The 230,686-nt window shown below is 42.6% G+C and carries 196 protein-coding genes, 4 tRNA genes, 1 other RNA gene and 1 pseudogene (2 of these 202 only partly in view); 91 read left to right on the forward strand and 111 right to left on the reverse strand.

The genetic code is table 11. From position 1 onward, the window contains the following. Positions 1–1,000, forward strand: partial view of an FAD-binding oxidoreductase gene (locus tag IEE84_RS09090; RefSeq protein ID WP_191113939.1) — the 3' portion only. Its footprint begins 428 nt before the window's first position; only the last 1,000 of its 1,428 coding nucleotides appear in the window; its start codon lies beyond the left edge, outside the window; its stop codon occupies positions 998–1,000. 105 nt (positions 1,001–1,105) lie between these two features. Here the strand turns inward: IEE84_RS09090 and ruvB are convergent, their stop codons facing one another. From ruvB to IEE84_RS09115, 5 genes are all read right to left on the reverse strand, one after another. Continuing rightward, positions 1,106–2,089, reverse strand: coding sequence for a Holliday junction branch migration DNA helicase RuvB (gene ruvB, locus IEE84_RS09095; protein ID WP_224737734.1), 984 nt, complete (start codon positions 2,087–2,089; stop codon positions 1,106–1,108). Between the two features lie 175 nt (positions 2,090–2,264). Next, on the reverse strand, positions 2,265–2,885 hold the full coding sequence (gene ruvA, locus IEE84_RS09100; protein ID WP_191113941.1) for a Holliday junction branch migration protein RuvA: 621 nt from the start codon (positions 2,883–2,885) through the stop codon (positions 2,265–2,267). 78 nt (positions 2,886–2,963) lie between these two features. Further along, positions 2,964–4,001 (reverse strand): class II fructose-bisphosphate aldolase, encoded by a 1,038-nt coding sequence (gene fba, locus IEE84_RS09105; RefSeq protein ID WP_057760953.1) that lies wholly within the window; start codon positions 3,999–4,001, stop codon positions 2,964–2,966. A 426-nt stretch (positions 4,002–4,427) separates the two neighbouring features. Beyond that, positions 4,428–4,793 carry a hypothetical protein gene (locus IEE84_RS09110; RefSeq protein ID WP_191113942.1) on the reverse strand — a complete coding sequence of 122 codons (366 nt, stop codon included), beginning with the start codon at positions 4,791–4,793 and terminating at the stop codon, positions 4,428–4,430. 257 nt (positions 4,794–5,050) lie between these two features. Continuing rightward, on the reverse strand, positions 5,051–6,265 hold the full coding sequence (locus IEE84_RS09115) for a phosphoglycerate kinase (RefSeq protein ID WP_191113943.1): 1,215 nt from the start codon (positions 6,263–6,265) through the stop codon (positions 5,051–5,053). 506 nt (positions 6,266–6,771) lie between these two features. Between IEE84_RS09115 and IEE84_RS09120 the strand changes: the two genes are divergently transcribed. Next, positions 6,772–7,101 (forward strand): TraR/DksA family transcriptional regulator, encoded by a 330-nt coding sequence (locus tag IEE84_RS09120; protein ID WP_191113944.1) that lies wholly within the window; start codon positions 6,772–6,774, stop codon positions 7,099–7,101. A gap of 65 nt (positions 7,102–7,166) precedes the next feature. On the opposite strand, the gene IEE84_RS09125 is transcribed toward IEE84_RS09120, so the two are convergent. Then, positions 7,167–7,835, reverse strand: a complete 669-nt coding sequence (locus tag IEE84_RS09125) for a thiamine phosphate synthase (protein WP_191113945.1) — start codon at positions 7,833–7,835, stop codon at positions 7,167–7,169. 87 nt (positions 7,836–7,922) lie between these two features. Beyond that, the gene (locus tag IEE84_RS09130) at positions 7,923–9,005 is read right to left on the reverse strand and encodes a serine hydrolase (protein ID WP_191113946.1); all 1,083 of its coding nucleotides are present in this window, start codon (positions 9,003–9,005) and stop codon (positions 7,923–7,925) included. A gap of 393 nt (positions 9,006–9,398) precedes the next feature. Between IEE84_RS09130 and IEE84_RS09135 the strand changes: the two genes are divergently transcribed. The 3 genes from IEE84_RS09135 to IEE84_RS09145 all read left to right on the forward strand — a co-directional run bounded on the left by IEE84_RS09135 (position 9,399) and on the right by IEE84_RS09145 (position 13,605). Further along, a complete protein-coding gene (locus IEE84_RS09135; RefSeq protein ID WP_101206382.1) occupies positions 9,399–10,034 on the forward strand; it encodes a response regulator in 636 nt (211 codons plus the stop codon). Between the two features lie 34 nt (positions 10,035–10,068). Then, the gene (locus tag IEE84_RS09140) at positions 10,069–11,826 is read left to right on the forward strand and encodes a sensor histidine kinase (RefSeq protein ID WP_191113947.1); all 1,758 of its coding nucleotides are present in this window, start codon (positions 10,069–10,071) and stop codon (positions 11,824–11,826) included. Between the two features lie 78 nt (positions 11,827–11,904). After that, positions 11,905–13,605, forward strand: coding sequence for a sigma-54-dependent transcriptional regulator (locus tag IEE84_RS09145; protein ID WP_191113948.1), 1,701 nt, complete (start codon positions 11,905–11,907; stop codon positions 13,603–13,605). Positions 13,606–13,679: 74 nt separating this feature from the next. Here the strand turns inward: IEE84_RS09145 and IEE84_RS09150 are convergent, their stop codons facing one another. Together IEE84_RS09150 and gpmI are read right to left on the reverse strand one after the other, a co-directional pair. After that, positions 13,680–15,155, reverse strand: a complete 1,476-nt coding sequence (locus tag IEE84_RS09150; RefSeq protein WP_191113949.1) for a S41 family peptidase — start codon at positions 15,153–15,155, stop codon at positions 13,680–13,682. Between the two features lie 234 nt (positions 15,156–15,389). Further along, entirely contained in the window at positions 15,390–17,048 is a 1,659-nt protein-coding gene (gene gpmI, locus IEE84_RS09155; RefSeq protein ID WP_165597015.1) for a 2,3-bisphosphoglycerate-independent phosphoglycerate mutase, read from the reverse strand. Between the two features lie 247 nt (positions 17,049–17,295). On the opposite strand from gpmI, the gene ssrS reads away from it, so the two are divergent. Next, positions 17,296–17,491: non-coding RNA, 6S RNA (gene ssrS, locus IEE84_RS09160), on the forward strand. 106 nt (positions 17,492–17,597) lie between these two features. Here ssrS and IEE84_RS09165 read toward each other — a convergent pair. Continuing rightward, positions 17,598–18,230 (reverse strand): FxsA family protein, encoded by a 633-nt coding sequence (locus IEE84_RS09165; protein WP_057760971.1) that lies wholly within the window; start codon positions 18,228–18,230, stop codon positions 17,598–17,600. A gap of 259 nt (positions 18,231–18,489) precedes the next feature. Between IEE84_RS09165 and ruvC the strand changes: the two genes are divergently transcribed. After that, complete coding sequence (gene ruvC / locus IEE84_RS09170; RefSeq protein WP_057760973.1) at positions 18,490–19,074, forward strand: crossover junction endodeoxyribonuclease RuvC; 585 nt, start codon at positions 18,490–18,492, stop codon at positions 19,072–19,074. Positions 19,075–19,236: 162 nt separating this feature from the next. Here the strand turns inward: ruvC and IEE84_RS09175 are convergent, their stop codons facing one another. The 4 genes from IEE84_RS09175 to IEE84_RS09190 all read right to left on the reverse strand — a co-directional run bounded on the left by IEE84_RS09175 (position 19,237) and on the right by IEE84_RS09190 (position 24,201). Beyond that, positions 19,237–20,187 (reverse strand): META domain-containing protein, encoded by a 951-nt coding sequence (locus IEE84_RS09175; protein WP_191113950.1) that lies wholly within the window; start codon positions 20,185–20,187, stop codon positions 19,237–19,239. A gap of 313 nt (positions 20,188–20,500) precedes the next feature. Continuing rightward, entirely contained in the window at positions 20,501–21,163 is a 663-nt protein-coding gene (locus IEE84_RS09180; protein WP_191113951.1) for a glutathione S-transferase family protein, read from the reverse strand. Positions 21,164–21,383: 220 nt separating this feature from the next. Further along, the gene (locus IEE84_RS09185; RefSeq protein ID WP_057760978.1) at positions 21,384–22,022 is read right to left on the reverse strand and encodes a peroxiredoxin; all 639 of its coding nucleotides are present in this window, start codon (positions 22,020–22,022) and stop codon (positions 21,384–21,386) included. 439 nt (positions 22,023–22,461) lie between these two features. Next, a complete protein-coding gene (locus IEE84_RS09190; protein ID WP_191113952.1) occupies positions 22,462–24,201 on the reverse strand; it encodes a glutamine--tRNA ligase/YqeY domain fusion protein in 1,740 nt (579 codons plus the stop codon). A gap of 312 nt (positions 24,202–24,513) precedes the next feature. Between IEE84_RS09190 and IEE84_RS09195 the strand changes: the two genes are divergently transcribed. Beyond that, entirely contained in the window at positions 24,514–25,029 is a 516-nt protein-coding gene (locus tag IEE84_RS09195) for a peptidylprolyl isomerase (protein WP_057760980.1), read from the forward strand. A 123-nt stretch (positions 25,030–25,152) separates the two neighbouring features. Next, positions 25,153–26,037: a UDP-2,3-diacylglucosamine diphosphatase gene (locus tag IEE84_RS09200; RefSeq protein ID WP_191113953.1), complete on the forward strand. Its 885-nt coding sequence runs from the start codon at positions 25,153–25,155 to the stop codon at positions 26,035–26,037. 118 nt (positions 26,038–26,155) lie between these two features. Here IEE84_RS09200 and orn read toward each other — a convergent pair whose 3' ends face one another. Beyond that, a complete protein-coding gene (orn, locus tag IEE84_RS09205; protein WP_057760984.1) occupies positions 26,156–26,743 on the reverse strand; it encodes an oligoribonuclease in 588 nt (195 codons plus the stop codon). 230 nt (positions 26,744–26,973) lie between these two features. Between orn and rsgA the strand changes: the two genes are divergently transcribed. From rsgA to secB, 4 genes are all read left to right on the forward strand, one after another. Further along, positions 26,974–28,077, forward strand: a complete 1,104-nt coding sequence (gene rsgA / locus IEE84_RS09210; RefSeq protein ID WP_191113954.1) for a ribosome small subunit-dependent GTPase A — start codon at positions 26,974–26,976, stop codon at positions 28,075–28,077. A 221-nt stretch (positions 28,078–28,298) separates the two neighbouring features. Beyond that, positions 28,299–28,754: a rhodanese-like domain-containing protein gene (locus tag IEE84_RS09215; protein ID WP_057760987.1), complete on the forward strand. Its 456-nt coding sequence runs from the start codon at positions 28,299–28,301 to the stop codon at positions 28,752–28,754. A gap of 343 nt (positions 28,755–29,097) precedes the next feature. Beyond that, positions 29,098–29,361, forward strand: a complete 264-nt coding sequence (gene grxC / locus IEE84_RS09220; protein WP_021813631.1) for a glutaredoxin 3 — start codon at positions 29,098–29,100, stop codon at positions 29,359–29,361. 192 nt (positions 29,362–29,553) lie between these two features. Continuing rightward, entirely contained in the window at positions 29,554–30,006 is a 453-nt protein-coding gene (gene secB, locus IEE84_RS09225; protein ID WP_057760989.1) for a protein-export chaperone SecB, read from the forward strand. A 192-nt stretch (positions 30,007–30,198) separates the two neighbouring features. On the opposite strand, the gene adk is transcribed toward secB, so the two are convergent. The 6 genes from adk to IEE84_RS09255 all read right to left on the reverse strand — a co-directional run bounded on the left by adk (position 30,199) and on the right by IEE84_RS09255 (position 37,343). Beyond that, complete coding sequence (gene adk, locus IEE84_RS09230) at positions 30,199–30,852, reverse strand: adenylate kinase (protein ID WP_180952604.1); 654 nt, start codon at positions 30,850–30,852, stop codon at positions 30,199–30,201. 335 nt (positions 30,853–31,187) lie between these two features. Continuing rightward, the gene (gene ccmI, locus IEE84_RS09235) at positions 31,188–32,468 is read right to left on the reverse strand and encodes a c-type cytochrome biogenesis protein CcmI (RefSeq protein WP_191113955.1); all 1,281 of its coding nucleotides are present in this window, start codon (positions 32,466–32,468) and stop codon (positions 31,188–31,190) included. Further along, the gene (locus tag IEE84_RS09240) at positions 32,465–33,022 is read right to left on the reverse strand and encodes a cytochrome c-type biogenesis protein (protein WP_101206370.1); all 558 of its coding nucleotides are present in this window, start codon (positions 33,020–33,022) and stop codon (positions 32,465–32,467) included. Before IEE84_RS09240 ends, ccmI begins: the two co-directional genes overlap by 4 nt. Further along, a complete protein-coding gene (locus IEE84_RS09245; protein WP_191113956.1) occupies positions 33,019–33,696 on the reverse strand; it encodes a DsbE family thiol:disulfide interchange protein in 678 nt (225 codons plus the stop codon). Before IEE84_RS09245 ends, IEE84_RS09240 begins: the two co-directional genes overlap by 4 nt. Position 33,697: 1 nt before the next feature. Further along, positions 33,698–35,728 (reverse strand): heme lyase CcmF/NrfE family subunit, encoded by a 2,031-nt coding sequence (locus IEE84_RS09250; protein WP_191113957.1) that lies wholly within the window; start codon positions 35,726–35,728, stop codon positions 33,698–33,700. Between the two features lie 283 nt (positions 35,729–36,011). Beyond that, positions 36,012–37,343: a DUF445 domain-containing protein gene (locus IEE84_RS09255; protein ID WP_191113958.1), complete on the reverse strand. Its 1,332-nt coding sequence runs from the start codon at positions 37,341–37,343 to the stop codon at positions 36,012–36,014. 493 nt (positions 37,344–37,836) lie between these two features. On the opposite strand from IEE84_RS09255, the gene mrdA reads away from it, so the two are divergent. The 8 genes from mrdA to scpB all read left to right on the forward strand — a co-directional run bounded on the left by mrdA (position 37,837) and on the right by scpB (position 45,913). Beyond that, complete coding sequence (gene mrdA, locus IEE84_RS09260; protein ID WP_191113959.1) at positions 37,837–39,822, forward strand: penicillin-binding protein 2; 1,986 nt, start codon at positions 37,837–37,839, stop codon at positions 39,820–39,822. A 69-nt stretch (positions 39,823–39,891) separates the two neighbouring features. After that, positions 39,892–40,578 carry a 16S rRNA (guanine(966)-N(2))-methyltransferase RsmD gene (gene rsmD / locus IEE84_RS09265; RefSeq protein WP_191113960.1) on the forward strand — a complete coding sequence of 229 codons (687 nt, stop codon included), beginning with the start codon at positions 39,892–39,894 and terminating at the stop codon, positions 40,576–40,578. Positions 40,579–40,788: 210 nt separating this feature from the next. After that, positions 40,789–41,217, forward strand: coding sequence for a 50S ribosomal protein L13 (rplM, locus tag IEE84_RS09270; protein ID WP_057761004.1), 429 nt, complete (start codon positions 40,789–40,791; stop codon positions 41,215–41,217). 10 nt (positions 41,218–41,227) lie between these two features. Further along, a complete protein-coding gene (gene rpsI, locus IEE84_RS09275) occupies positions 41,228–41,614 on the forward strand; it encodes a 30S ribosomal protein S9 (RefSeq protein WP_101206364.1) in 387 nt (128 codons plus the stop codon). A 332-nt stretch (positions 41,615–41,946) separates the two neighbouring features. Then, positions 41,947–43,035 (forward strand): LpxL/LpxP family acyltransferase, encoded by a 1,089-nt coding sequence (locus tag IEE84_RS09280; protein ID WP_191113961.1) that lies wholly within the window; start codon positions 41,947–41,949, stop codon positions 43,033–43,035. A 108-nt stretch (positions 43,036–43,143) separates the two neighbouring features. Further along, positions 43,144–44,229, forward strand: a complete 1,086-nt coding sequence (locus IEE84_RS09285) for a tryptophan--tRNA ligase (protein WP_191113962.1) — start codon at positions 43,144–43,146, stop codon at positions 44,227–44,229. A gap of 180 nt (positions 44,230–44,409) precedes the next feature. Further along, positions 44,410–45,228 carry a segregation and condensation protein A gene (locus tag IEE84_RS09290; RefSeq protein ID WP_224738009.1) on the forward strand — a complete coding sequence of 273 codons (819 nt, stop codon included), beginning with the start codon at positions 44,410–44,412 and terminating at the stop codon, positions 45,226–45,228. 124 nt (positions 45,229–45,352) lie between these two features. After that, positions 45,353–45,913 (forward strand): SMC-Scp complex subunit ScpB, encoded by a 561-nt coding sequence (gene scpB / locus IEE84_RS09295; RefSeq protein ID WP_191113963.1) that lies wholly within the window; start codon positions 45,353–45,355, stop codon positions 45,911–45,913. Positions 45,914–46,034: 121 nt separating this feature from the next. Here scpB and lolA read toward each other — a convergent pair whose 3' ends face one another. The 3 genes from lolA to rplU all read right to left on the reverse strand — a co-directional run bounded on the left by lolA (position 46,035) and on the right by rplU (position 47,793). After that, positions 46,035–46,718 carry an outer membrane lipoprotein periplasmic chaperone LolA gene (lolA, locus tag IEE84_RS09300; protein ID WP_191115445.1) on the reverse strand — a complete coding sequence of 228 codons (684 nt, stop codon included), beginning with the start codon at positions 46,716–46,718 and terminating at the stop codon, positions 46,035–46,037. Between the two features lie 414 nt (positions 46,719–47,132). Next, positions 47,133–47,390, reverse strand: coding sequence for a 50S ribosomal protein L27 (gene rpmA, locus IEE84_RS09305; RefSeq protein ID WP_021813611.1), 258 nt, complete (start codon positions 47,388–47,390; stop codon positions 47,133–47,135). Positions 47,391–47,481: 91 nt separating this feature from the next. Further along, complete coding sequence (rplU, locus tag IEE84_RS09310; protein ID WP_057761012.1) at positions 47,482–47,793, reverse strand: 50S ribosomal protein L21; 312 nt, start codon at positions 47,791–47,793, stop codon at positions 47,482–47,484. A 569-nt stretch (positions 47,794–48,362) separates the two neighbouring features. Here rplU and IEE84_RS09315 point away from each other — a divergent pair. The 5 genes from IEE84_RS09315 to hemB all read left to right on the forward strand — a co-directional run bounded on the left by IEE84_RS09315 (position 48,363) and on the right by hemB (position 57,951). Continuing rightward, positions 48,363–49,388, forward strand: coding sequence for a polyprenyl synthetase family protein (locus IEE84_RS09315; RefSeq protein ID WP_191113964.1), 1,026 nt, complete (start codon positions 48,363–48,365; stop codon positions 49,386–49,388). A gap of 810 nt (positions 49,389–50,198) precedes the next feature. After that, on the forward strand, positions 50,199–51,599 hold the full coding sequence (locus IEE84_RS09320) for an efflux RND transporter periplasmic adaptor subunit (RefSeq protein WP_102091000.1): 1,401 nt from the start codon (positions 50,199–50,201) through the stop codon (positions 51,597–51,599). Positions 51,600–51,633: 34 nt separating this feature from the next. Continuing rightward, positions 51,634–54,864 carry an efflux RND transporter permease subunit gene (locus IEE84_RS09325; RefSeq protein WP_191113965.1) on the forward strand — a complete coding sequence of 1,077 codons (3,231 nt, stop codon included), beginning with the start codon at positions 51,634–51,636 and terminating at the stop codon, positions 54,862–54,864. After that, a complete protein-coding gene (locus IEE84_RS09330) occupies positions 54,861–56,675 on the forward strand; it encodes an efflux transporter outer membrane subunit (RefSeq protein WP_191113966.1) in 1,815 nt (604 codons plus the stop codon). The genes IEE84_RS09325 and IEE84_RS09330 overlap by 4 nt, the downstream gene beginning before the upstream one ends. Positions 56,676–56,943: 268 nt before the next feature. After that, positions 56,944–57,951, forward strand: a complete 1,008-nt coding sequence (gene hemB, locus IEE84_RS09335; protein WP_191113967.1) for a porphobilinogen synthase — start codon at positions 56,944–56,946, stop codon at positions 57,949–57,951. Positions 57,952–58,039: 88 nt separating this feature from the next. Here the strand turns inward: hemB and IEE84_RS09340 are convergent, their stop codons facing one another. Next, positions 58,040–59,017 (reverse strand): glutathione S-transferase family protein, encoded by a 978-nt coding sequence (locus IEE84_RS09340; protein WP_191113968.1) that lies wholly within the window; start codon positions 59,015–59,017, stop codon positions 58,040–58,042. A 311-nt stretch (positions 59,018–59,328) separates the two neighbouring features. Here IEE84_RS09340 and IEE84_RS09345 point away from each other — a divergent pair. Further along, a tRNA-Val gene (locus IEE84_RS09345) sits at positions 59,329–59,405 on the forward strand. Between the two features lie 148 nt (positions 59,406–59,553). Here IEE84_RS09345 and IEE84_RS09350 read toward each other — a convergent pair. The 5 genes from IEE84_RS09350 to IEE84_RS09370 all read right to left on the reverse strand — a co-directional run bounded on the left by IEE84_RS09350 (position 59,554) and on the right by IEE84_RS09370 (position 66,250). Then, complete coding sequence (locus IEE84_RS09350; protein WP_191113969.1) at positions 59,554–59,841, reverse strand: hypothetical protein; 288 nt, start codon at positions 59,839–59,841, stop codon at positions 59,554–59,556. A gap of 2,375 nt (positions 59,842–62,216) precedes the next feature. Beyond that, entirely contained in the window at positions 62,217–63,059 is an 843-nt protein-coding gene (locus IEE84_RS09355; protein ID WP_191113970.1) for an ABC transporter ATP-binding protein, read from the reverse strand. 15 nt (positions 63,060–63,074) lie between these two features. Continuing rightward, the gene (locus IEE84_RS09360) at positions 63,075–64,061 is read right to left on the reverse strand and encodes a FecCD family ABC transporter permease (RefSeq protein WP_191113971.1); all 987 of its coding nucleotides are present in this window, start codon (positions 64,059–64,061) and stop codon (positions 63,075–63,077) included. A 47-nt stretch (positions 64,062–64,108) separates the two neighbouring features. Then, a complete protein-coding gene (locus tag IEE84_RS09365) occupies positions 64,109–64,966 on the reverse strand; it encodes a heme/hemin ABC transporter substrate-binding protein (protein WP_224737738.1) in 858 nt (285 codons plus the stop codon). Between the two features lie 150 nt (positions 64,967–65,116). Further along, positions 65,117–66,250 carry a ChuX/HutX family heme-like substrate-binding protein gene (locus IEE84_RS09370; RefSeq protein WP_191113972.1) on the reverse strand — a complete coding sequence of 378 codons (1,134 nt, stop codon included), beginning with the start codon at positions 66,248–66,250 and terminating at the stop codon, positions 65,117–65,119. Positions 66,251–66,714: 464 nt separating this feature from the next. Between IEE84_RS09370 and IEE84_RS09375 the strand changes: the two genes are divergently transcribed. The 6 genes from IEE84_RS09375 (at position 66,715) to IEE84_RS09395 (ending at position 73,188) form a co-directional block, all read left to right on the forward strand. Then, complete coding sequence (locus IEE84_RS09375; RefSeq protein WP_191113973.1) at positions 66,715–68,895, forward strand: TonB-dependent receptor plug domain-containing protein; 2,181 nt, start codon at positions 66,715–66,717, stop codon at positions 68,893–68,895. A 102-nt stretch (positions 68,896–68,997) separates the two neighbouring features. Then, positions 68,998–70,263, forward strand: coding sequence for an HmuY family protein (locus IEE84_RS09380; protein ID WP_191113974.1), 1,266 nt, complete (start codon positions 68,998–69,000; stop codon positions 70,261–70,263). Between the two features lie 589 nt (positions 70,264–70,852). Then, positions 70,853–71,305, forward strand: coding sequence for a winged helix-turn-helix transcriptional regulator (locus tag IEE84_RS09385; RefSeq protein ID WP_191113975.1), 453 nt, complete (start codon positions 70,853–70,855; stop codon positions 71,303–71,305). Between the two features lie 385 nt (positions 71,306–71,690). Next, a complete protein-coding gene (locus IEE84_RS09390; protein WP_228724806.1) occupies positions 71,691–72,233 on the forward strand; it encodes a PaaI family thioesterase in 543 nt (180 codons plus the stop codon). Between the two features lie 65 nt (positions 72,234–72,298). After that, entirely contained in the window at positions 72,299–72,454 is a 156-nt protein-coding gene (locus IEE84_RS13145) for a hypothetical protein (RefSeq protein WP_224737741.1), read from the forward strand. Next, positions 72,451–73,188 carry an alpha/beta hydrolase gene (locus IEE84_RS09395; RefSeq protein WP_224737742.1) on the forward strand — a complete coding sequence of 246 codons (738 nt, stop codon included), beginning with the start codon at positions 72,451–72,453 and terminating at the stop codon, positions 73,186–73,188. The genes IEE84_RS13145 and IEE84_RS09395 overlap by 4 nt, the downstream gene beginning before the upstream one ends. Here IEE84_RS09395 and IEE84_RS09400 read toward each other — a convergent pair. Together IEE84_RS09400 and IEE84_RS09405 are read right to left on the reverse strand one after the other, a co-directional pair. After that, the gene (locus tag IEE84_RS09400) at positions 73,185–73,643 is read right to left on the reverse strand and encodes a DMT family transporter (RefSeq protein WP_191113976.1); all 459 of its coding nucleotides are present in this window, start codon (positions 73,641–73,643) and stop codon (positions 73,185–73,187) included. The two genes, IEE84_RS09395 and IEE84_RS09400, sit on opposite strands and share 4 nt — an antisense overlap. Before the next feature lie 8 nt (positions 73,644–73,651). Beyond that, a complete protein-coding gene (locus tag IEE84_RS09405; protein WP_191113977.1) occupies positions 73,652–74,086 on the reverse strand; it encodes a DMT family transporter in 435 nt (144 codons plus the stop codon). Between the two features lie 97 nt (positions 74,087–74,183). Between IEE84_RS09405 and IEE84_RS09410 the strand changes: the two genes are divergently transcribed. From IEE84_RS09410 to IEE84_RS09425, 4 genes are all read left to right on the forward strand, one after another. Beyond that, positions 74,184–75,119 (forward strand): LysR family transcriptional regulator, encoded by a 936-nt coding sequence (locus IEE84_RS09410; protein ID WP_191113978.1) that lies wholly within the window; start codon positions 74,184–74,186, stop codon positions 75,117–75,119. A gap of 261 nt (positions 75,120–75,380) precedes the next feature. Further along, the gene (locus tag IEE84_RS09415) at positions 75,381–75,734 is read left to right on the forward strand and encodes a hypothetical protein (protein ID WP_191113979.1); all 354 of its coding nucleotides are present in this window, start codon (positions 75,381–75,383) and stop codon (positions 75,732–75,734) included. A gap of 138 nt (positions 75,735–75,872) precedes the next feature. Beyond that, entirely contained in the window at positions 75,873–76,367 is a 495-nt protein-coding gene (locus IEE84_RS09420; RefSeq protein ID WP_191113980.1) for a hypothetical protein, read from the forward strand. A 443-nt stretch (positions 76,368–76,810) separates the two neighbouring features. Beyond that, on the forward strand, positions 76,811–77,665 hold the full coding sequence (locus IEE84_RS09425; RefSeq protein WP_267442785.1) for a LysR family transcriptional regulator: 855 nt from the start codon (positions 76,811–76,813) through the stop codon (positions 77,663–77,665). 126 nt (positions 77,666–77,791) lie between these two features. Here IEE84_RS09425 and IEE84_RS09430 read toward each other — a convergent pair whose 3' ends face one another. The 5 genes from IEE84_RS09430 to IEE84_RS13275 form a co-directional block, all read right to left on the reverse strand. Continuing rightward, a complete protein-coding gene (locus IEE84_RS09430; RefSeq protein WP_224737743.1) occupies positions 77,792–79,108 on the reverse strand; it encodes a DUF3100 domain-containing protein in 1,317 nt (438 codons plus the stop codon). A gap of 81 nt (positions 79,109–79,189) precedes the next feature. Next, positions 79,190–80,353, reverse strand: coding sequence for a M20 aminoacylase family protein (locus IEE84_RS09435; RefSeq protein ID WP_191113982.1), 1,164 nt, complete (start codon positions 80,351–80,353; stop codon positions 79,190–79,192). An 18-nt stretch (positions 80,354–80,371) separates the two neighbouring features. Next, on the reverse strand, positions 80,372–81,910 hold the full coding sequence (locus IEE84_RS09440) for an aldehyde dehydrogenase family protein (RefSeq protein WP_191113983.1): 1,539 nt from the start codon (positions 81,908–81,910) through the stop codon (positions 80,372–80,374). 3 nt (positions 81,911–81,913) lie between these two features. Then, positions 81,914–82,792 carry an NAD(P)-dependent oxidoreductase gene (locus IEE84_RS09445; protein WP_267442786.1) on the reverse strand — a complete coding sequence of 293 codons (879 nt, stop codon included), beginning with the start codon at positions 82,790–82,792 and terminating at the stop codon, positions 81,914–81,916. A 1,232-nt stretch (positions 82,793–84,024) separates the two neighbouring features. Next, the gene (locus IEE84_RS13275) at positions 84,025–84,114 is read right to left on the reverse strand and encodes a helix-turn-helix domain-containing protein (protein ID WP_356625715.1); all 90 of its coding nucleotides are present in this window, start codon (positions 84,112–84,114) and stop codon (positions 84,025–84,027) included. Positions 84,115–84,214: 100 nt separating this feature from the next. Between IEE84_RS13275 and IEE84_RS09450 the strand changes: the two genes are divergently transcribed. Next, entirely contained in the window at positions 84,215–84,643 is a 429-nt protein-coding gene (locus tag IEE84_RS09450) for an MgtC/SapB family protein (protein WP_191113984.1), read from the forward strand. Between the two features lie 62 nt (positions 84,644–84,705). Here IEE84_RS09450 and IEE84_RS09455 read toward each other — a convergent pair whose 3' ends face one another. Further along, positions 84,706–86,898, reverse strand: coding sequence for a heavy metal translocating P-type ATPase (locus IEE84_RS09455; RefSeq protein ID WP_191113985.1), 2,193 nt, complete (start codon positions 86,896–86,898; stop codon positions 84,706–84,708). Positions 86,899–87,086: 188 nt separating this feature from the next. Here IEE84_RS09455 and cadR point away from each other — a divergent pair, with 188 nt between their 5' ends. Further along, positions 87,087–87,515: a Cd(II)/Pb(II)-responsive transcriptional regulator gene (gene cadR / locus IEE84_RS09460; RefSeq protein ID WP_191113986.1), complete on the forward strand. Its 429-nt coding sequence runs from the start codon at positions 87,087–87,089 to the stop codon at positions 87,513–87,515. A 127-nt stretch (positions 87,516–87,642) separates the two neighbouring features. On the opposite strand, the gene IEE84_RS09465 is transcribed toward cadR, so the two are convergent. Further along, entirely contained in the window at positions 87,643–88,446 is an 804-nt protein-coding gene (locus IEE84_RS09465; protein ID WP_224737744.1) for a PaaX family transcriptional regulator, read from the reverse strand. Positions 88,447–88,545: 99 nt separating this feature from the next. Here IEE84_RS09465 and IEE84_RS09470 point away from each other — a divergent pair, with 99 nt between their 5' ends. Continuing rightward, a complete protein-coding gene (locus tag IEE84_RS09470; protein ID WP_191113987.1) occupies positions 88,546–90,204 on the forward strand; it encodes an isovaleryl-CoA dehydrogenase in 1,659 nt (552 codons plus the stop codon). 187 nt (positions 90,205–90,391) lie between these two features. On the opposite strand, the gene map is transcribed toward IEE84_RS09470, so the two are convergent. The 5 genes from map to IEE84_RS09495 all read right to left on the reverse strand — a co-directional run bounded on the left by map (position 90,392) and on the right by IEE84_RS09495 (position 95,222). Next, positions 90,392–91,165 carry a type I methionyl aminopeptidase gene (gene map, locus IEE84_RS09475; RefSeq protein ID WP_191113988.1) on the reverse strand — a complete coding sequence of 258 codons (774 nt, stop codon included), beginning with the start codon at positions 91,163–91,165 and terminating at the stop codon, positions 90,392–90,394. Then, positions 91,158–91,364, reverse strand: a complete 207-nt coding sequence (locus IEE84_RS09480) for a ParD-like family protein (protein WP_191113989.1) — start codon at positions 91,362–91,364, stop codon at positions 91,158–91,160. The genes map and IEE84_RS09480 overlap by 8 nt, the downstream gene beginning before the upstream one ends. 216 nt (positions 91,365–91,580) lie before the next feature. Continuing rightward, on the reverse strand, positions 91,581–92,984 hold the full coding sequence (locus IEE84_RS09485) for a YjiH family protein (RefSeq protein ID WP_191113990.1): 1,404 nt from the start codon (positions 92,982–92,984) through the stop codon (positions 91,581–91,583). 96 nt (positions 92,985–93,080) lie between these two features. Next, a complete protein-coding gene (locus IEE84_RS09490) occupies positions 93,081–94,097 on the reverse strand; it encodes an arginase (protein ID WP_224737745.1) in 1,017 nt (338 codons plus the stop codon). A 30-nt stretch (positions 94,098–94,127) separates the two neighbouring features. After that, complete coding sequence (locus IEE84_RS09495; RefSeq protein ID WP_191113991.1) at positions 94,128–95,222, reverse strand: ornithine cyclodeaminase; 1,095 nt, start codon at positions 95,220–95,222, stop codon at positions 94,128–94,130. A gap of 168 nt (positions 95,223–95,390) precedes the next feature. Here IEE84_RS09495 and IEE84_RS09500 point away from each other — a divergent pair, with 168 nt between their 5' ends. Further along, positions 95,391–95,822, forward strand: a complete 432-nt coding sequence (locus IEE84_RS09500; RefSeq protein ID WP_057761040.1) for an Lrp/AsnC family transcriptional regulator — start codon at positions 95,391–95,393, stop codon at positions 95,820–95,822. Between the two features lie 271 nt (positions 95,823–96,093). Here IEE84_RS09500 and IEE84_RS09505 read toward each other — a convergent pair whose 3' ends face one another. Continuing rightward, positions 96,094–96,819 carry a GntR family transcriptional regulator gene (locus IEE84_RS09505; protein ID WP_191113992.1) on the reverse strand — a complete coding sequence of 242 codons (726 nt, stop codon included), beginning with the start codon at positions 96,817–96,819 and terminating at the stop codon, positions 96,094–96,096. 337 nt (positions 96,820–97,156) lie between these two features. On the opposite strand from IEE84_RS09505, the gene IEE84_RS09510 reads away from it, so the two are divergent. The 5 genes from IEE84_RS09510 (at position 97,157) to IEE84_RS09530 (ending at position 103,080) form a co-directional block, all read left to right on the forward strand. Further along, entirely contained in the window at positions 97,157–98,446 is a 1,290-nt protein-coding gene (locus tag IEE84_RS09510) for an SLC13 family permease (protein ID WP_191113993.1), read from the forward strand. 578 nt (positions 98,447–99,024) lie between these two features. Beyond that, positions 99,025–100,038, forward strand: a complete 1,014-nt coding sequence (locus IEE84_RS09515) for a Bug family tripartite tricarboxylate transporter substrate binding protein (protein ID WP_191113994.1) — start codon at positions 99,025–99,027, stop codon at positions 100,036–100,038. A gap of 116 nt (positions 100,039–100,154) precedes the next feature. Continuing rightward, positions 100,155–100,610 carry a tripartite tricarboxylate transporter TctB family protein gene (locus IEE84_RS09520; protein WP_102092303.1) on the forward strand — a complete coding sequence of 152 codons (456 nt, stop codon included), beginning with the start codon at positions 100,155–100,157 and terminating at the stop codon, positions 100,608–100,610. 5 nt (positions 100,611–100,615) lie between these two features. Next, on the forward strand, positions 100,616–102,121 hold the full coding sequence (locus IEE84_RS09525; RefSeq protein ID WP_191113995.1) for a tripartite tricarboxylate transporter permease: 1,506 nt from the start codon (positions 100,616–100,618) through the stop codon (positions 102,119–102,121). A gap of 185 nt (positions 102,122–102,306) precedes the next feature. Next, positions 102,307–103,080 (forward strand): sulfite exporter TauE/SafE family protein, encoded by a 774-nt coding sequence (locus IEE84_RS09530; protein ID WP_191113996.1) that lies wholly within the window; start codon positions 102,307–102,309, stop codon positions 103,078–103,080. Positions 103,081–103,488: 408 nt separating this feature from the next. Here the strand turns inward: IEE84_RS09530 and IEE84_RS09535 are convergent, their stop codons facing one another. From IEE84_RS09535 to rutA, 9 genes and pseudogenes are all read right to left on the reverse strand, one after another. Next, complete coding sequence (locus IEE84_RS09535; RefSeq protein WP_191113997.1) at positions 103,489–104,085, reverse strand: malonic semialdehyde reductase; 597 nt, start codon at positions 104,083–104,085, stop codon at positions 103,489–103,491. A gap of 18 nt (positions 104,086–104,103) precedes the next feature. Further along, positions 104,104–104,880: a pyrimidine utilization protein D gene (gene rutD / locus IEE84_RS09540; RefSeq protein WP_191113998.1), complete on the reverse strand. Its 777-nt coding sequence runs from the start codon at positions 104,878–104,880 to the stop codon at positions 104,104–104,106. 195 nt (positions 104,881–105,075) lie between these two features. Continuing rightward, a pseudogene (ribB, locus tag IEE84_RS09545) lies at positions 105,076–105,669 on the reverse strand (3,4-dihydroxy-2-butanone-4-phosphate synthase); the annotation flags it as partial. A 109-nt stretch (positions 105,670–105,778) separates the two neighbouring features. Continuing rightward, the gene (locus IEE84_RS09550) at positions 105,779–107,278 is read right to left on the reverse strand and encodes a CoA-acylating methylmalonate-semialdehyde dehydrogenase (RefSeq protein ID WP_191114000.1); all 1,500 of its coding nucleotides are present in this window, start codon (positions 107,276–107,278) and stop codon (positions 105,779–105,781) included. 40 nt (positions 107,279–107,318) lie between these two features. Beyond that, the gene (locus IEE84_RS09555; protein ID WP_191114001.1) at positions 107,319–108,677 is read right to left on the reverse strand and encodes a solute carrier family 23 protein; all 1,359 of its coding nucleotides are present in this window, start codon (positions 108,675–108,677) and stop codon (positions 107,319–107,321) included. Between the two features lie 35 nt (positions 108,678–108,712). Then, positions 108,713–109,294 (reverse strand): NADH-dependent FMN reductase RutF, encoded by a 582-nt coding sequence (rutF, locus tag IEE84_RS09560; protein WP_191114002.1) that lies wholly within the window; start codon positions 109,292–109,294, stop codon positions 108,713–108,715. Between the two features lie 134 nt (positions 109,295–109,428). Next, the gene (gene rutC, locus IEE84_RS09565) at positions 109,429–109,812 is read right to left on the reverse strand and encodes a pyrimidine utilization protein C (protein WP_191114003.1); all 384 of its coding nucleotides are present in this window, start codon (positions 109,810–109,812) and stop codon (positions 109,429–109,431) included. Positions 109,813–109,887: 75 nt separating this feature from the next. Then, entirely contained in the window at positions 109,888–110,607 is a 720-nt protein-coding gene (rutB, locus tag IEE84_RS09570) for a pyrimidine utilization protein B (RefSeq protein ID WP_191114004.1), read from the reverse strand. A 14-nt stretch (positions 110,608–110,621) separates the two neighbouring features. Beyond that, positions 110,622–111,725, reverse strand: coding sequence for a pyrimidine utilization protein A (gene rutA / locus IEE84_RS09575; RefSeq protein WP_191114005.1), 1,104 nt, complete (start codon positions 111,723–111,725; stop codon positions 110,622–110,624). A 486-nt stretch (positions 111,726–112,211) separates the two neighbouring features. Between rutA and IEE84_RS09580 the strand changes: the two genes are divergently transcribed. Together IEE84_RS09580 and IEE84_RS09585 are read left to right on the forward strand one after the other, a co-directional pair. Beyond that, positions 112,212–112,847, forward strand: a complete 636-nt coding sequence (locus tag IEE84_RS09580) for a TetR family transcriptional regulator C-terminal domain-containing protein (protein ID WP_224737746.1) — start codon at positions 112,212–112,214, stop codon at positions 112,845–112,847. A 255-nt stretch (positions 112,848–113,102) separates the two neighbouring features. Continuing rightward, on the forward strand, positions 113,103–113,381 hold the full coding sequence (locus IEE84_RS09585) for a peptidylprolyl isomerase (RefSeq protein ID WP_102078430.1): 279 nt from the start codon (positions 113,103–113,105) through the stop codon (positions 113,379–113,381). Between the two features lie 219 nt (positions 113,382–113,600). Here IEE84_RS09585 and IEE84_RS13190 read toward each other — a convergent pair whose 3' ends face one another. Further along, the gene (locus IEE84_RS13190) at positions 113,601–113,897 is read right to left on the reverse strand and encodes a pirin-like C-terminal cupin domain-containing protein (RefSeq protein ID WP_267442787.1); all 297 of its coding nucleotides are present in this window, start codon (positions 113,895–113,897) and stop codon (positions 113,601–113,603) included. 84 nt (positions 113,898–113,981) lie between these two features. Between IEE84_RS13190 and truC the strand changes: the two genes are divergently transcribed. Beyond that, a complete protein-coding gene (gene truC / locus IEE84_RS09595; protein WP_224737747.1) occupies positions 113,982–114,755 on the forward strand; it encodes a tRNA pseudouridine(65) synthase TruC in 774 nt (257 codons plus the stop codon). A gap of 935 nt (positions 114,756–115,690) precedes the next feature. On the opposite strand, the gene IEE84_RS09600 is transcribed toward truC, so the two are convergent. From IEE84_RS09600 to IEE84_RS09615, 4 genes are all read right to left on the reverse strand, one after another. Continuing rightward, on the reverse strand, positions 115,691–116,602 hold the full coding sequence (locus IEE84_RS09600; RefSeq protein ID WP_191114009.1) for a hypothetical protein: 912 nt from the start codon (positions 116,600–116,602) through the stop codon (positions 115,691–115,693). Between the two features lie 443 nt (positions 116,603–117,045). Beyond that, complete coding sequence (locus IEE84_RS09605) at positions 117,046–117,279, reverse strand: hypothetical protein (protein ID WP_191114010.1); 234 nt, start codon at positions 117,277–117,279, stop codon at positions 117,046–117,048. A 584-nt stretch (positions 117,280–117,863) separates the two neighbouring features. Beyond that, positions 117,864–118,736 (reverse strand): alpha/beta fold hydrolase, encoded by an 873-nt coding sequence (locus IEE84_RS09610; RefSeq protein WP_191114011.1) that lies wholly within the window; start codon positions 118,734–118,736, stop codon positions 117,864–117,866. Between the two features lie 7 nt (positions 118,737–118,743). After that, a complete protein-coding gene (locus IEE84_RS09615; RefSeq protein WP_228724807.1) occupies positions 118,744–119,535 on the reverse strand; it encodes a class II aldolase/adducin family protein in 792 nt (263 codons plus the stop codon). A gap of 85 nt (positions 119,536–119,620) precedes the next feature. On the opposite strand from IEE84_RS09615, the gene IEE84_RS09620 reads away from it, so the two are divergent. From IEE84_RS09620 to IEE84_RS09665, 10 genes are all read left to right on the forward strand, one after another. Continuing rightward, positions 119,621–120,310, forward strand: a complete 690-nt coding sequence (locus IEE84_RS09620) for a Crp/Fnr family transcriptional regulator (RefSeq protein WP_191114012.1) — start codon at positions 119,621–119,623, stop codon at positions 120,308–120,310. A 141-nt stretch (positions 120,311–120,451) separates the two neighbouring features. Further along, positions 120,452–122,170, forward strand: a complete 1,719-nt coding sequence (locus IEE84_RS09625) for a phosphoethanolamine transferase (protein ID WP_191114013.1) — start codon at positions 120,452–120,454, stop codon at positions 122,168–122,170. Between the two features lie 105 nt (positions 122,171–122,275). Further along, positions 122,276–122,971 (forward strand): response regulator transcription factor, encoded by a 696-nt coding sequence (locus IEE84_RS09630; RefSeq protein ID WP_191114014.1) that lies wholly within the window; start codon positions 122,276–122,278, stop codon positions 122,969–122,971. A gap of 127 nt (positions 122,972–123,098) precedes the next feature. Beyond that, complete coding sequence (locus IEE84_RS09635; protein WP_191114015.1) at positions 123,099–124,439, forward strand: sensor histidine kinase; 1,341 nt, start codon at positions 123,099–123,101, stop codon at positions 124,437–124,439. A 178-nt stretch (positions 124,440–124,617) separates the two neighbouring features. Next, positions 124,618–125,091, forward strand: coding sequence for a diacylglycerol kinase (locus IEE84_RS09640; RefSeq protein ID WP_191114016.1), 474 nt, complete (start codon positions 124,618–124,620; stop codon positions 125,089–125,091). 128 nt (positions 125,092–125,219) lie between these two features. Continuing rightward, positions 125,220–126,044: a PAP2 family lipid A phosphatase gene (locus IEE84_RS09645; protein WP_191114017.1), complete on the forward strand. Its 825-nt coding sequence runs from the start codon at positions 125,220–125,222 to the stop codon at positions 126,042–126,044. 217 nt (positions 126,045–126,261) lie between these two features. Then, positions 126,262–126,876 carry a YceI family protein gene (locus tag IEE84_RS09650; RefSeq protein ID WP_191114018.1) on the forward strand — a complete coding sequence of 205 codons (615 nt, stop codon included), beginning with the start codon at positions 126,262–126,264 and terminating at the stop codon, positions 126,874–126,876. Positions 126,877–127,051: 175 nt separating this feature from the next. After that, entirely contained in the window at positions 127,052–128,356 is a 1,305-nt protein-coding gene (locus IEE84_RS09655; RefSeq protein ID WP_224738012.1) for a c-type cytochrome, read from the forward strand. Positions 128,357–128,426: 70 nt separating this feature from the next. Next, on the forward strand, positions 128,427–130,028 hold the full coding sequence (locus tag IEE84_RS09660; protein WP_191114020.1) for a flavin monoamine oxidase family protein: 1,602 nt from the start codon (positions 128,427–128,429) through the stop codon (positions 130,026–130,028). A gap of 93 nt (positions 130,029–130,121) precedes the next feature. Further along, the gene (locus tag IEE84_RS09665; RefSeq protein WP_191114021.1) at positions 130,122–130,811 is read left to right on the forward strand and encodes a c-type cytochrome; all 690 of its coding nucleotides are present in this window, start codon (positions 130,122–130,124) and stop codon (positions 130,809–130,811) included. 27 nt (positions 130,812–130,838) lie between these two features. Here the strand turns inward: IEE84_RS09665 and IEE84_RS09670 are convergent, their stop codons facing one another. From IEE84_RS09670 to IEE84_RS09730, 13 genes are all read right to left on the reverse strand, one after another. Beyond that, positions 130,839–131,252: a PaaI family thioesterase gene (locus tag IEE84_RS09670; protein ID WP_191114022.1), complete on the reverse strand. Its 414-nt coding sequence runs from the start codon at positions 131,250–131,252 to the stop codon at positions 130,839–130,841. 142 nt (positions 131,253–131,394) lie between these two features. Further along, positions 131,395–131,937 carry a DUF3124 domain-containing protein gene (locus IEE84_RS09675; protein WP_191114023.1) on the reverse strand — a complete coding sequence of 181 codons (543 nt, stop codon included), beginning with the start codon at positions 131,935–131,937 and terminating at the stop codon, positions 131,395–131,397. Positions 131,938–131,981: 44 nt separating this feature from the next. Next, complete coding sequence (locus IEE84_RS09680) at positions 131,982–132,683, reverse strand: potassium channel family protein (RefSeq protein ID WP_057761091.1); 702 nt, start codon at positions 132,681–132,683, stop codon at positions 131,982–131,984. 89 nt (positions 132,684–132,772) lie between these two features. Continuing rightward, entirely contained in the window at positions 132,773–134,533 is a 1,761-nt protein-coding gene (locus tag IEE84_RS09685) for a TrkH family potassium uptake protein (RefSeq protein ID WP_101206340.1), read from the reverse strand. Positions 134,534–134,742: 209 nt separating this feature from the next. Then, positions 134,743–135,720: a DMT family transporter gene (locus tag IEE84_RS09690; RefSeq protein WP_224737749.1), complete on the reverse strand. Its 978-nt coding sequence runs from the start codon at positions 135,718–135,720 to the stop codon at positions 134,743–134,745. Positions 135,721–135,761: 41 nt separating this feature from the next. Next, on the reverse strand, positions 135,762–136,913 hold the full coding sequence (locus IEE84_RS09695; RefSeq protein WP_191114024.1) for a flavin monoamine oxidase family protein: 1,152 nt from the start codon (positions 136,911–136,913) through the stop codon (positions 135,762–135,764). A 68-nt stretch (positions 136,914–136,981) separates the two neighbouring features. Further along, positions 136,982–137,404 carry a tetratricopeptide repeat protein gene (locus IEE84_RS09700; RefSeq protein ID WP_191114025.1) on the reverse strand — a complete coding sequence of 141 codons (423 nt, stop codon included), beginning with the start codon at positions 137,402–137,404 and terminating at the stop codon, positions 136,982–136,984. 441 nt (positions 137,405–137,845) lie between these two features. Further along, positions 137,846–138,334, reverse strand: coding sequence for a M48 metallopeptidase family protein (locus IEE84_RS09705; RefSeq protein WP_191114026.1), 489 nt, complete (start codon positions 138,332–138,334; stop codon positions 137,846–137,848). 221 nt (positions 138,335–138,555) lie between these two features. Beyond that, positions 138,556–140,601, reverse strand: coding sequence for a choline BCCT transporter BetT (gene betT, locus IEE84_RS09710; protein WP_191114027.1), 2,046 nt, complete (start codon positions 140,599–140,601; stop codon positions 138,556–138,558). A 292-nt stretch (positions 140,602–140,893) separates the two neighbouring features. Next, positions 140,894–142,594, reverse strand: coding sequence for a choline dehydrogenase (gene betA, locus IEE84_RS09715; protein WP_191114028.1), 1,701 nt, complete (start codon positions 142,592–142,594; stop codon positions 140,894–140,896). Positions 142,595–142,712: 118 nt separating this feature from the next. Continuing rightward, on the reverse strand, positions 142,713–144,215 hold the full coding sequence (betB, locus tag IEE84_RS09720; protein WP_191114029.1) for a betaine-aldehyde dehydrogenase: 1,503 nt from the start codon (positions 144,213–144,215) through the stop codon (positions 142,713–142,715). Between the two features lie 133 nt (positions 144,216–144,348). Beyond that, entirely contained in the window at positions 144,349–144,918 is a 570-nt protein-coding gene (locus IEE84_RS09725) for a TetR/AcrR family transcriptional regulator (protein ID WP_224737751.1), read from the reverse strand. Position 144,919: 1 nt separating this feature from the next. Further along, on the reverse strand, positions 144,920–145,264 hold the full coding sequence (locus IEE84_RS09730) for a DMT family transporter (protein WP_191114030.1): 345 nt from the start codon (positions 145,262–145,264) through the stop codon (positions 144,920–144,922). A 504-nt stretch (positions 145,265–145,768) separates the two neighbouring features. Between IEE84_RS09730 and IEE84_RS09735 the strand changes: the two genes are divergently transcribed. The 3 genes from IEE84_RS09735 (at position 145,769) to IEE84_RS09745 (ending at position 147,420) form a co-directional block, all read left to right on the forward strand. Further along, a tRNA-Asn gene (locus IEE84_RS09735) sits at positions 145,769–145,844 on the forward strand. Between the two features lie 190 nt (positions 145,845–146,034). Next, complete coding sequence (locus tag IEE84_RS09740; RefSeq protein WP_057761113.1) at positions 146,035–146,364, forward strand: hypothetical protein; 330 nt, start codon at positions 146,035–146,037, stop codon at positions 146,362–146,364. A gap of 324 nt (positions 146,365–146,688) precedes the next feature. Then, entirely contained in the window at positions 146,689–147,420 is a 732-nt protein-coding gene (locus tag IEE84_RS09745; protein ID WP_191114031.1) for a hypothetical protein, read from the forward strand. Between the two features lie 105 nt (positions 147,421–147,525). Here the strand turns inward: IEE84_RS09745 and IEE84_RS09750 are convergent. The 3 genes from IEE84_RS09750 to IEE84_RS09760 all read right to left on the reverse strand — a co-directional run bounded on the left by IEE84_RS09750 (position 147,526) and on the right by IEE84_RS09760 (position 150,939). Beyond that, positions 147,526–147,616 (reverse strand) — tRNA-Ser (locus IEE84_RS09750). A gap of 92 nt (positions 147,617–147,708) precedes the next feature. Beyond that, complete coding sequence (locus tag IEE84_RS09755; RefSeq protein ID WP_224738013.1) at positions 147,709–148,857, reverse strand: type I glyceraldehyde-3-phosphate dehydrogenase; 1,149 nt, start codon at positions 148,855–148,857, stop codon at positions 147,709–147,711. Between the two features lie 144 nt (positions 148,858–149,001). Beyond that, positions 149,002–150,939: an AAA family ATPase gene (locus IEE84_RS09760; RefSeq protein ID WP_191114032.1), complete on the reverse strand. Its 1,938-nt coding sequence runs from the start codon at positions 150,937–150,939 to the stop codon at positions 149,002–149,004. A 326-nt stretch (positions 150,940–151,265) separates the two neighbouring features. Here IEE84_RS09760 and exaC point away from each other — a divergent pair, with 326 nt between their 5' ends. The 8 genes from exaC to IEE84_RS09800 all read left to right on the forward strand — a co-directional run bounded on the left by exaC (position 151,266) and on the right by IEE84_RS09800 (position 161,490). Beyond that, a complete protein-coding gene (gene exaC / locus IEE84_RS09765; RefSeq protein WP_114700459.1) occupies positions 151,266–152,792 on the forward strand; it encodes an acetaldehyde dehydrogenase ExaC in 1,527 nt (508 codons plus the stop codon). A 157-nt stretch (positions 152,793–152,949) separates the two neighbouring features. Further along, positions 152,950–153,276 carry a DUF779 domain-containing protein gene (locus IEE84_RS09770; RefSeq protein ID WP_191114033.1) on the forward strand — a complete coding sequence of 109 codons (327 nt, stop codon included), beginning with the start codon at positions 152,950–152,952 and terminating at the stop codon, positions 153,274–153,276. 190 nt (positions 153,277–153,466) lie between these two features. Next, on the forward strand, positions 153,467–155,095 hold the full coding sequence (locus tag IEE84_RS09775) for a GMC family oxidoreductase (RefSeq protein ID WP_191114034.1): 1,629 nt from the start codon (positions 153,467–153,469) through the stop codon (positions 155,093–155,095). 459 nt (positions 155,096–155,554) lie between these two features. Further along, on the forward strand, positions 155,555–157,195 hold the full coding sequence (locus IEE84_RS09780) for an ABC transporter substrate-binding protein (protein ID WP_191114035.1): 1,641 nt from the start codon (positions 155,555–155,557) through the stop codon (positions 157,193–157,195). Between the two features lie 186 nt (positions 157,196–157,381). Then, a complete protein-coding gene (locus tag IEE84_RS09785; protein ID WP_057761126.1) occupies positions 157,382–158,398 on the forward strand; it encodes an ABC transporter permease in 1,017 nt (338 codons plus the stop codon). A 140-nt stretch (positions 158,399–158,538) separates the two neighbouring features. Next, entirely contained in the window at positions 158,539–159,453 is a 915-nt protein-coding gene (locus tag IEE84_RS09790) for an ABC transporter permease (RefSeq protein ID WP_191114036.1), read from the forward strand. 1 nt (position 159,454) lies between these two features. Further along, a complete protein-coding gene (locus IEE84_RS09795; protein WP_228724808.1) occupies positions 159,455–160,522 on the forward strand; it encodes an ABC transporter ATP-binding protein in 1,068 nt (355 codons plus the stop codon). After that, complete coding sequence (locus tag IEE84_RS09800) at positions 160,519–161,490, forward strand: peptide ABC transporter ATP-binding protein (protein WP_191114037.1); 972 nt, start codon at positions 160,519–160,521, stop codon at positions 161,488–161,490. Before IEE84_RS09795 ends, IEE84_RS09800 begins: the two co-directional genes overlap by 4 nt. Positions 161,491–161,517: 27 nt before the next feature. Here the strand turns inward: IEE84_RS09800 and IEE84_RS09805 are convergent, their stop codons facing one another. The 4 genes from IEE84_RS09805 to serS form a co-directional block, all read right to left on the reverse strand. Further along, entirely contained in the window at positions 161,518–162,552 is a 1,035-nt protein-coding gene (locus IEE84_RS09805; protein ID WP_191114038.1) for an NERD domain-containing protein, read from the reverse strand. Between the two features lie 126 nt (positions 162,553–162,678). After that, entirely contained in the window at positions 162,679–163,428 is a 750-nt protein-coding gene (locus IEE84_RS09810; RefSeq protein WP_191114039.1) for an HNH endonuclease family protein, read from the reverse strand. A 349-nt stretch (positions 163,429–163,777) separates the two neighbouring features. Then, positions 163,778–165,775: a transketolase gene (gene tkt / locus IEE84_RS09815; protein ID WP_191114040.1), complete on the reverse strand. Its 1,998-nt coding sequence runs from the start codon at positions 165,773–165,775 to the stop codon at positions 163,778–163,780. A 295-nt stretch (positions 165,776–166,070) separates the two neighbouring features. After that, positions 166,071–167,357: a serine--tRNA ligase gene (serS, locus tag IEE84_RS09820; RefSeq protein WP_191114041.1), complete on the reverse strand. Its 1,287-nt coding sequence runs from the start codon at positions 167,355–167,357 to the stop codon at positions 166,071–166,073. A 498-nt stretch (positions 167,358–167,855) separates the two neighbouring features. On the opposite strand from serS, the gene IEE84_RS09825 reads away from it, so the two are divergent. Both IEE84_RS09825 and IEE84_RS09830 read left to right on the forward strand, forming a co-directional pair. Beyond that, a complete protein-coding gene (locus tag IEE84_RS09825; RefSeq protein WP_101206317.1) occupies positions 167,856–168,515 on the forward strand; it encodes a YcxB family protein in 660 nt (219 codons plus the stop codon). A 266-nt stretch (positions 168,516–168,781) separates the two neighbouring features. Further along, positions 168,782–169,267, forward strand: a complete 486-nt coding sequence (locus tag IEE84_RS09830; RefSeq protein ID WP_160022561.1) for a Dps family protein — start codon at positions 168,782–168,784, stop codon at positions 169,265–169,267. 122 nt (positions 169,268–169,389) lie between these two features. Here the strand turns inward: IEE84_RS09830 and IEE84_RS09835 are convergent, their stop codons facing one another. From IEE84_RS09835 to IEE84_RS09845, 3 genes are all read right to left on the reverse strand, one after another. Further along, entirely contained in the window at positions 169,390–170,094 is a 705-nt protein-coding gene (locus tag IEE84_RS09835) for a DUF2057 family protein (protein ID WP_191114042.1), read from the reverse strand. Positions 170,095–170,196: 102 nt separating this feature from the next. After that, positions 170,197–171,000 carry a DnaA regulatory inactivator Hda gene (gene hda / locus IEE84_RS09840; RefSeq protein ID WP_191114043.1) on the reverse strand — a complete coding sequence of 268 codons (804 nt, stop codon included), beginning with the start codon at positions 170,998–171,000 and terminating at the stop codon, positions 170,197–170,199. Between the two features lie 328 nt (positions 171,001–171,328). After that, complete coding sequence (locus tag IEE84_RS09845; protein ID WP_191114044.1) at positions 171,329–172,435, reverse strand: AI-2E family transporter; 1,107 nt, start codon at positions 172,433–172,435, stop codon at positions 171,329–171,331. Positions 172,436–172,950: 515 nt separating this feature from the next. On the opposite strand from IEE84_RS09845, the gene purM reads away from it, so the two are divergent. Further along, positions 172,951–174,012: a phosphoribosylformylglycinamidine cyclo-ligase gene (gene purM / locus IEE84_RS09850; RefSeq protein WP_191114045.1), complete on the forward strand. Its 1,062-nt coding sequence runs from the start codon at positions 172,951–172,953 to the stop codon at positions 174,010–174,012. After that, positions 174,012–174,704, forward strand: a complete 693-nt coding sequence (gene purN, locus IEE84_RS09855; RefSeq protein ID WP_191114046.1) for a phosphoribosylglycinamide formyltransferase — start codon at positions 174,012–174,014, stop codon at positions 174,702–174,704. Before purM ends, purN begins: the two co-directional genes overlap by 1 nt. 171 nt (positions 174,705–174,875) lie before the next feature. On the opposite strand, the gene IEE84_RS09860 is transcribed toward purN, so the two are convergent. Both IEE84_RS09860 and IEE84_RS09865 read right to left on the reverse strand, forming a co-directional pair. Continuing rightward, entirely contained in the window at positions 174,876–176,249 is a 1,374-nt protein-coding gene (locus IEE84_RS09860) for an NAD-dependent succinate-semialdehyde dehydrogenase (RefSeq protein WP_191114047.1), read from the reverse strand. 403 nt (positions 176,250–176,652) lie between these two features. Next, positions 176,653–177,642, reverse strand: a complete 990-nt coding sequence (locus IEE84_RS09865; protein ID WP_057761159.1) for a LysR family transcriptional regulator — start codon at positions 177,640–177,642, stop codon at positions 176,653–176,655. Between the two features lie 698 nt (positions 177,643–178,340). On the opposite strand from IEE84_RS09865, the gene IEE84_RS09870 reads away from it, so the two are divergent. Continuing rightward, positions 178,341–179,927, forward strand: coding sequence for an isocitrate lyase (locus IEE84_RS09870; RefSeq protein WP_101206309.1), 1,587 nt, complete (start codon positions 178,341–178,343; stop codon positions 179,925–179,927). A gap of 153 nt (positions 179,928–180,080) precedes the next feature. Then, positions 180,081–181,679, forward strand: a complete 1,599-nt coding sequence (locus IEE84_RS09875; protein ID WP_191114048.1) for a CYTH and CHAD domain-containing protein — start codon at positions 180,081–180,083, stop codon at positions 181,677–181,679. A 147-nt stretch (positions 181,680–181,826) separates the two neighbouring features. Here IEE84_RS09875 and IEE84_RS09880 read toward each other — a convergent pair whose 3' ends face one another. Beyond that, complete coding sequence (locus tag IEE84_RS09880; RefSeq protein ID WP_191114049.1) at positions 181,827–182,342, reverse strand: L,D-transpeptidase; 516 nt, start codon at positions 182,340–182,342, stop codon at positions 181,827–181,829. Positions 182,343–182,482: 140 nt separating this feature from the next. Here IEE84_RS09880 and IEE84_RS09885 point away from each other — a divergent pair, with 140 nt between their 5' ends. Further along, positions 182,483–183,751, forward strand: coding sequence for a hypothetical protein (locus tag IEE84_RS09885; protein WP_191114050.1), 1,269 nt, complete (start codon positions 182,483–182,485; stop codon positions 183,749–183,751). Positions 183,752–183,894: 143 nt separating this feature from the next. Here IEE84_RS09885 and IEE84_RS09890 read toward each other — a convergent pair whose 3' ends face one another. Then, entirely contained in the window at positions 183,895–185,133 is a 1,239-nt protein-coding gene (locus tag IEE84_RS09890) for an argininosuccinate synthase (RefSeq protein ID WP_057761167.1), read from the reverse strand. A 335-nt stretch (positions 185,134–185,468) separates the two neighbouring features. Here IEE84_RS09890 and pyrC point away from each other — a divergent pair, with 335 nt between their 5' ends. The 3 genes from pyrC (at position 185,469) to IEE84_RS09905 (ending at position 188,096) form a co-directional block, all read left to right on the forward strand. Further along, positions 185,469–186,539, forward strand: a complete 1,071-nt coding sequence (gene pyrC, locus IEE84_RS09895; protein WP_191114051.1) for a dihydroorotase — start codon at positions 185,469–185,471, stop codon at positions 186,537–186,539. Between the two features lie 291 nt (positions 186,540–186,830). After that, positions 186,831–187,490, forward strand: coding sequence for a ribonuclease T (gene rnt, locus IEE84_RS09900; RefSeq protein WP_101206451.1), 660 nt, complete (start codon positions 186,831–186,833; stop codon positions 187,488–187,490). A gap of 530 nt (positions 187,491–188,020) precedes the next feature. Then, positions 188,021–188,096: transfer RNA gene (locus IEE84_RS09905), tRNA-Glu, on the forward strand. Between the two features lie 239 nt (positions 188,097–188,335). On the opposite strand, the gene IEE84_RS09910 is transcribed toward IEE84_RS09905, so the two are convergent. The 11 genes from IEE84_RS09910 to IEE84_RS09960 form a co-directional block, all read right to left on the reverse strand. Then, positions 188,336–188,944: a BLUF domain-containing protein gene (locus IEE84_RS09910; protein WP_191114052.1), complete on the reverse strand. Its 609-nt coding sequence runs from the start codon at positions 188,942–188,944 to the stop codon at positions 188,336–188,338. A 431-nt stretch (positions 188,945–189,375) separates the two neighbouring features. Then, positions 189,376–190,104 carry a 2-C-methyl-D-erythritol 4-phosphate cytidylyltransferase gene (ispD, locus tag IEE84_RS09915; RefSeq protein ID WP_224737753.1) on the reverse strand — a complete coding sequence of 243 codons (729 nt, stop codon included), beginning with the start codon at positions 190,102–190,104 and terminating at the stop codon, positions 189,376–189,378. A 170-nt stretch (positions 190,105–190,274) separates the two neighbouring features. Beyond that, positions 190,275–190,580 carry an FtsB family cell division protein gene (locus IEE84_RS09920; RefSeq protein WP_191114054.1) on the reverse strand — a complete coding sequence of 102 codons (306 nt, stop codon included), beginning with the start codon at positions 190,578–190,580 and terminating at the stop codon, positions 190,275–190,277. Between the two features lie 166 nt (positions 190,581–190,746). Then, the gene (eno, locus tag IEE84_RS09925; protein ID WP_057761174.1) at positions 190,747–192,063 is read right to left on the reverse strand and encodes a phosphopyruvate hydratase; all 1,317 of its coding nucleotides are present in this window, start codon (positions 192,061–192,063) and stop codon (positions 190,747–190,749) included. A gap of 326 nt (positions 192,064–192,389) precedes the next feature. Beyond that, a complete protein-coding gene (locus IEE84_RS09930) occupies positions 192,390–194,747 on the reverse strand; it encodes a heavy metal translocating P-type ATPase (RefSeq protein ID WP_191114055.1) in 2,358 nt (785 codons plus the stop codon). A gap of 236 nt (positions 194,748–194,983) precedes the next feature. Then, positions 194,984–195,208, reverse strand: a complete 225-nt coding sequence (locus IEE84_RS09935) for a heavy-metal-associated domain-containing protein (protein WP_191114056.1) — start codon at positions 195,206–195,208, stop codon at positions 194,984–194,986. A 254-nt stretch (positions 195,209–195,462) separates the two neighbouring features. After that, positions 195,463–195,720 carry a heavy-metal-associated domain-containing protein gene (locus IEE84_RS09940; RefSeq protein WP_191114057.1) on the reverse strand — a complete coding sequence of 86 codons (258 nt, stop codon included), beginning with the start codon at positions 195,718–195,720 and terminating at the stop codon, positions 195,463–195,465. Positions 195,721–195,747: 27 nt separating this feature from the next. Then, entirely contained in the window at positions 195,748–196,623 is an 876-nt protein-coding gene (kdsA, locus tag IEE84_RS09945) for a 3-deoxy-8-phosphooctulonate synthase (RefSeq protein ID WP_191114058.1), read from the reverse strand. Between the two features lie 215 nt (positions 196,624–196,838). After that, positions 196,839–198,473: a CTP synthase gene (locus tag IEE84_RS09950; RefSeq protein ID WP_191114059.1), complete on the reverse strand. Its 1,635-nt coding sequence runs from the start codon at positions 198,471–198,473 to the stop codon at positions 196,839–196,841. Positions 198,474–198,665: 192 nt separating this feature from the next. Beyond that, the gene (locus IEE84_RS09955; RefSeq protein ID WP_191114060.1) at positions 198,666–199,694 is read right to left on the reverse strand and encodes a porin; all 1,029 of its coding nucleotides are present in this window, start codon (positions 199,692–199,694) and stop codon (positions 198,666–198,668) included. 610 nt (positions 199,695–200,304) lie between these two features. Continuing rightward, entirely contained in the window at positions 200,305–202,503 is a 2,199-nt protein-coding gene (locus tag IEE84_RS09960) for a malate synthase G (RefSeq protein WP_191114061.1), read from the reverse strand. A 550-nt stretch (positions 202,504–203,053) separates the two neighbouring features. On the opposite strand from IEE84_RS09960, the gene IEE84_RS09965 reads away from it, so the two are divergent. After that, positions 203,054–203,851, forward strand: coding sequence for a MiaE family protein (locus IEE84_RS09965; RefSeq protein WP_224737755.1), 798 nt, complete (start codon positions 203,054–203,056; stop codon positions 203,849–203,851). Positions 203,852–204,029: 178 nt separating this feature from the next. Here the strand turns inward: IEE84_RS09965 and IEE84_RS09970 are convergent, their stop codons facing one another. The 6 genes from IEE84_RS09970 to mtgA all read right to left on the reverse strand — a co-directional run bounded on the left by IEE84_RS09970 (position 204,030) and on the right by mtgA (position 208,745). After that, on the reverse strand, positions 204,030–204,230 hold the full coding sequence (locus IEE84_RS09970; protein ID WP_191114062.1) for a hypothetical protein: 201 nt from the start codon (positions 204,228–204,230) through the stop codon (positions 204,030–204,032). Positions 204,231–204,302: 72 nt separating this feature from the next. Continuing rightward, positions 204,303–204,629 (reverse strand): hypothetical protein, encoded by a 327-nt coding sequence (locus IEE84_RS09975; protein WP_101205163.1) that lies wholly within the window; start codon positions 204,627–204,629, stop codon positions 204,303–204,305. A gap of 66 nt (positions 204,630–204,695) precedes the next feature. Beyond that, positions 204,696–204,953: a hypothetical protein gene (locus tag IEE84_RS09980; RefSeq protein ID WP_224737758.1), complete on the reverse strand. Its 258-nt coding sequence runs from the start codon at positions 204,951–204,953 to the stop codon at positions 204,696–204,698. 63 nt (positions 204,954–205,016) lie between these two features. Next, a complete protein-coding gene (locus tag IEE84_RS09985; protein ID WP_191114063.1) occupies positions 205,017–205,187 on the reverse strand; it encodes a hypothetical protein in 171 nt (56 codons plus the stop codon). A gap of 315 nt (positions 205,188–205,502) precedes the next feature. Continuing rightward, entirely contained in the window at positions 205,503–207,734 is a 2,232-nt protein-coding gene (gene ppk1, locus IEE84_RS09990; protein WP_416383489.1) for a polyphosphate kinase 1, read from the reverse strand. 321 nt (positions 207,735–208,055) lie between these two features. Beyond that, a complete protein-coding gene (mtgA, locus tag IEE84_RS09995; protein WP_102093061.1) occupies positions 208,056–208,745 on the reverse strand; it encodes a monofunctional biosynthetic peptidoglycan transglycosylase in 690 nt (229 codons plus the stop codon). Between the two features lie 297 nt (positions 208,746–209,042). Between mtgA and IEE84_RS10000 the strand changes: the two genes are divergently transcribed. The 4 genes from IEE84_RS10000 (at position 209,043) to IEE84_RS10015 (ending at position 212,825) form a co-directional block, all read left to right on the forward strand. Then, positions 209,043–209,351, forward strand: a complete 309-nt coding sequence (locus IEE84_RS10000; RefSeq protein WP_191114064.1) for a glutaredoxin family protein — start codon at positions 209,043–209,045, stop codon at positions 209,349–209,351. 56 nt (positions 209,352–209,407) lie between these two features. Next, positions 209,408–210,607: an alpha-hydroxy acid oxidase gene (locus IEE84_RS10005; protein WP_191114065.1), complete on the forward strand. Its 1,200-nt coding sequence runs from the start codon at positions 209,408–209,410 to the stop codon at positions 210,605–210,607. Between the two features lie 184 nt (positions 210,608–210,791). Next, on the forward strand, positions 210,792–211,865 hold the full coding sequence (locus tag IEE84_RS10010) for a rhomboid family intramembrane serine protease (protein WP_191114066.1): 1,074 nt from the start codon (positions 210,792–210,794) through the stop codon (positions 211,863–211,865). Between the two features lie 147 nt (positions 211,866–212,012). Further along, positions 212,013–212,825, forward strand: coding sequence for a MipA/OmpV family protein (locus IEE84_RS10015; RefSeq protein ID WP_114700496.1), 813 nt, complete (start codon positions 212,013–212,015; stop codon positions 212,823–212,825). Positions 212,826–212,905: 80 nt separating this feature from the next. On the opposite strand, the gene IEE84_RS10020 is transcribed toward IEE84_RS10015, so the two are convergent. Then, entirely contained in the window at positions 212,906–213,784 is an 879-nt protein-coding gene (locus tag IEE84_RS10020; protein WP_191114067.1) for a hypothetical protein, read from the reverse strand. A 287-nt stretch (positions 213,785–214,071) separates the two neighbouring features. After that, positions 214,072–215,475 (reverse strand): class II fumarate hydratase, encoded by a 1,404-nt coding sequence (gene fumC / locus IEE84_RS10025; RefSeq protein WP_191114068.1) that lies wholly within the window; start codon positions 215,473–215,475, stop codon positions 214,072–214,074. A 212-nt stretch (positions 215,476–215,687) separates the two neighbouring features. Between fumC and IEE84_RS10030 the strand changes: the two genes are divergently transcribed. Beyond that, on the forward strand, positions 215,688–216,353 hold the full coding sequence (locus IEE84_RS10030; RefSeq protein ID WP_191114069.1) for a 5-formyltetrahydrofolate cyclo-ligase: 666 nt from the start codon (positions 215,688–215,690) through the stop codon (positions 216,351–216,353). Then, positions 216,353–216,607, forward strand: coding sequence for a hypothetical protein (locus IEE84_RS10035; protein ID WP_191114070.1), 255 nt, complete (start codon positions 216,353–216,355; stop codon positions 216,605–216,607). Before IEE84_RS10030 ends, IEE84_RS10035 begins: the two co-directional genes overlap by 1 nt. 100 nt (positions 216,608–216,707) lie before the next feature. On the opposite strand, the gene IEE84_RS10040 is transcribed toward IEE84_RS10035, so the two are convergent. Then, entirely contained in the window at positions 216,708–218,069 is a 1,362-nt protein-coding gene (locus IEE84_RS10040; RefSeq protein ID WP_191114071.1) for a Na+/H+ antiporter family protein, read from the reverse strand. Positions 218,070–218,523: 454 nt separating this feature from the next. Here IEE84_RS10040 and lon point away from each other — a divergent pair, with 454 nt between their 5' ends. Next, positions 218,524–221,127, forward strand: coding sequence for an endopeptidase La (gene lon, locus IEE84_RS10045; protein ID WP_224737760.1), 2,604 nt, complete (start codon positions 218,524–218,526; stop codon positions 221,125–221,127). Positions 221,128–221,488: 361 nt separating this feature from the next. Next, positions 221,489–222,046 (forward strand): superoxide dismutase family protein, encoded by a 558-nt coding sequence (locus IEE84_RS10050; RefSeq protein WP_057761216.1) that lies wholly within the window; start codon positions 221,489–221,491, stop codon positions 222,044–222,046. A 224-nt stretch (positions 222,047–222,270) separates the two neighbouring features. On the opposite strand, the gene topA is transcribed toward IEE84_RS10050, so the two are convergent. Then, positions 222,271–224,937, reverse strand: coding sequence for a type I DNA topoisomerase (gene topA / locus IEE84_RS10055; RefSeq protein WP_191114072.1), 2,667 nt, complete (start codon positions 224,935–224,937; stop codon positions 222,271–222,273). A 283-nt stretch (positions 224,938–225,220) separates the two neighbouring features. Then, positions 225,221–225,817 carry a hypothetical protein gene (locus IEE84_RS10060; RefSeq protein WP_101205178.1) on the reverse strand — a complete coding sequence of 199 codons (597 nt, stop codon included), beginning with the start codon at positions 225,815–225,817 and terminating at the stop codon, positions 225,221–225,223. A gap of 357 nt (positions 225,818–226,174) precedes the next feature. Between IEE84_RS10060 and IEE84_RS10065 the strand changes: the two genes are divergently transcribed. Further along, positions 226,175–226,714, forward strand: a complete 540-nt coding sequence (locus IEE84_RS10065) for a DUF2799 domain-containing protein (protein WP_224737762.1) — start codon at positions 226,175–226,177, stop codon at positions 226,712–226,714. Positions 226,715–226,939: 225 nt separating this feature from the next. Here the strand turns inward: IEE84_RS10065 and IEE84_RS10070 are convergent, their stop codons facing one another. From IEE84_RS10070 to IEE84_RS10080, 3 genes are all read right to left on the reverse strand, one after another. Further along, complete coding sequence (locus tag IEE84_RS10070; protein ID WP_025651314.1) at positions 226,940–227,341, reverse strand: ExbD/TolR family protein; 402 nt, start codon at positions 227,339–227,341, stop codon at positions 226,940–226,942. A gap of 126 nt (positions 227,342–227,467) precedes the next feature. After that, on the reverse strand, positions 227,468–228,157 hold the full coding sequence (locus IEE84_RS10075) for a MotA/TolQ/ExbB proton channel family protein (RefSeq protein WP_191114073.1): 690 nt from the start codon (positions 228,155–228,157) through the stop codon (positions 227,468–227,470). 108 nt (positions 228,158–228,265) lie between these two features. Continuing rightward, complete coding sequence (locus IEE84_RS10080) at positions 228,266–229,225, reverse strand: energy transducer TonB (RefSeq protein WP_191114074.1); 960 nt, start codon at positions 229,223–229,225, stop codon at positions 228,266–228,268. A gap of 508 nt (positions 229,226–229,733) precedes the next feature. On the opposite strand from IEE84_RS10080, the gene IEE84_RS10085 reads away from it, so the two are divergent. After that, positions 229,734–230,686, forward strand: the 5' portion of a protein-coding gene (locus tag IEE84_RS10085; RefSeq protein WP_191114075.1) for a siderophore ABC transporter substrate-binding protein. 100 nt of this gene lie beyond the right edge of the window; 953 of the gene's 1,053 nt are visible here — the first part of the coding sequence; the start codon lies at positions 229,734–229,736; its stop codon lies off the right edge, out of view.

Here is a 230,686-nt window from a genome sequence, read left to right on the forward strand (position 1 = left end):
GATAGACCCCGGTGCCAATGCCAGTATTGGCGGCATGGTCGCCACTCGCGCCTCAGGTACTAATGCAGTACGTTATGGCACTATGAAAGATGTGGTACTTGCACTAGAAGTAGTAACTGCAAGTGGCGATATCGTACGAACAGGCACACGTGCCAAGAAGTCTGCGGCCGGTTATGATTTGACGCGCTTGATGATAGGCTCAGAAGGTACACTTGGTATTGTCACTGAGGCCACGCTGAAACTATTTGGTATTAGCGAGTGTATAGGCAGCGGTATTTGTCATTTTTCGACCATCGAAGATGCTTGCCAGGCCGTAATGCTGACCATTCAGATGTGCTTACCTATTGCTCGTATCGAGCTGCTTGATGCAATGCAAATCAAAGCATGTAATCAATATGCCAATCTCGATTTAACCGAAACGCCTACGCTATTTGTTGAATTTCACGGTACAGAGGCAAGCGTTGCTGAACAGGCGCAAATGTTTGCTGATATTATCGAAGAGTTTGATGGTCGTGATTTTGCTTGGGATACCAATGAAGCTGAGCGTAAACGTCTCTGGCAGGCAAGACACAATGCTTATCATGCTAGCTGTGCGTTACGTCCTGAGACAAGCGCCCTATCGACTGACGCTTGCGTACCTATTTCTCGCTTGGCAGAATGTGTCAGCGCCACTGCAAAAGATATTGAAGCATCAGGGATGATTGGACCAATTGTAGGTCATGTAGGCGACGGTAACTTTCATGTTTTATTATTGGTCGATACCAATAATCCTGAAGAGGTAGCTACTGCTGAGGGTATTATCGGTCGTCTCGCCACGCGGGCTATCGAGATGGATGGTACTTGTACGGGTGAGCACGGGATCGGACAAGGCAAACAAAAATATATGCAGCAAGAACATGGTAATGCGCTGATACTTATGGAAGCTATCAAGGCAGCCCTCGACCCTAAAAACATCCTTAATCCAGGGAAAATATGGCCTGAGGCTTTATCTATTTCCTAATACTATTAGAAAAACTAAAACCGTACTAAAGCCAGAGCGATAGCCAAAAAAAATGCGCCTGTTTCTTATTAAAAGCAGGCGCATTTTTTTGTTAAATACTAATTACTATAACATCTGGTCGATTGCCATCTGTGTCAGTACGCGGCCACGAGCAGTACGCAGCACATAACCTTGTTGAATCAGATATGGCTCTATCACATCTTCAAGCGTACCACGGTCTTCAGCCATCGCTGCTGCCACTGCTTCAACACCCGCAGGACCACCATCAAAGCGCTCGTGCAATATTTCGATATAACGTCTGTCTAGATGATCAAGACCACGTCTATCCACTGCCAGCATATCTAGCGCGCTACCTGCAATCGCGCCATTAATACTACCATCGCCTCTTACCTCGGCATAGTCACGCACACGGCGTAATAGGCGGTTAGCAATCCTTGGTGTACCACGTGCACGGCGCGCAATCTCTACAGCTCCATCTTTACTCATTGGTACACGCATTAGACGTGCTGCGCGACTGACAATCGTCGTTAGATCAGCGATATTATAAAACTCGAGGCGCTGTACAATCCCAAAACGGTCACGTAGCGGTGAGGTTAACAGTCCTGCTCTCGTCGTTGCTGCTACCAAGGTAAACGGTGGCAAATCAAGCTTGATAGAACGCGCAGCAGGCCCTTCACCAATCATAATATCTAATTGGAAATCTTCCATCGCTGGATAAAGTATCTCTTCAATAACCGAGCTCAGACGGTGAATTTCATCAATAAACAGCACATCACCTGCTTCTAGGTTGGTCAGCATGGCCGCCAAATCTCCTGGGCGTTCAAGCACAGGCCCTGAAGTAGAACGCAAGTTACCGCCCATTTCACGAGCGATAATATTGGCGAGGGTCGTCTTGCCCAGACCCGGTGGACCAAATATAAGTGTGTGATCTAGCGCTTCGTCACGGCCACGAGCAGCACCGATGAACACTTCCATCTGCTCACGTACCACCGGCTGACCAATATACTCAGCCAATAATGCTGGTCGGATATTGGCATCAGGAGCGTCACTTGCACCTTCTAGCGGATTAATTAAACGATCTTGCGTCATAGAATTTATCATTATATTAAAAAATTAGTTAACAAATAGCATAACCAAACGCTGCGCATAAGTCATGCAAAACCTCATTAAGCGAGCACTAAAACGAAAATAAGCGACATTTAATGTCGCTTATTAATTTTATACATTATGTGGTTGTCATCGATAGACAGCTAGTTAATATGGATTAAAAGCCGGATAACTGCTGTAAAGTAGCTTTTAATAAGCCTTGAGTATCAGCAAAAGTATCTCCTTTACTCTTAGCAGCTTTGATCGCTAGCTGAGCTTCTTTTTCTTTATAACCCAAGCTAATCAATGCGCCTTCCACTTCAGCGATGATACTGCCTTCGTGAGAAATCGTAGTTTCCTGTGGTGTCAATTCAAACGCACCATTATCAACGTCGATATTTTTTAGCTTGTCTTTTAGCTCAATTAATAAACGTTGCGCCGTCTTTTTACCGATGCCAGGGATACGAGTTAATGCCGTCTCCGACTCTTGCTCGACGTGCATCTTTAGCTCAGCTGCTGACATTGCAGACAGCATAGCCAAGGCCATTTTTGCCCCAACCCCGTTAATTTTAATTAACTGGCGAAAGACATCACGCTCTTTTCGATCGATAAAACCGTAGAGCAACTGGGCATCTTCGCGAACATGGAAATGTGTCCAAATGCTAGCTTGTTCATTAAGCTGTAACTGACAAAACGAAGGCAATGGCAATTCGATATCATAACCCACACCAGAGGTCGTCATGATACAAGCCGTCGGTGCCATCAAGTACTGCACCTGTCCGGTAATCAATCCAATCATTATTTACGACCTCTTATGTAAGATATTATAAAATCAGCTGCTACTTCATGATTAACAACTACGTTCTACAACACAGTCTTATTGGTAAAAGTTCACCATACCTTCAAGACTGGTTGGGCGAATTTTATGTGCTTGACCTGCAGAGCCGAACGCTTCAAAACGATTGGTACAGATATCTGACATCGCTACCATAGACGCTTTGAAATATTTGCGTGGATCAAATTCACTTGGATTTTTTGCAAGGAATTCACGGATAGCGCCAGTTGATGCCAGACGTAAATCCGTATCGATATTTACTTTACGCACACCATGTTTAATCGCTTCAACGATTTGCTCAACTGGCACGCCATAAGTTTCGCCGATATCACCGCCATTTTCATTAATAACTTTTAGCCATTCTTGTGGTACTGATGAAGAACCATGCATAACAAGATGAGTATTAGGAATACGGGCATGAATCTCTTTTACGCGCTCAATAGATAAAATATCGCCTGTCGGTGGACGTGTGAACTTATAGGCACCATGACTAGTACCGATAGCAATCGCTAACGCATCGACATTGGTATCTTTTACAAACTGCTCAGCTTCATCAGCACTGGTCAAAAGCTGCTCATGATCCAATACGCCTTCAGCGCCAGAGCCATCTTCTTCACCAGCCATACCAGTTTCAAGACTACCTAGGCAACCGATTTCGCCCTCTACAGAGACACCGCAAGCGTGTGCCATCTTAACAACTTCGCGCGTGACGCTAGCGTTGTAATCATAGTCCATTGGCGTTTTGCCATCTTCACCAAGTGAGCCGTCCATCATCACTGATGAGAAACCTAACTGGATTGAGCGTTGGCAGATAGCTGGCGACATACCATGATCTTGATGCATTACTACTGGAATATGTGGCCATTCTTCGATCGCAGCGATAATCAAATGACGCAAAAATGCTGACCCTGCATAGTTACGTGCGCCTGCACTGGCTTGGACAATGACAGGTGAATCACAAGCATCCGCAGCCATCATGATTGCACGCATTTGCTCTAAGTTATTGACGTTAAAGGCAGGAACACCATAGCTGTGTTCAGCGGCATGATCTAGAAGTTGACGTAAGGATATTAGGGCCATAAGACGCTCTCTGATTGGATTTTGAATAGTATTTTAAAAAACAGCTTAATAGCAATCATTTCACTGTATATTCGACCATACTGACCGTATATAGGCTAGTGAAAGTCTGAATGATATTGGATATGATTACCACGCGGTGATTATAGCAAAAATTGTTCTGTCTTCGTAGCGGTTGACCGACTATTTGTCAGTCTATACCGTCTCTTGATATCAGTTTAATTTTATAAACTGTCACTTTATAAACTGCCACAACGACATACAACGCAAAAAGCCTTGGCAATCACCAAGGCTTTTCTAGTATTTTGAGGCTTATAAAGCAATGACCCTTTTTAGAAGTTATTTACCGATAATTATCTATCAGTCGATAGCATCCCAGCAAATCAGTCATTATAGTGCTTAGTTAATAGTACTTAGTTATCGCGTAGCTTAGTACTGTTGCTCTGCGTCAACTGCAACATCATTTGCGCCATTAGCAACAGCGTTAGCGCCATCAGCAACAGCTTCAGCAGTATTTTCAACCGCTGTGTTAGTGCTTTCAGCAATAGCATCGCCAGTGTTTTCTAGAGCGTCTGTCGCAGCTGCACCAGCAGTGTCAGCGCCTTCGGCAACTTCAGTACCAGCGTCTTGAGCAGCAGCTTCAGCTTCAGCAGCAGCAGCATCAGCGTTTGCAGCAGCATCATCGCCAGCAGATTCAACAGCAGCTTCAGTGTTTTCTTCTGTTTGTTGGCTACATGCAGTGATTGCAAAGGTACCAGCAAGTACGCTAGCAAGTAATAAATGACGTTTTAACATAATAAACCTCTCGTAAATAATGCATGTCAAAATACATGGTCGCGCTATTTTATAGAGTGCGAATCAGACATGCAATAATAATTTTCAGTATATAAATAAATAATTACTGCTTAATAATAATCGATGGCTATTGAGCTTACTTATGTCAATAAAAACAAGCAAATCAACAGCCAAAATATTATTTTTACAGACTACCTTAGTTATTTAAAGTTAGTTGTACGTCTAATGTTACTAAGCTACAGAGTATCGTTAATTAGTTAGGCATCTATTTGCAACGCAGCGACTGCCGGAAGTACTTTACCTTCAACAAACTCTAAAAACGCACCGCCACCTGTTGACATATAGCTCACACCATCAGCAACTTGATATTTATCGATAGCTGCTAACGTATCACCGCCGCCCGCGATAGAAAAACCATCGCTGTCTCTTACAGCAGTAGCTAATATCTGTGTGCCTTGCCCGAAAGCATCGACCTCAAAGACACCCACTGGACCATTCCATAAGATAGTTTTTGCATTGATAATAGCATCGGCAAGCTGCTTTGCGCTTTCTGGTGCGATGTCCAATATCATGTCATTGTCACCGATCGCATCAACTGATTTGATCGTTGCAGTGGCTTTTTGCAATGAGCCAGTAAAGTCAGCGAAATCGATGTCATTTTTATCAGCGACTACGACGTACTCAGGCAGCAAAATTTCAGTCTTGGTCATAATGTCACGTGCAGTATCGAGCAAGTCTGCTTCGTACAATGAGGCGCCAACACTGTGACCTTGTGCTGCTAAGAAAGTGTTAGCAATACCGCCACCAACGATAATCTGTGTGCAAACTTCAGCCAAGCTGTGTAGCACTTCTAATTTGGTTGATACTTTTGACCCACCAACGATAGCAAGCATTGGTTGTGCTGGTGTTTCAAGCGCTAGGCTCAAAGCATCAAGTTCAGCAGCTAACAATGGCCCTGCACACACAGTTTTGTCTGCTTGACGCATTGCTTGCGTAACACCTTCTGTTGATGCCTGTGCACGGTGCGCTGTACCAAAAGCATCCATCACAAACACATCGCACAAATCAGCGTACTTTTTCGCTAGTGTGGCATCGTTTTTCTTTTCACCGTCATTGAAGCGTACATTTTCTAATAGAACCACTTCGCCCGATTTTACATTAGCACCTTGAGTAAGGTAATCAGTATTAAGACGTACAGGCGTCGATAGTTGCGAGCTTAATTTTTCCGTCAAATAGTCAGCAACCGGTGCCAATGAATATACAGCTTCAGGATTGCCTTCTGTTGGGCGGCCTAAATGTGAGCAAACAATTACCGCAGCGCCTTTTTCGAGCGCCATCTTGATGGTAGGAAGACTGGCTTGCAAGCGCGCATCGCTCGTGACCTTACCGTCTTTAATAGGCACATTCAAATCTTCTCGAATCAAAACCACTTTATCCGTTAAGTTCAACTCACTCATACGCAAAAAATTCATTACCTGCTCCTATGCATCAATATGTCTGTTAATTTGCGATTACTGTCGTTACTAATATGACCATTATAGTCCGCTCTATATAAATCAGATTCAGTGCTAAGCTTGATCAATCTACTATTTCGTAGCACTCTTACTAACCAGCTTTATAAATACGCTATTTTATATCCAAGCTATATAGTCACTATCAGCTTTATTACTTTTTAATGTCTTTTTAACGCTTGGCTCTGACACTTATCAAACCACTTTGATGAGTCGATCAAGTAAGCAAAATTCAGCGGCGGTGTATTCTACCAGTTTTCTACAACAGTCTCACAAGCAACCTGACACAAATTTCAGCACTTTTAAAATATTTAGTCTGTATTCTCAGACCATTATCCGATGGCAACAATTGCAGTTGCTAGCTTTAAGCATAGTCAATAAACCGTAACATTTCGTGGTGGTACTCAGCAGTCAAGCTCTTTATGATAGAAACATTGACAATAAAAATAATCCATTAGGAGAAAATAATGAGCATCAACTTAGACACTGCTAAACGAAACTTATTAAAATTAAAAGATGAGTACGAATCTCGAATTGATAAAATAGAAGATCACATCCAAAATCCGCAAGATGATCTCAATGAACATTGGGAAGATCAGGCCATCTCCTATCGTCAAAACGACATGCGCAAAAATTTGATGAGCGAGGCACGCCAAAGCTTAATCTATGTCGAAAATGCATTGAACCGAATTGAAAATGGTACTTATGGCGAGTGCGAAGTCTGCGGTGAACAGATCGAAGAGCAACGCTTAGAAGCGCTACCCTATGCTACCTTATGTATGGAACACGCTGAGTAGCGCTATCATATTAATACTATATTATAAGACTATTGCTACTCTAAAACCTCTCTAATAAGAGTACTTCAAGTAGGTATTTTCCATTTGGAAAATGCCTGCTGCCATTCGTGACAGCGCTGAGATATGTCCGCTACTGGCAAGTCCATGATATCCCCAACTACTGCTACAAGCGCAATGGGCAAATCTACTAACTCTGATACATTTTCTGCGGTTAACCCACCTATCACACAGATCGGTATGCCTTGCTGACACCCTTCCATAAGCTGCTGACGTGAAATGATATTAGCATTTGGCTTAGTCGTAGAAGTAAATACAGCACCCATCGCAGCATAACTTGCGCCGTCATTTTTTGCTTCTTTGATTAGATCTATATCACCATGGCAGGTACGACCGATTATTTGATGCGGTGAAAGGGACTGTAGAGCATCACCGATACTGCCGTCTGTTTGACCAAGGTGTACCCCAGCGCCAAGTTTTTCGGCCAACTTCACGTCATCATTAATAACAACTGGCACGTTATATACTTGAGCTAACTCAACGATTTTTTGCGCCTCATCAAAAAGCTTCAAGGCTCCATCTGGCAGACTAAGAACTTGTTTACGACGAATTTGTAATAGGGCAATCAATCCTGTCGATAAGGCTGTCTCTAGCTTTTGATATAACAGCTCAAATTCATCATCGTTGGTCAATAAATATAGCTTAGGCATAACTGAGGAGAATGGTGAATGACCCATAGCATGTATCCTTAATTCTTAAATTCAACACAATAAAAAAGCCGTTATATGATATAACAGCTTTTTTATACATTTAGAATAGATAGCTTATACTGTACGGCGTGTAGCTAAACTATTTAAGATATTTTTAGCATCGCCCCAACGTGTTGCTGAGCTGTTTGCCCCCAAGATAACAATAATTGCAGGTCGATTATTGACCCGAGTTTCCATTACCACACAACGTCCGGCTTCATTGATAAAGCCTGTCTTAGAAATACCGATTGGATAGCTGCCGTCACGAACCAACGTGCTGGTATTACTGGCTTTATAGGTGCGGTTACCACTTGAGTAGTTTGAAACGAAAAAGTCATAGCTCTTAGTGGTAGAAAAACGACGAATCACATCATAGTTGCCAGCAGCACGTACCATCTTGACCAGATCTTTTGAAGAAGCTACGTTACGCTTATCAAGTCCAGTTGGATCACCAAAAAATGCCGTGTTCATGCCCAAATCTTGCGCTTTACGATTCATCGCACGCATAAAGGCATCATAGCCACCTGGGTAGTTACGTGCCAGACTCTTCGCCGCTGGATTTTCAGATTTCATCAACGCCATCAATAGCATCTCAGCGCGGTTTAAACGATCACCTGATTTCAAACGTGAGCTTGCACGCTTTGGACCAACAAAATCTTCTGGATCAAGCGTGATTTCTTCACGCATATCAAGGCCAGCATCCAACACGACCATAGCCGTCATAACCTTAGTGATACTAGCCATTGGGCGCGCGATATCAGCATCTTTTTCGTAGATAGATTCACCAGTTTCAGCATCGATCACCGCAACACTACGTGAATCCGTGCTAATCGGAATCATATCGCTGCTACCGAATGCCCCACGATAAGTTGTATTGTAGCGGGCACTATTGGTGTTATTACTACTAGCAAAGCTATTATTATTCGTGATGTTGGTAGTGCCGTAGCCATTATCGACTTTCTTAATAGCAGAACCATTAGACTTGTACATTATGTTGCGAGCTTCAGACAAGCTATCAGCGCCGCCCCAACTTAGGCGTGCACTAGAGGCAGTGTCAGTGCTACCATTAATTGTAAGTGCGGCTTGTGCAACACTGCCCAAACTCAATGAAATCATAGCAGCGATCAATTGCTGTTTGGTTAACGGTAGTTGCTTCATTATGCCTCCTGCTGTCGCTATTACGCCAGTTACATATTGTCTGACGCCAAAAACGTACGTAGCGTTTATAGATGTGTTTGTAAGTACTCACATAGAGCTTTTGTATTTTTAGTGTATCATGGTTTACATTTAAGTTTAATCTATCAAACTGATTTAGTAGTTTTTTTTGGCTTCATTCAAACTTTGCTACAACCAATTTATATTATAGAAACATCAATTCACACTGCAGCAATACAATTTAACTTCGAATGTTATGATTACTCGTATTTTGTTATATTAATCAGCAGTATTTTGAATATAAAAAGATAAAAACAATGGCTGGCATATATTCGTTTTTTATACTATTTGAACCTAATAAAGCGTTCATTCTGACAATCAATAAAGAGTATGGTTATGATTAAAGTATTAGTGGTAGATGATCATGATTTGGTACGGATGGGTATTAGCCGTATGTTGTCAGACAGCCCCGATATTGAAGTAGTAGGTGAAGCAGACAGCGGTGACATGGCTATCAAACAGGCCAAACAATTACATCCTGATGTGATTTTGCTAGACGTCAATATGCCGAATATTGGCGGGCTCGAAGCAACCAAACGTCTGATACAACTCGACATGGGTATCAAGATTTTGGCGGTCAGTAGTATGTCCGCACAGCCCTATCCCTCAATGCTGATCAAAGCAGGTGTTAATGGTTACATTACCAAAGGCACGCCACTTGATGAAATGATACGTGCGGTCAAAAAGATTTATCAGGGAGGTCGTTATTTCAGTCAGGATGTGGCTGAACAGTTAGCAGATGTTTTATTGTCTGATAATGCAAACTCACCTTTTGACTTATTGAGTGACAGAGAAAAACAAGTGGCCATGATGGTTGTTAATTGTCAGAGCCCTCAGCAAATAGCCGATCAATTATTTGTTAGCGTCAAGACCATTAATACGTATCGCTACCGTATTTATGAAAAAGTTGGGGTTGATAGTGATGTTAAATTGACACACTTGGCCATTCGTCATGGTCTGATTCAGCCATAAACCATTTTAGCGTTTATTTTATTACGGCCAGTTTATGAACCCTGCTACCAATCTTAGCTCTGCCATCACTCGTTATGTACATCATGACGATACGCTTCCTCTGCCGCAGTTGCGTAAGTTGGGGCTAATATATAGCAGTTATCGTTTCGTCGTTAGCCTGTTCTCTATGCTCATGCTATACATCTCTGCTCGTACCGGCGATAGCACTTCTTTACCGAGTTTTTTACAACAAACGACTCTGAGCTTCTATGTACTGTTAAGCTTGATATTGCTTGGATTATTTTATGTTGTTAGAAAACATATGCGCCGCCAGCTGGCATTCGGACTTGCGTTGGACGTTATTATATTAAGTCTGCTGCTCTACACGACAGGTAACCCTGATTTGCAGTTAACCATGCTATACATGGTGGTCGTCGCAGCTAGCTTTATGCTACTACATGGCTCACAAGCATTGGTTATTACTTTACTTGCCATCATTCTCGTTATTTATCAGCAATTTTTTTACGCTATTGCTAATAGCATGAGTCTAGCCAATCTAGGTGATGCGCTACTGATGTCAGCGAGTTTTTTGGCAGTGGGCGGTTTGAGTTGGTCTATCTCTCAACGATTGGTACAGCTTGAAAAGGTCGCGGCAAACCATGCAAAGGAAGTCGAGCGACTAAATGTGATTAATCAAGAGGTTATCACGCAGATGGTGAATGGTGTTATCGTTATCGATAAGCAACATATTGTCTTAGCAAATCTCGCCGCACATCAGTTGCTGAGCCTTTCGCTTGTCACGCCTACCACAGCACAAAATACCCTTGACGATACAAAAGAGACTCAGAACAAAGCACTTCTCTCTAATTTCGAGCAGCAACTCAATAAGCAGCATTCACAGTTGTTTAATGCCTGCTTGTCGGTAGCATCTGGGCAGTCACGCGCTTTTACCTACGACGTGCCAGCTGTGGCAAATGCCTCAATATTTGGCAAATTACGTGTACAAATTATTCCACTAAAAGACGATAGTAAGCTTGTCATATTAGAAGATTTACGCCGTGAGCAAGCCAGTGCTCAACAGTTGAAACTGGCTTCTTTAGGGCAATTAACTGCCAGTATTGCCCATGAAATCAGAAACCCATTAGCAGCGATATCGCAAGCCAGTCAGCTATTAATGGAAGATGTTGCAGAACAAATGGAAGATGACAGTGCATTAACAAGTGAATCGAATGCTGCCATAACCGGCAACCATGAGCTTTATGAAATGATATTTTCACAAACAAAACGTGTAAACCGTATCATCGAAGATATTTTAAAGCTGTCTCGTCAGCAGACGGCTACCCAGCAGGTGCTCGAATTGGCTGAATGGATGCCATCGTTTTTGAAGAATTACTTTCAAGGACACGACATTTTTCTACGAATAAAAACCAAACCCATCATATCATTTGATACTCATCAGTTAGAGCAGATATTAATCAACCTAATCAATAATGGCCTGCGTTATAGCAGTTATGCTCATCCTCACGCTTATGTGGAAATCGACATTTACTGCGCAGACAACGATGTTATAATCGATATATTAGATAATGGTAATGGTGTTAGTGCTGGAAATTTAGAACTTTTGTTCGATCCATTTTTTACAACAGATAAAGCTGGTACAGGACTGGGGCTCTATTTATCACAAGCATTTTGTGAAGCCAATCAAGCACGTTTACTCTACATTCCTGAACATGAGAAAACATGCTTTCGATTAATTGTACCTTCTATTAAGTCTGATAATAAATTTCAAACTATCGTAGAAAACCTTTCCTAAATTTATCCTTTGAAAACTATTACGCCCATTTAGACCCAGCTATTGATTTTATAGCCATAAAATACGATGAGATGATGTATGACAACAACCGCGCTAGTCGTCGATGATGAAGTAGATTTATGTCGATTGATGCAAATTACCCTAACTAAAATGGGTATCAAAAGTGATGTGGCTTATACATTGTCGCAAGCAAGAACGTTTTGGCAAGACAATGACTACGATTTTTGTCTGACGGATTTAAAACTACCAGATGGCTCTGGACTGGAGCTGGTAAAAGAAATTAGCAATAGCTCTAATATTCCAATAGCAGTGATCACGGCTCATGGCAGTATGGATTTAGCTATTGAAGCATTAAAGCTTGGTGCCTTCGATTTTGTCAATAAACCGCTAGAACTACCACGTTTACGCCAACTGGTAGAAAATGCCCTAAAAGTTATTCATCAAGATAACGAAGTACAGGCCGCACCGGAATGCTCTCCTGAACAAAAAATGCTAGATAGTAGGTTGATTGGTAATTCTGCTGTCATGCATCCCCTTAAAAACACTATTTTAAAACTAGCACGCTCACAGGCACCTGTATTTTTATCGGGCGCTTCTGGCACAGGTAAAGAAGTGGTCGCCAGATTGATCCACGATTTAAGTCCACGGCGTGATGGCAGCTTTGTACCAGTGAACTGCGGTGCGATACCATCAGAGTTAATGGAGTCGGAGTTTTTTGGTCATAAAAAGGGTAGCTTTACAGGGGCTGTCGCTGATAAACAAGGGCTATTCCAGCAAGCCAATGGCGGCACGTTATTTTTAGATGAAGTAGCAGATTTACCTTTAGCCATGCAGGTTAAATTGTTACGTGCCATTCAAGAAAAAACAGTAAGGGCAATCGGTGATACAAAAGAAGTTCCAGTAGACATCCGCATTTTGTCTGCCACTCACAAAGACCTGAGCCAATTGGTACAAGATGGTGCATTTCGACAAGATTTATATTATCGCATCAATGTCATTGAGCTAAAGCTTCCAACACTTAATGCACGCCGTGATGATATTCCTGTATTAGCAGACCACTTTTTGGCGATGATTGCTGATGACTGGCAATTAGAGTCACCGCCGTCATTGACGATGGAAGCCTGCGAACGCTTACAACGCCACGATTTTGCGGGTAATGTCCGTGAACTACGTAACTTACTGGAGCGTGCAGTTACGTTAGCTGATACCTCCTACATTGACGTTAGTCATTTAGGTCTTCCTGACATTGAACCTGAGCTTGTAAATACACAAGAGCAAAGTCATAGCTCAGCTATCGATAGCTCTGAGCTACCTGCTCGTGACGTAGAAAATCAAATAGACGTTCAATCTAAGAAGAACAGTGAGCAAGCCATTCAATCTAGCAATATGGCGACGCCGGTTGAGCAAAGAGCTATCAATTTACATCCTTATCGTACTAACACCAACCACTACCCCTCAATGGTGCAGCATTCGTCAACTAGTAATGATAATTCGTCAACCAACGTAGCAAGTACTCATGACAAAGAGTCGCTCCTTGACTCCACCGCCCAACAAGAAACCTCTAAAGACACATCAGGTTTACCAGAATTGTTTGGCGGTCAATTACCGCCTCAAGGGTTAGAGCATTATTTGCAGGAACAAGAAAAGCAGCTGATTATCACGGCACTCAAACAAACTGGCTGGAACAAAACCCAAGCAGCCGAATTATTAGGAACCACCTTTCGTTCTTTACGCTACCGTATGAAAAAGCTCGAAATTTCTGAAGATGCGTTCGACTAATTTCCTTTAAACGTCATCTTCAAATATTTTTAAACGTTGGATGGTATGCGCGGTTAATTGACTGCTACGAAAATCTATTCTTTAGTAGCATTTTTTCTAACAAAGCGAATACCCGAATCAAGCGCGCGCGCTTTTACTAATTCTAATGCTTGCTGTTCCCACGTGTTCTCGCTGCCTGATAAAGTCACATCAGGTTCTACGCCGATCTCATCTATTTGTTTGCCTGCTGCCGTCATATAATTGGCCACAGTCAATTTGACGGCTTGCTCATCGTTTAGCGGTATGACCGATTGTACTGAGCCCTTACCATAGCTGACTTCACCGATAATAGTAGCGCGTTTTCGTGCTTGTAAACTACTGGCAAGCACCTCTGCCGCTGATGCTGAATAGCGATTTTGTAATACCACTAATGGCAAAGGTTTAAGTATCGCATCACCTTGAGTCGATAGTACCCGTGATTTATTTTGACGTGCTTGCACCTGCACCACATCAGTATCATCCATAAATAAACTGGCCATACTTACTGCTGATGTCAGTACACCACCTGGATTATCTCGCATATCTAGTAAAATTCCTGATATAGGAGCGTTTAGGTTAATTAAACCTTCTAGTAATTTCTCACGGCTGTTGTTTTGAAACGCCGGTAATTTAACAATAGCAATGCCATCAACCAGTTTGGTCTCGATAATCTGCGGATGACTATTATTACGCTGCAACGTCGTTGTGTGCTTACGGCGACCAGCTTTAGAAGTAATGATATCTACCTGCGTACCGGCAATACCCGATAAGAGCTGCTCAACATCATTGACCTGTCGCCCTTCGTCTAGCTTAAACTCATCAACTTGATGCAAATAATCACCAACTGCGATGCCTTTTCTGTCTGCAGGTGAATCATCGATAACCTCTGTCACGACCCAATATCCTGCCTCTGGCTGGTAATTAACTTTAATACCAATATCACCAACATCACCCTCAGTAAAAGCACGCAGGTTCTCATAAGCTTCTGCGTCCAAAAACTCAGCATGGCTGTCAAGTTTGGTCAGCATACCGCTCATCGCATTGCTAAATAATTCTTCGTCATTGACCGCATCGACGTATTGACGACGTACTAAATCCACCACAGCCACAAATGTCTTTAGCGTCTCAGGAGAGATAGCATTTAGCGATACTTGTGCGACCTCTGCTGGAATGTCCGTATCAATATCATCAACATCATCCGTTAGCGCGCTTTCATCTGGCACACTATCTATCGAGTCATCTGGCTCATCGGCGACATCTAACATATCAGCAATGTTCGATAAATTATCAGCGTCGTTTTCATCCGCTATCTCATCTGCATTTAAACTGATGAGCTGCAGGCCATTTGTAGGATTATTATTTGTAGAAGCTTTCACCCCTACTCCTACTGCTTGTGCATTTATGCTAATCGCACAACCAAGCACACCTATTAAAATTGCAGGCTGCAAAACCGTAGACGCGACTGATGCTTTCCCTACTGATTTACTTAACCCTTTGGATAAAAAAGAACGTGCAAAAGAAATAAGCTGCATAAAAGAACTCATTTGAATAATAGAGAATACGAATTTATCGTTATATAGCGATTTATAAGATAGCACCAAACGCATATTTCGAACTAGCATAGTATTGCAAGTAAATTAAGTAAAATATATCACAAAAAAAGGAAAGGATAATAGGTTATCCTTTCCTTTTCAATATCTTCTAATACAGCTGTCAAATCAGTATAAACCACAGTTATTCAAGTACTGTGTTTTAATTCGACTGGTCTAGACTGCTGGAACCAATAAGCTCTCACCTGTCATTTCGGCAGGGGCGTCAACATTCATCAGTGATAAAATAGTCGGTGCCACATCACTAAGTTTACCACCACGGCGTACTTGCAACTTTTGCTCACCTACATAAATTAATGGCACATGCTCTGTCGTATGCTGTGTATGTACTTGACCACTTTCGTAGTCTTGCATCTGCTCGCAGTTACCATGATCGGCTGTGATAAGCATATCACCACCAGCAGCTCGGACTGCTGACTCGATACGGCCAACGCATACATCTAAAGCCTCTACCGCTTTTACTGCTGCATCAAAGATACCTGTGTGCCCAACCATATCACCATTGGCATAATTGACCACCAATACATCATACTTACCAGACTCAATCGCTTCTACTAATTTATCAGTGACTTCAGGCGCACTCATCTCAGGCTGTAGATCATAAGTTGCAACGTCTGGAGATGGCACTAATATACGGGTTTCACCCTGATACTCTTCTTCGCGGCCACCACTAAAGAAAAACGTCACATGCGCATATTTTTCAGTTTCAGCGATACGTAGTTGAGTTTTTCCTTGATCCTGCAAGTACTCTCCCAATGTATTGGCCAAAGACGTTGGGTAGTAAGCAATGCTGGTTTTTGGATTGTCAGCTAGGACATCTGAATACTTAGTTAGCATCACAAATGCCGCCAGTTTTGGCTGTTTTTGACGCGCAAACCCAGAAAACTCATGGTCTGGCAAGACAAACGCTTGGGCAAGCTCACGAGCACGGTCAGCACGGAAATTCATAAAAATAAGTGCGTCGTTATCATTAACAGTATATGGCACTTCATCACGTCCAATTACGGTCGTTGGACTGACAAATTCATCGGTCTCACGCGCTTTATAAGCAGCTTGAACAGCGCCATCTGCCCGTGTCGATAGACGATCAGCTTTGCCTTCAGTAATCAGCTCATAGGCTTTTTGCACTCTATCCCAACGATTGTCGCGATCCATTGCATAGTAGCGTCCAATGATACTTGCAATCTGTACGCGACCACCTTCGTAGTGAGCATTCAATTTATCAATATAGTCGCGCAGACGATTGATGTACTTATCAGCAGATTTAGGCGGGGTATCACGGCCATCTAAGAAACAATGAATAAAGACATTCTTGGCACCATGGACCAATGCTGAATGACACATACCTTCGATATGGTCTTGATGAGAGTGAACACCGCCATCAGAAAGCAAGCCCATAATATGGACGTTACCGCCACGCTCATTGGCCGCTTTTACGGCATTGACCAATGCTTCGTTCTTATAAAATTCACGATTGGCAAGTTCACTTGAGATACGTGTTGAGTCCTGATAAAGAACACGCCCCGCCCCTAAGTTCATGTGACCGACTTCTGAATTACCAAACTGACCATCTGGCAAACCAACATCTTCCCCTGAGGCAGAAATCAGGCCATGAGGATATTGCTGATAAATCTTGTCTAAATTTGGCATATTGGCAGCAGCGATGGCGTTATCTTTATCTTCTTCACGATGACCAAAGCCGTCCAATATCATCAAGACATGCGGTATTTTTTTATTCTGTGCACCGTCTTGGTTATTGCTAAGCTGTGTTTTGTTATTATCAATAGAGTCTGATGCTTGTTGGGTACTGGTCATATATTACCGCTCCTCGAGTGAATGAACGCCTATAATGCTGTGTAAGGGAATATAAAGCCCTCTATATTAACACACATCTTGAAATAGCTGAAAAACTGAGCATTTTTCGTGAGTTTATGAATAATTTTATAGGGTTATCTTGCGATGATTTTTCTATACAAGATAATATGAATGCGGCCAATTAACCAAGCTACGTATCAATCTGTAATTCAGACTTGCAATCACTCTTTTCATTGGTTAAGATAAAACTATTCTGAAGTGTTGGCTAGTAGATGTTTATTCCCTGAGCCGATAATGCTTTACCAGGATGTGGTACCTATTGTCTCATTGTGTATGCCTGCACCGCTTGCGGTGTATCAGGAAACCTGCAGAGATGATGACGCATCCGCCCTGAACTTCACGGTTCATGGGTCACCATCTTACAGCGGCACTTCGGTTGTTTCATTCGGTTAGTAAATATATTCCTTATAATTTATTTACTACCACCAAAAAGCCCCTTTCATCGTTGATGAGAGGGGCTTTTTTCATGCTTATGATTTAACTAAATAGTTATTCGTCATTAGCAGATTTAGTAATCTTTTTTACATCTTTAGGGATGTTTTTGGCAGTACCATCAACCGTAGTATGCTGTTTAAACACATCACCAAATGGGTTTTGCTGCTGTTGACCAAATGGATTCTGGCCATTCATGCCACCTGCGCCACCGAACGGGTTTTGACCGCCCATGCCACCAGCCCCGCCAAATGGATTTTGTCCGCCGCCCATTTGACCACCCATCTGCTTCGCCATCATTTCCATCATTTTTTGCTGGTTATTCATGACGTAATTATTAGCCAAGTCTTTTAGCTTTTTCTGCACAGGTGGCAATACTACCAATAGCGCCATTAAATCACTAAGTACCCCAGGAATAAGCAATAAAATACCTGCAGCTGCCATCGCTATACTCTTAATCATCGTGGTCTCTGGCGGACGCATCGCAGGGTTCATCATGCCACCAGCTTTCATTTGCTGTGCCATTGGATTAAGGGCAGCCATACCTTTGCGCATCAAGGAGATACCGATAACCGCGGCGATAATAAACCACATAAACACCCACCAGCCGCTCATAAATTGAGCAAGCAAATACCACAGTAGCATCTCGATAATAAACCAAACGATGGCTATACCAACTATCTGACCCATAAAGTGTCATCCTATAAAATAAAAACCAATAAATTGAGCGCCATGAAAATTAAAATGGCTAACATATGATGTATATGGGGATTGGTTGCTATACTATCAAACTTAAGGCTAATTTTTAAGCCATATAGTCGGTACAATATAATTTGGATAGAAGGAAGGCGGAAGCCAGTACTACGAATAGTAGGCTAAGCGAGTCTGACATCGTATCCAATTTATATAAGACTAAATATAAAATGACAGGTAAGCAAGACGGAATATTATGGCAATTATTATAGGCATTGATCCAGGGTCACGCATGACTGGTTATGGGATAGTACAGCAGACAGGTGACAAGCTGACCTATATCGATGCAGGGACGATTCGCACAGATACCAAAGAGATGCCTGAACGCCTCAAGCGTATCTTTAATGGACTAACCCGTATCACACAGCATCATTTAAAATATGCTGACGAGCCTATCTATACAGCGATTGAGCAAGTATTTATGGCAGAAAACCCTGACTCCGCACTTAAGCTCGGGCAAGCAAGAGGTGCAGCGATTGCAGCAATGGTTGCACTAGATTTAGAAGTGTCAGAATATACGGCTCGGCAAATCAAACAAGCCGTCTGTGGCTACGGAGCGGCGGCCAAAGAACAAGTACAGGAGATGGTCTGCCGGATATTAGCGTTAGAAGTCGTACCGCAACAAGATGCTGCCGATGGACTTGCCTGCGCAATTTGTCATGCTCACTCAAGCCATTCAATGAATAAGTTAATATTGAATAGCGCTATGCGTGGTCGCGGTGCTTCTAAGAAAAAAGGTCGTTGGCGTTTGACTGAAGAAGATTTGGGTAACTTGCGTTAAAGATCAGCGTTAAAACAGCGAGGCGTTAAGATAGCGAGGTGTTGAAGCAGAAACGCGTCAAAATAGATAAACAGCAAAGTAAATATCCCATAAGAAAGCACGCGCTATTAGACGCGTGTTTTTTTATGACTATGAGCATTTCAAAGCTCAAACTACAATAGGCTACTCTACAACTGCACTTTCAATCACGGCATCTAAGATATAGGCATACTTTTCATCAGCAGTATCATCTTTAGTTGGCTCATTAGTCTCTGATAATTCATCGATGTTTAGCGGATAGCGTTGTAAGCGTAATACTTCTTCGTGTTTGCTGTCATGCTGATAGCCATCGATTTCACCAACGAATACTCGCCACTGTCCTTCGTGAGTTTTAATGCCCTGATCATTATAAGTAATAGGCTTAACTTGTAGACACTGCTCAGAGTTACCTGCTTCGCAAGGTACAGTCTCGGAGTTTACTGCCCAAAATACTGTTTCACCCTTACTGTTATATTTCGCTTGTGCAGTAAGCCTACCATTCCAAACCAGAGTCACATCGTCGTCGGTAAACTGGGTCAATACTGGGTGATCGCCTTGATCAATTTTGAACTCACTACTGCCCTGCATCAACGTATTCAAAGTGTTTTCTGCCACATCTAGCTCGCCACAAGACATCTTTGTACTCATACCCTCTTCAGTAGTTAAGGTATGTCCTTCTAATTGATAGCCAGCACTAATCGTATTACAGCCTACGCTATAGCTTAGCGTGTCTTGCCCTTGATATTGGTTGAATGCAAGCGTTACCTGACTGTTGATATTCGCAAATTCAGCCATAAGTTGTTCATTGGCGTCGACTGCGTTTACTAACGTCCAGCGATGATGAGATAAGGTGGTCGTCAGCTTGTCTTGAGTGGTTAATTCGACAGGTTCAGATTCGTCTAATGTAGGGCTCATACTAGATACCAGACCTTCACTTACGGCTGAGTCTGTCATCTCGCCAGTTTCAGCACCCTCTGATATATCATTTTCGCTAGACGCTGCTTCTTTTTGACACGCACTTAGCATCAGACTAACTGCCATCATACTGGGTAATAGCAGTACTTTTAACGTTGGCTTGTTTCGGCTACCTACCATATTACATACCTCTTAGTAAGCTTGTACAACTTATCTCGCGTACCATCTATGTTTCAAAAATCTATTCAAAAGAAGTCACAATTTAAAAATATTCTTCTTAAATAAACGTTTTAAAAACATAATTGATATAACTAAGCTAGATTAACTACTATAACCTTGGCACTATTAACCTATGTAACGAAATGTTGATTTTTATTATGTTTCATAAAAAAACAGCTAACGATTGAGGTTAGCTGTTTTGCTTTATGGCGATCAATTTATCGGATAGGTTAATAGATAAATTTTATGATTTAAACTATTTTTCTAGAACCTTTTAGTCATTCACACTGGCAGGTTTGGCTTTAGCCATATTTTTAATACTGAAGCGTTCATTCATCTTTTGATAAAAACGGGCTAGGTTTTCGCCTTGTTCATTAGGATTAATTTTTAATACTTTACCAAAATCCAAGCTTAGATATAGCACGATATCCGCAAAACTTAATTGCTCACCTACTAGGTATTCGCGACCTTCTAATATCGTCTCAAAATACGCCATAGCTTTGACCGCACGAGCAATTGATGGTGCGACGAACTCGGGCACTTGCTCAATACGTTGTGCTTTAGATGGATGACTGTGCTGAAACGCGAGCATCAAGTTATACATCACTTCAAACTCTGCAACACGGCGCATAGAGCAAACTTGCGCACGCTGTACCACATCATTACCCATGACCGAACGCTCACCATAAACACGATCCAGATATTCACAAACTGCCTGAGAATCATTCAGTACTGTACCATCATCTAAGGTCAAAACAGGTACGGTCTGCATCGGATTCATTTGCGTAAATGCTTCTGACATTTGCTCATTTGCCGCAAAATCAATATCGATCACATCGACATCATCCATATCATCAACATCGATACCTTTTGAAGCCAATAAGATAAGCGCTTTACGTGGATTAGGCGCTGTACGGGTAATATATAGTTTTTTCATAGCAAACTCCTTGTAAGAATGATTGGACAGCGATTTAGTGCTGATACGCTTTATTATGGTTATTGTACTAATAAGCATAAACGATTGATACGCTATACCACAGTTATAGCCTAATCTGGCCATCATGGCAAAGTGTTATTAATCATAAAATAGAAATAATAAAAGCCCCATAACCTTGAGTCATGGGGCTTTATTTAATCACATTTACACATCAGTCTAATTATTTGTTTGGTGCAGGTGTGGTGCGTAGATACGGCTTAATCTCTTTGTGACCTTTTGGATATTTTGCAGCGATATCTTCATTTTTCACACTTGGTGGAATGATCACATCGTCGCCATCTTTCCAGTCTACAGGTGTCGCAATGTTATACTCATCCGACAACTGTAGTGCATCAATTACACGGATAATTTCATCAAAGTTACGGCCACAGCTAGCAGGATATGTCAGCGTTAAACGAACTTTTTTACTTGGATCAATGATAAAGACGCTACGTACTGTATGAGTGCTATCGGCATTAGGATGCATCATGTCATATAGCTCAGCGACTTCTTTATTAGGATCAGCGATGATTGGGAAGTTCATATCTGTGCCTTGAGTCTCACCGATATCGCTCGCCCACGCTTTGTGATCTTCTAGGCTATCAACAGAAATACAAATCGGCTTCACATTGCGCTTTTGGAACTCGCCATTCAGTGCAGCGGCGCGACCAAGCTCAGTGGTACATACTGGCGTAAAATCTGCTGGATGCGAGAAGAAAACGACCCAATGATCACCTGCCCACTCGTGAAAATTGATGTCACCTTCTGTGGTTGTAGCGTCAAAATTTGGTGCGGTATCACCTAAACGTAAATGTGCCATGCTTGATTCCTTAGCTATGTGAATGAACGCTTATATCGACACGTCGGCCTCGCGTTCTATTATTATCATCGACGTGCTCAGCTATCAAATATAACATAAAGCACATCCGTAAAAACTGACTTTATCTTAACAAACTGGTTATGAATGTCTTGTGACGGATTGTAATGCGGTTATTCCATTTACCTCTAAGCTGATGGACAAATTTTTTAATGAATTTTATGGACAAGCAGCTTTGATAAATAATTAAACCACCATCCCTGCATCCCTGCATCCCATAAGCAAAATTCGCACTATAATCATACTTAACTTTATAACTGCACACAAAAAAGGCCATTCCTAGCGTACTAGAAATGGGCTAACTTGCAAACTACTATTGTTCAGTATTATTTCAAAATATCTATTTGGATAAGGATACTTTTAAATACTAAGCCAACATAAATTAAGCTGGCTTATAACTATCACGTAAGCTAACGATTTGGTTAAATACTGGCTTATCAGTGCTGTGATCTTCGCTATCAGAGATGAAGTAACCTTCACGCTCAAACTGGAAGCGCGTGCCAGCATCTGCATTGACCAAAGATGGCTCAACCACTGCGTTTAGCTCAGTGAGCGAGTTCGGGTTTAGCGCTTGATGAACATCAGCGATGCCACTTGGGTCCTCAGCACTGAATAACTGCTCATACATGCGGACTGTCGCTGGCACACCTTGACTGGCTGATACCCAATGAATCACGCCTTTGACCTTACGCCCTTCAGGGTTGTTGCCTAAAGTAGCAGGGTCGATCGTCGCTTTTAGCTCAACGACATTGCCATTTTCATCAGTGATATGTTCAGTGACGGCTAGCACATAAGTATTACGCAGACGAATCTCTGGCTTTTCTGGAGAGAGGCGCTTGTAGCCTGCAGGCGGTTCAATTTCATAATCACCTTGGTCAATGTATAGCGTTTCGGTGAATGGAATCTCACGCTCACCCATATCGACGTTAGGATGGTTGGGCTGAGTCAACCAAAGCGTCTGAGTCGCATCGTCAAAACGTGCATTAACGCTATCGGCTTTTTGCGACTCCCAACTGCTGACCGCTTCACTAAAGTTAGTAATCGTCACTTTCAATGGCTTTAGCACCGCCATACCGCGACCAGTTGTCGTCTCTAACGATTGACGAACGCTAAACTCTAGCAAACGGAAATCAACCACACTATCCGCTTTGGTCACACCCACACGCTCACAAAAATCACGCAAGCCCTCTGGCGTGTAACCACGGCGACGCATGCCAGCGACGGTTGGCATGCGTGGGTCATTCCAACCACTGACGATACCTTCATCTACCAGTTGTTTTAGCTTACGCTTACTGGTCAATGTATGATCAACGTTTAAGCGGCTAAACTCGTACTGATGCGGCGGTACGTCAAAGCCGATTTTTTCAATGACCCAATCATAAAATGGACGATGATCTTCAAACTCAAGCGTGCATAATGAATGGGTAATTCCTTCTAACGCATCCGAGAGTGGATGAGCAAAGTCATACATTGGATAGATGCACCATTTATCACCAGTCTGATGATGCGCTTGATGCATCACGCGATAGATAACAGGATCACGTAGGTTCATATTTGGGCTGGCCATATCAATCTTGGCACGCAAAATAGCCTTTCCTTCAGCGTATTTGCCGTCTTTCATATCGTTGAAAAGGGCTAGGTTTTCTTCAACACTGGCATCACGATATGGTGAAGGCGTTCCCGCTTCATTAAATGAACCACGGTTTTCTTTGATCTGTTCAGGGGTTTGCAAATCAACATAAGCGTCGCCTTGCTCAATCAACTGAATTGCCCATGCATGTAGCTGATCAAAATAACCTGAAGCATGATGCGCCTCGCCTGCCCACTCAAAACCTAACCACTGCACATCGTTTTTAATATTGTCGATGTAATCTTGCTTTTCAGCAGTTGGGTTGGTGTCATCAAAACGTAGATTGCACACACCGCCGAACTCTTTGGCCACACCAAAGTTTAAGCAGATAGATTTTACGTGACCTAAATGCAAGTAGCCATTTGGCTCAGGCGGAAAGCGCGTTACAATTTGCTGGTATTTTTGCGCATTGACATCGTCACGAATGATATTACGAATAAAATCGTTTTTTGGTTCGTCTTTTTGTGCATTGTTGCTTGAGTGATCACTCATCGGGCATTGCTCCTAACGCAAATTGTCAGTTCATGGTGCGTGCCATCACGCATCACGAAACGTTTAAACTAAAGTGTTAAAATAAAACGAGAATATTAAAATAAAGCGAGAATATTAAAACTTAGATAGTGCGACCGCATTATCAAAATTTGTTAAAAATGGGTAAAGTTGCGTTATTCTATCAGGTTTCGCAAACGCATTAACAGCCTGATACATGACACGGGATAAAAAAGCCGTTAGACTACCCGTAACTTTTTAACCACCACTCACAATAGTGCTATTTAAGGCGCTGCAATCAAAAAGGAATATCCCATGGTAGACATGCCACCAGTAGTAGAACTTGAAACTAATATGGGTGCGATCGTTATCGAACTCAACGAAGAAAAAGCACCAAAAACCGTAGAAAACTTTTTAAACTACGTAAAATCTGGTCAGTATGACGGTACAATTTTCCATCGCATCATTGATGGTTTCATGATTCAAGGCGGCGGAATGGACGCTGAAATGAATGAAAAACCAACCAATGCACCTATCGAAAACGAAGCGGACAATGGTCTAAAAAATGACAAAGGTACTATCGCAATGGCGCGTACCCAAGATCCGCATTCAGCGACTAGCCAGTTCTTCATCAACGTAAAAGACAACGACTTCCTAAACCACTCTGGCAAAAACATGCAAGGTTGGGGTTACACCGTATTTGGTAAAGTAACAAGCGGTATGGACGTTATCGAAAAAATGCGCAGCGTACCAACTGGTCGTTTCGGCATGCATGCTGATGTGCCAAAAGAGCCAGTTGTTATCAACTCAGCAACCATCATTACTCAGTAATATTCATTCAATAGCAGCTATTCAGTAATAGTTACTTAGCGACAGCTGTGAATGAGCGAGCATTTTTTAGTAGAATTTATTAAATCATGCTCGCTATACGATAAGTCACGAGGACCAAGATAAATGCAAAGTTTTAATCACTTAATCACAACCCGCCCTCATCAAGTGCGGCAAGTATTGATTAGCGATTTGCATTTATCGCCTCAGGAGCCTGCCTTAGTGCAGGCTTTTTTGGCGCTATTAGATGACTGTCTCGCTCTGCCTGCGCTCAAACGCCTCTTTATATTGGGTGATTGGTTTGAGGTGTGGCTAGGTGATGATACCTACTTGTCCCTATTAAAAGAGAAAAAGTCAGAGGATGAGCAGATAGCACATTGGCTGACACCGCTTATCGTCAAGCTCAAGCAGTTACGTATCAATGGCTGTGAGATATTGGTCATGCACGGTAACCGTGACTTTCTGTTAGGACAGCCGTTTTGTAATCTGTTCGGCGGTGAGCTAATCAGCGAGCCGTATACTTTGCCTGTTGGTCAGCAGAATTACCGCTTAGAACACGGTGACGCACTCTGTACTGATGATAAAAAGTATCAATTCTTTCGCAAAATTATGCGTAACCGTTTAACTCAGTGGTATCTACTCAATAAGTCATTAGAAAAACGCTTGGCAATTGCAGATAATATGCGCAAAAAAAGCCAGCAGAATAATGCGAACAAAGCTGCTCATATCATGGATGTGAATGATAAAGCCGTACGTCAAGCCATCACTACTAGCGATGCATTATTGCACGGACATACTCATCGACCAGACGTTCATCAGGTGACTGCTGATAAAAAGCGCTACGTGCTTGGCGACTGGCGATTGTTAGATAAAGATACGCGCCAGCCGAAAGTTAGCGCCGTGATTGGTGCAGTGACAGATGACGAGCATTCAAATGACGGTTTTAGTAGTAACGATTTAAGCGGTAATGATGCTAAGTTTGAATTGTTTGAGTTTACAATGCTTGTTTGACTTGATCGTTGAACCTATCTAAAAAACAAAAGGGTCTGTTGAAATATCAACAGACCCTTTTGTTTTTTACTACAATTCTTTTACTATACTTTTAAATAGCTTATCTCTTGCCAGTTTTTTAAGGTATTAGCTTAAAGAAATGCTGACGGTAATGCTTTAGCTCACGGATAGAGTCACGAATATCATCTAAGGCTAAATGACTGCCACCTTTTTCGAAGTTCTTTAAGATATCAGGACGCCAGCGGAAACAAAGCTCTTTGATAGACGACACATCAAGATTGCGATAATGGAAGAAACGCTCAAGCTCTGGCATTTGGCGCGCCATAAATCGACGATCTTGGCAGATAGAGTTACCGCACATTGGTGACTTACCGCTATCAACCCATTTATTCAGGAACTTGATGGTCTCCGCTTCGGCTTCTGCCAATGTCACCGTACTACGACGCACACGATCGACCAATCCTGATTGACCATGCTGCTTGGTATTCCAGTCATCCATTTTGTTTAAGACTTGATCCGATACCTTGATCGCAAACACAGGCCCTTCAGCAAGTACATTCAAATCTTCGTCAGTAACGACAGTAGCAATCTCGATAATCTCATCGTTTAAGGTATCAAGTCCGGTCATTTCTAAATCAATCCACACCAGCCCTTTTTTGCCTTGATTTTTGATTTTAATCTTGTTGGGATGGTCACCGGTAGTCATACAATATCCTATGGTCATTAAATTTTGGGACAGTTTTAAACATAATTTAAAAAACGTATTACGGTTGAATACTCATATTCAGATAGCATTGCAATGCACTGATTGATTCAAAAAATCTAGCAATCAGCCAAAATATTACAAAACCCCTGTCTGCCGCAGACGCTTTAGGCTGTATGTTAGCAAATTTTCACGCTACACTTAGCAATATTTTTATAATAGGTCAAAAACCCATGGCATTAATCCGGCAACGCAAACTGACTAAACAACAGATTCGTCGCATCGACAAGCAGCAACTGTCCAACCAAGATAGTATTGATGACAGTTTGATGGATGGCGTGGTCATGGCGCATTACGGTAAGCAACTAGAAGTACAAGTCACTAGCCTGCCAGCTGTCATACCTGAGCAGCCAGAGATTGCACCTGATGATCCTGAGCCGTTTTGGCAAACGCTTGAATTGAATGATATCTGGCGCTGTCATGTGCGTACCAATCTACCGATGCTAGCTGCTGGTGATCAAGTACGCTGGAATGCCGATTCTAATACTGGCTTTGGTCGTATCGAAGCGGTCAAACCGCGTACATCACTGGTTTCTCGTCCTGACCGCTATCATAAGCTCAAACCTGTTGCCGCCAACGTCGATATTTTGGCGATTGTTTTTGCACCATTACCTGCCGCCGCACCAACGCTGATTGATCGCTATCTCGTGGTATGCCATCATGCAGGTGTCAAACCACTATTGGTACTCAACAAAGCCGATTTATTGGCAGAAGAGAACGGCGTAGACACCAATGAATTATTGGCGCAGTATGCCGCACTTGGCTATGAAAGTGTTCTAACTTCGGTCGATTGCCCTGAAAATATCGCTGAGAGCGATGAGCAAGAAGGCCTTGATGAACTAAAGCGTTATATAGATAAAAAGCTGGTGATCTTCGCGGGTCAATCTGGCGTCGGCAAAAGCAGTTTAATCAATGCCCTTCTACCTGACTCTGGACAGAGCGTCAATATCATCTCACAAAACTCTAAGCTTGGTCAGCACACCACGACGACCAGTCGACTGCTGCCATTCAACCCCGAAGACCTCACTCAAGGCGGTATCGTAGATACACCAGGGATTCGTGAGTATGGTATTTGGCATCTTACTCCTGATGATATTATTTCAGGCTTCGTCGAGCTGGCACCATTGTCCGGTGATTGCCAATTCCGTGACTGTCGTCACACCCATAACAGCAAAGGCTGCGCACTATGGCAAGCAGTGGCTGATGGTGAGGTATTGCAGCGCCGCGTTGAAAATCTCGTCACGCTACGAGAAGAGGCAGATACTAAGCCTTATTAGTATTTGGATTGTTACTGTTCGCTTTAATTAAACACGGTCTTGTGAGTAGATATTTTTATTAGGCTGAGAAGATCCATAGATAGGTGCAATAACCGCTCAATTACTGCCCGTGTCATCGCCCGTTTACTATAGATGGCCTTATCGGTATAATAGCGCCTTGTTCATTATCATTGGGCTGTCTTCTCAGCTTAATAGAACACTTATTTTTTTGGAGGTATGGTTTGGATCGTGCGCTGGAATTTGTGGGCAACCACCCGTTTTTATTTGGTATATTAGCCGTACTTGCTATACTGTTTTTTACGATTGAAAACAAACGTAGCGGTAGAAAAATATCGCCTAACACGCTTGGCATGATGGTCAATTCTCAAAACGCGCAACTTATCGATATTCGCGCTAAGAAGAAGTTTGAATCAGGCTATATTCAGGGCAGCCGCAACATACCGTTCACTGACCTCAAAGACCGCTTAGAAGAGATTCGCGCGATTGAGCAGCCAGTGATTATCATCTGTGACATGGGCGTCCAAGCAGGCGCTGCGATTCAGATGATTGGTAAAGATAGTGTCTATCGCTTAGAAGGCGGTATTGGCGGCTGGCAAGGCGCTGGCATGCCGTTGGTTGGTGTAAAAGACGCCAAAGCAAAGGCTAAAGGTAAAACAAAACCAAGTCTAAGCAAGTAACAGACCTGTATAGGCGCTTAAGTGAAGCGTTTGTACAAATCGCTTAGCTGATGTCTATGTGACCTGACTGACGCTATATAAAAAAGACACCTCTTTATTGGGTGTCTTTTTTTGTGGTTTATTTTTTATATTCTATTTATCATGTTTTATAGCACTAAAATACGTTTTGAGCCAAAACGGCTTGAATTTGTTGTGCCCATCCCCACTTTAGTAATCAGCATCACCGAGTGCATTTTTACTTTACTCATTGATAACAGACTATACCAACGCTTAGACTATGATAATTTATTATGCTCTCCATAATACGTTTGTTATCCCATAAATTTATAAATAAGGATTTACCATGACTGTATCTGTAAAAGTTTACACTACCCCTATCTGCCCATACTGCTCAAACGCCAAACAACTACTAAAAACCAAAGGTGTTGATTATGAAGAAATCGGCATGCACGATATGAGCAGCGAAGAGCGTCAAGCGTTAATGAAAAAAACCAATAATTACCGCACTGTGCCGCAAATCTTCGTTGGTGAAACCTTTGTCGGTGGTTTTGATGAACTTAACCAAATGAACCAGCAAGGCAAACTTGACGAGCTATTGGCAGGTTAATCTGCTACCTTTCTTTACTGTCTGTCTTTATTTATGTAAAGATAGACAGTGGCACGTTTTAATAGAGTAGTAAGAAGTAATAATAAAAAATATCGAGACAATACCAAAAAATAGTCTCGATTTATATTACAATGAACTTTTATTAAAATGACGATTTGCCCAATCATTTGATTTAATTTTAGAGGATTTACCATGGCTGAAGAACAAGCACAACCACAATTGGCACTAGAACGCATTTACGTGAAAGACATGTCACTTGAAGTACCAGGCGCTAGCGTATTCACCAAAGAGTGGAACCCAGAGCTTGATATCAATTTGTCTAGCAACGCTGAAAAACTAGATGACGATCATTATCAAATCATCCTAACTGTGAGCGTTACTGCCAAAAATGCGGAAGAAGCAGCATTTATCGCTGAAGTGCATCAAGCAGGTATCTTCTTACTAAAAGATATTCCAGAAGATCAAATCGGTCAAATCTTGGGCGCATACTGCCCTAACGTGTTGTTCCCATATGCTCGTGAAGTCATCAGTGACATCGTGACGCGTGGTAGCTTCCCACAATTGCTACTAGCACCTGTGAACTTTGATCAAGCGTATGCACAGAGCCAACAGCAAGCACAAGTTGATGCTCAAGGTAATGCATAGGCATTAATTAAAATATATGAGATCTACCAGTCGTATATTTGATAAAAGGCCGTTTACTTATAATGAGTAAGCGGTTTTTTTGTGGGTGTTTTTTATGAGGTGTAAAATCATTGGCCATAAAAAAACCCTGCTATTAAACAGGGTCTTCAACGACTACATCGACTGGCTAAATTACTTAGCTAACATCGATAACTAGCCTTTTAGTGCAGATAGGATTTGCTGCTTAACGTCATCGATACCTTGCGTACCATCAAACTTGTCATAGTTAGGCGCATCATCGCCTTCTTTAGCTTTGTCTTGGTAGAAGCCAACCAATGCTGACGTTTGCTCATGATAAGTAGATAGACGGTCACGAATAGTCGCTTCTTGGTCATCTTCACGCTGGATAAGCGCTTCACCAGTGACGTCATCGATGCCTTCAACCTTTGGTGGATTGTGATCGACATGATAAACACGACCTGAACCTGGATGCTGACGACGGCCAGACAAACGGCTAACGATTTCGTCATCAGGTACACTGATTTCGATAACATGGTCGATAGCAACATCAGCGTCTGCAAGTGCTTGCGCTTGAGGAATAGTGCGCGGGAAACCATCTAGGATACAACCATTCACACAATCAGGCTTAGCGATACGCTCTTTCACTAGGTTGATAATGAGGTCATCAGAAACCAAACCACCAGCATTCATGATATCTTTGGCTTTTTTGCCAAGCTCGCTACCTTCTTTAATTGCTGCACGTAGCATGTCGCCAGTTGAGATCTGTGGAATATCATATTCTTTAGAAATAAACTGGGCTTGGGTACCTTTACCGGCGCCTGGTGGTCCTAGTAAAATAATACGCATCATTACACGACTCTCCTTAATAGATAGGATTTTGGGATTAATAAAACTTTGGGATTAGTTGTTTGCAAAGCTACCTTACCTTGTGGCCCTGCAAAGCTCAAGTATTTTCATTATTGATGTGATAAGTTGGCATGACTTATCTGTTCATACATGGTCAATTCAAGATAAAAAGTAGCAGAATTGACTGCGTTTGAAACACCCATTTATATATCTGGGTTCACTTCACATCTCTATCAAATTAGAACAATCATAGCACTGCTGCTCGCGTCCGTACTGAGCAACAGCGTCTGTATAATAAATACCATTAGCGTCCAGTACTTATATGACTACTATGACTATGGCACTTGTTGATTAATCTCCACGTTGACCTGATTTTGTTCTGCACTGATTACCACTGGATTGCCTGAGAGGTCGCCTGACTCTGCGGTAGCATTGCCACTATGGCTGATACGAGCGATGACCGCTAGCTGTACTTTATCAGAACGAGCCGATCCTAGGGTACGCTCTGGCATCATAGCATCAAGATCACTTAGGCTAATAACCGCTTCACCTTGTTTGATATTGCTAATCGGTAGACGCTTAGCAGCAAATGGTGGACCACCTTTCACGTCACGTATCGCTACAAATAGCGTATCGTCAGCTTTTACCAATGGTAACAGACTAGCATTAATTTTGATGGTCACTTCGACGCCTTCAGAGGCTTGCTGCTGCTGCATCACCACATTAGCACTAAGCTCATCTAGACTTGATAGCGCTTGCGTATGATCACCCGGTTTGGCCGCGATACTGTCACGCAGACGTTTAATCCAGCCTTGCGCTTGATCGAAGTTACTAGCACGTGCTTCACCCATCGCCATAAGCATTTGTGCGCCTTCATGTTCTGGGTTTGTGACTAGTATGTTTTCTAACACTCGGCGGCTATTGGCATCTAACTGACCTTTATTAGCAAAGAAACTGATCTGCGCATAAGTGGTCGCAATCTCTTCGTTATCAGGTGATAGACGATAAGCGCGCGACAACGCTTCTAGTGCCGAATCAGTCGCCTCTAAGGATAAGAACAGCTCCGATAGGCGCATCCAGCGATTATAGTCACTGGCATGACGATAAACGTTAGTCTGCATGGCACTAATCAGCTGATTACCATCCTCAATTGCCCAAGCAGGTGGCTGATCGATTCTACCTGTCAGTAAGTCATCCGCCACTTGACCGACTTTGTCCTCGCTTGCCCACAGCTCAAAGACAGGTGTGCGATCACCGACCATCAGATATGCCATGGCCGTTAATACAGGTACCCAAACCATAATAATCAATCGGCTTTTGATACCTGGCGTGATCATCGGTGACACTTCACGCTGAGCATCCAAAAGCTGACGTTCAAGCTCAAGTTTTTGGTTTTGATAGTGATGGTCATCAATGATACCACTGTCTTTGTCTGTTTTCAGCTCTGCTAGTCGCTCACGAAACACAGCAACGTTGATATCCAGCAGTTGATTGTCTACGGGCTTACTATGCGAACGCGGTGCTCTTAACCACGGCTTAATGGTTATAACACCTAATAGTAGAGCGACAAGTAAACTTAGCGCAATAAATAAGCCAACAGTAGAAAATATGGTCATTTTTTGCCCCCAAGGCTTGTAGTGTCGTCTTTGTCATCGTTATTGGCTCGTGACAATAAGCGATCAAGTTCTGCTTTTTCAGCGGCAGACAACGCTTTAACGTGGTTGTCTACTGCTACACCACTCTCGCCGCTGGCGACAAGCTGACGGCGTTTACTTTGCCAAAACCAACCGACTAATAAAACGATTAATAATAATGGCGGGAAAAACCATAAAATCCATGTTGAAGGACGTACTGGTGGCTTATAACTGATAAAGTCGCCATAACGCTCTTGCATATAGGCTCGGATTTCGCCATCACTACGACCATCTTTTATCAAATCATAGGTTTTTTGCTTTAAGTCTTGCGCAATTGGCGCATCAGACCCTGCCAAGTTTTGGTTTTGACATTTCGGGCAGCGCAGCTCTTCGATGAGACCGCGATACTGGGCTTCTTGTTGCACAGAGTCAAAATCATAGACATCAATGGCAGCAAAGCTTGCCATACTCAATAGACAAGCGATAAACAAGCTTGCTAACTTTATGGTCGCCTTTCTTATTTGGTAGGCTATCATTTGCACGCCTCCGCAACTTGGCTTGGATCTGGACTGACACCATTATTACTAGCGTCATTGAGCACCATCAAGCAAGGCGTGATACGACTTTGCCAATTGCTCTCATTGATCTCACCGATGATATGCTGACGAATAATTCCATCACCATCAACGATGAAAGTCTCAGGCGCACCAGTCAGACCTAAGTCAAGAGCGAACTGCCCTGACAAGTCCTGAATAGACATAGAGAACGGGTCGCCACCGCGATTCAGATACCCTAACGCATCACCAATATCATCTTTGTAGTTTACGCCCACCAAGTTAACACCGCGCTCTTCTAGTTTCATTAGAAAAGGATGCTCAATGATACAAGTTGGACACCAGGAGCCCCAAATATTCATGAGGAATGGCTTATCTGGCAAGTTGTCATTGGTCATGATACGACTGGTATCTGATAATAATGGCAACTCAAAAGCAGGTACTGGACGCTCAAGCGCTGTATTGGTCACGATATCAGTCGGTTTGCCCAAACGCATATAGAGCATAGCGACCAAACCAATAAAGATAACCAGCGGAATCAAAAACCCAATTTTAAGTTTTTTCTTAGTTTTTACTTTATTGCTGCTCGCAACTTTAGGGTCGTTGACAACCTCTTGCTGAGCTTTTTTATCAGGTTCATTGTTTGAGGTAGTCATATTAACGCTCCCCTATCTTTGTAGCTGACGTATCCAAATCTGCAACCGTCGCAAAGCCTGATTTTTTGGCCGCGATTTGCGCAGGTGTTTTGGTTTTTTTGATACGGTAACGATTGTCTAGCATACTGAGCAATGCGCCAAACGCCATGATAAGCGCGCCCAACCATATCCAGCGGATAAGCGGTTTGACATAGATACGGAAAGCCCATTCATTGCTATCTTCAGCAATCGGCTCACCAAGTGCTACGTAGACATCGCGCATCAGATTGGCATCAATCGCAGCCTCTGTCATCGGCATCATACTGATAATATAGTTACGCTTTTCAGGATATAACGTGGTCACTTCTTGACCGTCTTTACTGACTGTTACTTCTGCTTGCGTAGCGTCAAAGTTACTGCCTTTTACTTCACTAAAACCTTTTACCGTAAAGTCATAGCCTTGCACATTGACACTGTCATTAGGCCCTAATGCCACATCACGCTCAATGCTTAACGTACTGGTAAATGCAATGCCGATGACCGCAATGATGACGCCAATATGAGCGGTCTGTTGACCCCAATAACTTAGACGCAACTGGCGTAAACCGTTTAAGCGACTTGGTGCATTTTTTGTTTTGTCTTTGAAATCGACAACCATCCATAACAACACCCAAAAGCTCACAGCCAATGTGACACCGATATTTAGCATCGCTGATGGACTGGTGAAATAGGTAATAATGGCGGCCAATACCAAACTGCTCACCGCGATAACCATACCAGCACCCAATAACGGGCGGCTGTCTTGTTTCCAGCGGATATTAGAGCCCATACCCATCGCCACCAGTAGCAGCCATGTCAACGGCACAAACAGGGCGTTGAAGTATGGAGGGCCAACAGATACCTGACCTAAGTTAAAGGCATCAGCAATAATAGGATATAGCGTACCAAGTAGTACCACTAAGGTTGAAATTAGAATAATAACGTTATTAATTACCAAAAATGATTCACGTGAGATAAGTCGATACTGACTCTCGACCGTCAAACGCCAGCCACGTATAGCAAACATCAATAGACCACCGCCGACGATAATACCGAGAATGACTAGAATCACTAGACCACGCGTCGGATCAGCGGCAAATGAATGCACCGAGGTAATGACACCTGAACGTACTAAGAACGTGCCAAGCAAGCTAAGCGCAAAAGCAAAGATTGCGAGCATGATTGTCCATGCTTTAAATACACCGCGTTTTTCGGTGACAGCAAGTGAATGCAGTAGCGCCGTCCCTGCCAACCACGGCATCAATGAAGCATTCTCTACCGGATCCCAGAACCACCAACCGCCCCAGCCAAGCTCATAATAAGCCCACCATGAGCCAAGCGCGATACCGACTGTTAAGAAACCCCAAGCGGCCAATGCCCATGGACGCGACCAGCGTGTCCATACCGCATCCAAACGCCCTTCCCACAGTGCTGCCATACAAAACGCAAATGGCACAACCATGCCTACGTAACCCATATAGAGCATCGGCGGGTGAATAATCAAACCAAAATCTTGCAATACAGGGTTTAGATCCGCGCCATCAACAGGTAGATTGGGTAATGTGCGATCAAATGGCGATGAGGTAAAGATAAGCATCGCTAGCATCATCATTTGCACGCCTGCTAGTATCACCAGCACTCGCGCACGCATAGACAACGGCAACCCACGACTAAAGTAAGAAACCAATGCACACCAAGTGGCCATGATGGTCATCCACAATAGCAGCGAGCCTTCATGCCCGCCCCATGTCGCCGATAGCTTGTAATACCAAGGCAGCAATGTATTGGAATGCTGAGTGACGTAGACGAGACTAAAATCGTTGTAATAAAAGCCTGCCATCAGCGCAGCAAATGAGGTAATCATTGCCGCAAATTGTGCCCATGCCAGACTTGGCGCCAAACGCTGCCAAGCGACGTGGTCACGCATGACGCCAATGGTTGGTAGTACTACCTGCAAAATCGCCAATATAAAAGCGGCCAGCAAGGCAAAATAACCCAATTCTGTGATTAACATACGGTCTAACCTTGTTTACCTTGGATACAATTAAGGGTTCACCGATGGCATTGCTAGCCACTGGCAAACGCTAATAGTCCTTTATGCGGTCATAGTTTACGGTTAAAAACTGAGGTTTCAATTGCTGTAGAAGCACATAAAACCCGCTACTATCATTGTGACGTACCAATATGAATGATTGATACAAAATGCTTATCTGTTGTTAATTTTACATTTTTTAGTTATTCAAAGCTTATTCAATACAGCCGTTCATGACTAATTAAAAATACTTATTAATGCATTATTACATCGAGGGGAAAAATACTAACACTAAATGCAACCAACCTGCTAGAAAACCAGTCAAACCGCCCAAAACAATCAACGTCATCTCATCCTCACGGAAAGCTGGACGCAACAGGTTCTGAAACTCATTTGGCGTGAGCGCACGTATTCTATCGCGAAACAGACCAAATATCTTACTGGCTCGGCTTTCATTTAGCTCAGGATCTCGTAGTGGTACCATCGTTGCGACAATAGATTTGTCGATAATAGTATTTTTAAGTTGGCCATAATCCCGGCGACCCAATCCCACACGTAATGTCGTGCTAATCACTGGTGACTCTAGCACCGTATATAGATGCGATTTCATCAGATCACGCGTTTGCGCTGAGCGATCACCATACATCATCTCATTCATGATGTTTTCTAGAGTGACCAAATCTTTTACCACAATTTCAGCAAAAACCTCAGAAACTTCCTCTTGGCGCTTCATAAAGCCGCCTTGCAAACGATATTTTGCGATATGTGGTATGACGGGTTTGATAAATGGAAAGCGACTCTGCACCGAAAACAGCTTCAAATAAGGTATAAAATGCGGCTCTACTGGATTAAACACCATCCAAATGGCAATCCAATTGGTGAGAAAACCCCAAATCGCGGCAAAGAACGGTACGGTCCAATGCTGCGGCACCACCAAAAATATAAACATCTGGATAATACCAAATACCAGACCAATCAAAGCACTGATGTGCCAGATAAAATCGATCTCTTTTTGCCCAACCTTTAGAAACATATTGACCATCAAGCGACGATCGTTTTCCATGGTGTTGACAATCATTTTGCGCATATCGACCAAGTCTTCGACATGATAAGTCAAATCTGTCACAAGCGACTGCATAATACTGGGTAGCTCTTTGTGGGCTTGCGCATAGACACGGCGCTTTAGTGCGTAAGGTAGATTGCCCCACAATGCTGGCGAGTGATCTAGCATAATCTCATCAATCAATGGCTCAAGGTTTTTGTCCACCGTATCAGTGACAAATATCGCCATTTGCTCAGGCTCCATCGCTTTAAAAAACTCATCAAGCGACCCGAGTTTTGAGAGCGTCTGGTCAACGATAACCCCTGATATCTTGCCCGCTTTGCGCGGAACGATACCTTGCCAACCAATACCTGGCAACCCAAAAAATGGGAAGTTAGGAATACGAATACCCCAAAACTTGACCGGATAGAACAGCATCTTGAGCGCCATCCACACATGTACCCAAGTGACGAATGCCGTCACTGGTGGGATGGTCAGCATGGCAAAGAACTCTGGGTGCTCAGCTATCGTCTGCCATAATGAATTTACGTCCATGACTTATCTAGTCCCTGACAGGTTGATTGTCGTTGCTAATATTGTCGCTACTGATAGCGAAACTTTAGCAAAATGAGAACGTTTCAAAAGACGCTCCGTCCATAATAACTACTATAAAATAAATCGCCTGATTTTAGCATACTTGCTATTTATTAGCACATATAGACCAGCGCCAAGTTGTGACTAAAGATGACATGATTCATATCGTCTGTTAACCAATAAAAACTCGAATATAAGCCAGTGCTTGGTCAGTAGATAATCAAGACAAAATATATGACTGAGTACTGCGCCTGCTCATTTGTTCTGTTATAATTTGTAGTGCAATAACAAAGACTACCTGCGTATAAATGACTGCATGACGATTTCACCCCATACCCTTCTATGTGATTGAAACCATTTGCATTATCTTTTAGACTCACCGCACTTTGGTTAACCAACCTGCCCTCTTATTTTTCTTTTATTGACTCACTGACCGTTTGGGCTCTGATCTTCTATGAATAAACCGATAACTCCCAATACCGAACAGGTCAACAGTACCTTTACCAATCGTATTATCATCTTTGGGATTATAATATTGATTGGTTTGGGCGGTTTGATAACACGTTATGGGTATTTGCAAGTCTACGCTCATGATCAGTACACAACGCAAGCCGATAACAACCGTATCAAACTGATATCTGCGCCGCCTAGTCGTGGGTATATTTATGATCGTAACGGGGTAATACTGGCAGACAACCAGCCAGTCTTTACAGCGATGCTCAGCCCTGATGAGGTCGAAAACCCTGAGCGCACGTTGCATCTACTCGCGCCGATTTTTGATTTAACCGATACAGATATCACTGATATCTTGGCGCGTCTAAGTAAAAATAAAAATGACCCTGTGACGATTAAGATTGATTTAACAGAAGCACAGTTGGCTCAGTTTAGTGAACGTAAGCCATTCTTCCGTGGGGTCTCTATTCAGAGCAAGCTTACGCGCTCTTATCCTTATGATGAACTGTTTGCTCATGTCATCGGCTATGTCGGACGTATCAATGACAAAGAGTCAAAGCGTATTGATAAAGACCGTTACGCTGGTACTGACTTGATTGGTAAGATTGGTATCGAAGATTACTACGAAGATATTTTGCTTGGGCAACCGGGTTATCAATCGGTAGAAACAGACGCACATGGCAATATTTTACGCCAGCTGGATACCAAGCCGCCGATAGCGGGTAACGATATTACGTTGAGCTTGGATTACGGTTTGCAAACCATCGCCCAGCAGCAACTTGATGGACGCCGCGGTGCAATCGTTGCTATAGACCCAAAAAACGGTGACGTCTTGGCATTTGTTAGTAATCCAAGCTACGACCCTAACCCTTTTATATCGGGTATCTCTTTTAAAGATTATGATGATCTGCGTGAAGATTTGGATCAGCCGCTGTATAACCGTGCACTACAAGGTACCTACCCACCTGGCTCTACTATCAAGCCATTTGAGGGTTTGGGCGGTATTCATTATGGTCTACGCGATTGGAATAGCACCATCTATGACCCTGGTTATTTTAGCTTACCTGGTGACACGCATCGATTCCGCGACTGGAAACGTGGCGGTCATGGTACGGTAGATCTAAAAAAATCCATCGCGATGTCGGTCGATACTTATTATTATAAGTTGGCTTATGAGATGGGCATTCAGCGTCTGCACGATTGGATGGTACGCTTTGGTTTTGGTGAAGATACTGGTATTGATTTACCTAATGAAAAATCAGGCATCATGCCATCACCAAAATGGAAAAAAGACACTTACGATAAAGACTGGCTACCGGGCGAAACGATCTCGGTCAGTATTGGACAAGGGTATTTCTTGGCCACACCGCTACAGATTGCCAACGCTACAGCCATGACAGCCAGTAAAGGTCAGCACATTACTCCGCATTTATTAAAGAGCAGTGACGGTGCTGCGGACGTCAAAATCATCACTAAGCCAGATGGCAAAATCGACTACAACGGTAAGCCGTCCGACTGGTTGCGTATGCATGATGCGATGGAAAGCGTGGTAGAAAACGGTACAGGACGCGGTATCTATACCCCGCGCTATCGTATCGCTGGTAAAACAGGTACCGCACAGGTGAAATCTATCGCGCAGGGCAAACGCTATGACAAATCAGCGATTGATAAGCGCCACTGGGATCACGCTTGGTTTAATGGTTTTGCCCCAGTAGAAGACCCGCAGATTGCCCTTGCGGTATTGGTCGAAAATGGCGGCGGTGGTAGTGCTGTTGCAGCACCTATTGGCCGTGCTCTATTTGATTACTGGGTATTACAACGTAAGACAGATCCTGTGCTGCCACCTTCTGCTGATGAGCTAAAAGTCATTAAACGCCAAAAAGCTTTTGAAAAAGCGATGCGTGATGCCATTCGCGATAAAGAAGCAAAAGCGTTAGAAGAAAAAGAAGCCGCGGAAGCTGAAGCGGCAGCAGCGACGTCTGAGTAACTATACGTTTGAGTCATTAATAGTATAAAAAGTAAAACCTAGCAAAGAGTTGGTAAGCGAGACACGATAATGAAAAAAGCCTCAAATGGACGCGCACCAAAGAATAACCGTAAGGCGAAAAGTGCGGCAGCGGGTGATGTGCGCATTATCGGTGGTCAGTTTAAGCGCCGTATTGTAAGTTTCATCGATGCAGATGGCCTGCGTCCGACCCCAGATCGCTTACGGGAGACTTTATTTAACTGGCTACTCGCTGACATTCATGATGCGCATGTACTTGATAGCTGTGCTGGTAGTGGCGTATTAGGATTTGAAGCGCTATCTCGCGGCGCTGCCCACACGACATTTATCGAAATCAATCCAGCACAAAGCAACATGCTACGTCAGAGTGCTGAGCAATTACGTCTTGAAGCTGCTGCTTATCAAATCATCACTGGCACTGCTGAGCAAGTATTGCGTCAAGAGCAGCTGACTGTGCGCCCCTTTGACATTGTATTTATCGATCCACCTTATGCTCAGGATTTATGGCAGCCTATTTTGACTGCGCTTATTACCTATACCTTAATCAATACTGAAACACTAATTTATTTAGAAGCTGATAAAGATTTGTCAGCACAGCTTAAGCAATTGGAAGCGTCGCTAAATGAGAATTTAGCCCCCCAATCAAGCGCCACTCAGCAACCAATCGCTTTTGAATGCTTGAAACAAACCAAAGTCGGACAAGTTGTCGCTGGACTTTATCGTCTATCATCGTCATAATTGTCGGGTTAATGAAAGCCGTTAACGTATTTTACAAATGTTTAGAACCGCTAAAAACTGGCCGACGCTGCAGTTTAATGTATATAAGGCGAAAATAAACCCCAATGCAGCTTGCAAGCGTAGGCGCTACTGCTTATAATGTGCAGTCTGTTTTTTGAGAGCCCCGTTCCCAGCTAAACTCTCAACGAATTCTAATTTTAAGGTTTTATCATGAAAACACTTAGTGCAAAACCAGCTGAAGTGACCCATGACTGGTATGTCGTAGATGCTGACGGCAAAACCCTTGGTCGCTTAGCCACTCAAATCGCAACTCGCTTACGTGGCAAGCACAAGCCTTCTTTTACTCCGCACGTTGATACTGGTGACTTTATTGTTGTTATCAATGCTGACAAAATCACGGTAACGGGTAAAAAAGCACAAGACAAAAAGTACTATCGTCACAGTGGCTACCCAGGTGGTATTAAAGAAACCAACTTCAATAAGTTGCTTGCACATAAGCCTGAAGATGTTCTACACAAAGCAGTTAAGGGTATGCTTCCAAAGGGCCCTCTTGGCTATGCGATGATCAAGAAGCTGAAACTTTATGCGGGTACTGATCATCCACATACTGCACAGCAACCTAAAGAACTAGACATCTAAGGATATACTTATGGAACGCAATTACGGAACTGGTCGCCGCAAGACGTCTACTGCTCGTGTATTTTTATCAAAAGGTACTGGTAGTATCGTTGTTAACGGTAAGCCACTTGACGAATACTTCAGCCGTGAAACTTCACGCATGGTTGTACGTCAACCATTAGAACTACTAGACTCTGTTAACGCATATGACTTATATGTAACTGTTGCAGGCGGTGGTATTAGTGGTCAAGCTGGCGCAATCCGCCACGGCATCACACGTGCATTAATCGAAGCTGACGAAACTTTGAAGCCTGCCCTAAAAGCAGCTGGTTTTGTTACTCGTGATTCACGTCAAGTTGAACGTAAGAAACTGGGTCTACGTAAAGCACGTAAACGTCCACAGTTCTCAAAACGTTAATCAAAACTCTCTCTTATCTTTTTGCTGCTGTTGTCTTTTTCTCAGAGCTTCAGTAGCAAAGTTAAATAAGAGTCTGGTTTTGCAAAACCTTATAAGCTGGTCACAGCTTATAAGGTTTTTTTATGCCTACTGATAGCGTGTTGATTATCTGATTGTCTTCATCAAACCAGCTTTGTTTTATGGTGATAATTAACCTGAGTACTTTGTTTCGACACTACAAAGTAGATCGTCTGTAGAAATTCTAACTTGCAAAGCATTGAACGCTACCCCATCATATCAGTAACTTTTTATTATTAGCCATGATGCCTCAAACCGTGCTGCAGAAGGATATTATGAAAGCGCCAGAACAATTTGACCCTAGCAAGCCATCTGCCAATAGCAGCGTGCCGCCTAGCATGAAACAGTCGGCTAAGTCGCCTGCGATACCGGCTGGCACACCGACGATTACTCAAAATCATAAGCGTACAGCGCAAGCAGATAACAAGCCATTTCAGTGGCAGTTTTTATCACCAAAGAATTGGGGCATTTGGTTATTGTTTTTGATAATGCTACCAATGATATATCTGCCGTTACGCTGGCAGTTTTGGCTAGGTCGTAAGCTCGGTATATTGATTTATAAAGCTGCTGGCTCACGTAGACGCGATACGCTAATCAATCTGAAGTTGGCATTTCCAGAGAAGCCCGAAGCTGAACGTGAATTAATGGCCAAGCAAGTATTTGTCAATCAAGGCATTGGTGTGTTTGAAACGTTATGCGCTTGGTTCAGGCCAGATGTATTTACTAGAACTGTATCCATTTCGGGTTTACAGCATATTGTTAATGCGCAAAATGAGCAGCGACCAGTTATCCTGCTCGGTGCGCATTATACGATGCTAGATTTGGGTGGTCTCTTATGTGCGCAGTTTTTCCCTGTAGATTGTATGTATCGTACGCAAAACAATCCTTTATTAGACTGGTTTATTTATAATGGTCGTACCAATATATTTGGTAAGCAAATCTCTAGTCGTGATATGCGAAGCTTAGTTACCTCTATCAAAGCAGGACACGTCATTTGGTATTCTCCTGATCAAGATTATGGTCTCAAGCAAGGTGTCATGGCGCCATTCTTCGGTGTGCCAGCCGCGACGATTACTGCATCGCGTCGCATGGCGAAACTGGGTAGCAAAGCACAGCCGCCAGCTGTCATGGCACTGCATACTTATCGGCAAACACCTGACAATTTGCCGCGTGGTAAACGTCCCCATTATCATTTGACGATTACGCCAGAGTTAGATAACTACCCAAGTAAAGATGAAGTCGCTGATGCCACTCGGGTGAATGAAGTCTTAGAAGGACTCATTCGTATTGATCCTACACAGTGGATGTGGTTCCATCGCCGCTTCAAACATGGGCCAAACGGTCGTACTGATATCTATAAGTAAGCCTTTATTCCCAAAAATACTGGTGAAGTTTGCTATACTTTGCGGCTAATATTTTGCATTTTAGCTATGCACTGATAATAATTTGATAAACAAAATAACGGATTTTCCATGAGCAATAACAGTACTCCTGACAACCAAGCTTCTGATACTTCAACTGAAGCCAAGCGCATTCTGACTGGTATCAAACCGACTGGTATTCCGCACTTAGGTAACTATGTTGGCGCGATTCGTCCAGCGATTGAGTCTATTCAAAATAGTGATCATGAAGCGTTTTTCTTTTTAGCAGACTACCATGGCATCATCGGCTGCTATGACCCTGCTATCATTCATGAGTCGACTAGAGCCATTGCCGCTACGTGGATTGCTTGTGGTCTAGACCCAGAGCGCGTCACGTTCTATCGTCAGTCAGACGTGCCTGAGATTCCAGAACTTGCTTGGATTTTGAACTGTTCATGTGCCAAAGGTTTGATGAACCGCGCCCATGCCTATAAAGCAGCCGTTGATATCAATACAGAAAAAGCTGATGTCGATCCTGATCAAGGTGTCACCATGGGTCTGTTTGGTTATCCCGTACTAATGGCAGCTGATATCTTGATGTTTAATGCGACCCACGTGCCTGTTGGTCGTGACCAAGTGCAGCATATCGAGATGGCGCGTGATATCGCAGGTACTTTTAATCATCGTTATAAGTCGCTTTTCACGTTACCGTCCGCAGTCGTTGATAACGATATACCGCTGCTTACTGGGCTTGATGGCCGCAAGATGAGTAAGAGCTATAGCAATACGATTCCCCTCTTCGGTGAGCCAAATCCACAAGTCAGTCCTGAAAAACAAATGCATAAAGCCATCATGAAAATTGTGACTAACTCACAGCTACCTGATGAGCCAAAAGATCCAGATGACTCAGCTATCTTTGAGATTTATAAAGCATTTGCGACCGCTGAAGAGATTGCTGATATGCGTGCGCGTTATGCCGCTGGTATTGGCTGGGGTGACGCTAAGCAAGCCCTATTTGATAAGATTAATGACGAAATCGCGCCATTCCGTGCACGTTACGAAGAGCTGATGGCCAATCCAAAAGAGCTAGAAGAAATCTTGCAGATGGGTGCGGATAAAGCCCGTCGCCATAGTCGTAAGCAACTAGACAAAGCTCGCCGTGCTATTGGCATCCGTCCGCTTGCTAAGCTTAAATAATCGTTGCTGGAATAGTCATTTCAATGACGCAATTTATTATCAAAGCGAGTGCTAAACGTGCAAACTGAACCAAACACCAAACAGGCGGCTTTGTCTAAAGCCGCCTTATCTGCTATGGCTGATTCAATCTCTGAGCCTATAGAAAATCAGAGCGAGCTTGATGAGTCAATCAACCATGATATGTCGCTACGTATATATCAAACGCCTGTGCAGCATTTGCCAGAAGACCTGTATGTACCGCCGCAAGCATTTGCTATTTGGTTAGAGCAGTTTGCTGGTCCGTTGGATTTTCTGTTGTATTTGGTCAAAAAGAACAACGTCGATTTGACTCAGATGCCCATTCTGCCCATCACTGAGCAGTACTTAGCTTATATCGGTGAGTTGGATACCGAACACTTTGAGTTAGCGGGTGACTATCTGCTAATGGCATCAACGCTCATCGCTATCAAAACCGAACTGCTATTGCCTGCCCCTGATACCCCAACCGACGAGCGTGATCCAAAAGCAGAACTGATCGAACGCCTCGAAGAGTACGCGCAAATCAAAGTGGTCAGTCAGCGCCTAGACAATCTAGTACGCTTAGAACGCGATGTGTTTTTGGCCATGGTTAGTATGCCTGGTCAAGACGTTATGAATGCAGAACTGCCAAGCTACTCACCTAACTTACTGATTGATAGCTTATTTAAAATGCAGCTACAGCCTGACTATCAAATGCATACGATCAAAGTTGATGCAGTACCACTTGCCGATCGCATTGCTAGTATTAGTAGGCAATTAAGTACAGATGGGGCGCGCTCCTTTTATGAGCTACTGGATAAGGCACAAGGTAAAATAGGCGTGGTCGTGAGTTTCGTCGCCGTACTTGAGCTTATAAAGCGGCAGTTGGTTGGTGTGGTTAACATTGAGACAGATAGTGACATCGTCAACTCTGCTCCCAATGACGAACCGTCTGATGTGGATAGTGAGCCTACCGCACTTACGTTACAGTGGTTAGCCTAGCAGGCTCTAAGATTGTCTCCTAGCCCATTCTCTATCAAAATCACAATATTGAAATAAGAGCATACTTTAGATGGTAGATATTGAAGACTCAAAGCAACATGATGAGACCCTAGAACCAACAACTATGATTACATCTCCATCAGCTGAAGCGCAGCATGATTCTTTGGAAGAGTTGAGTAAACGTATCGAGGTGCTGTTGCATGCCTCAGAAGCACCGCTGACCGCTCACTCGTTAAAAAAACATTTGTCATTATCTACTAAAGAATTAAAGCAAACCTTAGAAGTGTTGCAACAACGCTTAGATACAGGTGTGCTTAGGCTACATGAGACAGCTAGCGGTTATCGTCTACAGATATCTGATGACTATAGCAGTCTAATCCAACGTACTTTTCCGCAGCGTCAGGAGCGCCTGAGCCAAGCTTTACTTGAAACCCTAAGTGTCATTGCATACAAGCAACCTGTGACACGCAGTGATATCGAGCATGTGCGCGGAGTGACATTATCGAGCAATATACTGCGCCAGCTGTTTGATAAAGGATGGATTGTGGAGAAAGGCTTTAAAGATACTCTAGGTCGTCCTGCATTGCTGCATACTACTGCGCAGTTTTTAGATGCGTTTGGATTAAGCCATCTGGATGAACTACCTCCTATGCCAGATATGGAAACCATACGAGCTATGTCTTAAATTTTCTGCTGAACAAACTATAGTTACTCACATAAAAAAGGACAGACCGCATAGGATCTGTCCTTTTTATTACGTTGCTAATTTTAAACTGATAATCAAAACCTAGCAATATATCTGTTAATTACTGATTAATCACATCAACACCCTTTGGCGGTGTAAATTTAAACTGACTGCTACCAATACTTGGATTCATTTTGATACCGCTAAATTTAATAGAGGTTGTTTGACCCAAAGTGTCATTCAATACCATCATGACAGGTTTGCCACCACTAAAGCTTATTGAAAGACTTTTAAAACTTGCATTGTCTGACTTGGGATAGAGCACATAGTAGTTTTTGTTGTCATATGGCTGAGTGATCTTAAAGTTTTGATCAATTTTGCTCGGATCACCCGATAGTAGCAAGGCTGGTGTATTACCAACTTGGCTGTCGACGTTTTGCTTAGTCGCTTGCTCTAAATCCTTGTCATAAACCCACATAGAATTACCATTAGCAACGATCAACTGCTCTGATGGTGACTTGGTTTCCCAGCGAAAGTTATTTGGACGTTGGACGCTCATGGAGCCTTTAAACGTACCACTACTCGCGCCTTTAGTCGTTTGACTAAAATTAGCCGTCATACTCTTGGTATTGGTCAGCAATTTGTTCAGACGTTTAGCAGCTGTTAGGTTGTCAGCAGGAGCTGCTGTGGCCGTTTGAGTCAATGCCATCATTGGCGCCGCGATACCTAGCGATGTCATTAATACACCTGCTAAAGCGCCACTCATCATCTTCTGTTTGGTTGATTTTTTCGTAGATAAGTTCATCATAAATCCTCTCTAAAAAAGCATAATCGCTTTAAAGTTGTCGCTAAAAATAAAATGTTCTATTGAAATTCTTGTTTTCTATAAATACTGATTTTACCAAGCTAAAACTGGTAACCATCAGCAATGGCAACAGTGTGCCAGTTTTTTTATTACGCGCCTAGTCATGATTTGCAATCTTTACTACGGCTGCCATACACGCTTGTAACCAATGCAGTTACACGGTAAAAGTTTGCATTTAGAACTCTTAGCCATAGTAATTACGCTAATAGTGGCCTTAAAAATATCGCTTAGAAGAATCATCATTATCTTACGGTACCCTATAAATGTAAAAAGCCCCTACTACCATAAGGCAGTAAGGGCTTTTTTAATTATCTGATCATTCTATCCAAAGAACAAAACGATCTAAATAGATAATTATGCGTTTTCAACCGTAACATAACGACGGTTAAATTTACCTTTGGTCGCAAACTTTACAACACCGTCATTCAGTGCAAATAAAGTATGGTCACGACCCATGCCAACGCCTTCGCCTGCGTGGAATTCTGTACCACGTTGACGAACGATGATGTTACCAGCTGTGATAGCTTGGCCACCAAAGATTTTTACGCCTAGCATTTTTGGGTTTGAATCACGACCGTTACGGCTCGAACCGGCAGCTTTTTTATGTGCCATGAGAAAATCTCCTTGTTAATTTGACTTATCGCTGATGCGATAACTCTTAAGCATTTAGTGCGCTATTTAGCAATAATTGCTAAATGGATAATTAGGCATTAATCGCTTTGATTTTTAACAAGGTGTACCATTGGCGGTGACCTTGTTCTTTGTGATAATGCTTACGACGGTTGTGCTTGATGATACGGATTTTTTCGCCGCGACCATGCTCAACAACTTCAACTTCTACGCTAGCGCCGTCAACAACAGGCTGACCGATTTTGACGTTATCGCCGTCAACAACCATCAACACGTCTTCAAATTTGATTGTTTCGCCTTTTTCTGCTTTTAGTAGTTCAACTTTAAGCAACTCATCGACGACTACACGGTGTTGTTTACCACCAGTTTTGATTACTGCGTACATTGTATGACTCCGTTTAACCCGTGTGCCGTGGCTGATGTTATACCAACGCTTTTACGACGAACACGACAGGGAAAAATTAAAGGCAAGATTTTACGGCTTTTTGCTCATAAAAGCAAGCCGCGCCTCTTGTTTTTGCAAGGTGGTTACACTAATGACCATCTCTCGTTTTGCTATAACGGCTGCTCATCAAGGAAAGTCGATAAACGACAATACGAATATAAACATGAGAAATAGTAAGGATAAGTGATAGATTAAGCCCAACAGCGGCCATTATAACTTATGCAATCAGTTACTTACAGCCTTTTATGAATCATTTATGTGACCAATAAGCTTAAAACGCGCTAGAGTATATATCTGTAAAACATAAGACATTTCTTATCGTTTTTATTCTATTCAATAGGCATAGTAAGCCCTGTATATCATATGCTTGACCTACTTGTGCTATATACTTTAACCAACAATTTAAGCAGATAGCTATGCTATCATAAGCGAAATAATACCTTACCTATAGATAGATAAAGTCAAGGTTATAAAAACTCTCTTTACTCTTATTAATATGACTATTTATTATGACTATTACCTCTTTAAGTAACACCGATTCCATTCCGCAATCAACCCCTAGCTATGCTGATATTCAAAGTATTGTAGCCAATGATTTTGAGGTGATGGACAAGCAAGTATTTGGTAGTCTCAACTCAAAAGTACAGCTCGTTATGAGCGTCTCTCAGCATGTGATCAATGCTGGTGGTAAGCGTATGCGCCCGCTGATTACGCTATTGTGTGCCCGTATGTTCGATGACAATCCTTCAGAAAAGGCCATGCACCTAGCAGCTATCACGGAAATGCTACATACCGCTACTCTAGTCCATGACGATGTGATCGACGAATCAGGACAGCGCCGTGGTAAGCCGACGGCAAACGCTACATGGGACAATGCCACTGCCGTATTGGTCGGTGACTATCTGATTGCTCGTGCCTTTAATCTCTTGGTTGGTTTTCAGAGCCTGCCACTGTTGCAAGTGTTCTCTGATGGGACTTGTGACATTGCCGAAGGCGAAGTGTTGCAGCTACAGCACCAGCATAACCCTGCCGCGACAGAAGAAGATTACTTACGCATTATCGATGGCAAAACTTCACGCCTGTTCATGATGGCGACCCAAGGTGCTGCTATCTTGCAAGATAAGACAGAATATATGACGGCATTGGGTGATTTCGGACAGCACTTTGGTAATGCTTTCCAAATTATCGATGATGTGCTCGACTATAGTGGCGATAGCGACGTAATGGGCAAAAACCTAGGCGACGACCTTGCCGAAGGCAAACCTACCCTACCGACTATCAAAGCACTCGAGCTACTCAAAGACAGCGACACTGAAGGCTATGAGCAGTTACGTATCGCCGTACAGACAGGTAAGACACCAAATGCTGAGCAGCTGATTGAGTTGGTACGTAGTTCTGGCTCATTGGCTTATTGTAAGCAGCGCGCATTGGAAGAAACCAAACTGGCGCAAGATGCACTGAGCACGCTACCAGACAACCGTTATCGTACAGGCTTATATCAATTGACTGAACTCGCTAGCGCCCGATTAGTATAATTAAAGCCGAGTCGTCTATGTTATTAACTAATTAAGACGACTCTTTTTTTGACAGAATTTTTTAGCATGGCTTTTTAGCAAATTTCTTTAGCAATTGATAAATAAAAAGCCCGTAAATTGGAAACTACCCTCTTAAAAACTAGCATGTCAGCCAAATCGTTACCTTTCTTTAAGTTTCATACATCCTTGCAGTACTATAATCGTATAAGGCTTTTTGGCAGTCGGTTAAAGTTTGACAATGCTTAGTAGAGACATACTGATAGTTATTTTTTATGACTGTAATTAGGGGTTGCTAAAATTGTCATTTTGTTGACAAAGTCGATTTTCTATCGTTTAAAAGCCTTAGTTACTATAGGGTTTTAGATTTATAACAAAAGTTTACAATATATTTTGATACTAGGTTGTGCATGGTTCTATTAGCTGTTAATAGAGACGACGCTTACTATGACGGTAATCTATTAATTCGTAAACTGTAATATTACTGCTTTTCGGTCCAGCTCATATCGCAAACTACTTGACTGTGGGGTTACCCCAATAGTTTATAATGACTCATTAAATTTATTAATCCATTCTGTGGTTTGCTTAAACAATTAATGCTAAATAATTCTTTCGATACTTAATCCATATCGATGTCAGATTTTCTATTAGTCATATTTCACTAACGGAATAATCTGAAATTGGAATAAATAATGCTAGCTTAGGCTATTTACTCTTTTCATTTAGCATTAGCAAGACCCTTGTATTCAGTACGCCAAACTTATTGATCGATTTTTATACTGTCACTATTTATATATATTGCCGAGGACATTGATGAAGCACTCTTATCTTGCGCTTGTAATAGCATCTGTACTATCTGGAGCTGTACTGGTTGGCTGTGACAACAACGAGGACGCCGCTGGTGAGCAAGCTGCACAGCAGCAAATGCCGCCTGCGGTTGTCAACGTTCAGACAGTCACTCTCGATACCGTCCCTCAAGTACAAACTTTTTCTGGTCGTACTGCAGCTTATCAAACTGCCGACGTCCGCCCCCAGGTCAACGGTGTGATTGACGAAGTACTATTCCGTGAAGGAAGCAACGTCAAAAAAGGTCAGCCACTGTATCGTATCAACACCGACAACTATGCCTCATCTGTAACGAGTGGCCAAGCCGCCGTACAGCAGTCACAAGCTAACTATCAGACTGCTGTGGCAAACAATGCCAATGCAAAAGCTGAGCTAGTCAGCCGTCAAGCGTCATTAGCACAAGCACAAAACGACTTACAACGTCTGCAAGGTCTGGTCAGTATTGATGCCATCTCAAAGCAGCAGTACGATCAAGCACAAACAGCCGTACGTACGGCACAAGCAGCTGTACAAAGTGCCGCCGCCGCTGTCGGTCAAACTCAAGCAGGTATTGAGAGCGCAAAAGCAGGCATTCAGACCGCAAAAGCAGGTTTAGAAGCCAGTACCTTAGATCTAAACCGTACAATCGTACGCGCACCGCTTACTGGCCGTACTGATCGCTCTAGCGTCACTGCTGGTACTCTAGTCAGTGCTGGTCAAGCAGATCCATTGGTAACTATTTCACGCTTAGACCCTATCTACGTTGATATCAGCCAGTCTTCTTCTGAGTTGCTAAAGCTTCGTCAGCAGATAGCAGATGGTACTGCTCAGCCAGGTATGAACTCAGTTGAATTGGTACTAGAAGATGGTTCTGTCTATCCAGTACGCGGTAAGCTTGCACTGTCTGAAGCCAAAGTTGACGAGTCAACAGGCGCTGTCACCTTGCGTGCTATTTTCCCAAACAGCAATAACATCCTGCTACCAGGTATGTATGTCACGGCACGTTTGACACAGAGTGTTATTACCAACGCAGCCCTTGTCCCGCAAAGTGCAGTCACTCGTACGCCGAAGAGTGAGACGCAAGTCTATATCGTTGACGAAAATAATAAAATCCAAGTACGTCCGGTCACCATTAATGGTACTTACGATGGACAATGGGTCGTTACTGAAGGCTTGAAAGCAGGTGACAAAGTGGTTGTGATTGGTGGTGCTAAGGTCAAGCCTGACCAAGAAGTGGTCGCTAAACCATTAGAAAGTGCAAATCCAGCACCAGCTGCACAAAGTGCGCCTAATACCAAAACGCCGCAGCAAGCCGCAAAAACGATGGATAAAAAGCCAGCTGGCGATGAGACTTCTACCAAAAAACCAACAGAAGCCGCTGCCAACTAATTCCATTCAAGACAGGAAGACTTAGGGATATACTATGTCACGTTTTTTTATTAATCGCCCTATTTTTGCATGGGTGCTGGCTGTTTTGGTCATGCTCATCGGGGTAATATCCGTTATCAATCTACCGATTGAACAATATCCACGTATTGCACCGCCGACTATTTCGGTCAGTGCAAGCTATCCTGGTGCTAATGCGCAAACCGTAGAAAACTCAGTCGTACAGATCATTGAGCAGCGTATGAAAGGCCTCGATGGTCTGATGTATATGTCGTCATCGAGCTCGTCAAATGGTAGTGCTTCAGTGACGCTTACCTTTGAAAACGGCACAGATCCTGACACAGCTCAAGTACAAGTACAGAACAAACTGCAAGCAGCGATGAGCTCCTTGCCTGAGTCTGTTCAGCGTCAAGGTGTCAACGTCAATAAATCGTCTAGCAGCTTTTTGATGGTGCAAGCATTTATTTCTGAAGATGGCACCATGGATCGGGCAGATATTGCCGATTATATTAACTCTAATGTCGTCGATTCGATCAGTCGTGTAGAGGGTGTGGGTGAAGTTCAGGTCTTTGGTTCTACTTATGCGATGCGTGTTTGGTTAGACCCATCACGCCTACGTAGCTACAACATGATACCTTCAGATGTCGTCAATGCGATACGAGCACAGAATGCTCAGGTATCTGCTGGTCAATTGGGTCAAGCACCTGCCGACACAGACAAACAAGTTATCAACGCCACTGTTACTGTACAAAGTTATCTACAAACGCCTGAAGAATTTAAAAACATTCTACTAAAAACGGATACTTCTGGTGCACAAGTGCGCTTGGGTGATGTAGCAGATGTTGAAATCGGTAGTGAGAACTATAGCGTTGTCTCTCTCTACAATGGTCAAGAAGCAGCCGGTTTAGGTATTTCACTCGCTGGTGGCGCAAACGCCCTTGAGACTCGTGAAGCCGTCGGCGCACGTATGGCTGAGCTGGAAAAAAACTTCCCAATTGGTCTAGCCTCAGTCGTTCCTTATGACACCACACCATTTGTACGCTTGTCTATCGAACAAGTCGTTATGACCCTCATTGAAGCGATTGTGTTGGTATTTATCGTTATGTTCATTTTCTTACAGAACTGGCGTGCCACCATTATCCCGACCCTTGCCGTACCTGTCGTACTCTTGGGTACCTTTGCAGTGTTGTATATTGCAGGCTTTAGTATCAACGTCTTGACCATGTTTGCCATGGTATTGTCCATCGGTCTGTTGGTCGATGATGCGATCGTCGTCGTAGAGAACGTCGAGCGAATACTAGAAGAAGATCCTCACATCTCTATCAAAGATGCAACTATCCAGTCGATGGGTGAAATCAGTAAAATCGTTATTGGTATTGCGCTTATCTTGTCCGCCGTATTCGTACCAATGGCCTTCTTTGGTGGCTCAACAGGTGTGATTTATCGTCAGTTCTCTATCACGCTGATTACCAGCATGGTGCTCTCTGCCATGGTCGCGCTTGTATTTACCCCTGCCCTATGTGTGACATTGCTGAAACGTGGCAAAAGTCATGAAAAAGGCAGTACCGAAAAGCAAAAAGGCTTCTTTGGTTGGTTCAACCGCGGCTTCTTCAAACTTAGCCGTTCGTACGAAAACTTTGTAGGCAAAAGTATTCGTTTTAAATGGTTATACATGATTGGTTATGCAGCCATCATCGGTATTATGGCGGTCGTGTTCTTACGTATTCCAGGCTCGTTTTTACCAGAAGAAGATCAAGGTATTATGTTTACCTTGGTTCAGCTTCCTGCTGGGTCGACGCTGGATGAGACGCAAGACGTATTGGATAAAGTCAGAAACTATTACGATACCCAAGAGACTGACAACATTGCCTCTGTCTTTACCGTTGCAGGCTTTAGTTTTGCTGGTCAAGGCCAAAACATGGGTCTGGCGTTTGTACGCCTATCAGATTGGGAGGAGCGTTCTGGCGATGAAAACACCGCTCAAGCTGTCGCCGGTCGAGCGATGGGGTATTTCTTTACTCAGCTAAACGAAGCACAAGTATTTGCCATCGTACCACCAGCGATTACCGAGCTTGGTAATGCCAGTGGTTTTGACTTAATGATTCAGGACAGTGGCAACCTCGGACATGATGGGCTACTTGAAGCCAGAAACATGCTCTTAGGTATGGCCGCACAGAACGATCAAGTGGCTGGCGTCCGTCCTAACGGTCAAGAAGATTCGCCACAACTTAAAGTAAATATCAATCAAGAACAAGCGGCGGCTTATGGCCTGTCACTAAGCAATATCAACAGTGTCATCTCGACAGCGTGGGGCTCAAGCTACGTTAATGACTTCATCGATCGTGGCCGTATCAAACGCGTCTATGTACAAGGTGAAGCCAGCAGTCGTACCAACCCTGATGATATTGGCAAATGGTATGTAAGAAACGACATGAACGATATGATTTCGTTCGATGCCTTCTCTAGTAGTGAGTGGCAGTCAGGCTCACCGCGTCTTACTCGTTACAACAGCCTACCGTCAATGAACATCCAAGGTAGCGCCGCAACAGGACTAAGTACTGGTGAAGCAATGAGCTCAATGGAAGCGATGATAGACAAGCTACCTGAGGGTATCAGTTATGAGTGGACAGGCATGTCATTGGAAGAGCAAAAATCAGGGGCTCAGGCGCCAATGCTTTATGCGCTTTCAATCCTAGTTGTCTTCTTATGTTTGGCAGCTTTGTATGAGAGCTGGTCTATCCCCTTCTCTGTGCTACTAGTGATTCCACTTGGGGTATTGGGTGCAGTGATATTTACCTGGCTACGTGGTTTTGCCAATGATATCTACCTGCAAGTTGGTCTACTGACTGTCGTTGGTCTATCCGCCAAAAACGCCATTTTGATTATCGAGTTTGCAAAAGAACACCAAGAGGAAGGTTACAGTCTCAGAGAGGCCGTCATGACCGCAGCACGCCAACGTTTGCGTCCGATTATCATGACCTCGCTTGCCTTTGGTCTGGGTGTTGTGCCATTATTCTTGGCGAATGGGCCAGGTTCAGGCAGTCAAAACGCTATTGGTACTAGTGTTGTTGGTGGGGTAATCACAGCAACCCTCTTAGGTATCTTCTTTATCCCAATGTTCTATATCTGGGTACGTAGTGCGTTCCCGCATAAATATGAGAACAACACACCCAATGATAAAGATGGTGGCAATGGTACGCCTAACTCGCATAACCCAACACCTTCTGAGAGTTATCAGCCTGCAAGTCTTGGAGACAATACACAATGAGTGCTCAAAAAACATCTATCACTAACTCGTCATCGGTAGCTATTACAGCTGTCGATGCGCAGCCAGCACTATCTCGTTTGCGCAAAAATAGTGGCCGTCTGTTAGGGCTGACTGCATTGGCAATCAGCATGGCCGCTTGTAACACCATTCCAAAAGCGGATATGCGTCCTGTGCTAGCAGAGCCAAATATTCCTATACAGCAATCTTACGGTGCATTTGATAAAGAGACTGTTAGTAGTGCTGACCAAGCAAGCATTGCCAGTCAACGCTGGCAGAATTTTTATAGCGATGAGCGCCTAAAAGGTCTGATTGCTCTCGGTCTTGAAAATAACAAAGACTTTGAGAGTGCGCGCCTAGCCATTGAAAAAGCACGGGCCCAATATCAGATTACCGATATTAATGACTTGCCCGCTATCAACGGCAGTGCTGGTTATACTCGCTCAGCACAGAATCGTACTGATCGAAATGCGAGTAGTAGCTACAGTGTCAACTTGGGTCTTGCCAATTATGAGCTCGACTTTTGGGGTAAAATCTCAAGCTTAAAAGATCAAGCATTGCAGAATTTCTTGGCGACCACAGCAGCCAAAGATGCGACCCAAATCAGCTTGATTAGTAATATTGCCCAAAGCTACGCCAATCTAAGCTACAGCTTAGCGCAGTTAAAGCTGGCTGAAGCTACAGTCGAGAGTCGTGAACGCTCGCTCTTTATCGCGGATAAACGTTTTGAAGCAGGTATCGATCCTAAGCTACCTTCACTACAGTCTTCTGCCTCATTAGAGAATGCCAAGCTTGCGGTATTACGTGCCCAGACCAGCGTTCTTCAATCACGCAATGCATTGCAGTACTTAGTTGGTGGCGCGATTCCAAACGAGCTTATCCCAACACCTGCTGTCAGTAATATCACCAGCCAGCAGATATTTAATGCTGGTCTACCAAGTGAATTACTACGTTATCGTCCTGACGTGCTACAAGCAGAATACAACCTGAAAGCTGCTGGTGCGAATATCGAAGTGGCGCGTGCCTCTTACTTCCCATCTATTAGCTTGACCAGTAGTGTGGGCGTCAGTAGCGGCAGCTTAAATGACTTGTTTAAAAATGGTGCCGTTGGCTGGTCATTTGGACCTAGCATTAGCGTCCCTATCTTTGATGCAGGCCGTCTAGATGCCAACTATGATGTGGCTCAAATCGAACGTGAGCAAACGCTTGCTAGTTATGAGAGCTCTATTCAAACGGCATTCCGTGAAGTGTCAGATGTACTTGCCACGCGTGCAACTCTTGGTGAGCAGTTAGAGGCGCAGTATCGTCTGCAAGATAATTTTGAGCAGACATATCAGATAGCAGATGCGCGCTTTAAAGCCGGTATCTCGAACTATCTGGACGTACTTGACGCGCAGCGTTCACTGTTCTCTACTCAGCAAGGTATCCTAGATTTAGAGCTACAGAAAATCGTTAGCCAGATCGAGCTGTACCAAGCGCTTGGTGGCGGTGCGAACCTTGATGTACCGTCTGTCATCCCTGTACCGCAGCACACCAACTTGGCGCAGATTGTCACTGGAACTGCTACTAGTGCAAAAACCAAAGCGACAAATGCCATTAAAGCAGCTGGTTCAGCGCGTGTGACTACGCCACAAGAAGCTGTCGCTATTAAGCAGTCGCAAGCGGTAGAAACGACTACTTTCAAACCGACTGCTATCGTCGATGTTAATGATGATGGTAAGAAGGATGCCGCTGTCGGCGTGGTCACTGAAGAGACTCGCTTTAATAACAATAGTGTTGAACAAGTTCCTGTGACCCAGATTTTTGAGCCTTAAATGACCCAGCCTTAATCTGATGACGCAGCTCTATCATCACATTGACAGTCGATACGTACTATCAGCCCTACCGACTTAACGTGGTGGGGCTTTTTGCTTTTATTGACGTCTTTTGGTTATAGTAGGCTCACTTTATACAAGCTCTCTTTATATACAGCCACTTATAAAACACAGATTTTGATAAGCTGATTCTATAAAATACCGCTTATAGCGATATTATTTTAACCATGTAACATGATAACTATTAAAACAATCATAAGGAATTATTATGAGCTATACCTTTAACCGTCAGTATCCTGCTACTCGCTTACGTCGTCTGCGCTACAACGACAATGTACGTTCAATGATTCGTGAAGTAGAGCTGCACCCTAAACACTTTATTGCCCCTGTCTTTGTCTTAGAAGGCGAAAACCAGCGCGAAACCATCGCTAGTATGCCGGGCGTTGAACGCTTATCGATTGATTTGCTAATCAACTATGCCAAAGAATTGTTAGCAGAAGGTGTCACAACCATCGACCTTTTTCCTGTGATCGATAACGCTTTGAAAACACCAGACGGCAGAGCCGCTTATGACGAAAACGCCCTGACTGCACGTACGATAAAAGCGGTCAAAGATGCTGTGCCAGAGATGGTCGTCATGACTGATGTAGCATTAGACCCTTATACCTCACATGGTCAAGATGGTCTGCTTGATGACAGCGGTTACGTCATCAATGATGCAACTATCGAAGTACTGGTCAAGCAAGCGCTGGTACATGCGCGTGCCGGTGCAGATATCATCTCTCCTAGTGACATGATGGACGGCCGTATCAAGGCCATGCGTGATGCGTTTGAAGCAGAAGGTTTTGTGAATACGGCTATTATGGCTTACTCAGCCAAATATGCTTCTGCTTACTACGGCCCATTCCGTGATGCCGTCGGCAGTGCTGGCAACCTAAAAGGTGGCCATAAGAAACAGTATCAGATGGACTTTGGTAACCGTGCTGAGGCGTTACATGAAGTGGCTATGGATATCAACGAAGGCGCAGATATGGTCATGATCAAACCAGGTCAGCCTTATCTTGATTTGATTCGTGAAGTCAAAGATACCTTTGGCGTACCAACCTTTGCGTATCAAGTATCTGGCGAATATGCCATGCATATGGCAGCCATTCAGAACGGATGGTTAAGTGATGCAGTGATTTTAGAGTCGCTGATTGGTTTCCGCCGTGCTGGTGCTGATGGCATTTTGACCTACTTTGCTCTAGAAGCGGCTCGTCAGCTAAACAATGCCTAATAGTAATTACACTAACTTTTATAATGTAAAAACCCCAGTTACCTATTAGTAGCTGGGGCTTTTTTTGAATATTTTTTGATGAATAAAACTATAGACGTGCACGGTCATGTGGCTCATTAAAATCAATCACTGGGCCAGCAGGGACAATACGCGTGGGATTAATATTGGCATGACTGGTGTAATAATGCTGCTTGATATGATTCATATTTACCGTCTCTGCGATACCAGGTACCTGATATAAGTCACGCAGATATTCCCAAAGGTTTGGATAGTCAACGATACGACGCAGATTGCATTTAAAATGCCCAACATAGACAGCATCAAAACGAACTAAAGTCGTAAACAGTCGCCAATCGGCTTCAGTTATAGTGCTCCCTGTCAGATAACGCTGATGTGCTAAGCGCGTCTCAAGTGTATCTAATGCCGCAAATAGCTCAATTACAGCCTCTTCATAGGCCTCTTGTGTGGTAGAGAATCCTGTTTTATACACGCCATTGTTGATAGTTGAATAGACAAAGGTATTGATATCATCAATTTCTTGCAATAACTCTGCTGGCACAAAATCACCTGCTAGCGCACCAACCTCATCAAAGGCAGAGTTAAACATGCGAATGATTTCAGATGACTCATTACTCACGATTGTGTTTGTTCTTTTATCCCACAAGATAGGTACGGTGACACGGCCTGTATAGTCTGGCTTGGCCTTGGTATACAGCTCATAGGCATAGTCTGCATTGATAACTGGATCAGCAACGACGCCTGCACCTTCTGCAAACGTCCAACCATACTCACCCATATACGGATGTACTACAGATAGCGGAATGATGTCTTCTAAGCCTTTAAGCTTGCGATAGATAAGGGTACGGTGTGCCCAAGGACAGGCTAGCGACACGTATAGATGATAGCGGTCAGGTTCGGCTTTAAAGCCCTCAATACCTGTGGGCCCTGCGCTACCATCTACCGTTACCCAGTTTCTAAAACCAGCATCTTCACGCTGAAAGCGGCCGCCACTCTCTTTTGTCTCATACCACTTGTCTTGCCACTGCCCGTCTACCAAGAGACCCATGTTATTCTCCAACTGTTTTTAATATTTGTTTAACGCTTAGTCAGCATGACTGACTTGAAGTCATTATTATCATGACGATTACGTTGTTTAGAGAGATATCATATCAGTTATAAGGGTTTAATCATTAGCGTCATCTCGTTTATTAACAATAAAAACTAAACATGCTAAATTAAATATTTAGTAAATATACACAAAAATATATCTAAATAACTAATATAAGCCTGAATAGCAGATATTATGATAATAAAAGAGGTTTATGCTAAAAAAGACTTGCAAAGTCTGGGAAACTTGCTAAAATGCTCAACCTAAATAGGCGTATAGCTCAGTTGGTTAGAGCGCTACCTTGACATGGTAGAGGTCGTTGGTTCGAATCCGATTACGCCTACCAGATTCGAAAAGCCCCAATCTTAAGATTGGGGCTTTTTTTTGTCCGTGAAATATGGGCTGTAGGTTACTAAATGATTAAACACTGCCTGACAGCTCATTTTTGAAAGATAGCGAACATTAGTAGCAAGCTCAAAATCATGCGCTGCAATTTAGGTTTGCTGTACCGATTCATCATAGTTATGAAGTGGTGCGATACGTTTAGAGAAATCAGGCTGTGGATAGCTGAAAAAATAATCTGAATTATAAGCATTTACCAACTCTTCAACAGAAACACCTTCCTCAGAAAGAGATGGCTTTTCACAAAAAGATATCAATTCTGTTGGATTATTATCAATAGGATCAGAGACGTTGTTAGTATTGAAAAACCCATAAAAATGAGGCTGTACGTTGACAGGTATGGGTATAGTTATTAGTATCGTTTTGTTCTCAGCGTGCATTCGCTAATACTTCAGCACGCTCATTAAGCTCGTCTATCAAGGGTTGTAAATATTGCGAGTCAAACTCTGGTCTTGAGAGTGGTAATATAGTTTGAAAAAATTCATGAGCCCAAACCCATTGATAGTCGGCTGTTTGGGTATATCCATATAGTTTAAATTTCTTTAATATGCTCTTGGCTTGTACAGGGTTTAGATGAATGTGTGATAACACACTAAGATAAATGGCAAACCCTAGCCACACTCTAATCAGCTCATAGTTAATATTAGAGTCAGCTAAATCTTCAAAATTGTGTTTGATCAGGGCCAATAATGAGTGAATATCTGCTCTCTTATGATTTCTTCTGGGCCTATCATAATTTGGAAGAGTAGAAACTAAAGCGTTGAAATTTAAGCACTAATGAGTGTTCGAGTGGTAATGATAAAAGACACATCTAACTACTCTGAACTCATCTATGTTTTCGTACGAAATATCGTGCGGTAGCAATTGCTGTAATGCAAAATCGATTTCAACTTCATCCATCGTACGACTTCTTTAAAGGAGTTTTTTTGCGCGAATTGTAGTAACCAGCTTCTGAGAGTCAAATTAAGTTGACAAATACCTTTTTCGTTAATTTCACACTGTTAAACAACCTCATACAATCATCCTCAGACAGCTGCCTCTTTAATTGCTGATAACAGTTAACTAAATTTAATACACCTCTATACCTGATGATAAAAAATACTATCTCATTAAGAGCGTAATACTTAATTTGAGAGTCAGTTAACTTTTTGCTGACGCTAAAATTTAATTCGGATTCATAGATACTGATATCTTGTATATCAGTAGTGAGACGATAATTCAGAATAAAAAAATTGTCGTAGAATAAATATCCTCTACTACCTTGCTTTTCCACTTGAGACACTTGCGAACACTGAATTCGAGTCCAAAATTCAATATCGCTCTTTAACATGTAAGGCAAAATAAGGTGATTAAATATTTTATAGTAGCCAATATTAGCTTTATGAACACTTAGCTCTTTTTGCCTTAAATCGTTTAGATAGATCTTTTTCATAAATACTAAAATCCAAACATGCTTGTTGAAATCTTGTATTATTCAATCTACTAATATCTAAAATAATTGCAAGCAATTATTATAAAATATCTATTATTTTCAGTAACTTATATCTAAACATATCAAAGAACACCCTTTTCACCTAAGCTTAATGTTGAGGCTGCATATTTTGGTATAATGGACATTTTCCATGCTGGCATAGGGTCTAACGCTATATACTGTCTGTATTTGCAAGGAATCAACGCCATGAATCAAAAAACTGCCCTTTTTGTCGTGAAAAACACACCAAGCAGAATGGGCGCAAACTAGGCAAACAGCAGTACCAATATCTAGTTTACAAACGGCAGTTTTTAGGTGGTACAAGACTTAATAATCAAACCTTCTGGACAGAATATACTCAAGGTAAACAGACCTACCAACAACTGGCGGATAAATACCATTGTAGTGTTAAAACTATCCAAAGACGACTAGACAAAGTCAGTATCCAGTATCAGATTAAGCGACCTAAGACTGCTAATATCATCATGGACACCACCTACTTTGGTCGCAAGTTTGGTTTAATGGTCTTTATGGACAACACCACTAGAACCGTTCTCTCTTACGCGATAGTGAGTCATGAAACTAACAGCGCTTATAAGGAATGAATCATATAGCTAAGCGTCTTAGAAGTGCTTATCGTAGCATCAGAACCAATAGTGACTGGCTATTCACTTATCGAGAACACAAGCATTTAGATATACCAAATACCACTAATTCTCTTGAAGGGTTATTCAGTGAGTTAAAGCGACAATTATACAGTCATCATGGGTTAAATGAGAGACGTAAGTTAAGGTTTATTAAAGACTTTCTACTATCAAAGTCTCTCAAATAGCATGAATTTTATCCATTACACTCATATTTTAGAAGAGGGATGACAATTATTCTGATATAGACGGCTAAAATAAATAATAAATTAGGATTGATGACTCATAACTACGAATCGGAGAAATATTAGAAGATTTTATGGAATATTATCTTGGTGAAAATCTAGAAAACATAGCACATAGAAATCTTAAAAATTTGTTTCAAGTTACTTATGAAAACAGAACATGCTTATCCCCTTATATTTCTAGTTAATCAGAGTTTATCAAAGTGATAACTTCCCAAGTTGATCTCTACGAATTTGACGGCAGCGGTCAAAACTGCTTTCATTTTAATAGAAAAAAGTTTTAAACGTGATTAATCGTATAGTATAAATACTTGAGTTTTAAAGCTTCCTATTCTTAGGTTAAAACAGTCTCTTAAACTCTCATAAAAAACAAAAGAATAGTTTTACTGGAGAGTTTACACAAAAACCAAGCCATCTTCAGTCTGATGCACCTTAATATCGACATCATAAACATCGCTTAATTGTGGACGTGTCATCACCTCACTAGGCGTTCCTTGTGCAACAATTTGTCCATCATTTAACAATACTACCTCATCAGTATAGCGATGTGCATGGGTCAAATCATGGAGGACCACCAAAATACTTTTGCGTTGCTGTCGCACCAAATTTTGCAAATAATGAAGTAAAAAACGCTGATGGCGGATATCGAGGTGATTGGTTGGCTCATCGAACATCATGATTTTAGTATCTTGCATTAGCGCCCTTACGATAGCCAAGCGCTGTTTTTCACCCCCTGATAAGGTTTGCACGCGAGCACTGACCAAACTTGATAACTCAAAATCCTGTAGTAAATGTTGCGCGCGCTCAACATGATGGCTATTTGGGCGCTGGTACCATGCAAGATTTGGCGAGACACCTAACAACGTATAATCCAATACCGTTAACGGCAACTCAAAACGCTCATGTTGTCCAACCCAAGCGATATGACCATTATTCATGACCTCGTTGATAGGCTGACCGTAAATCGTAATCTGACCATCCGTTTTGAGCGCGGTTCCTGTGTGTTGACCCAAAACCGTGTGCAGTAACGTGCTTTTACCCGCGCCATTTGGTCCGATAAAGGCGACCAGCTTTTGGCTTGGCACTCTTAGCTTTTCTATCTTTAACAATGTTTTATGACCATGCGAGATATGAATATCTTGCATCGACAGTAACTCGACTGCATCAGTACTCTTAATATTACTGTCACGATTCGCAGACGATGTTTTTGATGTAGCCGTAAAAAATGAATGAAACATAAACACTCTCTCCGATTAACGGCGGCTACTACGCACAAACAGCCAAATAAAGAATGGACCGCCAAGCAACGCTAAAACGATGCCAACAGGAACATCCACTGGATAAGCGACATGCCGCGCCGCGCCATCAATAACGAGTAATAATATCGCCCCAAGCCAGCCAGACCAAATCATGAGACGCATACGTCCGCCGCCAAACAGAATAGCCAGCAGGTTTGGCACCATCATGCCAATAAAACCAATGACGCCTGCTAAAGACACCGCCGCCCCCGTCAATAATGCCGAGGCAATCACGACCAAACAACGAACCAGACCTACCTTGATCCCCAAGGATTTAGCAGCTGCCTCACCTAACATCAACCCATCCAACTGACGACCTAATGGTAATAAAATTGCCAACCCCAATAACATAGAGACAATCGAATAACGCAGCGGTACAAAGCCCGCTTCCGCCATACTACCTGATAGCCAATTCGTCGCGGATCGAAGCACCATGTCATCAGACATGAATAAAATCAGGCTGACCACAGCGGCACAAAAAGCACTGATGACAAATCCCAATATCAGTAAGCCCATCTGTCCGCCACCTAAAAACCGATGACAAGCGAGAATAAACAAGCACACCAATACGCTCCCGATAAACGCTGCAAGCGGTATCCCAATGCCACCAAATCCCAATGCCAGTACCAAAACAACACCAAGCGCCGCGCCACCTGACGTACCGATTAAGCTTGGGTCAGCTAAAGGATTCTCAAATAAAGCCTGTAATGCTGCACCACTAACTGACAACGCCATACCAACCAGTAATGCCGTAACCACGCGCGGATAGCGTAGCTGCCAAATAGTATCGCCAAGATGGCTAGGGCTTGACCATTCGCCAAAGCCAATACCAAGCGCCAACCAAATTAGCAATACAGATATGACAGTGGCGGCAATATAATAGATGCTATGTTTGTGTTTTCCAGTTTGTGTAGGGATAGAAGCAGAAATCATATTTGCCATGTGAAATGTCATTTCGTTGAATATAAGATAAAGTATTTTTACTTAGACTATTTTGATACAGCGTTCAGCTTCTTTAAGACTTCAGGCGAATGTAAGCCATACCGTAGAAAGTCATCTGCTGGCCAAAAATGTACGCCGCCCTCCTTACCTGCTGCACTTGCTGCAATCTCTGGACGTTTACTAAATTTACTGACCCCGCCAACCATTGCCTGATTATGATCAGCAATAATAATCACATCAGGCTTTGCTGCCAGCCAGCCTTCACGTGACATAGGTTTTAGCCCTGATACGTTTGCAGCGTTAATTCCACCAGCACGGCGAATCAACTCATCCCCTACCGTGCCCTTACCTGCAACGATACGACCATCGTAACTTAATAAATAACGCTTACCCGTCTTTGCCATTGGACTCATCCCTGCATTCCAACGCTTCGCAAGCTCCGATCCTTCGGATTTTTTATCAACGTAACTGCCGATGGATTTAATGCTATTGGCAAAGGTGTTTACTTCTTCTTTAGGCGCTACATTGACGGCTTTAATCTTTAAGCCTTTTAGCCGCTGATAAATACTCGCAGGCTGCACCATATAACTACCGAGTACCAAGTCTGGCTTGACCGCCAACACTGACTCGGCGGTGATATTACGGTGCATACCCACGGCTGGCACGCTCTTTAACGCTGGATTATGATTGGTCGCATCTTTACCAACCAATTTATCGGTCGCTCCTAGTGCCACCACGACGTCTGCAACATCGGGGCTCATCGCGACAATACGATCATAAGCTTGGGCAGAAAGTGAGGGCACAGCAAATGCGCCAATAATAGCCGCAGTGCTGATAGCACGACTCATCAATTTTTTATTTATCACTGAGTGAGTTATTACTGTTTTTGATAATGCAGAAGACATAAGCATTCCTAATTTTCTAACGTAAAAAATGACACTATTAACAGAACCATTAACGTGCATTAAGCATCCCAAATAACTCACACAACAGCTATGACTTATCCGTTATGTGAGTGTCAATATCGCAAAATTTTCTGATTTTTTATGACAGGTTTACACGCTCTGTTCTTCAGCCATTGCAACTGCTGCTAAGGCTTCTGCATATGGATGCGTTTCGACGACCGTCGAGACAATTTGCTGCCATGCTTCAAGCTCAGGCGTGCCTTCAATTCGCTGACCAAACACGCTAAAGATACTGACGCCATGATCATCAAAACCTTCGATGCAAGTCACAATGCCGTCTTTGGTTGGGCGCTTAACGCTCCACACTTGCGCCAATGCTTTGTCTTTTAAATGCAGCGTAAAGTCATTATGGTCTTTATCTAAAATATTAAACCAATCGCCCATGCGCTTTAGCGTCTGCACGGTGCCAGTCTGAATCTGCACCAGACCACTGTTACCGACAAATATCATAATCGGACATTTGGCATCACGCGCTTGCTCAAATACCGCTTCGACCGCGCCAATATCAAGCTGCTGCGTCATCTGCTCTGGTGCTTGACGGTAGCTACTAGCACGATCTATATCGAGATTTTTTAATAATGAATGAAACTGATGCACATCCGTCATCGCCTGCCAGCCTTGCTGTAGCTTCGCGCGCGTATCTTCACTTAATACCTTGTAACGCCAGTCATTTAGCGGCTCTTGTGCTTCTAACGTCAGCGTCTCACTATTCCCCGTTTGCTGCTGCTCCTGAATCATCGCTTGCCAACGGCTGATATTCTCATCACTCAACTCTCGTAGATACACTTTGTCGATAGCAGCACCTTGAGCGTTATAAAATTGAATACTATAAGAGGGCTTATCAGCGCGGCTGGTATCTGTTACCGCCAACATATGCTGCCATTGCCACATAAAGAATCGCAAATCTAGACCACCCACATTGAGTGCCAATCCCATCTTTTCACCAAGCTTAAGATTGTGATATAGCGCGGTTTTTTCATGCACTGCCAACTCGTTTCTGACGATGCTTTCCATTTCACCAAAGTTTTCAAATTGCTTTAATACAGCTTTACACTGATCACCCATATACTGGCTATAAGGCGAGGCTAACATCAGTTCAAACTCGCTGATGCCTAGCGCAGCCGCTCCCTCTGTGGGAAATAGCATCTGTGTTTTTGCTTTTAATGCTTGGTACTGTTGCCACAGCTCAGTATTTTTTTTAGTTAACGATAACGGTTGTCTCATGATGGTCTCCATAAAATAAATAGCAGTAAAAAAGCCAATGATCTTGGCTATGTAGTATTAAGATATGAATATCTTTAGAAAATAGTAGCGACTGTGATGTTTGATAAGACCAATGCCTGCAGTACTACAGTGCTTGCAATGATGCACCAAGAGTGTCAAGCAAACTTTTAGCAATTATCGCTTCCAATTCATCATTTATAATTTTGTCTTTAGGCTTCGGGCAAAATCATTATGGCAATATTTTTTCACTTTGTAAATAATAATAATTATCATTTACATCTTGATAATTATTATCGTTTGAAATACTATGTCTGTGCTTTGTTACTAAATCTAGTGAATCAAGTAACCAAACCTTTAACAATTAACACTATGAAAAGGTCGCTTTAGATCGCTCTTTTTGTAGAGAAAGGTCTTTAAGTAACACGACTTTCTTACTCTCTCTTTTTACGATGGCTGTCTTATTTATGTCAATTTTAGCGTTTGATTTATCGTTGACTCATACGGGACTAAACACCCATCCCTCACTACTGCATCGTAGCCCATTAGCCATAAGTGTGGCATTAGCATTGTTTACATTTACGTCAGTTTCAGTCCAAGCAGCGCCAATTTTCGCAGAGACGAATGGTGATATGACTAACGATGCAGCCATGCCCAGCACACGTTTAGACCCTATCGTGGTAACGGCGACTCGCTCTGAGCGCGCCTTGAGTGATTCGCCAGTTGCCCTGCAAGTACTTAGCCGCCAGCAGCTCGATGACAACCATGCTCATACTTTAAAAGAAGCGCTAGCCTTGTTGCCTAATGTCTACTTACGTGAAGTCCACGGCAAGACAGGTTACGAAGTCAGCATGCAAGGCTTCACAGGTGATCAAGTATTGGTGTTGATTGACGGTTTGCCTATTACGGCAAGCACTGGCTCGACAGTAAACTTGAATCAATATATGAATATGGATATCGAACAGATAGAGGTGGTGCAAGGAGCGGCATCAGCGCAGTTTGGTAGCGCGGCGATGGGCGGCGTCATTAATATCATCACCAAACCCATTGGCGCAGCAACAGGACATATCACCACCGAGATTGCCAGCAATGGGCAGCAAAACCCATCAGGTAAAAAGCTAGATGCCAATAAGCGCTATGTAGAAGCCAGCGTGGAAGGGGCGTTAGATAAAAACCAGCGCTTTCACGCGCGTCTATCAGGCTCGTATCTGGACAATGATGGCTTAAGCTTAGACCATGAAGCATGGCCGAGATTAAAAGATGCTAGCGAGCAATCACAAGTCAGTGCCCGCTTCAGCTACCGCCCTGACGGTAACGACACATCAGGTAATAACAATGACCGAAACGATAACCGATTGGTCAAAAACTCTCAATATTGGCTAGAAGCCAGCCACTATAAAGAAGACGATATCAGTCGCTTTAATTATTATGTCGCGCCCCGCTATTTGGCACAGCAAAGAGATGAACACATCAGCAAGCAGCGCTTTAGTGTCGGTGCGCGCGCTGATATCGCGCCGTATGTTGATGATCGCAGCAGGACTTATCGATTGTCCGCTCAAGCGTTGCATGAGGAATATCAAAGCGAATCTAATACTAAAACACAGCAAGCCATCATTAGTGCCCGTGATACAGAGATTAGTACGACGTTGGCGCAAGCCCAGCTCGACCTACCTGAGCTATTGCTATCCGATAAGCACCTTCATATTATCCAAGTCGGCGGTCAGGTTCAGCAAGACAAGTTAAGCCAAACGAAAAACCAAGTCAGCGAGCTTATCAGCGATGACGTCAGCCGTGATGTCGGTGAGCTGTATCTACAAGATGATTGGCTGATCGGCGATAACTGGGAAGTGTTGAGCGGTATTCGCTATCAAAATGATGAAGACTTTGGTGGTCATACGGTGCCAAAAGTATCACTCAAATACAATCATTTAGATGCAAGCGGGCGCGACCATGTCTTTCGTAGCAGTATTGGCGGTGGTTATCGTGTGCCCAATCTAAAAGAACGCTACTACGTCTTCGACCACAGCAATTTGGGTTATCAAGTCATGGGCAATCCTGCCTTGCAGCCTGAAACTTCAACCAGTTACCAGATCGGCTATCAAGGTCAGCTGAGCGACACCATGAATTTGACGCTAAATGGTTTTTATAACGAGATAGATGACCTAATTCAGACCGATGAAGACAATGCGAGCTTTGAGGGAAATATCGCCATTTATAAATATATGAACGTCGATAGTGCCAAAACCTATGGCGGCGATATTGGCATTGATTGGCAAGTAGATGAGCGCGCCAAACTGCAAGCCAGCTATGCTTATTTAAAAACGCATAACAATGTGACGGATACCGAACTGACCTATAAGCCCAATTACAAAGCGATGCTAGCACTAGATTATCAGCTTAATGACAAATTACAGCTAATCCCGCGCCTCAATTATGAATCCAAACAGCTGATTAGTACCAGCGAACAAGCGTATTCACCGTCTTGGTGGACACTCGATAGCAAGCTCAATTATGACGCAACTTCAAACTTGAGCTTGTATGCAGCGATTAATAATATCTTTGATGTGCAGCGTGATGTCACCGATACCAGTGACTACCGTCCCATTGATAATCGCGAGTGGTTACTTGGCGCCAGCTACCATTGGTAAGCCTTTAATTCACAATCATTCTAAAGCAAGTGTATTTGTACCGCTATTTTTACCCTTATTTTGTACCCTCTATCTGAAACCACAACCTTCAAGGAAGCTGATATGACCCCAATTATCCCAGCAGTTTACACCAAGCCGACCAAATTGGCATTACTGTTTAGTGGCAGCATTTTAGCACTCAGCATGACTGGCTGCGGTGGCGGCGGTGATGGTACAAGTAATGACAGTAGCGGTAACGGTGGCACTACCCCGCCTGCTAGCAGTGCCAGCTTTAGCGAAACGGTCACTTGGCAAGTCACCAATCTAGCGCCTAATACTGCGACCTGTTATGACTTTGATGCCAAAGTTGAAAGCTCGTGTGCTGAAGATAAATGGGATATCAAGTTTGATAACCAAGCGCGTTCGGTCAAGCTTTGGTCAAATAGCGGTGATTCTGGCGATGGTAAAGGCGGCGTTTTTGGTTTAATCGATTGGTCAGATTTGAGCCGTTATAGCAATGCAACTCAAGATCCTGATACCAGTCGTGATATTACCATGCACTACAATGAAGACCGTAGTGGCGGTATTTTTGATGCAGAGCCTTGGTTTGAGTACAACTTAAAAGGCAACCATCAGCTATATCCGAATAATCGTGTCTACCTTGTCACCACAGATAATAGCAGCGCCATGACAGACAGCAGCGTACAGCAGCCTATTTATGCTCTGCAGATTACCAACTACTATAATAATGCTGGAACCTCGGGCTACCCTACTCTGCGCTGGATTGATACGGCGCTACCGAATAAGGTACAGACGAAAAATATCGATGCCTCAAACAATGATAACTGGGTCTATTTTGATTTAACCACAGGAAAAAGTAGCAGCGATAAAAACAGCACTTGGCAGATTGGTTTTAAGCGTAACAGTGTTATTTTAAATGGTGGCGACTCTGCTATTGGCGTTAATAAAGGAAAAGCTGGTGGCTTCTTATCAAAAACACCAGTAGGGTATTATGATGATAAAGGCGAGCCAATCGCTAGTAAGTTTACGACTGATGGTAGTGATGCCACACTAGCTGATTTAACTAACACTGCTACCTACGATAAACCACTGAGTGCCAGAAATTGGGTCATTGATAGTAAAGGCTCGGATCTCAACCCCGCTTATACCGGCAACTATCCGAACCTAGATTTCGGTTGGTATACCTACAATGGCATGACCCATCAGCTAAACGCCAAACCGATTGACAGTGCTCAAGGTGCACTCATTAGATCCGCTGAAGGTAACAGCTATGCACGCATGCGTCTGGATAAAATTAACTATCCTGATAGCTCAGCAACAACTGCGACCTCATGGGAATTTACAATAGACATTCAGCCTGCTCCTTAGCCTTCTACCTTTTGAGTTTCGCTCAGCTAAATTTAACTTATACATACTCCATTATTTCAGCAAATAAATACATCACTTCAACTGCCCTTCGCAAGCTATTACAATTTACGAAGGGCAATTAAATTAGACAGCTGCTAAGATTAAAGCAGGACCCATTTATACTGCCTCTGGAATATCTTCAGAGTTTCGGCTCTCCTTCACTAATTCGACACCATTAGGATCACCATACGATGACGTCCATTTAGAGTTCTTAGCCTGACTGTCAATTGCTTATGCAGCTTTAATTGGCATAATAGGAGTATTGATATTCTGGAATAGACGGCTAATTAACAATGAGGCGCTGGTTGAAAAAAGTAACAACGAAATTTTTGCGGCTGTCTTGGCCATGAGTGATTTACCTTTACTAAATTTTTTAATACTTTCTTGCATTTTTAGCGCTCAATAATTATTTATAATAACTTTTCTTATGGGAAAAAAGAAGGCTCTTTAGTGATAATTTCAAGCTTTAGATGCATTGAGACACTCCCTAAAATTAGAATGCTTTTAGGTATAATAGAACTCCAAAAACTAAAAGTTGATAGTGACTATTATGGCTAAATTTTCTTTAGATAAGCCCAGCTTTGCTAACTGTCCTATTGCCCGTAGTCTGTCGGTATACGGCGATACTTGGTGCATGCTCATTTTACGTGATGCCCATATGGGGCTTACTCGCTTCGATGAATTTCGCAGTAGTTTGGGTATTTCCCCCTCGATGTTAACCAAACGCTTGGCAACATTGGTAGATGAGGGCTTATTCGAAAAAAGACGCTACTCAGAGCTGCCACCGCGCGAAGAATATCTACTCACTCAATCTGGGCAAGACATATTACCCGTATTATCTATACTAGCAACCTGGGCCCACGCTCATAAACCGGGTGAGGCAGGCGTACAGATACCCGTCTTTATAGATTCAGAAACAGGTGTGGAGATTAAGCCTATCGTCATTGATAAAAATACTGGGATCGAAATTGGCAAACGTGCTATACAGCAACGAAACTCATAGATTATTCGGTATTTATAGTGAGTTAGCAAAATGCTTCTTACCAATAATTACTACTGAACGTATCCTAATCGTACTAAAAAATTTATAGTCACTATCTTTTTAGTAGTAACTACTTTATTTTTAGATTATTATCTTCTTCCTAGATAATATATGACCCACTACTCTTTACTTGCGTAAAAGTAGGCTACCTTACTTACACTGACGTTTGTTGATTTAGGTAGATTATTACGAGAACAGGTTATATATAGACTCACGATAAGCTTGAGCAGATCTGGTTTGATGATCAATCCAAGTCCACTATTCAATAAGTTACTTTAAAGCTGCTATAAAAATAATCTTAAAAAGATTGAGCGTAAAAATAAATCATATAAAAAAGGATTGTAAAATGGATGTTACAAAGATGGATGCTGCGGATGTGATGGCTACTTGGGAAGCTGACGATTTGCGAGTGCGTGCTAAATTAGGCCCTGCAGGGATCACATCGCCTTCTAAAATGGTCAGTATGAGTGGTAAAGAGCTATTTGATGCCATGTTTGCCGGAGAATTACCGTCACCACCGATTGGCGAGACGCTTGATTTTATTCCTATCCGTATAGAAGACGGTCATGCCCTCTTTCAGGGTCGACCAGGTAAACAACATTACAACCCATTAGGTAGCGTACATGGTGGTTGGTTTTGTACCATTCTTGACTCTGCTGTTGCCTGCGCTATTCACTCAACCTTGCCAGCTGGTAAAGGCTATACCACGTTAGAGATCAAAGTAAACATGATCCGTGCTTTAACCAAAGCAATCCCATTGGTGCGTGCTGAAGCTAACATCATCCATGTCGGAAGACAGACCGCCACGGCTGAAGGTCGCATTGTTGGTGCTGATGGCAAATTGTATGCTCATGCCACCACGACTTGTTTAATATTTGATATGCAGTAGTGAGAGTAGTGACTGATTTTTACTAAAAATGATCTTAATCATTAGCTAATAATAATAACAATACCATGCAAACATTCGAACGTACGATGACTTTAGAGGGTAAAAAAGCACGCTATTATGATCTATCGACTCTAGCGAGTAGTGATACAAATATCCCACGACCTGATACTCACTTTTATGGTGGTAATGGTTTTACGGTGGCGTCTATCTCCCTTTATTGACCAAGCTCAGTGAGCAATTCACTGTCACCAGTCTCGCCATGCGCGGCTCTTGGCATGATTTAACCACCTTGAAGAAACTCACCCGTGAGCAAGATGCGGATATCTTGATTGATTTTTTAGAGAAAACTCAAGACAGACCTGTGATTGGTATGGGACACTCTCAAGGCGCGACTGCCACCGCGATTGCGGCGGCCAAACGTCCAGAGCTATTCTCAGAGGTGTATTTGATAGAGCCTGTTACGCTTACTAAATCTCAGAAACTCATTATTGATTTGTTACCCAGTAGGTTCAAAATAGGTAAAGAACCCTTCAAAAGTACGCAAGCTAAGCAAGCAGCTTGGAAAAGTATAGAAACATACTATGACTATCTACGGGCACATCGTGCCTTTAAGCGTATTGATGACGACAACCTTTATGTCTTCGCAAAAAATAGTCTTGTCGAAAACGAACAAGGGCAATATAGTCTGCTTTTCGCACCTGATCGAGAGTTGGCAAGCTACTTCGACACCCCTTTCGTCAATGACGCTTTAAAAGGGCTGAGCGCTCTTGTTCTTCCTTACACCATTATCGTTGGTAAACCTTCTATGTTTATTAACGATGAGGTTCGTAAAATTTGGGAGCATCTTATCCCTGTTGAACGCATCATTGAGCTATCAGACAATGGACATCTGCCGCCAATGGAATCGCCTGAACAATGCGCGAATATTATTATGAAAAATGTTACGAGCTACTAAGCCACCTTAGGCTCAGACTTACTACTCGCATAAATAAAATAAAGTGCAATAGCCAAGCAAACCAACGCCGCCATTCTACTGACCGAAAGGCTAATCGCCTCATTCCCCAACCAGCCAAGATTATCGATCAGTACGCTCATACTTAGCTGACCAAAAATAACCGCTACCGTTGCTACAGCAGTCCCAATACGCTGGACCGCAACCACCATAATGACAATGTAAGGCACACCGCATAAGGCACCAAGCAGTTGCCATTTAGGGACATCCATCAAAGTAACGGTATGATTTGGCTCAAAAAATAAAATAAGCAAAGCGGTCACAACCGCACCCACAGAAAAGGTTAAAAAGGCACTTTTAAACACCCCAACATTGCTGCCAAGGCGACCATTTAATGCTGCCTGGATACTTAAAGCCGCACCGCCAATTATTGCTAATAAAATCATTAAAATAAGCATTATTTAGGTTATCCTTTTGACATAAAAATAAGGGCGGCAATAATAAAAAATAAAGCGATAATTCGCTTAATATCTATTTTCCGTTCCATGGATTCGAACAAACCATAATGATCTATGATTAAACTTTGAAATACTTGCCCAGCCAATATTCCAATCATCGTCAGCGCAATGCCAATGACAGGCGTGACCACGGTTAATACCACTACATAAACAGGCCCTAAAATACCACCTATCAGTAATAAGGGCGGCTGTGAGAAAAACGAAGGACTCTCGCGCGGACTAAAAAATAACATCAAGAAGAATGTCAGAGCAGCACCCACACCAAAAATACTCAATGTCGCCCACAACTCACCCACTTCACTTCCTAAAGGACCTAGCAATCCTGCCTCAACGGAAAGCCCCATGCCGCCTAACACAACAATGAGTATCAATAAAATTTGCATAAAAAATTCCTAATGAGCAATGTGGCGTAGTGTACCGCAGCCTATACCCATTAAAAAACGCTATAATATAGAAATGACCTTTGCATAAGTTGCACAAATGAATACGGTAGATAACATCAGCATAAAAACCTTACTATATTTTATAGCGGTTTTTGACGCTCAGAGTTTTTCGGTAGTGGCTCGAAAAGAAGGGGTGTCGGCTTCTAAAGTGTCGCGTATTATCAAGCAGCTAGAAGACTCACTGGGACAGCAGCTTTTTTACCGTAATACACGCGCTGTTATTCCTACTGAGGCAGGTCACGTATTTATGCGCTATGCAAAATACATGACCGAGAGCATGAGTGCAGCACAGCAGGAGCTTCAAGACCGGACATTAGAACCGGGTGGTTTAATTAGAATAAACGCTCCCGTATTTTTTGGACAACGACATATCGCACCTTGGCTGCCACAGCTTAGTGCTCGGTATCCTAAACTACAGATAGAGTTGAGTTTAACGGATGACTTTATTGATCCTCATCACTATGCAACAGACGTTATTTTTAGAATTGGTACCTTAAATGATTCTACCTTTCATGCGCGTATTTTTGGTGAGCAAACCTATCATCTTGCCGCCTCTCCATCGTACATAAGCACGCATGGTAAATTGCAAGTGCCAGCAGATCTGACACATCATAAATGTTTACTGTATAAAGGTTCAACAGGACCCAATCGTTGGCTTTTTAAAAAAGGAAGTGAAGATTGGACGCCATTCTTAGCACCCGCTTTATTGATGTCCAATAATGCAGAATCTTTATTGGTATCTGCACTCAAAGATATGGGGATTGTGCTTTTTCCAGATTGGCTCATTGGTGAGCATTTAAAGAGTGGTGAGCTTATCAAGCTACTGCCTAATTATAGTACGGCCGTCAAAACCACACCTCAACATATCGCAGCTATTTATCCTCATACTCGTCATGTCTCTCTAAATGTCAGAGCATTAATTGATTATTTTGCTAAAGTTTATGGTCATCCTCTTTATTGGCAACTCAATTAAAAAAAACAAGCATTTAAAGCAATAAGTATCGATGCACCTTATGAGGAAAAAGTGCAATAGGAGTATGTAGTTGCACCCATTCAGGAGCGTTCTTAACTTAGGTTTTTCATTGTTGAGAAAATTAGGATATTTTTCAAGTACCAGATTAGGTTTTGTTTTGGGTATACCTTTAACAGTTTGTATGAACTCTTAACTAAACACATTAATGAAGGGTTTATGATAAATTTATAATTTGGAAAGAGCTACAGAAGGTAAGTTTTAATGATTACATTAGCTGAAGAATTTCTCTTACTCAGAACAATTGCCCACACTCAAGATTATGGAAGAGTGATTAACGAGTGTGCAGTATTGGAAACGTGGTTTGAAATAATACGTCACTACCCAATTATGCGCGAGTGGGTATCTCTAAATAAAACAGTTCCAATAGAAGTCCTTGAAACGTTGACATACGATGACAGTCCTACCATTAGAGGGAGTATTGCTAGGAAAAACAAAATAACTAGAGAAATATTTGAGGTCTTGGCAGATGATAAAGACGCCTCTGTCAGAAATAGACTCGTCTATAATAAAAACATACTAAAAGACTTGCTATTGAAGTTAACCAATAATGATTAATCGCTCATCAGAAAAAATGCTACAAATAAGATCAGTGAAAAGTTTTGATTAGGCAAAGCTAAACAGATCGACTCCTGTATAGGGCATCGAATTATCAGCTATATAGCAAAAAAGCCTTACCGCTAACGAGAGAAAGACATGAAAGAGGATAATAAAGGTTTTTTTAGTCAGCGCACATTTAATATATTTTTCTCTGGAGTATTTGTTTTCATTATGGCTATGATGTTCAAAGAAAAATTAGAAAAGCCAGAGAACTATTTGGAAGATGTTAAGAAAAGCGAAACCGTTGCTAGAGAACAGCTTGCACCACCTTTAAAGAAAGTATTTGTAGACGCATTGATATCGGAAGGTCGAGCAAGCAGAGGTAGTAGCTCGCTACGTTACGGAATGACATTTAAAAATAATAATAGTATAACCGACGATGATATAAATAAAATTGGGGAGGATGGTTGGATACAATATAGAAAAGAGTATCAAAAGGAGAGAGTACACTTTTTCTGTAAAAATAAGTATGAGTTGGAAGTTACAGAGGATCAAAGTTATATTTCTACAATTATAGAATATAGTACATCATCTCCATGTTGGGACTTTGAGGAGACTTTAAAGAAGGATTTTTATCAGTTGGTAAAATAACTCCCTATAGTGGCACTTAAAACTTCAGCAATAGTTCTATCCAAGGCTTCTTGAGCTTGGAAAACTAACGTTCTGTACACCATGAAGTACATTAGATTCAAGTCCTCACTAGGGTACCGTATCTTCAGTACTCTATAAGTGATGATGATTTCATAAGTCATTACAATAGTAGTGAGCTATGCTGAAAAAACTGTAAAAGTAAATTTGAAAGATTATCGTTTTAAAAAAGTCTAGGTCACTGTTTGTTTTTATTAAGGTATACTTTTTTATACATCATAGACACTTTTACAGGTCTGACTAAATAGTATACCGATACTGTCCCTTATTACTCCATCCATGGGTCAAAGTGCTGTACTTATTCAATGAAACCGAGAACAGGGTAAGAGAAAACAATGACAGAGATCAATGGAAAGCGGTTATCCTATCTTTATGAAGCAGTAACGATGGGTACAATCAGGGCTGCTGCAGATAAGCTAAATATTGCTCCCTCGGCCGTCAGCCGACAAATATCTCTGTTAGAAGAAGAATTAGCGAGCACGCTTATTGAACGGCACCGCAAAGGGGTAACGCCGACAGAATCTGGTAGTATTCTCTTGCAGTTTTATCGAGAATCCCTCTCTGCTGAAGAGGCTTGTGTTTCCAAATTACAGGCGGTGTTGGGATTACAGCGAGGTCATATAAAGCTAGCCGTGGGCGATGGTTTTATTGGGGATTTAATGCTGGGCCCATTATCTGATTTTTCCCGTCTATATCCGGCGCTCACACTATCAATCAGTACGGGTGGATCAAACGAAGTGATTCGTCAGGTTGAGGAGGACGAAGCGCATATTGGTCTAGTATTCCATTCTAGCAGTCATCCGCGCATCCGCTCACAGGTTGTCAGTGCTCAGCCAATGTATGTGATTGTTTCGCCCGATCATCCATTAGCCAATCGAGATACACCGATGCAGTTGGAAGAGCTTTTAGAATATCCAGTGGGACTGGCCGAAAATCGTTTTGGTGTACGCCAGTTAGTAGCGATGGCTGAATTTCAACAAAAGATTCGATTTAGCCCTACCCTAACCACCGACTCATTTAATGTACTAAAGAATTTTGCTCGCTCAAATATGGGGTTTACTTTTCTACCGTATTTTGTCGTGTCCAAAGAAGTCGAAGACGGACATCTGATCGCCATTCCTATAGACAATACGCTACTGGCAAGCGGTGAAGCGCACCTGATTACGCGGCTCGGTCGTCATCTCTCCCAAGGTCCGCATGAATTGTTACAACATCTAAAGTTATGGATGAAAGACTTATAAGAGGGCTGCGTGCCAGCAATATCGCATTGCTGACGTACTAGTAAATTGCGGCCTGATAAGGTATATCCCCAGCAGGCCAAGCACCGACGATTTGTCAGTGCCGTGATCAATACCGAAGGACGCCTTTTACAGCAAGGCTTGGGCCACTATGGCAGAACCCAAGAAAGTGCCCGTAAAGGTGAGCAAGGCAACCACTGCGATTTTAAATCCAGATTTTTTGAACAAGTTTACTTCCATCTGAGAGATTGCAAACCCTGCATAAGCAAGTACCGGAGTAATAAGTTGTAATACGCCTAACTTATCTGTTTCTACTAAGACATACTCGCTCATCGGAAACTGTGGCAGAGATATCAAAATAGCCACAATGGATATCCAAGCAATAGCGGGGACATTGACCGGAATGATTTCTTTTAATAAGACGCCAACGATACAGCACCCGAATAGAATCAACATGGCAGGTAGCGCAGAGATAGGATCAACGCCTTGTCCTACCCAATTGCTGAGTAATAGCACAATACAGATAACCGCTAAAAGAGCTAAAGACTGCTTGACTGATAAAATAGATTGCTCTGGTATTTTTAGATCAGGATCTGTTTGCGCCGCAGCGGTACTGTCATTTTTCTTCTTAAACTTGCTAGTGACTTTATATAAAAACTCTGTGAATGGCAGTGCAATAAATAGACTGACAAATAGCCCTGTCGCATAAGTCAAAAGATTAGAGGTCGCTGCAAAGGCGGTAATAGTCTCCGCTTGTGCAGGCACGGTTTCAGCGAGCGCTGCTGAACAAGCACCCATCATACTGCCACTACCAATACCGCAAGCCATCGCCAATGCACGGATATCCATGATATCCATAGAAGCAATAATACCCGCCATCAGTGAAAAATAGATGGCACCAAACAACGTACCCATCACATAGACACCCATGACGCCGATACCTTCAGGACTCTGGAGCCCATATTTATCAGCAATGAGCGCAATATTCGGTTCACGAGCAATTGAGTGCGTGGCACCAATAGCCTCTCTACCCATACCAAACACCAATACAGCCACAGGTAAAGCAATAAGCGCAGTCGTTATATTGCCCAACTCTTGTAGTAAAAGGGCGGGACCTGCGGCTATTATTTCTTCTATTTTAGGACCAACACCAACACCAAACTTTGCAATAAAAGGCATGATACTTAAGAGGACCGCATAGCTTGCAAATTTTGCTCGGTCTCTTGATATAACCGCTGTCATTGACGGTATAACGTTGGGGTTTAACAATAGAGTAAATATAAATGCATAAAGTAAAGGCAATAAGACCAGCGTGCCAATGCCAATTGGAATTTTGATAATCCCGATCCATTCTGCAAGTAGTGATGCAATGATCACTAGTAAATGTAGTTTCCAATCAAATAAGTACTTGGTCATTGTACTTGGTAGCACACTGGTATTATTCATAGCAACTCCCTTTGCAATTTATAGTTTCTACTTAACGACTTCTACGTGTTGTTACTACTTATTAGTTTATACAGACTCAGTTTACGCAGACATTGTTGGTAGTTGAGACTCTACTAAAGACACCCATACTTTGATACCTGTCTCGATAGCATCGTCATTAAAGTCATAAGCGGCATTGTGTAATGGTTTGGATGGGCTACTACCATCAACGCCTAACCAAAAATAAGCACCTTTGACGACTTGACTCATAAATGAGAAATCCTCAGAAGCCATGGACGGCTCTACATCCGTATTTACCTTGTCAGCACCTAACGCTTCAGTAGCAGCTTCTTTAATTTCAAGATAGGCCTCACTGTCATTAGTGGTTACTGGATAGCGAATATGGTAATCCATCTCGCCTGTGACACCATATAAAGGCGGTAGTGTTGCAACCATTTTTGTCAGCATATCCTGCATGGACTGTCTTACGTCCATATCAAAGCTACGAACGGTTCCTTTTAGAATGGCGTAATCAGGAATGACATTGGTTGTATCACCACTATTCATCTGAGTGACGCTGATAACACCTGACTTGAGTGGAGATATTCGACGAGAGACAATAGATTGAATATTAGTAATCAATGCCGCACCTGCTGCTATAGGATCAGCTCCTAAATGTGGCATAGCTGCGTGAGTTCCTTTACCAGTTAAAGTAATCTCAAAGGTATCAAAAGACGCCATCATAGGCCCGTTGTTGACCGCAATCTCTCCCACAGGTAGACCTGGCCAGTTATGTAACCCGTAAACAGCATCCATAGGGAACTTATCAAACAACCCATCATCAATCATAGCCTTTGCACCGCCTAAAACCTCTTCAGCAGGTTGAAAGATAAAATAAATGGTGCCGCTAAAATTTTTATGCTGGCTCAGATGCTTTGCCGTACCAAGCAGAACGGAAGTATGACCATCATGGCCACAGGCATGCATACAGTTTTCATGAGTGGATTTATGCTCAATATCGTTTTGCTCTTTTATTGGTAGCGCATCGATATCGGCTCGTATGCCAATAGTAGGACCTGAGCCGTTCTTTAGAACACCGACAACGCCCGTGCCGCCCAATCCTTGATGCACTTCCATCCCAAAGCTCTGTAATTTATCAACAATAAATGCTGAGGTCTTGAACTCTTTAAAGCCAAGCTCTGGTTGACTATGGATTTGCTGACGCCACTGCTTTACTTCACCTAGTAGGGTTTCGTTAATCAACATGTGTTTTCTCCTCACATACTATTGAATTGAGTAACCAAATTGGATAGCGGAGTCTTTTGCTGTTTCGACCCAGACACTTTTGGTCTGTGTATATTCGAGTAAACCTTCGTAGCCACTCGATCGGCCATAGCCACTCTCACCAAAACCGCCAAATGGCGACATGACGTTGATTGATTTATAGCTATTTACCCAGAATGTTCCAGCATTTACTTGAGCGGCCATCCGATGCGCGCGGCCGACATCAGCCGTCCAAACAGCGCCCGCTAAACCAAAACGACTGTCGTTTGCTATCGCTACCGCTTCTTCTTCTTCATCGAATGAAATAACAGAAACCACAGGTCCAAAAACTTCTTCCTGCGCGACTCGCATATCATTTTTCACATTGGCCAAAACGGTTGGCTGATAAAAGTAACCGTTTTCACCGCCACAAATAGCACCTGCCTTTCCGCCTGCGGCAACAACCGCACCTTCAGCAATACCGTCCGATACTAACGAGTGTACGTGGTTAAACTGTTTTTGATTATTGATCGGTCCCACCATCGTGCCTTCATGCCATGGCAAACCCACGGGCAACTTACTCGCGGCCGAGGCAACCCGATCCAACACTTCTTTATAGATATCACGATGGACTAATAATCGAGCACCCGATACACAGCTCTGTCCAGCAGCAGAAAATACCGCAGCTTGCGCGCCCACTACCGCGCGATCCAGATCAGCATCTGGAAAAATTATATTGGCTGACTTACCACCCAGCTCCAATACGCAAGGGATGACACGTTGCGCAGATGCCGAAGCAATGAGCGCGCCAGTCTTCGGTGAGCCAACAAAAACCACTTTTTTAGTTGCCGGATGAGTAATGGCAGCAGATCCTGTGGTGTGTCCCAGCCCATTAATGACATTGACTAAACCACGCGGGATACCTGCTTGCTCAAGAATTTTAACGAGTGCTGTTGAGCTTAGTGGGGTTAATTCAGATGGCTTTAGTAAGACTGCATTGCCGGCGCAGATAGCTGGCGCGATTTGCCAGCCTCCAGTAAATACAGGTGCATTCCAAGGGGTGATTTGAGTGACGACACCATAAGGCTCATGGCGAGTGTAGTTCAAGTGGCTTGTTGGTACGGGGATAACTTGCCCCATAATTTTGTCACACCAGCCAGCATAGTATTCAAACATCTCTGCAACTTTTGCCACCTCAACCCGGCAATCACGAATAGGCTTACCTGCAGAGATACACTCTAAGCGTGCCAAAGGTTCTGCGGCTTCGCGTATTTTCATGCCGCACCTCCACATTAGCTGACCTCGTGCACTGGCAGTCATTGACCACCATACTTTTTGAGCTTTCATAGCGGCATCAGCGGCATCAGCAACAATACTTTTTCCCGCGTCACGATAGGTTAAAAATACCTGACCCGTCGCTGGGTTAGTCAGATCGATGTTGTCTCCATTACCTGTAACTAATTCTCCATCAATCCAGCTGCCAAATTCAGAAGTACCCAGTAGTTCATTAAGCAATATGTCAACTTGTTGCTCGCCATTCCCTTCTACGATAAAACTCATAATTTACTCTCCTAAGCCAGCATTTTTAACAATGCAGTTAAAATCATCCTGATCAGGTATGTTTGATTCACTCTGCGACCAAATCTCAGCTACCTGTTGCGCCAAAGGCAATTCTAATCCCATCTCACTGATCATATTTTTTGCCAGACGTACGTCTTTACGCATCAGCTCCATCGTAAAACCGGAATCAAAACTTTGATTGAGAATCCAACGAGGGAAATTAACTTCACTGATTGCACTACGACCTGAGCCAGCATTCAAACCAGCAATAAGGTCTGCAGGATCGAGGCCTGCCTTGGTGCCCAAAGCTACTGCTTCGGCAGTGGTCACGAGATGTGCGGCACATAGTAGATTATTAATGAGCTTAGCGGCATGTCCATTGCCAGACTTGCCCATGTAGACCACTTTTGAGCTTAGCGCATCCAGATACAACTGAGCACGTTCAAGGGAGCTGCGTTCGCCGCCAACAACCATTACCATGGTACCGGCTTCAGCACCCGCCGGACCGCCACTGACAGGACAGTCCAATAACTGATGACCTAACTGATCCAGCTCTATCGCGAGTACCCGCGTCACCTCTGGTTCTGAGGTAGAAGTATCAATGATCAGAGTATTAGGCTGAGCGCAGTCAATAATGCCACCTTTACCTTTAACAACTGCTTGTACATGCTTTGCCATTGGCAAAGATAGAATGATGACGCTAGATTGAGCACATAGCGCTTTGATATCTGCAACCACATTCACGCCGATTTCCTTGGCAGCTTGGCTCTGGACCTCTCCTATGTCCGTGCCGAATACCTTAAAACCTTTGCGAAGCAAAGACTGAGCCATACCATTACCCATACGGCCTAAACCGACAATACCTATATTTCCCTTCGTCATATCTATTCCTTTAGTCTTGTGTTTTCTGTCAGTCTTATTATGACTAATAAACTATTAAGAAGAATCACAACAAATAATCTTTTGTGTTCTAAAAAAGGCAACACTAGCGTAAGAAACGAGATAGGTTTCTCTTCACTTCGTTTTTTTACTTATAAAAATGGGTAGGATGTTGCTGAAATAGCTATAGCGAGCTTATAGCAGACATAACCGATTGATGACTTAGTTCTGGGAACGTTGTTATTTCGGTTTTGGTGGGCTGAGTTTTTACATGAATACTGAGACCGAGTACAAGGTTCAAATAGTTATCAGCTCGGCTGCTTTAGTTAACTGGTAACGACAAACCTTGAGTAGTGTGATGGTACGGTGGGATGACGAGAAATCTTAAAGATAGGACACAGCCATTGGTTGCAATGGTATTTGTAGAAATGTTTTCGGATCGTCCATATGGTGAGCATTTTATCCAGCGTATTTCTCTCACAACGTTGATTGGGGTAAACGATAGTTGTGATAGTTTGGGAAAACAATCGAAGTCGACGAAAAAAAATATCGAAACTCACGACTTATTAGTCGATTTTCTTAAAAATAGTTGGCGTTACAACTTGTTTGTCAAAGCTGTTCGGGATTCAAGGGACCATCCGTATCCATCGATAGATACTCACTTAAATACAAGCCAAACCCGAATTCTTTAATAAAATTTGAGCCTACTGTCACCTATCCCTGAATATAAAGCATGAGAAGGCTCTACTTACTTGTTATTTAATGATTTATTTTCAATATTTTTGGTCTAATCCAACAATAGAGTAGAGGTAAAAATACTATAAAAATACAGTGCCCAAATACGAGTTAAATTTTATTAGATTGCAATTTACATCGCGATTATTCAATCATATAATATCTGTAAACCAATAACCTAGGTACATATAAGACATCGTCATAATATGTGTTCTGGTCGACCTACCTTGACATGGTAGAGGTCGTTGGTTCGAATCCGATTACGCCTACCAGATTCGAAAAGCCCCAATCTTAAGATTGGGGCTTTTTTTGTCTATAAAATATGAGCTGTAGCGGAAAAGGAAAATATGCATCAACTTATACTCGTGATTTTGCGATCAGATTTAAATCATTTAAAAAAGTGACGGTGACCTAATGGTGACCAAAACGTGACCGACCCTTAAAAACCATTAAAATTAAAACCCTCTTTTTGACCTCTACTTTAAACTGTAAGCTAAAACCTATTTCTGAGTATTTTTCTCTTTATCCTCTTTTATATATTCAAAAATATCCCCTGCCCTAAGATCTAGTGCCTCACAAATTTTATCAATTAGATCTTAGATACTGCGACTTGCTAATTTCTGTTATTCTTTATTTATACTCATATTTTTTAAAACAAACCATGCCATAAATATATTCTGAGTTATTAATATGTTTAACTTCGATTTTAGTCTAAATGTTCTGGTGTATCATGCCTTTCAATTAGGTATTGCTTTCATATTGTCACTACCAATCGCGCTTAACCGTGAACTTGAAGATAATGGTGCAGGTTTGAGGACTTTTCCTTTAGTAACAATTGCTTCGTGTGCTTTTATGCTAGTGGGCATGGACATTTATCAAGACGCCGATGCTGAGGCTAGAATTATGTATGGCATAATCACTGGAATGGGTTTTATCGGCGGTGGCGCTATCTTTAAAAATGAGAGTGGCGCAAAGGGCACTGCTACTGCGGCTGGATTGTGGAATACAGCCGCCATTGGGATATCGGTGGCGTATGGTCGCTATGAGATTGCCATTATATTATCAATAGTTGGTTTTTTAATTTTACAATTCTCAAAACCTTTTAAACCAAAGTCTTAACGATGCCACTCTTAGTCATTAGAATAGAGAATCAAACCGCCATTTTAACAAGAACTTCATACTTACTTTGCTTTGGACAAAGTTGTTAGTGGTTGAGCTCCTTTGAACCTTAGCAAGCGTAAAGCATTGAGAGTCACTAGTACCGTTGCACCAGTATCAGCTAATACAGCGATCCATAGCCCAGTGATACCCAGTACAGTAGTGATTAGAAATATGAATTTTAGACCAAGCGCAAACATCACATTTTGATGAATGTTGGACATGGTGGCACGTGATAGGGCAATGAGATGAGCGACATCCGTGACGCGACTTTTTAATAACGCGATATCGGCTGTCTCGATGGCGACATCCGTACCACCACCCATAGCAATACCTACGTCTGCTGTTGCTAATGCTGGCGCATCGTTAATACCATCACCAATCATCGCTATCTTGCTATTATCCTTCATCTCATTGAGCAAACGTAGCTTATCTTCGGGCAACAGCTCAGCTTCCCATTCCATCTCTAAATGACTAGCAAGCGCCTGAGCGGTCAGACGGTTGTCACCTGTAAGCATCACCGAACGCACACCCATCGCTTTGAGCTGAGCCACTCCTGCCTGAGCATCCTCTCGCAACTCATCTCGTAATGCTATCAATCCAAGCACTTCATCACTTTGCTCATCATACAAAACTGAGACAATCTTGCCTTCCTTTTGCAATACTTCAATGTCTGCCTGTTGAGCCATTGACATCAAGCTTTTTTTAGTTGCATAGACAGGTGATCCAATGGCTAAAGGGCGCCCGGCTACCGTTGCATGTACTGCTTTTCCCGCAGTAGCATAGGCATTTGAAGCTATCGGTATAGAGATATTAGCGGCTTTGGCATGATCAATAATCGCTTTTGCCAGTGGATGGCTAGAGGCAGACTCAACACTGGCAAACAGCGCTAGCATCTCATTCTGACCTTCAGGCCCTATATGCTCTTGTACTGATTGCTTCTGTGTAAAGGCTATCACATCGGTCACCTGTGGCTTACCTTCAGTTAACGTACCTGTCTTATCAAAAGCCACGACATTCACGCGACCCATGGTTTCTAAAGCACTGCCACCTTTGATGAGTAAGCCGCGGCGTGTACCAACAGCCAACCCTGATGCAATGGCGGCCGGAGTAGATAGGATGAGTGCGCAAGGACAGGCGATTAGCAATAGTGCAAAACCACGATATAACCAAGTCGCCCATTCTCCTCCCATCGTTAGCGGCGGAACAATAATAACCAGTGCAGCGATAGCCATCACCGCTGGGGTGTAATACCGACTAAATTTTTCAATGAAACGAGCCGTAGGGGCTTTAGAGGTTTGCGCTTGCTCTACCAAATTGATAATGCGTGCAATGGTGTTGTCAGCAGCTGTCTTTTGTACACGGATTTGCAGCGCTCCTTGCATATTGATTGATCCTGCAAATACCGCATCACCTATCGCCTTGGCAACGGGAATTGATTCGCCAGTAACAGGTGAGTCATCAAGACTAGAGCTACCTTGAACAATGACACCATCAGCGGATACTTTATCGCCAGGACGTACCAATACCAGATCATCGACCTGCAACGAAGCTGCCGGAACGTCACGTTGTCCGCCTTGTGCATCAAGTAAAATCGCAGTCTTTGGCACTAATGATGCCAATGCCCTGATACCAGCACGGGCACGATCTGCTGCCACACCTTCTAACAATTCACCGACAGAGAACAAAAAGACAACCGCCGCCGCCTCTTCAGCTTCACCAATGATAAGTGCACCAATTGCCGCGATAGACATCAGCATTTCAATGGAAAACAGGGTGCCTGTCATTGCCAAGGTTATAGACTTTCGGGCAAAAGGGAAAACACCCACAATGACGGCAATAGCAAATGCCCACATGCCATAATCAGGGAAAAGTAATGCCAACGCGTAGGCGACACTCATCAAGACGCCGAGACCAACCACTTGCTTACCTTTTCTGGTTTGCCACCAACGCTGTGGCTGCGTATTTAATAGATTATCACTAATGCTGTCTGCTGCGTTTGCTTGATCAGTAGTGGCAGATATGCCAAAACCCAGACGCTTGATGGTCTTTTCAATATCGCTGCACTGAGTATCTGAATCAGGGGCAAGCGATAGCTCTAACTTTTCAGTCGCAAAATTAAGCTGTATGTCAGAAACACCGGGCATACGTGCTAATGCAGTTTCGATTTTTCTGACGCAACTGGCACAGTCCATACCTTCAATACGATATTGCATAATAAACTGCCTCATTATAAGAATTCATTTGATAACGCTATTGTGAACCCTCTAGTGGCTTCAGAGTCAAGGCCGTTTATATGCAATTGTATAAACTTGATTTCCTTATGGCTAAACCTTATAGTTACTTTAATGTTTTCAGTTTTGAAATGACTTTGAAATAACTTCAAGAGAACTGTGAGGTAACTATGCTAATAAAGATTGGCGAGCTTGCTAAGCGCACAGGCGCTACAGTAGAAACCATTCGCTATTATGAAAAAGAAAAGCTATTACCAGAACCTTCCCGTAGTGAGGGGAATTATCGCTTATATCGCGAAAGTCATATCGAGCGTCTACAGTTCGTTCTGCACTGTCGTACACTAGATATGACATTGGATGAAGTACGGACTTTACTTAAGTACTGGGAAGAGCCTAGCAGAGATTGCGTTGATGTCGATACCTTGTTGGATGAACATATCCGCGCTGTAGAAACACGTATAGAAGAGCTAAAACAGTTAAAAAAACACTTAAGTGTTTTGCGACAGAAATGCGTCAGTAGCGCACCAGCGAAGTCATGTGGCATATTGAATGCACTTGCTGATCATTCTTGTCATGAAAATTCGCCATATGGCTCATAGTAAATATTATCTGAATAGATGCAAATAATTAATACTTATTCATCGCTATATATAACGCCTCTGCTGCTTGTTAATTACTATGCCACCATCGCACTTGATTCTATTTAAACGCATTGTAATGACTTGGTTAAACAAACTCTGATGATTTGGCCTCTTCAAAAAACGCGAACCATAGACGCCTACCCTCCTCATTAATACGCCGCACCGTCTCAAAATACTTTTGCCGTGCGTCCTCATCTACTAAGGGAGCAGGAAGTAGAGGATCAAAAACAACACTTCGGATACCTGCATCTCCAAGGATAAATATTTCTCGAAGCGCCACATGGAACGGCAAGTCGTCCAAACCACTTAGCCAGTCGGTGAGCTGCTGCGACTTCTCTTTATAATGCTTTTCAAGATGCATGTCTGACCAAAGTGCTCGTACTTTTTTCTGCCTAACCTCATCAAAGTCATTGGCCTTAAAAACCGCAGCTTCCTCTTCTAATCCTAAGTCCAATAAACGCTGACGGACGACATCAATACCGCCTAATAAATTATTGGGGCGCAGATAAAGCCCCTTATCGAGTTCACGAAACCCCAATAATGACAAAGCACGAGCACGGGCACGCAGCGCTTTACGGTCACTGCGAGGTAATCCACCGGTCACTACCGCTATCCATGACCCATCGGATTTTATCGTTCTTTTATCCGCTGTCTGCCATAAGGCCACATCAGCGCCTAATTTTTGAGCTTTCGGTCCAAGTTTGTAGGTGGCAGGACCAATCGACTCAGCAAGATCCGCTTGGATCAAACGAGCCAACGTCACACGTATACTATTTTCTGTCATACCAAAGATAGAGCCTGCCAGCACCGCTTCGGAAGCACTAAGTGTGTTTGCCTCTGCCACCATAAGTAAGCGTAAAAGCAATAAGCGAGGCGTTGGTTTGTTCATATTACACCTATTGACGGAATTATTTTTTATATGTAATACTGATCTTGGAAATTACTGTAACTTAGGGAATGACATTTAAAATCAGGGAAGACAATCATCATGTCAATTGTAAATCAATTTAAGACCCATGAGGTGCAGAATCAACCTTTTGCCTTAGCCAATTATAATGCATGGGAAACAGATACAGCGCTCAAAGAAGCGGTCGCACGAGAGGGTGCTGCTTGGGCAGAAAATCACTTGAAAGAGTTTGGCGCACTGACTGGTGGAGATCTGATCAACAGCGGATTCTTGGCCAATGAAAACAAGCCTAAACTGCGCAGCTTTGACAGCTATGGTCGGCGTATAGATGAAGTAGAGTTTCATCCGGCTTACCATGATTTGATGCATGCAGGGATGAAATATGGCATGAGCAACTTTGCTTGGCGCAATGAAGATCGTGATAGTGCCCATGTGGCTCGAGCGGCAGTCATGTATCTCGGCTCACAGCCTGAGGCTGGGTTTGGTTGTCCCATGTCTATGAGCTATGCTGCTATCCCTGCCCTACGTCATTCGCCAGTGCTGGCCGAAAAATGGCTGCCCAAGCTATTATCCGCACACTATGATCCGCGCAGCTTGCCCATGGAAGAAAAGCTAGGCTGTACGATGGGCATGGGTATGACAGAAAAACAAGGTGGATCAGACTTACGCCGCAATACGACTCGGGCTATACGACAAGAAGATGGCTCTTATGAAATCATTGGGCATAAATGGTTTTTCTCAGCGCCAATGTGTGATGCTCATCTCGTCTTGGCCCAATCTGACAGTGGTCCTAGTTGCTTTTTAGTACCACGCTTTCGGCCTGATGGGACACGCAATGCCGTACAAGTTCAACGCTTAAAAGATAAATTAGGAGATTGGGCAAACGCTTCCTCCGAGGTAGAGTTTCAAGGCGCATTCGGTGAGCTAGTAAGCATTGAAGGTCGCGGTATCCCTACCATTATCGAGATGGTCGCGCTAACCCGACTTGACTGTATGATTGGCTCCTCAGCTCAAATGCGCCAAGCGATCGTTCAAGCGATTCATCACACCAGCCAGCGCGAAGCCTTTGGTAAATTATTAGTCAACCAACCTATTATGCGTAATGTGTTGGCAGATTTAGCCTTAGAGTCCGAAGCGGCTTTGGCTCTAACAATGCGTATTGCGCGCGCTGTTGATAGGATAGAAACAGACGCTCATGAAGCCGCGCTCGCTCGTATTGCTACTGCGATTGGAAAATACTGGATCTGCAAACGCGCGCCCGTTCTTATCAATGAGGCACAAGAATGCTTGGGCGGAAATGGCTATATCGAAGAGACTATTATGCCGCGTCTGTACAGGCAAGCGCCGCTAAACTCAATCTGGGAAGGCAGTGGCAATGTGCAGTGTCTAGATGTGCTGCGTGCATTAAAAAAAGAGCCAGAAACTCAGAGAGCTTTATTTAAGGAACTGCAGCAGGCAGCAGGGAAAAATGCTGATTATGATGCAGAGTTAAACCTGCTGATAGAGCGATTTGAGGATACGCAAACCTTGGAGTTCCGTAGTCGCTATGTGATTGAGCGCCTAGCATTGATGCTACAGGCTTCGATACTCTTACAGACTGAACATACGGAGATCGCTCATGCATTCTGTCGTTCTAGGATTGGGAATGAGCATGGGCTGGCCTTTGGTACATTAAATCCTGATGCTCCCGTGGATTTATTGATCGAACGGGCGGCTGGCGCGACCAAAGCAGTTATCTAAATATATTTGTATGTGTTAAATAGTCCTCTGCTACTGATTGGTGTCGTAGCAGAGGCTTTTGCATTTGATGTCAGTCACTTTCTTCTCAGCCATAACTGGCTAAATAACGATCACATGACATCCTAAAAAAAGGCGCTTCTGAATTATAGAAACGCCTTACCGAATCGTCGTTCAAATGTTAAATCGTTTAAATAAGCTCATCGTTTCGCAGAGTAAGAACTTCATAGCCGTCAGAAGTAACCGCAACTGTATGCTCCCACTGAGCAGATAATTTTTTATCATTGGTGATTACGGTCCAGCCATCTTTTTTGACTTTAACTTTGGCTTTACCTTGATTGACCATCGGTTCAATGGTAAATGTCATACCTTCTTGTAGGACTAGGCCTTTTCCTTGATGTCCGTAATGTAGAACTTGCGGTCCCTCATGCATTTCGCGTCCAATACCATGGCCACAATACTCTCGCACTACAGAATAGCCCTGCTGCTCAGCGTAACTTTGGATGGCATAACCAACATCACCTAGCGTTGCTCCAGGTTTCACCACTCGTATTCCTTCCCACATGGCTTCATAGGTCTGATCAACCAAGCGTTTTGCAAGGGGCAACACCTCACCTATCAAATACATTTTGCTAGAATCAGCGATAAAACCACCTTGTTCTAGGGTAATATCCACATTCACAATATTACCCGATTTGAGTATTTGCTGCTCTGAAGGAATACCATGACATACCACGTTATTCACCGAGGTATTTAATGCATACTGATAACCATACTGACCCTTACTGGCTGGACGTGCACCTAACTGATCGACAATATAGTGCTCAGCAAGGTTATTGATGTCCATCGTAGAAGTACCGACTGCAATTTGCTCATCGAGATAATCAAAGACAAAGGCGAGAAGTCGTCCAGACTCGCGCATGATTTCCAATTCTGCTGCATTTTTAAGTATGACCTTATCCATCTATAAGGTTCCTTATATTGACATCAGCTTGTCTCATTTGCTCATTGATAATTTGGTTGTAAGACATATTCGGGTTGGCTTCAGCAAGCATGCCTATCTTCATCCAGTATTCAGCTTGTGCGTTGATGGAGCGCACCATGACGGCACTTGCTTTACGAATATCTTCATGCAGTTCATCATCAATTTTAACAATACCCATAAAAACACCTTAATATACGAAACGTATATGAATCGTATATCTATTTTTGTATGGTTGCAAGAAATTATGTATCGCTTGAGCTCAGTTTCCTTATATCGAAATTATTTGAATTAAACTATAGCTTGATACTGATAGCAAAAAACCACCTATCAAGGTGGTTTTTTGCGTCTGATTTTTTGTTCAGATGTGGTGTAGCCGACTTTTAGAAATTTCTATTTAAAAAATCATGTGAGCACATACCGCAATAATTGGTAATGAGATGATTGTTCTCAATAGAAAAATGACTAATAACTGAAAAAAGCTCACCGGAATTTTTGTCCCTAAAATCAATCCGCCAACTTCTGACATATAGATCAGTTGAGACACTGACAAGCAAGCGATAACAAATCGCGTTAACTCTGACTCTATTGAAGAACCGATAATAGCCGGCAAGAACATATCTGCAAAACCCACCATGATCGTTTTTGACATTTCTGCGGCAAAAGGTATGTTCAATAACTCTAAGAATGGAATAAATGGCATACCTAAATAATCAAATACAGGTGTTTCTTCTGCAACGATCAAACCCATCGTGCCGATTGCCATAACGACAGGCAATATCCCAATCCACATATCCAAAATATTCTTTAGACCATCTCTTAAGAAAGTAAGAAAACTTGGACTCTTATCTGCTTTTTGGACAGCTTTATGTAAACTGTGGGTAAATAGTGTTTTTCCTTCGGGAATGGTTTCATGATCTCTATCACTGTTTTCGATAGTATAAGTATCTTCAATTCTAGATAAAGGCAATAACCTTGGGACTATTAGCGCACAAACAATCCCGCATAAAGCAACGACCCCAATCATATTGATAAAGTAGCTCTCGAGCTTAACCTGAGAGATGACAACCAAACAGAATGTAATCGACACTGCTGAAAAACTTGTCGCGATAATTGCCGCTTCTTTTTTGGTATAGAACCCACCTTCCAATTGTTTATCGGTTAATAAGACACCGATAGTGCCATCACCCAACCATGACGTTAAACAATCTACAGATGACCTACCTGGTAAGCCAAATAAAGGTCTCATCACTTTACTTAGTAGAACCCCGAAGAATTCTAATAAGCCAAAATCAAGCAATAACGGTAGCAGTAATCCAGCTAAGAAAAATACAATAAAAAGTATTGGCATTAACTCATATAATATTAAGCCGCCAATATTGTCTGAATATATTGCCTCAAACCCAAATTTAAAATAGGTCACAACAACGAAGAACGCACCAAGCATCCTAATAACAAGCCAAGGCGTTGTAACGTTTAATAAGTTATTCAAAAACGCATTATTCAGAATAAATGCAGGTTTCATGATTTTAGTATATAAGGTACAACACAAGGTAATCATGATTGAGGTGACAACCAATAACGGCAAAAGGTCGCCGATATAACCCTGTATATAATCCTTCAATACAGATATAGGAATGGTAAATCCTTCTGCATAGGTGACAAACTGACCATCCACATAGGGAATTGGAAATACGAAAAGCATCAAACCTATAATAGAGGGGATAAAGAACTTCAAAAACTGTCTGATATTGATACCGCTAATATCTCGACTTGCAGCGCTGGCTTTAATAATGTCCATATTATTTTTACTCGCAGTCCCTTTTTAACCAACCTAAAGAAGGTTTTAACAAACCTCTTTAGGCTAGATTCTGTTATTCATTTTGAATATTCAGTACTAGTAATTGCTCAAAAGTGTGTGGGTCACTTTCTCTAAAATTTTAAATATTCTGGTCGAGTCATCTTTTGAGTTGTTATACAAAGGATTTATCTCTGCCATCTCCCAGCAGCATACTTTCTTGTTCTTAATTAACTCTATGTTAAGTTGCATCGCTTGCTCGTATGACAGGCCATTCATTGCAGGCGTACCGGTGCCTGGCACATATAAAGGGTCGACACTATCAACATCGAACGACACATAAATATGATCGCAATATTCTAGTTTTTTGAAGATTTCCTCTACGGTAGAACTGATGCCTTTTTGAGTTATCTCAGCCACGCTATATAAAGGGATTTTATGTCTTCTAATTAGATCCATCTCTTCTTCTTGATAGTCTCTAACCGCACAAAAAACCACGTTTTCTGGCTTAATTGATGGCTCGCTCGATGCCATAAACTTCAACTTTTCCCAATACTCTTTTTCTTTTTCAGAAAGCTCGTTACGCTGACATTCCAAATTATCAATGGCACAAGCCATCGCCAAAGGCATGCCATGCATATTTCCTGATCCGCTGGTATATGGTGAATGGAAATCAGCGTGTGCGTCTATATAAACCACGCCAATTTCCGCATCAGGATGCGCCATTTTTAGACCATGCATCGTGCCTGCGCAGCTAGAATGATCACCTGCGATAACAATCGGAAATTGATTTTCATTTCTTATATCTTTGATTTTATGCGCCAATTTAGAAATAACAGGCTCAATTACATCGGCGTATTTTGCATGCTTAAATGGTGACTCTTCTTCATGTATATATTCATTTTTTATACTATCAAGTTGCAATTTTTCATAGTAGTCTGCATTCATCTCTTTTGATGATGCACGCAATGCATCGATTCCTAATGACGCGCCTTTTTTATGCCCTGCGACATCTGAATAAACTTCTACTATTCGCACGTTTTTCATTAAATCATTCATTATTTTGTCTCTATTAAATAAAACAATTCTTTCATCATTTGAGTCCAAATCTGGCATTGAACTCCTATTTTTCTAGATTCAAACGACTTATGATGCGGCCATCGCTTCATCCGTCTCTAGGCTACGATCTTTGCTATGAGCTTTGACTACCGAATAGAGGTTTTTAGGGTCTTGTTGCTGAGGAATCAAGTCAAGCAGCTCATATGCATCCTGTTTTTTAATCAAATCACGCAAAAATACCAAAGCCGTAAAGTCTTCTGAGGCAAAACCAACACCATCAAATACAACCAAGTTATCCTCATTAGTGCGTACTTCTTTCTCACCGTTTACGATGCGGTGAAACTCTGTCACAGGGAAATCTTGAGAGAGCTGTTGAATGTCGCCTTCAATACGAGTTTGTGGTTCAAACTCTACAATCACATGATCGGCTCTTAACAAGATATTGGCATCTAGCTCTGTTTTGCCAGGACAGTCACCACCAATAGCGTTAATATAGACGCCTTTTTTGACCATATCATCACGAAGAATGGTGGCGTTTTTCTTATCTGCAGTACAGGTAGTGATGATATCTGCGCCTTCAACTGCTTCTTCTACCGTTTTGCAAATAGTAATCTCTAGACCTGAATCAGCAAGGTTATGCGCTACTTTTTCAGATGCGGCTGGGTCGACATCATACAAACGCACTTTTGAGATACCCACGACTGCCTTCATACCCATTGCTTGGAACTCACCCTGAGCACCATTACCGATAAGCGCTAAAGACTGGGCGTTTTTAGGCGCACAATGTTTGGCAACCAGTGCAGAAGTCGCTGCCGTACGTAAGGCAGTCAAGATACACATCTCTGTCAGCAGAATGGGATAGCCGGTATCGACATCAGACAATAAGCCAAAAGCGGCTACCGTCTGCAAATCGCGCTTGGTGTTGATTGGATGGCCATTGACATATTTGCACGCAAACATTTCACCATCGCTGACAGGCATCAACTCTATGACGCCGTCTTTGGAATGAGAAGCAAAACGACTGGATTTTTCAAAACTATCCCAACGAGAAAAATCTTGTTCTAAAGCATCTACCAATTCTTTTATCGTCTGTTCTATACCATAATTACTAATGATTTCAGCCATCGCCTGTACGCTAACAAATGGCACACCCTGCTTCTGTGATACGATAAATTTAGACATTAATTTTGCTCCATTCCTTGAATATTATTTATTTAACCGACAATTAATATGCTACCAATTATAATTGTCAGTTAAAATGTCAATAATTTACTAAATATGGACATTTTTTTGACACATTGTTAGGTGTTACTTAGCATAATGTCAAAATCCAATGAAGGAAGCATTTTTATGGCGTATTACACTTATGACTCTTTAGATAGCGAACTGATATCCGAACTTCGACAAGATGGTCGAGCAACCATCTCAAACCTGGCTAAAAAACTTAAAGTCTCTCGTGCCACTGTCCAAAACAGATTGGATAGACTGATTCACAACGGTGCTATTTTAGGATTTACGATTCGAGTGCATGAGGCACTAGATAAAGAAACAGTCAAAGCGATGATGATGATTGAAGTAACAGGAAAGTCTACTTCACAAGTAATTAGGAAACTGCGAGGTATCCCGCAATTGATTAAGTTACATACAACCAATGGAGCATGGGACTTGGTAGGAGAGATACACACGACAAGCTTGAGGGAATTTGATGAAGTGCTGCGTCAAGTCAGAGAAATTGATGGTATTTTGAATAGTGAAACAAGTGTTCTGCTTTCGAGTTTGTAATGTCATTAAACTCACAATCGCATAAGCTATGCTGTTTATCTGATAGATATTAACTTAGGATGTTGTGATTAAGCCACCTGAAGGTAAGCGTAAAAAAAATATATTGGCGCTTTATAACCTAGATTTTTTAATTTTTATTTGACTGGTACAATAAAACTAAAGAACGTATCTTTTACTACGTTCTTTAGTATGAAAACACGATGATATCTTTAACTCAGACGATAGCCTATTTTAGCTTGAGACAAGAAATTCACTAACGACTTACTATTTATTAAATAATATTAACTTCATAGCTGAACTTCTCTGCCATTCCATATGACTCTCTATATTCGATAGGATCACCTTCTAGACTCTTAGCAATACGGCATACCTTCACTAGGTTTTCTTGCTCATTATTATCTAAATAAGGGTCTACGTGATTGGCTACAAAAAATAAAGTCTCTACGGCAGATGAGACAAATTGGCCACACTTTGTATAATAAAACGGATATAGCAAATTCTCAAAATCTTCAGGCTCTAGATTTACAAAGGCTTGATAACGACTCTTAGGTAACCAAATCTTTTCACTGAGTGACACTTTGCCTTCAATAATGCGCACACGTTCTATATAAATGAGCGCTTTATTCTTACCAATATCTAGCTTTTCATTAATCTCTTCAATACCCTCTATTACCATGACCTTTTTGACCACGCCTGTCGGTGTCGCATAGCAAGCATCTTTATCACGAAATTTAAAAAACCGTAATAATGAGCTTTCAAAATCTGGACGCTTTAGAAAGGTACCTCTGCCTTGATACTTGGTTAATACGCCATCGTCGACCAGCTTCTCAACCGCTTTTCGAACGGTTCCGACTGATACTTGATACTTGTCTGCAAATTCCTGCTCAGTCGGTAAAGGTGTGTTTTCGTCCCATTTACTTTCTGTCAATAAGGTCAAAATGTGCCATCGCACTTGCTCATACCGTGGTATTTTAAATTTTTCTAAGTTTTTTAGCATTATTTCACCACAATTTAAGGGGGTTATGAATTGTTCTACTGTTTTTAAGCATTGTTATCATTCTAGAGATTGGAATATAACGGAGTACTCTATCTTAAGCGCTAAGAAAACCTTATATATCATTGCAATACTAACGACTGTCTAGCACTTTGTGGGCAATTTTATCTAATTCATATTACTTTTTTTGCTATTATTCCACTTATTTATACGTGCATTTCAGGCTTATACGATTCTGTAATCTAGAAAGTTGTTTGTCAATATTCTCGTAATGCTCTTTACCTATAGAAGTCAATACAGTTCTCTATAGAATTCATGTAGTTAAGTTCAAGGGACAGTAATGACTCTTTATATTCTAGCCGCAATAGTCATATGTATTATTTTGGGCTATACCACCAAGATCAATATTGGTCTATTTGCTATTGCATTTTCATACCTCATCGGCTGTTTCGGTATGGGAATGAGCGCTTATGAAATTGTTGAGCTATGGCCTCTCAAAATTTTCTTTGTTATTTTTGCCGTTACTCTCTTCTATAACTTTCCTTTAGCGAATGGCGCTTTAGAAAAACTATCGAATCATTTGATCTATAGATGCCGTCATTTTCCCGAGTTTTTACCCTTGGTTATTTTCTTTGCTGCTACGATCGTTGCTGGCTTAGGAGCTGGTTATTACACCGTCTTAGCCACGATGGCACCTATGATTTTGTTATTGTCTAAACGTACTAATTTGAATCTTGTCATTGCTACCTTATCTGTTAACTATGGTGCATTGGCTGGTGCTAACTTTATCACCTCACAAAGCGGGGTTATCTTTCGAGAGCTGATGCGCGGGGCCGGCGTTGCAAATGATAATACCTTTACTTATGTTTTAGGTGTCTTCGCAGTTACCTTTCTCATGCCAATGATCGTCCTAGGTATTTATTGCTTTTTTAATGCCAAAAATAGCAAAATTGCGATTCAAACGATAGTACCAGAGCCTTTCGATAATAAGCAAAAACAATCTATTATGCTGATTTTTATCATGATGGCTATCGTGCTTATTGTACCCATCTTAAATCTCCTAATGCCTAACATAGAAGCAATTCAGTTTTTAAACGCTCGGATTGACATTGGTTTTATCGCCATTATTTTTGCCTTAATCAGTTTATTATTAAAATTAGGGAACGAAAAAACAGTAATTGCTTTAATTCCTTGGAATACGCTTATTATGATTTGTGGGGTCGGCATGCTAATCGGCCTTGGCGTTGAGATCGGTGTTATTTACGAGCTAACAGAATGGCTAAGTACCAACGTTCCTATCTGGATGATACCAATTTTGGTATTTGTTATTAGCGCAATCATGTCAATCTTTGCTAGTACACTTGGCGTAGTCGCTCCTACTCTATTTCCTATGGTGCTGCCTTTAGCCGTTGCCTCTGGACTTAACCCTCTATTGTTATTTACCTGTATTGTGGTGGGAGCACAAAGCTCATCACTCTCTCCTTTCTCATCAGGAGGTAGTCTAATGTTGGGCGCTTCTCAAGTAGTTATAGAAAAAAACAAGCTATTTAATGCGCTATTATTCAAAGCGGTACCCTTAGATATTGGTATTGGTATATTAGCTATTTTCATTATCCAGCTGCTATTTTAACTAGCATGTGTTCTTATGTTTAGAATGAGAACACACCCTGCTCTTAAGCAAACCCCTTCTAAAAGACAGTTTTAATGCAACTGTCTTTTGACTGACATATACAACCAAACTTCTTAAATACCTAATGAATTGTCCGTCATGGCGCTTAATCTCATCTCACTGACTTCATCTACCGAGTTAGCTCTTCTCCTTATCCACAGCAATATATCCTAGCACGTTTTCAATGTACCTCTCATAATTACCAATATCTATAAATCATTGCATTAATTAGTTTTTATCGACATAAACATCTTGTATTCTGAAGGTTCTGCTGTCTTATCTCTTCCTTGATATTGAGACAATAAGTAATTTTGTATCAGTCATTGCGATAGTACCTTAAAATAAAATTCATGTATACATACATATGTTTCTTGTTATTTCTATAATATTCTGTTACTTTTGCAAAACGCTAAAAACTCTACTTTTATGAAGTTTAGTAGTTATTGTCAGGATGATCTGAACTTCATCTGTCATCACTTAATTATTTTGCTCAGAACTCTATTGAGCTATTCATTAAAAATACACACAAGGAGTGTCGTGTGAACAAACTATCCTATTTGGCTCTTGGCCTTTCTGTACTTACCCTTACCGCATGTAATAAATCTGATACGGCAGCATCTGATGCCAGTTATGACGCCCCTTCACGTCCAGAATGTATCGCCCCAGCAAAACCAGGCGGTGGCTTTGACTTGACTTGTAAACTTGCTCAAGCTGGCTTAAGAGATACCGGCCTATTAGAAGATCCAATGCGAGTCACTTATATGCCAGGCGGTGTAGGTGCTGTTGCTTACAACAAAATCGTTGCCAATGATCGTGCTAATAACGATGCAATCATTGCTTTCTCTACTGGCTCTATCCTAAATTTATCGCAAGGTAAATTTGGTAAATTCACCGAAAAAGACGTGAAATGGCTAGCAGCCGTTGGTACTGATTATGGTGCTATCGCTGTCAATGCAGACTCACCTATCAAAGATTTGGCAGGATTGGTCGCTGAGCTTAAGTCAAATCCAAAAGCAATCAGTTTCGCCGCTGGTGGTAGTGTTGGTGGTCAGGACTGGATGCAGACAGCTATTTTAGCTAAAGCGGTTGGTGTCAATCCTAGCGATATGACTTATGTTGCGATGGAAGGTGGCGGTGAGGCTATTACAGCGGTCATGGGTAACCATGTGACTGTCGTAAGTGCTGGTATCGCTGAGATCATGCCACAAGCCACTGCTGGCAAATTACGTGTATTGGCTGTATTCGCAGATGAAAGACTGGGCGGCACTATGGCTGATATTCCTACTGCTGTAGAGCAAGGCTATGACGTTACTTGGCCTGTCATGCGTGGTTATTACATGGGTCCAGATGTCAGCCCTGCCGCTTATGATTGGTGGAAAGCAAGCTTTGATAACATGCTGGCGGATCCAAAATTCGCTGAATTACGCGAGCAACAAGAGCTACTACCATTCTCTATGACTGGTGATGAGCTAGAAGCATATGTTTATAAACGTACAGGTGAGCTACGTGAATTGTCTGCTGAGTACGGTCTTGTTGATGCTGCAGCTAAGTAGCATTACTCAGATCATATCCCCTTAATGATTGAATACTGATTTTTATAGTATTTATCGAAGGTTGAAAGATGAGACATCTATCAACCTTCTTATTTTGGAATTTAAGGAATACTTCTATGACAATGGAACGTGCGTTTTCTGGATTAATGGGGTTGTTTAGCTTATTTTTGGTCTACTTAGCTATTGGTTACGTTGCTCCTATTGCCTATGATCCTATCGGCCCTAGACCCTATCCTATTTTGATTTTCTCACTTACGGCGCTTTTGACCTTGGTTATTGCCTTTCGTCCAGCACGATTTACGAAAGTCATCGATTTGGGCTATAACAACGTCGTGCTTAGAAATCTTGTGCTGTGTGTCAGCGCATTATTGATTTATAGCTTAATTTTTGAGCCTTTAGGTTTTGTGATTGCTACCACACTGATGTGTTTTGCGGTTGGTTTATTATTTGCCGGAAATCCTATTAAAAGCCTTATCTTTTCAGTTGTGATCAGTATCGCCCTGTATGTCTTATTTGACATGGCTTTGGATGTGATTCTGCCACTTGGAATATTATCAGGAATAATGGGATAGCTATTATGGAAACTTTTGACTTTTTAATGCAAGGTTTTGGCGTAGCGATGTTGCCCAAAAACTTACTGATTGCACTCATTGGCGCTTTTATTGGTACAGTTGTAGGCATGTTGCCTGGCCTTGGCCCTATTAATGGTGTGGCAATTCTATTGCCTTTTGCCTTTGCCCTTGGTCTACCACCCGAGAGTGCACTTATCTTACTGGCGGCTGTTTATCTTGGTTGCGAATATGGCGGTCGTATTTCTGCCATTCTACTTAACGTGCCGGGATCTGCCGCGGCGGTTATGACCTCATTGGATGGTAACCCGCTAGCGGTTCAAGGCAAGGCTGGCATCGCCTTATCCATCTCTGCGGTTGCCTCGTTTATTGGTTCTACGATTGCGACCATTGGTGTGGTCTTGTTTGCCCCTCTATTGGCCAAATGGGCAGTGTCGTTTGGACCTGCTGAATACTTCGTATTAATGGTATTCGCGATTTGCTGTTTGAGTGGTTTGGTTGGTGATCAACCTATCAAGACAGCAGTGTCAGCGTTAATCGGCTTGGGTCTGGCTACTGTTGGTGTCGATGCGGTCACAGGTATCTATCGCTATACCTTTGATTCAGTCAACTTATCTGATGGTATTCAGTTCACAACGATCGTTATTGGCTTTTTCAGTGTCAGTGAAATCTTGATTTTGCTCGAAAGAACCAGTACTGGTGGGAAAATTATCGCACAAGGTAAGCGTAGCTTATTTAACCTAAAAGAATTTCTCTTTACTATTGGCGCCATGGTACGTAGTGGCATAATGGGCTTTTTCGTTGGTATTTTGCCTGGTGCAGGTGCGACTATCGCGAGTGCGATGACCTATGCTAGTGAACGCAAAATTGCTGGAGACAATGGCAAATTTGGTGAAGGCGATCTTCGTGGTTTAGCATCTCCAGAGGCGGCTAACAACGCATCAGCATGTGGTTCATTTGTACCGATGTTGACTTTGGGTGTTCCTGGTTCTGGTACGACAGCGGTTATGATGGGTGCGTTGACTTTATATAATATTACGCCAGGTCCGCAGCTATTTACCGAACAGCCAGACATCGTTTGGGGTCTTATTGCCTCATTATTCATCTGTAACGTTATCTTGTTAGTAATGAATATTCCTTTGGTTGGCGTATTTTCTAAGCTACTTAATGTACCAAACTATATCTTGATACCATCTATTGCTGCTATCAGTTTCGTTGGTGTTTACTCTATCAACAGCACGACCTTTGATATGGTATTCATGGTAGGACTTGGGATATTTGGTTATTTCTTACGTAAGCTACATTTCCCTCTATCAGCCCTTATTCTAGGTTATGTACTAGGAGAGCTAATGGAGTCTAACCTCAGACGTGCCTTGTCTATTTCTCAAGGTGAGATGTCTATTCTATGGAGTAGCCCAATCACTGTGTCACTATGGGGTTTGGTAGTTGTCATGATATTCATGCCAATCATTCGTAAAATGTATCGTAAGCGTTTTAAAAAGACTGCTGCATAAGTTCTTGCTAGTTCGTCTCTAAATGTCTCTCCGGCGGTGGTTATACTCTATGTATGGCCACCGTTTTTTTAGAGATCCTTTCACCCTACTTGCAACAGTTATTTAATACTCCTAACTCTTTTGTCAGCTGTCCAAAATTAGCAAAACATCACTACTTGATGTCACTTATGAAATAGGATTTTATAGTGCTCTTTGTTTTAGATTTATTGCAAACCATTCCAACTTGGCATTTAGTAGGTTTGTTCATCGCTGGCATGGTCGCTTTTATTATCTCCACTATATCTGGTGGTGGCGGTGCTATGCTACTGATACCAGTTACCTCTTCGATGGTAGGGACAGCGATTGCACCACCTGTGATCAACGTGGCTACCTTTCTAAGTAATGCCTCACGGCTCTATCTATTCTGGCATGATATTGATTGGTCATTGACCAAATATTATGTCCCAAGTGCTATCGTAGGTGCATGGCTAGCCGCATTGGTGTTTAGTCGTTTGGACGCAGGCTGGATTCAGTTATTGGTTGGTGCATTTTTAGTCTCGACTATTTTCCAATACAAGTTTGGTAAAGTAAGTAAAACATTTGATATGCCAAAAGTAGGTTTTGTACCTGTGGGCTTTGCCATTGCTTTTATGAGTACATTGGTGGGTGGCCTCGGCCCTATTCTTAACCCTTTTTATATGAATGCTGGACTGGAAAAAGAAAGTCTTATTGCGACCAAAACAGCTAATTCTTTTTTTGTAGGTATTGTACAAATCGTCAGCTACACCTTTTTTGGGATACTCACCGTCAAGATATGGGCGTATGGTCTTGTATTAGGACTGGGCGCCGTGATTGGTAATATCATTGGCAAACGCTTTTTGGCAGGCATTAGTATTAGCCAGTTTAGAATTATGCTGCTGATACTAATGGTCATCAGTGGCCTAATAATGATAATAAGAAATATTGATGTACTGTTCTAGAGACTCTTCCATTCCATGCCATTACAACTTATAGTCTATTCCTATAAGTAAGCATAATTCTTTAACTTCATATATATTTACCGATTGAATATCTATGTATAGTATCTTTGTAGGCTAACCTGAGCAATGCTATTGAAACTAATATAGAAAGCTTTAATCTAACGGACTGAATATATCAGTAAACAGAATTTTCCTTAGTGTTTTTCCGAGTTTGCTTATACTTCCCAAATGTAGAAAGCCTCAATCTCAAGATTGGGGCTTTCTTAGTGCTTATAGTATAAAGGCTGTAGCGGAAAACCTTTAGTTTCAGAGCCTTGTAATCAAAAATGGTTATTAAGCGTCATCATGGTTCACTTAATAACCCAGTCGAAAGCAGCTACCCTTCCATATGGTTGAATGACTTGTTTCTTATAAAATCTGACAAGCCTCATCAAAGTCCAATCTTGGAAGACGGCTATACAATTGATCTTCTTGGCCATAACCTATATTAATGAGTAGATTTGAATTCCATTTGCTACCCTCAAGAAAGGTTTTATCTACCAGCTCATTATTGAATCCAGACATTGGGCCCGTGTCTAAACCCAAGGCTCTACAAGCCAAAATCAGATAAGCTGCTTGCATAGAACTGTTTCTAAACGCCGTTTCTTTTATGAGTTCAGGGCTAGAGTTAAACCATGATCTGGCATCCGTATGTGGAAATAATTTGGGAAGTTGCTCATAAAATTCATTATCATAAGCGACAATCACGGTGATAGGTGCTGTCATTGTTTTTTCGATATTACCTGATGACAATGCTGGCTCTAAGCGCGCTTTAGCGTCATCAGATTTAAGAAATACAAACCGCGCCGGTGAACAATTGGCCGAGGTAGGCGCCATTTTCACTAAGTGATAAATCTCTTCAAGTAGTGCATCTGGTACGTCTTTTTTTTGCCAAGCATTAAAGGATCTGGCCTTACCAAACAGTTGATCTAGATCTTCTGAGGTTAACGATAGGGAATCAGTCATAGTACGTCCTAATTAATATTAATTTTTGGATAAGAATTGAAGGATTTTGCTATTGGTTGAGCTGGTTTCTGTGATTGTACTGGCATGGCCACCCGTCACCATTAACTCAAATTGGGCATTTTGCATATTATTGGCCAAAGCCAGACCGCGTTGCCATGGCACCAAAACATCATCAAGATTGCTTAAAACTAGCGTTTTATTTTTGATATGCTTGGCATTTATCAGGGGCTGATAAGCCTGCAAGGCTTTTAGTCTCGTTGAGACGTTCTCGACTGGCGCAAAGTGAGCGATGGCTTTATTTTCTTTTTGCGTGAGTGCTTCTATGTTGTCTGAGATCCATATCGGCGGGTACAAAAATATCGCTTGAGCGCGTACAAAGGCTTCTACCCCTGTATCTTGCAGCAAACTGGTTCGCATACGAAAACATTTAATAGTGTGAGGATCGAGGCTTTCCCAACCATTTAAGATGACCAATTTATCTAACAATTCTGGCTCTTTATAAGCGACTTCCATACCGATAAATCCGCCAAGTGCGTGACCGACAAAATGACAATTAGACAGCCCTTCTTGTTTCAAAATTTCAATTAATTGTTCTGCTAAATCTTGCATAGAATAGTTATCAGGTAAGAGATCACTATCAGGCGACACGCCCTCTTGTTCATAGCAAATCACATTGTAATGCTCGGTAAAACACTCAATTTGAGGTAACCAAAAATCAGCATGCCCGCCTAAACCTGAACTAAATACGACCGTTTCTGACGTGTCGTTCTTACAAGGATATTTTTTAACTAACATAGGGTTTCATCCAATTTTAGTAAAATTCAAATTGCGGTAAAAGTATCTAATAGCTTATAAAATCAAGTTAAATGAAATTTACTAAATCAATTCAACGGTACGCTCATCGCTTTCATCATATTCATACGTTACAGTTTCTTCGAAATTTTCGACTTCGCTTTCATTTTTACTTTCGATGACCTCTTGAGACTTAATATATTTAATTAACGCGTCTATAGTGCCGACCTTTAGATTATGAGTATCGGCGAATTTCATCAGATCATTTCTACGAGCCATTTCACCATCTTGGTTGATAATTTCTACAATAACCGCAGCAGGTTCTAAACCAGCCAGCTTCGTTAAATCGCAACCTGCTTCGGTATGCCCAGCCCGCTCTAAGACACCGCCTTGTTTAGCCACTAATGGAAAAATATGACCTGGGGTTATGACGTCATCAAAGGTAACGTCTTGAGACACGGCAGTTCTGATAGTCTGAGCTCTGTCTGCCGTTGATATTCCGGTACTTACGCCTTTTGCTGCATCAATGGAAACAGTGAAATTTGTACTATAAGGTGCTTGGTTATCTTTGCACATGAGAGGTAGTTTTAATTTTTTGCAACGCTCGGAGGTCAAGGTCAAACAAACCAAACCTCTGGCATGGGTGATCATAAAATTGATATCATCAGGTTTGGCTAAAGTGGCGGCCATGATCAGGTCACCTTCATTTTCCCGATCCTCATCATCCATGATTATGACCATCTTGCCTGCTTTAATATCTTCAATGATTTCTGGTATTGTATTGATATTCATAAAATCCACCATTTGCATTTATATTTGCTTTTGTATGTTGTTATGTAGAGCCTATTGTCAATTAATCACACGCTCTACATAACGCCCTACGTTTGATACGGCCGTATACCTACTTCATAGAGATAGTGGTATTTACGCCTTCACTAGCGTCCTCATCAAACCAACGTGATATCACGGTTTTCGTCTGTGTATAAAACTGCACCGCTTGCTTACCATAAGGACCTAAATCACCGAGCTTACTCGCTCTAGACCCTGTAAACGAAAACATCGGTAGCGGTACTGGAATTGGTAAATTAATACCAACTTGTCCAACATCGATATCTTGTTGGAACTTATGTGCATGGGCGCCAGACTGGGTGAAAATTGCAGTGCCATTACCATTTGGATTGGTATTGATAATCTTAATGGCTTCCTCAAGCGTGTCGGCATACATAATGCACAGGACAGGGCCAAAAATTTCTTCGGTATAGCAGCTCATATCAGTGGTTACATTGTCCAAGATGGTTGGGCCAACAAAGTTACCATCCTCATAACCTGCTACCTGACAACCACGGCCATCTAGTCTGAGAGTTGCCCCTTCGTCTATGCCCGCTTGGATTAAGCGCTCGACACGGGCTTTGGCTTGCTTAGATATTAGCGGACCTAAATCTTTGTCATCCTTGCCAGCAGACACTACTAGCTGTGCTGATTTTTCTACAATTTCATCAACCCACTGTTTAGACTCCCCAACCAATACCACGACAGACAGTGCCATGCATCGCTGCCCTGCTGCACCAAATGCCGCTCCTGCTAACTGATTCAGACTTTGTTTTTTATTGGCGTCAGGCATGATAACGGCATGGTTTTTCGCACCCATCATACATTGCACACGCTTACCAGCCTGACCGGCTCGATCATACACATGCTTGCCCACTGACGTTGAACCAACAAAAGATATCGCTTTTATATCAGGGTGATCGCACAGCGCATCCACTGTATCTTTACCACCATGAACCACATTTAGCACCCCTTTTGGTATACCTGCTTCAAGGGCCAACTCGACCAATCTCATGGTAACGATTGGGTTTTGCTCAGAGGGTTTTAAGATGAACGTGTTGCCTGTAGCGATGGCCATTGGAAACATCCATAGCGGTATCATGGCAGGAAAGTTAAAGGGAGTAATACCTGCACAGACGCCTATTGGCTGCTGAACGGTATACATATCAACACTACTGGCGACGTTTTCGATGTAGCCACCTTGTTGCAAGTTACCGATACCTGATGCGTGCTCTACGACCTCAAGACCTCTAAATACATCGCCTCTCGCATCTGCTAGCGTTTTGCCTTGTTCTTCAGTCAGTAGCGCTGCCAGCTCATCCATATTTTCACGTATCAGTTGTTGGTACTTTAGAAACACACGGGCCCGTTTGCTGATAGGTGTGACACGCCAACTCTGAAAAGCCTCAGATGCCGTTTTGATAGCTTGCTCAATTTCCGCAGGTGTTGATTGTGGTACCTTAGCGATAATTTCTTGAGTGGCTGGATTGGTGATATCAATCCATTCTGTGGTCGTTGATTCGGTAAATTCGCCATTGATCAATTGTTGTACGCTGCGTGGTTCTGTATTCATGACACGATTCCTTAAGGTAATATCAAGTAGGGATTTAAATTTATGGATTGAGTTTCAAGAGCGGCTCTGATGTAGCGATTTCTCTCTCAGTAGTCACGCTCACCTCTTTTTGCTTGTTTTTAAAATTGAAAACGAGGTTCATAAGAATGGCCAAGAAAGTAGCGGTACCGATACCGCCTAAATCAAAGCCTGCAATGTTTAGTGAATAGTTGCCAGTGCCTAGGATTACTGGGACGGCGGCTACCAACATATTGCCATTCTTACTAAAATCAATTTTTGCATTCATCCAAATGCGCGCACCAGCGATCGTGATTAAACCAAAGACAACGATTGAAGCACCGGTCAAAATAGGCACTGGAATGGTGCTGACTAACGTTCCAAACTTAGGGGATAAGCCCAATAAGATTGCAAAGACACCTGCTATGACAAAAACGACTGTAGAGTAGATTTTAGTCGCGGCCATCACGCCTATGTTTTCTGCATAGGTCGTCATACCAGTACCGCCTACCGAGGCTGAAAGCGTGGTACAAAGGCCGTCAGCGAAGAACGCTCTACCCATATAAGGTGAGATGCTTTTGCCAGTCATGGCTTCTACTGCTTTGAAATGCCCAAGATTTTCAGCGATTAAGATGATAAAGACGGGTGCAATGACTAATATGGCACTGGTCTCAAAGACAGGAGAATAAAGGGTTGGAATACCGAACCAAGCAGCATTTGCAATTGGACTAAAATCAATAGGCGTGCCCATGCCCAATACATTGGTTAATAGGAAATAAATAAAATATGCAGCGACTAGCCCGATTAACAGTAACAGGCGTCTGATCATGCCTTTGGTAAAGACGGCGACTGAACAAATACATAACACGGTGACCAACGCCATCCAAGAATCAAAGCTACTGCCGATGACGCTTTGTATGGTGACCGGCGCTAAGTTCAACCCGATAATCATCACAATGGATCCAGTCACTACAGGTGGCATCAAGTTCTCAATCCACTCTGTCCCTGTTTTCATCACCAGCAGACCCATTAATGCATATAAAACCCCGCAGACAACAGTACCTCCCAGCGCAATACCAATATTTGGATTGATACCCGTGCCGCTATAGCCTGTTACTGCTGCGACCGCTCCGATAAATGCAAAACTAGAGCCCAAATAACTTGGTACGTGACCACCAGTAATAAGAAAGAAAAGTATCGTACCTATACCAGTAATTAGCATGGTCAAGCTAGGATCAAAGCCCATCAGTAAGGGAGCTAAGATTGTCGCACCGAACATTGCGAATGAGTGCTGTGCGCCTAACACCACACTTTTACCCATTGGTAAGTATTCATTGATACCTACCGGTGTCGTTTCTAGGTTCCCGGTGTAGGGACGCCATTTCACAAACCATTTATCCATTTTGAATATCCTTAAAAAAAGTAGAGGTGTGATACTTAGTTTTTGCACTTACTTAATTGATGGTAGTCTCGATTGAAATAGATGAGACTTTCACAATCAGGCTTATGTTTGATATCCAATACTTCACAAATAAGAATATCGTGGGTCCCCACCGAGCTGATGAGTTTGATTTTGCAATCAAAAGAGATACTGGCATCCTCTAATACAGGCGATCCGGTTGACAGCGTGGACCAATTGCCTTGCTCAAATCTTTCTTCCAACGCCTTTTTGCCGCCGAACACACCGCTTAGATCTTTATGTTCAAGACCAAGTGTGTTGACGCATAGCACCATATTTTCTTTAAAAAACTTGTATACAGAAGCGCTTCGGTTTAGACACACTAATAGGGTTGGCGGTTCGTCAGTGACACTGCATACCGCTGAGGCGGTAAATCCTGCGCGCCCTGCTGGACCCTCAGTGGTAATAATGTTTACGGCAGCCGCCAACTTGCTCATTGCATCTCTAAAAGACTGCTGCATGTCGGTTAAGTTCCCTGCCGTAGAGGTGAATGATTCTTTAGACTTATGTTTCATTAATGAGGATTGCGTTACTTGGCTTTCTTTAATTACTGTATTCATCTGTCATTTCCTTTTAAACAATATTCCGCCACATGTGTAGTCAACTAAAGCGCCCTACTACAGTCCAATGCTAAGGGGTTCGATGTCAGGTAACTTTAAATTCACTAACTGCAGTTATTTTTAAACAGGCTTTCTTATCCAATGTGCGCTATGGACGCGATTTCGACCAAAGCGTCTGGTTTTACCAATCCACATTGGATACAAAATCTTGCTGGCTTTTCATTGGGAAAAAATTCTGCATAGACTTGATTGACCGCGTCATAATCTGCCCAATCTTTTACAAAGATTGAATTAAAGGTCACATCATCCATATCGCCGCCAGCGGCTTGAATAACGTTTTGAATCGTTGTTAACACATGGCGAGTTTGAGCAGCGGCGTCACCCACATGTACGACATCGTTGTTTTCATCAAAGGGCAAGGTGCCCGAGACATAGACGATGTTGTCGGCCTTAGTCGCTGGTACATAAGGGGCTAATGGTTTGCTAGTACCTTCAGGGATAATCACTTGTTTAGACATATCTACATTCCTATTGCGGTTAGGTTAAGTATGAAACGCTTGGTTTAGATTTCTAAAAACTGGCTAGGTAAAATATTAGCTATCTGAAAAACACTGCTGCATGCTGGCAACATCAGAGACCCAACCAAAAAAGGTTTTTACGTTATATAGTGTGGCGTCATGAGCCTCTACTGGCCCTGCTTGATAACAAGCGTCATCTAATAACACCCCAAAATACTCAAGGAAGAACCCATCTCGAAGCGTAGATTCAACACAGACGTTGGTCGCGATACCTGTGAGCAATAGATTACGTATGCCCCGTGACCGCAATACACTATCGAAGTTGGTGTTCGCAAAGCCGCTATATCGAGGTTTATCTATAACGATGTCTTGAGGTGCAGTGCTAAGCTCGTCGACTAACTCGTAATCCCAGCCGCCTTTTGCTAATAGCGTTCCCTCAATTTCAGGATTCTTACGCATGGTTTTTAGGGCATTTGACTTGTGATAATTGGGCGATCCACTACCACCAGCCTCCACATATTTGTTGTCCCAGCCATTTCTAAAGTAGATAACTTGTATGCCAGATTGATGCGCAATATCCACGGCTTGCTTGATTTTATCGATGACAGGTTTGGTCGCTGTGACATCGAACCCAGCCAAATCTAGATAACCACCTTGGCTGGCATACGCGTTTTGCATGTCCACGACGATCAGCGCCGTCTGGGATGGATCTAACTTGATAGGTTCAGGCAAAGACTCTAAAACAGGAGAGGATTCCTTGGTAAAGTCTGCACAAATTGTATTAACCGAATTCATATCTGCTCCTTTTATTAGGCTTCGCTGACAGCTTGGCTGGCCACTGGTGTATCAACATTGATGCGGCTCTGCATCAGCGGTTGAATTCTGCTGCCAAAATCCTCAACGCCTTGCACGAAATCATCAAAGGTCAATAGAACACCATCTGTACCTTGTACTTCAGCGACTTCGTCTAACATGCTGGCGACATTTTCAAAGGAGCCGACAAGCGTACCCATATTGATATTGACTGGTGAAACGCTTGAGGCCATATGGCGAACGTTGGTATCTTTGCCTGAGGTTTTGTCCTTACCACCTTGTGACTGCAGCCAATCAATGGCTTCAAAGTCCGCGCCATCATTGTATGATTGCCACTTTGCTTGGGCTTTTTCATCGGTCTCATCTGCAATAACCATAAAGAGAACATAGGTCGGAACATTACGGCCCGTCTGATCCGTGTGTACCTTTAATCGGTCATTAATACCGGCATAGGCAGTTGGCGTGTTCAGACCTTTACCGAAGACAAAGTTGTAATCAGCGTATTTTGCAGAGAACGCCAAGCCTGTATCTGATTGGCCCGCACAGATAATCTTCATATCCGCTTTTGGAATAGGCTTCACCTGACAATCATTCATCTGAAAGAACTCACCCTTCAAATCAGATTGGCCTGTCGCCCAAAGATCTCTCAAAATTTGCACATATTCAGATAGGTAGTCATAGCGCTTGCCAAAATAATCATCGCCTGGCCACATTCCCATCTGTCCATATTCTGCTTCTTGCCAGCCAGTCACGACATTCAATCCAAAACGCCCGTTTGAGATGCTATCAAGCGTTGATGCCATTCTCGCTACGATTGCCGGTGGCATGACCAACGTCGCCGATGTGGCATAGATTTTTATCTTAGACGTGACCGCAGCCAACCCTGCCATCAAAGTAAAGCTCTCGAGGTTGTAATCCCAAAACTCAGTTTCTCCGCCAAAACCGCGCAGCTTGATCATCGAGAGCGCAAAATCGAAACCATAGTGCTCAGCACGTTGCACAATTTGTTTATTTAGCTCAAATGTTGGCTTGTATTGCGGCGCGTTTTTTGAAATTAACCAGCCGTTGTTGCCAATCGGACAAAAAATACCTATTTCCATGATTTCACCTATACGTTTGAGGAAGAAAAGAGCGATAAAAGAAATAAAGATTATTTCATGTTTTTTATGTAGCATAATTTATGCCAAATTAATTAATATTTATTTATCAATGACTTATATGTTTTTCATACAAAAATTATTGAACCATATGGTCTAAAAAAATGCAGAGAAATAGTGCGGGCTGTTATAAATTGGTGCAAAGTGTTATAAAATAGTGCACAAATGTATAAATTGTTTATAAGTACATTTTGATAGTGGTTTGGATGAAGATAAGGTGGAAGAAGCAGCAGAAAAGACTGGTCAACAGCAGGTTTCTATAGTTAGTGAACCTGCAAACCGATATGGTATTGCTCGCTGTTGGAGTAGTTGGCATACCCGTTTTAATCAACCAGTAGCATCTGCATTTGGTACTTCGACCCTGTTTTAAATTGAATCAACTATCATTTAAAACTAGGTTCATATGGCTTTACGATGAGGGAAAATATAGTGAAAGAATACGCACTAAAAGAAGAGACAGAGACGAGTGCAAAGATATTAAAAAAGAAAGAACATATCATTAATGCTGCATTGATCGTATTTTCCCAAGAGGGGTTAAATGGCGCGCGCATGGAGCAAATTGCCGAAGAAGCTGACATATCTAAATCGAATATATTTTATTACTTTCAAAGTAAAGAAGTTCTGTATGTTGCTGTTTTAGAAAAGGTGCTGAGTAAGTGGCTATCGCCTTTGAGTGAGATTAACGCCAACCAAGATCCAAGGGTTGCCCTTAAGACCTATATTGAAGAAAAGTATAAAATCTCAAAAAAATCACCTGCAGCATCGAGACTATATGCGTTAGAGATTATACAAGGAGCGCCTCATTTGATGGCTGTATTAAAAGGCCCTTTGAAATCTTTGGTTCGTGAAAAGGTGGCAGTGATTGATGGGTGGATTGCAGATAACAAGATTAAGTCCGTGTCTGCCATCCATTTAATTTTTCATATTTGGGCAGTCACTCAGCACTATTCTGATTTTTCTACGCAAACTGAAGCGGTGTGCAATCATAGTTTGAGAAATAAGAAGTTCGCTAACGAGGCATTAAACACTAGTACTCAGCTTTTGGTAGATAGTTTGATTCCGTGATTTGATATGAGTAAAGTACAGATCCCCAATTCGAAAAGCCCCAATCTAAAGATTGAGGCTTTTTTTATGTCCGTCATTTAAGGGCTGTAGTTTAAATAAAACATTACATGACTAAAACTTCTTTTCTTCAACCCCTATAGTCACGATTGTATAAGGATGACTTGGGAGAACTCAGCACCTGCAAGTGAGGTTAGCAACCAAGGTAAGTAGTGATATAATGTCCTGATAATTGATATTTTATGAAAGGGTTACATTATGGCTCGTACCGCTAGCGCATTGCACATTTTAGTAAAACATAAAGAACAAGCTGAGGACATTATTGCCAAGCTTAAAAAAGGCGCTAAGTTTGATGTACTGGCCAAGCGATACTCGACCTGCCCATCAGGTAAGAAAGGTGGCAGCTTAGGTGAGTTTGGCAAAGGCGATATGGTAGGGCCATTCGATAAGGTTTGCTTTACCGGCGAACTATTTACTCCGCATCTAGTAAAGACCAAATTTGGCTGGCATGTCGTAAAAGTCCTTTATAGAACTTAAGCATTGGCGTTTTGATTGTAAGCCGACTGGAGTATGCCTCAAATATTGTCCTGATTCGCATATGCTTTAATATCGTGGTAATTATGTGCGAATCAGGACTTGATGTTTGATCGACCTAACCCTTACGTCAAATTACCCTTATTTTACTTAAGCAGTATTTTACTTAAGCAGTTTTCTACGAGTTAAGGTCAGATATTGAGGTGGCGAGACAAACTGTAATCAGCCTTTAAAACCCCTAGGTAGTTCAGGTGCAGGCAAGCGCTTCATATCAGAGTCAACATTACCGAAACGCTCATGGCCATTATTCCAATCTATAATAGATTGCTCAATCTCAGCTTTGTTATCAGCAACGAAGTTCCACCACATTAGCACTTGGCTATTAAGCGGTTCGCCGCCGATAAACATGATACGTGTGCCTTTTTTGGCAGCCAACTTAATACTTTTGTTATTGGCGACATCGCTATCATGAAAACGGAATAACTGGTCTTGTTGACAAACCTTGCCTTCTGAAACCAAGATACCGTACTCAAAGCCCGGCTCTAAATTTATTATGCCACTACAGGTACAATAAAAAGGATATATAATTGATGCATCTAAAATATGAGCAATGAAAACATGGATATCGAAGGCAATACTGCTGATCAAATAGAAATTATCTATGAAGATGAGTATATAGTAGCGATTAATAAAGAAGCTGGTCTGTTGGTGCATCGCAGTTGGCTGGACAAAGATGAGACACGCTTTGCCATGCAGCTCACCCGTGATGCGGTAGGCTGCCATGTGTTTCCAGTACATAGGTTAGACAAACCCACATCAGGTGTGTTGTTGTTTGCTAAGAGTTCATCTGTGGCACGTAGCCTTACCGAAGCGTTTACTGAACGTAAAGTGACCAAGCAATATTTGGCCGTGGTGCGCGGCTTTATGTCTGAACAAGGTACTGTTGATTATGCGCTTAGCTTTAAACCTGATGCCATTGCCGATAAATTTGCCAACTTAGATAAACCTGCTCAAGAAGCGGTGACTCACTGGCAGAGTTTGGCACAAGTTGAGCTGCCATTTGCAGTATCAAAAAAGCATGCCACTAGCCGCTACAGTCTGGTGCGCTTAACGCCTGAAACTGGACGCAAACATCAGCTGCGTCGGCATATGAGACATGTATTCCATCATATCGTGGGTGATACCAGTCACGGCGATATACGTCATACACGATTTTTTCGTACTCACTATGATTGCACACGTATGTTGCTGCATGCTCAGATTTTGGCGCTCAGCCACCCCGTCACTGGTGAGCCACTAGTACTAACAGCAGGATTAGACGATCAATGGATGCGTATCTTAGAAGAGTTCTCTTGGGTAGACAGCGCTAAAGCCTAAACTTATCTAAAATAGTCAGTGAAAAAGGCTAAAATACGGCTGCTAAAGGTTCGGTTCCCTAGTGAGGACTTGAATCTTAGACTGTAAGATAATGGTATCAGCGTTTTAACTAGCTGAATTAATCACAGTGTACTTCATGGTGTACCTATCATACATGTTCTGTCTATGGTCAGTGCGCTACATAGTAGCTATACTCAATATTTACTTTATATTGCGGTTACTTTAAATTCGTCACTGTAGTTTCTTACTTTCTTGGTCATGATAAACTCCGATTAATACGCTTAGTTTACCAAGTTTACTTGTACGGTTTCTTCAGCATAGCTCATAAGGATGTAAATGATGAGGAAAATATTTAGGAATAAGCTCGTCGTTTATTGTTTGATTGCACCAAGTATAGGAGGCTTTATTTTTATATTGTATATATTGCTCACAACACAAATGAATAAAAATTTTTATACTCATAATGATTTATGGAGTGGTCTTTTATTTCCTTTACTTGGGTCACCTGTTTTAGGTTTAGTGTATTGTGTTCCAGCTTTTATAACTTATATTTTTTCAGAATTATTATTCTTTTTAAAATTTAATAATAAAGCAACAGAGGTAGGACTGATCTTAATTTTTGGAGGAATAGTATCTATGTTATTCACTTTGATAGTAATTCCTTACTCTAGTCCGAGCTTGAGGTTAATGACTTTTTTCATTGGTATTATTTGTTCTGGAGTGGCTGAATATATTTCATATTATAATAGATCTCTTGCGTAAGTTGGCTTTATCCATTAGAAGTCAATAAAATGGAACCTTTACAAGGAATCTTGTAAATCATCTAAAAATTATCAGTAAATATTTTTGTACTTATCGATTCAAAGTAAAGATTGTAAATTAGGGTATACCCTAAACTGTTGTTAGGTATTAGCGAAATTAATGGTTTAGCTTTATTAGTATACGATATTAATATCAGGTGCAATAGCCTTAAGTCTCTCTACTTGCTTTAAGGATGTTTTTTTATTTAAAAGTATTTTTCGCAGGGAGCCAAAAATCTGTTTATTACTAAAAATATCCAAATCGTTTAAACCGTCCAGACCACTGATGTGTATTTTTTCTACGTGTTTAAAGCTATTATTTGCTACCCATATACAGAATAACTTATCTATCATATCTTCATTTATACGTAGAGATACAAACTTATCAAATATAAAATACCGATAGTTCTCGATTAACTCATACATTTTTGGTAAAGGAATTGGACAATCAAGGTAGTTTTTTGAGGTAAGAATGTTGCCTATGATTGTTAATTTACCTATTGTATTTTCCTTCGATATATACTTGATAGAAATATCCTCAAGTTGATTGGTTTCTTTACAAGTTTTACCATACCCAAAAGTTACATATTCTTTACTGGTGTTCGAATAGTTGAAACCTGACTGCTTATCCTCATATCGAAGCTCAAACATAGATGGCTCATGGGGTTTTGTCCTCCACATGATCTGATTTTCTGTTTCGCCATTTTCAATGGTATAGATCTCTCTATCACAGATACCTTCATCAAAGGTATATGACATACCTTGATATAACTTACCTTGATAAAGTTGTGGTATCGTGCCACAACCATACTCATCTAAGTCCTCATTACAAAATCCTGTAGAGTCAATATTAATAGGCGAAGGCAATCCTATCTGACAAGGTGAGATATAAAGTAAATCGATCTCACCTTCCTTAACTTCATAGGCTTCTAACTGGTTATTAGGTTTATCGAAAAAAACAATGCCTGTGTAAAGCTTACCGTGCTGAGACCATTTACCATTATTTTTATTTAACAAGGTTGATTTCAATCGTTGCATATTACTCATGTTAATCTTCTCTATAAGAGGAGCTATTAATCGTGCCAGTAGAAGCGGTAATGCTAGAATCATTCATTTTAAGATATACCTACACCGAACCAATCAGGTACGGTACCCTATACAGGAGTCAAACTGACAGTACTAACGGTAGGTAGGTCATTATGATTAAGCTGTCTGATTTAAATACCCCATGTTTGTTTCTACAAATTCTTCCACATAGTTAAATTATTCTTCAAGCGATATTGACACTTTAGTTGGCAAAATAGATAAAAGATCATTGTAATCCTTAATATCTAATAGGTTTCCTGCTACTAGTCCAAATAAATAGCCTTGCCAAATAAGTGAACCTTGATAAGGATCGTTACTTATTCGCAGATACTCATGAATTTCTTCTTTAAAGTCATCTTTACTGTACTTAAATATCATAATTGCTATCTATTTTTTTGTATTACTTAGTCAAGTTCTATATCTGATGGCTCACCCAATAAGAAATCATAGCATTCTTGGTTTCCGACTTGCGGTAAAAGAGTATATAGCTCATTATCGCCTTCAATCAGACTAAATTCTAATAAAGCAAACAAGTAACCTTGCCAAAATAACGCAGTGTCATCGCAAAAGTTGTCTAATTCTATCTGCTTCTTAAGCATTATTTTGACGTTTCCAACATTCAAGCTTGTATTTTCCATAGCTACCTCTTTTGAAGCTTACCAATAAAAATAACCTTAGAGCGTTCGAATGAGCCATGTTGACACAAATTACCACCACTAGGACCAGTTTTATAACCTAGTATTTTCTATACATTTTCAAAATAGCAGAAACAGGCTTTTTTAGATTATACCCCAGCGGAACCAGCTATTTCACCCCAAAAACCTATTAACAGACTACTTAAAACAGACTGGTATAATGGAACCACTTATAATGGCCTTTTTGAATAGTTATATCTGTTAGGCTTTACACGAGTACTTTATATTCTCATAATACACTTAAAAGATAATCTCTTATACTACGCTCCAAAACCTCAAACTTTTCAAAATACCTTTCTATCAAGTCATCAATATCTTGTAGCACTATGTATATAGGCCATTTAATGATTATTAGCCGTTTTTTGGTGATCATTTTATCAAAAACCTTTTGCACAGCTCTGTGACTACGCTCACGGATATTAGTCTCATTTAGACTTATGCATTTTTTTAAGAGTTAAAGGATGATAAGAGAATAAAAAAACGCAGAGCACCATTTGATGCCCTGCGTTCATTAGACTGAACTGTACTTACAGGATACTGCGTCTAAATTGTAGATAAGCCGCTGTGATCGCTGCCGCATTCTCTATCTGCGGATAATGACCTAACATAGGCATATTGGTTATATCAGCGTTGGGTATCAGCTGGCGATAACGATCAATCATATGCTGACCTGAGATAGGATCTTTGGCGCCAGCAATCAATTTCACAGGTACGGTACTGTTGATAATCGCGCCTACCCATCGCTCGCGGTACTGCTGACGTTGGGGCATATAGTTAATCAGCTTATGCATCACACCCAATCCATCATTGTGATTTAACAGCTGCCATAGCGTATCTATCACCTTTACTGTGGGCTGCGTGTCAGGGCCAAATATCCGTTGTAAGCTGCCCGCAAATTTCTGCTTATTAATCAGCTTTGATACTAGAGGGCCTAATGGCGATAGCAGTAGTTTCTGTACCAAGATAGGTTTGTGCGTCTCAGGAAACAGACCACCGTTTAAAAAGCATACGCTAGCAATGTGTCGCTCAGCGCTCCCTTCGACTTGTCTTGCTAGTAACTCCTGAGCCACCGTATCACCATAGTCATGCGCTAATATATGATAATCACTGACGTCCAGTTTTTCTAAAACCGCTTGATAAATATCAGCCTGTTCACTGATTAGATAGCGCGCGTTTTTGGGTTTATCTGATAACCCAAACCCTAGCATATCGAGTGTGATGACATAATAATGTTCGGTTAGCGCATCCCACATGCCCTCCCAATCCCAACTGGCACTAGGGTAACCATGAATCAATAGCAGTACAGGCGCACTTTTATCCCCTGCATACCGAGTAAAGATTTGATGCCCATGAATAGTTTCATATTGCCCCTGCCGTTGCCACTCATTAAGAGTTATCATTAGAGACTTACTCCTCAAATGACGGGTCGGTGCGGCGCAATTTTCTCAACAATGCAGGCCATGCGATATCGCCATTCGCGCCACGGGTGACTTGCTCTGATGCAGCTTGGATACCGGCCAATATTTGTGCTGGTATTGGCGTCAAGGTACCACCGCCGCTCTGTGCTTTGATCTGAATCTCGCAAGCTCTTTGCATGATATACATGTATAAGAACGCATTGGCGACCGTATCGGCACAGGTGAGCAGACCATGGTTACGCAAAATCATAAAGTGAGCATCGCCTAAATCAGCAACCAAACGTACTTTTTCTTCAGGGTTTAATGCGACGCCTTCGTAGTCGTGGTATGCCAAGTTAGATAGTGGAAATAATGATTGTTGCGAGATAGGTAGCAGGCCTTTTTCTTGCGCTGAGACGGCAACACCATCATTTGTGTGCAAATGAATGACGCAATGCGCATCGTCGCGAGCCTCGTGCACAGCACTATGAATGATAAATCCAGCTGGATTTACGTCAAACTCTGACGGCGCTACTTTCTCGCCTGCTTTATTAACCTTGACCAAACTAGAGGCGGTAATCTCTTCAAATAACATCCCGTACGGATTGATTAAAAACTCATCCTCAGTACCTGGTACGCGCGCAGAGATATGAGTGAATACCAAATCATCCCAGCCATAAGAGGCAATCATTCGATAACAGGCGGCAAGATTTACGCGCATCTGCCACTCTTGTTCGCTCATATTATGGTGTACACTCGAGGTTGAATCGGTCGATGTCGCGGTTTGCATAGTTGTTTGCATGGTGTATTCCTTTACTGTGTTAGATATCCTGAATGATTACTTTACACCATTTTATAAAACCAAATCTGTCAAAAACATTACACTTATGAATATCAATCATTATTTAAATAACGACCCATGGTTTAGTCAATTACCAGCCATTGTGCAGCCACTACTGGCAGGCGATGCGGTGCTAAAGGTATACCAAAAAGGCCAAATGATTCATGCCATCGGTGACAACGATGATGCGGCGCTACACTTTGTCGTGTCGGGTACCATTAGGGTCTGTAATGTGAGCGCTAGTGGCCATGCCATGACGTTGGCGCATCTATCTAGTGGTGAGTGGTTTGGTGAAATATCTATCATAGATGACAATCCTCGCACCCATGATGCGTGGACGATTAACAAAGTAACGCTAATCTCAATCCCAAGAAATCTCGTCATTCAGACAGCGCAATTGCATCCAATTTTATACAAGCACCTCGCGCTTATAACCTGCGAGCGAATCCGCCGAGCATTTGATTGGATTGACGATGCTACCTCACTCAATACCTCAGCGCGATTGGCTAGCATGCTGATTGGGCTGATTGACACTTATGGTAAGCAAGTGAATGGTGATATCAAAATAGATCTGCGCTTATCGCAAGAAGAGCTTGGTTTCATGCTTGGTACTACCAGACAAACCATCAATAAAATCATTCAATCATGGCAAAAGCAGAAACTTATAGATATGCATTATGGCTTTATTACTATAAAAGACAAAACTCAGTTAATGGTAATGATGAATCCTGCCTGACTTAAATATATAAAATCATCTCAGAAAACACCCCAACCTCTAACTTATTAGAGTTGGCATGAACCGCCTTAACATCTTCTTAACAGACCACTTGCTATGGTAAGGAATGACGTTTCCTACCATCTGTTGAGAAGTATCTGTATGTCCATACCTCAAGTCATCAAGACCAATGTGCTAAAAATCAACGCACCCAACGCCAATACAAAGACCAGCTACCTTAGTAAGCTCTATGATCGTGAGATAAGTCTCAGTTATCTTATTATTATCGTGGCTTTATATTTGGTAGTGACTGCAAATATTGCGTTCTTTGAGCAGGTGCTGGCTGTCTATCCATTTAGCAAAAACGTCGGATTTATCCTGTCTATTATTGGCTTGTTATTTGGACTGATGTGGCTGGTATTACAGCTGCTGTGCTATCGCCCAATTGCCAAACCCGTACTAGCTACGTTGCTGATTATCGCTGCCATCTGTGGTTATTTTACTAGCGCCTATGGAACGATATTTGATACCAACATGTTGATTAACAGTCTGGAGACCGATCAAGCAGAGGCGATGGGATTGTTTGCCCCCAGCATTGTCATTCGTGTGCTGCTACTGGGCGTGTTGCCCGCCTTTATCATTAGCAAGATACGGTTGAAACGCTTTACTTGGCAACGCAGTATTCTACAAAAAACGGCAACCTTGATCCTATCTGTTGCGCTAATCGCCGTTTGTATTTTGCCGTTTGGTGACCAGTACGCCAGCTTCTTTCGTCAACATAAACAAGTTCGCTCTTATGCCAATCCGATCACGCCTATTTACTCTACGATCAAACTTGGCGAAAACTATGTCGATGAGCTACGCCGTCCTGATAGTTTGACGCTGCATGCGACAGATGCAAAGCGTGTGGCACCTGCTGATAGTGTGAGTGGCAGTGCTAAACCAAAACTAATGGTATTTGTGGTTGGCGAAACGGCTCGCGCCGATCATTTCGGTTTGAACGGTTATACACGCAATACCACACCGCTGCTCTCAAAGCAGTCAGACCTTTATAGCTTTGAAGATGCTGTCTCCTGCGGAACCTCTACGGCCTACTCCGTACCTTGCATGTTTAGCTATGCAAATCGAACAGACTACGATATCGATACCGCTAAGTATAATGAAAACGTACTAGATACGCTCAGCAAGCAAGGGGTCAATGTCATTTGGCGCGACAATAACTCTAGCTCAAAAGGCGTGGCTGATCGCGTTACTTTTGAAGACTATAAAACAGCTGACACAAACCCCAACTGTGATGTCGAATGCCGAGATATCGGTATGCTTGATGGTTTTGATGAACTGGTTAAATCAGGCAGCTCACAGAAAGAGATGCCGAAAGACACGCTTATTTTGTTACACCAAATGGGTAATCATGGTCCCGCTTATTATCAGCGCTATCCTAAAGAATTTGAAAAATATAACCCTGTCTGCATGACCAATGAGCTGTCTAAATGTGATGCTCAGTCTGTGATAAATGGTTACGATAATGCGATTCGTTATACCGATTACTTTTTGAGTAATGTGATTGATACGCTAAAGCCTTATGAGCAAGATTATGATGTGGTAATGGTATATATTAGTGATCATGGGGAGAGTTTGGGTGAAAATAATATCTACCTGCACGGCTTGCCCTATAAGTTCGCACCAGATGCACAAAAACACGTGCCTACGATAGTTTGGTCGCCCAATAGTAATAGTATCGATACTGAAAGTCTTTCTAGTATGGTCAATCAGCCAGTGTCACACGATTTTATTACGCCGACATTGCTGAACTTTTTTAGTATTACGACCGATGAGGTGAAAGGTGCACCAACCTTTTTTAAACTGGGTCATTCTAATTGATTGGCTAAAAGTGAGTTATTCCAAAGAATTTATTAAAACAGCTCACTACATTCGTTTTATATCGTTCAGTCCTTTTAGGTAACCACTATTTTTTAGGTCAGCATCATGTACAAAATACTCGTTATTGAAGACAACCCCGATATCGTGGCCAATATTTATGCTTTTTTTGAGCCAAAAGGGTTTGAGTTGGACAACGCGCATAACGGCTATAGCGGGCTAACACTTGCCTCAAACAATCGCTATGATGTAATCCTGCTAGATGTAATGCTACCAGGTATGGATGGCACGCAGCTGTGCAAAAAGCTCAGAGAAGAGTTGCATGATAAAACGCCCGTGCTAATGCTCACGGCTCGCGATACAATCTTGGATAAAGTCGCTGGTTTTGATAGCGGCGCTGATGATTATTTGGTCAAGCCGTTTTCGTTGGTTGAGTTGGAATGTCGTATCAAAGCGCTCATACGTCGCCATGAAGACGATCATTTTGCCCACAGTATTGCCGTCGGAGCGTTGTCCTTAAACAATAGTGAGCATACTATTATGCGTGAGGGACAATCACTGAAGCTTACTCCCACTGGCTTTAAAATATTGCACATCCTAATGAGTGCAGCGCCTAGAGTCGTCAGTAAAACTGAGATTGAAGAAAAAGTGTGGGGGCTAGACATACCCAGTAGTGATGCACTGCGCACCCATATGCATAGCGTGCGCGCACAGGTTGATAAGCCATTTGACATACCCATGATAGTCACAGTACCTGGCGTAGGTTACCAAGTTGTTGACCCTAATAAATCAGCAAACGCGTAGTCATGATTGCAGTATGAATTGAATAAACCTTATCCAATTTACTAATCGACTTACCGTACCATATTTCTCGCTCTATTATATATAGCCCTGTTATATATCGCCTTATTCTATTAGGTTGTCCTACGCCATGCTCAATATAGACTCGATAGCCAATAAGTTCAGACTGTCTTACTTCATATTCGCGTTATTACTGTGCGCAGCTTTTGTCAGTATTTTCTTGTACGCAGAGAGCCGAATAGAGCAAGATTTGGTCAAGGCTCGCCTATTGCAGCAGCTAGAGCTTAGTCAAGAAAAATACGGTGACCAGCCTATTTATGTCGCTGACCCAGGTATCAAGATTTATCGCTATGATAAAGCACCTGCTAGTTTGCAAGCGATAGCCAATGACACGGTGCAAGAGACTTCTGTCACTGTTAATAAGGCCTCTGGAGCAGGTCATGCCAACCTGCATCTTTTTGCCTATACCCAAGACGGTCAAACCTATATTTTGACTTACCTAGAAAACACCGAAATGGTGATGGGAAATTACCCAGTCTTGGCGATATTTGAGCACCTAGAAGACATTTTTGCAGATACGCTAAAAGTAGCCGTGATTCTAAGCTTACTTATCGCCGCTATTTTTTCCCAATTGTCCTCTAAACAAATCATCAAGCCTTTACTAGATTTGAAGCGAGCCGTCGAGACCGACCATCATAACTTAAGCGACTTGACACACTTACCATCTGAGGTTGGTGTCTTGGCACGGGCTATCGATGAGAAAAACCACAAGTTAGAACAGTACCTCAAGCGCGAGCAACTGTTTACTGGTGATGTCAGCCACGAGTTACGCACGCCATTGACTATTATCATGGGGGCTTCCGAGGTGTTGGCCTCGCAACTAGACGCTGACAGCCACTTAAATGAGTTTACCAATCGTATTAGCACTACTGCCAAAGAAACTTCTGAGATTATCACCGCTCTGCTTCTACTATCGCGCGCGCCTGAAAAGTTAGATGCACCGCAAACCTCTATTAACAGTATCGCTTTAGCGGAAATGCAGCGCCTAAAATACTTACTGCGGTATAAGTCTGTTACTTGTCAGGTAATTGCTGAGCAGGAATACAGCGCTTACGTACGCCCCGAACTCCTAAAAATGGCATTGGGCAACCTCATAAAAAATGCGTTTCAATATACCGATGATGGCGAAGTAACCATTACTATCGATGACGAAAAAATCATGGTGACTGATACTGGCTTAGGTATTCCTGAAGCGATGATGCCTCTATTATATGAACGGTTTGAGCGATTAGAGTCTCAGTATAAAGACGAGCAAACAATCCTGTTGTCAGAGCATGAGACAAAACATAAGGTTGAAGGATCAGGTCTAGGGCTCAGTATCGTCCAGCGTATCATGTCGCATATGGGTTGGCAGCTCACTCACCAAGCCAATCGCTCAGGTGGTAGCACCTTTAGTATTTATTATAAGTAACCTTGTGATAGTCCAAAGATATCTTCACCTCCCAATCATAATTGCTGATTGGGAAATGAAAAATTTAAACACCCATTACGCTTTAATCTCATCCATCTATTTCCTCTTAACGTTTTCTTAACCTCTCCCGTCTTATACTCAGGCTATCTTAATTTTAATAGACCGTTAAGAACGCCCTATGAAGCAAATTACTCATACCAACCTTGTAGACCCATCAGCCGAGCATAGTTCTATCAATCAGACGACGCATGATAATGCACTCGCAGCTGATAGCTTTGCAAGTCATGCCAAAGGTAAAACGGGAATCCTTCGCATTATAAAAGCCACTGGCTACTCTATAGATGGCTTTAAAGCCGCATATAAATTGGAAGCGGCTTTTAGACAAGTTTTGTGGCTCAATCTTATACTGCTAGCTGCTGTCATCGTTATGCCTTTTGCGCTTGGTATAAAAATGATGCTGGTCGTCGCTTCTTTTTTATCTTTGATTGTTGAGCTAGTCAACACAGGTATCGAAGCTTGCGTTGACCATACTTCAACCGCCAAACACCCGCTCGCAAAAATCGCAAAAGATGTCGGCTCTGCGGCACAGTTCTTAGCGTTAAGTTTGTTAATGGTTTTATGGGTAATGGCGTTGTCTGCTCTACTTTATTAAAGTCTGATCTACTTTATTAAAGCATGGCGAGCACTCGCCTAACAGCACAATGCGCTGCTTAGATAAACAATAAAACGAAGGTCGTATTAAGAACTATCAACATCGCATATACGTTATCAGGTGTAGTCATGACTTCAGAAAACAACGCAGTGACTTGGGACTGGCTAAAACTACTGTGCGTGACCATCATGGCCACCTTAGTTTTTGAGCATAGCCAATTAGATGTACGCATCAGTGAGCTTTTTTATAACAATGGTCACTGGCTACTCGAAAAGGGCGCGCAGCCTTATGCATTTATCTTTTATGATTTGCCCAAAGTATTATTGTTTCTATTGGCTGTCTATCTCATAGCGGTTTTAATCATCAAGTACAGACAATCAAGGCTTAATGCTACTGCCCTAAGCTGCAATAAGCTAAATCGCAGTAAGCTCAGTCATAATAACCTTGATCAGTTTCTGCTTCCTTTACCTATGCGCGAGATAAGCTACCTACTGATTATATTGGCGATTGTGCCTACTACTATTGCCACGCTCAAAGGCGTCACTCATATTAGCTGCCCAAATGATTTGGTTATTTTTAATGGGGATTTGCCCTACCTCAATCTTTGGCAAAACATCGTAGCAGCAACGCCTGCCAGATGCTTCCCAGCGGCTCACGCCAGCGCAGGATTTTCTTTATATGGACTGGCTTTTTTACCAACATTAAGAAAATACCGCTATCAGATAGTCATATCAGTAACTATTTTGGGCTGGACAATGGGACTGTATAAGATGCTGTTTGGCGATCATTTCTTTAGCCATACATTGGTCTCAATGCTGCTGTCATTAACCATAGCCTGTGCGCTCGCAGCCCTATTTTTCAAACAATCGATTAAGAGTAAGGCACACAGCACCAACGACGATAAAAGACATATTGGTCTTAGCTTGTCTAGCATTGAGCACTCTAATACTTAAAGTTGGCACTTAGGTTCAGTACTTATGCATCAGTACTTTGAATGGACGTTCGGGCATGACAGAGTTGTTCATTATCTCTTTACTAAAATAGCACTACTAAGTATTTGAAAAACCCTGTATAAATAATTGACAATCATTGGCTTATTGTTAAGCAAACGCAAGGATAGCGCTTGTGAATGAGCTCCTCCATATCAAGAGGCGGTAAAGGAATGTAGCTATGCGCTTGTTGTCTATTAGGTCAAAACCGTCGCATATCTATTCTTTTTTGACCATTTTATTATTGCTCGTAGGCACTGCAAGTAGCAGTCAAGCTGCCAGTTACGCTATTAATCCTGCCAGCACTCATATCCGATTTGCTATCGAACACTTTAAGAGTTCAGCCACGACTGGTGGTTTTTATAATATCAAAGGTCAATTGCAATACGATCCAAACTTAAGATCAGGCGAAATCTCATTGATCATACCGATAAACTCCTTAAATACGGGCAACCCTTCTTTTAATAATAGCCTAACTGGGCCTGAATTTTTTGATATGCAGAGGTTTCCTTCAGCGCAGTTTGAATCGACAAAATGGCATTTTAATCAAGATAAAAAAAGGCCGCAGGTCTCACAAATAGATGGCCAATTGACACTGCATGGCGAGACCCACCCAATTAGCCTAACCGCGACTAAGTTTAATTGTTATCTAAATACGAGCATCAAAAAAGATGTTTGTGGGGGTGAGTTCACTGCTACGATTAATCGTACAAAATGGAATATCAATAAATTCGCTTGGTTCGGACTGACCAAAAACCTTGACTTAAGTATCAAGGTCGAAGCCGCCAGACAGTAGTATTTTTAATGTTTCGCCACTGTCTTAATAGATACGGGTAGTGATTTGCAGAAAGCTTAAAAAGGAATTAGACATGATTCATCGATATTATAAGGACATTGTGAAGCCACTTTCTGCAGTCATGCCAGCATTGTCATTTTCAGTGGTCATAGGATTTGGCGCCTCTACCGTAGCGATGGCCGCTGGCGTCAGTTTCCAAGAAAATACTTTGCCTAGCAGCACAAGCTTACCCAATATCAGCCCCACCAATAGTGCGCTTGCCAATCGCGGTGCTTACGTGGCTCGTACAGCCGACTGTATGGCCTGTCACCGTGAAAATTATAGTGGCGGCGTGCCGATTGAGACGCCCGTTGGCAATATTTACTCAACCAATATCACACCCTCTAAGAAATACGGTATAGGTAATTATACTGAAGCTGATTTTAAAAAAGCCTTGCAAAAAGGTCGCACACCAAATCATCAGCTTTATCCTGCTATGCCTTACCCGTCTTATCATGGCATGACAGATGAGGATATCAGCGCCTTGTTCGCGTACTTTCAGACCGTTCCTATCGTAGACAAACCACCTGAAAAAACCACTCATTTGCCTTTCCCGTTAAATATTCGTAGCTTAATGCTGGCATGGAATGTCATCAATGTGCCCTCTACTGAAAATCGCTCAGGGCTAACTGAAACTCAGCAGCGCGGTGAATATTTGGTCAATAACTTAGAGCACTGCGGTACCTGTCACACCCCGCGCAACTTAACCCAAGGCCTAGATAAAGACCACTATTTATCCGGCGCACCACTTGGCAAATGGTTTGCACCGAATATCACCCCTGACAACGACACAGGTATCGGCCTTTGGAGCGAAGTGGATATCGTAAATTATCTACGTACAGGAACGCTTGATAAGCGCGCTTACGCGGGCGGGCCAATGGCAGAAGCCGTGGCGCACAGTATGCGCTACCTAACCGACGAAGACCTTATAGCGATGGCTGACTATTTAAAAGTCGTCCCAGCCATTAAGACCGATGACTATTTGATACCTGTCAATATTTCTCGTCTACCGCAACCAGTCAGCGATTCTATTACTTACGACTTACTTGAGCAAAAAGACTATCTGGCACATGCCAAAACCAATACTGTCAGCAGTGCCAACAATAGCGGTCTGAACAGCAACACGCCAAAAGAGTTGTATCTGACACATTGCGCTAGCTGTCATGGGGTCGACGGTTACGCCCAGCCCGATGCACGCTACGCCTCCATCGTTGGTTTGAGTAGTATTCGCCGCGTAAAACCTGATGCGCTCGTTGGCGTAATTGCCTTTGGCGCGAAAGGTGCCTTTAACACAGCACCAAAAATGCCTGGTTTTTCAGAAGACTTAAGCCCTGCGCAGATTGCTAATATTACTAACTACGTACGAGTCAAATTTGGTGGTTTATCAAATAGCGATGTTAGTGCCGCTGAAGTCACGCGCGTGATAAAAGAAAAAAGTTAGCTATAAAGAATAGGCATAAATTAGTATTTTCAATAACACCGCAAAGACTCAGCACGATAAGGATAATCCTATGAATGACCTGCTCCAATCTCCCACGCGACGACAACTGCTCTCAATGATAGGCAAGACGGCAGGCGCGACCGCGATGTATCAAGCGATGGCCACGTTGGGGTTTGCATCTGAGTCGAGCTTCAAAGAAGAGATGAATCTGAAAGGCGCACCGGCTGGTGCCAGCATCCTGATTTTGGGTGCAGGATTGGGTGGTCTAACTGCCGCCTATGAGCTACGCAAAGCGGGCTACAAAGTGACCGTGCTTGAGTACCAAAATCGTGGCGGTGGCCGCAGCTGGACACTCAACAGCGGTGACAAATATACTGAACTTGGCGGTGCTGAGGTCACTTGCGACTTTAAAAAAGGCAATTACTTCAATGGCGGACCATGGCGACTGCCCATCCACCACTACGCGGTCTTTCATTACTGCAAAAAGTTCGGTGTGGCATTGCAGCCTTTTATCCAGACCAATGATCGCGCTTATCTGCATCGTACCAATCACTTCGATGGTGCGCCGCAGCGCTTGGGCGAAGTACAAAGCGATATTCGTGGCTATGTGTCAGAACTGCTGTCCAAAGCCGTCAATACAGGCAGTCTCGATAGTACGGTCAATAAAGAGGACAAAGAAAAATTACTCGAAGGTCTCAAGGGCTGGGGCGTGCTAGATAACAACTATCGCTATGTCAAAAGCCATGAAACGGGCAAGCATCGTGGCTATAGTGTATATCCCGGTGGTGGTCTGATGCCTGAGGCCAAACCATCAACACCCATACCGATGGACAAATTATTAGACTCAGGTATGTGGTCGGATATTTATAGCAACTATACCGTGCATGTGCATCAACCAACGATGTTTCAGCCTGTCGGCGGTATGGGGAAAATCGGTGATGCGTTCACACGTGAATGTCGAGATATGATTACCTTCAATGCCAAAGTCATCAAAATCAATCAAGACGAAACTGGGGTTACCGTTGACTATGTCGATAGCAACAGCCCTGACGGTATAGCCAAAACAGTGCGCGCAGGTTGGTGCATTTGTACTATCCCCTTGTCAATATTGACGCAGATTGATATCAATGTCTCCGCGCCAATGAAACAAGCGATGGCAGCCGTTCCTTATGACAGCTCGTATAAAGTAGGTTTGGAGTTCAAACGAAGGTTTTGGGAAGAGGATGAATGGATCTATGGCGGTATCACTTATACCGATATGCCTATCTCACAAATCTCCTACCCGTCACAAGATATGTTTAGCTCAGGCTCAGGTGTGCTACTTGGCGCGTATGGGTTTGGAGAGGCGTCGTACAAGTTTAACTCGTTGACTCCTAAAGAACGTATCAATGCCGCGCTCGCCTATGGCAAACAGATTCATCCGCAATATACCAAAGAGTTCCGTTCGGGCACGTCTGTCGCATGGCACCGTATCCCTTGGTCGCTTGGCTGCTACGGTATCTGGAGCGAGTCAAGTCGTGAGCAGTATTATCAAACATTATGCGAGATAGACCACCGGATTGTGTTAGCAGGTGAGCATTGCTCACATATTCCTGCATGGCAAGAGGGCGCGATATTATCCGGTATGGATGCTGCCAAACGCTTACATCAAAAGGCCAAGAAACTTGGATAGCTAAAGCTAACTTTTGAGTAATAAGCTTTGAATAATAACTCTGCCTTTCAAGCAAGAATGATAACAATGAGACTAAGCACATTAGGAACAATTATGAACGTAGTGACATCAAACCCGATAAAATCATCTAGCTCGCTCAGCTCGAGCAAGGCAATAATGATGCTCATGGTCGGTGGGTCGATAGCGTTAACAACGTTGTCAGGCTGTAGTCAGTATAAGGCAAAAAACGCAGCCACTATCGCCAATCCACAAACAGCGCCCATGCTATTTAACAATAGTTTCGACAATCAGGCCAGTCGCAATCAGGGCGCATGGGGCGGCGTATATGTGTCCAAAGCAGAGTTGGCTGAGCCTACTACCAATATAGTCGATGTGCGCTCAATACCAAACATGAGTGAAGATACCAACATGCAGCAGTGGCTCGCAAAATTTGAAGGAAGCATACAAGGCAAGACGGGATTCCTTACCACCAATGGCAAAAAGCTCTATGATGACTCCTGTGCAGGTTGCCATATGCAAAAAGGTGAAGGTGCGCAAGGCGCAGGCTACTATCCACCGCTAGCCAATAACAGCAAGATGCAATCGAAATACTATATCATCAGTGTGTTAATCAATGGTCTACGCGGCATGCCATCATTCCACCGCATGATGAGCGATGAGCAAATAACAGCCGTCACACAATACGTACATAGCGATCTAAATAGCTTCACTGATATAGTGACCACTGCTAATGTCGCACAGCTACGCCATGATTTTCCACCAGGATCAGACCCTAGTGAGTGAGTAAAATACACGACAAACTAACTAGCTTTAACAACGCTTAGGCGGCACCGAATACGTGCCAACTACGTGAGCCACGATGTCATCACATCCTTCTGAATAAAGGGACACCTCGCCTACTATCAACGTGCGTCCTACTTTCATCAAGGTACATTCGGCGATAATACGAGCACTTGCTGATGGCTTACGCAAGAAATTGATGGTCAAACTCGTCGTCACCGTTAACGGGACAATACCGATTCTTCCGAGGATCGCCACATAAATGGCAACATCAGCGACGGCCATCATGACAGGTCCCGAAACTGTGCCACCGGGACGCAGCTCATTTACACCGATCTCGTGCGATAAAGTCGCGCCATTTTCGTTGACCGCCTCGACGACGCATTTAGTTTGGGGAAACTCCAATGCCATAAAGGCGCTGATTTCTTCTTTGGTTGCAGACATAACTCTTCCTTGAATTGAACTGTCCATGTTGATTCGTTTAATACATTTATAGGATCATTGCTAGATAGCAAAATCGAAACTATTTTCGCCTATGCTACGGTGCTCTTTTAATGCCCTAAATTACGTAATGACGATACATATCTCAATGTATCACGGGTGTACCTTCTGTACTAAAGGCAAATCCCTTGTTGCTAAAGTTACCGATCATGACTGCTTCTATCACTGGTTTGACGGTTTCATCCACACCTTCGACTTCGATGATAAAGTTAGCGCCAGAACCGCCTTTATCCTCTTCTTTTTCGACGATATAGTTCAGCGTGGCCATCGCTGGTAGCTCGATAGGGTTATCTAGATATGATTTGACCAATGCCCCATCTGTATCATAATAATCAATTTTATTAATATACAGTGACTTTTTGAGCGTGGTGTTACGTACACTCAGCGTCGCCGATAGCAGCACTTTGCGAGCGTCTCTATCGGTATAGATATCAGAATAAATCGGCACATAAAAGGTTTGCTTGTAACCAAACTGACTGTGATCCACATCTGAGGTAATCGCCAACTCTTTAATCGGATCTTTTTGATGCTCAGACAAAAGAACGTTCGGGTCTTGCGCGGACTGATCACAACCTGACAGTAGTGCCATTCTAGCGATCAGTAGGACAGATATACTTCGCTTATTCATAATCATTCCCCTATACCTTCTGGTATCACTGCGATGGCAAGCTACTATTTTATTTTCACACCCACACTACGTAAGAACTGATTGATGTGTTTATTGGCACCATAGATCACCAGTACATCGCGCTCTTGCAGTACTTGTTCAGGCGTCGCCAAACCTTGGATGCTAGGCTTGCTCTGCGTACGACCAAAACTGTCTTCATAATACTCATAGCGCAACGTACTAAGCAATCGGATATTGAACTTTTGCTCTAACTGTAAGTCGTCGACAGTCTTACCAATCAACACATTTGGAATCTTAATCTCTACCATGCTGAAGTTATCGCTCAATTCAAACGAATCGACAAAATAGCGTAATGACAGACGCTTGGCCCAGCGATTGGCCGCCTCTTTTTCAGGGTGAATCAAATCATCTACGCCGATAGCTTGTAGGACTTTTTCGTGTAGCGGATTGATACTACGGCTGATCAAACGCTTGGCTTTTAACGTCTTAAATAGCGCCGTTGCCATGACATTGGCCCCTTGATCTTCACCAATCGCTACGATGACAATATCAGTATCAACGATTGGTAATCCGCTAACCGTATACTCGTCCGTGGCATCCATACACAGCGTATGCGAAATCACTTCTTTGTAAGCTTCCACCCGTTGCATACTACTATCAATAGCAATCACTTCATGCCCTTGACTGGTCAATGCCGAACCCAATGATGCACCAAAATTTCCTAGCCCTACGATGATGTACTTCATAACTTATACAACCTTTTTTAATATTTTTTGCTATTTACTAAGAACGACATAGTCTGTTTACGACGGATTAGTTAACTGTTTGCGATGAATTAGTTAATCGTAATCTCTTCCGTAGGATAGCGATAATTACGTTGACGCATATTTTTTAGTAGCGCGATAAATATCGTCAGCATACTGACGCGGCCAACGAACATAATGACCGAAACCACTATTTTACTAAAATCTGATAAGTCTGCTGTCAGGTTTAAACTTAAGCCCACCGTGCTATAAGCTGAGAAGCACTCAAACACTACTTTAATCAAATCAAGCTCTGGCTGATCATAACTGATGAGTGTCACGCCCGTACCGATGACCAGTAGCGACAGCCACATAATAGAAAACGCGCGGCGTACAGAAATCTCAGCAATCTCCCGTTTAAACACCTCTATCTTGGTCTGTCCACGAGCTAGGCTCAATGTATTCAATAACGCAATCGCAAAGGTACTGGTCTTGATACCACCACCTGTCGAGTTTGGTGACGCACCAATCCACATCAGAAATATCGTCAGCATAACAGTCGGAAATGTAAGTTCACCCATATCAATCACATTGAACCCTGCCGTACGCGGGGTAGCCGCCGTAAAGAACCCTGTTACTAGCTTGCCAAGGAAGCTGGTATGGTCAGCGAGCACATTATTATATTCAAAGATCATCACCCCAATCAGACCAACTAGCAATAATGCGCCTGTGGTAATCAAAGTAATGCGGCTATTGATATTAAGTAACCAAGGCTGATAAATATAGCGTTGGTCATGACGATTTATCAGCCGCTGAGCACGATAACGTAAATACCTAAGCACATTGACCACGATGGTAAAACCCATACCACCGAAGATAAATGTCATCGCCAGAATCAGCTGTAGCGAATAATTAAAACGTAGCGAATCATCGTACAAGCCAGCACTAAAGGTAGAAAACCCAGCATTACAAAAAGCAGAAATCGCATGAAAGACTGAAAAAAATAACTGCTCAGACCAATCCATATTGGGTATGTCATAAATACTGATATAAATCAGCGCAGCCGCTACCGCCTCGACAGCAAATGTGACGTATAAGATAGACTTGAGTGTCGACACCACATCACCCATACCGCGCATGTAAGACATCTCGCTGATGCTGGCTTGTGTCTCATAGCTGACACCACCCTTAAAAAAATAACTAAAATAGGTCACAAAGGTCAAAATACCTAAGCCGCCAATTTGTATCAGACCCATAATAATGACTTGGCCAAAAGTCGTAAAATAGGTGGCAGTATCCACTACGATAAGCCCTGTCACACAAACCGCACTGGTCGCGGTAAAAAGCGCATCAACAAAAGACAGCGGCTGCGTCGTCGCATTGGGCATCATCAATAGCAATGCACCAACCAGCACCACGACTAAAAAGCTTAGAATAAAAAACTGCGCAGGATGTAGAAAGGTACGATTGAGATTAAAATTATGATCGGAGAGTTCGCGGACGAAGGTGACAAACACCGCTATCTTTATCGCGACAAAGCCATCAACGGCAGCAGATAGGCCCGAACGTACTAAGTCCGTAAAATGCGCGGTCAATAAAATGATAATGGCAATGCTAGTCAGTGCGTCAAAGACGGCGACTTTATTAAGCGTTAATGGCTTTTTGGTATAGATGTAACGACCAGCGGTCACCATAAAACTAAGGAAGATGATGACCAAATAGAAAATATGAAATACTTGCTGGAGCCACGTCGGTAGTGTAAAACCACTATCCAACAAGGCAATCGCTACCCCGATGACACTAATGAGAATCGTAAAATTGTTTAATAATCGATAACGCGTGGCTGCATTCATAGCCTGAGTCCATGACAACAATAACCACGATACTTATACTCCTTTTTTATCATATCCACAAAAAGTGATTTAAGTTAATCGTAACCAATTATTGAGTCATAGTAGCTATTGACAAGTTAGATACGGATAATCCGAGCGAGATAAGAAGTGCCCATTAGGCAGTAACGGCTTTAATAACTCTATAGTTTAATGCTATCGCTTATACACATTTATGAGACTTCTTCTTTTACTTTTGCTATTTTTACGCCGCCCCATGTCACTAATGCCACGCCAATCGCAATCAAAGTAGCGCCTAAAAATAAACCTTCTGGTGGCTGCTCTCCTTGCAAAAAAATAGCGACGGGCACGCCGATAATGGCTCCTACTGCGCCTAACAAACTCAGTAACACAGGCCCACCTGTCTTTTGCAATAAAAATAACAGTAAAAACTGTCCAGCAAATACGCATGCTTGTATAGCTATCATGCTTAGCGGCAACCAATCCTCTAAAGATACAGCAATAGAGAAATCTGACATCATACTAAACAAACCTAGCAGCAGCGCTGCCGCCATCAACATACCTGGAGCGAGTGCGCCAGAAGATGCATTATCAGGCCAGCGTAATGTCCTATATATATTGCCCATAGCGAGTAGCACTGGACCACAAAGCGCGATTAAAATCCAAAACACACTAGAATCTGGCGCAGAGAATTTATGTACGGCTAATGCCCCTGCTCCAATGAGTGCTGCGATGACTCCAAGCGCACGGACAATATAAAATTGCTCTATACGTAGTATCAGCGCGCCAAGATACGTTAGCAGTGGCGGCAATGAGAGGATTAAGGCGACGAAACCTGCGCCCACATGAGGAATGGCAGAAAATAATAATAAGTTAGCGGCCGCGACACTGACAAGCGCCGCGACAAAGTAATACTCTAAGCTGCGCGCATTAAGAGGAGGGAGTTCTTTTCTGATGAGCGCTATCATAAATAAAGTAACAGCAGCACCAGTAATCGACCAGAACAAAAACCCTAATGGGGTCAGACCGACATCGATAGCGTACTTTGCCACATTGGTCGAGATACCAGTGAGTGCGCCGCCTGCCAGTAGACAAAAAAAAGGCACCAGCCAAGTGGTCTTTTGAGTACTGGTTTGTTTGAGCGAATCATTCATCGAATATCCTATTGGATGACGAATTTTCTTAGTCATGTTTGATGGCTTTTGTATAGCTTACAACAACACCCTAATAGCTACTGGCAAAAAATGTCAGCAGGTAAGCTTTGTATAGCGACGGTTGCTGCATCCATTGCCCCAGCGACATAGCCAGGGAACTGCGCTGACCACTCACTACCACAACCTGTTAGACAGTCTTGCCACACGCCTTTCTTTGGCTTGGACGGCGGTGCTACTGCATGCTGACCGTTACCGCTAGCATCAGTGGGCATCGCTGTTAATGGATCCTGTGCCCAGTCCTTAAGATATTCAGCTTTTGGAGTACTCGCCTGCTCACCGAATAGTCGCACTAACTGCGCACGGCAATGTTCTTTTAGCACTGTATCAGAGACACTCTGTCGTACTTGAGCGGGAACACCAAAGAAACCAAACAATGCCCCATCGCCCTCTAGCGTAGAGGCATCATTTATCTCAGTGAGCGGCCCTATCGCACTGCGCGCGGCACCCGAGAGACCAGCATCTCGCCAAAATGGTGACTCATAAACAGCGACGTATTTGGCATGGGGAGCCATCCAAGTGGCTGTCTCGCGCCACTGTTCACTTAAGTCTTGCGGTAGCGCTGGCTGAAATACTATCCGACCTTCTACCAATCGAGGCGGTAACGCAAGTAGCACATGCTGTGCTCGGAACGTCGTCACATGTCTGGTCACATGCCCAGAGCTATCTTCACTCTGTACTTCGATATGTTGAGGCGTCTTGTTCAATTGCCTTACGGTTTGACCGGTCATAATACAACTAGCATCTAGGCGAGCATATAGCGCCTCAATCAAAGCGGCCATACCACCGACTAGACGCATAGAAGGTGGTTCGCTTTTACAACCTTGCATACGCACAGGTGGCTGGTTGGCAGCGCGCTCAACCATCATATCGCCTTCTTCGAACTGAGCGAAACGTGGTAAACCTAATGCCTCGATAAGACTGCTCAGCTGCGGCTGATACTCTGGCCAAAACCACGACGGCCCTAAATCAAAGCCGTCGTTTGATTTCTCATGATTAATACTTTGACTGCTAGCATTCTGAGCTACTGATGATTTGGCAACAGTGATACGCCCGCCCAATCTATCACGAGCCTCTATCAATATATAATCGATGCCTTTTTGTTCTAATAAAAAGGCGGCATACAATCCGCTTAATCCGCCACCGACGATCACCACTGGTACGTTTTGCATATCAAATACGTCCTATCTCATCAAGTACATTTAATCAGGACTACTCGATCAAAATTGTTCAAGTGAAACTACTCACCCAACAACTTAGTAAGCATCTCATCAATCTCAACCTTGAACTCTTTGTCTTCGATCTTATTGGCTGTGATTTTGGCATTTTGCAGACTTTGGATAGCAGCTTCTTTTTCACCTGTCTCAAGCTGTAGCACCGCCATAGAAAAAGCAATCGATGACATATGATCTTTTGAGTTAATGGCAGTAGCTTTGGCCAGTGCTTTGTCATAAATTACCAATGCTGCATCCAAATCTTCTGTGAAGTCAGCGAGCGTTTCCCATTGTTCTGGGTGGTCTTTGTCAGTGCCTTCATTATCGGTACAAATGGCTTTTAGTTCAGCATAAAACGCATCAAATTTTTCTTGATTACCGATACGGTCAGCCTCTAGTAACTCTTCTGCCAATTTATAAATAGATTTATATATTTTGGTATTGATCATTGCTTACAACCTTTTATTGACTTGGAGTATGGATTATTTGGTTAGGATTATAACGTAATTCTAGGGCGTGTCCTCATTTTAAAAATGGTGATAAAAATGAGATAAATTGCAGTCAAACAAGGAAAATAGCGTAGATAATATCGGGATATTAACCAGCTATTTAACGATGTTTGGCAAAATTTAGCCATTTTTAGCCCGTTTAGATATGATCAATTGAATTGAGGACACGCCCTAGCGGCTCAGATGTTTGCTACAGAGAAGAACACGATATTTATGTGGCTGTTATTAATATTACTATGAACCTTATCAAGGTTACTATTCATACTATAGTTGATTCAATTTAAAAGTAGTACAAGACAACCGAGTGCAAGTTATATATTAGTATGCTTAGCGAGGATGACGATGATGTAGCGGATTTATATAGACTTGACTATATTAGGGTTACAACTCGCGCCAGTGCAGCCACAGTCGCGTATCCAGCTCAAATTGATGATACTCAGGCTCCATATGGCAGCATAATTGATAAAACGCTTTGTTATGCTCATGCTCTTTGAAATGGGCAAGCTCGTGCACCACTATCATGCGCAAAAACTCTGGCGGCGCGTCTTTAAATAGGCTGGCTACCGTAATACTATTGTGCGATTTGAGCTTACTGCCCTGTACGCGTGATTGCGTCGTATGGATACCCAGTGCATGTTTTAAAACTTTCAATTTACTGCTATAGCTGACATTTGATAGCTGACCAATCTTACGCATGTATTGGGTTTTTATCTCATTTATATACTGATAGAGCGCTTTGTCGCTTTGGATTTGATGCTGAGTTGGGTACTTTTTTTCCAGATACTCGCCCAACCTACCATCATTGATAAGCTGAGCAGCTTGAGTTTGAATCTGTTCTGAGTAATGCGCTATGTACTTTAATTTGGTCACAAATGTATCCTTTGCTAATACGTTGCAGCGTATCAGTCGATCAATTTAATCTTAGGGAATTTTACCTTATATTTGCGGTGTTTGTTTGCCACTTATTTGGGATATATCCTCAATTCAAACGACAGTTATTTATAAATAGTTATCCATAAAAAAACCCCATAAGCTGCGTTCAACTTATGGGGGCATTTTTACTAATAGTTTTACTTAAAAAGTGTGTCTGATTAACGCTCTAAATGCAGATACTGCAAATGACGCTCGTACTGATTTAAGATATCAACCAATACCTGCTCTTTTGAGTAGCCAACCAAGTCATACTCTTGCGAGCCTTCGCTTAAGAACACTTCCGCACGGTAGTAGTACTCTGCGTGCTTGGTAGATGTGCTCAATGTAAAGTTAGGACGATGAGCTTTAATCAGATTGACTTCATAAATAAAGTCATCTTCATCGCCATGACCGACACGCAGTTTTAGACCATCTACCTGACCACTGTCTTGATCCATGCCTGCATCGATACCTTCACCGATACTAGCAAGGTTTTTGGTATCTAACGAGGTTTTGAGACCACCTGCTTTAAACTCTTTTTCGACCTCAGACATCGCTGGCATCACGACAGTATGCAGGAATTTCTCAACCTGTGCATGTCCTGGGAAGCTCACAATACGTTGCAAGCGCGCTTTCCAGCTCTTCCCGCTGTCCAATACATTTGCTGTGCCGATTGTACTGGCTTTACGCTTGTTGCCTTCTTCTTTTAGCGACTTCCACATAGACATCATGTAAAGCACAAGAATGATAGAGAATGGCAAGCCTGCAATGACAGAGACAGATTGCAATGAGGCAAAACCACCTGCAAATAGCAGTCCTAACGTAATAAGACCAGTGGCTGCTGCCCAAAACAGACGTAACCAAACCGGAGCATCGGTATCATTGGTCATACCTCTTGAACTCAAGTTCGCTAATACTAACGCGCCTGAGTCAGCAGAAGTCACAAAGAAAATAAGACCAATAACCACACCAGCAAATGACAATACTTCACTGTAAGGGAAGTACTCAAACAGCGCAAACATACCCATTGCCGCATCATTGACCGCGATTTCGCCCAGCTCTGTTGCGCCATTGGCAACCAAGTCTATCGCTGAATTACCAAAGATAGAGAACCATGCAAAAATAAACCCAAGCGGAATAAACATCACGCCAAATACAAACTCGCGCAACGTACGGCCACGGCTAATACGTGCAATAAATAGACCTACAAATGGTGCCCAAGCAACCCACCATGCCCAGAAAAATATCGTCCACCAAGATTTCCACTCGGCACCAGCAGCACCGTCATAAGCATAAACGTCAAAGGTTTTATAAATGATGGTTTGGAAATATTGACCGATATTTTGAGTAAAGGTATTTAATAGATACACCGTATTGCCCATTACCAATATGGCAAGCAACAACAGTATTGAAGACAACATGTTGAATTCAGATAGACGACGAACGCCTTTTTCGACACCTGTCATCGCAGAGATAGCAGCAGCCGCGACAACGCCGACGATGATGAGCGCCTGAACCGTTTTGCTAGATTCAATACCGAACACATGGGTCAAGCCAGCATTGGCCTGCAATACCCCAATACCCAAACTGGTCGCAATACCCATCAACGTACAGACGACACCAAAGGTATCAATACCATCGCCTAGCCAGCCCTTGATTAAACGTTCACCAAATATCGGTGTCAGCGGCGAGCGTAGCGCGAGTGGCATGTTTTTGCGATAAGCAAAGTAAGCCAGCGCCATACCGATCAGCGCATAAATACCCCAACCATGTAGACCCCAATGCAAAAAGGTTTGCGCAAGTGCTTCGCGCATGGCCTCAGCACTCGCAGGCTCTAGGCCTGTATGCGGGGTCAAATAATGCATCAAAGGCTCAGAGGCACCAAAGAACAACAGGTCAATACCGATACCCGCTGAGAACAGCATAGCCGCCCACGCTAAAAACGGGAATTGCGCTTTTTCGTGATCTTGACCAAGCTTTATATCGCCATACTTAGAAAAACCAACAAACAACGCAAAGATACTATAAGCGGCAACCACCAACATATAATACCAGCCAAACTTGTCTGATACCCAAGTCATGCTCGCGCTCAACAAGGCCTCACTATAATCTGGAAAAGCGATGGTCCAGATTATCAATAAAATAGAAATAATAGCTGAGCCCATAAACACGGTTTTGTTTAGGGTCAGAGGTTTCGTCACATCTTGTGATGGCGAACTGTACATAAAAGACCTCAATAAGTAAATTAAACAGGGTCCGATATTGCTTTGTCCGGCATCGTCTAATAGTAGACTGATGATCTATAACCGTATAACGTGGAACCAACCGCATGACGGACAAAGCAGTACCAATAAATAAAAAGCTAATAAAATTATAAACAAATTCAACCTGAACGGTATTCATTATTCTAATACGTTAGCGCTGATAGAAAAGGCCTCTACTTGGAAAGGCCTTTTGGTTAAAATTTTCTCATATCGTTATTTATTCAGTATCCTGTATGCAGGCTTATATCGCAGCCTACACCGTCGAGAGATAATCGCGCATTGGCTCTGAGCGCAGCGGTGCACCATTAGCCACGTAATAATCTGCCGTTGAACGTGGCAACTGTACGCCTCTCATCTTGTCGACGATTTTTTCTGCTAACATAATAGTCGTAGCATTGAGATTACCACTAATAATGTTTGGCATGATAGACGCATCGACGACTCGCAAGCCATCAATACCATGTACCAGACCTTCGCCGTTTACTACCGAATCGTTATCTTCACCCATCGCACAGGTACAAGATGGATGATAAGCCGTCTCACTATGATTACGTACGTATTCATCTAGCTGGGCGTCGGTGACCAAATCATCGGTCGGTGCAATCGCGCGACCACGATAAGGATCAAGCGCTGGCTGATGCATGATCTCACGCGTGATACGCATTGCAGCACGGAACTCTTGCCAGTCTTGATCATGCGACATGTAGTTAAACAAGATACTTGGATGCGCTTTCGGGTCACGTGATTTTAGTTTGACGCGGCCACGGCTTGGTGAGCGTAATGAACCAACGTGTGCTTGGAAGCTATGCGATTTCACAGCACTGCGGCCATCGTAGCGTACAGCTAGTGGCAAGAAATGATACTGAATATTTGGATGGGTGAACTTCTCATCGGTACGGATGAAACCGCCACCTTCGAATTGATTCGACGCACCAAGACCTGTGCCATTGAATAACCATTCCGCACCAATCGCAGGCTTATTCCACCATTTGTTGGCAGGCGCGATTGACACTGGCAGTTTACATTCATACTGCATATATAGCTCTAAATGGTCTTGTAAATTATTACCGACACCTGGCAGATCCAATATTTCAGTCACACCAGCTTCTTTTAACCACTGACCAGGACCGATACCTGAACGCTGCAGCAGTTGCGGTGAGGCAATCGCACCAGATGAGACAATCACTTCACGAGCGGCATGGAAGTTTTTGGTCTGGCCTTCGTGTTCGACTTTGACACCGACAGCGCGCTTGCCGTCAAATAAAATTACGTCAGTCAATGCACCTGTCAAAATCGTAATATTGCTACGCGGTTTGGCACGGTCAAGATAGCCGCGAGCCGTCGACGCACGGCGACCGTTAGGCGTCACAAAGCGATCCATCGGACCAAAACCTTCTTGCTGATAACCGTTTAGATCTTCGGTACGTGGATAACCCGCTTGTACGCCCGCTTCAATCATAGCTTGGAACAGTGGATTGACTCCTGGCTTTGAGGTAGTCATTTCAACAGGACCGCCCACGCCATGATAGTCGTTCTCGCCAGCGTCACAGTTTTCTAGCTTTTTAAAGTACGGCAAGCAATCCGAATACGTCCAGTCTGATAGGCCTTTTATCTTAGACCAGTCATCAAAATCTAGCGCATTACCACGGATGTAGCACATACCGTTAATCAGTGATGAGCCACCTAAGCCTTTACCGCGGCCACAGTCCATGACACGGTTATTCATATATGGCTCAGGATCTGTCTTATAACCCCAATTATAAGTCGTCCCTTGTAATGGCATGGCAAGTGCAGCTGGCATTTGGGTACGGAAGTCAAAACGATAGTCTGGACGACCTGCTTCTAATAGCAGTACCTTAATATTGGCGTCTTCGGTCAGACGCGTTGCCAGCACATTTCCTGCTGAGCCTGCCCCGACAATAATATAGTCATACTCAGGTGTGGTTGATGTCATAACATACTCCATAATATTGAAAAAACATAAATCGTTTAGGGTCAGTAAGGTGTCATAAAAAAGCTAAATAAAAGCTGATAAGAAACCTTACTGGCTTCGTTTTTCTCAATAAGATTGATTAAAATACAGATTCAAACGCACCCAACTCTACTTGGATAGATTTGGTCTGAGTATAGTGTTCGAGCGCTTCGATACCGTTTTCGCGGCCGACACCAGAATGCTTATAGCCGCCTACTGGCATTTGTGCTGCTGACTCGCCCCATGTATTCAACCAGCAGATGCCAGCTTCGATCTGAGCGATGACTCGATGCGCGCGTTTTAGATCTGCAGTCACAACCCCAGCTGCCAAACCGTAATCAGTATCATTGGCACGACGAATGACCTCTTCTTCGGTCTCATAGGTCAATATCGACATCACTGGGCCAAAGATTTCTTCGCGTACGATAGTCATATCATCCGTGCAATCAGTGAATACTGTCGGTGCGACAAATGCGCCGTTTGCAAGCTCGTTCGTTGTAACACGCTCGCCACCTGTTAGCAGACGTGCACCGCCTTTTTTACCTTGCTCGATATAGCCAAGCACACGCTCCATATGCGGGAAGCTAACCAGTGGACCCATATTGATGTTCTCATCCATAGGATCGCCCAGTCTGATACGCTCAACACGGGTTAAGATGGCTTGCTCAAACTTAGCTTGTAGCGCTTTAGGAACAAATACGCGCGTACCATTGGTACATACCTGACCAGTACTATAGAAGTTGGCCATCATAGCGATGTCAGCAGCAGTATCGATATCTGCGTCATCAAATATGATCAAAGGTGATTTGCCGCCAAGCTCTAAAGTTACGTCTTTTAGAGATGAGCTTGCTGCGCTCGACATGACTTTTTTACCAGTCGGTACGCCACCTGTGAACGATACTTTTGCGATATCTGGGTGTTCAGTTAGCGCTTGACCTACTTCGTAGTTGCCTTGTACCACGTTAAACACACCATCTGGCAATCCAGCTTCGGTCAATATTTCTGCCAGCTTTAGTGCCGTCAACGGTGTCACTTCTGATGGTTTAAAAATCATCGCATTACCAGCAGCCAATGCTGGTGCTGCTTTCCACATCGCGATTTGAATCGGATAGTTCCATGCGCCAATACCTGCGACCACGCCAAGTGGCTCGCGGCGAGTGTATACAAAACTAGTATCGCGTAATGGAATCTGACGACCCTCAATCATCGGTGCCAGCCCTGCATAGTATTCAACGACATCAGCACCAGTGACGATATCGACGTACTTCGTTTCAGAATAGGCTTTACCTGTGTCTTTGGTCTCAAGTAGTGCCAACACATCATTGCGATCGCGCAATATCTCAACAGCCTTTGATAAGATGCGACCACGCTCGACTGCTGTCATCGCCGCCCAAATTTTTTGACCTTTATGTGCAGCTTTTACCGCCTCGTCAATCTGCTCATTGCTCGTTTGCTGAATCGTTGCCACTACTTCACCAGTGGCTGGATTGATATCTTCAAAAGTCGTCAGCGATTCATCAACCGCTAAATAGCGACCATTGATATAGGCTGTTTGTACTTGGTCTAAATCGATAATATCTGTCAAATTATTAAAATCAGTCATAAATTCTCCTTAGGACGATTGGCAAAAGTAGCTATATAAAAGTACTCAGGCCGAATAATGTCGTCGTTAGTTAAGTTTCGAAATTTAGTCTTTAAATAGTGAAATAAAAGTTATTTTATAAATCAGCATCGTTTTATGAGTCAAAGTCTCGTTGTGTCATTTTTATCAAGCGATCACGTAATGATTGTTTGTCTGCGATATCGATACCTGAAAAGTCTGAGAGCCAAATGCCGTCAGCGACAAGGCGAACCATACATAATGTCTCGGTATTATCCGTTGCTGCATGTTTTTTGAGTTGCTCATTCGCCCACTTAGCCCACAATTCACGCAGCTCACTATCGCCTAGCATCAGCACATATAGGGTCGCTTGATTGTCATACTCTTCCTGACCTTGCTCGCCAAGGCTGATAGTGGCGTCTATATAAGCGCGGGTAAATGAACCGTACTTAACAGGATCGTCAGCCATTGCTGCGTTTACTTCTGCTTCAAACTTAGCCATTGCATCATTGAAGACTTCTAGCACGAGTGCGTTTTTGGTAGAAAAATGATGCATCACGCCACCTTTTGTCACCCCAACCGCATCAGCGACTGCCTGAAACGTCACTTTAGATAAGCCTTGCTCCAATGTGATACGTGCTGCCTGATCTAACAACGCACGACGAATGACTTCTGGCTGTTTTTTACGCTTATAAGCATTTTCCATATCAATGCACCACAGAATTAGACAATAAGTTCATCACAACAACACCGCCGACGATCATCGCGATACCGACCACTGCTGCTGTATCAAGATTTTGCTTGAATAGCACCACACCAACGAGTGATGTCAGCACAATTCCAAGCCCGCCCCACAGTGCGTACGCAATGCCTAGCGGTATGGTTTTGAGCGTCTGAGCCAGTAGATAAAATGAAACCGCATAGAGCGCGCCCATCATCAAAGTTGGCACCAAACGGGTGAACTGTTCTGACTTTACCAAAAAAGTCGTACCCACCACTTCGCATATAATGGCAATAGTCAGATAACCGTAAGCAATCGTAGTAGGACTCATCTTTAGAACACCCGCTTTTGTTCAACGCATGCTATGAAAAAACATAGCAAAGAAACCACATGGTCGGTATTTTATAGAACTCTATTGCTAATGTGAAGGGTTGTCTTGCAACTTTATTGTGTCAAACGGTGTCGCATCACTTTCATATTCAAATATATAGAGCATTAGATCCAGTTTTACTTTGCCGAATTGACGTCTAGTTCCATATTCTTATCGTTTGTCCATGTGCCATATAAAATTCACTGAAAATAATTTTTATTTCTAAAGCACATTTTATTTTTAAAACACATTTGTCGTCATTTTCTACTAAGTTCTGCCTTGAAATAGCCTATCTGATAAGGGATTGGCGTTAATTTTCAATAATTGCGATAATATTTATAATTAAACGCATAATAAGGTTGACAGCCTGTAGTGACTTGGCTAAAATGTGCCCCACATAACGCAAACAAGCTAATTAACTGCTTTAATATAAAGCGTCAATAACTTGCTGTTATGACCAACTATTCTCCAATAGCTCAGTTGGTAGAGCAACGGACTGTTAATCCGTGTGTCCCTGGTTCGAGCCCAGGTTGGAGAGCCATATACTAAAAACCTTCATCATAATTTGATGGAGGTTTTTTTATTGTTGCGTCTTTTATATTTACTTCTAATAATATTAGCACGGCTGTGGTGTTCTTTTAGACATTTTTGTTGTATGGTAAGATTAGTTTTGATTGGGTTCGTTTTTGTTTGAGTGCTTCGCTCTTACTCACTAAAAGTAATGGTTTATTATGATACCTGTACGTATAAAAAATAAGTTTTCTGATCATCCGCAAAAGATCATGCGCCCGATTAGTATTCGTTTGTCTGAAGAAATGATTGGCCTATTAGAAACGACGTCATCAGACTTGGGCTTTAAGCGCATTCAAGGGCTTATTCGTCTTTATATTCGTCAGGGCTTGGATCGTGACCATCAGGATTATACGCTTGCCCATGATGAGGTATTCATCGAAACGCTACGTAAGCGCGGCGTTAGCCAGCATATTATTGATGAAGCGATTGTAGTAACGCATAATAACAACATCACTCATCCGCTATCTGAGCTGCAAGACAACGATTAAACAATTAATAGTGTCGTTGCTAATTAATAGTAACGCTGCTAGATAATATTAAAATAAAAAAGACCCAGTTTGCTAACGCGAGCTTGGTCTTTTTTTGCGGCTGTTATAAAAGTTAAAGCATTACTGATATTTCTCTAACTCTCCTCTTGTTACGTCCTGCTTCCATCTAGTTCTCAGTACATATTTTTTTAAATACTCTGCGATATTTGCGGTTTTAGTTAGCCATAACTAAACACAACAGAGGTTTAAACAAGGTATATTAAGCATATAGTCGCGACTATTTATAAGGTTTTAACATAATAAAGATCTGTAAGGAGGGGTACGATGACGGGCTTACATCAGCGTTTCAACAAAACTTTGTTTTCAACCATGACGGTAGCAATGCTAGTGATTGCGACTGGCTGCTCATCGCCGCAGACTGATCCAAGTAAAACAACCATACCGACAGATTCTGACCAATGGCAAAAAAAGTTAGGGCAAACTTTTGAGCAATTGTCTGAGGCCGATCAACAAGTACTCAGCCGATATATGCTGCGTATGAAATTGAGCGACGCTTATGAATCAGGAGCCATGCCGCGCACCACTATCAAGCAAGCGCTGATACAACAGCGTGAATATGAACGTCTGCATCCAAACAACCCAACGGGTAAGAAAAGCCCAATTGTCAAAGGTCAGGCGACTAATGCTACCGCACAGATGTATCCTGTCGCCCTGCTCCCTGTGAAAACCAGTGATAGCGATAGCTTAAATCAAGTCAAAATGCAGTTTATGCTATCTAATCATGGCAAAGGCGCGATAAAAAGCTTTAAAGGGACGCTAACCATGAAAGATGCCAACCTGACAAAAGGTAAAAACTTTAATGTGCCTTTGACAACGTTTGACCCACCTATCGCACCAGAACAGTCTGGCAAAATTATTATTGAAAGCAGCATTGAGGATATCAATGTCATGCGCGCTATCAAAAATGCTAGTGGCATCACTATTGAGATTAATAAAGGCACGCTTACCTTAATAGATGATCAGACAATCGAATTTGAAAACTCACTGGTGAAGTAGCTGTATAACCTACTATTGAGGATCTTATAGAAGGTACTAATTAATACTTTTATCAATACCATAAAAAAAAGCCCCAATCATTGCTGATTAGGGCTTTTTCGAATTTGGCGGAGACGGAGAGATTCGAACTCTCGAAGGGCTATTAACCCTTGTCGGTTTTCAAGACCGGTGCATTCAACCGCTCTGCCACGTCTCCATTGGTGCATCATTATATAGATATCATTTTATAATGCAAGCCCCTAAACTAAAAAAATTCAATTAATTTTCGAATACTTGTAAATTGATGCATTATCGCTTGCTTGAGGCCAGATGTAAGCACATATCGAGCAGCCTATTGGCATAGCCCCATTCATTATCATACCATGCAAAAACCTTATATTGACCGCCTACTTGCATAAGCTGTTGCCCATCAATGATAAGCGACTCAGTCTGATGGATAAAGTCACTAGATACCAGTGGCTCATCGGTATAAGCCATGATGTCATGCAAATGCGCCTGACTGGCAGATTTAAGTACCTCTCGCACTGTCTCGACATCGACATCTGGCGTATCAAATACGAAAGTGACATCAATCGCAGCCACGTCGATAGTTGGCACTCGTATCGAATGTCCGTTTATTTTGCCGACCATGGCTGGTAGCACCCGCTCTGTCGCAGCGATACTACTGGATGTCGTTGGGATAATATTATAGCCAGAAGCGCGCGCCCGTCTTGGATCTCGATGTGCTTGATCTAGTACTGTCTGATCGGCAGTAACTGCATGAATCTCTGTCATCATGGCGGACTGCACACCAAACGCCTTATCTAGCGTATCAATCAACGGTACCAATGCCTGCGTGGTGCAAGAAACACTAGAAATAATCGGTAGCTCAAGCGTGAGCGCATCGGTATTCACGCCCATCACGATACAAGCATCCACATCGTCAAATGGCGCGGCACCGATAATTACTTGTTGCGCGCCAGCATCGATATGTAGCGTCGCTTGTTCATACGAGCGAAAATGCCCAGTACATTCTAAAACCACATCGACACCTAGCGCCTGCCAAGGTAAATTTTGAGGATCAGGCTCTGATAGCATATTGATGCAGTAAGTCAGATTGTTTTTGGTCAGACAGAGTTCAGTCTTGCTCGTATCACCTGACTCACTCTCTACAATCTCAGCATTTACCCCTAAACGACTGAGGCGGCCATGGGTGCTATCAAACTTGAGTAAATGCAACAAGATATCCGCTGGTGCTAAGTCATTAATTGCCACCACATGAATCGCACGGCCTAACACTTCAAAGCGCTCTAGCAAAGCACGAAGTACATTGCGCCCTATACGCCCAAAACCATTGATAGCGACTCTCAGTGGCTGTGTGTGCTCACCAGTAGTACGGAATGTCGCCGCTATCGGGTCAGAGGTCAATTGATAAGTAGCGCTCGAAAAATCAGGCATAACATCGGACATAAAGGGTATCGCTATAAATGGGTGTAAAAACTGAGCGTTATCACGTTAGGTGCGCTAATGATTGCTAAATACTAAGAAATAGCAAAAATAAAGCCTATAAAAATAAAGGTAACAAAGTTATAGGCAGCAAAACTATGGAGTGATAAAAATCAATGCGAGGCGAATGGTATTGTAGTCAATACTTTGCTTGAGATGATCATATATCGGACGCAGCTTGATGCTACCGTCATCATTGAAGTCATTTGGATTATTGGCGACTTTAATGGCGACATAGGCATTGCCAACGGCTGTCATCACCTCATCATCTGGACGCAGATGATCGCAGGCAAGACTCGGATCTTGTGATTTTAGGTCAGCAATATGACGCATGATGGTCGACTGTGACAACTGACGGGCTTGTGATATCTCTGCAATGGTCAAACTCTCTTCTAACAACACTCTGGTCGCAAGTAGAGTACTGTCTGATTTATCAGAGACCTGATTGCCTAACTTCTGTTTTTTATCAATTTTCGCTTGCTGTTGTTCGCGGCGCTTCTTTTGTAGCGTGGCGTAAGCATCGATTACCGACTTGCTCAATGTCCCACCTGACTTCAGCACGAATTTTTCATGTGCCTGCTGCATGCTTTCTTCATCTAGCATCGCATAATTGGCATCCGCTTCTTCAGACAGTACTAGAAACCGCTTGTCTGCGCCGCGAGCCAATGGATCGAGTTGCAAGCTCATATCGTTCATACCCAGTAGCTGTAGGCCAGATAGCGACTTGAGGCGTGACAATGCCACATAGCCTTGTCCTAACTCAAAAGTACGCGACAAATCAATTTCAGCCGCATCGAGGGTCATGCCCTGCGATTTATGAATGGTAATCGCCCATGCCAGACAGAGCGGCACTTGTAAGTAACTTGCCAGCACGTCACCCGTTTCATCTTCGATAATCCACTCTTCAGGCTCAGCGATGACTTCTCGTCCTGAATTAAGCCGCACGACAGGCATTTTTTGGGTCGTTGGTTTCTTTGTCTTTGGTTTTTCTTTATCTTTTTTAGCAGCAGACTTCTTACCTTTGGTCGTTTTTTCGCCAGTAGCATCCTCATCAACGTCATCGCTGCTATCGTCTTCGATTAACGCGTCACTACTGTCTTTATCGTCTATTTTGACAGCGGCAAACCCTATCAACTCGCCCATCGTCCCGTTAGAGACACCAAGCTCGGCATTGTTTTTAATAAACATTACCTTGGCGCCGACTTTAAGAATCAGCTCGTCTTGGGTACGCACGGTCTTTTTTAGCGTCTCAACCAGCTTGCTATCGCCTGTCGCCGTCGCCTCAAAACGCATCATCTCTCCATCTAGAGACGCCAACTCTTTGTCATTGATTTTATTAACATTGAGGTTATGGGTATAGAGACGCGTACGTTTGATATCGACACTTTGGTCATACGTCGCTTCTAAAGCGGCAATCGCTTCAAAGGTTACTTCCTGACGACGAATTTGGTTAAGAATATCGTCTAAATCGAGACCACCATTGGCTGCATCGCTGACTTGACGATGCTGCTCAGACAAGTAGCAAATATGGAATTTGGCATCGAGCCACGCCTCAGACATAAAGGCGAACTTTTCACGATTCGTCTCGCCTTTACTACCAATCGGTGGTAACTGAAAAAAGTCTCCTGCAACTACCACCTGAATACCACCAAACGCTTTGTCATTTTTGCGAATATGCTTGAGCACTTGGCTGACCAAGTTAAGCTGCTTGGCGTGTAACATTGATATCTCGTCAATGACCAATACCGCAGTATCTTTCAATCTGTCTGCTAAAAACTGCTTGCGTGATAAGGTGGACAAATCTCGATCAGTCAGCTCATCTTTGATACCGATGCCTGACCAGCTATGAATCGTCGTGCCGTTCATGTGCGTTGCGGCAATACCCGTACTGGCTGTCACCGCAACAGGGACGCGGCGGGCGCGTAGATAGTCGATGTATTGATTGAGAGTATAAGTCTTACCTGAACCTGCTGAGCCGGTCAAAAAGACGTTTTGACCTGTTTTTAGGATATCAAGAGCAGAAGATTGACGCATAGATCCAAACCAACCAATATTATGAAGAAGAAATAGTACAAAAAGAAAGCTACCATGATTAACTTAATAACCATAGCAAGCCAAAGTAGATGCTCACAATTATAACAGCTGCATACCGTTTGCGAACCATTTTAACCGACTCATATCACATAACTTAAAGTTATACGATACAAAATATATCATTATAAAAAGTCATTATCGTTCTGCTAAAAAGCTCAGTACGATAGGATGATAACTTGGTTAGGAAGACCAAGAATATATTTTTAAATGGTCATACGTAAGTAACCATATTTTAAATAACCATAATACACAACAAGGAGTGGTTAATGTTATACGCTTATCCCAATACTGAAAACAGTCCCGTCCAATTCCGCGAAAAATACGATAACTTTATTAATGGTGAGTGGACCCCTCCTGTCGATGGCGAGTACTTTGACAACCCAAGTCCTATCGATGGTAAAACCATTTGCCAAGTCGCCCGTTCAAAAGAAGCAGATATCGAAAAAGCCCTAGATGCCGCGCATGCTGCCAAAGACGCTTGGGGCAAAACCAGCGTCGCTGAACGTGCCAATTTATTATTAAAAATCGCAGATAGCATGGAAGCCAATCTAGAAGCGATCGCTATTGCTGAATGCTACGAAAATGGCAAGCCTGTACGCGAAACCTTAATGGCAGATATTCCGCTAGCCATCGATCAATTCCGTTATTTCGCCAGTGCCATCCGCGCACAAGAAGGTGGTATCAGTCAAATTGATGAAGACACCGTTGCTTATCATTTTCATGAGCCGCTTGGCGTTGTCGGGCAGATTATCCCATGGAACTTCCCTATTCTAATGGCAGTATGGAAAATCGCCCCTGCTCTAGCCGCTGGTAACTGTATCGTCATGAAGCCTGCTGAGCAAACGCCTGCCTCTATACTCTATATGTTAGAAGCGATCGGTATTGCTGACATCTTACCTAAAGGCGTGTTAAACATCGTTAATGGCTTTGGTGTCGAAGCTGGTAAACCACTTGCCTCTAACCCTCGTATCAATAAAGTTGCCTTTACTGGTGAGACCACAACGGGTCGCCTCATCATGCAGTACGCCAGCGAAAACATCATTCCAGTCACACTAGAGCTTGGTGGTAAAAGTCCAAATATCTTCTTTGCTGATGTCATGGACGAAGACGATGACTTCTTGGACAAAGCGGTCGAAGGCCTAGTCATGTTTGCCTTAAACCAAGGTGAGGTCTGTACTTGTCCATCACGTGCGCTCGTACACGAAAGCATCTATGACGAGTTTATCAAACGCTGTATCGCTCGTGTCGAAGCGATCAAAATGGGCAACCCACTAGATACTGAGACCATGATTGGCGCGCAAGCCAGCTCAGACCAGTTAGAGAAAATTTTATCTTATCTTGATATCGGTAAAAAAGAAGGGGCGAAAGTCTTAGTCGGTGGCGATCAGGCTAAACACGATGGCGACCTAGCAGACGGCTACTATGTTAAGCCAACTATCTTTGAAGGCACCAACGATATGCGTGTGTTCCAAGAAGAAATCTTTGGACCTGTACTCGCTGTCACTACCTTTAAAGACGACGAAGAAGCCATGCAAATTGCCAATGACACGCTATATGGTCTGGGTGCTGGTGTTTGGACACGTAGCGTACATAAGGCTTATCGTTTCGGCCGTGGTATCCAAGCGGGTCGCGTCTGGACCAACTGCTACCATCTCTATCCATCACATGCTGCATTTGGTGGTTACAAGCAATCAGGTATCGGCCGCGAAAACCATCTGATGATGCTCGATCATTATCAACAAACCAAAAACATGCTGGTCTCATACAGTCCTAAAAAAATGGGTTTCTTTTAATCTAACCTGTGAACGCATGACAGTACTTAGAAAACAAATGCAATCTGTCGCAAGATAGGTTGCATTTTCACTTTAAGAAGTCGTAAAAAGCCATCTTTTGAATAATAGCTTTTCAGAATAGTATGGTTTTTAGACACTGATAGCATAGGAGTTGATTATGAAAATTACGGCAACAGAGTCCTGTAAAGAGCTAATTGAACTATTAAAATCCAAGCACGGTGAGCTAATGTTTCATCAATCAGGTGGCTGCTGCGATGGTAGCTCACCTATGTGCTATCCATTAGGAGAGTTCAAAGTTGGTGGTCAAGATGTGCTGGTTGGTGAGCTTGCTGGCTGTCCATTTTATATGGGCAAGGCACAATACAATTTATGGCAGCATACCGATCTCACCATTGATGTCGTCAATGGTCGCGGTGCGAGCTTTTCGTTAGAAATCCCTGAAGGCAAACGCTTTATCGTACGTTCAGAAATCTGTTCGATATAAGCTTGTTCAGTGCAAAATTAAGTAGCATTAATTTTATATAACATACCGAATATAACAGTCTTAGCTTGTCCTATGATATTGGCGCAAACAGATACCGCAGAGTCATTTTTATTTTATTATTTCAGCAAAATAATAGTTACTGTAAAGCGTACCCTATTTTAATTAGCATGGATGCTATAAGGAATATGAAATGGAATTTGACACAACATTTGACTATGTCATCGTCGGTGGTGGATCAGCAGGTTGCGTGCTCGCTAGCCGTCTCACTGAAAACCCAGATATCAGTGTTTGTTTATTAGAATACGGCGGTGATGGCAAAGATCTAGCAGTACGCGTACCTGCTGGACTGATTCTGATGGTTCCTGGTAAACCGCTTAAATTGAACAACTGGTGCTTTCACACTACCCCGCAAGAGCACCTTAATAACCGTAAAGGTTTTCAGCCGCGTGGACAATGTCTGGGCGGCTCATCAGCGATCAATGCTATGATCTATACGCGTGGTAGTAAGCTAGATTATGAGCGCTGGGTAGAGCAAGGCTGTACTGGCTGGGGATTTGACGATGTACTGCCTTACTTTATCAAAGCTGAAAACAACGTTCGTGGTAGCGATGACCTACATGGTGATAGCGGGCCGCTGCATGTTAGCGACCTACTCAGTCCACGAGACATCTCTAAGGCATTCGTAGAAGCTGCGATTGCCAATGGCCTAGATCATAACACCGACTTTAATAGCGAAAAGCAAGACGGTACAGGGTTGTATCAAGTCACTCATTTCCATGGTGAAAAACAAGGCCAACGCTGCTCTGCCGCGGCTGCCTATCTGCATCCTGTCCAAAACCGCTCCAACCTGACGGTTATCACTTATGCGCAGGCTAACCGCGTCATTATCGAAGACAATCAAGCGACAGGCGTCGTCTATGAAAAAGACGGGGTCGAACATACTGTCACGGCGCGTCATGAAGTCTTACTATCAGGTGGCGCGTTTGGTTCACCCAAAGTTCTGATGCTCTCAGGTATCGGCCCTGCAGAGCATTTGCGGTCTCATGGTATTGATGTGGTGGTAGATGCACCTGAGGTCGGTGGTAATTTGCAGGATCACTTAGACGTCGTCTTTGATTACGAGGTCAATACGACTGATGTCATCGGTATTGGCATGGCATCGATTTCGACATTAACCAAAAGTATTCGGCAGTGGAGAAAAGACGGTACAGGGCTGCTGTCTACCAACTATGCAGAAGCGGGTGCGTTCTTTAGCGTCGGTGATGACCCAAAAGAGTGGCCAAATACTCAGCTGCACTTTGTCATCTCGCGCGTGATAGAGCACGGTCGCGATCTCAGACGCGGATTTGCTGTCTCTTGTCACAGTTGCTACTTACGGCCTGAAAGTCGAGGTACTATCAGATTGGACTCAGCCGACCCTTCCGATGCTGTCTTAATCGATCCAAACTATCTGTCGCATCCAAAAGACGTAGAGTATATGGTAGCCGGTGCCGAGCGTACTCGAGCCATCATGCAAGAGTCTGCACTTGCTAAGTACATCACTGAAGACTACCCTGCCCCTTACCTCGAAAAAGACGGCATGCTCGGTTATATCCGAAATAAATCTGACACCATTTACCATCCAGTAGGCACTTGCCGCATGGGCTCAGATGACAGCTCTGTGGTTGATTTGGAATTAAAGGTACGAGGTGTGAGTGGATTGCGAGTTATCGACGCTTCAGTGATGCCAACGCTTATTAGCGCCAATACCAATGCGCCAACTATCATGATTGCCGAAAAAATAGCCGATCTCATTAAGGCAAATCATAGCCCTGTTTAGTGCTGCGTTGGACAAACGGATTATAGCTGAGTACCCCAAAGAGACATGACTTTATTATTTCTAATTGTTTACACTTAGTAAAATTGTAACTAATTAGTAATCTAAAAATATGCCTCTTTGCTATTTATAATGAATAAACAAAAAACAATATAATCTAGTACTTAATGTCTTATTGATGCTAAACACGGTAAAACCGTGCATTTTTTATCAAAATTAGTCTATTTATCGCTTGCATTACCACAGATTAAGAGAGTATATTCGAACGACTTGTTTATATTTTTAGTTTCCATCTACATAATTTAAAGTTATGACAAGCTTTAATATGTTTTATTTTGTATATAAGAAACATTATATAAATAGATACTTTAGAGGTCATTAAACGCTTTCTCATTGTATTCATGCTCGAGTGCGAACATGTGGATACATGAGTACCTACCTACCATTACATAGGATGTAATAATGCAAAAATCACTCTTCAAACTTACGATGTTGGCGACGTTTGTCTTAGGTATCACCGCCTGTAGTGGAGACAACAAAACTACGGATGACTCTGCTGCTAGCTCAGATGCCAAAGCCGCCAAAACATTGCTCTATTGCTCAGAAGGTAGCCCTGCTGGATTCGATCCAGCGCAATATACTTCAGGTACGGATTTTGATGCGAGTGCCTTCCCTATCTATAATGGCTTGGTAGAATTCAAAAGAGCGGAGACTGAGATTCAACCAGGACTTGCTGAAAGCTGGGATATTAGCGAAGACGGCAAGACTTATACCTTTAATCTACGCAAAGGGGTTAAGTTCGGTACAACCGACTACTTTACTCCGACACGCGATTTCAACGCGGATGACATTGTCTTTACGCTAGAACGTATCACTGACCCCGACTTTGAGTTTAACAAAGCTTATCCTGCTGAATTCCCATATTCAGTCGGCATGGGACTACCTGATATTATCTCTAGTATCGAAAAGGTTGACGACTATACGGTAAAGATTACCCTTAGCGAAACCAATGCGCCGTTCCTACAGAACCTAGCGATGCCTTTTGCTTATATTGGTTCTGCTGAGTACGCAGATCAATTGCTAGCCTCTGGCAATGCTGCTGATATCAATACTAAGCCCGTCGGTACTGGACCTTTCGTCTTTACTTCTTATCAAAAAGACGCGCAAATTCGTTATACCAAAAACCCAGACTATTGGAATAAAGACGACATCTATATCGACAACCTAGTGTTTGTTATCACTAAAGACTCGGCAGTTCGTGCACAGAAAGTGCAAGCTGGCGAATGTCACGTGTCCGCTTATCCAAAACCTGCCGAAATCGAATCTGTCAAAAAGTCAGGTAAAGCCACCGTTCTCGATCAGCCTGGCTTCAACGTCGGCTATGTCGGTTATAACGTAGAAAAACCTCAACTGAGCGATCTTAAAGTGCGTCAAGCATTAGATATGGCGATCAACAAAGACGCTATTATTAACGCGGTTTATCAGAGCGAAGGCCTCAAAGCGACCAACCCAATGCCGCCAACGCAGTGGGGCTATGACGAGTCACTTAAAGACGCGCCTTACGATGTTGAGAAAGCAAAATCACTAATCAAAGAAGCTGGCGCGGATAACCTTTCTATCAATCTATGGTATATGCCAGTTCAGCGTCCATACAACCCAAATGCCAAGCTAATGGCTGAGATGCTGCAAGCAGATTGGGCGAAGATTGGCGTCGATACCAAGCTTGTGACTTATGAGTGGGGCGAGTACTTAAAACGCGCTGCTAAAGGTGAGCCTGATGTCATTCTAGCAGGTTGGACTGGCGATAATGGTGATCCAGACAACTGGCTTGGATCGTTATTGTCTTGTGACGCGGTCGGTGGTAACAATTACTCGCGCTGGTGTAATAAAGACTTCGATAATTTGGTGACCAATGCCCGTCAGATTAACAATCAAGATGAGCGTGTCAGTGAATATGAGCAAGCTCAGCAGATATTCAAAGAACAGCTTCCTTGGACAACAATGGCACACTCGGTAGTGACCGTATTCACCGCACCAAACGTGGTCGATTATAAAATCAGTCCACTTGGCTCAATACGCTTCGATGGTGTAAAAGTTGAATAACCTTGACTGATTAATTCCGTTACGACATAAGCAATTTATTCATTCATATAAGTGCGGCTGGGTCAGATACTCTGCTCCAGCCGCACTTATATGAATGATATGGACAATATGAACTAAGCGCTTTGTCACGGATCTCTTGATCATCGCTAATACTCTAATCATTGAACCACAACTATTGAGCAGCCCATGCTACTTTATATTCTGCGTCGTATTGCCATTTTAATACCCGTCTATCTTGGCCTAACGCTATCGACTTTTACTCTGATTCGTCTCGTACCTGGAGATGCGGTCGAGATTATGATGGGCGAGCGTATGGTCGATCCCGAGCTACATGCTCGTGCGTTAGAAAGGCTAGGATTAGACAAACCGCTCGTTGCCCAGTATTGGGATTATTTGACTGGCATCCTAACGGGTGATTTCGGTCAGTCCTTTCGTACTCGTACGCCCGTACTACAAGACTTCTTTGCCCACTTTGTTCCTACTTTAGAATTGGCGTTATGCGCTATTGTCATCGCTAGTGTCATTGGTGTTAGCTTAGGCATCTTTGCTGCCCTGCGCCGTGGTACATGGATCGATTACACCCTAATGTCAGGCGCGTTGGCAGGTTACTCTATGCCCATCTATTTATTGGGCCCCATCCTGACTGGTATCTTCGCTCATTATTTAGGTCTACTGCCCGTCGCTGGGGTGATATCTGTTGCACAATTTTTAGATGTGCAGCCACTGTATGGGTCATGGTTACTTGGCTCACTAAGCTCAGGAGAACCTGGCGCGTTTTGGAACGTGGTCAAACACTTTATCCTACCTTCTATTGCCTTATCGACCATTCCGTTAGCGATGATTGCGCGGATGACACGCTCTGCGATGCTAGAGGTGTTAGATGAGGATTATGTGCGTACAGCACGGGCCAAAGGATTATCTCCACGCCGAGTGATACTGGTCCACGTAATGCGTAATGCCTTGATTACTGTAGTTACAGTCGTTGGCTTACAGATGGCGACATTGCTCGCAGGCGCCATTATTACCGAGACTATCTTTAGTTGGCCAGGCGTTGGTAATTGGCTACTCGATGGGTTTTTCACTCGTGATTATCCTATTGTACAAAATGGTATTTTATTGGTCGCCACCGCTCTGATTTTGGTTAGTTTATTTATTGATATTTTGTATGGTCTGATTAATCCACGTATTCGCCATACTTCTTAATCTAACATTGATAAATACTCACATTATAAATAGTGATGATTAGCACTTGCATGGTTATAAAGCTTTTTGGCAAATTTCTAATAATTGTTAGGAAGGAAGCCCAAACGAATCCAATGCGCTAGCCACTATAGGAAATGCTCATGAAGCCTTCTGTTCTCCCCTCTGATATCAATCTGATGGCAGCCACACCGCCGTCATCTTGGCAGCTATTTTTATCGACGTTCTGCCGAAACAAAGGCGCCGTGATTGGTTTTATCGTACTGGCATTGATGGTCCTAGTTGCCATACTTGCGCCTGCTATTGCGCCTCATGATCCTTATGAACTGTTCACCGGTCAAGAGCAATTGCCGCCTGCCTTTTTAGATGGTGGCAATGCGATGTTTTGGCTAGGTACTGATGATGCGGGCCGAGATACATTGTCTCGAGTGATGTATGGCGCGCGTTATTCATTGTTTATCGGTCTAAGCGCAACGACTCTGGCGATGTTGGTTGGTATTTCTTTAGGTCTGAGTGCCGCATTTTGGCCAAAGGTCTGGGGCAAAGCGGTCATGTTGGTCAATGATATCCTGATGTCATATCCGAGCTTGCTATTGGCGATTATCATTGCCGCTATCTTAGGGCCTTCTATGACCAATACGATTATTACGATTGCACTGGTCTGTACACCGCCATTTATTCGGCTGACTCGTGCGACTGCGATGGTAGAGCTACAACGTGAGTACTTTATTGCCTCACAAGTGATGGGTGCTGGCGTGCTCAGATTGTTGTTTATCACTATTTTGCCCAACTGTATGGCACCGCTTATCGTACAGGCAACGATGATTTTCTCGTCTGCTATTTTAGAAGCAGGTGCGATTGGTTTCCTAGGCTTTGGCGTACAGCCACCTGATGCCGAATGGGGCGCGATGCTAGGTACGGCGAGACAATATATTCAAAGTAACGTTTGGCTAGCAATCTGGCCGGGTGTTGCTATTTTCTTGGCTGCATTATCGATTAACCTGACTGGTGATGGCTTACGCGATGCGCTAGATCCTAAATTAAAGCAGGTGACCTAAGATGACTGAACCATTAATTAATACGCCTATCACTCATACGTCTATGAATGGCGCATCAACAAAAGACTCTCCGTTATTGCTAGATATCGAAAACCTGTCGGTTACTTTTGGACAAGGGGTGCGTGCCTTTCGCGCAGTCGACGATGTGTCTTTAAAGATAACCCAAGGTGAAGTCATCGCTGTTGTCGGCGAATCTGGCTCAGGTAAATCAGTCACCATGATGGCGCTGATGGGGCTATTACCACCTTCTGCGACCGTTCGTGCACAGCGAGTGGTATTTGATAATAAAGATATGCTTAGTATGTCAGCAAAAGAGAAACGCGGCATCATTGGCAAAGACATCTCTATGATTTTTCAGAATGCGATGTCTTGCCTAAATCCAAGCTTTACTGTTGAAATGCAGTTGGGTGAAGTGCTACGCAAACACCTTGGTTTACGAGGCGCAGCCGTACAAACACGTATCTTAGAACTGCTAGAGTTGGTCGAAATGCCCGATGCCAAGAATCGTCTCAAGGTATATCCGCATCAGCTATCAGGCGGTATGAGTCAACGGGTTATGATTGCGATGGCCATTGCTTGTGAGCCAAAACTACTTATCGCAGATGAACCAACCACCGCACTGGATGTAACCGTACAAGCACAGATCATGGATTTGCTCAGCCGATTACAACGCGAAAAACAAATGGCCATGGTATTAATTACCCACGATTTGGGTCTGGTTGCACAAAACTCGCGTGATGTCGCGGTCATGTATGCTGGACAAGTGGTCGAAACCAGTACCGTACCAGAGATTTTTCAAAAACCTGCTCACCCTTATACTGAAGCATTGCTACAAGCCATCCCTGAATTGGCTATCGGTCAAGATAGGTTAAACAGTTTACCAGGGGTCGTGCCAAGTCAATATGACCGGCCAGCTGGTTGCTTGCTGTCTCCGCGTTGCCCGTATAAAGAACCTGCTTGCGAAGTACCGCCACCTATTTTAGATACGCCCAATGGCAAGGTGCGTTGTATTGATTCTAATATTACTTCTCGCCCCTCTCACGCTGCTATCTTGGAGTCACAAGTATGAGTAATAAAGTGGTCCTAAAAGCAGACAATCTACACAAGCACTACCCAGTATCACAAGGTCTGGGCAAAGCAAAAGCGTATGTGAAAGCGCTCAATGGTGTCTCATTTGAGCTTGAAGCTGGCAAGACACTGGCAGTCGTTGGTGAGTCAGGCTGCGGAAAATCCACCCTTGCGCGCCAGTTGACACTGATCGAAGCACCTACACATGGTGAGCTATTTATCAACAATGAAGGCACTACAGGCTATAGCAGAAAAGCGCTCAAAGAGTTGCGTACCGAAATTCAAATGGTATTCCAAAACCCTTATGGTAGCTTGAACCCACGCCATACTATTGGCTATCAGTTGACGGAACCATTGGATATCCATACGAAACTCTCTAAAGAAGAAAAGCGTGACAAAATCAACGAGATGATGAGAAATGTTGGTCTACGTCCCGAACATGCTGGCCGCTATCCACACATGTTTTCAGGGGGTCAACGCCAACGTATTGCCCTCGCCCGCGCCATGATGCTCAATCCTAAAATTGTCGTCGCTGATGAACCGACTTCTGCACTCGATGTCTCTATTCAGGCGCAAGTGCTAAATCTATTTATGGATTTGCAGGATGAGTATCGTACCGCTTATGTCTTTATCTCGCATAACTTATCGGTCGTACGCCACGTCGCTGATGATGTGATGGTGATGTATTTAGGTCAAGCGGTCGAGCACGGTCCCAAAGAAGCGATTTATAATGCGCCAAAACATCCGTATACCATAGCTCTATTGGCTGCTGCTCCAACGGTAAATGGCCACAAGAATGATCTAACCCTACAAGGTGAGCTACCAAGTCCGCTAAACCCACCAAGTGGCTGCGCTCTGCACAAACGCTGCCCATATGCCAAACAGCAATGCAGCGAGATAGAGCCACAACTGCGCGAATGGGATGGTCGATTGGTGGCTTGTTTACGTTTAGAAGAGATATATGGTTAAGGTGATTAAGGTTAAGATGATTAACGATTAATCAATATTCACCACACCCCAACATTTAGGAAATTGGCTACAACCAAAAAAGGCCTGCCCTTGATTCAGGCCTTTTTTTGCTACACGCTTTATCATCTCACCGTTACATCTTGGGCAGGTTGGTTTTTGAATTAAATCAGCTGTATGGTCTATCACCTCAACTGTCGCAGAGGAATTCGCTGCTAATTCAGGCTCTACAACCTCAAACGGCGTAAGAAAAACCTTATCAGCAATGTCGTGCGATGTAATTGTATGCTGAGTGACTGCATGCTGAGTGTCCATACTATCAATTGGTAAATCGCTAGATTCAATTTCAGTCTGACCAGACCATCGAGGCACTTCTCTACTTTTTAGAATAGCGCGTTTAGCGGTCTCTTTTACTATCGGCTCTGGTGCAGCCTTAGTAGCCACTTTAGCAATTGGTTTATCAGTAGCGTTACCGCTAGGCTGCTTATTTGACTGGCTATGCTTATCTTTCAGATAGGCTTTATGCTCTCTATTGGTGCGCCAAGATTTGCTAAATCTGTTGCTGTTAATCTGCTCAACGATGGACTTAACCTCGTCTTCAGTCAGTATTTCATCCTTCTTTTTCTTAACATAAGACACCATGCCACCTGTCAATACGTGCTCGGGTAACTCATCACGGGTTTTTAATTCGCACTCCCCGATAAAAGCAATCATCGAATGGAAGTAGCTCAGCTCCAAGCCTAATAAATCTGCGAGCGTCTTAATGTGCAAGTAGTTTTGGCGCAATGGATTTTGGAATTTGAATTTACTTCCATTTTGGAAAACTTGTGTCCATTGTCTTTGGTTCTCGCTACCATATATCCAGCCTTTATAGTTTTTCGTCTCAATCACAAAAATGCCGTACACAGAGACGATGATATGGTCGATTTGCGTACTGCCACCACTCCCTCTTGGCAAGGTGATACCGTTTAATCGGTGGTAAACATTTTTTTCGAGCTTTAGCCACATGGCGACATTAATGATGGTTTCACCTAGGAAACCTTTAAAAGTGGATTTTAGGGACATGGTTCTTCATCTAAGAATTTCAAATAAGTTAAGTAGATCATATTTTTGCTAATCGATGCATGACATCTATTTTTCAAATAGATTAGTTTAAGAAATAAATTCATAAATCTAGTTCATAAAAAATTATTATACTTTATTTTTGAAAGGGCGTGTATATTCAAGCCACGAATACAAAGAGCTTCTTAGTAAGTTCATAATTTCTTCTATATTTTTTCTATTATCACCTGTCAACTTTAAAAACTCTTTGTTAGATTGAAAAATCTCTTGGTTTAAATCATAACAATCATAAAAATAATAAGACAGTTTTCGATATAGATCAATAATATTTTGAATCATAGAGTTTAGGTTAGCATCGTCAAAAGGATAGGAGTAGGGTTTAAAGCTATTCAAGCAAATGTTATTAATATCACCGATTCTGAGTATAGAAGAATAAATAACTGACAGTGATGAATTTTCTAATTCAAAATATATAGACTGTACATCGTAGAATTCATTTATTAAATTTACTACATAAAAATCACTCTCTCTAACCTCAGTTAATTTAATCTGAATATCTCTAGTAAAATTTTCTTTGATGCTAATGAGCCTATCGACAGTGTAGTAGTTTGGATCATTATCAATTTTTAAGTGGCAATTAGCGCATAGTAATATCAAATTTTGATATGAGTTATTCTGTGCCTTACAATCAATGGCTTTATATCTTGGGGCTATTGGATTATCCGCATAAGGTTCAATGTGAGCTATCTGACCAATATTATAATATTTACTGTTTTCCGACTCGCTTTCCTTTAACAAACTATAGCTGCATAAATTACACTTTCCTGCAGAATTCCCATAAAGCTGGTTTTTGATAGTTTGCTTTATACTCCTTGTCATGTTCTTTTCCTATTCGTTATTTAGAGTGTATCAAATAAATACTGTCTAAAATTAAAAATTGAATCAACACTTATATCTATGTCTGGATACGGTTTAGCACAAAAAAATGCTATTATTTATAATGACAATAGCCTTCCAAACTATCAATCCCTAGCCAAAACTTAATTAGGTTCAAACAGTGGTGGGATAAAATCATACTATAAAAAAACAACTCTTATGGACAACTCAGATAGTAAAAAGAAAAATTTAAACTTCCGTAAAAACTTGAAAGCTTAGCTCAATTTACCACAAAAAGAGCCACTAGATTTCTCTAGTGACTCTTTCTTAAACGCTAACTAAGTTAGGTTTATTACACCAAACTATTTACCGCTTCGACCACAGCGTCAGTCGTGATACCAAACTCTTTGTATAACTGATCTGCAGGAGCAGATTCGCCATAAGTGGTCATGCCAATGACTTTGCCATCTAAACCAACGAACTTATACCAGTAATCTACATGAGCTGCTTCGACTGCGACGCGAGCACGAATATTGGCTGGCAATACGGCTTCACGATAGCTAGCATCTTGCTCAACGAAAATCTCTGCACATGGCATAGACACCACACGGACACCAACACCATTTGCGCTCAATGCTTGATACGCTTCCATCGCTAGGCCAACTTCTGAACCAGTGGCGATGATGATGGCTTGTAGCTCACCCTGTTCTTTCGCCAGTACATAACCGCCTTTGGTGATGTTCGCTACTTGCTCGCCATCACGCGCTTGATGCGGCAGACTCTGACGGCTAAAGATCAATGCTGATGGGTTATTTTCTGATTTGATTGCTTCTACCCAAGCACTTGCAGATTCAGTCGCATCACACGGACGCCATGTACGTAGGTTTGGCGTGGTACGTAGGCTAGTCAATTGCTCAACTGGCTGATGCGTTGGGCCATCTTCACCCAGACCGATAGAGTCATGCGTATAGACATGGATGACGCGCTGCTTCATCAATGCGCCCATACGTACCGCGTTACGTGCGTATTCCATAAACATCAGGAACGTCGCTACGTAAGGGATAAAGCCACCATGCAATGCGATACCATTGGCAATCGCAGTCATACCGAACTCACGCACACCGTAATAGATATAGTTACCGTCAGCGTCTTTTTCGATGCCTTTAGCGCCTTTGAATAGCGTAAGGTTCGAGCCAGCTAGATCCGCTGAGCCGCCCAATAGTTCTGGCAATAATGGCTGCAAGCTGTTGATAGTATTTTGACTGGCTTTACGACTAGCAACATCGCCGCCCGCTTCTTGCGTTTGCTGAATATAGGCTTGTGCTTGGCTAGCAAAGTCAGCAGGCAATTCGCCATTTAGACGGCGTGATAGTTCTGCAGCAAGCTCTGGATAGGCTTTTTTATATGCTTCAAAGTCCGCGTCCCAGTTCTTTTGCTGTACATCGCCTTTGGCTTTGGCATCCCATGCTTCATAGATTTCGTCATCTAATTCAAATGGGGCATGTTTCCAAGATAGCGCATCACGAGTCAAGGCAATTTCGTCATCACCAAGTGGAGCACCATGACTAGCCGCTAGACCTTGTTTGTTCGGGCTACCCGCACCGATCGTGGTTTTACAAATAATTAGACTTGGCTTAGCAGTTTCTGCAATTGCTTGTTCCGTTGCTTGCGTGATTGCATCAGTATCATGACCGTCAACTTTGATCACTTGCCAACCGTAAGATTCAAAACGCGCTTCGGTATCATCAGTGAACCAGCCTTCGACGTTACCGTCGATTGAGATGCCGTTATCATCATAGAAGAATACCAACTTACCAAGCGCCAACGTGCCAGCTAGTGAGCAGACTTCATGACTGATACCTTCCATCAAGCAGCCATCGCCCAAGAACGCATAAGTATGATGATCGACGACGTTATGACCGTCACGATTGAACTGTGCGGCTAGGGTTTTTTCTGCAATTGCAAAACCAACCGCATTAGCAATGCCTTGTCCTAGCGGACCAGTCGTCGTTTCTACACCAGGCGTGTAACCAAGTTCAGGATGGCCTGGGGTTTTTGAATGCAGCTGACGGAAACCTTTAAGGTCATCAACGCTCACATCATAACCTGATAAATGTAGCAATGAATAAATAAGCATCGAGCCATGACCGTTTGACAGTACAAAGCGATCACGGTTGTGCCAATTAGGATCTGCTGGATTGTGCTTCAAAAATTTGCGCCACAAAACTTCGGCAATATCAGCCATACCCATTGGCGCACCCGGATGTCCAGAGTTGGCTTTTTGAACCGCGTCAAACGACAGTACACGGATGGCATTGGCTAGTTTACGTTCGCTAATTGGAGCTGGCATAGAGTGTCCTAATATTCGAATGAGTAGTATGAAGATAAGAGGAGAGTTTACTCAGAGGATAATCCATCAAAAACGCGACAGGCGTCCTCAATAGATAGGCTATAAAATAAAAATGCAATATTAACATATTTGCTATGAGCCTAGCCAAAAATGCGGTGACAAGACCGTTTATATTTAGCAATGACTCACATCAGTTTTGTTAAACGATAAGTAGTTATAGGTTTTAATTTAAGTTATAAATAACAAGCTACGAGTAACCTAAGTGACAAGCAGCTCATTACTTATAGTCAATTTATTAAACTGAAATAGTTTCAGCACCGCCCATAAACGGACGCAATACTTCTGGAATCGTGATGCTGCCATCAGCGTTTTGATGATTTTCCATCACTGCCAGTAGCGTACGACCCACGGCCAAACCTGAACCATTTAAAGTATGAGCCAAGCTGGTTTGCTTGCCATCTTTGACACGCGTACCCATACGGCGCGCTTGGAAATCACCACAGTTAGAGCAGCTAGAGATTTCACGATAGGTATCTTGGCTTGGTAGCCATACTTCGATGTCATAGGTCTTTTGTGCGGCAAAACCCATATCGCCAGTACACAGCTGTACCGTGCGGTATGGCAAGTTCAACTGCTGCAAGATATATTCAGCCTGTCCTGTCATCGCTTCTAATAGGTCATCAGACTGATCGCTAGTACCGACATTGACCATTTCCACTTTTTCAAACTGATGCTGACGAATCAAGCCACGGGTATCACGCCCATGTGAACCTGCCTCACTACGGAAACATGGCGTATGCGCCGTGAATTTTAATGGCAACTCTTTAATATCCAAACGTTCGCCGCGTACCAAATTGGTCATTGGTACTTCAGCCGTTGGAATAAGGTAAAAATCCATCTCATCGTTATTAGTGTGATTGCTTAATTTAAACAAATCATCTTCAAACTTAGGCAACTGACCCGTACCTTTCAAGCTATCGCTGTTAACGATATAAGGTACATAAGTTTCAAGATAGCCGTACTTCATCGTATGCGTGTTCAACATGAATTGAATCAACGCGCGATGCAGTTGCGCCAATTGCCCTTTAAGCACGTTAAAACGGCTACCAGTCAGCTTGGTTGCCGCTTCAAAGTCCAACATGCCAAGTGTCTCGCCAATATAAGTGTGATCTTGAATCTCAAAATCAAACGTACGCGGCGTGCCCCATTTGCGCACTTCTACATTATCATCTTCTGACGTACCGACTGGTACATCCGCCGCCGGAATATTTGGAATTTGCAAAGCCGCTTGAGTGATACGCTCTTGTAACGTACGCAACTCGTCTTCCGCAGCTTTAATCTCACCGCTAACGCTTTGCATCTCAGCCAATAGCTCACTAGCATCTTCGCCTGATTTTTTTAGGGCACCTACTTGCTTAGCACCAGCATTACGGCGCGATTGCAACTCTTCGGTTTTTACTTGTAGAGACTTGCGCTCGTTTTCAATCGTCTGCCAGAACTCCATATCAAGCTCATAACCACGGGTGGCTAGCTGCTGCTGTAGGTCGCTTAAATCGCCGCGTAAGAGTTTCGGATCAATCATAGTAGTTGCCTGTAACACTAAAGGTGAGTAAAAGGTTTAAAAGTATTATTTATAGAGTAATTGCCTAGCGCATCGCTATCACAGTCTTTGTGATAACCGGCTATGACGTTATGTTTTATATCAACATATCTTGTAGACGCTATAATACCAAGACACGGCAGATTTGACCATGTTTTGGATATCTTTGACTGCTTTTCCCTGTTTTTGGCTGACTTTCACTAGCTTTTGTTCATTATGCCAATCGCTTATCGCAAATTATTCTGTTTTTAATTTCTCACTTTTACTTTCGTCTAGTCTGAATAAGCTGAGTATAGAGCGTGAACTACGTCATTAATATGACATCTATCCGTGAACAGTCTTGCTTATATGTTTCATTTAGGAGTACTTTTCGGTAAGATAAGCGCATACCTTTATTCACTTCTAGCCAAGTACAGCATTGCTGCTTCGCTTTGGCAGTTTTAATCCAACGCTTTTAATATAAGTATTTGAGAAACCTTTATGGCCCTGTACCCTTACACGCTCCAACCTGTCGCCTTAAACCTAACTGAGGCTGAATTTCACCAAGCACAGTATGAACTGTTTGCCAGTGCCAGCCCTTCTTTTGGTTTATCAAGCTTTAAGACCAAAGAGTGGATCATCATGGCAGTGGTTGTGGTACTCGCTATTGCAGGACTTATCTTTGTGACAGGCTATTCAACCATTATATTTTGGTTAATGCTGGTTGGTGTGGTGATTTATCTATTGGCACGTACTTTAGGTTTTAAATGGTACGTAAAAAGAGAGTTTGACAAACAAGTGGCCGACCAAGAGATGCCAGATGAAATGCGCCAGATGAAGTTGGGTGTGCAAAAGCATGGTCTAGTCATGGCGATGCCAAGCAACCAGCCTGATATGATGAAAAACTCGCAAATGCGCGGTATGCAAATGCGTGCGGGCGCGACTCAACAAGCAGTTATTCCTTGGACCTCTATCAAGAGTTGGGACGAGACTGATGACTATATTTTTATGATGTTTGAGCTAAAAGGTCAGCAAGGTAGCCAAATCGTACCGAAACGCTTGCAAGCACAGAAGTTTCCTATCGATACGATACGTCAACATTTACAAGAAGTGGTTCCCGTTAAAGGCTTAAATCCTGAAAACTTGCAGCCACCAGCGTAAATGTAATAAGGTCTCTCTATCGTTTAGAAAAACAATAGAGAGACTTGGTTTTAGTTTTATAAAACCAATCGTAAAATTGTATTTATTAAATTTAACTTATTAATAATAGTTTGCTATTATTATAAGCATCAGAGGAAGCAATAGAGTCTATATTGATAGATACAGATGAAAAATAAAGTATCTTTCTCTGTATTTTAATTGATTAGAGTCTTTATTCTTCTTTATTCATTATCATATAACTACACTCACACTATAAGGACAATACTATGAGTAATTCTAATAATGCTACTAACCAGATCGGTCTAGAAAAAGCAGACATGAGCGAAGTCATCGCCAAATTAAACAATCTACTATCAACATATCACGTGTTTTATCTAAACGTACGTGGCTATCACTGGAATGTAAAGGGTGAGCATTTCTTTACTTTGCATCCACAATTTGAAGAGCTATATACGTCACTACAACTTCAAATCGATGAAATCGCTGAGCGTATCTTAACTTTGGGTGGTACACCACTTCACGCTTATAGCGATTTTACGCAGCATACTAGCATCAGTGAAGACAAAAACGTCAAAGATGGTACAAGCTGTGTCAAAGGTGTGGTCACTGGCTTGCAAGCGTTAATTGCAGAGCAGCGCCAAGTATCAGCCCTAGCAGAAGAGAGCGAAGACCAGGGTTCAGCTGACTTAGTAGATGCTTACGTACAAGAGCAAGAAAAACTGGTATGGATGTATAACGCGTTTTTGGGTTAATAGTCGTTAGTTTCTGTTCGGCTTAACCTTACTTACTAGCTCTAATAATTATCAAATTCTAAACAATAAAAAAGCACCTAATTAGGTGCTTTTTTATTGTCTATCTTTTAGAAAAGACTGTTTTATTTTTGGATCCATTGACGCATTTTTTCACGTTCAGCAGGCGTGGCTTGTAGCCATACTTGCATAAACGTATCTAACGTACTAGTAGAAGTATTTACGCTAGATGCTTGCTTAACAGTGGTCGTGCCAGTGTTGACGTTGCTAGTAGTGTTTACTACTGGTTGATCTAAAGAGGCGATAGCACGTTGGTTCTGTAACTCTGCATCACCTGCACCGCCGAACACGCCGCCTAGCGCTTTACCAAGGCCTGAAAATAGACCACCTTGGTTACCGGCCATACTTTGCTGGCTAGCAATGACAGTATTGTTCTGTTGCACAGCGAGCGTTGGCTGCTTAGCATACTCTCTAGCAGCTTCATAATCTTCTGGTTGATTAGGCATAGTCAAACGATATGTTTGATTGTCGGCTAATTGTGCCGTCACACTGACATTACCTGAACGCAAATAATCATGCTCATCACGACGCAAGTTATATAAACGGTCATACTTAGCAGTAATAGCATGTTGTCCAGGCTGTAACGTAAATGTTTTTTGTAGCGGCTGAAAAGCGCTCTGCTGAATTTCCTGCCCATTAATAGCAGTTACTTTGATATGGTCATCAACCTGTAGAGTAACCGCTGCCTGTGACAACATAGAAACCGAGGCAGCCCCCACCAACAACGTGCCTATCGTTAATTTCTTTAGCAAAAAAGTATTCGATTTCATAAGTTATTCCATTAATAGTAAAAGCGAGTTGGACAAAAGATTCGTATTCTTACGGCTATTCATTTTTTGCTGCTAAAAGCCTTACTGCTAGAAGCCTTACTGCTAAAAATCAAGTGGCATCGTATGTTGGTCTTGATCAGGCGTGTCGTTATCTACTTGCGTCTCTTGAGCGATATCCGCCAGCTCCGCGGCAAGCGTCTGCTCATCGATGGTACGCAAAGCATCACTTATGACTGCTTTTGAGATATTACTGCGACCAAGGTTAGAAAACATTGGTTGAATATAATTAAGTACTTCCATCATCGCACCGATACGATGCGGTCCATCAGTTAGTAAGTGATCAATAATTCGATTGTCAAACTGCCATCCACGTCGACGCAAAATAGACTGTAATAGTGCTTGTCTGTCTGCCAAATCATGACCAGTAGGCACCTTAAAGGTAGGTGCTTGTGCCAAACGCGTCATTAAATCCCTTAACTGGAATGGTAAGTCGTCGGCTGGTTTATTAGCGGCAAACAATAACTGGCGTTGCCCTTCTCGGCTACGATTGATCAGGTGAAATAAAGCTTCTTGCCACTGACTGCTCTGCTCAAGCACTTCCAGATCATCGATAGCAATCAGATCAAAGTTCTCTAACGATGATAGTACGTGGACATCTGTATGAATCAGCTCATTAAGGGACAAACAGATAGCCGATTTTTCCATTTCGATAAATGACTCGCAAATAGCAGACAGCAAATGGGACTTACCTGTAGCAGGGCTACCAAACAGATATAGTTGACCGATCAGGCCGACATGTAACTGCCGTACTGCATCGATAATCGACATCCAACCGGGACCGGCAAAGTCGCTGAGACTTGCATCATGCTTAATGTCCAGATTGAGACTTAGCTGTGCTTCTGCCATGAATCATCAACTCGTGTTGCGTAGTGCAATGGAAAAATATAATAGAAAAGATAGGTTGCTTTGAGCTGCATTCATTACTATCAATACTAGCCGCTACAACTGTAAGCAATGGCCCTATAGCCTTTGCAAAAATTGGACAGTCGCTTTGTTGAAAACAATGTTAGCAAAGCTGGTACCAAAACGGTTGATACTATCAACACTGCGCCTATATATAACATATTTACAAAATGACTGACAAGTCTTTTACCCATTAAGCCTTGTCAATCATTGCGTTCATATCCTAGTATTGCATATCAATATTTATCTAGCATGTTCAATAATAAGATAGTTATCTTTTTTCAAACAGTGCCAGTTGTTTACGGCCTTTATAAAAGTCCGTTGTACGATAATAGCTGTATAAATGGCGGAACAGAACATTTAAGACAGCGGACACTGGTAAGGCAATAAGCATACCGACAAAACCTAATAGACTTGCACCCGCCAATACGGCAAATATGACCCACAATGGCGACAGACCAATCTTATCACCTAACAGCAATGGTTGTAGGATATAACCTTCTGCAGCTTGTCCAATCAAGAACGCACCTACGACCAATGACAAATACGTCCAGTCCAATCCGAACTGAAATAGGCAGGCGATAATAGCTGCGATAAAACCAATACCAAACCCTAAATACGGCACAAAACTGGCAATGCCTGCTACCATACCAATGATAAGTCCAAGCTCTAGCCCAATAAGCTGCAACTGTACGGCATAAATAGCGCCTAGCAATACCATCACTAGCAATTGACCTTTGATAAATGCCATCAATGCCAGATCACATTCTTTAGCTATTTCAGTCACTTTTTGACAGTAAGCACCCGGTATCGCCATTTTCCAGTTATGCAAACGCTGATCCCAATTAAATAGAAAATAAAAGGTCAAAATAGGCACCAATACAATAAGACCTGCGTTATTGATGAAGTTCATACTTGAGGTCAGTATTTGGCTCATCATGGTACTGGCATCAGCGAACTTATAGTTCGTTTGCATATAATCGACGAGGGTATCGGAGAATTCTTTAGACTCTAGCTCAGGCAATTTGATACGAGTATTACTATTGAACCACTCTCGTACGACTTGATTGTACCAATTAAATATCTTTGGCAAATAATCCCACGCCGCTTGCAACTGATGCCACAATGTCGGTACCAGCCACCATAATAATAACGCCATCCCCAAAGTAATCGTTGAGTAGACAATAATAATCGCGACCCAGCGCTTGATGTATTTTGATAGGCGCTTGACTAGAGGATTAAATAGGTAAGCCAGCATAAAGGCAAAAACGAAAGGTACGATGACGGGCATCATCAAATACAAGAGAAATACAGCCACCACTAACGCCACGACAATAAATAAACGCCGAAAAAAAGGATCTATTGGTTGGTTCATCATGGCAAGTAATCCTATAGTTGGACGAGGTTAAAAAAGTGACAGGTTTGAAAAAGTGACAGGAAGTCAGTGATAGCGATTTCTAAATGATATAACTATAGTCATCACGATGTGTCACTAGGCGAATTGCCTTTTTCTCATTAGTTTTAGCTAGCTAAACTGAGACGTATCAAAGTTCCTAAAAAGCCTGACTCTTAATAGATTTATGTTTAGTAGTTTTTATTCTGTCAATCGCATTTGGACTTGTATTAAAGCCATTATTGACAATAAATTTAGCGTTCTATTATCGCAGAGTACAACAAAAAATCAGTCATTTTTTGTTTCTTAACCGCTTATTTGCCACTTAATGCAAATCTTAGTCAAATATTGGCAAGTTGCTTTGCGAGTACGGTCTGTTTTTGGGTATAATGCGCGCACTGTCTTTAAACTTTGCTTTTGAACTTTATAACGCTGATTTTTGCGTGCTCAATTACTTTACCTTCTAACCCCAATTATCTATCCCCAACTGTGAGATGACTATGAGTGACAAGCCTTCTTTAAGCTACAAAGATGCCGGTGTTGATATCGATGCAGGCGATGCTTTGGTTCAGCGAATCAAGTCCGTTGCAAAAGCCACTACTCGTCCTGAAGTCGTGGGTGGACTTGGCGGTTTTGGTGCGTTATGCCGCATCCCAACAGGTTATACCTCACCATTATTGGTTTCTGGCACTGATGGTGTCGGCACCAAACTAAAATTGGCGCTACAGCTGAACCGTCATGACACAATTGGTATTGATTTGGTCGCGATGTGCGTCAATGATCTACTGGTTTGCGGCGCAGAGCCATTGTTCTTCTTAGACTACTATGCAACTGGCAAGCTGGATGTCGATGTAGCGGCGACTGTCGTGACTGGTATTGGTGATGGTTGTAAATTAGCTAACTGTGCGCTTATCGGTGGTGAAACTGCTGAAATGCCAGGCATGTATCAAGACGACGATTACGATCTAGCTGGATTTTGTGTAGGCGTGGTTGAAGAAGCAGAAGTCGTCACTGGTGAAAATGTCGCAGAAGGCGATGTACTGATTGCACTTGCCTCAAGTGGCGCACACTCAAACGGCTACTCATTGGTTCGTAAAGTCATCGAAGTTAGCGGTGTGGATGTTACGAGTAGCGACGAGCAACTGGACGGTCAGCCTATTCAAGACGCTCTAATGGCTCCTACCCGTATCTATGTAAAAGCAATCAAAGCATTACAAGATACGCTTGGTAGCTCAGCCTTACATGCGATGTCACACATCACAGGTGGTGGTCTAACGGATAACTTGCCACGTGTACTACCTGATAATCTAGCGGCTAGCATCGATACCAATAGCTGGCAGTTCTCAGAGCTATTCACTTGGCTACAGACCCAAGGTAATATCGCGCAGAGTGAAATGTACCGTACCTTTAACTGCGGCGTTGGTTTTGTCATCGTTATGCCAAAAGACAAAGCAGATGCTGCTATCCAGACCTTGACTGATGCAGGCGAGACAGCTTGGCAAATAGGTGAAATGGTTAAACGCAGCACTGATGACCAGGCGGATGCAGTGGTGTACCGTTAATGTCGATTGATAACGCAAGCCAGCCTATCAAACCGTTGCGTATTGCTGTTCTAGTCTCAGGAAGTGGTAGCAACCTGCAAGTGTTAATCAATGCAATGCAAGCAGGTGCGCTACCAATTGAAATCGTTGGTGTCATTAGTAACCGTGAAGATGCTTATGCATTGACACGTGCTAAAGATGCCAATATTCCAGTTGCAGTATTGTCACACGTTGCTAGTGGTAAACGTATGGGCATTAAAACGTTTGAAACCCATGCCAACGAGCAGCTAATAGCATGGCAACCTGACTTGATCGTCTTGGCCGGATTTATGCGTGTACTAAGTGGCTCATTTATCGATAATGTACCAGCGCCTATGATTAACCTTCACCCTTCTCTACTTCCGGTTTATAAGGGTTTAGATACTCACAAACGAGTCATACAAGCGGGTGAACGTCTTCACGGCTGTAGTGTTCATAAAGTGACAGCGGAGCTTGATGCAGGTCAGGTGTTGACTCAAGCCGTATTGAATGTCGATACCAACGATACCGTAGAGAGCTTACAGTCACGGGTACAGAAACTTGAGCATCAGCTACTACCTTGGACGATTCTACTACTAGCAAAAAACGTATTATCACTTGAAACAAATAATACACCATCGCAAACGGAAACTTATTTACCTAAGTTGCCTTTGCAATTGCTTATAGACGGATAAAAATCTCGGCTTATTAAGCTGCTTTTTATACTACTTTATATAGCTCAATAAAAAGCCCAGTTACTCATTATGAGCAACTAGGCTTTTTTATTTGATAACTATTTATTATTTACTATCATTTAAAATCGTAAATAGTTACCTATTTAGCTAATTTGTCTGATTAGCTCATTCTTAGAATACATGAACCGCTTTAATGTTGACAAACTCTTTGATACCGAAGCCGCCATGCTCACGGCCATAACCTGAGTTCTTCACGCCACCAAATGGTAGTGCAGGATTGGCAAGACCGTAACCATTGATATAGACCATACCAGTATCGAATTGCTCACGTGCTAAACGAACAGCTTTCTCTTCATCTTTCGAGAAAATCGCGCCACCTAGACCATAACGACTGTCGTTAGCGATGCGCATTGCGTCGTCTTCATCTTTGGCACGAATTAGTGAAGCGACAGGGCCAAATAGTTCGTCATCATATGCAGGCTGACCTTTTTCAACGTTCTCTAGGATAGTTGCTGGATAGAAGCTACCTTTACCTTCAGGTACTTTACCGCCAACAGCAATCGTTGCACCTTTAGCCACACTTTGCTCTACTTGCTCATGTAGCTGCTCACGTAGATCTGCACGTGCTAATGGACCGATATCTGAGCTATCATCCATTGGGTCACCCGCTTTAGTACCTTCAAATTTCTCAATGATACGTTTACGGAACTCATCATATACGCTATCGACTACGATAAAGCGTTTGGCTGCTACACAGGTTTCACCGTTATTGATTAAACGTGCTTGAGTACAAGTTTCTACAGCAGTTTCAATGTCAGCATCTTCTAACACGATGAACGCATCATTTGAACCTAGCTCTAATACAGCTTTCTTAATCGCTTTAGCTGCTTGCTGTCCAACAAGGGCACCTGCACTGTCACTACCTGTTAGTGTCACACCTCGTACTTTGTCATTGCCAATCAATGCTTCTGACTGGTCATGATCAATGATAATCGTACGGAACAAATCACTTGGTAATTCAGACTCGTGAAGAATTTTTTCAATTAATAGACCAGAGCCTGTAACGTTAGATGCGTGTTTTAACAGGACGCTATTACCTGCCATCAAGTTTGCGATGGTATAACGGAATACCTGATACGCTGGGAAGTTCCAAGGCTGCATGCCATAGATAATACCGATAGGTTGGTACGTCACTAGCCCTTTCTTCATGCTTTCGATATCGCGTACATCATCAGCCAAAGAAGCAACGCCGTTTTCAGCAGTGTAATCACAGATAGCTTTACAGAGATCAATCTCTTGCATGCTCTGGTTATACAACTTGCCGCGCTCTTCAGTCATTAGCTTAGCCAGCTCTTCTTTATACTCCATCAGCTTGTCACCGATAGATTTGATGACACGGCCGCGCTCTTCGTGACTTACTGTACGCCATTCTAGAAATGCGTTATGTGAAGCGTCGACAATCTTGTTGACTTCGTCGTTGCTCATATAATTGTAGTTACTGATTTCTTCGCCCGTGGTTGGGTTAATAGTAGTAATGTCTGACATAGTTACTGTCCTTATTATTCGAATTTATATTTGGGATCTATAATCGGGTTTATTGCCACTTGTAGTTATTTTGCTGTGACAGTTTTAATTATTAAATTTACGTCGATAGCACAATCTATTGGTAGCTCGTTTTCTATCTGCCGTTATCTTAACAAGCTATTTGATGAAAAGTTTTACAATATATTGTGAAGTGTGTTGAAGATGTTAATAGTGTGACTGACTTATTAAGTAAAGCTAAATTCAACATATTAACTATTAACCCTTAGGACATAAAAAAACCAGCCTAGTGGCTGGTCTAATAACTATATAGAGTGGAAGATAAAGAAAAATATTTTTATTAAAAATTAAGATAATCAGGAATATTCTGCTCTAATAAAAGATAGATTCAACTCACACAAACCAATCAAAACAAATGATTAATAACCGGTATCTCTTGTGGTGGATTTTCTTCTTCAGCAACGACTTGTCGTGCCACATGCATAATTAACTGACGTAACCAGCGATGGGCTGGGTGATGCTGCAACAATGGAGACCATGCCATCGTAAGCTCAAACTCAGGAATAAAAAACGGCGGATCTTCCATCATGATACTGTCATTGTTTGCCTGCATTCTTGCCACACGCGTGGGCAAAGTCGCGATCAAATCTTTATTTGCTGCAAGCATAGCAGGCATTTGATAATGTCGAGTAAAGACACTGATTTGGCGTTTTTGACCAAGGCGCTGCAAGGCCTGATCAATAGACCCGAGTCCACCAGATTTCTCTGGATTAACCCCAAAGCCCACGCCCATCCCTGTTTTAGATACCCAAACGTGCTGTGCTTTAAGGTAGTTTTTCAAATTAAAACGATTGGCATAAGGACTGTCAGAAGATAATAGGCAACTAAAAGTATCACGCCACACCAACACTTGGTGAAAACTCTGCGGTATCTCATTAAAACGGTTAATTGCTAAATCAACTCGTCCCTGCTCCATATCTCGATAAGAGACGTCTGATGGAGTTAAAAAGTCCAAAATAACATTGGGTGCTTCAGAACGTAGTGCTTTTACCAGCTTAGGTACTAGGGTCGCTTCGGCATAATCCGATGTCATAATACGAAACACACGAGAGGTACTATAAGGACGGAATTCGGTGCGTGGCTCCAACACTTGAGTCAAGTCGGCAAGTATCTCACGAATACGTGGCTGTAACTCAAGCGCGCGTTCAGTCGGTGTCATACCCTCAGATGAGCGTACCAATAATGGATCATTAAACAGCTTACGCAAACGGCGCAAGATATTACTCATAGCAGGCTGAGTAATCCCAAGCTGCTCGGCTGCGCGAGTAACGTTTTTTTCTCGTAGCAACACATCTAGATGGACTAATAAATTTAAATCAACCCGCTGCAAATTCATATTTGGTTCTCTTGGCTTTTGAATAAACGCCATATTAAGGCTGGCATTTGTAGTGCTGCTACGGTGATTTGTGCGCTGTAACAGCATAATTTCATTATTTTTTACTAATTTTGTTCTGGATTTTTCTATTAGCTATCCATTATAACTCATTCAACCTATCGTAAGGCCCTGTTATATAAACATTATATCATACAGAAATACCAAAGATAACTATCATAAATTAGATAAATCTTGGTAAGGTGGTTATAGTGAGTTCTATAAAGGATTTGCAGCATAGATGACGAACTTTAGGTTCATAAGCTGTTTTCATCCGATTAAATATTGTCGCTAAGTAATATATTAATGGTTTTTATCAGTCGTTAAATACGGTTAATTGACCTCATTATTGTAACATCTCTTGCTACCAATTATGACATCACTGCCTATTAAGTATTCAGATACCTTTTAGATATATAGTGAGAATCGATAAATATTTATAAACCAGCAATTATTTTCAACTGTTGAGTTCAGCAAACTTCTTGTAATAGCCTAACGGTTTGTTTAGGGTAAATAGAGCTTCGATAGATAAATGATAGACCAAATTTTGAATATTACTTTTTAGTACAAAGGTTTTAGTAAAGCGGATTTTAGTAAAACGACAGACCCATTATTTTAACAATTAACTTATTTGTTTTTACACCCCACCAAGGAGACTATAGATGTCAACTGCATATAAATCAGCGATCGACTTAGTACGTGAATTAAAGCAAAAGCACGGCAACTGGCAGAACATTAGCGAAGTTGATGCTGCACGTATGATGTCACAAAACCGTTTCAAAACGGGTTTGGATATCGCAAAATATACTGCAAAAATCATGCGTCAAGACATGGAAGATTATGACAATGATACGTCTCAGTACACGCAGTCTTTAGGTGCATGGCATGGTTTTGTTGCACAACAAACTATGTACGCTAAGAAAAAATATTTCGGTACGACTTCTAAAACTTATATCTACCTTTCAGGTTGGATGGTAGCTGCCCTACGTTCTGAATTTGGTCCACTACCTGACCAATCTATGCACGAAAAAACGTCAGTACCTAAGCTAATCGAAGAAATCTACACCTTCTTGCGTCAAGCAGATGCTAAAGTATTGAACGACTACTTCCGTGAGCTAAACGCTGCTGAAGAAGCTGGCCAAGATACTTCAGCTATCCTAGAAAAAATCGAAAACTTTGATTCACATGTTGTGCCAATCATCGCTGATATCGATGCAGGTTTCGGTAACGAAGAAGCTACTTACCTATTGACTAAGCAAATGATCGAAGCTGGTGCTTGTGCCATTCAGGTTGAAAACCAAGTATCTGATGCTAAGCAATGTGGTCACCAGGCTGGTAAAGTAACTGTGCCACATGAAGACTTCATCTCTAAGCTAAACGCTATCCGTTATGCATTCTTAGAGCTTGGTGTTGAAGACGGCGTTATCGTTGCTCGTACTGATTCTGAAGGCGCATCACTAACGCAAAAAATTCCAGTATCAAATGAGCCAGGCGACCTTGCTTCTAAATATATCGATTTCATCGAAATGGAAGAAGTAACGCTAGAGAATGCTCAAGAAAATGACAGCTTACTTAAGCACAACGGCAAACTAGTACGCCCAGTTCGTCTACCTAACGGTCTATATCAGTTCCGTGAAGAGACTAACATTGACCGTGTTGTACTTGACTGTGTAACTGCTCTAGAAAACGGCGCTGACCTACTATGGATCGAAACACCGACTCCAGACGTAGAACACATCAAAATGATGGTTGACCGTATTAAAGAGCAACAGCCTAAAGCCAAGCTTGTATACAACAACAGCCCATCATTCAACTGGACGCTTAACTTCCGTAAGCAAGTTATCGCTCAGTGGGAAGAAGAAGGCAAAGACATCTCTGCATACAATAAAGATGACTTGATGAGTGCTGATTATGACGGTACTGAACTTGATGCAGCAGCTGACGTAGCCGCTAAGAACTTCCAACGTGATGCGTCACGTGAAGCTGGTGTATTCCATCACTTAATCACGCTACCGACTTACCACACGACTGCTCTTAGCGTTCATGAGCTTGCTAAAGGCTACTTCGGTGAAGAAGGCATGCTTGCTTATGCAGCTGGCGTACAGCGTAAAGAAATCCGCGAAGGCATCTCTTGTGTTAAGCACCAAGCAATGGCTGGTTCTGACCTTGGCGATGACCACAAAGAAATCTTCTCAGGCGATAACGCTCTGAAAGCTGGCGGCGGCAAGAACACGATGAACCAGTTCTAATAACCGACACACTAGCAGTATTTATTAAAAAACCGCCCTACATCATGTAGGGCGGTTTTTTATTGCGGTTTAAATAATCAGAGAATGGTAGACTAATAATGGTTTATCACAACTACCGATCAGAGCCATCAGTCAGAATTATTAGGAGCTAATATGCAAGAGATAGAGCTGAAGTTTTTGGTACCAGAGTCACGACTAAAGGGTTTGATGCGTCAAACACACGTTAAATCCTCACAAGTGACACAACTGGCTGCACACTATTATGATACGCCTGACCAACAGCTTGCACAGGCAGGTATCGGTCTGCGTATTCGCAAAGAAGGCGATACATGGGTCCAAACCATTAAAGCTGGTGGTGATGGTATCGCGGCACGCTTGGAGCACAATGCCGTACTCGATAATGAGCAAATACAAGCGATGCTCGATAATAATGAGCTGATGCCTGATTTAGCGATATATCAAGACACTCCAATCGCTGCGGCATTGACTGATTTTAAACTCAAAAAGTTAGCGAAAAATCTGACACGACTTTATGTGACTGACGTCGAGCGCACTACGCGGTTGCTAACAGAAAGTAATGAAGATGAAACCGATAATTACATCGAAATGGCTTACGATCAGGGAGAAATCATCCATGGTACTGATGACTCGCTACGCAAAGCCATTCAAGAGATAGAGTTTGAATTGGTGTCAGGAGATTTAGATTTTCTATTTACGACTGCCAAAACATGGTGCAAGCGCTATAAGCTGTGTTTATCTACCGTTACCAAAGCTGAAAACGGTAGCTTACTTATTAATGGACAAAAACACAGTCCAGCAGTCAACGCAAACCTAAGTCAATTGCAAATAGACAAAGACAGCAGTGCACCTGCCTTTATACGTGCGGTCGTACATAATTGCTTATTGCAGATATTACCAAACAGCAGTGCTATCGTCGCTGGCAGTATAGATGACGATCATATTCTACAGTTGCGGATTGGTATTGATCGCTTGCGTACTGCGTTGAAAGCATTTGCTGACTTCTCTGATGAGATTAATCCTGAATGGCTGCCGATACTAAAGCAAACTGCAACCTTGCTTAGCGACTACTATCAACTTGCTTATATCAATACACAGATCGAACCTGAGCTACAAGCATGTGGCGCGCCTGCCGTTGACTGGACAACAGATATTGAAAATATCAAAATTACGCCTATCAATACGTTGCAAGCCAATGATTTTCAGATAACCTTGCTAGAGCTGATTGCCTTTACGATGAGCGACCCAAGCATTGAACCTCAGACTGATCAGCTTGCCCGCGATAAGCTAACGAAAGTCCTTTCTAAACAACATAAAAAATGTCTTAAAACCAATAAAAAAGCTGGCGAAGTAAGTGATGAAGTAAGTAATACCGAGCTTGTGAGCGATGACACAAATGTAAGCACAGATGTTGCTGATAATGACCAACCTGAAAGCGACCTCCTTAATCAGTTAAAAGATTTGCATTACACCAGTGAATTCACCGCACCTTTACTAAGTAAGAAAAAAGATAAAAAGAAAACCAAACGTTGGCTAAAAAGGCTGATAAAAGCGCAAAAAGCGTTAGAACAACTTAATGATGATAATCAATATCAGCAGTTCTATGAGTTAAAATCAACAACAGATACTAATGCTTTATATGGTGCGGGTTGGTTTACGGCCATACTGACTGATGACCAGAGTCATATTGATGCACGTTTAGCAAAATTTGCAGACAGCTCAACGTTTTGGTAGAAGTAGAAATATTATTTTTATGACAGATAGTGCTTTCATAAAGTAAAACTACTCCATAAAAAAGACAGCTTGTTATATAACAGGCTGTCTTTTTTTATTGTGTTGAAATAGTTTCTGTCAGCGCCATGGCTAAATGTGCAACATGTCCTAATTAGCCACAATCGTAACAGGCATACCCTCTTCTACTTGCTCAAATAATTCTACAATATCTTCATTACGCATACGGATACAGCCATGTGATAGCGGAATACTCATCGGTTCAGTATCTGGTGTGCCGTGAATATAAATATAGCGCTCATAAGTATCGCAGCCACCTTGGCCATTGCTACCTTTGTTTAATCCTTCTTCAAGACCGCTTAACCAAAGAATACGGCTTAATATCCAGTCACGCTTGGGATGTAGCTCACCAAGATTTGCATCGTATATCTCACCTGTCGGTACACGCCCAACAAATACCGCATTCATAGGCTCACTACCACCTATTTTTTGTTCAATGACATGCCTACCGAGCGGCGTGCAACCACTATCCTGCTGACTACCAATACCATTCTTTGCAGTGGAGACTACGTATCTCGCAACCTCAGTCTGCTGCTGGTACATCGTTAATGTTTGCTCAGCGATATTAATCATGAGTTGTTTATCAAGGGTCTTATTATTGGTCATAAATGATTCCAACTATTAGTCATTCATCAGATTACTATTAAGGTTATTAGTAAAATGATTGAAAATTTCTATTATCAAGGGATTGTATCAAGACATTTGGCACCGTAATATAGGGGCACACTTTTTGATGCTAGCAGATTATGACGACTATTTCACCGACACGTGTGTCGATGTATGATTTTTTATATCATGATACCCAGCCTATGCTGTCACTTTTGGCCGATGCGGCACAGCTCTCTCTACCGCAAGCTCGCTTAGGGATGGATGCCAGTCTACAAGCCATCGTAAGTGCGCTTCTCGCCTATCAGCAGCGTCATCAGGGACAAGCAGTCAGCAAAAAGCTGTTTGGTCGTGGTGCTGTCAAAGAGTTACGACAGTATAATTCAATGAACTTTGCTACCATTAGCGCCACACTCTACCATCGTCACGATGCAGCAGATGCCGTATTTAGTGACAACGCCCGTGTCATAAAGGCAAGCGAGCATATCGCTGAGAAGATTGATGCAACGATGCAACAGACTCAAACTCTACTCACCTCCTTGTGCGTGATTGTGCTGCGTGAATTGGCTATCCTGACAGAATACAGTCAACTAGACAGTGATGAGATCAATAAATGGTTTGCACTACAACCACAGTTTTTATCAGCGGCCCGATTTAGCCCAGAGCATACACATACCTTATCTGCTGAGACAGAAAGCAATAGTGACCTGCCCGAATCAACTACTGAAGCTGTTGAAGCGATAGAGAATAACTCAGAGAGTAATGCGGAGCATACGTTATTAAATGCTGAGCAGTTATCAAGCACTCCACCTCCTTTTGATCCTTACTGGTATGAGCTATCTGGATTCAAACCTGAAGACTATGAACCTGTACAAGACATGCAAATGGCGACAGGCAATTACCTAAAAGCCATTGGACGCTCACTTGATAATCTACAGCAAGGTCGTCACAACGATATGCTGGTATTTACCGAGATGCATGCCGTTGCCTTACCACATCAACGTTGGCTGCTTCAATTAGCCAAAATCTCAGATATCTATCTCAGTCGAAATCGACTGCGCGTTAATTCTGAACCAGCCAATCCGCCCAAACCGCCTTTAGTAAGTTTAGGACTAATCGGCGGCAATAACGACAATACACCGACCACCACTAGTGAAAAGCCCATCGAGTATGAAGCTTCTACACCACTATGGAAAAATCCTGTCATTCTTATCATCATACTTGTCGTTGGTGTCCTTGGTGCACTCGCTACCTTAAAGTACCAATCGCAAAAATCTGACGGTGCGATTCTGGCAACTGAAGAAGTATTAGAACAAGATGCTATTGATGAGCGGCAACAGCAAGATGTAGCCATCGTAATGGTAAACGAAGATGAATCTGACTTTGTAGAGACAGAAAAAGCTGAGTAAAAAGCTTTACTATTAAAACAGCTATTCTAAAAGTGATGGTTTTAACAATCATTTACTAGCCATAAAAAAGAGACCCTATCAACATAGAATCTCTTTTTTTTGTGCTATCTAAGTTATGAATTGGCTATCAGTAGCCAAAAAACTTACTTAGATAAATCGCGACCACGGCTAGCTTCGATAGCTAGACGTAAGCCATTTAGACGAATAAAGCCTTCTGCGTCTTTTTGATCATAAGCGCCCGCATCATCTTCGAAAGTGGCGATTTTTTCATCAAATAATGAATCGTCAGATTTACGGCCGACGACGCTCACGCTACCTTTATAGAGTTTTACGCGTACAGTACCGTTGACGTATTCTTGTGATTTGTCAATCAATGCTTGTAGCATCATACGCTCAGGGCTGAACCAATAGCCATTGTAGATAATTTTTGCGTAGCGCGGCATTAGCTCATCTTTTAGATGGGCAGCTTCACGATCAAGCGTTAACGACTCAATACCGCGATGCGCTTTTAGCATAATAGTACCAGCTGGCGTCTCGTAGCAACCACGTGACTTCATGCCGACGTAACGGTTTTCAACGATATCCAAACGGCCGATACCATGTTTGCCGCCGATTTCGTTCAGCTTAATCATAACTTCATAAGGCTTAAGTGCTTCACCATCGATAGCAACGATGTCGCCTTTTTCATATTCTAGTTCTAGATATTGCGCTTCATCAGGTGCTTCTTCTGGGCTAACAGACCAGCGCCACATATCATCTTCTGCTTCAGTATACGGTTCTTCTAGAACACCACCTTCATAAGAGATGTGTAATAAGTTAGCATCCATTGAGTAAGGAGACTTTTTCTTATTGCCCGCATAATCAATGGCGATATCATGCTCTTCAGCATATTTCATCAAGCTTTCACGGCTTGATAGATCCCACTCGCGCCAAGGAGCAATGGTTACTACGTCTGGTGACAAAGCGACAGCACCTAGCTCAAAACGAACTTGGTCATTGCCTTTACCAGTCGCACCATGACTGATAGCATCGGCGTTGTGCTCTTTAGCAATCTCAACCAAACGCTTGGCAATCAATGGACGAGCAATAGACGTACCTAGCAAGTACTCACCTTCGTAAATGGCGTTAGCACGGAACATAGGGAATACATAATCACGAGCGAACTCTTCGCGCAAATCTTCGATATGAATATGCTTGATACCCATTGCTTGAGCTTTGGCTCGTGCTGGCTCAACTTCTTCGCCTTGACCGATATCAGCGGTAAAGGTGATTACTTCCGCATCATAAGTTTCTTGTAGCCATTTAGCGATGATTGAGGTATCAAGACCACCTGAATAAGCCAAGACGATTTTATTGATATTTTTTGGATCAAGTTGAGCCATGAAGAACTCCCATTATGAAATATAGTTTTAGAAAAGGCGACGATCAAATCGAAAGCAAGTCGAACGATAATTACCTGCTCAGTGTACATCATATTTACTATGGGCAAAAGTCTAACTGCCATAAGGCGTGCGCTTTTGACTTAAATTCTGGCCAACCTCATTTTTGCCACCAGAATTTAAACATCATTTAACGACAAGATATTAATCTTAGCCCGATGAATTATGTACAGATATCTAGCCTTATATTTAGTCAAGTGGGCAAATCTGTTATGATAGACCCACAGTATTACTCCCTTTTGTTTCCTTTATTTGACGATATAGAGCGCTTTGACACTATGACTGATTCGATTAGAGAATTGACCATCCTTCAGCCAGATGACTGGCATATTCATTTGCGTGACGATCTCGCTTTGAGCACGACCGTACCTCATGCAGCAAGCAGCTTTAACCGTGTCATCTGTATGCCAAACCTTGTGCCTCCAGTCAAAAATGCACAAGAGGCTATTGCCTACCGCGCACGTATCATGGAGCAATTAGCAGCAAGTAACTTAAGTCTTGAGCGCAAGTCAGCTTTCGATCCGCGTATGACTCTATATTTAACGGATAATACCACTGCCCAAGATATCGAGTTGGCAGCGCAGTCAGGTATCGTACAAGCTGTCAAACTCTACCCTGCTGGAGCGACTACCAACTCCGCAGATGGCGTCACCAATATTAATGCCTGCGTCGATGTCTTTGAAGCATTAGAAAAGTACAATTTGCCACTACTGATACATGGCGAAGTGACTCAAGACCATATAGATATCTTTGATCGCGAAAAGCGTTTCTTAGACGAAGTATTGGCTCAAATTATCGTAAAATTCCCTACGTTGAAAATAGTAGTAGAGCACATCACTACCAGCGATGCAGCAGATTTTGTATTGTCACAAGGTAACCATGTTGCTGCCACTATCACGCCGCAGCATTTAATGTTTAACCGCAACCATCTATTGGTTGGTGGTATCAAACCGCACTTTTATTGCCTACCTATCTTAAAACGTGAGAGCCATCAAAAAGTGCTATTAGATGTAGCTACTAGTGGTAATCCAAAGTTCTTCTTAGGTACTGACTCTGCGCCACATGCGACAGACAAAAAAGAAGCCGCTTGTGGCTGTGCCGGTTGCTATAGTGCAGCCACGGCGCTGCCTTTGTACGCGACTGCTTTTGATAGTGTTGGAAAAATAGATAAGTTAGAGGGCTTTGCCAGTCGTTTTGGTACCCAGTTTTACGGCTTACCTCTAAATGAAAGTACTATCACACTTGTCAACACGCCTATGCAAGTACCGACTGACTATCCTTATTTTGATGGTGCATCATTGACGCCTTTAATGGCAGGTGAGACGCTACCTTGGTCAATTAAGGCTTAATGCCCGCAAAGCTTAGCATTCAATAAACGACCTATTATTTTATCCTATGATATTAATGATACCTTTGTAGTAGATTTCTTTGTACTAAAGGTGCAGTTAGTATCATAGGATGCTTAGTTCTTATTTAATATATTAGTACGACTGATAAAAGTGATTTAACTTTATATGACCAATCAAAACATAGCGACCTTGCCTGACGAAGACTTATCAAACCCTAAATCTGCTAGTCTTGATGCTACTCTAAGCACTTCCCCGAAAGATGCAGCTTCAGTGACAGATGGGCAAGCGCCTATGGCCTTAAAAGACCGCTTTCGCAAGTTCTTGCCTGTCGTCGTCGATGTGGAAACAGCAGGTTTCAACGCCCAGACTGATGCCCTGTTAGAAATTGCCTGTATTCCCGTCTTACTGAATGAGCAAGGTGTATTTTATCCAGGTGAAGCTTTTAATGCTCATATCGAGCCTTTTGAAGGCGCAAATTTAGAGCCAAGTGCGCTTGCCTTTACGGGTATTGACCCTAAAAACCCAATGCGCAAAGCCATTGCGGAAGATGAAAAAACAGCCTTACGCCGCATTTTTAAAGGGTTAAAAGACGTACGCCGTGACGAAGAATGCCGTCAATGTGTCTTAATTGGACACAATGCCCATTTTGACTTGGCTTTTTTGAATGCAGCCGTGCTACGAACCAATAGCAAAAATCACAATCCATTTCATAACTTTTCAGTATTCGATACCGTCACCTTATCAGCATTAGCCTTTGGTCAAACTGTCCTAGCACGTGCTTGTAAAGCAGCAGGGTTAGAGTTTGATGGTAAGAATGCTCACTCAGCTCTGTATGACACTCAAAAGACTGCTGAGCTATTCTGTCATATACTGAATAACTACCCTATGTTGGCCAATGCGCTGCACAATGAAGACGCGAAAGAAGAGTCAGCTGATAGCGACAGTCAATAAGTCACATATCCTATATTGCCAATCATACATAATAGTGCTATTTGTAATACTTGATGACTTTGACATCTTGATTTGGCAATCAATAGGGATATGATTGATATCATAATAAATAGACGGAACTATTTATTGATTACAGATGTGGTTGTTTTATTCGATATGAATAACAGTCTGATGATAAAATATCACTCTTAAGCGATGTAGTTATATCCTATAGATGGTTTAAGTTGCTCACACTGTCTTGATAGCAAGCACTATCAAGATTAATAGGAGGGACTTTATTATGGATCCACAGCTCAAGTTATGGGGCACCATTCTCGGCTATATGCTACTCGCATTGACGATTAGCGCCTGCACTTCTTTATGGATTCGCTATCATTTAAAGCGAAATGACCTACATCCTCGTCGCGCAATTAAAAAAAGATATTTAATTTTAAAAAGACGTAGAAAAAGGCTTGACAGGAAGCGCCGACGCTATTAAAATACGCACCACTTCAGCATAAATGGTGAAAGCAGTTGAAGTGTTGTTACTAGTCCCCATCGTCTAGAGGCCTAGGACACCGCCCTTTCACGGCGGTAACGGGGGTTCGAATCCCCCTGGGGACGCCACTATTTGGCGTCACTTGTTAGCACTATTGCTTAGCATTAGATTAGACTAACAAGCGTACCACCAAAAACCCAGTTCATAATTTATTATGAACTGGGTTTTTTTATGTCTGTCATTAAGAGCTAACTTATTCTTTTAAATAAAAAAGCCAGCATCAATTGAATGCTGGCTTTTTTATTTGGTTGTCTTATTGATTATAAATATAGCTTGGCTCAATGGGAACTTTTTTCATATCTATCGATTACAGCAGCAACCATAGCAACGTAGCCACTATCATCAATCCCAATATCGTCTGGATTAAAAAGAACGCCTGATGCTGCCCTACAACCTTACTTAGAGTCACCCCTAGCGTACTATATTTGACAGGAGGCGTATCAACGTTACCTGTTCTCGTTTGCTCTTCATAGTAGCCTTGCAACACGTCCAAGAACTTCTGCCACTCATTAGAATCCCACTCATAAGGCTTAAATGGCATTAACTTTTTAAGCTCAGGCTCTTTAGTCATCCAACGCTCAAGGGTAATTGAACGTAATGACCAACTGGCAAAGCGACGTTCGGTAATCTCAGAAAAATCTAAAATCTTTAATTCTTTATGTCGATCATCTACCAACAAACGATTTTTTAGATTGGTTAGTGCCTGCTCTGAGCCTTCGACACACTGCAAAAAGTAGCCATTGCCATAGCAAAGAATACCCGTGACATTATCTATGTGATTGCGTTCAACCGCGGTCTCTGAGATATCATTAAGCGTGCTAGGACTTGAAAGACCAGTAGAGGTAATCCGGCTTATATATACAAGCTGGCAGAGATCTGTCGTTACTGGATTTGTTGAATCGTTGATTGTTGACAATCAGCTTCTCCCTATTATCAGGTAAATGTCGCTAAAACAATCATACTAACTTCAGAAAAAATATAGAGACAACATAACTAAGCGTAATGAATCGGTCTGATATATTATTGATTTTATAAGTTTTTATATTAATTGTATTAAGTTAGTTACATCATAGGTTAGTTTGGTCATTAAAGCAACCTATTACTGGACATAGGCCCGCTCAGAAACAAAAAACATATGTAATAACCATATTATATTCCAAAGTAGATTATATATATTCTCGGTATAGGTTTTAGTAATAGATTATTTCTGAATTCATTAATTTTTTAGAATAGTACAGAAAAGTCTAACGAGGATATAGTGGCTACTGAAGCCATAATTCTTATCATGGCCACCATTAAGTATAAAAGGAGTAAAACTGATGCTCGTTAGCGGAAGCAGAGTTGAAACTAAGACTGAAGCGCCATAATCGCTGTTAACAGTACCGCATCATCAGGATAGGTCAGTTTTATATTCTGGCGACTACCAGAGACTAAGCGTATTGGTAAACCTAGTTGTTCAAAAGCACTGGCTTCATCTGTGATGCTTAGCTGATGTTCAAACACATGATTTAGGACTTTTTTTAATTGACCTAAACGGAATACTTGCGGGGTTTGTGCTTGCCACATATTGCTACGGTCGATAGTAGATTTGGTATAAGAATGTGGACGACTCTCTTCTACGGAGGTAGCTAGCTGATAGGAAGCTTTTAACGTATCGGCCACTGGTGTCGCTAGAATAGCGCCGTAAGGCTCCAACATCGCTGCTTCAATCACTTGATCGATATCTACATTCGGTACAGCAGGACGTGCTGCATCATGGATAAGCACCAAATCCGAATCATCAGCACCTGTCTGACTAATTGCTTCCACACCTGCCTGTACTGACTGCCAACGCTCTGCCCCGCCGACTGCATAGCTTATAGGAAGTGCAAATTCTAATTGTTGCGCCGTGCTGTCATCGGCTGATATGACCAATAGACACTTATCAATGTAATCGCTATAAGCAAGTCGTACCACGCTATGCTGCAATAGCGTCTGACCTTCTAGCATTGTATATTGCTTGGCAATAGACGCACCAAAACGGCTACCGCGACCAGCTGCGACGATCATGGCATGTATATTAGGGGTTGTATTCATAGTAGTGTACTCATGGTTTGAGCCCATGACAGTATATGTAAAGAGGAATAAAGCAGGTGTTAAGTATAATGAATGGTGTCAGATAACAACATTATAATGCTACGTCATGAAAATTAATTCATGTCGTAAAAATTAGTGTATTCGTTAAAGCTAGTGTATTTATAAAGCTACTAGTTGCTGTGCGTGGTTGGTGCGGTGGATACTTGGACAAAAGTCTCATTGGGTTTGATTAAACCTAAATCTAAGCGAGCATGCTCTTCTACGGCCTCAAGTCCCGTTTTTAAATCTTGAACATCGGTGCGTAGTAAGTTGTTTGCTGCAACTTGATTGTCATTCAAGCGTTGTTGCTCTTCGATTTGAGCTGTCAACTTATTATGCTCAAATCGGCCATTTTCACCCAACCAATACTGATATTGCAGTCCTAAAAGCACTGCAACGGCTAAAGCAAGTAGTATAAATTGGCTAAAATATTTCATAAGGTGATAACGCCAAACGGTATAAAAGAGGATAGTAAATTTTAAGCTGATTAGGCGATATACAAATGATTATATATCGCCTAAATATTGACTTCAGCTGATGAGTTTAGGCTTTTTAGCGTATATTACTTAACGTATATTATACGCCAAAGAGCCAGCCAAACTCTTAGCCACGTAGACCGATAAACTCTTCACGGCCACGATAGCTTGCGCGTACTTGCTGCTCGATACGTAGCAATTGATTATACTTCGCTACACGGTCTGAACGGCAGAGTGAGCCAGTTTTGATCTGGCCAGCCGCTGTACCAACTGCCAAGTCTGCAATGGTGCTGTCTTCCGTTTCACCTGAACGATGTGAAATGATGGTTGCATAGCCATTTTTCTTAGCCATATAAATCGCATCTAACGTTTCTGACAAGGTGCCAATTTGATTAAATTTAATCAAAATAGCATTGGCAATATGCTTATCAATACCTTCTTGCAAGATCGCAGGATTGGTCACAAACAAATCATCACCAACCAATTGGACTTTATCGCCAATCTGCTCGGTCAGATATTTCCAGCCATCCCAATCCGACTCGTCAAGACCATCTTCGATAGAGATAATAGGATACTGACGTGCTAGCCCAACTAGATAGTCTGAGAACCCTTGGCTATCAAAGGCTTTGTTACCTTCGCCTGCCAAAACGTATTGACCGTTTTTGTAAAATTCACTAGCCGCACAATCTAGCGCAAGGTGGATATCCTCACCAGCTTTGTAGCCAACTTGTTCAATCGCCTGCATAATAACCGTGATGGCTTCTTCGTTACTACGTAAGTTCGGTGCAAAACCACCTTCATCACCAACGGCAGTGTTTAGACCTTGTGATTTCAACACAGACTTTAAGCTATGGAAAATCTCTGTACCAGCACGTAGCGCTTCTGAGAAGCTTGTGAAGCCCACAGGCTCAATCATAAACTCTTGGATATCAACCGTGTTGTCCGCGTGCTCGCCACCGTTCAAGATGTTCATCATCGGTACAGGCATGGTCAACGACGTTTGATTACGTAGATTGGCAATGTATTGATGTAATGGCAGATTCTGTGACTTGGCTGCCGCTTTGGCCGTCGCAAGTGACACAGCTAGCATAGCATTAGCACCCAAGCTTTCTTTGTTTTCTGTACCATCTAGCGCAATCATAGCATCATCAATAGCCTGTTGCTCAGTCACATCTTTGTCAATCAAGGCGCTACGAATTTGACTGTTGACATTAGAAACGGCTTTTTTGACGCCTTTACCCATAAAGCGGGTCTTGTCGCCATCACGTAGCTCAAGCGCTTCACGTGAGCCTGTTGATGCGCCACTTGGAGCAGCAGCACGGCCGACAGTACCGTCAGCTAAGATAACATCAGCTTCGATAGTTGGGTTGCCGCGCGAGTCTAAAATTTCACGAGCGCGAATGTCTTTAATTGCGGTGACGTTGTTGGTTTCTTCAGCGTACATAATGTCTGTTAATTCCTTTGGTCATGCCAAGTTTGTGAGATAAATAACGGCAGCTAGCATACAAAAAAGATAAAGCAAAATATCATATAGCGCGTAATCCTAAAAACCCTTTATACCTTTCTAGCGTATGGCTATCGTTACCTAGCAATTAGAGGGATATAAAGCAGATTAATAGTCGGCTATAGTGCTTGGCATCATAGCATATATTTTACCAAACTTCCCTTATCTTACACCGACTTGCCGTCATAAAAACGATCTTAGATATACATATATGCGATGATTGCCTCTTTTATATTTGTAGAATACCTAAGCAAATATGATAGCTACTATTTCGCTATGCGCTTATTATCCGTATGAGAGGTAGATATCGTATTATCTAGCTCAACCTCTGTCTTAAACCGTGACAATCGTAGTGCATTCATAAGTACTGAGATGGAGCTAAGCGCCATAGCAGCGGCAGCAATCATCGGATTCAAAAATCCAAATGCAGCAAGCGGAATACCGAGACAGTTATAAATGAAGGCAAAAAATAGATTTTGTTTAATATTGCGTAGCGTTGCTTGAGCGATTTTTTGTGCCGCATCGATATGCATGAGCGACTCACCCATGAGACGTGCAGAGGCACTATGCTGAGCGACATCAGTCCCCTCAAACATCGCAAAACTGGCGTCGGCAGTGGCCATCGCTGGTGCATCGTTGACGCCGTCTCCTGCCATCGCTACCTTATGACCAGCAGTTTGCAATAGTGCAATTTGACTGGCCTTGTCACGTGGGCTCATCTTGCCATAAGCCTTATCAATACCCAACTGCCCTGCTACATGATCGACGACGGACTGCTTATCACCACTCATCAGAATCACATTAATACCCGCATCTTGTAGTGCAGCGATTGCTTGCGGCGTATCTGCCTTTAAATCATCGGCTAGGGCAAACGCGCCTAGTGGCTCATCATTGATACTAATCGCAACGGTACTGGCAATTTGCCATACTTTTGGCATGAATCTTGGCAACGTCAAGTTCGCAAACTCTGCCGTACCCACTTTTATCAGCCCAAGACCTTCGATATTTGCTTGTATACCAGCACCTTTTATCACACTGATGTCAGTCACACTAAATGAAGGTAGTTGGCGGTCTTTAGCCGTATTGACGAGAGCCGTTGCTAATGGATGACTGGCGTGCGCTTCGACACTGGCCGCAATCTGCAATACGTCATCAACAGCAAGCGACTTATCCACCATGACATGATCGACGATAGTCGGTTTACCAATAGTCAATGTGCCTGTTTTGTCGAGCACCACCGTATCAATATTACCCGCGGCTTCAAGACTTTGTGCATCCTTGAACCACACCCCATGACGCGCGGCGACGCCCATACCAGCCATGATCGCCGCTGGCGTGGCCAAACCAAGTGCACAAGGACAAGCAATGACCAATACCGATACTGCGTGCATTAAAGCAGTATCAACCATACCTGTTAGCCACCATGTGACCCCAAAGGTAATCAACGCAATCGTTACCACCACGGGGACAAAAATAGCCGTTACTCGATCAGCGAGACGCGCTAGATTGGCTTTTGATCCTTGTGCATCACTCAACGCTTGTACCATATCGCCGAGTTTCGTGTCACTGCCCTTTGCACTGACACGATATAGCAGACTGCCATTCTCTACCAAAGCGCCTGCCAGCAATCCATCTCCTTGTTCTTTTTTGAGTGCGACTGATTCGCCAGTTAAATGACTCTCCACGCACCAACCGCTGCCTTCTGTGACGGTACCATCTGTAGCGACGCGGCTGCCTTGCTTTGCACGTAAGACGTCATCCACTTGCACGTCAGACAACGCAATATTATGAAATTCACCATTTGGCTGCTGCTGCTCTACTTCATCAGGTGTCAATGACAATAATAAATCAATACTGTTTAGGCTGTGTTTTTTGGTACGTTCCTCAAGATATTTACCTGTACGTACAAAGGCAATGACCATCACCCCTGCTTCAAAATATACGGCTGGGCTATTACTCGCACCGTGTCCACCCAAATGCCCACTTTGCAATAGACTGTTTAAAGTACCATCGCCGTGCGTGAGCCAAAGATACGTCGAATACGCCCATATCGTCAATGTACCAATGACCACCAGTACATCCATATTGGCAAGGCCGCCCTTTATAGATGCCCATGCACTCTTATAAAACGGTAACGCCAAACCAAACTGTACTATGGTCGCTAAAATAAATTGCACCCAGACTGGCGGCATCCACGCCATACCAAAACCCGCCAACATACCTGCCATACCCACCAAAAATGGCACCAAACAAACCCATAATCCAATCAAACGCCATGGATATTGAGTGGCGGTATCTTCGTCAGTCTGAGTAAATAAGCTATCGGCTGCCTGCACATTAGCCACAAAGCCTGTTTTATTCACCCAATCTGTCACCTGTTCGGGCGTCGTCTGGGTTGGATCATAATCAACATTGGCGGTCTCGCCAGCAAAACTTACACTTACCTCGTACACCGAAGGCTTTTTGTTAAGTACTTTCTCGATTCTCGAGGCGCAGGCCTGACAAGTCATGCCGTCAATCGCCAATTGCAAATGCGCGCGTTGCGGTGTCAGTGGCGTGTTGGACTCAACATCAGTTTCGACATCATAAGACTCATCTTTGGTAGTACGGGTGGTATCGTTCATAAATAAAACTCGTCATGGTGCCTATAAATTTGTAGGAACCACGATAAAATATCAGTGGGTGGGCAAGAAATTCAAATAAAGCAATTAGGTTATATCGTATTCAGTATGAGTATTTTAGACAAAGTAGCAATGTATCAATGTATCAATGCTAAATACTCATAATCGTTAATCATTAAAAAACCAGCTATCATGCTTGTAATAACATGTTAGCTGGTTCTGTAAATAAGTGATGGAATTTATGAGTCAGCAACTGTCGCCTCAAATCCCGCATCGTCAATAACTGAAGCAATAGCCTCTGCACTGGTTTTACTATCATCAAAGGTTATCGTCGCTAGGTTATCAGCGAGGTCAACGGTAATAGCCTCTAATCCATCAATATCAGCTGTTGCTGTATGTACGCTTGCTACGCATCCGCCACAGGTCATACCATCAATTTTAATAATACGTGTTTGATCTGCCATATTGGGCTCCTTATTTTTATTAGTAATGAACACCTCTAATAGTGATTCTGTTAATGCTTACTTTGATGTTTTTTAAGTTATCAAAGTAAGAGCAACTATCAAAGCTACATTAAATAAGCATAAGCCCTATTACCCTCGACAACAAGACCGTTTGGTTGTTGCTTTATTAACGAGATGCTATTAACAAGACAGGAAATTATCAATAAAAATGCAAAAGAGCGCATCGACAAATTTATAGCAATAGCTATTTGTAATTATAAATTGTTATGGTGCGGGTTCTGCGGTGAATCAATCGGAAATGGCTGAGTCACATAGTCCACCATACTAATCGCTGCTGTTAAGGCATGGATACTAGTATCTGTATCATCATAGCTCACCATTGCGACATTATGCTCAGGATCCAAATTAATATCCGTCACGCCTGAGATATTCTTAAGCGCGGTCATTACGCTATTTAAGCCTTCTGCATCATCGATATTTTCGATGCTTACTTGCGCCATCTGAATTGCCATTATATAGCCCTCTTATCACGTACCGTATCAATGAGTATCCAATACCTCAAAACCTTTGACCAAATCATCAATTTGCTTAAGCTGACGTAAGAAAGGCTCTAATTGACTCATACGCAGCGCACATGGACCATCACATTTTGCAGTTTCTGGGTTTGGATGCGCTTCTAAAAACAACCCTGCCAACCCTGTAGCCATACCTGCACGGGCAAGCGTTGTAATCTGCTCACGGCGTCCACCAGCACTATCACTACGTGCACCTGGCTGTTGTAAGCTATGCGTCACGTCAAAGAATACCGGTATATCCATCTGCTTCATGGTATCAAAACCAAGCATATCCACGACCAGATTATTATAGCCAAAAGCACTACCACGCTCACAAAGTATCAATTTATCATTACCGCCCTCTAGGCACTTATTAACGATATGACGCATCTCGTGAGAGGCCAAAAATTGCGCCTTTTTGATATTAATAATGGCATCTGTTTTTGCCATCGCATGCACTAGATCCGTCTGACGTGACAAAAATGCAGGTAGCTGAATAATATCAGCCACTTCAGCGACTGGTGCTGCTTGATGTGGTTCATGCACATCAGTGATAATCGGTACTTGGAACTTTTCTTTGATCTGACCTAGCCAATCGATACCCTGCTCTAAACCAGGCCCACGATAAGAATGCAGACTTGAGCGGTTGGCTTTATCAAAGCTCGCTTTAAAAACATAGCCGATACCCAAGCGCTGGCAAATATCAATATACTGCTCAGCAATCTCAAATGCCAATTCTTTAGACTCTAAAACATTCATACCACCAAACAATACAAAAGGCTGGTCGTTACCAATGTTAATCGTATCGTTGCTAGGAGTGTTAAGCGTGATATGTGATTGTGCGGTCAATAAGTTTTCCATGAAGCCATTACCTCTTATTTTGTTATTAATATCTCTATCCCATATTGTAACCGATAGGCTGATTAAAAAAAGTATGCAAGCGTAATTAGAGATTATTAATGAGGATATTGACTGTTTAATAATGTCCAACAGTTTGAATTAAGCAAAAAAAAGACCAATCCGGAGATCAGTCTTTTTTATAATAAGCGCTTTCACTTTGCACTACGTTGTAAGAACTACTTTTTTTCGCTATGGTTCTTAGCGGCTTTTACAAAGCTATTAAATAGTGGATGACCACCACGTGGTGAGCTAGTGAACTCTGGATGAAACTGTACAGCAACAAACCATGGATGCTCAGAAATCTCAACCGACTCTACCAAATGCTGCTTGGCAGAATAACCAGATATGGTCATACCTGCTTGCTCTAATGGCTCGATATAACGATTATTCATCTCATAGCGATGGCGATGGCGCTCAGTGATATTGCTAGCACCGTAAATTTGGCTTAGCTTACTACCAGAAACCAGCTCTGCTTGCTGTGCGCCTAGACGCATCGTGCCACCAAGGTCTGAATCATCGCTACGAATCTGTAGCTCGCCGCGCTCATCTAACCATTCAGTGATTAGACCAATAATAGGCTCAGCAGTCTTACGATCAAACTCAGAAGAGTTGGCGTTAATGTTAAGTACGTTACGTGCATACTCAATCACAGCTAGCTGCATACCAAGACAAATGCCTAGATACGGCACGTTGTTTTCACGAGCATAAGTGATGGCTTTTATCTTACCCATCGTACCGCGCTCACCGAAACCGCCTGGTACTAAGATAGCATCAGCATCATTTAGCTGAGCAAGTAAAGTATCATCATCTTCTAGACGTTCAGCATCGATGTAGTCAATCTTCACGTCTACTTTATGAGTGATACCTGCATGTAGCAATGCTTCGTTGATAGACTTATAAGCATCTGGAAGCTCGACGTATTTGCCTACCATCGCAACAGTCACTGTTCCTTCTGGATTCAACTGTGCTTCAACCACTTTGTCCCAATCGCTCAAATCAGCTTCAGGCACATCAAGACCGAAACGCTCACAGATGAGATCATCAAGATCTTGCTCATGTAATGTACGCGGTATCTGATAGATACTCTGTGCATCTTCACACATGATGACCGCACGCTCTTCAACGTTGGTAAATAGCGCAATCTTGCGGCGATTGTCTTGTGAGATGTGATGGTCAGAGCGACAGATTAAAATATCAGGCTGTAGGCCGATAGAACGTAGCTCTTTTACCGAATGCTGCGTTGGCTTGGTTTTGGTCTCACCCGCACTAGCAATATAAGGTACTAAAGTAAGATGCATTAGCATGGCTCTATTACGGCCAAGCTCTACCTGCATCTGACGTACGGCTTCCATAAAAGGAAGTGATTCGATATCACCAACGGTACCGCCAATTTCGATAATAGCGATATCATACCCTTCGCCACTGGCAAGGATTTTGTTTTTAATTTCATCAGTAATATGCGGAATAACCTGTACAGTACCGCCTAGATATTCACCACGGCGTTCTTTATTCAACACGTTCTGATAAATACGGCCACTGGTAAAGTTATTACTCTTACTCATTTTTGAGTGACGCAAGAAGCGCTCGTAATAACCCAAATCTAGATCGGTCTCTGCGCCATCTTCAGTGACGAATACTTCACCATGCTGAAACGGGCTCATTGTACCTGGATCAACGTTAATATACGGATCCATTTTGGTCATCGTGACAGTCACGCCACGTGCTTCTAAGACCGCTGCAAGAGAAGCTGCGGTGATACCTTTTCCTAGTGAGGACACTACCCCACCGGTCACGAATATAAACTTGGTCATAGTACTCTGTCGGTAATTGGTAAAGAAGGATTTTACTAAAAATACGCCATAAAATATAGGGCAAAAATGCAAACTGTTTGAAACTCTTATGTTTTCGTGCTGGTAGCAAACATTTTTCTATTATTAAAACGCTACACAACAAAAAACTCACCCCGAAGGATGAGTTTTTTTAAAATCAAATTCTAGTTGTTACTAGAATAAGTATTCTAGACCAGTACCAACTACGACTACGTCTGCATCACCTCTGGTATCCATGTATGGAACGTTATCAGCATTGTTTACGCCAGCATAGGCATGAGCAATGATGTTGTCTTTATACATGTATTTACCACCAACAACGATTTGGTCTGAATCAGCATTATCAAGACCATCTAAGTTGTCAGTTTTGTTGTACTGTGCATATACAGCTGCTGGATAAGCAAAGTTATTTAGACCCATCTGAGCGCTAACAACTAGACCTTTTTCATCTTTAGTACCGTAATCGTAATCACCTACTTGGTATAGCGCGCCTAGAGTGACAGGAGCGGCCATGTATTTACCTAGATCAACAGTCGCTGTACCACGGATGATATCACCATCGATGTTTTGGTCTTTATCGTAAGCAATACCAGCAGTGAAGCCAGTACCTTGGTCAAACAACATTGCTACACCGAAGCCTGCGTTGTCATTACCGTTTGCATCATCAGAGCTATACATTGCAGACAGTTGTAATGGTAGGCCATTGTATTTTGGTGCAGTCCAGATGACTGAACTGTTGATACGGTTACTATCCGCCATGTTTAAAGCACTAACAACTTCACTTTCATTTTGAGTTTGGCCTAGGTTATCCCAGTAACCTTGGTTAACAACAACGTTGTCAATACGAGCTAGGCTTGATTGGTTTTTACCAACACGGAACTCACCAAACTGCTTGTTTACAACACCAAGATACGTATCACGGTTACTGAAAGTAGCGTTATCACCATCGATGCTTGTACCGTACTCTAAACGATAGATAACATCAGTATTAGCAGTCATGGCTTCAGAACCTTTAAGGCCGATACGTGAAGCATGAGAGTTAATCTGTACTGTATCTTCGTCATACATGTTGCCAGCAGGGCCATCAAATTCAGCGTTCTCATAGTCAGCCGCTAAGAAAGCTTTACCGTATAGAGTTGGTGCTGCATTGGCTGCAGATACAGATAGGGCTGCGATTGCTGTAGCTAAAAGTAGTTTTTTCATGGGGTATCTCCACTTTACAATTGTAGTAATGAGCAAGCTATTATTAGCTGGCGCCCATAATGGTATCGTCACAAATCCTCAAAGATATAATGTGTAACTGGCTACCGAGATTAGTCAGAAACAAGTGTGGCGAAGTTCTATTACAGTAAGATGAAAAAAACCATGATTTACATAACTGGGATTAAAAAAGTAACTGCCATGTAATCTTTAGTTTTTATCCTTCCATTGCGTAACATCCGTTACCAAACTCATACTTCGAGTACAAGCATAACAACTTTGACATAATTTGCAACATATTTTTTTGCCTTTTCGATACATCTATTATCAAATAACAGACCCTTCATTTTATTTGAACGATTGTTAAAAAACTTCCGCTTACTCAATTAGATACGAATAATATTGGTTAATATGATTACTAATATTCTTAAATTTTTATAATAAACATCGAATAATAGTCCAAAATAAAGCGCTATTTACTAAAAAATAAATAGCGCTAACTAAGAAGTTAATAATCTATTTGAGCAAATTTATCAGTTACAAACGAGCAAAACTAACTAGCATACTTGCTCATCAAGTATGCTCAAATGCCTGTCATATTTAGTCTATTGTTCTAGGCGTTTGCTTTAAGATCCAAACGTGCTTGATGCAATAATGGCTCAGTATAACCACTAGGCTGCTCACGTCCTTTGAAGACTAAATCACAGGCTGCTTTGAACGCGTAAGAGCTATCAAAGCTATCTGCCATCGATTGATAGTCATTATCGCCTGCATTCTGCTCATCGACGACCTTGGCCATGCGTTTCATCGTATCCATCACTTGCTGCTCACTAACCACGCCATGATGCAACCAGTTAGCAATATGTTGGCTTGAGATACGCAAAGTAGCACGATCTTCCATAAGACCGACATCGTTGATATCAGGCACCTTGGAGCAACCAACGCCTTGATTTACCCAGCGTACAACATAACCCAAGATACCTTGAGCATTGTTTTCAAGCTCTTGCTGCTTTTCTTCGTCAGTCCAATCGGTATTTTTTGCTAATGGAATGGTCAGGATGTCATCCAAGCTAGCACGTTCGCGTGATTTTAGCGTGTCCTGTACATCAGCTACGCTCACTTGATGATAGTGTATGCTATGCAAGGTAGCGCCCGTTGGTGATGGTACCCACGCAGTGCTAGCACCAGACTTAGGATGAGCAGCTTTAGTATCCATCATCTCTTTCATTTCATCAGGTTTGGCCCACATACCCTTACCTATTTGCGCACGACCTTGTAGGCCTGTCTCTAGACCGATATCGACGTTCCACTGCTCGTAAGCAGGCTGCCATGCTTGCGACTTCATTTCGCCTTTTGGTACAAATGGACCTGCATTCATACTGGTATGCATCTCATCACCAGTACGGTCTAAGAAACCTGTGTTAATAAAGATAACGCGCTCTTTGGCTTGGCGGATTGCTTCTTTTAAATTGACCGTCATACGGCGCTCTTCGTCCATGATGCCGATTTTGAGCGTATTGCGTTCTAGACCTAACAGGTCTTCAGATGCATTAAATAAGTCATTGGCCATTTTAACTTCTTCAGGGCCGTGCATTTTTGGTTTCACGATATACATTGAGCCTTGACGTGAGTTTGATAGCTCGTTTTTGCCTTTGATATCATTAAGTGATAATAGTGGCGTGATTAAGCCATCCATTAAGCCTTCAAATATCTGCTCTTGACCATCACCTAGATCGACTAAGATGGCAGGGTTCTGCATTAAGTGACCGACGTTACGAATTAATAATAGTGAACGACCTGGCAAGATCAGCTTGCCACCATCTGGCGTGTTATATTCACGATCTGGGTTTTGCTTACGTGTACGCGTTTTGCCGCCTTTTTCAAAGGTTTCTTGTAGGTCGCTATTCATTAAGCCAAGCCAGTTACGATAGACTTCGACTTTTTCTTCTGCATCTACAGCAGCAACTGAGTCTTCACAATCCTGAATGGCTGTCATGGCTGACTCAAGCAGTACGTCCTTGATATTTGCTGGATCGTCTTTACCCACTGGATGATTACTGTCGATTTGAATCTCAGCATGCAAGCCGTTGTTCTTCAACAGTACACCTGTAGGAGCTTCAGCGTCACCGACAAAGCCGACAAACTTAGCCGTATCTTTTAACTCGGTACTGCTATCACCTTGTACGACCTCGAGCTTGCCATCGACTACTTTAAAGCCAGTCACATCATTGTAAGAGCCGGATGCTAGTGTGAAGTGCTCATCTAAAAATGCTTTGGCGTAAGCAACAACAGCAGCACCGCGAGTAGGATTATAGCTACCACCCGCTTCTTGGCCATTATCACTGCTAATAACATCGGTACCATACAACGCATCGTATAAGCTACCCCAACGTGCGTTGGTCGCGTTAAGCGCATAACGAGCATTACGAACTGGTACGACCAGCTGTGGCCCTGCGATGTGCGCGATTTCGTCATCAACGTTTTTGGTATCAACCGTAAATGCTTCGCCTTCAGGTAGCAAATAACCAATCTCTTGCAGGAATGTCTTGTAAGTTGGATAATCGATTTCGCCATCTTTTGCAGGATTATCTAAGTGCCACTGGTCAATCTGTGCTTGAATCTTGTCACGAGTCGCAAGCAACGCTTTATTGCGCGGGGTAAACTCTTTAATAACCTTTTCGAAACCTGACCAATAATCGTCTGAATCCACACCGACTTTCGGTAATACTTCGTTTTCAATAAAGTCATATAACTGCTGATCGATGGCAAGACTGCCTTTTTGAATACGATTGGTGTTAGAAGACTGGCTCATATTGTTATCCTTATCTGTTCGTGAGGGGTACTAATACTGAGTTATGACAGTAACTGTTTAAGATTTTTTAATCTTGTGAGGTTTAAACGTTCATATCTCATTCGTTATGGAATCTTTGATTCTCTAATTTTTCTGAGAAGATATATCTACAATTTTTATGTTCTAATAAAAGGTGACCTATTAATATTAGACTTACTCTTTACTAAGAGCGAATCATAAAAGTAAGACGAAATGCTTAAACAGCAAAATCTCATCCTACTATCAAACAATAAAATTAACAAGGAAACACCATTCACTAAGTAAATACTTAGGCTGTTTAATAATGATAATGTATAAGCGGTCTACTCTAAGAGCTATAATCATCATCTGGGAAATAGGTGCAGCAACGTTAATATAAACAGTAAGTAATCATTAATACCTTTAATTATGCTTAACCGTTATCTATTAATAAACACCTATTGATGACTGTCTGTTATTTAGCATCGTATCTAGGTCAGACTAACGATATAATTACTGGTATTACCATTCATAAATAAAGTTTTCTTAGACTATGACTATCATTCAACAAGACCTCGCAACATTACAATCAACAGCAAATACGATAGATAACGATAGTATCGAGAAAAAATCTGTCGAAGAAAATATCTCTCAAACTGTAAATAATAGTGCCGAAACATATCTAATCGAAAAAGAGCTGCCTGAAGAAGACAGTGTCGATATTACGCATCTACGTACTCCTATAAAGGTAGACTTATCTCCTGTTTATAACTTTTTAGGTGCTCGAACCACGCAAGCTTGGGTAAATGCTGCGATTGAAAACCTACCTATGATCATTCAAGACCATGCCAACTGCGAAAAAAAGGCCGCTGGTACTGCGATGAATTTGATATTTCGTTATGAGTTCTCGTATGACTTGCAACGTAAACTCGCACAGCTGATACGAGAAGAAATGCTGCACTACGAGCAAGTATTAGGTATCATGAATGAGCGCGGTCAAGAGTGGAAATATCTAAGTGCTGGACGCTATGCTAAGGGCATGTTGAAGCATAAGCGCACTTACGAGCCAGCAGCGATGGTCGATGTATTAATAATTGGGGCATTTATTGAAGCGCGCTCTTGTGAGCGTTTTGCAGCGTTAGCCGAAGTCATTAATGATGAACGCTTAGCGAAGTATTATCGTTATCTACTCAAGTCAGAGAGTCGTCATTTCGAGGATTATCTTGCGCTCGCTCAATCATTATCAGATGAGAATATCGATGAGCGAGTCGCTTTCTTTAAGGAAGTGGAGGCTGAATTAATAAGTAGCCCAGATGCTGAGCTACGCTTTCACAGTGGTACACCTGCTTAAAGCCCACGCCTTACCTAAACATATCTACCTATATAATGTAGAAAGTAAAAATGCAGGAAGCAAAAAAGGCACCGTGTTTGATACGAGTTATATACTCTTACCAAACACAGTGCCTTTTTATCTATGTACAGATGCCTATTTATGTACAAATACTAATAGCTACCGATATAGTTAATTCTTACTTTTTATCTTCCATCAGTGGACTATCATACTGTTTGTTACTCTTAGCGACATTATGCGGATCATGATCTTCCGTAGCCTTTTCTGCTGCGGCCGGATTTGCTTTCTGTAATGCATCATCAGGGACAATACCATTATTGTCATCTGCATCTTTTAAGTTATGATCGCTATCGACGCTTTCATTATGTGAGTTATTCATTGCTACTCCCTACTATGATAATTACTCGTCTAACCCAAGAGACAATATATATCTTTCGAGATTTAAACCTGTTTAATCTTTCTCATCAGGATTTAAGATACGAGTTTGTGCGTTATCAATGTTGGCATAACGATTCAAATCATTAATACCCTCACTCTTTGGTGCTGCACTACCGACAGTATCTTCATTGATATTATCGTCAAATGCGGTACTGCCCTCTTGATCACGGCGATCTGGTTGGCGCGCTGGATTGTCATTATCATTTACGTGTTCTGAATCGACTACAGATTCATCAAAAGTATCAGTCCCTTTGTTCTCAGTAGTATTTTTCTCAATTGCACTATGATCGTCAGATCCTAGTACTTTTGTCTTATCTATTGCTGAGTCTTTGGCTTGCATTATCATATCCTCTTTTTATATTTATAATTTTATCGATTTGGTTAGCCCGCTGTTATTTGTAGTCCTTTACTCATTACCTTTTCGGCTCAAGTCATAGGCACTTAGTTCTGCTGCGTTCTTGCCACCTGCTGGAAGATTCTCTTCTTTACGTGGGTCAGCATAAACTTCGTCGGTCTCTTGTGAGTCTTGCTCAGGGCCATCTATTTCAGGCTTGTGCTTGCGCCCTGCATAGCTATCTTTAGGGTTTTCTAATTCATTAGCAGCAGGGTCATCCACGATTACTTTTTCTTCTGTATCTGTTGCTACTGGTTCTTCCATAGTCATGGCGCGTCCCTCGCTTTATTATTGGTTATTATTAATTATTAGGTCGATGTTTGATGTCGTAGATTACTTATCAGTACGTAGATCACTATCGATAAAAGGCGTTTGCTCTTGCTCGCTTAATGATTCAGGAGAGTCGACTTTTTTGTTCTCTGCTAAGTTCTTCTCAACTTCCTGACCATTTACTCGTTCTGCAGCTTGCTTGATATCTGAATTGTCATCGTTAGTAGTACTCATGATTTATTTCCTATTAGTATGATTTGTTTATATGGTTTTGAAACATTAAATAGATATACGTTTCGAGATTGTACCAACGCTCAAATGAGTAACCAATACTTATCAAGTAGCGTCAGAATTGATATTAATTATAGGTATGACCTTGGGTAATGCACCAGTGTACTGCCGTATCAATATGTGAATAATTGTGAGGTTGCAAGTCAGTTTGTAACTTTTGCAATTGGTGAGCACAAAAAAACCAAGAACCAGTATTTACCAGTGCTTGGTCAGATAGATAACTGAACAGCTGATTATTGCCTAAAGGTATTTTACGAATTAGCTAGACTCTTCGACACGATTAATCGTTTTTAATAAATGCTCTTGTGCGACGTGTGGCTCCTCACCTGCTGGCTGTAACTGCTGCCAAACGCCAGTGCCATCAAGTGTCCACGCTTGCGTATTATCTTGTAAGTAATTAATTAAGCCATCCCGATAAATCTGCTTAAACAGTTTCTTGTTCTCAATCGGGAATGCTACTTCTACGCGATGGAACAGGTTACGATCCATCCAGTCTGCACTACCGCAGTATAGACGCTCATCGCCGTCATTATAGAAATAATAAACACGCGTATGCTCCAAAAACCGACCAATAACAGAGCGCACAGTAATGTTTTCGGAGAGTCCTTTTACTTGCGGACGTAAACAACACATAGACCGTAAAATAAGCTCAATCTTAACGCCTGCCTGCGAGGCATCATATAACTTATCAATGAGGCGTCGCTCAGTTAGCGCATTGGCTTTGATAATAATATGAGAACGTTTGCCCGCTTTGGCATGGGCGATTTCATCATCGATAAAGCTCATCAATTTCTCATGCAAAGTAAACGGTGCATGTAGCAGTTTTTTGAGGTTGGCAGGCTTACCCATGCCGGTTAGCTCTTGGAATATTTTATGGACGTCTTCTGAGATATCAGGATCAGCGCTAAACAGACCATAATCTGTGTAGACCTTGGCATTGGCCGCATGGTAGTTACCTGTACCCAGATGCACATAACGGCGGATTCGATCGTCCTCGCGGCGTACGATTAGCATAAGCTTGGCATGGGTCTTGTAACCGACGATACCGTAGACCACGACCGCGCCTGCTTCTTGTAGATAGTTGGCAACTGCGATATTAGACGCTTCATCAAAACGCGCACGCAGCTCGATAACAGCCGTGACTTCTTTGCCATTACGAGCAGCGGCAGCAAGTGCTTTGACAATTTCTGAATTGGTGCCTGAACGATATAGCGTTTGTTTAATTGCCAATACTTTGGGATCGCTGGCTGCTTGCCAAAGTAAATTGATAATCGGTGAGAACGCATGAAAAGGATGATGAACCAGCACATCGCTTTTACGCATGGCAGCAAACATACTTGTCGATTTATCTGACTTATCCATTTCTCGGCGGAATGCCTTTGGCACGACATGAGTAAATGGCTGGTAGCGTAGCGCAGGAATATTAAAGTCAAACAGCAAACGCGTTAGGTTAACTGGGCCATTGACACGATACAGCTGATTGTCATGCAGCTCAAACTCATTGAGCAGATACTCACTGATATGCGTTGGGCAATCGGTCGTGACCTCAAGGCGCACCTTATCACCGAAGCGTCGGTTTTCGAGCTCGCCTTCTAGTGCTTTGGCAATGTCTTCGACATCATCGGCCAAATCTAAATCGGCATTACGTGTCAGCCTAAATTGATGACAACCAGTCACACTCATTCCAGGGAATAGCTCACCGATATGCTCATGAATGATAGCGGATAGCATCACATGATGCTCTTTACCACCAGTCAGTTCATCTGGCAGACGAATCACACGCGGCAGACTGCGCGGCGCAGGTACAATCGCCAAGTTGATATCGCGTCCAAACGCATCTTTGCCTTCCAAGGTAGCGATAAAGTTTAAGCTTTTATTTACCAGACGCGGAAATGGATGCGCCGGATCAATGCTAATCGGCGTCAATACGGGTACGACTTGCTCCGTAAAATAACGCTTCATCCATGCAGACTGCTCAGCGTTTAGCTCATCACGTTTGAGATAGCGAATATCTTCGAGCGCAAGTGCTGGCAAGATATCCTCATTGAGAATACGATACTGCTCACTGATTGCAGCATGAGTGATAATAGATATCTCGTTTAGCACTTCGCTAGGACGCATGCCATGAGCACTGGTAGATACATCACCGATGTTAAGCTTTTGCATGATACCAGCGACACGAATCTCAAAAAACTCATCAAGATTGGATGAAAAAATAATCAAGAAAAATAAGCGCTCAAGCAATGGGTGACGCGAACTAGATGCCTGCGCTAATACCCGCAGATGAAACTGTAATAAAGACAAATCACGATTGATATAACTGCTCGGTGAATAGCTGCCATCTTCTGAGCGTTGCCATTCAATTTCTGCTAAGTTATTTGGGCTATTATCTACACTAACGTCTTTATTAATATTGTCGTTAGCGCCATCTTCAACATTATTAATGTCAATCATATCATTAACATCACCGCTGCCCTGATTACTAGTCATCTCTACCACGTCACTACTCCTTTTGCGTTATCGATACGCCATCATCTTTTATCGTTCTGTCTTTATTAGGGTCTGTCCTAGTTTTATTCGAAATAGCCGAGCCTACAACATTCGATCCTATAATCTAGGGCGTGTCCTCAATTCAAACGAGTGTCCTCTAAATGGGTTAAAAACAGCTAAATTTTGCCAAACATCGTCAAATAGTTGGTCAATATCTCGATATTATCTGCACTATTTTCCTTGTTTGACGGCAATTTATCTCATTTTTATTACCATTTTTAAAATGAGGACACGCCCTAGCCCAACCCTCATGCTTTATATTTACGAAGCTGCTTGCGGTAATACAGCATTTTTCATGCGTTTTTTGATAATACGTTGCTTGTTACGCAAACGCTTATCACCTTGATTGTCTTCGTAGTACTTTGGATTGGTAAGCATCGCAATCAGAAGCGCTGACTCATCTCGGTTTAGATTGGCCGCAGACTTATCGAAATAATGATGCGCGGCTGCATCAATACCATAGATACCATTACCAAACTCCGCTACATTTAGGTAAGCGGTCATAATGCGCTGCTTATCCCATAGCGTTTCAATCATCACAGTGATGACAGCCTCTTCCGCTTTACGCACATAAGAGCGATGCGAGGTGAGGAACAAGTTCTTTGCCAATTGCTGAGTAATCGTTGAACCGCCAGCAGACATTTTGCCTGTCTCTTCGTTTTTCTTTTGCGCGGCTTTGATACCTTTAAAATCAAAACCGCTGTGCTGACTAAACGTCGAGTCTTCACTCACAATCGCCGCTTGCTTGGCAGATTTGGCAATCGCATCATATTCAGCCCATGTCTGAGTGACTGTGCCGCCTGTTAGGCGATGCGTCAACATAAACATGCTGTTGTTAATTGGCTGCGTTTTCCAAATTAATAGTAGCCCAACGACCAATATATGGAATGCGACAACCAATAGCATAATTGCCAATAACAGACGTTTGATAAATGTGCCAAAACTTGCCATGCGCGATATCCGAGTGGTTAAAAAAGTAATAAGATAAGGTTGATACTCTATCAATGACTATGAGACATCAACTAAGAATCAATGATTGTAAACGGGCTATATATAGCCAATCATTAACTGTTGAGCATTAGTCATTAATAACGATCAATAGCAGGTCATCTTACCTAATCTCACAATCGCTGTCATTATTTACCCCACTTCTTTATGATGTAATGACCGTTAAAGTATTTCATGTTTTAGATAAGCGCGTACTGAGCATCAGCGCTTTGCAATCAGTATGAAGATAAGAGACTACCCATGTACGATGATAATATAGAAGTATTACGAGCGCGTGTTATTGCAGCAAACCCAAGCCTCGGCATTGATGAAAATAGCAATCAATGGTGGCTACTAGGCACCTCGGGCTGTCACTTATGTGATATCGCTGAGCAAATACTCACTCAGTTTCAGGCCGTACAACCGATTAGTTACCAAAATGTCGATATTGCAGACTTTGATGAGGCGCTGATGATGGAATTTGCCACAGCTATTCCTGTGATTTTGACACCATCCAAACGATTAAACTATCCGTTTTCGGTGATGGATTTGCAGCAGCTGCTCGCTTAATAGCATTAGACCTATAACAAAGACGCCCTATTACGATGATAAAGTGGTGAGAAATCATGAAAGATTTAAAACCTGTCTTAAAGAAAATAACAGAGATTGAAGACCTGCGCCGTGTCGCCGAGCGCAAAGTGCCGCGCATGTTTTATGACTATGTCGATTCAGGCTCATGGACTGAGACTACGTATCGCAGTAATGAAACGGACTTTGACCGTATTAAGCTACGCCAACGAGTATTGGTCGATATGGACAATCGCAGTCTAGCGACACAAATGATTGGCGAGTCCGTCAATATGCCCGTTGCCATCGCTCCGACTGGGTTCACTGGTATGATGTGGGCAGATGGCGAAATTCATGCCGCGCGTGCCGCTGAAAAATTTGGCGTGCCTTTCTCGCTCTCGACCATGAGCATCTGCTCTATCGAAGATATCGCCACTCATACCAGCAAACCGTTTTGGTTTCAGTTATATGTCATGCGCGATCAAGATTATATGGCCAATCTGATTCAACGGGCCAAAGATGCCAATTGCTCAGCACTGATATTAACTGCCGACTTGCAGGTCATGGGTCAACGCCATAAAGACATCAAAAACGGCTTGTCTGCACCGCCTAAACCGACACTTACCAACATCATCAACCTAATGACTAAGCCTCAGTGGTGTATGAATATGCTAGGCACCAAACGTCATAGCTTTGGCAATATCGTCGGTCATGCCAAAGGCGTTGAAGACTTGTCCTCATTGAGCTCATGGACAGAAGAGCAGTTTGATCCACGTTTGAGCTGGGATGATGTGGCGCGTATCAAAGACATGTGGGGTGGCAAGCTCATCATCAAAGGCATCATGGAACCTGAAGATGCCATCATGGCGGCCCGTAGCGGTGCCGATGCACTGGTCGTCTCAAACCATGGTGGCCGTCAATTAGACGGTGCGCTGTCTTCTATTTCTGCGCTGTCTGACATCGTACAAGCTGTCCATGCTGAAGATAGCGATATCGAAGTGTGGTTAGACAGTGGCATTCGCTCTGGTCAAGATGTGCTAAAAGCGATATCACTGGGTGCGAAAGGCACGATGATTGGTCGCGCTTTTCTCTATGGATTGGGCGCTTATGGTGAAGATGGTGTACGCCGTGCGCTTGAAATCATCTATAAAGAATGTGATATCTCAATGGCCTTCTGCGGTCATACCGATATCAATAAAGTTACGGACGATATCTTGGTAAAAGGTACTTATGAAAATCTTAAAGTTGGTAATTTTTAGAACTATCCATTTCTAAGAACTATCCATTTTAAAAAACTTTCGATTTCTAAGAGCTATATAGTTTTAAAAGCTATCAGCCATCAAGACTATGAAAACTTATACCATGATGACCTGCGGATAAATAACATTATCTGACCATACCCTTTATACTATATATACAACATTTTGATGATATCTCGCTTTTATGACCATTCAACAACTATTAAAAACAGCGCCCGTCACTACCCTGCTACTAGTCAGCTTTATCGGGCTATTTATTATGCAGATACTAACGGGTGTCGATGCCAACAACCCCTCCACTGAGGCACTGCTCAAATGGGGTGCCAATGCATTACCATTTACCATGGGTGATGATCCTTGGCGACTGGTCAGCAGTGCATTTTTGCACATTGGTTTGATGCATTTATTGTTTAATGGGTTTGCCATGTATTTCTTTGGTCAGATTGCCGAGCCGATGTTTGGCTCAGCCAAGTTTTTGGCATTATTTTTACTGGCGGCAATTGGCGGTAACTTACTCAACAGCTATGTGACGTGGCAAAGTATTTTGGATGGTACGGGACAGCCTGGACTATCAGCTGGGGCATCTGGCGGTATCATGGGTATTGGCGCGGCATTATTAATTGCTGCACTGTTTAAAATATCGGTCAATGGCATGGTACTGAATCTTAAGAGCCTGATATTTATTATGGGCATCAACCTCGTCTATGGGTTTGCTGTACCGGGTATTGATAATGCTGGTCATATCGGTGGCGCAATCACAGGACTAGTGATTGCATTGGCTTTTGCGATTGGCTACCGTCAGCGTCTAGCAGCCGCTATACAGAATGCAGCGATTCAGCAGCAGCGCACGTTTAACCCTTATCAAACCAACTACTCATACAGTACTCACGACAACTCATCATATAACAGTCAGTATAGTGGCCAATATCGTGAACAACATGATAATCAAGGCCGCTATGACGCCAACTCTATCGACCAGTCACCTCACCTTGATACCAACTCAACCGAGCAAGATACTGCGTTTGCCAACAATGAAACGAATACAGCAGACATATATGCCGAAAGCGTTACCGCTAACAATTCACCGTTAAGTAATGAAGCTGTTCATAATAGTATTGATCCCAAAGCACTTAAAAAACCTTCTATTATTTGGCAGCTATTACCATGGCTTGCGATGTTACTTATTAGCATTGGCTTCGTCTGGTGGTGGCAAGATATTCATCAGCAATTACTGCAAGTACTAAAAGCCATTGAGTAAATGCTCATACTTATCTATCATTGCTATATAGACTCCAAAAACAGCATACTGACCTATATTACTGATTCATTTTATTACTTACTCTTTTGAACACGTTTTGCTTACTCGCACCACTCAGTTATTTATACTTACTTACGAGATTCAATTATGTTAAAACTTGCAGCGCTACCTAATATCTCTACACGTACTATGTTTAGCGCGTTTACCGCTACTGCACTATTTAGTGTGGCTAGCCTGTCTAACGCCGCACTTTTTAATGATAACCTGCCGACTGACAAAGATGCTGAGCTCAGCGTTGGGGTCAATGTCATGGCGGTCAAATCAGCCTATGATCTCGAAGATAGTACTGAAGTGCGCGTGCTACCAGGTGCATTTTATGACAATAACAAAGTCTATGTACGCGGTGCGCAAGCTGGTGCGTATCTGATCAACGATGGTGTCAATCAGCTGTCTGCCTATGCCAAGCTTGCAGGTTCTGAGTTTGAACCTGATGATGCCAATGGCGCACTGCAAGGCTTGGATGAGCGTAAATCCTCAGCAGAAGCAGGTCTTAGCTATCAGCGTCGTACGGCTATTGGCGGCATCCGCGCGCAGATAGGTGCTGATGTATTAGATCGTAGTGGTGGTAACACAGCTCGCTTGACCTATCTCTCTAGAATCACCAAAGGCAAGCTAACGGTCTATCCAAGTATTGGCTTTGAATATCATGATGCTGACTACAATGAATACTACTATGGTGTCAGTGAAAAAGAGGCTGCTAAAACAGGCGTTGACGCTTATAAATCTAACTCAAGCCTGAATCCGTATATCAACATTAGCGCTAACTACGACTTTAATGAGCGCTGGGCAGGATTTGCCAATCAAAGCGTAAGCTATGTACCAAATGAGCAGTACGATAGCCCAATGGTCGACTCACGTACTGAAGCAGCGACGACACTTGGTTTGCTTTATAAGTTCTAGTTGAGCTTAGAAGTTTGATAACAAAAAGACCTTACCGCGTGATGTGGTAAGGTCTTTTTTTATGGAACATTTGATAAAAACTATACTTTAACCTTTGAGATGTTTTCTCCAATTTCTTGGATAGCTGCCTTCAATACATGTAAACATATTTTGGCGGTATCTTCTCTTGGATTAAATCCAACACTCATTTGCTGATGCGGATGAATATAGTTCCGAAAATCTCGTAGCGTATGGCTAAACCTCTGTATATCATGTTGTACCAAACCTAATTCATAAGCAACATCAATAAAAGCGCTTAACGACCATTTGGAGAGTTCGTAAACTTTACCTGATTTATCCTTAGGAGAGGATTTTGCAGTATTAAAATGTCTAGGATACTGATTCGCTAAACCTAACAAAATTCCTTCGAGAGTACTGCCTGCTATGATAATCACAGACAAATAGGCTTCTGAAGAATAGCACCTTTCTATTTCTTTTATTCTTCCTTCTATTACTTCCGACACCATTCCTTCTAATCCAATTTTCTGTACAGAAACATTTGAAAATTCTCGTCTTAAAAATTGGTTCTCAGTAGTAGTCTGAGTAGGTTTTAAAGGCTCCTGCACCTCAATCTTATCTAGCCGCTTAAAATCAATGTTAGCACCGTTACGAACCACCTTCCATTTATCAAAAGCAATATATTTATTAAATCCCGCGATGTATGTATCTAGGTCCTCTAAACGCTCTATAAAATTCGCAGGATTAAACAACTCTTTGATACAACGACCTAGCTGAGGAGACCCATTAATAGCTTCCAATTTGTCATCAGTATACGCCCAGCGTGAGGGGAAACCCTGGCCGTAAGTATCATTGAATCCAAAACTGTTAAATAGGCGAACCAGCTGAGGACCTGTCCTATACTCAGTATCTTCATTAATCAAAATACGTAATTTCTCAAGCGACTTAGAACTTAAAAACATTCATGAGCTCCAGTTTTATAACATATACGATAGTATATAGCTAAAAATCAGTCATAGCTTTTTTCTCTAGCAGTCAGTATATAATGTTAATCTATTAATTTGATATGCAAATTACAACCAAAAAAAAGACCTTGCCACATTCTCATACAAGAAGTGACAAGGTCTTTTTATTTCTAACTTCTCAGTGGAAAAAATATGATGCTGCTACCAGAAAGACGAATGCAAATTGTACTTATCGTACATTAAGCGAGTCTGACGCCGTAGCAGGTCATTATTTGGTCTACTGCTTACTTAGGATGTACCATATCAGCAGGAATTACCCACTCATCGAACTGAGCTTCAGTTAGTAGCTCTAGCTCAACCGCCACTTGCTTCAAGGTCTTGTTTTCTTTATAAGCCGTCTTAGCGATTTTTGCAGCGTTTTCATAACCAACATGACGGTTCAATGACGTGACTAGCATCAATGAATTGTGCAAGAAGTCATCGATTTTGTCTTTTACTGGCTCGATACCAACGGCACAGTTTTCGTTGAAGCTGTTGCAAGCATCGCCAAGCAGTTTGATAGACTGTAACAAGTTAAAGGCGATAACTGGCTTATAAACGTTTAGCTCAAAGTTACCTGATGCGCCAGCCATGCTGATAGTGGTGTCGTTACCCATGACCTGAGCGACAACCATGGTCATTGCTTCTGACTGAGTTGGGTTTACTTTGCCTGGCATGATAGAAGAGCCTGGCTCATTTTCAGGAATCGTCAACTCGCCCAGACCGCAACGAGGACCTGAAGCCAACCAACGTACGTCGTTAGCGATTTTATTTAAGCTGGCTGCTAGCGTTTTTAATGCGCCTGACGCAAATACTTCTGCATCACGAGCGGCTAGTGCTTCAAATTTGTTCGGTGACGTGACAAATGGTAAGCCAGTCAAAGTCGCTAGTTGCGCAGCTGATTTTACTGCATAGTCAGGATGGGCGTTTAGACCAGTACCAACCGCAGTACCACCTAGTGGCAATTCATATAGGCCTTGTAGCGCGTTGTCGATACGAGTTAACGCGTGGTCAAGTTGGCTTACATAGCCGCTGAACTCTTGGCCTAAAGTCAAAGGCGTCGCGTCTTGTAAATGCGTACGACCGATTTTTACGATGCTATCGAATTCTTTGGCTTTAGCCGCTAGTGTATCGCGTAGTGCTTTTACCGCTGGAATCAACAAGCTGTTAATTTGACGCGCAGCAGCCACACGAATCGCCGTTGGGAAGCTGTCGTTGGTAGACTGTGCATGGTTTACATGGTCATTTGGGTGAATTGGCGTGTAGCTGCCACGCTCAGAACCAGCGATTTCGTTGGCACGGTTGGCCAATACTTCGTTCATGTTCATGTTTGACTGGGTGCCAGAACCTGTCTGCCATACAACCAATGGGAACTGATCGACCAGACCACCATTGATGATTTCGTCAGCGGCTTGTACGATAAGGTCACGCTTGTCGCCTTCGATACGCTCTAGGCTTGCATTGGTAATCGCAGCGGCTTTTTTGACCAGTGCCATCGCTTCAATCATTGGACGCGGCAAAGTCTCGCCACCGATTTTGAAGTTTTCGCGGCTACGCTGAGTTTGCGCACCCCAATAAGCATCAGCTGGGACTTCTACGTTACCCATGGTATCTTTTTCGGTACGAGTTGCCTGATTCTGTGTCGACATAACTACCCTCTTTACTGGTTTGTTGTTAAATAACTGAACGATAAAAAGTGCAACAGCTGCTGCACATAAACGGAAATACGATGTAAAGTGGCGTTATGATAGCATGACTAAGGCGTGTTGAATATTCACAAATAGCCTTGAGCAATGTCTAAAAACGAATGTCTAAAAACGCCTGTCATCACCAATCTGATACTTTATTGGATAAGATACCTATGCACTCTAAAACTATGCCCACTGAGCCAAAAACTTTTAACTCACAAGAACCCACACTAAGTAATCCGCCTAGACGACACTTTACTCGCCAGCGTCGACAGTTGAGTGTTGGCGCGCGCAGACAGTTTGCTCAGTCTGCAAGCTTACATCTATCTAAGCTAAAGCAGCGATTGCCTACACATGCACGCATTGGGCTTTATTATGATGGATTTGGTGAGCTACCTACTCAGCCACTATTGGACTGGTGCCAACGCTTAGGCTATTCTCCTTATTTACCGGTTGTCGGTTCTCTTGGTCGTACTAGCAATGGCAATGATGATAAACGATTGCGTTTTGTGCCTGTCTATCACTCAAAACTGGTGAATGTTCCCACTCGCATTCACCAATTGGGCATGAAGCAAAATCACAGCAGCGCCCTGCTCTGGGCGTCGGAACTAGACGTGATTATTTGTCCACTTGTGGCGGTAGACCTAAACGGTAACCGCATGGGCATGGGTGGCGGGTTCTATGATACGACGCTTGGGAAAAGCTATCGGTCGGGCGCTAAAAAGCCATTAAAGATAGGCTGGTGCTATGATTTTCAAGTGGTTGAACAATTAGCGCGTCAACCGTGGGATGTGCCGTTAGACGGCTTAATTACCCCAAGTGGCATAAGGTGGTTTTAATGAAAGACGATAAACAGTTTGAAAAAGACTCTAGCGCTTCTGATTCCAGTGCAGACAGCGTGGATGAATATTTGCAAGCATTAGGCAATGAGGACGCTAGAGAGATACGTTACTACAGTCAAGAGCAACCGTTTAGCGCTGATGAAATGACACGGCTCGTCAATGAAGAACGCTTAAATGAATTACTAGCGCAAAGCGATGCGTTTTTGAGTAATTTGAGTGGTGAGATAAATGATTTTGATGAAGATTATTGAGTCTCGCATCAATTCAGTAATCGATAAAAACTAAAAAAGGCAAGCATAGCTTACAGCTATACTCGCCCTTTATATCAGACCCAATCATTCAAATAATTTACTACAACACCATCGCTGCAATCCAACCAAATACCAGTAGTGGAATGTTGTAGTGTAAGAAAGTCGGTATCACACTGTCTTTGATATGGTCATGCTGTCCATCGATGTTTAGACCAGACGTTGGCCCCAATGTCGAATCTGACGCAGGCGAACCCGCATCCCCAAGCGCGCCAGCCGTACCGATAATCGCCACAGTAGCCAATGGCGAAAACCCTAAAGAGATACACAGCGGCACATAAATCGCGGCCAAAATAGGAATGGTCGAAAATGACGAGCCGATACCCATAGTCACAATCAAACCAATCAATAGCATGATAAATGCGGCCATCGCTTTGTTACCAGCGAACAGCGATGCTGCCCCATCGACCAATGGCTGAATCTGCTCAGTCGCTTTCATTACTTCAGCAAAGCCTTGCGCGGTAATCATAATAAAGCCAATCATCGCCATCAGCTTGATACCGTCATTAAAGACGCTGTCAGCATCACGCCACTTCACCACGCCAGTCGCCATAAAGACGCCAAAGCCAAACATCGAGCCGAGAAGTAGCGAGTCAGTATATAACTGCACCACAAAAGCCGTAACGATAGCAGCCAGTGCAACCAGTGTCTTTAGCTTGCTTTGCGACTGTGCGCCAGCAGCAGTTTTGCTTAATGCATCACCTTCTACTACGGCATCATGCGCTTGCTGATCTATCGCAATCTGCTGATATGCGCGTGGCTTACGGTAGCTGACAAATACGGCAACCAGCAAACCAATTAGCATGCCCAACGCAGGAATTGCCATGGCTTGCACCACAGAGATATTGGCAACATCAATGCCCGCTTCACCCACGTTTTTTAGCATAATCTGATTGAGATAGATATCACCAAAACCATAAGGAATAAACATATAGGTGGTGACTAGCCCGAAAGTAATCAGACAAGCAATCAGGCGTCTATCAATCTGCATGCGATTAAACGCTAACAGTAGTGGCGGTACCAGTAGCGGAATAAAGGCAATATGAATAGGGATTAAGTTTTGGCTAAAACAGCTCATGGTAATGAGGCCTGCAAACAGCATGTACTTAATCATGCCACTCGTACCCGCAGCATCAATACGCTTGATGACCGCGCCTGCCAATGACTGCGGCAAGCCCGAATGAGCAATCGCTACCGCAAACGCCCCAAGCAGTGCATACGACAGCGCAATCTCTGCGCCATTACGGATGCCTTCTTGAAAAGCATTAAGCGTATCAGTAATACCAAGCCCTGCCAGCAGTCCACCTGCCAGCGCGCCGATTAATAAACTGAGCACCACGTGCACTCGCGAAAGTGACAGTCCTAGCATAATAATAACTGCTAGCAATACTGCATTGATGGCCATGTGTTGCCCCTTGTTCTTTATACTTTGGTCTTATTGAGACCTATGAATATTGAAACTAATGAATATCGCCCTGTTGTCTAAAACGTCTCAATATGAGAGCCTGTTTTAGACGCGCGCCAGTTTACCTTATTTTGCTTATAAAGCCTACGCATAGAACCGATTAGACATCATCATAGATAGCCAAATACCACCTATACATCTAAACCCTCTTCTATAATTTCTGACTGTCTTTATCCTTCATAGACCAGTCATAGACCAGTCATACTCCTGACGACACAGTATTGATAACATTAATAGCATTAATAGCATTGCTTACTGGACGCTCAAACAACTATTTAACAAAGATAAGCAGACGACTTCATCATTCAGCCTTGCAATTTTTTTCGTGAGCACCATTTATCTAAACATGAACCACGAACTTGACTTTACAAGTCTGGGGAACGAGGAAAAACATATGAGTGAACATAATATTGATAAAGACAACATCGACATCGATGTATCATCTGCCCTGAACACTGACACGACGTCTGACGCAAATACTGACACTGACGCTAACATCAGTGCTGACGCGAATAATGAGACAGAAAGCTCATCTACGGATGCGTTAAATGCCTCATCCAAGGCTGTCAAAGACGATGAAGATGAAAGCTATCTGCCACTGCTGGCATTACGCGACGTCGTCGTCTATCCACATATGCAAATTGCATTGTTTGTGGGACGTGCGCCATCGGTGAAAGCGGTTGAGTTGGCACAGGCTGAGTATGGCAATAAAGTATTGGTAGTCGCGCAAAAAGACTCACTGACCGAAGATATTGATCAAGACAACTTGTATCAGTACGGTACGGTGTGCCGCATCGTCAGCACTATGCCACACGATAGCGATGAGAACTGCATTAAAGTATTGATCGAAGGTCAATACCGCGCTCGTGTCGATAACATAGAAGGCCATGATGATTTATTAATGGCGAGATTTGAACGTGCCGACCTTGATGTCAGCATGGATGAGAGCCAACAGAAAAACACCATTCAAGCATTAACTACATTATTCGAAAGCTATGCAGATGCGCGACTTCGCAATGCACGTGAGCTGACTCGTGTGGCTAAGCGTATCGACGACTTGCTTGAGTTGGTTTATTTCATCTCAACTCGTGTGTCGATGGATCTTGATATCAAACAGTCTTTCTTAGAAGAAGACGATATCAAAACGCATATCAATACCTTGACTGAATATCTGGTTAAGCAAAGTGCTGAGCAAAACATCGAGCAAGATATTCAAGATGCTGTCCGTCAGCAAATGGAAGACAATCAGCGCGAATATTTCTTGAATGAAAAGATGAAAGCCATCAAAAACGAGCTGTCAGATATGAATGACGGCGCGTTCGATGGTGAAGATGATGTTGCTGAGTTAGAGCAGCGTTTAGAAGATGCTGACCTACCAGACGATGTGCGCAAAAAAGCTGAGCAAGAGTTCAAAAAACTTAAAATGATGCCACCTGCATCAAGCGAATCGTCAGTGGTACGCAACTATATTGAATGGATTTTGGACACGCCATGGAATGCGACGACCAAAGTATCTATCAATTTAGACAAAGCTAAGACGGTATTAGACGAAGATCATTATGGCTTGCAAGATGTGAAAGACCGCATCTTAGAATATCTCGCCGTGCAATCACGCGTGAAAAAACTTCGTGGCCCGATTCTATGTCTCGTCGGTCCTCCAGGTGTTGGTAAAACTTCACTAGGCGAATCTATCGCCCGTGCCACTGGTCGTAAGTTTGTACGTATGGCGCTTGGCGGCGTACGTGATGAAGCAGAGATTCGTGGTCATCGCCGTACTTATATCGGTGCGATGCCGGGTAAAATTGTTCAGTCATTGGCAAAAGTAGAAGTCAAAAACCCGCTGTTCCTATTGGATGAAATCGATAAGATGGCGCAAGACTTCCGCGGTGATCCAGCATCAGCGTTGCTTGAAGTATTGGATCCATCACAGAACGATACATTTAACGACCATTATTTAGATATGGACTTAGATTTGTCGCAAGTGATGTTCATCTGTACTGCCAACAGTATGGATATTCCGCCTGCGCTGCTTGACCGTATGGAAGTCATCCGCTTGCCAGGTTATACCGAAGAAGAAAAGGTCAATATCGCACAAAAATACCTAGTGCCAAAAGCAATTAAGCAAAACGGTCTCAAAGAAGGCGAAATTGAGATTGTTGAAGCCGCATTGCACAGCATCGTGCGTAGCTATACGCGTGAAGCAGGTGTGCGTAACCTTGAGCGTGAAGTGAATAAAATCTGCCGTAAAGTGGTTCGTGGTTCGGTTGAAACTCATGGCGCACGTGCTCCGAAAAAAGCAGAACGTCAGCTAGTGACAGTCGATGACAAGAACATCGATGACTATCTAGGTGTGCACCAGTATGACTACGGTCTGGCTGAAGAAGAGCCTGAGATTGGTCGTATTACCGGTCTTGCATGGACTCAGGTCGGCGGTGAGCTATTGACTATTGAAGCGGTCGGTATGAAAGGGAAAGGCGAGCTTAGCTTTACCGGTTCACTCGGCGATGTAATGAAAGAATCGATTCGCGCAGCAATGAGTGTGGTTCGTGCTCGCGGTGATAGCTTAGGCATTGATTACGAGACGTTTAAAACAACAGACGTCCATGTACATATGCCAGAGGGTGCGACGCCAAAAGATGGCCCATCTGCTGGTGGTGCACTGACGACAGCGCTCGTCTCTGCGTTGACAGGTATCGCTATCCGTCCAGATATTGCGATGACAGGTGAGATTACCTTACGCGGTAAGATATTACGCATCGGTGGTCTCAAAGAGAAATTGCTGGCGGCACATCGCGGCGGTATCAAGCACGTCTTGATCCCAGCGACTAATGAGCGTGATCTGGCTGATATCCCTGACAACGTAAAAGAAGGCCTAACCATTCAGCCAGTCGCCACGATTGAAGAAATCTTAAAGGTTGCTTTGGTGAGTATGCCAACACCAATCAAACCTGCAAAAGTTACGGTTGATAAAACCTCTGGCAAAGCACTGCATAACTAATTGAACCTTTATTAAACTCGTCCTATAGATTAAGAAGCCGCTCATCACAATGATGGGCGGCTTTTTAATGCCTATTTATTATTCATTTTCTTGCAGTTCATAGCTTTCTTAGTAGATTTCTCACACATTCAAAACCATTTAATTTTAAAAATCATTTATCTTAGTTCGTTTTTCAAACCCATACGTTACTTACATTTATTAACTGATTGTTGCGCATTTGATGAATAACTATAGAGTTAGCTTGGCTATACTGACTCCGATGTTAACGAATATTGACACCGATTTTTATAGAACAATAACGATAGATATTCGCGGCTTTAATGAAGATTAAAAATAACAACTCAAACAATTGGAGATAATAATGAATAAGACATTACTTGCAAGTACCCTATTATGCGGTTCAGCGTTAGCAATGACTGGTTGCCAAACGGTAGAAAGTCAAATGCAAACAGGCAATCCTTTAGCACAGCCAACGCTAAAATCAACCATACAAACAGTAGATGGCAAGAAGAAAGAAGTTGGTCAAGTTTTCTTACGTCCAGTTGATGGTGGCGTCCAAGTTTACGGTAAACTTACTAACCTACAGCCAGGCAGAACTGTCTCATTACATATCCACGAAACAGGCAGCTGTGACGTTATGGGTAAAGCGGCAGGCGGTCACTTCAATCCAGACAACAAACCACATTCTAATCCAGATGACATGAATGGTCATGCTGGTGACTTGCCAAACTTAACTGCTAATGAAGATGGTGTTGCTACTATTAACTATGTGAATAAGAAAATCGCAGCGACTGAAGCAGGTAAATACAGCGTAAATCGTTTGGCCTTTATCGTCCATGCTGGCGTTGACGACTATACCAGTCAGCCTTCAGGTAATGCAGGCGATCGTATTGGTTGCGGTATCATCGTAAAAAACTAATACTGTCCAAACCTATGGACTTAGGCTAAGTCTGCAAACGTAGAAATGGCTAAAAAGCAATATTACAAGCACAAAAAAACCCTCTTAAATGATAAGAGGGTTTTTTGTTGGAAGTAACTATTAGGTTTGTTTAAGCCAATACAAGAAAGACCAATGCAAATTGTACCTGTAGTACATTAAATGAGTCTGACGCTATAAAAGCACTATATTGGATGTAACAATATTTACTCCTCTACCCATTCACCTTTACGCCAGTAAACACCCCAACGTGTGGCCTTGCCGTTTTTCTCAGAGCCGATATACTGCTCTTTTTTCTTACGTGACCAGCGCAATATGGTTGGGTTGCCTTCAGGATCTTCATCTGGTCCTGCAAACAGATACTGGAACTTATCTTCCATTTTATCTTTAATTTCTCGTAGCTCAGCCAGCTTTGGCGGACGTGTCTCGCGCACTTTTGGGAACTTAGACGCTGCTAAGAACATCCCAGCCGCCCCTTCACGCAAAATGAAATAATCATCGTGCTTGGTCGACTTTAGCTCTGGCAGATGGATTGGATCCATACGTGGCGGCGCTGCTTCGCCTGTTTTTAGCACCTTGCGCGTATTGTCACATTTCTGACAAGCGAAGTAAGGACCAAAACGTCCCGTCTTCAGCTCCATCTGTCCATCACATTTATTACAATCAATGGTTGGTGCATCTGAACCAGGTACTTCAAATTTACCTTCTTCTAGGATATAACCATCGCAATCAGGGTTGTTACCGCAAATGTGTAGTTTGAGGCCACCGTCTACGATGTAACCATTCATCGCCGTGCCACATTTCGGACAGCGTTTTTTCTCCATCAAATCTTTAACTTCTGCTGCTTCGTCATCACCTTCCGCATCATCTAGATTGGCGAATGCTTCAACTGGCATTAGATTTTTGGTGCCTTTACAGCGCTCTTTTGGCGGTAAGTTATAACCAGTACAACCTAAGAATACACCTGTTGAGCCTGTGCGCAGCTGCATCGGACGATCACAGATATCACAGTGGACATCTGGTACATCGGTCGGATCGTTTGGACGCATGCCGTCTTTTTCTTTGGCGCGCTCTAGAGTGGTTTTGAACTCGCCGTAGAAATTATCAAGCACATCTTTCCAGTCTTGATCACCTTCTGCCACATGATCGAGCTTGTCCTCTAACGCAGCGGTAAAGGTATAATCCATTAAATCTGGGAAGCTAGCCGTCAATCTATCAGTAACGATATCGCCCATTTTTTCAGCAAACAGACGCTTATTCTCAAGCTTCACGTAGCCGCGATCTTGAATGGTTGAGATAATTGAGGCATACGTCGATGGACGACCGATGCCTTTTTTCTCAAGCTCTTTTACTAGACTGGCTTCAGTATAGCGAGGCGCAGGCTTGGTAAAGTGTTGACTCGGATCAAGCTTATCTAGGTTTAACTTATCGCCTTTTTTGACATCAGGCAGTAAGGTGTCATCAGTCTTGGCCGGTGGCATGACTCTTGTGTAGCCATCAAATACCATGGTACGACCGCGGGCTTTTAGCTCGATATCATCTGCACCGACAAACAGGTTCACTGACAGATATTTGGCAGGTAACATCTGACACGCCACAAATTGACGCCAGATTAGCTCGTATAGACGTATCGCATCACGCTCAACACCTTTGAGCTGTGTTGACTTCATATTGACATTAGAAGGACGAATCGCTTCATGCGCTTCTTGTGCGCCCTGCTTGTTACCATAGAAATTTGGTTTTTCTGGTACGTACTTTGCGCCATAGCTGTCTTCGATATGACCACGGACAGCAGCAAGCGCGTCGCCTGATAAGAATGTCGAATCGGTACGCATATAAGTAATATGACCGGCTTCGTATAGACGCTGCGCTAAGATCATGGTTTTCTTAACAGAGAACCCTAAGCGTGTACTAGCAGCCTGTTGCAAGGTCGAAGTAATAAACGGCGCACTTGGACGTGATTGCGTTGGTTTCTCTTCACGCTCTTTAACGATAAAGTCACTTGCCTTGAGCACCTCTAAAACTTCATCGGTCTGCTCTTTATTACCAAGCTTTAGGGTTTTCCCGCCTTGTTTGGTCGCCTCTAAGCGGATACCGATTTGCTCAGCGTCTGAGGTTTTTTTGGCTTTACCATTAGCAATGTGCGTATCAGCATGAATTTGCCAGTACTCTTCTGGAATGAACGCGCGAATCTCATGCTCACGCTCGACGACCAAGCGCATAGCGACTGACTGCACACGACCTGCAGACAGTCCACGAGCAATCTTTTGCCACAATAATGGCGATACCATAAAGCCAACAACACGGTCCAAGAACCGACGGGCTTGCTGCGCGTTCACGCGGTCAATGTCTAATTTTGAAGGCTGCTTAAATGCACTTTGAATAGCTGATTTGGTAATCTCGTTAAAGACCACACGTTGATACTTGTTATCAGGGCCACCGATGACTTCTTTTAGATGCCAAGCAATCGCTTCCCCTTCTCTATCCATATCCGTTGCTAGATAGATTTTGTCAGCGTCTTTGGCTAATGCTTTAAGCTCTTTGATGACCTTGGTTTTATTTGGTAGTACTTCGTAGACTGCTGCCCAGTCATGCTCTGGATCTACACCCATGCGGCGTACCAGTGCTTGCTGCGCTTTTTCTTCTTTGGTCAGACTGTCATCTTTTTTAGCGGTTGTTGCTTTCTTTGCGCTTTTACTCGCACTGACCGGCAAATCACGGACGTGACCGATACTTGAGCGTACGATAAAGTCATCACCAAGGTATTTATTAATCGTTTTTGCCTTGGCTGGTGATTCTACAATCACCAAAGACTTACCCTTTGGGCTGTCAGCAGCTGGTGCTGGACTTTTTTTGGTTGTGGTTTTTGCCATGTTTGACGACACCATAATATAAGTAAATTAAAAGTAAGGTTAAATTCAGCAGCACGGCAATTTATGGAAGCGGATACTCATGGTTTGACCATGGTTCAACTATTTATAGTAATAATCGCTGCTGATAAAAAAGGTTATAAAACAAATAATAACCATAAAATAAAGATATAGTTATAAAGACGTTACACTGCTAAGCGTTAAACTGTCAACTTTAAATAATTTGAATATGACAAACCGCTTGCATATTGCCCTTTAATGGAGACGAAAAAACGCTTTACTAGGTTTATGCTTGTTTTTGCATCTGTAGCGCCCATTTCTCAAGGTTTTCTTTGAGCACTAATAAGTCCGCTTCGATCCGTTTTTGATGGTACGTAGGATTGGATGCTGGACGTACATAAGCAATATCTTCCCAATAAATAATAATGCTATTGGCCTTGGTCAATAGACCTTTAACAAACGGTTCGATACTTACGGGTAGCTCCAACGGCACTTGATCCAAGCTAAAATCAGTCTTTTTGACTACTGGATTATTGCTGATTTGACTAGAACGAATCGCACTGGGAATAGTAAGCGTCTTATCATCTGTACTGGTATCGACAAAACTGCTGTCTGGTCGCCACTGTCCATCAATCACTTGATAACGAGTATGCGGCAGTTTAGTGTCTTCAAATATCAGGCAGTACTGTCCAAGCATACCGCGGCCATACTCATTGTCACGGCCTTTAATCCAATCAGGGCACGAAACGAGTTTTGGATTGAGCTGTAGACGACGCGCGGTCATACGCAGCTTATCCAAACGCTGATCGATACCGTTCGGTTTGAGCGCCATCATACTCCCTAATACGAATAGTACAATGATAACGCCAATCAATGTTCCCATGATGGTCTGGCCTTTTGACTAAATGAAAAAGATACTAAGAGATATAGCGGTAAATATCGCTAATGAACCGTTATTTATAAATAGTACATATAGTTTTGCGATTAGTACGATAATAAACAACGATATATAAGGGCTTATAATGAGCACGAACCATTAAAAATCAAGCGTTGTCGTCCAATCGCGGTGCAACAGGTGCTTTTAAAGCATATGACAATTTAGCAAGTTACACTATTAAATCAGCTATTTAGCGTATACAAACTTACTGAGTACAGTACACTATAAAAACCAGATGCGAAAAGTGGTCAGTTCAAAAAAGTGCTATGATAAACCATAATTTTAAACGCGCGCAGGTTTATTATGAATTATCTTATTGAGTCAAACTCATCGGGCGCTTATCACGCTCGCAAGCTGATGAGTAAAGTCATGAGCAAAACAGGCATGAGCCTATCGCTACTTGGCGCGGTCGTACTGACATTATCAGGCTGTGCCACGACTCAGAGCCTAACCCCGCAGCAGTGTCAAAGCAGCAACTGGCAAGAAGTCGGCTACACTGATGGCTCGCAAGGACGTTCTGGTGCCTACTTCGGTCACTATACCAATAGCTGCGCCAGTGTCGGCGGTGCTAGTCCTAACCGTATCCAATGGGAACAAGGGCGTCAACAGGGTCTCAAAAACTACTGTACCGAGCTGAATGCTTATAAGCTCGGTCGCGAAGGCTATGACTGGCAACCTGTCTGTCCGTTAGAAGGTATTGAGAAGTTAGAAGAAGCCTACTCCCAAGGGCGCTACTACTATATCCGTCAGCGCGATCTCGACTACTTACGCTCACCTTACCCATTTGGCTACAGACATGCAGGCTTCGGTTACGGCTACCGTCCGTTTGGCTACGGCTGGTAAAAAAAGAAAACCTCACTAACGACTTAATTTGAGGTTTAAGTAGTTAATGAGGTTGGAGAAAATTTTATTATTTTAATTGTTTTTATTATAGCGGTGCTGGTTGTTTTACTGGTTGGGCTATTGATTTATCTAGCCAGTTTTCTAATATAAAGTCAAAGCTACTAGCACTAACTCACAGTGCTTAAACTATTCAATGCTTAAGTTCTTAAAGATTTAGCTACTAAACTATTCATTCACAAATGCGATTTTGGTCAGTCCAGCATTACTTGCGGCTGCTAAGACTTGAGCAACCGTATCGTACTTGCCTTCTTTATCCGCACGTAACTGTACCGCTGGATTCTTACCAGTCGCGCCTTGTTGCTGCAAGCGTGTCTCTAACTCTTCCATACTGATTGGATCACTATCCCAGAATATCCCTGCATCTTTATCAATACTGACTTGAATCGCTTCTGGCGGCGTTTCATTGAGCGCGGCACTAGTCTCTGGCAAATCTAAAGGCACCGTCGGATTCAGCACGGTCGCTGTCAATAAAAATATAATCATCAATACCAGCATGATATCGATAAGCGGAATGAGGTTCATCTCATCCATGCTTCGTACGTCATCATCACCCAATTGAAATGCCATAGTTACTCTCAATGCTTTTGGTTATTTTCACACAGCCAAGCCGTTTTTTGACGGTTTTTCGACTTGTCGTTTGAGCCTTTACAGACCTAGCGCTAGCAGACTTAATGCCTGCAAAATCAACACTATCTATAGCTGCTTTGGCACAGAATTACTGTAGTTGCTGGTATGCTGAGTCTCGCTCGTCGTTGAACGACTGCTTGTTGCAGTGTGTACTTGTGAGGCGCTAGCAGCATGGCTCGCGGTTACCTTGGTAGTATCCACAAGACCCGTTGATTGCGCCAATAGATCATGCGCTCTATCGTTGGCTTGATACATTATGCGGCGATTGATACGTACTGCAAGGTTATAAAACACCACGGCTGGAATCGCTACTGCAATACCAAGACCCGTCATAATCAATGCTTCACCGACTGGCCCTGCAACTTGCCCCAATCCTGCCTGACCACTCATACCGATATTGTGCAAGGCGTGGAAAATACCCCATACCGTACCAAACAAGCCAATGAACGGTGCAATCGCTGCCGTCGTACCAAGAATCGGCAGACCGCGCTCACTAGCAAAACGATAGCGACCGATATGCTTGAGCAAAGTCTGCTCAGTCACCAAACGGCGAGTGGCAGCATCAGTACCAGCCAAGTCAGACTGCCTGGCTTGTAATTGCTGGCTCAAATCATCTGCTACATTGGTCGCCAGTTTACGGCTTTGCAATACGCGGACGATACCTGTCACCCAAGAGAGAATAGATAACGCAAGCAACAAAAAGAACAACGTTTTTGTCACCATGTCGCTGATCTGCCAGTATTGCATAAAGTCCATGTCAGACTCCTTAATGTGTAATGCCATTACATGATACTGAGGTAAATATCATGTTTAGTTTTATAATGAAAAATGATGAATAAATACGTTTTTATAAAATATGAGCTATCAAGGAACCGCGTAACTGATCGGTAGGGTCACATCACCTACCACGGGTACGCCATTCTTAGTAAAGGGTTTGAATTTGCCAGACCGTACTTGACGTCTGGCTTCTTTGTCTACTAGCGGATTACCTGATGATTGAGCAACTCGCACGTTATCGATGCCGCCTTGCTTGTTGACTCGTAATACCAAGACAACGTTGAGCGTATCACCAGAACGGGCTCTACGTGCAGCGCGCTCAGGGAAACTAAAGTTTGGCGCAGATGCCCAGTTGGCAGAGCTAGCAGTAAAGCTAACAGGCTCATTACTCTGTGCTAAAGCAGCTGCTGCTTCCGCCTCAGCTCTTGCTTGAGCAGCGGCGGTCTCTGCGGCAGCCTTCGCTTGAGCGGCAGCTTTGGCGTCGGCGACTCTTTTGGCTTCTTGCTCTGCCCTAGCTTGCGCCTCTTGCTCAGCTTTTCTGGCTTGGCGCTCTGATTCAGCTTGGGCAGCTGCTTGACGTTGTGCTTCAGCTGCTGAGTTATCAACCTTTGGTTCCGGTAGCGGCTCTTTTGGGGCTACTTTTTGACTGGTATCAGGACGAGGCTTTTCTGACGCTATCACAGGCGTCACTTTCGGCTCTACATTTTTTACAACAGGCTCTTTTGGTTTTACTGGTGTCTCTGTTGGTTTTCTAACCGGCTCTTTAGGCTTTGGTTCAGGTTGCGGCGCTGGCTGAACTTGTACCTCAGGCTGTACTTCTTTTTTGACTGTGACTGTTTGTTTTTCTACTTCAGTTGAGACCGTTTTTGCCGGTAATGACACAAACTTTATCTCAAGTGGTGACATCTCTTTTTTTGGCTCAGGTTTGAGTTCAGGGGTTTTTATTGCCACTAGTGCAATTGCGGCAAGCACATGGAGTCCTAAGACTGCAACAATAGCTAGCAATAACGACTTAAGTGGTGGCGCGTCTAAATCCGTTGAACTCATAACAGCCTAATGTTTATTACTCAGAGTAGAATGGCGTAGATAATAATGCAAACGATAATTATTATCAATAATAATTTACAATATTTTCGTTATTTAATACATCTCTGACACGTGATATTGCTTAGTGGTTTTTCCTATCTCAACGCTCATTTCTATGAACGTTACCTACTTTTATACCTCACTACTATGAACCTTATTTTTCATCAAATGATACGTTGCGTTTAATATAACAAGTACTGTTAATAAAAACCATTATCATTTATATTGATAATGAGTCTCAACTACTTTATTATAACGGCTGTGTTGTCTACCCATACTATTTTTATAAAAACTATTCGTATAAAAAGTATAAAAACTATTCGTATAAAAAGTTATTAATTGGTACTAAGTAGACTATTTATTTTATGCTTTTTATCTCAGCATCTTTCAGACTTAATATTTTTAGGATTTTTCATCTGCAATTATTTTAGACAATTGCTTAAACATTTTTTGATAGACCGAGTTCATTATGCCGACACCCTTATTATCTAGCAGATCTACCGCCTCTTTTTTTAAACGTCCATTACTGACTGCTGCCATGACAGCGTTATTAGCTACGGTAGTGGCAGGATGTAGCTCGCCTGAATCTAATGACTCTGAGCCAGCAGACGCCAAAACTGAAAACCCAACGGCTGATGAATCACAGAACGTTGCCAGTAATGACGCTGTATCTGCTGAGAAAATCATGGTCAATACTGTAAAAGGTGATGTTGAGCTGGCTATGAACCCATCGCCACTTGTCGTTTATGACATGACGTTGATGCAAGATTTGGCGGCGCTAGATGTGGCGGTCGATGGTATGCCTGGTGGTCTATTACTAAAGAATCTACACTCAGAAACACAGCCTGATCCAAAATCGGTAGGTACTGTGTTTGAGCCAGATCTTGAAGCGTTGAATGCAATGCAGCCGCAAGCTATTTTGGTCGGTTCACGCATGGCAGAAAAATACGACGAGCTCTCAAGTATCGCGCCGACATTGGACATGAGTATTGATACAGCTAACATTTACGAATCAAGCAAGCAGCGCCTGCATGATCTAGGTGCACTGTTTGGTAAAAGCGATCAAGCCGCTAAGCTACAACAGAACATCGATGGACTCATCACTGAGGCCAAAAGTCTAACAAAAGAAAATAAAGGCACTGGCCTAGTCGTCATGGTCAATGGCAACAAAATGTCAGCCTATGGTGACAAATCTCGCTATGGTTTTATCCACACTGTGTTAGGTGTACCAATGGCAGATGACAAAATTGCCGATGCGCCTCATGGTCAGCCCATATCGTTTGAATATATCCAAAAAGCCAATCCAGATTGGTTATTTGTCATCGACCGTAGTGCCGCAATTGGTGAAGACGGTATTGGTGCTAAGGCCGTATTAGACAATCCATTGGTTGCCCAGAGCAATGCATGGAGTAAGCAGCAAGT

The sequence above is a fragment of the Psychrobacter sp. 28M-43 genome (assembly GCF_014770435.1).
Taxonomy (GTDB): domain Bacteria; phylum Pseudomonadota; class Gammaproteobacteria; order Pseudomonadales; family Moraxellaceae; genus Psychrobacter.

Coding starts and splice junctions, on each gene's coding strand:
- IEE84_RS09775 (WP_191114034.1), top strand. CDS start 153,467: ATGGAATTTGACACAACATTTGACTATGTCATCGTCGGTGGTGGATCA.
- fumC (WP_191114068.1), bottom strand. CDS start 215,475: ATGTCGACACAGAATCAGGCAACTCGTACCGAAAAAGATACCATGGGT.
- IEE84_RS09150 (WP_191113949.1), bottom strand. CDS start 15,155: ATGCAGCTTATTTCTTTTGCACGTTCTTTTTTATCCAAAGGGTTAAGT.
- IEE84_RS09195 (WP_057760980.1), top strand. CDS start 24,514: ATGGTAGACATGCCACCAGTAGTAGAACTTGAAACTAATATGGGTGCG.
- IEE84_RS09785 (WP_057761126.1), top strand. CDS start 157,382: ATGCTACTTTATATTCTGCGTCGTATTGCCATTTTAATACCCGTCTAT.
- IEE84_RS09145 (WP_191113948.1), top strand. CDS start 11,905: ATGACAACAACCGCGCTAGTCGTCGATGATGAAGTAGATTTATGTCGA.
- IEE84_RS13145 (WP_224737741.1), top strand. CDS start 72,299: ATGCAAACATTCGAACGTACGATGACTTTAGAGGGTAAAAAAGCACGC.
- IEE84_RS09930 (WP_191114055.1), bottom strand. CDS start 194,747: ATGAACGATACCACCCGTACTACCAAAGATGAGTCTTATGATGTCGAA.
- IEE84_RS09330 (WP_191113966.1), top strand. CDS start 54,861: ATGAGTGCTCAAAAAACATCTATCACTAACTCGTCATCGGTAGCTATT.
- cadR (WP_191113986.1), top strand. CDS start 87,087: ATGCTAATAAAGATTGGCGAGCTTGCTAAGCGCACAGGCGCTACAGTA.
- IEE84_RS09640 (WP_191114016.1), top strand. CDS start 124,618: ATGAAGCAAATTACTCATACCAACCTTGTAGACCCATCAGCCGAGCAT.
- IEE84_RS09525 (WP_191113995.1), top strand. CDS start 100,616: ATGGAAACTTTTGACTTTTTAATGCAAGGTTTTGGCGTAGCGATGTTG.
- IEE84_RS09165 (WP_057760971.1), bottom strand. CDS start 18,230: ATGGGTCAGATAGTTGGTATAGCCATCGTTTGGTTTATTATCGAGATG.
- adk (WP_180952604.1), bottom strand. CDS start 30,852: ATGCGTATTATTTTACTAGGACCACCAGGCGCCGGTAAAGGTACCCAA.
- IEE84_RS09650 (WP_191114018.1), top strand. CDS start 126,262: ATGCGCTTGTTGTCTATTAGGTCAAAACCGTCGCATATCTATTCTTTT.
- rutA (WP_191114005.1), bottom strand. CDS start 111,725: ATGGAAATAGGTATTTTTTGTCCGATTGGCAACAACGGCTGGTTAATT.
- rsgA (WP_191113954.1), top strand. CDS start 26,974: ATGGCATTAATCCGGCAACGCAAACTGACTAAACAACAGATTCGTCGC.
- map (WP_191113988.1), bottom strand. CDS start 91,165: ATGGATAAGGTCATACTTAAAAATGCAGCAGAATTGGAAATCATGCGC.
- IEE84_RS09360 (WP_191113971.1), bottom strand. CDS start 64,061: ATGGCAAATATGATTTCTGCTTCTATCCCTACACAAACTGGAAAACAC.
- IEE84_RS09695 (WP_191114024.1), bottom strand. CDS start 136,913: ATGCAAAACGTACCAGTGGTGATCGTCGGTGGCGGATTAAGCGGATTG.
- IEE84_RS09365 (WP_224737738.1), bottom strand. CDS start 64,966: ATGTCTTCTGCATTATCAAAAACAGTAATAACTCACTCAGTGATAAAT.
- IEE84_RS09510 (WP_191113993.1), top strand. CDS start 97,157: ATGACTCTTTATATTCTAGCCGCAATAGTCATATGTATTATTTTGGGC.
- IEE84_RS09740 (WP_057761113.1), top strand. CDS start 146,035: ATGATACCTGTACGTATAAAAAATAAGTTTTCTGATCATCCGCAAAAG.
- IEE84_RS09485 (WP_191113990.1), bottom strand. CDS start 92,984: ATGGACATTATTAAAGCCAGCGCTGCAAGTCGAGATATTAGCGGTATC.
- IEE84_RS09320 (WP_102091000.1), top strand. CDS start 50,199: ATGAAGCACTCTTATCTTGCGCTTGTAATAGCATCTGTACTATCTGGA.
- IEE84_RS09875 (WP_191114048.1), top strand. CDS start 180,081: ATGCAAGAGATAGAGCTGAAGTTTTTGGTACCAGAGTCACGACTAAAG.
- hda (WP_191114043.1), bottom strand. CDS start 171,000: ATGGCAGAAGCACAGCTAAGTCTCAATCTGGACATTAAGCATGATGCA.
- IEE84_RS09480 (WP_191113989.1), bottom strand. CDS start 91,364: ATGGGTATTGTTAAAATTGATGATGAACTGCATGAAGATATTCGTAAA.
- IEE84_RS09760 (WP_191114032.1), bottom strand. CDS start 150,939: ATGCGTCAATCTTCTGCTCTTGATATCCTAAAAACAGGTCAAAACGTC.
- IEE84_RS09130 (WP_191113946.1), bottom strand. CDS start 9,005: ATGAAGCAACTACCGTTAACCAAACAGCAATTGATCGCTGCTATGATT.
- IEE84_RS09380 (WP_191113974.1), top strand. CDS start 68,998: ATGACCCCAATTATCCCAGCAGTTTACACCAAGCCGACCAAATTGGCA.
- purM (WP_191114045.1), top strand. CDS start 172,951: ATGAGTGACAAGCCTTCTTTAAGCTACAAAGATGCCGGTGTTGATATC.
- IEE84_RS09245 (WP_191113956.1), bottom strand. CDS start 33,696: ATGACTACCTCAAACAATGAACCTGATAAAAAAGCTCAGCAAGAGGTT.
- IEE84_RS09665 (WP_191114021.1), top strand. CDS start 130,122: ATGAACGTAGTGACATCAAACCCGATAAAATCATCTAGCTCGCTCAGC.
- IEE84_RS09550 (WP_191114000.1), bottom strand. CDS start 107,278: ATGAATACAGAACCACGCAGCGTACAACAATTGATCAATGGCGAATTT.
- IEE84_RS09190 (WP_191113952.1), bottom strand. CDS start 24,201: ATGAGTGATCACTCAAGCAACAATGCACAAAAAGACGAACCAAAAAAC.
- IEE84_RS09655 (WP_224738012.1), top strand. CDS start 127,052: ATGGCCGCTGGCGTCAGTTTCCAAGAAAATACTTTGCCTAGCAGCACA.
- IEE84_RS09885 (WP_191114050.1), top strand. CDS start 182,483: ATGACGACTATTTCACCGACACGTGTGTCGATGTATGATTTTTTATAT.
- IEE84_RS09935 (WP_191114056.1), bottom strand. CDS start 195,208: ATGGCAGATCAAACACGTATTATTAAAATTGATGGTATGACCTGTGGC.
- IEE84_RS09290 (WP_224738009.1), top strand. CDS start 44,410: ATGTCGCTACGTATATATCAAACGCCTGTGCAGCATTTGCCAGAAGAC.
- IEE84_RS09425 (WP_267442785.1), top strand. CDS start 76,811: ATGGGTACAATCAGGGCTGCTGCAGATAAGCTAAATATTGCTCCCTCG.
- scpB (WP_191113963.1), top strand. CDS start 45,353: ATGATTACATCTCCATCAGCTGAAGCGCAGCATGATTCTTTGGAAGAG.
- IEE84_RS09450 (WP_191113984.1), top strand. CDS start 84,215: ATGTTTAACTTCGATTTTAGTCTAAATGTTCTGGTGTATCATGCCTTT.
- IEE84_RS09385 (WP_191113975.1), top strand. CDS start 70,853: ATGGCTAAATTTTCTTTAGATAAGCCCAGCTTTGCTAACTGTCCTATT.
- IEE84_RS09960 (WP_191114061.1), bottom strand. CDS start 202,503: ATGAGCCAGTCTTCTAACACCAATCGTATTCAAAAAGGCAGTCTTGCC.
- IEE84_RS09535 (WP_191113997.1), bottom strand. CDS start 104,085: ATGACTGATTCCCTATCGTTAACCTCAGAAGATCTAGATCAACTGTTT.
- IEE84_RS09185 (WP_057760978.1), bottom strand. CDS start 22,022: ATGGCACATTTACGTTTAGGTGATACCGCACCAAATTTTGACGCTACA.
- IEE84_RS09115 (WP_191113943.1), bottom strand. CDS start 6,265: ATGAATTTTTTGCGTATGAGTGAGTTGAACTTAACGGATAAAGTGGTT.
- IEE84_RS09605 (WP_191114010.1), bottom strand. CDS start 117,279: ATGGAAAATACAAGCTTGAATGTTGGAAACGTCAAAATAATGCTTAAG.
- ruvC (WP_057760973.1), top strand. CDS start 18,490: ATGGCAATTATTATAGGCATTGATCCAGGGTCACGCATGACTGGTTAT.
- IEE84_RS09860 (WP_191114047.1), bottom strand. CDS start 176,249: ATGTCAGACATTACTACTATTAACCCAACCACGGGCGAAGAAATCAGT.
- IEE84_RS10050 (WP_057761216.1), top strand. CDS start 221,489: ATGAATAAGACATTACTTGCAAGTACCCTATTATGCGGTTCAGCGTTA.
- ppk1 (WP_416383489.1), bottom strand. CDS start 207,734: ATGACTAGTAATCAGGGCAGCGGTGATGTTAATGATATGATTGACATT.
- IEE84_RS09585 (WP_102078430.1), top strand. CDS start 113,103: ATGGCTCGTACCGCTAGCGCATTGCACATTTTAGTAAAACATAAAGAA.
- IEE84_RS09120 (WP_191113944.1), top strand. CDS start 6,772: ATGAGCATCAACTTAGACACTGCTAAACGAAACTTATTAAAATTAAAA.
- tkt (WP_191114040.1), bottom strand. CDS start 165,775: ATGCCAGCTCCAATTAGCGAACGTAAACTAGCCAATGCCATCCGTGTA.
- IEE84_RS09520 (WP_102092303.1), top strand. CDS start 100,155: ATGACAATGGAACGTGCGTTTTCTGGATTAATGGGGTTGTTTAGCTTA.
- ccmI (WP_191113955.1), bottom strand. CDS start 32,468: ATGACCATATTTTCTACTGTTGGCTTATTTATTGCGCTAAGTTTACTT.
- IEE84_RS09440 (WP_191113983.1), bottom strand. CDS start 81,910: ATGAGTTTTATCGTAGAAGGGAATGGCGAGCAACAAGTTGACATATTG.
- rutD (WP_191113998.1), bottom strand. CDS start 104,880: ATGTTAGTTAAAAAATATCCTTGTAAGAACGACACGTCAGAAACGGTC.
- IEE84_RS09865 (WP_057761159.1), bottom strand. CDS start 177,642: ATGAATTTGCAGCGGGTTGATTTAAATTTATTAGTCCATCTAGATGTG.
- exaC (WP_114700459.1), top strand. CDS start 151,266: ATGTTATACGCTTATCCCAATACTGAAAACAGTCCCGTCCAATTCCGC.
- IEE84_RS09645 (WP_191114017.1), top strand. CDS start 125,220: ATGACTTCAGAAAACAACGCAGTGACTTGGGACTGGCTAAAACTACTG.
- topA (WP_191114072.1), bottom strand. CDS start 224,937: ATGGCAAAAACCACAACCAAAAAAAGTCCAGCACCAGCTGCTGACAGC.
- IEE84_RS10070 (WP_025651314.1), bottom strand. CDS start 227,341: ATGGCATTTCAATTGGGTGATGATGACGTACGAAGCATGGATGAGATG.
- IEE84_RS10075 (WP_191114073.1), bottom strand. CDS start 228,157: ATGGACTTTATGCAATACTGGCAGATCAGCGACATGGTGACAAAAACG.
- IEE84_RS09455 (WP_191113985.1), bottom strand. CDS start 86,898: ATGCAATATCGTATTGAAGGTATGGACTGTGCCAGTTGCGTCAGAAAA.
- IEE84_RS09250 (WP_191113957.1), bottom strand. CDS start 35,728: ATGTTAATCACAGAATTGGGTTATTTTGCCTTGCTGGCCGCTTTTATA.
- rplM (WP_057761004.1), top strand. CDS start 40,789: ATGAAAACACTTAGTGCAAAACCAGCTGAAGTGACCCATGACTGGTAT.
- IEE84_RS09630 (WP_191114014.1), top strand. CDS start 122,276: ATGTACAAAATACTCGTTATTGAAGACAACCCCGATATCGTGGCCAAT.
- secB (WP_057760989.1), top strand. CDS start 29,554: ATGGCTGAAGAACAAGCACAACCACAATTGGCACTAGAACGCATTTAC.
- IEE84_RS09555 (WP_191114001.1), bottom strand. CDS start 108,677: ATGGATAAATGGTTTGTGAAATGGCGTCCCTACACCGGGAACCTAGAA.
- IEE84_RS09470 (WP_191113987.1), top strand. CDS start 88,546: ATGTCAATTGTAAATCAATTTAAGACCCATGAGGTGCAGAATCAACCT.
- lon (WP_224737760.1), top strand. CDS start 218,524: ATGAGTGAACATAATATTGATAAAGACAACATCGACATCGATGTATCA.
- IEE84_RS09390 (WP_228724806.1), top strand. CDS start 71,691: ATGGATGTTACAAAGATGGATGCTGCGGATGTGATGGCTACTTGGGAA.
- IEE84_RS09370 (WP_191113972.1), bottom strand. CDS start 66,250: ATGAGACAACCGTTATCGTTAACTAAAAAAAATACTGAGCTGTGGCAA.
- IEE84_RS09285 (WP_191113962.1), top strand. CDS start 43,144: ATGAGCAATAACAGTACTCCTGACAACCAAGCTTCTGATACTTCAACT.
- IEE84_RS09880 (WP_191114049.1), bottom strand. CDS start 182,342: ATGACCAATAATAAGACCCTTGATAAACAACTCATGATTAATATCGCT.
- IEE84_RS09835 (WP_191114042.1), bottom strand. CDS start 170,094: ATGAAATCGAATACTTTTTTGCTAAAGAAATTAACGATAGGCACGTTG.
- IEE84_RS10030 (WP_191114069.1), top strand. CDS start 215,688: ATGCACTCTAAAACTATGCCCACTGAGCCAAAAACTTTTAACTCACAA.
- IEE84_RS09700 (WP_191114025.1), bottom strand. CDS start 137,404: ATGATCAATACCAAAATATATAAATCTATTTATAAATTGGCAGAAGAG.
- IEE84_RS09810 (WP_191114039.1), bottom strand. CDS start 163,428: ATGACAAGGAGTATAAAGCAAACTATCAAAAACCAGCTTTATGGGAAT.
- IEE84_RS10000 (WP_191114064.1), top strand. CDS start 209,043: ATGTACGATGATAATATAGAAGTATTACGAGCGCGTGTTATTGCAGCA.
- IEE84_RS09745 (WP_191114031.1), top strand. CDS start 146,689: ATGACGGGCTTACATCAGCGTTTCAACAAAACTTTGTTTTCAACCATG.
- IEE84_RS09400 (WP_191113976.1), bottom strand. CDS start 73,643: ATGCTTATTTTAATGATTTTATTAGCAATAATTGGCGGTGCGGCTTTA.
- IEE84_RS09780 (WP_191114035.1), top strand. CDS start 155,555: ATGCAAAAATCACTCTTCAAACTTACGATGTTGGCGACGTTTGTCTTA.
- IEE84_RS09985 (WP_191114063.1), bottom strand. CDS start 205,187: ATGAGTACTACTAACGATGACAATTCAGATATCAAGCAAGCTGCAGAA.
- IEE84_RS09315 (WP_191113964.1), top strand. CDS start 48,363: ATGACTATTACCTCTTTAAGTAACACCGATTCCATTCCGCAATCAACC.
- IEE84_RS09660 (WP_191114020.1), top strand. CDS start 128,427: ATGAATGACCTGCTCCAATCTCCCACGCGACGACAACTGCTCTCAATG.
- IEE84_RS10005 (WP_191114065.1), top strand. CDS start 209,408: ATGAAAGATTTAAAACCTGTCTTAAAGAAAATAACAGAGATTGAAGAC.
- IEE84_RS09610 (WP_191114011.1), bottom strand. CDS start 118,736: ATGATAACTCTTAATGAGTGGCAACGGCAGGGGCAATATGAAACTATT.
- ruvB (WP_224737734.1), bottom strand. CDS start 2,089: ATGACGCAAGATCGTTTAATTAATCCGCTAGAAGGTGCAAGTGACGCT.
- IEE84_RS09680 (WP_057761091.1), bottom strand. CDS start 132,683: ATGAAGTACATCATCGTAGGGCTAGGAAATTTTGGTGCATCATTGGGT.
- rutF (WP_191114002.1), bottom strand. CDS start 109,294: ATGAATACAGTAATTAAAGAAAGCCAAGTAACGCAATCCTCATTAATG.
- IEE84_RS09825 (WP_101206317.1), top strand. CDS start 167,856: ATGGCCCTGTACCCTTACACGCTCCAACCTGTCGCCTTAAACCTAACT.
- IEE84_RS09755 (WP_224738013.1), bottom strand. CDS start 148,857: ATGCCTGATTTTTCGAGCGCTACTTATCAATTGACCTCTGACCCGATA.
- IEE84_RS10060 (WP_101205178.1), bottom strand. CDS start 225,817: ATGGGAACATTGATTGGCGTTATCATTGTACTATTCGTATTAGGGAGT.
- IEE84_RS09940 (WP_191114057.1), bottom strand. CDS start 195,720: ATGGCAATTCAGATGGCGCAAGTAAGCATCGAAAATATCGATGATGCA.
- IEE84_RS09435 (WP_191113982.1), bottom strand. CDS start 80,353: ATGTTGATTAACGAAACCCTACTAGGTGAAGTAAAGCAGTGGCGTCAG.
- IEE84_RS09955 (WP_191114060.1), bottom strand. CDS start 199,694: ATGAAAAAACTACTTTTAGCTACAGCAATCGCAGCCCTATCTGTATCT.
- IEE84_RS09175 (WP_191113950.1), bottom strand. CDS start 20,187: ATGGTAGGTAGCCGAAACAAGCCAACGTTAAAAGTACTGCTATTACCC.
- IEE84_RS09980 (WP_224737758.1), bottom strand. CDS start 204,953: ATGACTATGGAAGAACCAGTAGCAACAGATACAGAAGAAAAAGTAATC.
- rnt (WP_101206451.1), top strand. CDS start 186,831: ATGGCCTTAAAAGACCGCTTTCGCAAGTTCTTGCCTGTCGTCGTCGAT.
- IEE84_RS09140 (WP_191113947.1), top strand. CDS start 10,069: ATGAACCCTGCTACCAATCTTAGCTCTGCCATCACTCGTTATGTACAT.
- IEE84_RS09730 (WP_191114030.1), bottom strand. CDS start 145,264: ATGAGTCCTACTACGATTGCTTACGGTTATCTGACTATTGCCATTATA.
- IEE84_RS09375 (WP_191113973.1), top strand. CDS start 66,715: ATGTCAATTTTAGCGTTTGATTTATCGTTGACTCATACGGGACTAAAC.
- gpmI (WP_165597015.1), bottom strand. CDS start 17,048: ATGACCAGTACCCAACAAGCATCAGACTCTATTGATAATAACAAAACA.
- fba (WP_057760953.1), bottom strand. CDS start 4,001: ATGGCCCTAATATCCTTACGTCAACTTCTAGATCATGCCGCTGAACAC.
- IEE84_RS09135 (WP_101206382.1), top strand. CDS start 9,399: ATGATTAAAGTATTAGTGGTAGATGATCATGATTTGGTACGGATGGGT.
- IEE84_RS09690 (WP_224737749.1), bottom strand. CDS start 135,720: ATGACTAAGAAAATTCGTCATCCAATAGGATATTCGATGAATGATTCG.
- IEE84_RS09615 (WP_228724807.1), bottom strand. CDS start 119,535: ATGCAAACAACTATGCAAACCGCGACATCGACCGATTCAACCTCGAGT.
- IEE84_RS09795 (WP_228724808.1), top strand. CDS start 159,455: ATGACTGAACCATTAATTAATACGCCTATCACTCATACGTCTATGAAT.
- IEE84_RS09200 (WP_191113953.1), top strand. CDS start 25,153: ATGCAAAGTTTTAATCACTTAATCACAACCCGCCCTCATCAAGTGCGG.
- mtgA (WP_102093061.1), bottom strand. CDS start 208,745: ATGGCAAGTTTTGGCACATTTATCAAACGTCTGTTATTGGCAATTATG.
- IEE84_RS10040 (WP_191114071.1), bottom strand. CDS start 218,069: ATGGCCATCAATGCAGTATTGCTAGCAGTTATTATTATGCTAGGACTG.
- rpmA (WP_021813611.1), bottom strand. CDS start 47,390: ATGGCACATAAAAAAGCTGCCGGTTCGAGCCGTAACGGTCGTGATTCA.
- IEE84_RS09805 (WP_191114038.1), bottom strand. CDS start 162,552: ATGTCCCTAAAATCCACTTTTAAAGGTTTCCTAGGTGAAACCATCATT.
- IEE84_RS09325 (WP_191113965.1), top strand. CDS start 51,634: ATGTCACGTTTTTTTATTAATCGCCCTATTTTTGCATGGGTGCTGGCT.
- rutB (WP_191114004.1), bottom strand. CDS start 110,607: ATGAATTCGGTTAATACAATTTGTGCAGACTTTACCAAGGAATCCTCT.
- IEE84_RS09350 (WP_191113969.1), bottom strand. CDS start 59,841: ATGCACGCTGAGAACAAAACGATACTAATAACTATACCCATACCTGTC.
- IEE84_RS09490 (WP_224737745.1), bottom strand. CDS start 94,097: ATGCCAGATTTGGACTCAAATGATGAAAGAATTGTTTTATTTAATAGA.
- IEE84_RS10020 (WP_191114067.1), bottom strand. CDS start 213,784: ATGTTTTTAAGTTCTAAGTCGCTTGAGAAATTACGTATTTTGATTAAT.
- IEE84_RS09110 (WP_191113942.1), bottom strand. CDS start 4,793: ATGTTAAAACGTCATTTATTACTTGCTAGCGTACTTGCTGGTACCTTT.
- grxC (WP_021813631.1), top strand. CDS start 29,098: ATGACTGTATCTGTAAAAGTTTACACTACCCCTATCTGCCCATACTGC.
- IEE84_RS09625 (WP_191114013.1), top strand. CDS start 120,452: ATGTCCATACCTCAAGTCATCAAGACCAATGTGCTAAAAATCAACGCA.
- IEE84_RS09800 (WP_191114037.1), top strand. CDS start 160,519: ATGAGTAATAAAGTGGTCCTAAAAGCAGACAATCTACACAAGCACTAC.
- IEE84_RS10015 (WP_114700496.1), top strand. CDS start 212,013: ATGTTAAAACTTGCAGCGCTACCTAATATCTCTACACGTACTATGTTT.
- betT (WP_191114027.1), bottom strand. CDS start 140,601: ATGTACAGTTCGCCATCACAAGATGTGACGAAACCTCTGACCCTAAAC.
- IEE84_RS09405 (WP_191113977.1), bottom strand. CDS start 74,086: ATGCAAATTTTATTGATACTCATTGTTGTGTTAGGCGGCATGGGGCTT.
- lolA (WP_191115445.1), bottom strand. CDS start 46,718: ATGAACTTATCTACGAAAAAATCAACCAAACAGAAGATGATGAGTGGC.
- IEE84_RS09830 (WP_160022561.1), top strand. CDS start 168,782: ATGAGTAATTCTAATAATGCTACTAACCAGATCGGTCTAGAAAAAGCA.
- rpsI (WP_101206364.1), top strand. CDS start 41,228: ATGGAACGCAATTACGGAACTGGTCGCCGCAAGACGTCTACTGCTCGT.
- ruvA (WP_191113941.1), bottom strand. CDS start 2,885: ATGATTGGATTGATTACCGGACAGGTGCAGTACTTGATGGCACCGACG.
- IEE84_RS09505 (WP_191113992.1), bottom strand. CDS start 96,819: ATGCTAAAAAACTTAGAAAAATTTAAAATACCACGGTATGAGCAAGTG.
- IEE84_RS09410 (WP_191113978.1), top strand. CDS start 74,184: ATGAATACGGTAGATAACATCAGCATAAAAACCTTACTATATTTTATA.
- IEE84_RS09280 (WP_191113961.1), top strand. CDS start 41,947: ATGAAAGCGCCAGAACAATTTGACCCTAGCAAGCCATCTGCCAATAGC.
- purN (WP_191114046.1), top strand. CDS start 174,012: ATGTCGATTGATAACGCAAGCCAGCCTATCAAACCGTTGCGTATTGCT.
- IEE84_RS09255 (WP_191113958.1), bottom strand. CDS start 37,343: ATGGACGTAAATTCATTATGGCAGACGATAGCTGAGCACCCAGAGTTC.
- IEE84_RS09670 (WP_191114022.1), bottom strand. CDS start 131,252: ATGTCTGCAACCAAAGAAGAAATCAGCGCCTTTATGGCATTGGAGTTT.
- IEE84_RS09125 (WP_191113945.1), bottom strand. CDS start 7,835: ATGGGTCATTCACCATTCTCCTCAGTTATGCCTAAGCTATATTTATTG.
- eno (WP_057761174.1), bottom strand. CDS start 192,063: ATGTACGCTGAAGAAACCAACAACGTCACCGCAATTAAAGACATTCGC.
- IEE84_RS09445 (WP_267442786.1), bottom strand. CDS start 82,792: ATGACGAAGGGAAATATAGGTATTGTCGGTTTAGGCCGTATGGGTAAT.
- IEE84_RS09725 (WP_224737751.1), bottom strand. CDS start 144,918: ATGGAAAATGCTTATAAGCGTAAAAAACAGCCAGAAGTCATTCGTCGT.
- IEE84_RS10065 (WP_224737762.1), top strand. CDS start 226,175: ATGAATTATCTTATTGAGTCAAACTCATCGGGCGCTTATCACGCTCGC.
- IEE84_RS09920 (WP_191114054.1), bottom strand. CDS start 190,580: ATGAAATATTTTAGCCAATTTATACTACTTGCTTTAGCCGTTGCAGTG.
- IEE84_RS09415 (WP_191113979.1), top strand. CDS start 75,381: ATGATTACATTAGCTGAAGAATTTCTCTTACTCAGAACAATTGCCCAC.
- IEE84_RS09845 (WP_191114044.1), bottom strand. CDS start 172,435: ATGATGAACCAACCAATAGATCCTTTTTTTCGGCGTTTATTTATTGTC.
- IEE84_RS09965 (WP_224737755.1), top strand. CDS start 203,054: ATGACTATCATTCAACAAGACCTCGCAACATTACAATCAACAGCAAAT.
- rutC (WP_191114003.1), bottom strand. CDS start 109,812: ATGTCTAAACAAGTGATTATCCCTGAAGGTACTAGCAAACCATTAGCC.
- IEE84_RS09635 (WP_191114015.1), top strand. CDS start 123,099: ATGCTCAATATAGACTCGATAGCCAATAAGTTCAGACTGTCTTACTTC.
- IEE84_RS09340 (WP_191113968.1), bottom strand. CDS start 59,017: ATGGGTCTCTTGGTAGACGGGCAGTGGCAAGACAAGTGGTATGAGACA.
- IEE84_RS09465 (WP_224737744.1), bottom strand. CDS start 88,446: ATGAACAAACCAACGCCTCGCTTATTGCTTTTACGCTTACTTATGGTG.
- IEE84_RS09355 (WP_191113970.1), bottom strand. CDS start 63,059: ATGTTTCATTCATTTTTTACGGCTACATCAAAAACATCGTCTGCGAAT.
- IEE84_RS09870 (WP_101206309.1), top strand. CDS start 178,341: ATGTCAACTGCATATAAATCAGCGATCGACTTAGTACGTGAATTAAAG.
- ispD (WP_224737753.1), bottom strand. CDS start 190,104: ATGAATACAACCCCTAATATACATGCCATGATCGTCGCAGCTGGTCGC.
- mrdA (WP_191113959.1), top strand. CDS start 37,837: ATGAATAAACCGATAACTCCCAATACCGAACAGGTCAACAGTACCTTT.
- IEE84_RS09180 (WP_191113951.1), bottom strand. CDS start 21,163: ATGAAAAAACTATATATTACCCGTACAGCGCCTAATCCACGTAAAGCG.
- IEE84_RS09950 (WP_191114059.1), bottom strand. CDS start 198,473: ATGACCAAGTTTATATTCGTGACCGGTGGGGTAGTGTCCTCACTAGGA.
- truC (WP_224737747.1), top strand. CDS start 113,982: ATGAGCAATGAAAACATGGATATCGAAGGCAATACTGCTGATCAAATA.
- pyrC (WP_191114051.1), top strand. CDS start 185,469: ATGACTGATTCGATTAGAGAATTGACCATCCTTCAGCCAGATGACTGG.
- IEE84_RS09495 (WP_191113991.1), bottom strand. CDS start 95,222: ATGTCTAAATTTATCGTATCACAGAAGCAGGGTGTGCCATTTGTTAGC.
- IEE84_RS09620 (WP_191114012.1), top strand. CDS start 119,621: ATGAATATCAATCATTATTTAAATAACGACCCATGGTTTAGTCAATTA.
- serS (WP_191114041.1), bottom strand. CDS start 167,357: ATGATTGATCCGAAACTCTTACGCGGCGATTTAAGCGACCTACAGCAG.
- IEE84_RS09975 (WP_101205163.1), bottom strand. CDS start 204,629: ATGCAAGCCAAAGACTCAGCAATAGATAAGACAAAAGTACTAGGATCT.
- betB (WP_191114029.1), bottom strand. CDS start 144,215: ATGACTGATTTTAATAATTTGACAGATATTATCGATTTAGACCAAGTA.
- IEE84_RS09430 (WP_224737743.1), bottom strand. CDS start 79,108: ATGAATAATACCAGTGTGCTACCAAGTACAATGACCAAGTACTTATTT.
- IEE84_RS09685 (WP_101206340.1), bottom strand. CDS start 134,533: ATGAATGCAGCCACGCGTTATCGATTATTAAACAATTTTACGATTCTC.
- IEE84_RS09500 (WP_057761040.1), top strand. CDS start 95,391: ATGGCGTATTACACTTATGACTCTTTAGATAGCGAACTGATATCCGAA.
- IEE84_RS10080 (WP_191114074.1), bottom strand. CDS start 229,225: ATGAGTTCAACGGATTTAGACGCGCCACCACTTAAGTCGTTATTGCTA.
- IEE84_RS10010 (WP_191114066.1), top strand. CDS start 210,792: ATGACCATTCAACAACTATTAAAAACAGCGCCCGTCACTACCCTGCTA.
- IEE84_RS10035 (WP_191114070.1), top strand. CDS start 216,353: ATGAAAGACGATAAACAGTTTGAAAAAGACTCTAGCGCTTCTGATTCC.
- IEE84_RS09600 (WP_191114009.1), bottom strand. CDS start 116,602: ATGAGTAATATGCAACGATTGAAATCAACCTTGTTAAATAAAAATAAT.
- IEE84_RS09890 (WP_057761167.1), bottom strand. CDS start 185,133: ATGGCTCAACTTGATCCAAAAAATATCAATAAAATCGTCTTGGCTTAT.
- kdsA (WP_191114058.1), bottom strand. CDS start 196,623: ATGGAAAACTTATTGACCGCACAATCACATATCACGCTTAACACTCCT.
- IEE84_RS09675 (WP_191114023.1), bottom strand. CDS start 131,937: ATGAATAAGCGAAGTATATCTGTCCTACTGATCGCTAGAATGGCACTA.
- orn (WP_057760984.1), bottom strand. CDS start 26,743: ATGACTACCGGTGACCATCCCAACAAGATTAAAATCAAAAATCAAGGC.
- IEE84_RS09790 (WP_191114036.1), top strand. CDS start 158,539: ATGAAGCCTTCTGTTCTCCCCTCTGATATCAATCTGATGGCAGCCACA.
- IEE84_RS09970 (WP_191114062.1), bottom strand. CDS start 204,230: ATGAATAACTCACATAATGAAAGCGTCGATAGCGATCATAACTTAAAA.
- IEE84_RS09770 (WP_191114033.1), top strand. CDS start 152,950: ATGAAAATTACGGCAACAGAGTCCTGTAAAGAGCTAATTGAACTATTA.
- IEE84_RS09240 (WP_101206370.1), bottom strand. CDS start 33,022: ATGATAGCCTACCAAATAAGAAAGGCGACCATAAAGTTAGCAAGCTTG.
- rsmD (WP_191113960.1), top strand. CDS start 39,892: ATGAAAAAAGCCTCAAATGGACGCGCACCAAAGAATAACCGTAAGGCG.
- hemB (WP_191113967.1), top strand. CDS start 56,944: ATGAGCTATACCTTTAACCGTCAGTATCCTGCTACTCGCTTACGTCGT.
- IEE84_RS09420 (WP_191113980.1), top strand. CDS start 75,873: ATGAAAGAGGATAATAAAGGTTTTTTTAGTCAGCGCACATTTAATATA.
- rplU (WP_057761012.1), bottom strand. CDS start 47,793: ATGTACGCAGTAATCAAAACTGGTGGTAAACAACACCGTGTAGTCGTC.
- betA (WP_191114028.1), bottom strand. CDS start 142,594: ATGACATCAACCACACCTGAGTATGACTATATTATTGTCGGGGCAGGC.